General features: G+C 44.4%; 242 protein-coding genes, 1 tRNA gene, 8 pseudogenes, 3 riboswitches and 1 other annotated feature (2 of these 255 cut by a window edge). Of the genes and pseudogenes, 144 read left to right on the plus strand and 107 right to left on the minus strand.

Features of this window, described 5'->3' with window-relative positions; all coding sequences use genetic code 11:
* The 3 genes from sbcE to yhaL all read left to right on the plus strand — a co-directional run.
* A protein-coding gene (gene sbcE / locus CW370_RS00685; RefSeq protein ID WP_080262589.1) for a DNA repair/recombination ATPase SbcE crosses the window boundary here: on the plus strand, positions 1-2340 show its 3' portion. The gene continues 552 nt to the left of window position 1, outside the view; the window shows 2340 of its 2892 coding nt (coding positions 553-2892); its start codon lies beyond the left edge, outside the window; it ends in the stop codon at positions 2338-2340.
* 73 nt (positions 2341-2413) lie between these two features.
* Positions 2414-3358, plus strand: a complete 945-nt coding sequence (gene yhaM, locus CW370_RS00690) for a 3'-5' exoribonuclease YhaM (protein ID WP_003245698.1) — start codon at positions 2414-2416, stop codon at positions 3356-3358.
* Between the two features lie 124 nt (positions 3359-3482).
* Positions 3483-3695 carry a sporulation protein YhaL gene (gene yhaL / locus CW370_RS00695; protein WP_024571669.1) on the plus strand — a complete coding sequence of 71 codons (213 nt, stop codon included), beginning with the start codon at positions 3483-3485 and terminating at the stop codon, positions 3693-3695.
* 40 nt (positions 3696-3735) lie between these two features.
* On the opposite strand, the gene prsA is transcribed toward yhaL, so the two are convergent.
* Positions 3736-4614, minus strand: a complete 879-nt coding sequence (prsA, locus tag CW370_RS00700) for a peptidylprolyl isomerase PrsA (RefSeq protein ID WP_024571668.1) — start codon at positions 4612-4614, stop codon at positions 3736-3738.
* 159 nt (positions 4615-4773) lie between these two features.
* On the opposite strand from prsA, the gene yhzE1 reads away from it, so the two are divergent.
* Both yhzE1 and yhzE2 read left to right on the plus strand, forming a co-directional pair.
* Positions 4774-4860 (plus strand): sporulation protein YhzE1, encoded by an 87-nt coding sequence (gene yhzE1 / locus CW370_RS00705; RefSeq protein WP_003327753.1) that lies wholly within the window; start codon positions 4774-4776, stop codon positions 4858-4860.
* A gap of 124 nt (positions 4861-4984) precedes the next feature.
* The gene (yhzE2, locus tag CW370_RS00710; RefSeq protein ID WP_003155248.1) at positions 4985-5071 is read left to right on the plus strand and encodes a sporulation protein YhzE2; all 87 of its coding nucleotides are present in this window, start codon (positions 4985-4987) and stop codon (positions 5069-5071) included.
* A 52-nt stretch (positions 5072-5123) separates the two neighbouring features.
* Here the strand turns inward: yhzE2 and CW370_RS00715 are convergent, their stop codons facing one another.
* Both CW370_RS00715 and CW370_RS00720 read right to left on the minus strand, forming a co-directional pair.
* The gene (locus CW370_RS00715; RefSeq protein ID WP_024571667.1) at positions 5124-5306 is read right to left on the minus strand and encodes a hypothetical protein; all 183 of its coding nucleotides are present in this window, start codon (positions 5304-5306) and stop codon (positions 5124-5126) included.
* 107 nt (positions 5307-5413) lie between these two features.
* Entirely contained in the window at positions 5414-5932 is a 519-nt protein-coding gene (locus CW370_RS00720) for a DUF3267 domain-containing protein (RefSeq protein ID WP_024571666.1), read from the minus strand.
* A gap of 207 nt (positions 5933-6139) precedes the next feature.
* On the opposite strand from CW370_RS00720, the gene CW370_RS00725 reads away from it, so the two are divergent.
* Positions 6140-6481 (plus strand): YhaI family protein, encoded by a 342-nt coding sequence (locus CW370_RS00725; protein WP_009966921.1) that lies wholly within the window; start codon positions 6140-6142, stop codon positions 6479-6481.
* Here CW370_RS00725 and CW370_RS00730 read toward each other — a convergent pair.
* The gene (locus CW370_RS00730; RefSeq protein ID WP_003239501.1) at positions 6478-7089 is read right to left on the minus strand and encodes an HTH-type transcriptional regulator Hpr; all 612 of its coding nucleotides are present in this window, start codon (positions 7087-7089) and stop codon (positions 6478-6480) included. The genes CW370_RS00725 and CW370_RS00730 overlap by 4 nt on opposite strands.
* A gap of 177 nt (positions 7090-7266) precedes the next feature.
* On the minus strand, positions 7267-7623 hold the full coding sequence (locus CW370_RS00735; RefSeq protein ID WP_024571665.1) for a YtxH domain-containing protein: 357 nt from the start codon (positions 7621-7623) through the stop codon (positions 7267-7269).
* Between the two features lie 129 nt (positions 7624-7752).
* Here CW370_RS00735 and CW370_RS00740 point away from each other — a divergent pair, with 129 nt between their 5' ends.
* Complete coding sequence (locus CW370_RS00740) at positions 7753-7944, plus strand: hypothetical protein (RefSeq protein WP_024571664.1); 192 nt, start codon at positions 7753-7755, stop codon at positions 7942-7944.
* A 73-nt stretch (positions 7945-8017) separates the two neighbouring features.
* On the opposite strand, the gene trpP is transcribed toward CW370_RS00740, so the two are convergent.
* The 3 genes from trpP to CW370_RS00755 form a co-directional block, all read right to left on the minus strand.
* A complete protein-coding gene (gene trpP, locus CW370_RS00745) occupies positions 8018-8536 on the minus strand; it encodes a tryptophan transporter TrpP (protein WP_003233236.1) in 519 nt (172 codons plus the stop codon).
* A gap of 124 nt (positions 8537-8660) precedes the next feature.
* Positions 8661-9740 carry a 3-phosphoserine/phosphohydroxythreonine transaminase gene (gene serC / locus CW370_RS00750; RefSeq protein ID WP_024571663.1) on the minus strand — a complete coding sequence of 360 codons (1080 nt, stop codon included), beginning with the start codon at positions 9738-9740 and terminating at the stop codon, positions 8661-8663.
* Positions 9741-9886: 146 nt separating this feature from the next.
* Complete coding sequence (locus tag CW370_RS00755) at positions 9887-10324, minus strand: HIT family protein (protein ID WP_003233231.1); 438 nt, start codon at positions 10322-10324, stop codon at positions 9887-9889.
* Positions 10325-10810: 486 nt separating this feature from the next.
* Here CW370_RS00755 and ecsA point away from each other — a divergent pair, with 486 nt between their 5' ends.
* From ecsA to CW370_RS00770, 3 genes are read left to right on the plus strand one after another with little or no spacing between them, the layout of a single operon-like run.
* Positions 10811-11554, plus strand: a complete 744-nt coding sequence (gene ecsA / locus CW370_RS00760; RefSeq protein WP_024571662.1) for an ABC transporter ATP-binding protein EcsA — start codon at positions 10811-10813, stop codon at positions 11552-11554.
* Entirely contained in the window at positions 11547-12773 is a 1227-nt protein-coding gene (gene ecsB / locus CW370_RS00765; RefSeq protein ID WP_014479339.1) for an ABC transporter permease EcsB, read from the plus strand. Before ecsA ends, ecsB begins: the two co-directional genes overlap by 8 nt.
* A 19-nt stretch (positions 12774-12792) precedes the next feature.
* Positions 12793-13503, plus strand: coding sequence for an EcsC family protein (locus CW370_RS00770; RefSeq protein WP_024571661.1), 711 nt, complete (start codon positions 12793-12795; stop codon positions 13501-13503).
* 16 nt (positions 13504-13519) lie between these two features.
* Here CW370_RS00770 and sndC read toward each other — a convergent pair whose 3' ends face one another.
* The 4 genes and pseudogenes from sndC to hmoB form a co-directional block, all read right to left on the minus strand.
* Positions 13520-14710 carry an N-acetyl amino acid acetylase SndC gene (gene sndC / locus CW370_RS00775; protein ID WP_101169439.1) on the minus strand — a complete coding sequence of 397 codons (1191 nt, stop codon included), beginning with the start codon at positions 14708-14710 and terminating at the stop codon, positions 13520-13522.
* 72 nt (positions 14711-14782) lie between these two features.
* A complete protein-coding gene (locus tag CW370_RS00780) occupies positions 14783-16174 on the minus strand; it encodes a hypothetical protein (protein ID WP_080263060.1) in 1392 nt (463 codons plus the stop codon).
* 65 nt (positions 16175-16239) lie between these two features.
* Positions 16240-16555, minus strand: a pseudogene (locus CW370_RS00785) (hypothetical protein).
* Positions 16556-16599: 44 nt separating this feature from the next.
* Positions 16600-17100 (minus strand): heme-degrading oxygenase HmoB, encoded by a 501-nt coding sequence (gene hmoB, locus CW370_RS00790; protein ID WP_024572544.1) that lies wholly within the window; start codon positions 17098-17100, stop codon positions 16600-16602.
* A 121-nt stretch (positions 17101-17221) separates the two neighbouring features.
* Here hmoB and CW370_RS00795 point away from each other — a divergent pair, with 121 nt between their 5' ends.
* The 6 genes from CW370_RS00795 to CW370_RS00820 all read left to right on the plus strand — a co-directional run bounded on the left by CW370_RS00795 (position 17222) and on the right by CW370_RS00820 (position 26100).
* A complete protein-coding gene (locus CW370_RS00795; RefSeq protein WP_024572543.1) occupies positions 17222-19366 on the plus strand; it encodes a transglycosylase domain-containing protein in 2145 nt (714 codons plus the stop codon).
* A gap of 121 nt (positions 19367-19487) precedes the next feature.
* Positions 19488-20549 carry a uroporphyrinogen decarboxylase gene (gene hemE / locus CW370_RS00800; protein WP_024572542.1) on the plus strand — a complete coding sequence of 354 codons (1062 nt, stop codon included), beginning with the start codon at positions 19488-19490 and terminating at the stop codon, positions 20547-20549.
* 71 nt (positions 20550-20620) lie between these two features.
* On the plus strand, positions 20621-21553 hold the full coding sequence (gene hemH / locus CW370_RS00805) for a ferrochelatase (RefSeq protein WP_024572541.1): 933 nt from the start codon (positions 20621-20623) through the stop codon (positions 21551-21553).
* Between the two features lie 14 nt (positions 21554-21567).
* On the plus strand, positions 21568-22980 hold the full coding sequence (gene hemY, locus CW370_RS00810) for a protoporphyrinogen oxidase (protein ID WP_024572540.1): 1413 nt from the start codon (positions 21568-21570) through the stop codon (positions 22978-22980).
* A 146-nt stretch (positions 22981-23126) separates the two neighbouring features.
* Positions 23127-23702: a TetR/AcrR family transcriptional regulator gene (locus CW370_RS00815; protein WP_024572539.1), complete on the plus strand. Its 576-nt coding sequence runs from the start codon at positions 23127-23129 to the stop codon at positions 23700-23702.
* 70 nt (positions 23703-23772) lie between these two features.
* On the plus strand, positions 23773-26100 hold the full coding sequence (locus tag CW370_RS00820) for a YhgE/Pip domain-containing protein (protein WP_024572538.1): 2328 nt from the start codon (positions 23773-23775) through the stop codon (positions 26098-26100).
* A 41-nt stretch (positions 26101-26141) separates the two neighbouring features.
* On the opposite strand, the gene fabHB is transcribed toward CW370_RS00820, so the two are convergent.
* Positions 26142-27119, minus strand: a complete 978-nt coding sequence (gene fabHB, locus CW370_RS00825) for a beta-ketoacyl-ACP synthase III FabHB (protein WP_024572537.1) — start codon at positions 27117-27119, stop codon at positions 26142-26144.
* A 128-nt stretch (positions 27120-27247) separates the two neighbouring features.
* Between fabHB and CW370_RS00830 the strand changes: the two genes are divergently transcribed.
* Positions 27248-28024 carry a YhfC family intramembrane metalloprotease gene (locus CW370_RS00830; RefSeq protein ID WP_101169440.1) on the plus strand — a complete coding sequence of 259 codons (777 nt, stop codon included), beginning with the start codon at positions 27248-27250 and terminating at the stop codon, positions 28022-28024.
* A gap of 83 nt (positions 28025-28107) precedes the next feature.
* Here the strand turns inward: CW370_RS00830 and CW370_RS00835 are convergent, their stop codons facing one another.
* Positions 28108-28299 (minus strand): hypothetical protein, encoded by a 192-nt coding sequence (locus CW370_RS00835; protein WP_003245634.1) that lies wholly within the window; start codon positions 28297-28299, stop codon positions 28108-28110.
* 137 nt (positions 28300-28436) lie between these two features.
* Between CW370_RS00835 and CW370_RS00840 the strand changes: the two genes are divergently transcribed.
* Positions 28437-29477: a M42 family metallopeptidase gene (locus tag CW370_RS00840; protein ID WP_024572535.1), complete on the plus strand. Its 1041-nt coding sequence runs from the start codon at positions 28437-28439 to the stop codon at positions 29475-29477.
* A gap of 12 nt (positions 29478-29489) precedes the next feature.
* Positions 29490-29897 carry an ASCH domain-containing protein gene (locus CW370_RS00845; RefSeq protein ID WP_003233192.1) on the plus strand — a complete coding sequence of 136 codons (408 nt, stop codon included), beginning with the start codon at positions 29490-29492 and terminating at the stop codon, positions 29895-29897.
* A 37-nt stretch (positions 29898-29934) separates the two neighbouring features.
* Here CW370_RS00845 and gltT read toward each other — a convergent pair whose 3' ends face one another.
* Both gltT and yhfH read right to left on the minus strand, forming a co-directional pair.
* Positions 29935-31224, minus strand: a complete 1290-nt coding sequence (gene gltT, locus CW370_RS00850; protein WP_003245579.1) for a glutamate/proton symporter GltT — start codon at positions 31222-31224, stop codon at positions 29935-29937.
* Positions 31225-31494: 270 nt separating this feature from the next.
* On the minus strand, positions 31495-31629 hold the full coding sequence (yhfH, locus tag CW370_RS00855) for a protein YhfH (RefSeq protein WP_003244802.1): 135 nt from the start codon (positions 31627-31629) through the stop codon (positions 31495-31497).
* 157 nt (positions 31630-31786) lie between these two features.
* Here yhfH and CW370_RS00860 point away from each other — a divergent pair, with 157 nt between their 5' ends.
* The 4 genes from CW370_RS00860 to lcfB all read left to right on the plus strand — a co-directional run bounded on the left by CW370_RS00860 (position 31787) and on the right by lcfB (position 35897).
* Positions 31787-32521: an MBL fold metallo-hydrolase gene (locus CW370_RS00860; protein WP_024572534.1), complete on the plus strand. Its 735-nt coding sequence runs from the start codon at positions 31787-31789 to the stop codon at positions 32519-32521.
* A 12-nt stretch (positions 32522-32533) separates the two neighbouring features.
* Entirely contained in the window at positions 32534-33529 is a 996-nt protein-coding gene (gene lplJ / locus CW370_RS00865; protein ID WP_014479356.1) for a lipoate--protein ligase LplJ, read from the plus strand.
* 64 nt (positions 33530-33593) lie between these two features.
* A complete protein-coding gene (locus tag CW370_RS00870) occupies positions 33594-34238 on the plus strand; it encodes an SDR family oxidoreductase (RefSeq protein ID WP_024572533.1) in 645 nt (214 codons plus the stop codon).
* Between the two features lie 117 nt (positions 34239-34355).
* Positions 34356-35897: a long-chain-fatty-acid--CoA ligase LcfB gene (lcfB, locus tag CW370_RS00875; protein WP_024572532.1), complete on the plus strand. Its 1542-nt coding sequence runs from the start codon at positions 34356-34358 to the stop codon at positions 35895-35897.
* A gap of 38 nt (positions 35898-35935) precedes the next feature.
* Here the strand turns inward: lcfB and CW370_RS00880 are convergent, their stop codons facing one another.
* Entirely contained in the window at positions 35936-36331 is a 396-nt protein-coding gene (locus CW370_RS00880) for a hypothetical protein (protein ID WP_017695352.1), read from the minus strand.
* A gap of 148 nt (positions 36332-36479) precedes the next feature.
* Between CW370_RS00880 and CW370_RS00885 the strand changes: the two genes are divergently transcribed.
* Positions 36480-37760, plus strand: a complete 1281-nt coding sequence (locus CW370_RS00885; RefSeq protein WP_024572531.1) for a M48 family metallopeptidase — start codon at positions 36480-36482, stop codon at positions 37758-37760.
* Positions 37761-37798: 38 nt separating this feature from the next.
* Here the strand turns inward: CW370_RS00885 and aprE are convergent, their stop codons facing one another.
* Complete coding sequence (aprE, locus tag CW370_RS00890) at positions 37799-38944, minus strand: subtilisin AprE (RefSeq protein ID WP_029726299.1); 1146 nt, start codon at positions 38942-38944, stop codon at positions 37799-37801.
* Positions 38945-39377: 433 nt separating this feature from the next.
* Between aprE and CW370_RS00895 the strand changes: the two genes are divergently transcribed.
* The 3 genes from CW370_RS00895 (at position 39378) to CW370_RS00905 (ending at position 42079) form a co-directional block, all read left to right on the plus strand.
* The gene (locus CW370_RS00895) at positions 39378-39827 is read left to right on the plus strand and encodes a GNAT family N-acetyltransferase (protein WP_024573577.1); all 450 of its coding nucleotides are present in this window, start codon (positions 39378-39380) and stop codon (positions 39825-39827) included.
* Between the two features lie 71 nt (positions 39828-39898).
* Positions 39899-40891 carry an NADPH:quinone oxidoreductase family protein gene (locus tag CW370_RS00900; RefSeq protein WP_029946220.1) on the plus strand — a complete coding sequence of 331 codons (993 nt, stop codon included), beginning with the start codon at positions 39899-39901 and terminating at the stop codon, positions 40889-40891.
* A gap of 216 nt (positions 40892-41107) precedes the next feature.
* Entirely contained in the window at positions 41108-42079 is a 972-nt protein-coding gene (locus CW370_RS00905; protein WP_003233159.1) for an ABC transporter substrate-binding protein, read from the plus strand.
* Positions 42080-42110: 31 nt separating this feature from the next.
* On the opposite strand, the gene phoE is transcribed toward CW370_RS00905, so the two are convergent.
* From phoE to CW370_RS00935, 7 genes and pseudogenes are all read right to left on the minus strand, one after another.
* Positions 42111-42692 carry a phosphatase PhoE gene (phoE, locus tag CW370_RS00910; RefSeq protein ID WP_014476350.1) on the minus strand — a complete coding sequence of 194 codons (582 nt, stop codon included), beginning with the start codon at positions 42690-42692 and terminating at the stop codon, positions 42111-42113.
* 70 nt (positions 42693-42762) lie between these two features.
* Positions 42763-43857, minus strand: coding sequence for an acetyl-CoA C-acyltransferase (locus CW370_RS00915; RefSeq protein WP_101169441.1), 1095 nt, complete (start codon positions 43855-43857; stop codon positions 42763-42765).
* Positions 43854-45293: an acyl-CoA synthetase gene (locus CW370_RS00920; RefSeq protein ID WP_024573488.1), complete on the minus strand. Its 1440-nt coding sequence runs from the start codon at positions 45291-45293 to the stop codon at positions 43854-43856. Before CW370_RS00920 ends, CW370_RS00915 begins: the two co-directional genes overlap by 4 nt.
* Before the next feature lie 6 nt (positions 45294-45299).
* The gene (locus tag CW370_RS00925; RefSeq protein WP_029945989.1) at positions 45300-45860 is read right to left on the minus strand and encodes a biotin transporter BioY; all 561 of its coding nucleotides are present in this window, start codon (positions 45858-45860) and stop codon (positions 45300-45302) included.
* 134 nt (positions 45861-45994) lie between these two features.
* Positions 45995-46510: a methyl-accepting chemotaxis protein gene (locus CW370_RS21785; RefSeq protein ID WP_326255844.1), complete on the minus strand. Its 516-nt coding sequence runs from the start codon at positions 46508-46510 to the stop codon at positions 45995-45997.
* Positions 46511-46750: 240 nt separating this feature from the next.
* Positions 46751-47377, minus strand: a pseudogene (locus CW370_RS21790) (protoglobin domain-containing protein); the annotation flags it as partial.
* A 54-nt stretch (positions 47378-47431) separates the two neighbouring features.
* Complete coding sequence (locus CW370_RS00935) at positions 47432-48961, minus strand: FAD-dependent oxidoreductase (protein WP_014476355.1); 1530 nt, start codon at positions 48959-48961, stop codon at positions 47432-47434.
* 111 nt (positions 48962-49072) lie between these two features.
* Between CW370_RS00935 and CW370_RS00940 the strand changes: the two genes are divergently transcribed.
* Positions 49073-49930 (plus strand): SDR family oxidoreductase, encoded by an 858-nt coding sequence (locus CW370_RS00940; protein WP_003245662.1) that lies wholly within the window; start codon positions 49073-49075, stop codon positions 49928-49930.
* 27 nt (positions 49931-49957) lie between these two features.
* On the opposite strand, the gene CW370_RS00945 is transcribed toward CW370_RS00940, so the two are convergent.
* Entirely contained in the window at positions 49958-50191 is a 234-nt protein-coding gene (locus CW370_RS00945) for an IDEAL domain-containing protein (protein WP_003233142.1), read from the minus strand.
* 292 nt (positions 50192-50483) lie between these two features.
* On the opposite strand from CW370_RS00945, the gene comK reads away from it, so the two are divergent.
* Positions 50484-51062: a competence transcription factor ComK gene (gene comK, locus CW370_RS00950; protein WP_003245329.1), complete on the plus strand. Its 579-nt coding sequence runs from the start codon at positions 50484-50486 to the stop codon at positions 51060-51062.
* A gap of 44 nt (positions 51063-51106) precedes the next feature.
* Here the strand turns inward: comK and CW370_RS00955 are convergent, their stop codons facing one another.
* Positions 51107-52006: an SDR family oxidoreductase gene (locus CW370_RS00955; protein WP_003245421.1), complete on the minus strand. Its 900-nt coding sequence runs from the start codon at positions 52004-52006 to the stop codon at positions 51107-51109.
* A gap of 216 nt (positions 52007-52222) precedes the next feature.
* Here CW370_RS00955 and CW370_RS00960 point away from each other — a divergent pair, with 216 nt between their 5' ends.
* Complete coding sequence (locus CW370_RS00960) at positions 52223-52492, plus strand: excalibur calcium-binding domain-containing protein (protein WP_024571730.1); 270 nt, start codon at positions 52223-52225, stop codon at positions 52490-52492.
* A gap of 43 nt (positions 52493-52535) precedes the next feature.
* On the opposite strand, the gene CW370_RS00965 is transcribed toward CW370_RS00960, so the two are convergent.
* The 3 genes from CW370_RS00965 to CW370_RS00975 all read right to left on the minus strand — a co-directional run bounded on the left by CW370_RS00965 (position 52536) and on the right by CW370_RS00975 (position 54772).
* Entirely contained in the window at positions 52536-54005 is a 1470-nt protein-coding gene (locus tag CW370_RS00965) for a sodium:solute symporter family protein (RefSeq protein WP_024571729.1), read from the minus strand.
* Positions 54002-54202: a DUF3311 domain-containing protein gene (locus tag CW370_RS00970; protein ID WP_024571728.1), complete on the minus strand. Its 201-nt coding sequence runs from the start codon at positions 54200-54202 to the stop codon at positions 54002-54004. The genes CW370_RS00965 and CW370_RS00970 overlap by 4 nt, the downstream gene beginning before the upstream one ends.
* Before the next feature lie 207 nt (positions 54203-54409).
* Entirely contained in the window at positions 54410-54772 is a 363-nt protein-coding gene (locus tag CW370_RS00975; protein ID WP_024571727.1) for a hypothetical protein, read from the minus strand.
* Positions 54773-54923: 151 nt separating this feature from the next.
* Here CW370_RS00975 and CW370_RS00980 point away from each other — a divergent pair, with 151 nt between their 5' ends.
* The 4 genes from CW370_RS00980 to CW370_RS00995 all read left to right on the plus strand — a co-directional run bounded on the left by CW370_RS00980 (position 54924) and on the right by CW370_RS00995 (position 58339).
* Positions 54924-55547, plus strand: a complete 624-nt coding sequence (locus tag CW370_RS00980) for a TVP38/TMEM64 family protein (RefSeq protein ID WP_010886465.1) — start codon at positions 54924-54926, stop codon at positions 55545-55547.
* A gap of 1 nt (position 55548) precedes the next feature.
* Entirely contained in the window at positions 55549-56055 is a 507-nt protein-coding gene (gene lepB, locus CW370_RS00985; protein WP_003233128.1) for a signal peptidase I, read from the plus strand.
* A gap of 180 nt (positions 56056-56235) precedes the next feature.
* Positions 56236-57735 (plus strand): monooxygenase, encoded by a 1500-nt coding sequence (locus CW370_RS00990; RefSeq protein WP_080263029.1) that lies wholly within the window; start codon positions 56236-56238, stop codon positions 57733-57735.
* A gap of 76 nt (positions 57736-57811) precedes the next feature.
* Positions 57812-58339 (plus strand): MarR family transcriptional regulator, encoded by a 528-nt coding sequence (locus CW370_RS00995; RefSeq protein WP_003245853.1) that lies wholly within the window; start codon positions 57812-57814, stop codon positions 58337-58339.
* A 157-nt stretch (positions 58340-58496) separates the two neighbouring features.
* Here the strand turns inward: CW370_RS00995 and glcP are convergent, their stop codons facing one another.
* The 4 genes from glcP to ntdA form a co-directional block, all read right to left on the minus strand.
* Complete coding sequence (gene glcP, locus CW370_RS01000; protein WP_101169442.1) at positions 58497-59702, minus strand: glucose/mannose transporter GlcP; 1206 nt, start codon at positions 59700-59702, stop codon at positions 58497-58499.
* Between the two features lie 71 nt (positions 59703-59773).
* A complete protein-coding gene (ntdC, locus tag CW370_RS01005; RefSeq protein WP_024572384.1) occupies positions 59774-60826 on the minus strand; it encodes a glucose-6-phosphate 3-dehydrogenase NdtC in 1053 nt (350 codons plus the stop codon).
* Positions 60827-60839: 13 nt separating this feature from the next.
* Positions 60840-61688, minus strand: a complete 849-nt coding sequence (gene ntdB, locus CW370_RS01010) for a kanosamine-6-phosphate phosphatase (RefSeq protein ID WP_101169443.1) — start codon at positions 61686-61688, stop codon at positions 60840-60842.
* Positions 61660-62985, minus strand: coding sequence for a 3-dehydro-glucose-6-phosphate--glutamate transaminase (gene ntdA, locus CW370_RS01015; protein ID WP_101169444.1), 1326 nt, complete (start codon positions 62983-62985; stop codon positions 61660-61662). Before ntdA ends, ntdB begins: the two co-directional genes overlap by 29 nt.
* Before the next feature lie 103 nt (positions 62986-63088).
* On the opposite strand from ntdA, the gene ntdR reads away from it, so the two are divergent.
* A complete protein-coding gene (ntdR, locus tag CW370_RS01020; protein ID WP_086343669.1) occupies positions 63089-64078 on the plus strand; it encodes an NTD biosynthesis operon transcriptional regulator NtdR in 990 nt (329 codons plus the stop codon).
* A 213-nt stretch (positions 64079-64291) separates the two neighbouring features.
* On the opposite strand, the gene CW370_RS01025 is transcribed toward ntdR, so the two are convergent.
* Positions 64292-65446 (minus strand): AbrB family transcriptional regulator, encoded by a 1155-nt coding sequence (locus CW370_RS01025; protein WP_015383286.1) that lies wholly within the window; start codon positions 65444-65446, stop codon positions 64292-64294.
* Positions 65447-65552: 106 nt separating this feature from the next.
* On the minus strand, positions 65553-66758 hold the full coding sequence (locus CW370_RS01030) for an MDR family MFS transporter (RefSeq protein ID WP_029945987.1): 1206 nt from the start codon (positions 66756-66758) through the stop codon (positions 65553-65555).
* Positions 66759-66871: 113 nt separating this feature from the next.
* On the opposite strand from CW370_RS01030, the gene CW370_RS01035 reads away from it, so the two are divergent.
* Positions 66872-68599, plus strand: coding sequence for an SgrR family transcriptional regulator (locus tag CW370_RS01035; protein ID WP_101169445.1), 1728 nt, complete (start codon positions 66872-66874; stop codon positions 68597-68599).
* Positions 68600-68628: 29 nt separating this feature from the next.
* Here CW370_RS01035 and CW370_RS01040 read toward each other — a convergent pair whose 3' ends face one another.
* Both CW370_RS01040 and CW370_RS01045 read right to left on the minus strand, forming a co-directional pair.
* Entirely contained in the window at positions 68629-68955 is a 327-nt protein-coding gene (locus CW370_RS01040) for a four-helix bundle copper-binding protein (RefSeq protein WP_101169446.1), read from the minus strand.
* A gap of 117 nt (positions 68956-69072) precedes the next feature.
* Positions 69073-69510, minus strand: a complete 438-nt coding sequence (locus tag CW370_RS01045) for a ferritin family protein (RefSeq protein ID WP_024573324.1) — start codon at positions 69508-69510, stop codon at positions 69073-69075.
* A gap of 183 nt (positions 69511-69693) precedes the next feature.
* Between CW370_RS01045 and addB the strand changes: the two genes are divergently transcribed.
* The 5 genes from addB to hlpB all read left to right on the plus strand — a co-directional run bounded on the left by addB (position 69694) and on the right by hlpB (position 81831).
* Complete coding sequence (gene addB, locus CW370_RS01050) at positions 69694-73194, plus strand: helicase-exonuclease AddAB subunit AddB (protein WP_029945986.1); 3501 nt, start codon at positions 69694-69696, stop codon at positions 73192-73194.
* Complete coding sequence (addA, locus tag CW370_RS01055) at positions 73181-76879, plus strand: helicase-exonuclease AddAB subunit AddA (protein WP_029945985.1); 3699 nt, start codon at positions 73181-73183, stop codon at positions 76877-76879. The genes addB and addA overlap by 14 nt, the downstream gene beginning before the upstream one ends.
* A 71-nt stretch (positions 76880-76950) precedes the next feature.
* Positions 76951-78126, plus strand: a complete 1176-nt coding sequence (gene sbcD, locus CW370_RS01060; RefSeq protein WP_029945984.1) for an exonuclease subunit SbcD — start codon at positions 76951-76953, stop codon at positions 78124-78126.
* Positions 78123-81515, plus strand: a complete 3393-nt coding sequence (sbcC, locus tag CW370_RS01065) for an exonuclease subunit SbcC (protein WP_024573540.1) — start codon at positions 78123-78125, stop codon at positions 81513-81515. The genes sbcD and sbcC overlap by 4 nt, the downstream gene beginning before the upstream one ends.
* Positions 81516-81528: 13 nt before the next feature.
* Complete coding sequence (gene hlpB / locus CW370_RS01070; protein WP_024573539.1) at positions 81529-81831, plus strand: HNH nuclease-like protein HlpB; 303 nt, start codon at positions 81529-81531, stop codon at positions 81829-81831.
* Between the two features lie 36 nt (positions 81832-81867).
* Here the strand turns inward: hlpB and CW370_RS01075 are convergent, their stop codons facing one another.
* From CW370_RS01075 to CW370_RS01110, 8 genes are all read right to left on the minus strand, one after another.
* The gene (locus CW370_RS01075) at positions 81868-82086 is read right to left on the minus strand and encodes a spore germination protein (protein WP_003233096.1); all 219 of its coding nucleotides are present in this window, start codon (positions 82084-82086) and stop codon (positions 81868-81870) included.
* 31 nt (positions 82087-82117) lie between these two features.
* Positions 82118-82519, minus strand: coding sequence for a spore germination protein GerPE (locus tag CW370_RS01080; RefSeq protein ID WP_032679918.1), 402 nt, complete (start codon positions 82517-82519; stop codon positions 82118-82120).
* On the minus strand, positions 82519-82695 hold the full coding sequence (gerPD, locus tag CW370_RS01085) for a spore germination protein GerPD (RefSeq protein ID WP_014476380.1): 177 nt from the start codon (positions 82693-82695) through the stop codon (positions 82519-82521). The genes CW370_RS01080 and gerPD overlap by 1 nt, the downstream gene beginning before the upstream one ends.
* Positions 82692-83309 (minus strand): spore germination protein GerPC, encoded by a 618-nt coding sequence (locus tag CW370_RS01090; RefSeq protein WP_014476381.1) that lies wholly within the window; start codon positions 83307-83309, stop codon positions 82692-82694. The genes gerPD and CW370_RS01090 overlap by 4 nt, the downstream gene beginning before the upstream one ends.
* 22 nt (positions 83310-83331) lie before the next feature.
* Positions 83332-83565, minus strand: coding sequence for a spore germination protein GerPB (gene gerPB / locus CW370_RS01095; protein WP_003233090.1), 234 nt, complete (start codon positions 83563-83565; stop codon positions 83332-83334).
* 14 nt (positions 83566-83579) lie between these two features.
* Positions 83580-83801 (minus strand): spore germination protein, encoded by a 222-nt coding sequence (locus tag CW370_RS01100; protein WP_003233088.1) that lies wholly within the window; start codon positions 83799-83801, stop codon positions 83580-83582.
* A gap of 422 nt (positions 83802-84223) precedes the next feature.
* Positions 84224-84394, minus strand: coding sequence for an aspartyl-phosphate phosphatase YisI (gene yisI / locus CW370_RS01105; RefSeq protein WP_003233086.1), 171 nt, complete (start codon positions 84392-84394; stop codon positions 84224-84226).
* 145 nt (positions 84395-84539) lie between these two features.
* Complete coding sequence (locus CW370_RS01110; protein WP_024573536.1) at positions 84540-85463, minus strand: CotH kinase family protein; 924 nt, start codon at positions 85461-85463, stop codon at positions 84540-84542.
* A gap of 154 nt (positions 85464-85617) precedes the next feature.
* On the opposite strand from CW370_RS01110, the gene CW370_RS01115 reads away from it, so the two are divergent.
* The 3 genes from CW370_RS01115 (at position 85618) to wprA (ending at position 89847) form a co-directional block, all read left to right on the plus strand.
* Positions 85618-86523 carry a fumarylacetoacetate hydrolase family protein gene (locus tag CW370_RS01115; RefSeq protein WP_003245441.1) on the plus strand — a complete coding sequence of 302 codons (906 nt, stop codon included), beginning with the start codon at positions 85618-85620 and terminating at the stop codon, positions 86521-86523.
* Between the two features lie 115 nt (positions 86524-86638).
* Complete coding sequence (locus CW370_RS01120; protein WP_024573535.1) at positions 86639-86995, plus strand: YisL family protein; 357 nt, start codon at positions 86639-86641, stop codon at positions 86993-86995.
* Positions 86996-87162: 167 nt separating this feature from the next.
* Positions 87163-89847, plus strand: coding sequence for a cell wall-associated protease WprA (gene wprA, locus CW370_RS01125; protein WP_101169447.1), 2685 nt, complete (start codon positions 87163-87165; stop codon positions 89845-89847).
* A gap of 30 nt (positions 89848-89877) precedes the next feature.
* On the opposite strand, the gene CW370_RS01130 is transcribed toward wprA, so the two are convergent.
* The gene (locus tag CW370_RS01130) at positions 89878-90459 is read right to left on the minus strand and encodes a DUF2777 domain-containing protein (RefSeq protein ID WP_101169575.1); all 582 of its coding nucleotides are present in this window, start codon (positions 90457-90459) and stop codon (positions 89878-89880) included.
* Between the two features lie 145 nt (positions 90460-90604).
* On the opposite strand from CW370_RS01130, the gene asnB reads away from it, so the two are divergent.
* Positions 90605-92449 carry an asparagine synthase (glutamine-hydrolyzing) gene (gene asnB, locus CW370_RS01135; RefSeq protein ID WP_101169448.1) on the plus strand — a complete coding sequence of 615 codons (1845 nt, stop codon included), beginning with the start codon at positions 90605-90607 and terminating at the stop codon, positions 92447-92449.
* A gap of 81 nt (positions 92450-92530) precedes the next feature.
* Positions 92531-93360, plus strand: a pseudogene (locus CW370_RS01140) (phytoene/squalene synthase family protein).
* 27 nt (positions 93361-93387) lie between these two features.
* On the opposite strand, the gene CW370_RS01145 reads toward CW370_RS01140, so the two are convergent.
* Positions 93388-94755 carry an MATE family efflux transporter gene (locus CW370_RS01145; protein WP_101169450.1) on the minus strand — a complete coding sequence of 456 codons (1368 nt, stop codon included), beginning with the start codon at positions 94753-94755 and terminating at the stop codon, positions 93388-93390.
* Between the two features lie 123 nt (positions 94756-94878).
* Here CW370_RS01145 and CW370_RS01150 point away from each other — a divergent pair, with 123 nt between their 5' ends.
* The 3 genes from CW370_RS01150 (at position 94879) to iolX (ending at position 98010) form a co-directional block, all read left to right on the plus strand.
* Positions 94879-95742 (plus strand): AraC family transcriptional regulator, encoded by an 864-nt coding sequence (locus CW370_RS01150; RefSeq protein WP_003245539.1) that lies wholly within the window; start codon positions 94879-94881, stop codon positions 95740-95742.
* 17 nt (positions 95743-95759) lie between these two features.
* Entirely contained in the window at positions 95760-96773 is a 1014-nt protein-coding gene (gene degA / locus CW370_RS01155; protein ID WP_101169451.1) for a transcriptional regulator DegA, read from the plus strand.
* A gap of 208 nt (positions 96774-96981) precedes the next feature.
* Positions 96982-98010, plus strand: a complete 1029-nt coding sequence (gene iolX, locus CW370_RS01160; protein ID WP_101169452.1) for a scyllo-inositol 2-dehydrogenase — start codon at positions 96982-96984, stop codon at positions 98008-98010.
* A gap of 50 nt (positions 98011-98060) precedes the next feature.
* Here the strand turns inward: iolX and CW370_RS01165 are convergent, their stop codons facing one another.
* Positions 98061-98570, minus strand: coding sequence for a DinB family protein (locus CW370_RS01165; protein WP_101169453.1), 510 nt, complete (start codon positions 98568-98570; stop codon positions 98061-98063).
* 49 nt (positions 98571-98619) lie between these two features.
* Positions 98620-99281: pseudogene (locus CW370_RS01170) on the minus strand (LysE family transporter).
* Between the two features lie 66 nt (positions 99282-99347).
* On the opposite strand from CW370_RS01170, the gene CW370_RS01175 reads away from it, so the two are divergent.
* Positions 99348-100802, plus strand: a complete 1455-nt coding sequence (locus CW370_RS01175; RefSeq protein ID WP_101169455.1) for an aminotransferase-like domain-containing protein — start codon at positions 99348-99350, stop codon at positions 100800-100802.
* 7 nt (positions 100803-100809) lie between these two features.
* Here the strand turns inward: CW370_RS01175 and CW370_RS01180 are convergent, their stop codons facing one another.
* Entirely contained in the window at positions 100810-101448 is a 639-nt protein-coding gene (locus tag CW370_RS01180; RefSeq protein ID WP_101169456.1) for a pentapeptide repeat-containing protein, read from the minus strand.
* Between the two features lie 205 nt (positions 101449-101653).
* Here CW370_RS01180 and CW370_RS01185 point away from each other — a divergent pair, with 205 nt between their 5' ends.
* Positions 101654-102460, plus strand: coding sequence for an alpha/beta fold hydrolase (locus tag CW370_RS01185; protein ID WP_024573335.1), 807 nt, complete (start codon positions 101654-101656; stop codon positions 102458-102460).
* Between the two features lie 27 nt (positions 102461-102487).
* Here the strand turns inward: CW370_RS01185 and cysC are convergent, their stop codons facing one another.
* The 3 genes from cysC to CW370_RS01200 form a co-directional block, all read right to left on the minus strand.
* The gene (cysC, locus tag CW370_RS01190) at positions 102488-103087 is read right to left on the minus strand and encodes an adenylyl-sulfate kinase (protein ID WP_024573334.1); all 600 of its coding nucleotides are present in this window, start codon (positions 103085-103087) and stop codon (positions 102488-102490) included.
* On the minus strand, positions 103084-104253 hold the full coding sequence (gene sat / locus CW370_RS01195; protein WP_029946679.1) for a sulfate adenylyltransferase: 1170 nt from the start codon (positions 104251-104253) through the stop codon (positions 103084-103086). Before sat ends, cysC begins: the two co-directional genes overlap by 4 nt.
* A 112-nt stretch (positions 104254-104365) precedes the next feature.
* On the minus strand, positions 104366-105076 hold the full coding sequence (locus CW370_RS01200) for a phosphoadenylyl-sulfate reductase (RefSeq protein WP_015252390.1): 711 nt from the start codon (positions 105074-105076) through the stop codon (positions 104366-104368).
* Between the two features lie 186 nt (positions 105077-105262).
* On the opposite strand from CW370_RS01200, the gene CW370_RS01205 reads away from it, so the two are divergent.
* On the plus strand, positions 105263-105949 hold the full coding sequence (locus CW370_RS01205) for a 2-phosphosulfolactate phosphatase (RefSeq protein ID WP_029946680.1): 687 nt from the start codon (positions 105263-105265) through the stop codon (positions 105947-105949).
* Positions 105946-106704 (plus strand): phosphosulfolactate synthase, encoded by a 759-nt coding sequence (locus tag CW370_RS01210; RefSeq protein WP_024573599.1) that lies wholly within the window; start codon positions 105946-105948, stop codon positions 106702-106704. The genes CW370_RS01205 and CW370_RS01210 overlap by 4 nt, the downstream gene beginning before the upstream one ends.
* A gap of 44 nt (positions 106705-106748) precedes the next feature.
* On the opposite strand, the gene CW370_RS01215 is transcribed toward CW370_RS01210, so the two are convergent.
* From CW370_RS01215 to CW370_RS01245, 7 genes are all read right to left on the minus strand, one after another.
* Complete coding sequence (locus tag CW370_RS01215) at positions 106749-107378, minus strand: YitT family protein (RefSeq protein WP_024573600.1); 630 nt, start codon at positions 107376-107378, stop codon at positions 106749-106751.
* 95 nt (positions 107379-107473) lie between these two features.
* Positions 107474-108589: a mandelate racemase/muconate lactonizing enzyme family protein gene (locus CW370_RS01220; RefSeq protein WP_029946681.1), complete on the minus strand. Its 1116-nt coding sequence runs from the start codon at positions 108587-108589 to the stop codon at positions 107474-107476.
* An 8-nt stretch (positions 108590-108597) separates the two neighbouring features.
* Positions 108598-109866: an MFS transporter gene (locus tag CW370_RS01225; protein ID WP_086343689.1), complete on the minus strand. Its 1269-nt coding sequence runs from the start codon at positions 109864-109866 to the stop codon at positions 108598-108600.
* A 111-nt stretch (positions 109867-109977) separates the two neighbouring features.
* Complete coding sequence (locus CW370_RS01230) at positions 109978-110826, minus strand: GNAT family N-acetyltransferase (protein ID WP_101169457.1); 849 nt, start codon at positions 110824-110826, stop codon at positions 109978-109980.
* Between the two features lie 5 nt (positions 110827-110831).
* Entirely contained in the window at positions 110832-111281 is a 450-nt protein-coding gene (locus CW370_RS01235) for a GNAT family N-acetyltransferase (protein WP_024572209.1), read from the minus strand.
* 90 nt (positions 111282-111371) lie between these two features.
* A complete protein-coding gene (locus CW370_RS01240) occupies positions 111372-113210 on the minus strand; it encodes a bifunctional homocysteine S-methyltransferase/methylenetetrahydrofolate reductase (protein ID WP_024572208.1) in 1839 nt (612 codons plus the stop codon).
* Between the two features lie 89 nt (positions 113211-113299).
* A riboswitch (SAM riboswitch) is annotated at positions 113300-113417 on the minus strand.
* 106 nt (positions 113418-113523) lie between these two features.
* Complete coding sequence (locus CW370_RS01245; protein ID WP_024572207.1) at positions 113524-114015, minus strand: YajQ family cyclic di-GMP-binding protein; 492 nt, start codon at positions 114013-114015, stop codon at positions 113524-113526.
* Between the two features lie 98 nt (positions 114016-114113).
* On the opposite strand from CW370_RS01245, the gene CW370_RS01250 reads away from it, so the two are divergent.
* The gene (locus CW370_RS01250) at positions 114114-115010 is read left to right on the plus strand and encodes a CvfB family protein (protein WP_080262610.1); all 897 of its coding nucleotides are present in this window, start codon (positions 114114-114116) and stop codon (positions 115008-115010) included.
* A 52-nt stretch (positions 115011-115062) separates the two neighbouring features.
* Here the strand turns inward: CW370_RS01250 and CW370_RS01255 are convergent, their stop codons facing one another.
* Genes CW370_RS01255 through CW370_RS01265 form a run of 3 tightly spaced genes read right to left on the minus strand, consistent with a single transcriptional unit; the run spans position 115063 to position 117094 of the window.
* A complete protein-coding gene (locus tag CW370_RS01255) occupies positions 115063-115647 on the minus strand; it encodes a sporulation delaying protein family toxin (RefSeq protein ID WP_024572205.1) in 585 nt (194 codons plus the stop codon).
* A complete protein-coding gene (locus CW370_RS01260; RefSeq protein ID WP_024572204.1) occupies positions 115644-116573 on the minus strand; it encodes a sporulation-delaying protein SdpB family protein in 930 nt (309 codons plus the stop codon). Before CW370_RS01260 ends, CW370_RS01255 begins: the two co-directional genes overlap by 4 nt.
* A complete protein-coding gene (locus CW370_RS01265) occupies positions 116558-117094 on the minus strand; it encodes an SdpA family antimicrobial peptide system protein (protein WP_003245405.1) in 537 nt (178 codons plus the stop codon). The genes CW370_RS01260 and CW370_RS01265 overlap by 16 nt, the downstream gene beginning before the upstream one ends.
* Before the next feature lie 177 nt (positions 117095-117271).
* On the opposite strand from CW370_RS01265, the gene CW370_RS01270 reads away from it, so the two are divergent.
* The 4 genes from CW370_RS01270 (at position 117272) to nprB (ending at position 120268) form a co-directional block, all read left to right on the plus strand.
* Complete coding sequence (locus tag CW370_RS01270; protein WP_003245674.1) at positions 117272-117619, plus strand: PadR family transcriptional regulator; 348 nt, start codon at positions 117272-117274, stop codon at positions 117617-117619.
* The gene (locus CW370_RS01275) at positions 117616-118203 is read left to right on the plus strand and encodes an HAAS signaling domain-containing protein (RefSeq protein ID WP_041345500.1); all 588 of its coding nucleotides are present in this window, start codon (positions 117616-117618) and stop codon (positions 118201-118203) included. Before CW370_RS01270 ends, CW370_RS01275 begins: the two co-directional genes overlap by 4 nt.
* A 19-nt stretch (positions 118204-118222) precedes the next feature.
* Entirely contained in the window at positions 118223-118516 is a 294-nt protein-coding gene (locus CW370_RS01280) for a DUF3784 domain-containing protein (protein WP_015252381.1), read from the plus strand.
* A gap of 135 nt (positions 118517-118651) precedes the next feature.
* On the plus strand, positions 118652-120268 hold the full coding sequence (gene nprB / locus CW370_RS01285) for a neutral protease NprB (RefSeq protein WP_029946353.1): 1617 nt from the start codon (positions 118652-118654) through the stop codon (positions 120266-120268).
* A gap of 46 nt (positions 120269-120314) precedes the next feature.
* On the opposite strand, the gene CW370_RS01290 is transcribed toward nprB, so the two are convergent.
* A complete protein-coding gene (locus tag CW370_RS01290) occupies positions 120315-121166 on the minus strand; it encodes a DegV family protein (RefSeq protein ID WP_003245785.1) in 852 nt (283 codons plus the stop codon).
* Between the two features lie 137 nt (positions 121167-121303).
* On the opposite strand from CW370_RS01290, the gene CW370_RS01295 reads away from it, so the two are divergent.
* Positions 121304-122146: a YitT family protein gene (locus tag CW370_RS01295; RefSeq protein WP_003245017.1), complete on the plus strand. Its 843-nt coding sequence runs from the start codon at positions 121304-121306 to the stop codon at positions 122144-122146.
* Between the two features lie 18 nt (positions 122147-122164).
* Positions 122165-122620, plus strand: coding sequence for a BsuPI-related putative proteinase inhibitor (locus CW370_RS01300; protein ID WP_014479419.1), 456 nt, complete (start codon positions 122165-122167; stop codon positions 122618-122620).
* Positions 122621-122650: 30 nt separating this feature from the next.
* Here the strand turns inward: CW370_RS01300 and CW370_RS01305 are convergent, their stop codons facing one another.
* From CW370_RS01305 to yitU, 3 genes are all read right to left on the minus strand, one after another.
* Positions 122651-122848, minus strand: coding sequence for a DUF3813 domain-containing protein (locus CW370_RS01305; protein ID WP_003245613.1), 198 nt, complete (start codon positions 122846-122848; stop codon positions 122651-122653).
* Positions 122849-123001: a hypothetical protein gene (locus tag CW370_RS21390; protein ID WP_017695668.1), complete on the minus strand. Its 153-nt coding sequence runs from the start codon at positions 122999-123001 to the stop codon at positions 122849-122851.
* A 103-nt stretch (positions 123002-123104) separates the two neighbouring features.
* Positions 123105-123917, minus strand: a complete 813-nt coding sequence (gene yitU, locus CW370_RS01310) for a 5-amino-6-(5-phospho-D-ribitylamino)uracil phosphatase YitU (RefSeq protein WP_024571954.1) — start codon at positions 123915-123917, stop codon at positions 123105-123107.
* A 120-nt stretch (positions 123918-124037) separates the two neighbouring features.
* Here yitU and CW370_RS01315 point away from each other — a divergent pair, with 120 nt between their 5' ends.
* The 13 genes from CW370_RS01315 (at position 124038) to CW370_RS01375 (ending at position 137300) form a co-directional block, all read left to right on the plus strand.
* A complete protein-coding gene (locus CW370_RS01315; protein WP_017695670.1) occupies positions 124038-124805 on the plus strand; it encodes a prolyl oligopeptidase family serine peptidase in 768 nt (255 codons plus the stop codon).
* 63 nt (positions 124806-124868) lie between these two features.
* Entirely contained in the window at positions 124869-125177 is a 309-nt protein-coding gene (locus tag CW370_RS01320; RefSeq protein ID WP_014479422.1) for a metal-sulfur cluster assembly factor, read from the plus strand.
* 64 nt (positions 125178-125241) lie between these two features.
* Positions 125242-125412 carry a YqaE/Pmp3 family membrane protein gene (locus tag CW370_RS01325; RefSeq protein WP_003232996.1) on the plus strand — a complete coding sequence of 57 codons (171 nt, stop codon included), beginning with the start codon at positions 125242-125244 and terminating at the stop codon, positions 125410-125412.
* Between the two features lie 61 nt (positions 125413-125473).
* Positions 125474-126904 carry an FAD-binding oxidoreductase gene (locus CW370_RS01330; RefSeq protein WP_029946354.1) on the plus strand — a complete coding sequence of 477 codons (1431 nt, stop codon included), beginning with the start codon at positions 125474-125476 and terminating at the stop codon, positions 126902-126904.
* Positions 126904-127443 carry an MFS transporter gene (locus CW370_RS01335; RefSeq protein WP_003232993.1) on the plus strand — a complete coding sequence of 180 codons (540 nt, stop codon included), beginning with the start codon at positions 126904-126906 and terminating at the stop codon, positions 127441-127443. The genes CW370_RS01330 and CW370_RS01335 overlap by 1 nt, the downstream gene beginning before the upstream one ends.
* A gap of 205 nt (positions 127444-127648) precedes the next feature.
* A complete protein-coding gene (gene argC, locus CW370_RS01340; RefSeq protein WP_024571948.1) occupies positions 127649-128686 on the plus strand; it encodes an N-acetyl-gamma-glutamyl-phosphate reductase in 1038 nt (345 codons plus the stop codon).
* Between the two features lie 19 nt (positions 128687-128705).
* Positions 128706-129926, plus strand: a complete 1221-nt coding sequence (argJ, locus tag CW370_RS01345) for a bifunctional ornithine acetyltransferase/N-acetylglutamate synthase (protein WP_024571947.1) — start codon at positions 128706-128708, stop codon at positions 129924-129926.
* A 14-nt stretch (positions 129927-129940) separates the two neighbouring features.
* Positions 129941-130717, plus strand: a complete 777-nt coding sequence (gene argB / locus CW370_RS01350; protein ID WP_014476417.1) for an acetylglutamate kinase — start codon at positions 129941-129943, stop codon at positions 130715-130717.
* Positions 130714-131871, plus strand: coding sequence for an acetylornithine transaminase (locus CW370_RS01355; RefSeq protein ID WP_024571946.1), 1158 nt, complete (start codon positions 130714-130716; stop codon positions 131869-131871). The genes argB and CW370_RS01355 overlap by 4 nt, the downstream gene beginning before the upstream one ends.
* Positions 131872-131941: 70 nt before the next feature.
* Entirely contained in the window at positions 131942-133003 is a 1062-nt protein-coding gene (locus CW370_RS01360; RefSeq protein ID WP_024571945.1) for a carbamoyl phosphate synthase small subunit, read from the plus strand.
* Positions 132996-136088, plus strand: coding sequence for a carbamoyl phosphate synthase large subunit (locus tag CW370_RS01365; protein ID WP_024571944.1), 3093 nt, complete (start codon positions 132996-132998; stop codon positions 136086-136088). The genes CW370_RS01360 and CW370_RS01365 overlap by 8 nt, the downstream gene beginning before the upstream one ends.
* Entirely contained in the window at positions 136076-137035 is a 960-nt protein-coding gene (argF, locus tag CW370_RS01370) for an ornithine carbamoyltransferase (protein ID WP_101169458.1), read from the plus strand. Before CW370_RS01365 ends, argF begins: the two co-directional genes overlap by 13 nt.
* An 85-nt stretch (positions 137036-137120) precedes the next feature.
* A complete protein-coding gene (locus CW370_RS01375; RefSeq protein WP_003245356.1) occupies positions 137121-137300 on the plus strand; it encodes a YjzC family protein in 180 nt (59 codons plus the stop codon).
* Between the two features lie 46 nt (positions 137301-137346).
* Here the strand turns inward: CW370_RS01375 and CW370_RS01380 are convergent, their stop codons facing one another.
* Positions 137347-137532, minus strand: a complete 186-nt coding sequence (locus CW370_RS01380) for a YjzD family protein (protein ID WP_003245236.1) — start codon at positions 137530-137532, stop codon at positions 137347-137349.
* 250 nt (positions 137533-137782) lie between these two features.
* Here CW370_RS01380 and CW370_RS01385 point away from each other — a divergent pair, with 250 nt between their 5' ends.
* From CW370_RS01385 to comZ, 4 genes are all read left to right on the plus strand, one after another.
* Entirely contained in the window at positions 137783-138517 is a 735-nt protein-coding gene (locus CW370_RS01385; protein WP_003245223.1) for a hypothetical protein, read from the plus strand.
* An 81-nt stretch (positions 138518-138598) separates the two neighbouring features.
* Positions 138599-139156, plus strand: coding sequence for a hypothetical protein (locus tag CW370_RS01390; RefSeq protein WP_003232974.1), 558 nt, complete (start codon positions 138599-138601; stop codon positions 139154-139156).
* Between the two features lie 90 nt (positions 139157-139246).
* Entirely contained in the window at positions 139247-140200 is a 954-nt protein-coding gene (gene med / locus CW370_RS01395; protein WP_014476425.1) for a transcriptional regulator Med, read from the plus strand.
* Positions 140201-140214: 14 nt separating this feature from the next.
* Positions 140215-140406: a ComG operon transcriptional repressor ComZ gene (gene comZ / locus CW370_RS01400; protein WP_003224559.1), complete on the plus strand. Its 192-nt coding sequence runs from the start codon at positions 140215-140217 to the stop codon at positions 140404-140406.
* Positions 140407-140435: 29 nt separating this feature from the next.
* Here the strand turns inward: comZ and yjzB are convergent, their stop codons facing one another.
* Complete coding sequence (gene yjzB / locus CW370_RS01405; protein WP_015383342.1) at positions 140436-140672, minus strand: spore coat protein YjzB; 237 nt, start codon at positions 140670-140672, stop codon at positions 140436-140438.
* Between the two features lie 164 nt (positions 140673-140836).
* Here yjzB and fabH point away from each other — a divergent pair, with 164 nt between their 5' ends.
* The 9 genes from fabH (at position 140837) to CW370_RS01450 (ending at position 150697) form a co-directional block, all read left to right on the plus strand.
* Positions 140837-141775, plus strand: coding sequence for a beta-ketoacyl-ACP synthase III (gene fabH / locus CW370_RS01410; RefSeq protein WP_003232971.1), 939 nt, complete (start codon positions 140837-140839; stop codon positions 141773-141775).
* A gap of 22 nt (positions 141776-141797) precedes the next feature.
* Positions 141798-143039 carry a beta-ketoacyl-ACP synthase II gene (gene fabF / locus CW370_RS01415; RefSeq protein WP_024573256.1) on the plus strand — a complete coding sequence of 414 codons (1242 nt, stop codon included), beginning with the start codon at positions 141798-141800 and terminating at the stop codon, positions 143037-143039.
* 75 nt (positions 143040-143114) lie between these two features.
* The gene (locus CW370_RS01420) at positions 143115-143900 is read left to right on the plus strand and encodes a DUF2268 domain-containing protein (protein ID WP_024573257.1); all 786 of its coding nucleotides are present in this window, start codon (positions 143115-143117) and stop codon (positions 143898-143900) included.
* A 191-nt stretch (positions 143901-144091) separates the two neighbouring features.
* A complete protein-coding gene (gene appD, locus CW370_RS01425) occupies positions 144092-145078 on the plus strand; it encodes an oligopeptide ABC transporter ATP-binding protein AppD (protein WP_024573258.1) in 987 nt (328 codons plus the stop codon).
* Entirely contained in the window at positions 145075-146064 is a 990-nt protein-coding gene (gene appF, locus CW370_RS01430) for an oligopeptide ABC transporter ATP-binding protein AppF (RefSeq protein ID WP_014476428.1), read from the plus strand. Before appD ends, appF begins: the two co-directional genes overlap by 4 nt.
* Positions 146065-146151: 87 nt before the next feature.
* Positions 146152-147780 carry a peptide-binding protein gene (locus tag CW370_RS01435; protein ID WP_024573259.1) on the plus strand — a complete coding sequence of 543 codons (1629 nt, stop codon included), beginning with the start codon at positions 146152-146154 and terminating at the stop codon, positions 147778-147780.
* Positions 147781-147858: 78 nt separating this feature from the next.
* On the plus strand, positions 147859-148809 hold the full coding sequence (locus CW370_RS01440; RefSeq protein ID WP_015252362.1) for an ABC transporter permease: 951 nt from the start codon (positions 147859-147861) through the stop codon (positions 148807-148809).
* A 15-nt stretch (positions 148810-148824) separates the two neighbouring features.
* On the plus strand, positions 148825-149739 hold the full coding sequence (gene opp4C, locus CW370_RS01445) for an oligopeptide ABC transporter permease (protein ID WP_015383348.1): 915 nt from the start codon (positions 148825-148827) through the stop codon (positions 149737-149739).
* A 205-nt stretch (positions 149740-149944) separates the two neighbouring features.
* On the plus strand, positions 149945-150697 hold the full coding sequence (locus CW370_RS01450) for a YjbA family protein (protein ID WP_003239298.1): 753 nt from the start codon (positions 149945-149947) through the stop codon (positions 150695-150697).
* A gap of 35 nt (positions 150698-150732) precedes the next feature.
* Here the strand turns inward: CW370_RS01450 and trpS are convergent, their stop codons facing one another.
* Entirely contained in the window at positions 150733-151725 is a 993-nt protein-coding gene (trpS, locus tag CW370_RS01455; RefSeq protein ID WP_024572740.1) for a tryptophan--tRNA ligase, read from the minus strand.
* A 58-nt stretch (positions 151726-151783) separates the two neighbouring features.
* Positions 151784-151998 (minus strand) — a binding site (T-box leader).
* A 470-nt stretch (positions 151999-152468) separates the two neighbouring features.
* Here trpS and oppA point away from each other — a divergent pair.
* The 8 genes and pseudogenes from oppA to spx all read left to right on the plus strand — a co-directional run bounded on the left by oppA (position 152469) and on the right by spx (position 160339).
* Positions 152469-154106: an oligopeptide ABC transporter substrate-binding protein OppA gene (gene oppA, locus CW370_RS01460; RefSeq protein ID WP_015252360.1), complete on the plus strand. Its 1638-nt coding sequence runs from the start codon at positions 152469-152471 to the stop codon at positions 154104-154106.
* 107 nt (positions 154107-154213) lie between these two features.
* On the plus strand, positions 154214-155149 hold the full coding sequence (gene oppB, locus CW370_RS01465) for an oligopeptide ABC transporter permease OppB (protein WP_003245554.1): 936 nt from the start codon (positions 154214-154216) through the stop codon (positions 155147-155149).
* Positions 155150-155152: 3 nt separating this feature from the next.
* Positions 155153-156070: an oligopeptide ABC transporter permease OppC gene (gene oppC / locus CW370_RS01470; RefSeq protein ID WP_003232954.1), complete on the plus strand. Its 918-nt coding sequence runs from the start codon at positions 155153-155155 to the stop codon at positions 156068-156070.
* Positions 156071-156074: 4 nt separating this feature from the next.
* A complete protein-coding gene (gene oppD / locus CW370_RS01475; RefSeq protein WP_077670618.1) occupies positions 156075-157151 on the plus strand; it encodes an oligopeptide ABC transporter ATP-binding protein OppD in 1077 nt (358 codons plus the stop codon).
* 1 nt (position 157152) lies between these two features.
* The gene (gene oppF, locus CW370_RS01480; protein WP_003245567.1) at positions 157153-158070 is read left to right on the plus strand and encodes an oligopeptide ABC transporter ATP-binding protein OppF; all 918 of its coding nucleotides are present in this window, start codon (positions 157153-157155) and stop codon (positions 158068-158070) included.
* Between the two features lie 106 nt (positions 158071-158176).
* Positions 158177-158953: pseudogene (locus CW370_RS01485) on the plus strand (MFS transporter); the annotation flags it as partial.
* A gap of 231 nt (positions 158954-159184) precedes the next feature.
* A complete protein-coding gene (locus CW370_RS01490) occupies positions 159185-159763 on the plus strand; it encodes a GNAT family N-acetyltransferase (protein WP_003224597.1) in 579 nt (192 codons plus the stop codon).
* Between the two features lie 180 nt (positions 159764-159943).
* Complete coding sequence (spx, locus tag CW370_RS01495) at positions 159944-160339, plus strand: transcriptional regulator Spx (RefSeq protein ID WP_014476435.1); 396 nt, start codon at positions 159944-159946, stop codon at positions 160337-160339.
* Positions 160340-160593: 254 nt separating this feature from the next.
* Here the strand turns inward: spx and CW370_RS01500 are convergent, their stop codons facing one another.
* Complete coding sequence (locus CW370_RS01500; RefSeq protein ID WP_024573350.1) at positions 160594-161250, minus strand: TerC family protein; 657 nt, start codon at positions 161248-161250, stop codon at positions 160594-160596.
* 169 nt (positions 161251-161419) lie between these two features.
* On the opposite strand from CW370_RS01500, the gene CW370_RS21140 reads away from it, so the two are divergent.
* Together CW370_RS21140 and mecA are read left to right on the plus strand one after the other, a co-directional pair.
* On the plus strand, positions 161420-161560 hold the full coding sequence (locus tag CW370_RS21140) for a hypothetical protein (protein ID WP_119122854.1): 141 nt from the start codon (positions 161420-161422) through the stop codon (positions 161558-161560).
* Entirely contained in the window at positions 161527-162183 is a 657-nt protein-coding gene (gene mecA, locus CW370_RS01505; protein ID WP_003245194.1) for an adaptor protein MecA, read from the plus strand. Before CW370_RS21140 ends, mecA begins: the two co-directional genes overlap by 34 nt.
* Here mecA and CW370_RS21145 read toward each other — a convergent pair.
* A complete protein-coding gene (locus tag CW370_RS21145) occupies positions 162178-162300 on the minus strand; it encodes a hypothetical protein (RefSeq protein ID WP_003245684.1) in 123 nt (40 codons plus the stop codon). The two genes, mecA and CW370_RS21145, sit on opposite strands and share 6 nt — an antisense overlap.
* A gap of 73 nt (positions 162301-162373) precedes the next feature.
* On the opposite strand from CW370_RS21145, the gene coiA reads away from it, so the two are divergent.
* Positions 162374-163495: a competence protein CoiA gene (gene coiA / locus CW370_RS01510; RefSeq protein ID WP_234398214.1), complete on the plus strand. Its 1122-nt coding sequence runs from the start codon at positions 162374-162376 to the stop codon at positions 163493-163495.
* A 229-nt stretch (positions 163496-163724) separates the two neighbouring features.
* A complete protein-coding gene (gene pepF / locus CW370_RS01515) occupies positions 163725-165554 on the plus strand; it encodes an oligoendopeptidase F (protein WP_003245178.1) in 1830 nt (609 codons plus the stop codon).
* 37 nt (positions 165555-165591) lie between these two features.
* On the opposite strand, the gene CW370_RS01520 is transcribed toward pepF, so the two are convergent.
* From CW370_RS01520 to CW370_RS01545, 5 genes are all read right to left on the minus strand, one after another.
* On the minus strand, positions 165592-165759 hold the full coding sequence (locus CW370_RS01520; protein ID WP_003244944.1) for a hypothetical protein: 168 nt from the start codon (positions 165757-165759) through the stop codon (positions 165592-165594).
* 314 nt (positions 165760-166073) lie between these two features.
* Positions 166074-166973 (minus strand): protease adaptor protein SpxH, encoded by a 900-nt coding sequence (spxH, locus tag CW370_RS01530; RefSeq protein ID WP_024573348.1) that lies wholly within the window; start codon positions 166971-166973, stop codon positions 166074-166076.
* The gene (locus CW370_RS01535; protein WP_003232928.1) at positions 166970-167368 is read right to left on the minus strand and encodes a globin domain-containing protein; all 399 of its coding nucleotides are present in this window, start codon (positions 167366-167368) and stop codon (positions 166970-166972) included. The genes spxH and CW370_RS01535 overlap by 4 nt, the downstream gene beginning before the upstream one ends.
* 251 nt (positions 167369-167619) lie before the next feature.
* Positions 167620-168354 carry a bifunctional muramidase/murein lytic transglycosylase gene (gene cwlQ / locus CW370_RS01540; RefSeq protein WP_024573347.1) on the minus strand — a complete coding sequence of 245 codons (735 nt, stop codon included), beginning with the start codon at positions 168352-168354 and terminating at the stop codon, positions 167620-167622.
* Positions 168355-168368: 14 nt separating this feature from the next.
* Positions 168369-168941 carry a CYTH domain-containing protein gene (locus tag CW370_RS01545; RefSeq protein WP_015252351.1) on the minus strand — a complete coding sequence of 191 codons (573 nt, stop codon included), beginning with the start codon at positions 168939-168941 and terminating at the stop codon, positions 168369-168371.
* Between the two features lie 124 nt (positions 168942-169065).
* Here CW370_RS01545 and CW370_RS01550 point away from each other — a divergent pair, with 124 nt between their 5' ends.
* Genes CW370_RS01550 through CW370_RS01565 form a run of 4 tightly spaced genes read left to right on the plus strand, consistent with a single transcriptional unit; the run spans position 169066 to position 171831 of the window.
* Positions 169066-169434, plus strand: coding sequence for a hypothetical protein (locus tag CW370_RS01550; RefSeq protein ID WP_024573346.1), 369 nt, complete (start codon positions 169066-169068; stop codon positions 169432-169434).
* 28 nt (positions 169435-169462) lie between these two features.
* On the plus strand, positions 169463-170098 hold the full coding sequence (gene yjbM, locus CW370_RS01555) for a GTP diphosphokinase (RefSeq protein ID WP_003245294.1): 636 nt from the start codon (positions 169463-169465) through the stop codon (positions 170096-170098).
* A gap of 18 nt (positions 170099-170116) precedes the next feature.
* On the plus strand, positions 170117-170917 hold the full coding sequence (locus tag CW370_RS01560; protein WP_003232918.1) for an NAD kinase: 801 nt from the start codon (positions 170117-170119) through the stop codon (positions 170915-170917).
* 14 nt (positions 170918-170931) lie between these two features.
* On the plus strand, positions 170932-171831 hold the full coding sequence (locus tag CW370_RS01565; RefSeq protein ID WP_015383360.1) for an RluA family pseudouridine synthase: 900 nt from the start codon (positions 170932-170934) through the stop codon (positions 171829-171831).
* 12 nt (positions 171832-171843) lie between these two features.
* On the opposite strand, the gene prpE is transcribed toward CW370_RS01565, so the two are convergent.
* Positions 171844-172578, minus strand: a complete 735-nt coding sequence (prpE, locus tag CW370_RS01570) for a bis(5'-nucleosyl)-tetraphosphatase PrpE (protein WP_024573345.1) — start codon at positions 172576-172578, stop codon at positions 171844-171846.
* A gap of 231 nt (positions 172579-172809) precedes the next feature.
* On the opposite strand from prpE, the gene CW370_RS01575 reads away from it, so the two are divergent.
* The 10 genes from CW370_RS01575 to cotO all read left to right on the plus strand — a co-directional run bounded on the left by CW370_RS01575 (position 172810) and on the right by cotO (position 181803).
* Complete coding sequence (locus tag CW370_RS01575) at positions 172810-174654, plus strand: monovalent cation:proton antiporter family protein (RefSeq protein ID WP_029945998.1); 1845 nt, start codon at positions 172810-172812, stop codon at positions 174652-174654.
* Positions 174655-174715: 61 nt separating this feature from the next.
* A riboswitch (TPP riboswitch) is annotated at positions 174716-174824 on the plus strand.
* Positions 174825-174903: 79 nt separating this feature from the next.
* Entirely contained in the window at positions 174904-175614 is a 711-nt protein-coding gene (tenA, locus tag CW370_RS01580) for a thiaminase II (RefSeq protein WP_014476446.1), read from the plus strand.
* Positions 175589-176206, plus strand: coding sequence for a thiazole tautomerase TenI (tenI, locus tag CW370_RS01585; protein WP_029945997.1), 618 nt, complete (start codon positions 175589-175591; stop codon positions 176204-176206). The genes tenA and tenI overlap by 26 nt, the downstream gene beginning before the upstream one ends.
* A complete protein-coding gene (thiO, locus tag CW370_RS01590) occupies positions 176190-177299 on the plus strand; it encodes a glycine oxidase ThiO (RefSeq protein WP_024573479.1) in 1110 nt (369 codons plus the stop codon). The genes tenI and thiO overlap by 17 nt, the downstream gene beginning before the upstream one ends.
* On the plus strand, positions 177299-177499 hold the full coding sequence (gene thiS / locus CW370_RS01595; protein WP_072173897.1) for a sulfur carrier protein ThiS: 201 nt from the start codon (positions 177299-177301) through the stop codon (positions 177497-177499). Before thiO ends, thiS begins: the two co-directional genes overlap by 1 nt.
* The gene (thiG, locus tag CW370_RS01600; RefSeq protein WP_080262691.1) at positions 177496-178266 is read left to right on the plus strand and encodes a thiazole synthase; all 771 of its coding nucleotides are present in this window, start codon (positions 177496-177498) and stop codon (positions 178264-178266) included. Before thiS ends, thiG begins: the two co-directional genes overlap by 4 nt.
* On the plus strand, positions 178263-179273 hold the full coding sequence (gene thiF / locus CW370_RS01605; protein ID WP_101169459.1) for a thiazole biosynthesis adenylyltransferase ThiF: 1011 nt from the start codon (positions 178263-178265) through the stop codon (positions 179271-179273). The genes thiG and thiF overlap by 4 nt, the downstream gene beginning before the upstream one ends.
* Before the next feature lie 18 nt (positions 179274-179291).
* On the plus strand, positions 179292-180107 hold the full coding sequence (gene thiD / locus CW370_RS01610) for a bifunctional hydroxymethylpyrimidine kinase/phosphomethylpyrimidine kinase (protein WP_024572871.1): 816 nt from the start codon (positions 179292-179294) through the stop codon (positions 180105-180107).
* Positions 180108-180242: 135 nt separating this feature from the next.
* A complete protein-coding gene (gene fabI / locus CW370_RS01615) occupies positions 180243-181019 on the plus strand; it encodes an enoyl-ACP reductase FabI (protein WP_003232896.1) in 777 nt (258 codons plus the stop codon).
* A gap of 100 nt (positions 181020-181119) precedes the next feature.
* The gene (gene cotO, locus CW370_RS01620; RefSeq protein ID WP_080262653.1) at positions 181120-181803 is read left to right on the plus strand and encodes a spore coat protein CotO; all 684 of its coding nucleotides are present in this window, start codon (positions 181120-181122) and stop codon (positions 181801-181803) included.
* A gap of 92 nt (positions 181804-181895) precedes the next feature.
* On the opposite strand, the gene cotZ is transcribed toward cotO, so the two are convergent.
* From cotZ to cotV, 5 genes are all read right to left on the minus strand, one after another.
* Positions 181896-182342, minus strand: a complete 447-nt coding sequence (cotZ, locus tag CW370_RS01625; protein WP_003244982.1) for a spore coat protein CotZ — start codon at positions 182340-182342, stop codon at positions 181896-181898.
* A 127-nt stretch (positions 182343-182469) separates the two neighbouring features.
* Positions 182470-182958 (minus strand): spore coat protein CotY, encoded by a 489-nt coding sequence (cotY, locus tag CW370_RS01630; protein ID WP_003239243.1) that lies wholly within the window; start codon positions 182956-182958, stop codon positions 182470-182472.
* 151 nt (positions 182959-183109) lie between these two features.
* Positions 183110-183628: a spore coat protein CotX gene (cotX, locus tag CW370_RS01635; RefSeq protein WP_003244668.1), complete on the minus strand. Its 519-nt coding sequence runs from the start codon at positions 183626-183628 to the stop codon at positions 183110-183112.
* Positions 183629-183728: 100 nt separating this feature from the next.
* Positions 183729-184043 (minus strand): spore coat protein CotW, encoded by a 315-nt coding sequence (gene cotW / locus CW370_RS01640; protein WP_024572403.1) that lies wholly within the window; start codon positions 184041-184043, stop codon positions 183729-183731.
* 41 nt (positions 184044-184084) lie between these two features.
* Positions 184085-184471, minus strand: coding sequence for a spore coat protein CotV (cotV, locus tag CW370_RS01645; RefSeq protein ID WP_003244871.1), 387 nt, complete (start codon positions 184469-184471; stop codon positions 184085-184087).
* Between the two features lie 159 nt (positions 184472-184630).
* Between cotV and yjcA the strand changes: the two genes are divergently transcribed.
* The 4 genes from yjcA to spoVIF all read left to right on the plus strand — a co-directional run bounded on the left by yjcA (position 184631) and on the right by spoVIF (position 186093).
* On the plus strand, positions 184631-184987 hold the full coding sequence (gene yjcA / locus CW370_RS01650) for a sporulation protein YjcA (RefSeq protein ID WP_003232879.1): 357 nt from the start codon (positions 184631-184633) through the stop codon (positions 184985-184987).
* Between the two features lie 281 nt (positions 184988-185268).
* A complete protein-coding gene (locus tag CW370_RS01655) occupies positions 185269-185475 on the plus strand; it encodes a hypothetical protein (RefSeq protein ID WP_024572402.1) in 207 nt (68 codons plus the stop codon).
* 81 nt (positions 185476-185556) lie between these two features.
* Positions 185557-185706, plus strand: coding sequence for a sporulation protein YjcZ (gene yjcZ / locus CW370_RS01660; RefSeq protein ID WP_003232872.1), 150 nt, complete (start codon positions 185557-185559; stop codon positions 185704-185706).
* Positions 185707-185838: 132 nt separating this feature from the next.
* Positions 185839-186093: a sporulation-specific transcription regulator SopVIF gene (spoVIF, locus tag CW370_RS01665; protein ID WP_003232870.1), complete on the plus strand. Its 255-nt coding sequence runs from the start codon at positions 185839-185841 to the stop codon at positions 186091-186093.
* 73 nt (positions 186094-186166) lie between these two features.
* Here spoVIF and CW370_RS01670 read toward each other — a convergent pair whose 3' ends face one another.
* The gene (locus CW370_RS01670) at positions 186167-188446 is read right to left on the minus strand and encodes an ATP-dependent helicase (protein ID WP_157829188.1); all 2280 of its coding nucleotides are present in this window, start codon (positions 188444-188446) and stop codon (positions 186167-186169) included.
* 116 nt (positions 188447-188562) lie between these two features.
* On the opposite strand from CW370_RS01670, the gene CW370_RS01675 reads away from it, so the two are divergent.
* Positions 188563-188817: a hypothetical protein gene (locus CW370_RS01675; RefSeq protein ID WP_024573369.1), complete on the plus strand. Its 255-nt coding sequence runs from the start codon at positions 188563-188565 to the stop codon at positions 188815-188817.
* A 71-nt stretch (positions 188818-188888) separates the two neighbouring features.
* Here the strand turns inward: CW370_RS01675 and CW370_RS01680 are convergent, their stop codons facing one another.
* The 3 genes from CW370_RS01680 to CW370_RS01690 are packed head-to-tail and all read right to left on the minus strand — an operon-like array spanning position 188889 to position 190589.
* A complete protein-coding gene (locus CW370_RS01680) occupies positions 188889-189311 on the minus strand; it encodes a GNAT family N-acetyltransferase (protein WP_003245407.1) in 423 nt (140 codons plus the stop codon).
* A 3-nt stretch (positions 189312-189314) separates the two neighbouring features.
* Complete coding sequence (locus CW370_RS01685; protein WP_003232861.1) at positions 189315-189830, minus strand: YjcG family protein; 516 nt, start codon at positions 189828-189830, stop codon at positions 189315-189317.
* 36 nt (positions 189831-189866) lie between these two features.
* The gene (locus CW370_RS01690) at positions 189867-190589 is read right to left on the minus strand and encodes an esterase family protein (protein ID WP_024573370.1); all 723 of its coding nucleotides are present in this window, start codon (positions 190587-190589) and stop codon (positions 189867-189869) included.
* A 167-nt stretch (positions 190590-190756) separates the two neighbouring features.
* Positions 190757-190877: riboswitch (SAM riboswitch) on the plus strand.
* Positions 190878-190944: 67 nt separating this feature from the next.
* On the opposite strand from CW370_RS01690, the gene metI reads away from it, so the two are divergent.
* Together metI and metC are read left to right on the plus strand one after the other, a co-directional pair.
* On the plus strand, positions 190945-192066 hold the full coding sequence (gene metI / locus CW370_RS01695) for a cystathionine gamma-synthase/O-acetylhomoserine thiolyase (protein ID WP_003232857.1): 1122 nt from the start codon (positions 190945-190947) through the stop codon (positions 192064-192066).
* Positions 192059-193231, plus strand: coding sequence for a cystathionine beta-lyase (gene metC, locus CW370_RS01700; RefSeq protein WP_021479530.1), 1173 nt, complete (start codon positions 192059-192061; stop codon positions 193229-193231). Before metI ends, metC begins: the two co-directional genes overlap by 8 nt.
* Positions 193232-193260: 29 nt before the next feature.
* Here the strand turns inward: metC and CW370_RS01705 are convergent, their stop codons facing one another.
* Positions 193261-193809: a GNAT family N-acetyltransferase gene (locus CW370_RS01705; protein WP_015383377.1), complete on the minus strand. Its 549-nt coding sequence runs from the start codon at positions 193807-193809 to the stop codon at positions 193261-193263.
* Between the two features lie 69 nt (positions 193810-193878).
* Positions 193879-195069: a DUF819 family protein gene (locus tag CW370_RS01710; protein WP_029946612.1), complete on the minus strand. Its 1191-nt coding sequence runs from the start codon at positions 195067-195069 to the stop codon at positions 193879-193881.
* 172 nt (positions 195070-195241) lie between these two features.
* Between CW370_RS01710 and CW370_RS01715 the strand changes: the two genes are divergently transcribed.
* Positions 195242-195314 (plus strand) — tRNA-Val (locus CW370_RS01715).
* Between the two features lie 220 nt (positions 195315-195534).
* Here CW370_RS01715 and CW370_RS01720 read toward each other — a convergent pair.
* Positions 195535-195765: a hypothetical protein gene (locus CW370_RS01720; RefSeq protein WP_032680293.1), complete on the minus strand. Its 231-nt coding sequence runs from the start codon at positions 195763-195765 to the stop codon at positions 195535-195537.
* A gap of 173 nt (positions 195766-195938) precedes the next feature.
* Between CW370_RS01720 and CW370_RS21395 the strand changes: the two genes are divergently transcribed.
* Positions 195939-196097 (plus strand): hypothetical protein, encoded by a 159-nt coding sequence (locus CW370_RS21395; protein WP_032680291.1) that lies wholly within the window; start codon positions 195939-195941, stop codon positions 196095-196097.
* A gap of 70 nt (positions 196098-196167) precedes the next feature.
* Here CW370_RS21395 and CW370_RS01725 read toward each other — a convergent pair whose 3' ends face one another.
* Positions 196168-197397 carry an amidase domain-containing protein gene (locus CW370_RS01725; protein ID WP_024572466.1) on the minus strand — a complete coding sequence of 410 codons (1230 nt, stop codon included), beginning with the start codon at positions 197395-197397 and terminating at the stop codon, positions 196168-196170.
* A 125-nt stretch (positions 197398-197522) separates the two neighbouring features.
* Between CW370_RS01725 and CW370_RS01730 the strand changes: the two genes are divergently transcribed.
* The 9 genes and pseudogenes from CW370_RS01730 (at position 197523) to CW370_RS01770 (ending at position 202042) form a co-directional block, all read left to right on the plus strand.
* A complete protein-coding gene (locus tag CW370_RS01730; RefSeq protein ID WP_024572465.1) occupies positions 197523-197843 on the plus strand; it encodes a hypothetical protein in 321 nt (106 codons plus the stop codon).
* A 157-nt stretch (positions 197844-198000) separates the two neighbouring features.
* The gene (locus tag CW370_RS01735; RefSeq protein WP_009967026.1) at positions 198001-198132 is read left to right on the plus strand and encodes a hypothetical protein; all 132 of its coding nucleotides are present in this window, start codon (positions 198001-198003) and stop codon (positions 198130-198132) included.
* Positions 198133-198147: 15 nt separating this feature from the next.
* A pseudogene (locus CW370_RS01740) lies at positions 198148-198320 on the plus strand (hypothetical protein).
* A gap of 36 nt (positions 198321-198356) precedes the next feature.
* Positions 198357-198818, plus strand: a complete 462-nt coding sequence (locus tag CW370_RS01745) for a sigma-70 family RNA polymerase sigma factor (RefSeq protein WP_024572463.1) — start codon at positions 198357-198359, stop codon at positions 198816-198818.
* Positions 198819-199066: 248 nt separating this feature from the next.
* Positions 199067-199573, plus strand: coding sequence for a hypothetical protein (locus CW370_RS01750; protein WP_101169577.1), 507 nt, complete (start codon positions 199067-199069; stop codon positions 199571-199573).
* Positions 199574-199584: 11 nt separating this feature from the next.
* The gene (locus CW370_RS01755; protein ID WP_024572461.1) at positions 199585-199869 is read left to right on the plus strand and encodes a YjcQ family protein; all 285 of its coding nucleotides are present in this window, start codon (positions 199585-199587) and stop codon (positions 199867-199869) included.
* 160 nt (positions 199870-200029) lie between these two features.
* Positions 200030-200539 (plus strand): annotated as a pseudogene (gene terS / locus CW370_RS01760) (phage terminase small subunit); the annotation flags it as partial.
* 191 nt (positions 200540-200730) lie between these two features.
* Complete coding sequence (locus tag CW370_RS01765) at positions 200731-201048, plus strand: putative quinol monooxygenase (RefSeq protein ID WP_015252322.1); 318 nt, start codon at positions 200731-200733, stop codon at positions 201046-201048.
* Positions 201049-201286: 238 nt separating this feature from the next.
* The gene (locus tag CW370_RS01770) at positions 201287-202042 is read left to right on the plus strand and encodes an SDR family oxidoreductase (RefSeq protein WP_024572459.1); all 756 of its coding nucleotides are present in this window, start codon (positions 201287-201289) and stop codon (positions 202040-202042) included.
* A gap of 159 nt (positions 202043-202201) precedes the next feature.
* Here CW370_RS01770 and CW370_RS01775 read toward each other — a convergent pair whose 3' ends face one another.
* The gene (locus CW370_RS01775) at positions 202202-202549 is read right to left on the minus strand and encodes an Ig-like domain-containing protein (protein WP_003232839.1); all 348 of its coding nucleotides are present in this window, start codon (positions 202547-202549) and stop codon (positions 202202-202204) included.
* A 570-nt stretch (positions 202550-203119) separates the two neighbouring features.
* Here CW370_RS01775 and manR point away from each other — a divergent pair.
* From manR to CW370_RS01795, 4 genes are all read left to right on the plus strand, one after another.
* The gene (manR, locus tag CW370_RS01780; protein ID WP_024572458.1) at positions 203120-205066 is read left to right on the plus strand and encodes a mannose transport/utilization transcriptional regulator ManR; all 1947 of its coding nucleotides are present in this window, start codon (positions 203120-203122) and stop codon (positions 205064-205066) included.
* A gap of 146 nt (positions 205067-205212) precedes the next feature.
* Positions 205213-207165, plus strand: coding sequence for a PTS mannose transporter subunit IIABC (gene manP, locus CW370_RS01785; protein WP_024572457.1), 1953 nt, complete (start codon positions 205213-205215; stop codon positions 207163-207165).
* A gap of 14 nt (positions 207166-207179) precedes the next feature.
* Positions 207180-208127: a mannose-6-phosphate isomerase, class I gene (gene manA / locus CW370_RS01790; RefSeq protein ID WP_024572456.1), complete on the plus strand. Its 948-nt coding sequence runs from the start codon at positions 207180-207182 to the stop codon at positions 208125-208127.
* A gap of 169 nt (positions 208128-208296) precedes the next feature.
* Entirely contained in the window at positions 208297-208779 is a 483-nt protein-coding gene (locus tag CW370_RS01795; RefSeq protein WP_080262625.1) for a YjdF family protein, read from the plus strand.
* 45 nt (positions 208780-208824) lie between these two features.
* On the opposite strand, the gene CW370_RS01800 is transcribed toward CW370_RS01795, so the two are convergent.
* Positions 208825-209331 carry a GNAT family N-acetyltransferase gene (locus tag CW370_RS01800; RefSeq protein ID WP_101169461.1) on the minus strand — a complete coding sequence of 169 codons (507 nt, stop codon included), beginning with the start codon at positions 209329-209331 and terminating at the stop codon, positions 208825-208827.
* Positions 209332-209550: 219 nt separating this feature from the next.
* Positions 209551-209946, minus strand: coding sequence for a hypothetical protein (locus CW370_RS01805; RefSeq protein ID WP_024572453.1), 396 nt, complete (start codon positions 209944-209946; stop codon positions 209551-209553).
* Between the two features lie 227 nt (positions 209947-210173).
* Here CW370_RS01805 and ybaK point away from each other — a divergent pair, with 227 nt between their 5' ends.
* A complete protein-coding gene (gene ybaK, locus CW370_RS01810; RefSeq protein ID WP_024572452.1) occupies positions 210174-210653 on the plus strand; it encodes a Cys-tRNA(Pro) deacylase in 480 nt (159 codons plus the stop codon).
* A gap of 40 nt (positions 210654-210693) precedes the next feature.
* Here ybaK and CW370_RS01815 read toward each other — a convergent pair whose 3' ends face one another.
* The 4 genes and pseudogenes from CW370_RS01815 to cotT all read right to left on the minus strand — a co-directional run bounded on the left by CW370_RS01815 (position 210694) and on the right by cotT (position 213360).
* Positions 210694-210888, minus strand: a complete 195-nt coding sequence (locus tag CW370_RS01815) for a DUF4177 domain-containing protein (protein ID WP_024572451.1) — start codon at positions 210886-210888, stop codon at positions 210694-210696.
* A 165-nt stretch (positions 210889-211053) separates the two neighbouring features.
* Positions 211054-211383: pseudogene (locus CW370_RS01820) on the minus strand (YjdJ family protein).
* A 619-nt stretch (positions 211384-212002) separates the two neighbouring features.
* Positions 212003-212992 (minus strand): heme o synthase, encoded by a 990-nt coding sequence (gene cyoE / locus CW370_RS01830; RefSeq protein ID WP_080263040.1) that lies wholly within the window; start codon positions 212990-212992, stop codon positions 212003-212005.
* A gap of 122 nt (positions 212993-213114) precedes the next feature.
* Positions 213115-213360: a spore coat protein CotT gene (cotT, locus tag CW370_RS01835; protein WP_029946224.1), complete on the minus strand. Its 246-nt coding sequence runs from the start codon at positions 213358-213360 to the stop codon at positions 213115-213117.
* 253 nt (positions 213361-213613) lie between these two features.
* On the opposite strand from cotT, the gene pdaC reads away from it, so the two are divergent.
* Positions 213614-215017 (plus strand): peptidoglycan-N-acetylmuramic acid deacetylase PdaC, encoded by a 1404-nt coding sequence (gene pdaC, locus CW370_RS01840; protein ID WP_003245023.1) that lies wholly within the window; start codon positions 213614-213616, stop codon positions 215015-215017.
* A gap of 39 nt (positions 215018-215056) precedes the next feature.
* Here pdaC and CW370_RS01845 read toward each other — a convergent pair whose 3' ends face one another.
* Both CW370_RS01845 and CW370_RS01850 read right to left on the minus strand, forming a co-directional pair.
* Positions 215057-215530 (minus strand): YjfA family protein, encoded by a 474-nt coding sequence (locus CW370_RS01845; protein ID WP_014663593.1) that lies wholly within the window; start codon positions 215528-215530, stop codon positions 215057-215059.
* Between the two features lie 128 nt (positions 215531-215658).
* Positions 215659-215826 (minus strand): YjfB family protein, encoded by a 168-nt coding sequence (locus tag CW370_RS01850; protein ID WP_015252312.1) that lies wholly within the window; start codon positions 215824-215826, stop codon positions 215659-215661.
* Positions 215827-215952: 126 nt separating this feature from the next.
* On the opposite strand from CW370_RS01850, the gene CW370_RS01855 reads away from it, so the two are divergent.
* On the plus strand, positions 215953-216852 hold the full coding sequence (locus CW370_RS01855; RefSeq protein ID WP_024572062.1) for a DUF2268 domain-containing protein: 900 nt from the start codon (positions 215953-215955) through the stop codon (positions 216850-216852).
* 8 nt (positions 216853-216860) lie between these two features.
* Here CW370_RS01855 and CW370_RS01860 read toward each other — a convergent pair whose 3' ends face one another.
* Complete coding sequence (locus CW370_RS01860; protein ID WP_024572061.1) at positions 216861-217259, minus strand: ribosomal maturation YjgA family protein; 399 nt, start codon at positions 217257-217259, stop codon at positions 216861-216863.
* 100 nt (positions 217260-217359) lie between these two features.
* Entirely contained in the window at positions 217360-217935 is a 576-nt protein-coding gene (locus tag CW370_RS01865) for a YjgB family protein (protein WP_029946142.1), read from the minus strand.
* Positions 217936-218080: 145 nt separating this feature from the next.
* Here CW370_RS01865 and fdhF point away from each other — a divergent pair, with 145 nt between their 5' ends.
* The 4 genes from fdhF (at position 218081) to CW370_RS01885 (ending at position 223181) form a co-directional block, all read left to right on the plus strand.
* Positions 218081-221038: a formate dehydrogenase subunit alpha gene (fdhF, locus tag CW370_RS01870; RefSeq protein WP_024573585.1), complete on the plus strand. Its 2958-nt coding sequence runs from the start codon at positions 218081-218083 to the stop codon at positions 221036-221038.
* Positions 221031-221591, plus strand: coding sequence for a DUF1641 domain-containing protein (locus tag CW370_RS01875; protein WP_024573584.1), 561 nt, complete (start codon positions 221031-221033; stop codon positions 221589-221591). Before fdhF ends, CW370_RS01875 begins: the two co-directional genes overlap by 8 nt.
* A 290-nt stretch (positions 221592-221881) precedes the next feature.
* A complete protein-coding gene (locus CW370_RS01880) occupies positions 221882-222472 on the plus strand; it encodes a DUF4352 domain-containing protein (protein WP_024573123.1) in 591 nt (196 codons plus the stop codon).
* A 91-nt stretch (positions 222473-222563) separates the two neighbouring features.
* On the plus strand, positions 222564-223181 hold the full coding sequence (locus CW370_RS01885; protein ID WP_101169462.1) for an NUDIX hydrolase: 618 nt from the start codon (positions 222564-222566) through the stop codon (positions 223179-223181).
* 30 nt (positions 223182-223211) lie between these two features.
* Here CW370_RS01885 and CW370_RS01890 read toward each other — a convergent pair whose 3' ends face one another.
* On the minus strand, positions 223212-223490 hold the full coding sequence (locus CW370_RS01890; RefSeq protein ID WP_003232791.1) for a hypothetical protein: 279 nt from the start codon (positions 223488-223490) through the stop codon (positions 223212-223214).
* A 389-nt stretch (positions 223491-223879) separates the two neighbouring features.
* Here CW370_RS01890 and yjiB point away from each other — a divergent pair, with 389 nt between their 5' ends.
* Positions 223880-225070 carry a monooxygenase YjiB gene (gene yjiB / locus CW370_RS01895; RefSeq protein WP_029946349.1) on the plus strand — a complete coding sequence of 397 codons (1191 nt, stop codon included), beginning with the start codon at positions 223880-223882 and terminating at the stop codon, positions 225068-225070.
* A 22-nt stretch (positions 225071-225092) separates the two neighbouring features.
* Positions 225093-226271: a glycosyltransferase gene (locus CW370_RS01900; protein ID WP_024571378.1), complete on the plus strand. Its 1179-nt coding sequence runs from the start codon at positions 225093-225095 to the stop codon at positions 226269-226271.
* A 40-nt stretch (positions 226272-226311) separates the two neighbouring features.
* Here CW370_RS01900 and CW370_RS01905 read toward each other — a convergent pair whose 3' ends face one another.
* A complete protein-coding gene (locus CW370_RS01905) occupies positions 226312-226500 on the minus strand; it encodes a hypothetical protein (protein WP_003232781.1) in 189 nt (62 codons plus the stop codon).
* 173 nt (positions 226501-226673) lie between these two features.
* On the opposite strand from CW370_RS01905, the gene CW370_RS01910 reads away from it, so the two are divergent.
* Positions 226674-227489 (plus strand): uroporphyrinogen-III synthase, encoded by an 816-nt coding sequence (locus CW370_RS01910; protein WP_024571377.1) that lies wholly within the window; start codon positions 226674-226676, stop codon positions 227487-227489.
* A 44-nt stretch (positions 227490-227533) separates the two neighbouring features.
* Here CW370_RS01910 and CW370_RS01915 read toward each other — a convergent pair whose 3' ends face one another.
* Together CW370_RS01915 and CW370_RS01920 are read right to left on the minus strand one after the other, a co-directional pair.
* On the minus strand, positions 227534-228286 hold the full coding sequence (locus tag CW370_RS01915) for an ABC transporter permease (protein ID WP_024571376.1): 753 nt from the start codon (positions 228284-228286) through the stop codon (positions 227534-227536).
* Positions 228286-229007 carry the 3' portion of an ABC transporter ATP-binding protein gene (locus tag CW370_RS01920; RefSeq protein ID WP_024571375.1) on the minus strand. The gene runs 31 nt beyond the window's last position, so only the last 722 of its 753 coding nucleotides appear in the window; the start codon falls outside the window, past its right edge; it ends in the stop codon at positions 228286-228288. Before CW370_RS01920 ends, CW370_RS01915 begins: the two co-directional genes overlap by 1 nt.

Consider the following 229007-nt stretch of genomic DNA (forward strand, 5'->3'; position numbering starts at 1 on the left):
GAGCTGGAAACGCTTAAGCAGCTGGCAGTGAAGCTAAAACAGGCTGAAGCAGAGGAAGCGGGCTATCATCAGCTTCTCGGGGAAAAACGAACGCTTGAAGCCCGCCTTGCAGCCGCGGAAACCGAATTGAAAGAGACGGCGGGACATATCCGAATGATTGAGGGAGCGATTGAGCGAAAACCATTGCTAAATGAAAAAGCGACACTCGAACAGGTGATTACAGAATTTCCGGAACATGCAGGACAATTTCCTGCTGACGGACTGCATCAGCTGGAAAAATATGAATCCCATCTGCACCCGAAATCAGCACAGCTTGAGGCGCTTCGGGTGAAGATGGCGGAGTTGGACAAACAGAGGCAAAAGCTTATCCCCAATAAAGAACTATTGGCGAAAGAAACGCTGATACAAGAGCTTTCGGCAGGGTTTCATATGTACCAATCCTGGGGAGAACAGCTGGCCGCCATTCAGGCACAGCTGCGCCAGACGTCTGCGCAGACAGCGGCAGGGCTGGAACAGCTCAATAAAACGGATGAAAATGAGCTCCTGAATATGAACACCTCATATGATTATGAATGGCAGCTTCAGCAAGCGGTGCAGCAATATGTACAGGCAAGAGACAGAAAACGGCAGCTTGACGAGACGTTTGAACTTGCCCGGCAAGAGCTGGAAGACGCGGAAAAGGCCGTTCATGCCGCTTCGTCCGCGATTCTTGAAAACAGCCAAAGAAAAGATAAAGAAGCAGCTCTTAGAGCATATGATGAAACACAGGGGCAGCACCAAGAGCAAGCGAAGCTCAGAGAACAGCTAACGTTTTTTGAAAGACAGCAGGCTAAACAGAAAAAGACTGTCATTGCAGCTGGTATGTTGTTCATCGTTCTCTTTTCTCTGCTGCAGCAATGGATTCCCGCCATAAGTTTCGGCGCTGCACTTATTGTGTATTGGCTTGTATCAGGAAAACCGTCTTTTCGAAACAGCCGAGAGACAAGACAGCCCATGACGGATATTTCACCAGCAGAAGCTGAAATGCTTAGAGGAGCGTTATGGGAGGATGACCGCAATAAGCAGCACCTTCTCACACAGCGTGCAGCGCTCCAGCAAAAAGAGGCGGCGTATGAAAGGGTCATCCAGCAGTTTGAACAGTGGGAAGCCGAAATGGCGCCGTCCTTTACACAGGTTGAGCGTTTTATGAATGAGCTCGGATTTAAGGAAGATCCATCATTTTTGCTTGATGCATACAGCTTAATGAAGGATGTTAAAAAAGAAGTGAAGAAAAAGCATGAGCTGACCATTGAAGCAGGCAGGCTGAAAAAGCACCGGAGAACATTCGAAGAACGCGTCAGTATGCTTCGTCCCGTGAATCAGAGTCAGGATATCTCCATTTCGGACGCCCTTCACACATTGCGGAAAAACATTGAACGTGAAAAAGAAATTGAGAAGCAAAAAAAGGAAATTGAAACAGATATTCATTATACAAAGGAACAGATGCTTGAACTTGAGCAAGAAATACAGTATTTCCACGCACAGATCGAACAGTTATTTGCCGCGGCTGCTGCAAAAGACAGAGATGCGTTTTTTGCCATAGCCGACATCAGCAGGCAATTGAAGGATACGGAGAACAAGCTTCATCACGTAAACGCACAGCTTCAAGGCGGACACCCGGAGGAACTTGAACTGGCAGATTCCAATACGCTTTCTGAATTGAAAGATAAGCAATTTGTTGAGAATGAAAGAAAAGAGCGGCTGACTGAGGAGATCGAGCGGCTCCGCAGCCAAATCGCACTGCTCTCAGTCAAACAGGAACAATTAGAGGCCTCGGGATTGGTGTCAGACCTCAAGCTTCAAACCGAAATGCAAAAAGAACGTGTGAAAGAAACGGCTAAAAAATGGGCCTCCATACAAATGGTCAAACAGGTGATCAAAAACAAATTGGAGCGGCATAAAAAAATCGAGCTTCCGCGCCTTCTGGAGACGGCAGGAGAATTTTTCCGCCCTCTGACTGACGGAAACTACCAAACCATTTATTTTTCCGAAACGGATGATTCGATCATGGTTATGCATCGCGATGGAACTGTCTATCATGCGGAAGAGCTGTCACAAGGGACATGTGAACAGCTGTATACAGCGATCCGATTTGCTTTGGCCGTTACGCGCCAGGGTGGGTCAAAGCTACCGTTCCAGCTTGACGACAGTTTTGTTCATTTTGATCAGGAAAGGCTGAAACGTGTATTACATGTTCTGTATGATTTATCTGAAGGCGGTAGGCAGATTTTGTATTTTACATGCCATGAGCACGTAAAAGATGCATTTCATAACAGCCAAATCATCCATTTGGTGTCATAAAAGAGGTTCTATAGCTGAAAATCGGTATGTGATATACTGGTATTATGTAAGATACGGAGGGAGCTTTAATAGAATGGCTAAAGGGATTATGCTACATGAGGTTGGCGAACAGGTGGACCAGTATCTATTGATTAAATCCTCGACGAAAGGGATTGCAAGCAATGGAAAACCGTTTCTGACGCTGATGCTGCAAGACCAGTCAGGCGATATTGAAGCGAAGCTGTGGGATGCCAAGCAAAGTGATGAAGTGACCTATGCGCCGCAGACGATTGTCAAGGTCGTCGGCGATGTTCACCATTATCGCGGACGCACCCAGCTGAAGCTAAGAAATATCAGACCGGTAAGCGAGCAAGAAAACGTCAATATTGATGATTTTTTAGAAACCGCGCCGATTCCGAAAAATGAAATGATGGATACCATCACTCAATATATATTTGAAATGAAAAATCCGAATATCCAGCGAATCACAAGGTTTTTGGTTAAAAAACACGAAGCTGAGTTTATGGATTATCCGGCGGCTACGAAAAACCACCATGAGTTTGTCTCAGGTTTGGCGTATCATGTTGTCTCTATGCTGAACCTGGCGAAAGCAATAGCAGATTTATATCCGTCTCTTGATCGTGATCTGCTTTATGCCGGTGTCATCCTGCATGATCTTGGAAAAGTGAAGGAGCTGTCCGGCCCTGTTTCCACTTCATATACGGTTGAAGGCAATTTGCTCGGCCATATTTCCATCATGGTGACAGAGCTTTCAAAAGCGGCTGAGGAGCTTCAAATCGATTCTGAAGAGGTGTTAATTCTTCAGCATTTGATTTTGAGTCACCACGGCAAAGCAGAATGGGGCAGCCCGAAACCACCGATGGTGAAAGAAGCGGAAATTCTTCACTATATAGACAATCTGGATGCAAAAATGAATATGATGGACAGAGCGCTTGAGCGCGTGAAGCCTGGCGAGTATACTGAACGTGTATTTGCACTGGAAAACCGTTCCTTTTATAAACCGACATTTCATAAATAACTTAAAAAGGACTGATGCTGACATATTCAGCTCAGTCCTTTTTGATGCGTCTTTCCCGCACATAACTCGTCTCATTCCCGCATATGGTTAAGAATAAAGAATCTATGCAAAGGGGGAGGAGCCCGTGTTATTTTTTCCGTGGTGGGTGTATCTTTGTATTGTAGGCATTATTTTCAGCGCATATAAACTTGTAGCGGCAGCCAAAGAGGAAGAAAAAGTAGACCAGGCTTTTATTGAAAAAGAAGGGCAGATTTATATGGAGAGGATGGAAAAGGAGCGAGAACGCCGCAGTTCTCAGCAGCATGAAGAAGAAAATCAAAAACATTCCATCGCATAAAAAAAGCTGTGCGGCTCAATGAGCCTGCACAGCTTTTTTATTACTTAGAACTGCTTGAAGATGAAGAAGTGCTGTTGCTTGTTGAAGATGTATTAAATGTGTCTTTCAGATCTTTATCTTTTACTTCGATGTCAGCCTTCTTCATGACTTTTTGAACAGCTTCCTGAACGGCATTGCTGTCATTTAGTTTTTGTTCAAGTACTTCAGATTTCAGCTCTTTTTTCATATCATCGTATTTGCCGCGTTCTTCTGTCTTTTTAATGATATGGTAGCCGTATTGCGTTTTGACAGGATCACTGACTTCACCTGTTTTTAATTTGAATGCAGCTTTGCTGAATGTTTCGTCCATTTGGCCTTCTTTTGCAAACCAGCCTAGATCTCCGCCTTGTGAAGCAGAGCTGTCTGTTGAGTATTCTTTCGCAAGATCTTCAAACTTCTCGCCTTTTTTCAGCTTTTTCTCTACTTCTTCTGCTGTCTTTTTATCAGCAACAAGGATGTGGCTTGCACGGATTTTGCCTTTTAAGCCTTCCCAGTACTCTTTGATATCGGCGTCTGTTACTTTGATGTTATCTTTAGCCGCTTTTTGTGTCAGCAATTCATATTTTACTTGTTCTTTTAGGTAATCCTTGCCATATTGCTTTTCGAGGGCAGTATATTGATCGCCAAGCTGCGTTTTGTATTCTTTCAGCTTGTTGTCAATTTCTTTATCCGAAACTTTATACTTCTTGTCCAATACTTTTTCTTGCACTAGCTGTGTCAGTACGCTTGCGCCAGCTGTTTTCTTCATGTTTGTGTAAAGCTCGCCTTTTGTGACATCGCCTGCGTCTGTTTTTGCGATAACTTCTTTGTCGCCGCTGCTGCAAGCACTGAGAGCGAGGATGCTTGTAGCAGTGATAGCTGCTATTGCGATTTTCTTCATTGTTTTCAAACACTCCTAATCATTCCAAATTAAATTACCTATGCGTATCATAACATATTGTGGCTTTCTGTAAAAAGATTTTAAATAAAGGGCATTCGTCTAGTCAAACTTTTGCTGATGACATACTTATATATTGATCAAGAAAAGGAGGTATGTAACATGAGCGGAGGATACTCTAACGGATTCGCGTTGCTCGTAGTACTGTTCATTTTGCTTATCATCGTAGGTGCAGCTTACATCTACTAAGCAGCCCGAGGATCGCTTGCAACATAAGCGATCCTTTATTTTCACTAGCGCCTAATCGTTTCAAACATGAATTGCATAACATGTAATTGGTAAATAAAGCTTATTACAGGAGGTGCTTTTTAAGATGGGTGAAGTATTTGCAGGCGGATTCGCTTTATTGGTTGTGTTATTTATTTTATTGATTATCATCGGCGCTTCTTGGCTGTACTAATCAACATAAAAAAGCATAGCTGCTTAATCAGCAGCTATGCTTTCTTTCGTATTTACACTGTAAAGGAGATCTCCACAAACGAAGAGATCAGTAAAATTAATATAGATACATTAATAAATCGGAATACCTTATCTTGCCGCTCTTCAGGAATCTCTCTGACAAGGCATAATGTATTGGTGAGCCTGTTTATGAAATATAAAATAAACACGGCAGCCACGATAAAATAGAATAAAATGATGGGAGATTCCCCCTCTCTCTGAACTGTCCCATATTACATTACCAAATATTTATTAAAAAAGATAGAATGCAAATTGAAAAATCGCCATCAGCACCAGGGTTTGACTACTTTTCAACAAGAATATCCAAGCCGTCTGCTTCCTGATCAATAAAAGCGGTTTTCGGTGCTTTTACCAGCTTGAGAGCCAGCAGGAAATCAGGCAGACAGTAGCCGGCGTGAATGCCCGAGATCATGCAGAAATAATGAGCATGATTCGGAAATGCCAGTGCTGCGTAAAACAATACCGGTGTAATCAGCAAGAACGGGCTTACCAGTGAAATCAGCATTGTTGTTTTTGGTATACGTTTCCATGTGCGCATGCGCAATATGTAAAACTTTTTTTCTATTTTTCTTTTTTTGCAGATGATTGGCAGGACATGGATGACTTTATGTACAAATAAAATAACGACGAGCAAACCGCCGAATAAAGATACATATTCATCGCTTAAGCTTGTGCCAGGCCGCAGCAGCTCAAAAGCTAAAAAGGTAGATATAAAAACCAAAATCATAAAACATACAGCAGTTAATATTATGCGAACGGCGCCATAATCCTTCATGAGATTTATGGTCTTCCAGCAATTCATCAAAGTCATCCTTCCATACATCTTGAATAGAATCTCAAAATAATTTACTCCTCCCAAGAGAAAAAATCAATGCTTTTTTAAGAAAAAATATCATCCGGCAGGTATTTTTTTGAAACAAGCAAACAAACTGCGAAATATGGGGTTAGAACTTTCTTCTCAGTGAATTATCAGCTAAAATAAGATTAAAGATAGAAAGAAGTGGTGTGGATGGATTCGATGGATCATCGCATTGAGCGATTAGAATATTACATACAATTATTAGTGAAAACAGTAGATATGGACAGGTACCCCTTCTATGCGCTTCTCATTGACAAAGGGCTGAGCAAGGAAGAAGGGGAAGCGGTTATGAGGATATGCGATGAATTGTCGGAAGAGCTGGCAACACAAAAAGCGCAAGGATTTGTAACCTTTGATAAGCTCCTTGCGCTTTTTGCCGGACAGCTGAATGAAAAATTAGATGTTCATGAAACGATTTTTGCCCTGTATGAGCAGGGGCTTTATCAAGAGCTGATGGAAGTCTTTATCGACATCATGAAGCATTTTGATTAACTGTTTACAGGTTCAAGCTCTTCAGCCGGTTCATCCGCCGCACTGTCCTTTGCTTTTTTCTTCAGTTTTCCGTTTACGCTTTCAAAGTCATTGTCAATATTGGTGAGTGACGTTTCGAAAATTTCCATAAAATCATCGCCGTAGATATGGCGTATCATACACATCATTTCTGCCACTTCAGGAAATTTTCCGAATAAATGATACAAAGGCTGTGACCCTTTAAAAACAGCGTTGCGTGTCGGATCAAATTCCTCAAGCAAGCTCCAGAATACCTCGGTACCTTCCTCAGTCAATTGGACATATGTGTTCCGTTTATCATTCAGCCGTTTGGAGAACCTTAAATATCCCCGTTCTTCCAGCTTTTTTGAAAAGTTGAATGCGGTTGATACGTGCATGACCCCGAACTTCGCGATTTCAGAAATGGAAGCTCCATTCAATTGATACGCAATCCATAAAATATGATGCTCATTAATATTCAGGTCATACGGTTTGAGCCATTGCTGCCAATCCTTCTCGATTGATTTCCAAAGAGCCTTGCTAAGCTGAGCCATTTTCTGGGTGAAGACTAGAGCTTCTTTCACATCATAGGGCGGTTCCACTCGATTCATTACGTCACCTGCTTCTCTTTTTCTTTTTCTCTATTATGCCAATAAAATAAAGATTAATAAAGATGAAAATGTAAGAATTTTTTAATAAATTCACAAACCATTGCGACGAAAGGGTTTTTCGGTCAAAAAAAATACGGGTCCAATTTTGGCCCGCATTTTTTTCTTTTGAATAGGATATTAGTTTTGTAAGGTTTTCTCCAGCTGTCTGATTTTCTCTTCGATATCGGCAATTTCTTTTTGCAGATCCTGCTGGTGAGGCTTGATATCTTCCTGCCATTTTTTAATTGACGTTTGGAGCTCGCCGCCCACGTCTTTAATAACATCCGTGCTTTCTTTTGCCGCTTTGATCAGCTGGTCTTTTAATGCAAGCCCGTCTGACTTTAAGCGTTTGATTGTTTCTTCAAAAGAATCATAATTGGTTTTCATTTTTTCACGCAGCTGCTTTCCTGAGGAAGGTGCAGTAAGAAGAACCGCTGCTCCTCCAATGATGCCGCCTACGAATAGTCCTGTTAATAGAGAACGTCCGCTCGCCATTACAATCACCCCGTCTTTTTCTTCAAAATAGGATTCATTCAGCATTTTTCATTTTTGTTGAAAGCCTGAACTTCTATACATAGCTTGCTTTATTTTAGCATATTTTTTAAGTGAAAAGGAGGGAGAAGGTTGTCTGTCTTTTTGATTGTATTATCCTGCATCACACTTGCCTTCGCTTCAGGCGCTGTTTACTATATCAGACTTCTCAGCCAGGCTGCTTCTTATCCGCCCAAGAGGGTTATCCGGCAGAAAGCGCTTGTTTGTTCAACCGGAACCGCCTTTACACTATGTCTTATCTTTTTCACAAAACTCCTCGCTTAAAACATGCTGACATGCTGCGGGCGCTCTGTTCAAAAAAACCTCTCCCGGAAGCGGAAGAGGTTTTGTGTGACAATTATTTAGCAGCTTCCATAAAGCTCGAACGTCTTAAAATAGTTTGCACAATCGGATAAATAATGATCATTGAGATTGTATTCAGCACAGCGGCCGGCAGAACAACAGCCGCAAACAATGCGGCGAAACCGCCCGGCAAACCGACGATCAATAAAGCTGACGATAGAAACACAATTCCTGATAAGATGGTCCCGATCACTGTCAGCACAGCGGCTGCACCTGTTTTCCGGCTCTTTCTGAACAAGAGAAACAGAGAGAAGAACAGAAACGCTGATACGGGTTTATCAATGATGTTAGGGATCTGTCCGGCTGGAAACGCGGTTGTAAGCGCGGAAATGATTCCGGTCACGATCCCGATGACGAGTACATTTTGCACCCGCGGGAACAGCAGAATGCCCATGAACATCATGATCAGCATCATATCTGGTTTCATGCCGCCTAAAAAGGGCGGAATAATGGAATGAAGCGCTGCGCCGATTGCGGCAAACAGAGCCATAATGACTAACTCTTTTGTTTTCATAACTATGCTCTCCTCTGCTAAGCTTTTTGCCCTCCAATAATATGCTCATCATTTATTGCGAAGGCTTTACAGAATGTATTATGCAAACAGTATACCAAACGGACGGTTTGCATAGCCAGACTTTTTACTCATTTTCCTGCTGGAATTTCTTCATGAACGCAGCTAATTTTTCACAGTCTTCGAGAGAGACCGCGTTATAAATAGAAGCGCGGCAGCCTCCCACCGAACGGTGTCCGCCAAGGCCGATCATCTTCGCATCTTTTGCTTTCTGGACGAATGTTTTCGTTAATTCGTCATCCCGAAGCGTGAATGTGACATTCATGCGTGAGCGGCTGTCTTTTCTGGCATGTCCTTTATAGAAGCCGTTGCTTTCATCAATACAGCTGTAGAGAACCTGCGCTTTTTGTTCATTGCGCTGTTCAACAGCTTCCACACCGCCGTTTTCCTTGAGCCATTCCAGAACAAGGCTCAGCATATAAATCGCAAATGTCGGCGGAGTGTTGTAGAGTGAATCCGCTTTGACATGTGTGGAATATTTCAGGATTTTTGGGACGTTCGCATTTTCATTTTTCAGCCAGTTTTTTTTCATAATGACTACAGTCACGCCGGAAGGGCCGAGGTTCTTTTGGGCGCCTCCGTAGATCACATCAAATTTGGACACATCGATTTTTCTGCTTAAAATATCGCTGGACATGTCGGCTACGAGCGGAATAGGAGAATTCGGAAACTCCTGCCACTGAGTGCCGAAAATTGTATTGTTGGATGTGATATGTAAATATGCGCCGTCTTTTACATCCGTAAGGTCAACCTCAGGAATATAGCTGTAATTGTCTGTTTCACTTGTAGCGGTGATAGACGTGTTCCCGAACAATTTCGTTTCTGCCAGTGCTTTTTCAGACCAAGCGCCTGTCATGACAAAATGTGCGGTTTTTTCAGGTGTTAAAAAGTTCATCGGAAGCATTGAGAATTGAAGGCTTGCCCCGCCTTGAAGAAACAAGATATCGTAATCTTCCGGAATGCCCATCAGTTCGATTAAGAGGCTTTTCGCTTTTTGGTGCACCGCTTCATACTCTTTGCTGCGGTGGGAAAGCTCCATAACAGACATGCCGGATTCGTTAAAATCAATAAATTCTTTCTGTGCTTTTTGCAGAACTTCCAGTGGAAGCGCTGCAGGACCTGCGTTAAAATTCGTTGTACGTTCCATTATGATCTCTCCCTGTTTTCCACGTTAATGTATAAAATAATACAATTATCCTATCACAAAAATTCAGTTTTTTGATAAAAAATTAGAATTATCAAAAGAAATTGACGGATGTTTGCGAAATGTTCACAAAATAAAATAACCTCATCTTATGATGAGGCCAGGCGTTTTGCGATAGAGGAAGAGATGTTCTGCAGATCCTCCGGTTTATAATCATCAGCATGCGTTTTCCAAACCGCTCCGAATCCATCTCCTTTTCCGTAGCGAGGGATAATATGCATATGGTAGTGGAACACAGATTGTCCAGCTTTTTCGCCGTTATTGTTCAGCGTATTTAAGCCGATCGGTTCAAATTCATCCCGGATAGCGCGGGCGATTTTTGGAACAGCATGGAAATATTGTTTTGCTAATTCATCTGTAAATTCATATACATTCTCAATATGTGTTTTCGGAATGACAAGCGTATGGCCTTTTGTAACTTGGCTGATATCAAGAAAGGCAAGTACATGTTCATCTTCATACACCTTTGCGGATGGAATGTCGCCGGCGATAATTTTACAAAAGATACAATTCTCTGCACAATGCATGAGGGTTCCTCCTTATGAAATTGTTTAGTATGTATACACTCATCGTACCACAGAAATGCAGAAAATAGAAAACAGGATGAACGGCGAGCGTTCACCCTGAATGCAGAGGAAGAGCTTATATGAAGAAAATGTGTTATGCCTTTGGTAAGCACCTCATTTGTCAATAAAATGAAGACTTGTTTAATGCCTAACGATTCCTGCGATAAACACCTCATTTGACAATTTGCTTCATACATGAAGAATTCATCAATTCAGTGAAGAGAAATGGTTTGAGCATTGGACATGTTTATTTTCTATCCAACTGTTTCTAAGACGTCTTTGACAAACACCTCATTTTTCAGTTGATATGCTTTTCCTCTACAACTATTATGATGTCCAGAACCTGTCTCTTTATGACAGCAAATTCATCATTTGTTAAAAGGGAATTGTTTCAAATCAGGCCTTGTTTTTGGTACTATGAAGAAAAACACTATAAGGGGAGAAACTATGTCTCTGCTATCGGTAAAAGACTTGACCGGCGGATATACAAGGAATCCGGTTTTAAAAAGCGTATCATTCACCCTTGAACCGAATCAAATTGTCGGCTTAATCGGGCTGAATGGTGCTGGTAAAAGTACAACAATCAGACACATCATCGGGCTGATGGACCCGCATAAAGGTTCAATCGCATTAAACGGTAAAACGTTTGCTGAGGATCCGGAAGGCTACCGTTCACAATTTACCTATATACCTGAAACACCTGTTTTATACGAAGAATTGACGCTGATGGAGCATCTTGAACTAACAGCCATGGCATATGGACTGTCAAAAGAAACGATGGAGAAAAGGCTGCCTCCGCTTTTAAAGGAATTCCGAATGGAAAAGAGGCTGAAGTGGTTCCCGGCCCATTTTTCTAAAGGAATGAAGCAGAAGGTTATGATTATGTGCGCATTTTTGGCAGAGCCTGCGCTCTACATTATTGATGAGCCTTTTCTAGGGCTTGATCCGCTTGCCATTAACGCGCTGCTTGAACGGATGAATGAAGCGAAAAAAGGCGGGGCGAGCGTGCTGATGTCAACACACATTTTGGCAACGGCAGAACGCTATTGCGATTCGTTTATTATTTTACATAACGGCGAGGTGCGGGCGCGCGGCACGCTGTCAGAGCTCAGAGAGCAGTTTGGAATGAAGGACGCGGCGCTGGACGATTTGTATCTTGAGCTTACAAAGGAAGACGCTGGCCATGAATAATATGCTTGATATTTGGCAGTCGCGGCTGCAGGAGCATATCAAAGAAACAAGAACATACATGAAATATATGCTCAACGATCACCTCGTCATTGTTTTGATTTTTTTTCTAGCGGGCGCTGCAAGCTGGTACAGCAAATGGATACGGGACATTCCCGCTCACTTTCCGTCCTTTTGGGTGATGGCCGTGCTGTTTTCGCTCGTGTTGACAAGCTCTTATGTGCGAACGCTTTTGAAGGAGGCTGACCTTGTTTTCTTATTGCCTCTTGAAGCAAAAATGGAGCCTTACTTGAAGCAGGCGTTTGTCTACAGCTATGTGTCTCAGCTGTTTCCGCTTATTGCGCTGAGTATCGTTGCGATGCCGCTTTATTTCGCAGTCACACCGGGGGCTTCGCTCGTATCGTATGCCGCGGTCTTTGTCCAACTGTTGCTGCTGAAAGCGTGGAATCAGGTAATGGAATGGCGCATGACTTTCCAAAACGACCGCAGCATGAAACGGATGGACGTCATCATTCGCTTTGCGGCGAATACACTCGTTCTTTATTTTGTTTTCCAATCTGTTTATATGTATGCGCTTCTCGTCTATGTCATTATGGCTGTTCTTTATCTGTATATGTCTTCCGCAGCAAAACGGAAAACATTTAAATGGGAAAGCCATATTGAGTCCGAATTGAGACGAAAGCAGCGTTTCTATCGGATTGCCAACCTGTTTACTGATGTGCCGCATTTGCGAAAGCAAGCCAAACGCAGAGCTTATCTCGACTTTTTGCTGCGGCTCGTGCCGTTTGAACAGCGCAAAACATTTGCCTATATGTTCACCCGCGCCTTTTTGCGTTCGAGTGATTATTTGGGCATTCTTGTCAGATTAACGATCGTTTTCGCGCTGATCATTATGTATGTCTCAGCCAGCCCGCTGATTGCAGCGGTTTTGACTGTGTTTGCCATTTTCATTACGGGCATTCAGCTTCTGCCGCTCTTCGGCCACTTTGACCATCTGGCGCTTCAAGAGCTATACCCTGTGAAAAAAGAAACAAAGCTGAAAAGCTATTTCTCTCTATTAAAAACTGCACTTAGTATTCAAGCGCTGCTGATGTCTGTTGCATCTGCCTATGCAGCCGGCTTGACCGGTTTTCTGTACGCGCTAATCGGTTCTGCCGTTCTGATTTTTGTTGTTTTGCCTGCTTATATGACAACCAGGCTGAAAAAGCACGGAAAGCTGTGAACTGAAAAGAGGTAATCAAATGACAGATAATCAGCTGCTGATGCAGGAAGCTTTGGAATGGAAAATGCATTTTTTGCGAAAGGATTCCATGTTTGAACGCTTTTCGAAGCGTGTCCAGACGAAGGTGAATGAACGGATTCCTGAAAAAATCCATACGGTCGTCACCGAGAGTGTGAGAAAAATGGTAGAAGCGACAATGGCCGGCTCCAATATCATCACTTATAAAAAGGATACAAGTGCACTGTCGCTCAGTGAAAAAAATGAATTGGCGAAAAAAACGATTGTTTCTTATCAGAAAGTGGCAGCTGCTGAGGGAGTCGGCACCGGAGCGGGCGGCATTTTTTTAGGCATTGCTGATTTTCCGCTGCTGCTTTCAATTAAGATGAAGTGTTTATTTACCTTGTCTTCCATTTACGGCTTTAATGTCAAGGATGCACAAGAAAGGATGTTTTTGCTGCTCGTGTTTCAGCTTGCGTTTTCGAGTGATGATGGCCGTAAATCGCTTTTTTCTGTCATCGAAAATTGGGAGACGGAGAAAAAGAGCATCGACTGGAGAGTGTTCCAGCAGGAATATCGCGATTATATCGACGTCGTGAAGCTTTTTCAGCTTTTGCCGGGCGTAGGAGCGGCAGTCGGCGGAATTGCCAATTATAAGCTGCTTGCTCAGCTTGGAGAAACGGCAAGACATGTTTTTCATCTGAGGATATTAAAGGAAACAGCCGGAGAATAAACACTCCGGCTGTTTTTTATAGCTGATGATAGGTGATCGCAGCGCCGGCAAGGACCTTGGCCGCTGTCAGCATGGCTTTTTCGTTGATATCAAATTTCGGATGGTGGTGGGAATAGACTCGCTCTGGCTGTTCGGGAGCGGCGCCTGTAAAGAAAAAAGTGCCCTTCACGTTTTGTAAGTAATAAGCAAAATCCTCGCCACCCATTTGCGGTTCACCGTCAATGACCTGCTGAACGCCCTCGGTATTCTTTGCGGTGCTCACCAAGTGGTTCGTTTCTGCAGGATGGTTCACAACCGCTGGATAACCCTGTTCATAGGTGTACTCATAGGACGCGCCGTGCATGCTGCATATTCCTTTTACAACCGCTTCAATTTCTTTCTCCAGAATGTCCCGGACATTTTCATCAAAAGAACGCGCTGTGCCGATGAGTACTGCTTGGTCTGCGATGACATTAAACGGATTGTCGGCGATGAAGGAGCCTGTCGAAATGACGGCGGATTGAATCGGATTGACTTTGCGGCTGACAATGTGCTGCAAAGAGGAAACGATTTGCGAACCGATCAGGACGGCGTCTTTTGTATCATGCGGATGAGCGCCGTGGCCGCCCTTTCCGAAAACTTTAATCGTAAATCGGTCCGCCGCCGCCATGACGGCGCCGGGGCGGCAGAGAATAGTTCCGAGCGGCTCAGTTGCCCAAAGATGAGTGCCGAATATCACATCCGCGTTTTCGAGACAGCCGTCATCAATCATTGGCTTTGCGCCTCCCGGATAATATTCTTCTGCATGCTGGTGGATCATCACAAATGTTCCCTTCAGTTCATGTCTGTTTTGGTGAAGGACCTTGGCCACTGCGAGAAGAGCTGCGGTGTGGCCGTCGTGGCCGCATGCATGCATGACACCAGGCACTTTGGAGGCGTAAGGGACATCTTTTTCATCTTGAATGGGGAGAGCGTCAAAGTCGGCCCGCAAAGCGACTGTAGGGCCTGGTTTGCTTCCTTCTATATATGCTAAAACCCCTCTGCCGCCGACGTTCGTGCGGATTGGGACTCCTAACGATTCATAATAGGAAGCAATAAATGCGGCGGTTTTTTCTTCTTGAAATGAGAGCTCAGGATACATATGAAAATGGCGCCTGATCTCAACCATTTCTTCAAAACAGCCGTCGAGCTGTTTGTTTATCTCTTTCTGCAGTGTGGATATGGACAAAGCCGCTTCCCCCTTTTCTATGCTTTTCCATGATTGTATATAAAAAGTCTGAATATTTCAACTCATGCTGTTTCAAAGCATCATCACAGCTGCGAGGGTTGTCACCAAAAGGCCAATCGCGACTGGAATGAAGTTTTTTCTGGCAAGCTCAAAAGGATCAACTTTGCAAATGGCCGCGGCGGGAATCAACGCCCATGGGACCAGTGTGCCTCCGCCCACCCAGATGGCAGAGATTTGTCCGAGCGCGGTCAGAACGGCGGGATCGGCATGGAGAGCGGACGAAAAGAGCTTTGCGATGGAGCCGGCGAGAGAAATGCCAGAAAATCCTGAGCCGTCAAGGCCTGTTATGGCTCCAGCGGCAGTTAATGCAGCGGCGGCAAGCTCCTTTGACATAGGCATCATATGGGATAAAGCAATTCCAAGATCGTTGACAATGCCGTGGGAACCTTTAGGGAGTGAAGTGCCCAGTATGCTCTCATAGCCTGAGTCGCCAAGATAAAAGAAAGCGGCAATCGGGATGACGGGGCCGAAAACCTTAAAACCGAACTTAAATCCGTCAATAAAATAGCCGGTGATTTTTTCAAGCCCTTTATGCTTATACACGAAAAAATGAACGGTAAGGAGGATACAGATTGCAGACCCGCCAATTAACGCGGTGGCATCATTTCCTTGTAGGTTAAACAAGAGCATACAGGCGATATCTGCAAGAAAGGCAAGCGGAATCAAAAAAGCCAGTATGGACCGCAGGCGTTTTGGTAAGTACAGCGAGTTGTCTTGTTCGCCGGAAAGAACGGGGGAAAAAGAAGCGGGAGGCTCCTGTTTTTTGCGTTCGCGCTGAATCATGATAAAGGCAGCGGTTGTTGTTGTCACACCCATAATCAGCACAAGCGGAATGCTGGCCGAGACGACATCACCGACTGGAATGCCTGCTGCATCCGCAGTCAGCTTTGGCGCCGCCTGAATGACAAAGTCTCCTGACAGGGCAAAACCGTGTCCGAATAAGTTCATGGCCATGGCCGCGGCAAGAGGCGTCAAACCGGCACGTGCGGCTGCGGGGAGCAGGACGGCGCCGATCAAAGCGACACCTGGAGAAGGCCAGAAGAAGAGAGAAATGGCGAACATCAGGCCTCCAATCAGCCAATAGGCAGTCACAGGCCCTCTCACAAGGCTTGCAAAGGGAGAAATCATCGCTTCATTTATCCCTGTTTTTGTTAACAAATCACTCATCGAAACGATAAAGCAAATGATGAAAATCGTGGGCAGCAGTTCGCCGGCCGCATAGATAAAGCTGTGGAATAAACTGCTGACAGAAGCTGAAAGTGAATGGCTGGCCCATAGCGATATGATAAAAATGCCGAATAGAGAAATAAATGTCGTGTCTTTTCTCAGCAGCATAAATAGGATAATTGCTCCGATAAAAAACACATACAGAACATGGACAGACAAAATCCCGACTTCCATCATCGATCACTCCTTCCGCTTACAGATTATTCATAGGCGGGCGGAAGGTGCCGGGACAGAGGGGAGGGTTATGATGGAAGATGAACATTGATCTGTTTCAGCTGCTCAATCAGATGATGCCTTAATACTCTATTCGCTTTTTGCAGATGTTTTGGGAAGCATTCAGGAGAAAAAATGATGCACAATTCAGCAAGCCAGTTTTTTCTATAGGCGATGATGCTTTCCGATGGTTCTATATGAGTTATCCTCGTGCTGCATCTCGTAATCAGCAAATTCGAACTGAAAACCGCAGCACGGGCAGATTTCATGAGAATGATTGCCTTCATGATCATATGGCGGTTCAGCCAATCCCTTAAACCCGCAGACTGGGCAAGTATGCTTCATTTTGCTTTCCTCCCAATAAAATAAGCTGCCGGACATGCCGGCAGCTATTCGACAGCGAAATATGTGGTGACATAGGAAGGCCGGGAGAAGATCGACGTTGTGTCAATTCCGGCAGATGTATCGCGTTTTTTGTGGGCTTCTTTGTAAGAACCGGACTGCTGCCAGTCTTGAAAGGCGCTTTCCGTTTCCCACAAGGTCAGAATGACATAGGTGTCACTGTCAAGCGGACGGAGCACTCGAATTGCTTCAAAGCCAGGCTCATTTTCGACTTTTCCCGCTCTGTTTTTAAATCTGTTTTCAAACAGCGGACGCCCTTCCTGAGTGACGGCAATATTGTTCAATACTGCAAAACCGGGATGTTTGATCTCTCCGACTTGGTCAATGACTTCATAAGCGTGTGGTGCCTGGAAAACGGTATCTCCGTTTGTTTCATGAATCAAAATGGCGTTTTCCTGCCCCTGCATCAAAAGGATATTTTCTGAGGGATGCTTCTCTACGATCGTTTTTAAAAAATCGGCTGTCCCATATGTAATATAAACCTTCATATCAGCCACCTCCTGCTTGCTAGTATATCAAAACAATGGTATAAGTTTCTATTGGCGAGTGCTTCGAACATAATTCCAAACAATTTTTCCCATACTACCTTTAGAAAGGCGAGGTGAGTTCATGTTTAAGATAAAGAAAAAGAAACTTTTTATACCTATCATTATTTTAGTGTTAACTGCTTTTCTCGCTTTAATAGGATATATTTCAATTATTTTTCTCGGCCATTATGTCATAGATGAAAAAAAGCTTATTCTTCATGCTTCTTCAAAAATTGTTGATCAAAACGGAGATGAGGTTGCAAGCCTGTATACAGAAAATCGCGAGCCGGTCTCGATCAATGAGATTCCAAAGCAGGTCAGAGAAGCGTTTATCGCTGTTGAGGATAAAAGATTCTATGAGCATCACGGCATTGATGCAAAATCTGTCGGAAGGGCAGTGTATCGCGATATATTAGCAGGCGGAAAGGTGGAAGGCGGAAGCACGATCACCCAGCAGCTTGCCAAAAATATTTTTCTGACACATGACAAAACGTTTCTAAGAAAAACAAAAGAAGTGATCATTGCGATTAATCTTGAACGGGATTACAGCAAGGACAAGCTGCTTGAAATGTATTTAAACCAGCTTTACTTCGGACACGGGGTCTACGGCATACAAGCGGCGTCCCACTATTATTTTAATAAAGAAGTAAAAGATTTGACTGTATCTGAAGGCGCTGTTTTGGCCGCTATTCCGAAGGCGCCTTCTACGTACTCTCCGATTTTGCACCCTGATAAAAATAAGGAGCGGCGTGATACAATTCTAGGTATGATGAATGACCAAGGCTATATCAGTGCGAAAGAGGCTGTCACCGCACAGGGCCGAACGCTTGGACTGCATGTGAAGAAACAGTCGGAAACACCTTGGTTTGACAGCTACATTGACCTTGTGATCAAAGAGGCGGAAGACAAGTATTCCATTTCCGGGGAGCAGCTTCTTCAAGGCGGATACACGATCAAGGTGCCGCTCGATTCGAAGCTGCAGAAGACGGCTTACCAGGTGATGAAAGAGGATAGCTATTATCCCGGAACAGATCAGAATGCCGAGGGAAGCGCGGTCTTTATTAATAACAAGACAGGCGGTGTAGAAGCGGCCATCGGCGGAAGGGATTACACATCCAAAGGATATAACCGCGTCACAGCTGTCCGCCAGCCGGGTTCCACATTTAAGCCGCTTGCCGTATACGGACCGGCGATGCAGGAAAAGAAATTTAAGCCATATTCCCTATTGAAGGATGAGTTGCAGTCCTACGGAGATTATACGCCGAAAAACTACGACAGCCGGTATGAGGGCGAAGTCACTATGTCTGACGCCATTACGTACAGCAAAAACGCGCCGGCTGTCTGGACGCTGAATGAGATCGGCGTCGAAACAGGAAAATCTTATTTGAAAGTAAACGGCATTGATATCCCTGATGAAGGCCTTGCTCTTGCTCTAGGTGGCTTGGAAAAAGGCGTTTCACCGCTCCAGCTTGCCGGCGCGTTTCATACATTTGCCGCGAATGGAACGTATACTGAACCCTTCTTTATCTCGAGCATAATAGATGAAGACGGAGAAACAATAGCCGATCATAAAGAAGAAGGAAAGCGGGTATTCAGCAAGCAGACGTCTTGGAATATGACGAGAATGCTGCAGCAGGTAGTCAAAAAGGGAACGGCTACGTCCGGCACCTATCACGGCGACCTGGCGGGAAAAACAGGTTCTACATCTTATACAGGCGTCTCCGGCGCGACAAAGGACGCCTGGTTTGCAGGCTATACGCCGAAAATAACCGGGGCAGTCTGGATGGGCTATGACAAAACGGATCAAAGCCATTATTTGAAAGCCGGGAGCTCATACCCGACGCGGCTGTTTAAGGATATTTTGACACAGGCAGGAGAAACCGGTCATGTGTTCACAAAGCCTAAAAACGTTAAAGAACTGGAAAGCCCGATTGAGCTGAAGCCGGTCAAAACACTCACAGCCGATTACACATTTAAAGCAGCGGGGCTCTTTACTATTGAATTAAAGTGGGACGCTCAAGAGGATGATCGGGCCGTATACAGAATTTATGTAAACAAGGACGGCAAGGAGACGCTTCTTGATTCGGTTGAAGGGAAGGGAAGTTATGAAATCCCTTATGCCAACTTATTTTCGGGCGCGTCTTATAAAATTGTGCCTTATAATACACAGACAAAAAGAGAAGGGGAAGGAACCGATTACGTTCAGCCGAAATTGTTTTCCTCTTAATGGAATTCGGCGATTTTTTGAACTTTGAGCTACATTTCTATACCATTTGCCTAAAACAAGGTATAGTGTAATAAGTCAAGAAATACGAACGTATGGTTGCCGTATGAAAGGTGGAAATCAGATGAGTAAACGAGAAACGTTTAACGAGACGTTTTTAAAAGCTGCGCGGGGAGAAAAAGCGGATCACACGCCTGTGTGGTATATGAGGCAAGCAGGGCGCTCACAGCCGGAATACCGCAAGCTGAAGGAAAAGTACGGATTGTTTGAGATCACACATCAGCCCGAACTTTGTGCGTATGTCACAAGACTGCCGGTTGAGCAATACGGAGTCGATGCTGCAATCCTTTATAAAGATATCATGACGCCGCTGCCGTCAATCGGTGTGGATGTTGAAATCAAAAACGGGATCGGTCCTGTGATTGATCAGCCAATCCGGTCTCTGGCGGACATTGAAAAACTTGGCCAAATTGATCCGGAACAGGACGTGCCGTACGTGCTTGAGACAATTAAACTGCTTGTCAATGAGCAGCTGAACGTCCCGCTCATCGGTTTCTCAGGTGCTCCTTTTACGCTAGCAAGCTATATGATCGAAGGCGGCCCGTCAAAAAACTACAATAAAACAAAAGCCTTCATGTACAGCTTGCCAGATGCATGGAATCTGCTGATGTCCAAGCTTGCCGACATGATCATCGTGTACGTGAAAGCGCAGATTAAGGCAGGCGCAAAAGCGATTCAAATCTTTGATTCGTGGGTCGGCGCATTGAATCAGGTAGATTACAGAACATACATTAAACCCGTAATGAACCGGATTTTTTCAGAGCTCGCAAAGGAGAATGTGCCGCTGATCATGTTTGGCGTCGGCGCGAGTCATCTCGCAAATGATTGGCATGACCTTCCTCTCGATGTTGTCGGGCTTGACTGGAGACTCGGCATTGATGAAGCCAGATCAAAAGGAATCACTAAAACAGTGCAGGGCAACCTGGACCCGTCCATTTTGCTTGCGCCATGGGAAGTCATTGAGAAGAAAACGAAGGAAATACTTGATCAGGGTATGAAATCAGACGGCTTCATTTTCAATCTTGGCCATGGGGTATTTCCTGATGTCAGTCCCGAGGTTTTGAAAAAACTGACAGCGTTTGTCCATGAATATTCACAAAACAAAAAAATGGGTCAATATTCCTAAGCATATCTTTTGGTATCTTAATGATATCCTGTCAAAATGTTTGTATCAGATCATTAAAGAGGGTGTAAACAGTGAGTAGAAAGAAAATGGGGCTTCTCGTTATGGCGTACGGCACGCCTTATAAGGAAGAAGATATTGAACGTTATTATACACATATCAGAAGAGGCAGAAAGCCTGAACCTGAAATGCTTCAAGATTTGAAAGACAGATACGAAGCGATTGGCGGCATTTCACCGCTTGCCAAAATCACAGAAGAGCAGGCGCATAATCTGGAACAGCACTTGAATGAAATTCAGGATGAGATTACGTTTAAAGCGTATATCGGACTGAAGCATATCGAGCCGTTTATTGAAGACGCCGTAGCAGAGATGCATAAGGATGGCATTACAGAAGCAGTCAGCATCGTGCTGGCGCCGCATTTCTCCACGTTCAGCGTTCAGTCCTACAACAAACGTGCCAAAGAAGAGGCTGAAAAACTCGGCAGCTTAACGATTACGTCAGTTGAAAGCTGGTACGATGAACCGAAGTTCGTGAAATATTGGGTTGACCGAGTGAAGGAAACATATGCGTCAATGCCTGAGGATGAAAGAGAAAACGCGATGCTCATCGTATCCGCACACAGCCTGCCGGAAAAAATCAAAGAATTTGGAGACCCGTATCCGGACCAGCTGCATGAATCGGCGAAATTGATTGCTGAAGGCGCAGGCGTTTCCGAATATGCTGTCGGCTGGCAAAGTGAAGGGAACACGCCTGATCCTTGGCTCGGACCCGATGTTCAGGATTTAACACGTGATTTATTCGAACAAAAAGGCTATCAAGCATTTGTATATGTTCCTGTTGGATTTGTCGCGGATCACTTAGAAGTGCTTTATGATAATGATTATGAATGCAAAGTGGTTACTGACGATATCGGCGCAAGCTATTACCGGCCGGAAATGCCAAATGCCAAGCCTGAATTTATTGATGCTTTGGCAACAGTCGTATTAAAAAAATTAGGACGTTAAAGAAGGCGATGAACATGAGTGACGGCAAAAAACATGTAGTCATCATCGGCGGCGGCATTACCGGTTTAGCCGCCGCCTTCTATATGGAAAAAGAAATCAAAGAAAAGAATCTGCCGCTTGAGCTGACGCTTGTTGAGGCAAGTCCGAGAGTCGGCGGGAAAATCCAGACTGTCAAGAAAGACGGCTATATCATCGAAAGAGGGCCAGACTCATTTCTGGAACGAAAGAAAAGCGCCCCGCAGCTTGTTAAAGACTTAGGTCTTAAGCATTTGCTTGTCAACAATGCGACCGGACAATCCTATGTGCTTGTAAACCGCACCCTGCATCCAATGCCGAAGGGCGCTGTAATGGGGATACCGACAAAAATTGCGCCGTTTGTTTCTACGGGTCTGTTTTCTTTGTCTGGGAAGGCCAGAGCTGCTATGGATTTCATCCTGCCTGCAAGCAAAACAAAGGATGATCAGTCATTGGGAGAATTCTTCCGCAGACGTGTCGGAGATGAAGTGGTCGAGAACTTAATCGAGCCGCTTCTATCAGGGATCTACGCAGGCGACATTGACAAGCTCAGCCTGATGTCGACATTCCCGCAATTTTACCAGACGGAACAAAAGCATAGAAGCCTGATTCTCGGCATGAAAAAAACAAGGCCTCAAGGCTCAGGCCAGCAGCTGACGGCAAAAAAACAAGGGCAGTTCCAGACTCTGTCAACCGGTTTGCAGACCCTTGTAGAAGAGATCGAAAAGCAGTTAAAGCTGACGAAGGTGTATAAAGGCACAAAAGTGACCAAGCTCAGCCGTGGCGGCTCTGGCTATTCGCTCGAACTGGATAACGGCGTCACACTTGATGCTGATTCAGTAATTGTGACTGCTCCGCATAAAGCGGCTGCGGGAATGCTTTCTGAGCTTCCTGCCATTTCTCATTTGAAAAATATGCACTCCACATCCGTGGCAAACGTCGCTTTAGGTTTCCCTGAAGGCTCCGTCCAAATGGAGCATGAGGGCACGGGTTTTGTCATTTCAAGAAACAGTGACTTTGCGATCACAGCCTGTACGTGGACGAATAAAAAATGGCCGCACGCAGCGCCGGAAGGCAAAACGCTGCTTCGGGCATATGTTGGAAAAGCCGGAGACGAATCCATTGTCGATCTATCAGATAATGACATTATCAACATTGTGTTAGAAGACTTAAAGAAAGTCATGAACATAAACGGCGTGCCGGAAATGACATGTGTCACCCGATGGCATGAAAGCATGCCGCAGTACCATGTCGGCCATAAGCAGCGTATCAAGGAGCTGCGTGAAGCACTTGCATCTGCGTATCCGGGTGTTTATATGACAGGCGCTTCTTTCGAAGGTGTCGGCATTCCCGACTGCATTGATCAAGGAAAAGCTGCCGTGTCTGACGCGCTTACCTATTTATTCAGCTAAAACCTCCGCTTTATCGCGGAGGTTTTTTTGATGTGCAATGGCAATATTGTGTAAAAAAATGATTGAATTGAACAGCGGGTTATGATACATTTGCATATGTACTTAATGACTAAAATGTTCAAACGGTCAGTTTTGAGGTGAATACAATGTCAATAGATCGAAAAAAGCTCATTTTGGAGGCGGCTACAAAGTCTTTCACGCAGTTCGGGTATAAAGCGACGACAATGGATCTTGTCGCAAAACTTGCGAACGTGGGGAAGGGAACCATTTATACTTTTTTCAAAAACAAAGAAGAGCTGTTTGACGAGATTTTCACTACTTTATTAAAGGAAATGAAGCAAAAAGCGGATGAAGCGATGGAGCCGAACCTTCCGTTCCATGAAAATGTGCACAGAGCGCTGTTTGCCATTCTGGAGTTCAGGAAAACACATCAGCTGACGATTAAAATTTTCCAAGAGAATGCCGAGATTGGTACAATGGCTGTTCAGGAAGTGATCCAGAAAATGGAGCAAGCCATACTGTCTTATATCAAAAGTAAGATTGAAGACGGGATCAAAAGCGGCGCAATCAAGCCGTGCGATCCTGAACTGACAGCCTTTGTGATGCTGAAGCTTTATATCGCGCTCATTTTTGACTGGGAAAAACAACACCCCCCGCTTGATAAAGAGACAATTGCGGGACTGCTTGAATTGTATGTTGTCAAAGGATTGTCAGCGAACTAGATAATCCTTTCTCTTTGCAAGAAAATGACCATATTTCATGATGAGTCAGTTTTAGAATGGAGGCATCAGGATGAACACAATACGAAGTCAGTGGAAAGACATCGTAACAAGTAAAAAATTATTGATTCCCATCATCGCCATTTTGTTTGTCCCGCTTATTTACAGCGGCGTATTCTTAAAGGCTTATTGGGACCCGTACGGCACAGTTGACCAGCTGCCTGTCGTTGTCGTCAACCAAGACAAGGGAGCAACGTATGAAGGAGAAAAACTTCAAATTGGTGATGATCTGGTCAAAGAATTAAAGGATAATAACAACTTTGATTGGCATTTTTCCAATGATCTCGACCAATCGTTAAAGGACTTATTGAATCAAAAATATTATTTAGTTGTCGAGATTCCTGAGGATTTTTCTAAGAATGCCAGCACTGTATTAGACAAAAATCCGAAAAAATTGGATCTGAAATACCATACAAATGCAGGTTCTAACTATGTAGGGGCAACGATCGGCGAAAAAGCGATTGATAAACTGAAAGCCTCTGTTTCTAAAGAAGTGACCGAGCAATATACGAAAGTTATTTTTGATAACTTTAAAGATATCGCAAAAGGTTTGAGCGACGCGAGCAGCGGCGCGAAAAAAATTGATGACGGCACAAAGGATGCGAAAAACGGAAGCGCCCAGCTGAAAGAAAATCTGGCGAAGCTGAAGGAAAGCACCGCCACTATCAGTGACAAAACAGCGCAGCTCGCAGATGGAGCGGCTCAGGTGACGAGCGGCATCCAATCGCTTGACAGCTCGCTCGGTAAATTCCAGGACAGCAGCAACCAGATTTATGATAAATCTGGTCAGCTTGCAGCAGGATCAGGCAAGATAACGGGCAAGCTGAATGAACTGAATGCCGGCCTTCAAAAGGTGCAGCAGGGCTTGCCTAATCTGACAAACGGGCTGGATCAGCTCAACAGTAAAGCGCAAGAAGGTTCTGAGAAAGCAGCAAAAGCGGAAAAACTTATAAATGCGCTCGATTTAACGAAGCTTGAAACAGCTGTGAATAACCTCGAAAAGTCAGAAACAGCGATGAAGGAATTTAAAAAACAGCTGTCTGACTTTGAAAACAGCTTAAAAAACCGTGATCAGGCATTCAAAAATCTCATCAACTCGAGTGATTTCTTAACAGCAGAGCAAAAAAGCCAGTTGATCAGCTCTGTTGAAAAGCAGCTTCCGAAAGTTGATGCGCCTGATTTTGATGAAATTTTAAGTGGGCTTCCTTCAGCTGATCAGCTGCCAGACATCGCAACGATAAAAAGCTCATTGGAAGATGTGAAAGCGGAGGTTGCCCAGGTGAAGGCATTGCCGGAAGCTACCTCTAAGCTTTATAACGGCGCAAAAGCCACTCAAGACGCGATTGACAAATTAACTGCTGGATCTGAGAAATTATACAATGCGTCACAGCAGGTGACAGATGGCCAAACTAAACTGACAGCCGGCATCGGTGAATATAATAAGCAGTTCGCAAAGGCAAAAGCGGGCTCAGAGCAATTGGTGACAGGAAGCAGCCAAGTATCCGGCGGATTGTTTAAGCTGTTAGACGGGTCTAAACAGGTCCAAAGCGGATCATCAAAACTTGCAGACGGATCTGCATCACTTGATACAGGTTTAGGCAAGCTATTGGACGGCACAGGAGAGCTGTCTAGTAAGCTGAAGGATGCGGCTGACCAAACAGGAGATATCGATGCTGATGATCAAACATATGGCATGTTTGCAGATCCAGTTAAAACCAAAGATGATGCCATTCATTCCGTTCCTAACTATGGAACAGGGCTGACACCTTATATTCTGTCAATGGGCTTATATGTCGGCGGCATCATGCTGACGGTTGTCTTCCCGCTGAAGGAAGCGTCGGGACGTCCGAGAAACGGTTTTGAGTGGTTCTTCAGCAAATTCAATGTCATGATGCTTGTAGGAATCATTCAATCATTGATTGTGGCGACGGTTCTTCTATTGGGAATTGGTCTCGAGGTAGAGAGCACGTGGAGATTTTACGTGTTTACGATCATTACGAGTCTAGCTTTTCTAGCGATAATTCAATTTTTGGCTACAACGATGGGCAACCCGGGACGATTTATCGCAGTCATTATTTTAGTGCTGCAGCTGGGAGCGAGCGGAGGAACCTTCCCGCTGGAATTGCTTCCGAATTTCTATCAAGTCATCCATGGCGCATTGCCGATGACCTACAGCATTAACGGATTCAGAGCGGTCATTTCAAACGGTGACTTTGGCTACATGTGGCAGATGGCCGGCGTCTTAATCGGCATCGCCCTCGTCATGATTGCACTAAGCATTACTTACTTTACAATGTTAAGCCGGAAGGAAGAAACATCAGAAGAACAGCCGGTTTCATAAAGAAAAAGAACTTGTTTCCTTGGAAACAAGTTCTTTTTTTGTTACATTCCCCATTTAATAAGCAATCCTGTATAGGTTAATCCGCCGCCAAACCCGAAAAGCAAAATGATTTGATCTTTTTTCAGCTTCCCGGCTTTCACTGCGAGATCGAGCGCCAAAACAATTGAAACCGAAGACGTGTTTCCGTAGTGCTCAACACTAGTGAGCGTTTTTTCAATCGGGAACGGTGTTTTTTCACAAATTGACTCGATCATGCGCAAGTTGGCGCTGTGAGGAACAAACCAATCGAGATCATCAGAGCTGAGTCCTGCTTTATGTAAAAGCCGTTCAAATTCGCCAGGGACGGTTCTTGCGGCCCATTTATATACCTCGCGTCCGTTTTGCACCATTTTTCCAGAACCGACGAGCTGCACACCGTTTATTTCATTTCGCAGTCCGGCACGATACAAAATATCGCCGCCGTTCCCGCTTGTTCCTTGTACAGACGCAAGAAATCCCGGCGTCTCTTCATCTCGTTCCACTAACAGCGCACCCGCGGCATCGCCGAACAGAACGCATGTCGTTCGATCGGTATAATCCGTTACCTTTGATAACGTCTCTCCGGCGATCACGAGAATTTTTTGATGAAGGCCTGATGTGATCAATCCATTTGCCAAATGGAGGCCGTAAGTCAGCCCGGCGCATGTCGCATTAATATCCAGCGCGCCGGTGCTTTCCCAGCCGAAATATTCCTGTACGCGGCATGCCGTACTCGGAAAGGCGTAATCGGATGTGGTTGTGGCAACGAGGATCATATCGACATCATCAAGTGTTCCTTTATAACGGCTCTTGAGATTCTTCACCGCTTCTATGCATAAATCAGAGGTAAATTGATGTTCATCCGCAATCCGGCGTTCTCTCATTCCTGTGCGCTGAACGATCCATTCATCAGAGGTATCAACGATCTTTTCTAAATCTGCATTGGTTAAACGTCTGCTCGGCGCATAGGTGCCGATAGCTGTAATTTTTGCTTTTGACATATGAATCACTCCTTATGGTCAGATTATAACACTAGATATTAGTATCTGGTACTAAAAAGAAGGTTTTTTTACAAAAAAAGAGAAGTGTAGAATAGGGAATCTATGAAAAAGAAAAAGGAGGCTGAAAAATGGTCAGTCAAGAAGCAGTAGTCTTTTTGGCATTATCCGGGGCTACTGCGTTTCTGTTGCCAATCGGGCTGATTGTATGGTTTAAGCGAAAGTATGGCGCCTCGCTTAAAGTGTTTTTTATTGGCGCTCTCACGTTTTTTGTCTTCGCTCAGCTGCTGGAAGGCGGCGTTCATGTTTATGTACTGCAAGTGAATGAAATGACGAAAGAAGCGATGCAACATCCATTATGGTATGGCATTTACGGCTGCTTGATGGCCGGCATTTTTGAGGAGTGCGGAAGGTATATGATGATGCGATTTTTTATGAAGCGCCATCATACTTGGGCAGATGGTCTGGCTTTCGGGGCAGGCCATGGCGGGCTTGAAGCCATCTTGATTACAGGCTTGTCCTCTATCTCACTTATTGTATATGCATTTGCAATCAATAGCGGGACGTTTGAACAGCTTTTGGTCAATGGCGACGTCAAACAGGCGCTTTTGCCGATACAGGAGCAGCTGCTGCATACTCCTTCGTATGAATGGATGCTGGGCGGAATAGAAAGAATCAGTGCCATTGCCGTCCAGATTGGTCTGTCTCTGCTTGTTTTGTACGCGGTTAAAAGCCGCCGGCCGCTGTTTTTGTTGTATTCTATTCTTTTACATGCACTGTTTAATGTACCGGCGGTTTTATATCAAAGAGGAATCATAGAGCATGCTGCAGCTGTTGAAATCATTGTTGCTCTTATAGCGGCTTTATCAGTTTATTGGATTGTAAAAGCAAAAAGGGTGTTTCAATAAAAGGTCCAAGCAGCAGCAATGCCCGCTTGGAAAAATGTGAATGGAAATATTCATTAAGCATGGGTTATCAGAATATTTCTGATTCAGTCTTTAGCAATGACAGCAAGAATGTCTGTGTTTTTTACAAGAGAAACAATGGTGTTTCTTTTTCTTCTTCTCGCAAGGGTCATGGCATTCTTTCTTTTTCTTGCAATGGTCGTGGAAATCTTTATCGAACCACTCGTCAAAGAACCAAAAATCATCGAACCAATCGTGACAACGACATTTCTGTTCATGTGAATGACGACAGCACATAGAAATCCCTCCTCTTCCCATGCTCTCTACAGCATATGAGAGATTGATAGGAAAAGATTGGACGGGTCCCTCGGGAAAAGAGTATATTTTAAGTAGAAAATAAAAGGAGGAATGCCCTATGACGTCCGTACGTAAAACGATGGAGCTCATTAAAGAACTTGTATCGATCCCAAGCCCGACAGGAAATACATATGAGGTGATCAATTATATTGAAAGCCTTTTAAAAGAATGGAAGGTAGAAACGGTTCGGAACCACAAGGGCGGCTTAATTGCAACGCTTCCAGGACGCGACACATCCCGGCATCGCATGCTGACAGCGCACGTTGACACCCTCGGCGCTATGGTGAAGGAGATTAAAGCGGACGGCCGGCTGAAAATCGACTTAATCGGCGGGTTTCGCTACAACTCAATTGAGGGGGAGTATTGCCAAATTGAAACCGCCTCGGGAAAAACGTACACAGGCACAATTTTAATGCATCAAACGTCTGTGCACGTATACAAAGACGCGGGAAAGACTGAGCGGAATCAAGAGAATATGGAGATCCGCCTAGATGAACCAGTTCACTGCCGGAAAGATACGGAGGAGCTTGGCATTGGTGTCGGAGACTTTGTGTCGTTTGATCCCCGTGTCGAGATCACATCAAGCGGATTTATTAAATCGCGCCATTTGGATGACAAAGCAAGCGTCGCCTTATTGCTCCGCTTAATTCATCAAATTCAAACAGAAGACATTGAGCTGCCGTATACAACCCATTTTCTTATTTCCAATAATGAAGAAATCGGTTACGGCGGGAATTCGAATATTCCTCCTGAAACAGTTGAATATTTGGCGGTTGATATGGGGGCTATCGGTGACGGGCAGGCGACTGATGAATATTCAGTATCAATCTGTGTGAAGGATGCGAGCGGGCCGTATCATTATCAGCTCAGAAAGCATTTAGTTCAATTAGCCGAGAAGCATCATATCGACTATAAGCTTGATATATATCCGTACTACGGGTCTGATGCGTCAGCAGCGATCAAATCCGGGCATGATATTGTGCATGGCCTCATAGGGCCGGGAATTGACGCTTCTCATGCATTTGAACGCACCCATAAATCATCTCTTCGCCATACCGCTAAGCTTCTGTATTACTATGTACAGTCACCAATGGTATAAGGGGGAGGACCAATGAAGATTTATAAGCTGAAAAGCACATTCGGCTGGGAAGGTGATGACGGGTTGGGAGAACAGCTGATTCAGCAGATCCTTGCCGGAGAAAAAACCGCCACGTGCGCGCCGAAATCATTGTATTCAAAAGATGAATTGAGGGACGTTTATCAAACAGCGGGTCAGCTTGTTACCGTTTATGATAAACATGACAATCCAAGATGCAATATAAAAGTAACAGATGTCTTTGAAACCACCTTTGGTGCGCCTGATATGAGGTTAGTCAAAGGAGAGGGCAATGGAGACCGAATTGAGGAGTTTCAAGAGGATCATCGGATGGCATGGGCGGAACTGATCAAAAGCGGTGAACTGGAGCTGAATGAGGATACTGTTTTGATTACAGAGCTGTTTGTGCTTGTTAAAGATTAAAAAAAGCCTGCGGGGCAAGAACCCCGCAGGCTTTTCATTAACCAGAAATGGTTGCGTTTTGTTCTGTTTTCGATTGGGACATAACAGTTTCTGCTTTCGCAGGATTAAACATGCCTTCCCATTTAGACATCACAACGGCAGCAAGCGCGTTACCAGTCAGGTTGACAACTGTACGTGCCATATCCATGATGCGGTCTACGCCGGCAATAAAGGCAAGTCCTTCAGCCGGAACGCCGATGGTGCCAAGCGTTGCAAGCAAGACAACAAAAGAAGTACCAGGCACGGCAGCCATCCCTTTAGATGTCACCATTAAGACGAGCACAAGCGTAATCTGGTGCCAAATCGTCAAATCAATGCCATATACCTGTGCTAAAAAGAGTGCGGCAATAGATTGATAGAGAACGGAACCGTCTAAGTTAAACGTGTAACCGATCGGAATGACAAATGAAACAATGCCTTTCGGACATCCGATTTTCTCCATTTTTTCCATGATGCGCGGAAGAACCGTTTCAGAGCTGGACGTACTGAACGCCAGTAAGATTTCGTCCTTCATGTAAGCAAGGAACTTGAAGATGCTGATGCCGGCAATTTTTGCGACAATCCCGAAAATAACAATTAAGAAGAAAGCAAGCGCGACATAAACCAATCCGACGAGCTTTCCGAGAGAGATAAGAGAACCGAGTCCGAATTTAGACACAGTCACTCCGATAAGAGCGAAAACGCCGAATGGCGCCACTTTCATCACAAGGTTTACAACGTGGAACATGGCATGGGATACACCTTCAAAAAAGGCTAATACAGGCTTGCCTCTTTCACCGATCGCGGAAATACCCAATGCAAATAGTACTGTAAAGCAGATGATGGCTAGAAGATCCCCTTCGACCAATGACTGGAAGAAGTTTGTCGGCACAATATGGAGGAACGTTTCCGCCACTGATTTATTACTTTGTTCTTTTTCAGTTTCAACATATTGACTAATGTCCGATTTTTGAGCTTCGTGTATATTAACTCCTGTACCCGGATGGAAGATGTTTGCAAGGGCTAGTCCGAGAATAATGGCAAAAGTCGTGATGATCTCGAAGTACAGAATCGTTCTGAAGCCTAATTTACCGACTTGCTTTCCATTTCCTGCACCGGCTACACCGATGATTAAGCTGGAGACAACAATAGGAATCACTATCATTTTGATTAAGCGTAAAAAGAGATCCCCGATTGGCTGCAGGTAAGTAGGCAATGCTGGGTTGCCATACCAAATGACGCCAACAATGACACCTAGAATAAGTCCAACGAATATTTGTGTGGCTAATCCAAACTTAATTCTTTTCATAGATTACCTCCCAAAAAACAAAGTATCAACATATATCATGAATAGACATATATTTAATCTCACTATTAGATCAAATTATAATAGATAAGAAATCAATTCGTCTATAGTAAATTATATTTCGAAAATAAAGAATATTCAATGACATTATGATAATCACCAGAATTATCTAAAAACAGGTGAGCTTTGACCTAACCTGACTATTATTTCAAAATTAAGAGATATGTGAAAAAATAAGAAAATCCCACGCGTAAGGCGCGGGATTTTCGCTCATTACAAATCGTTTACTTTTATACAGTCATTGCAAATATTACCATAGCACTCATGCTGCTCTTCTATCTTTTTTCCGCATTCCGCACACTTTTTCGAAGGCAGGTTTCTAAAAAATTCTGTGATTTTCCCCAGCATAACCAATCCCTCTTTCCCCTTTGTAGTGATTTCATTGTAATATAACAGATTGCAAAAATCAATAACTGTTTTGATACAATGTTTAAAACATGCTTTTTTCAAGAAAAATGGGTATATTGAAGGAGGATCAATTTTTTTGAAAAGATAGGAGGACATTATGAAAGTTACAGTTATCGGATGCTATGGCGGTTTTCCGGCCGCAAATGAAGCGACGTCAGGCTATTTGTTTCAGTCAGGTGATTACTCTCTGCTTGTTGATTGCGGCAGTGCCGTTTTGTCTAAGCTGTTCGGATATGTGCCGGCGGAAAAGCTGGATGCGGTCGTTCTGTCTCATTATCACCATGACCATATCGCTGATATCGGGCCGCTGCAATTTGCCAAGCAAGTCGGTTCGTTTCTCGGCAAAGGAGAGCATACGCTTCCGATTTACGGACATGATGCTGATATAGAACAGTTTCAAAAGCTTACATATAAAACACATACAAAAGGGATCGCCTATCAGCCGGATCAGCCGCTGACTGCCGGTCCGTTTACGATCACCTTTTTAAAAACGATTCACCCGGTGACGTGCTATGCCATGCGGATTACTGACGACAGCCACACTGTCGTTTATACTGCTGATTCCAGCTATCAGGATTCATTTATACCGTTTTCGAAAGATGCTGATTTATTGATCTCGGAATGCAATTTTTATGCCGATCAAGACGGAACAAGTGCAGGCCATATGAACAGCCTGGAAGCCGGGCGCATTGCAAAAGAAGCCGGAGCGGGAGAACTGCTGCTGACACATTTGCCGCATTTTGGCGTGCATGACAATCTTCGCAAAGAAGCGAAAACCGTTTTTAACGGAGAAGTGAATATTGCGAAATCAGGCTTTGTGTGGGAAGGATAAAGGAGGAGCACCATGTTATTTATAGACAATCAAAATATCAATGATCCGCGGATCAATCTTGCTATCGAGGAGTACTGTGTAAAGCATTTAGACCCTGAACAGCAATATTTGCTCTTTTATGTGAATCAACCGTCTATTATCATTGGGAAAAACCAAAATACAATAGAAGAAATCAATACAAAATATGTAGAGGAAAACGGGATTATCGTCGTCCGCCGTTTATCAGGCGGGGGCGCTGTGTACCATGATCTGGGGAACTTGAACTTCAGCTTTATTACCAAGGATGACGGGGACAGCTTTCATAACTTTAAAAAATTCACTGAGCCGGTGATTCAGGCGTTACATCAGCTTGGAGTTGAAGCCGAATTAAGCGGCCGGAACGACATTGTAGTGGATGGCCGGAAAATATCCGGAAACGCTCAGTTTGCAACGAAAGGCCGTATTTTCAGCCACGGCACCCTCATGTTTGATTCAGCCATTGATCATGTTGTATCAGCATTAAAGGTGAAAAAGGATAAAATTGAATCAAAAGGCATCAAATCGATCAGAAGCCGAGTAGCAAACATCAGTGAGTTTCTCGATGATAAAATGACCACCGAAGAATTCCGCAGCCATTTGCTTCGCCATATTTTTAACACAAACGACATTGGAAACGTGCCGGAGTATAAGCTGACGGAAAAAGATTGGGAGACCATTCATCAAATTTCGAAAGAGCGCTATCAGAATTGGGATTGGAACTACGGCCGCTCGCCGAAATTTAACCTTAATCATTCGAAACGTTATCCGGTTGGATCGATCGATTTGCGCCTGGAGGTCAAGAAAGGCAAAATCGAGGACTGCAAAATCTTCGGAGATTTCTTCGGTGTCGGTGATGTATCTGAAATTGAAAACCTGCTGGTCGGAAAACAATACGAACGCAGCGTCATCGCTGATGTGCTCGAAGGTGTGAATCTCAAGCATTACTTTGGGAACATTACGAAAGAGGATTTCCTTGATCTGATTTATTAAGGCAAAACACATCGTTTGAAAGAGCGGTTGTGTTTTTGAAATAATGGAGGCAGGAGGGATTCACATGAAAGTGTTTTTAATCGGAGCGAACGGACAAATCGGGCAAAGACTCGTCTCTTTATTCCAAGATAATCCTGATCATTCCATCAGAGCGATGGTCAGAAAAGAAGAACAGAAAGCGTCTCTTGAAGCTGCCGGTGCAGAAGCTGTGCTTGCGAATCTGGAGGGCAGCCCGGAAGAAATCGCCGCTGCGGCAAAAGGCTGTGACGCGATCATTTTCACAGCCGGTTCCGGCGGCAGCACAGGCTATGATAAAACGCTGCTGGTGGATCTTGATGGAGCGGCAAAAGCCATTGAAGCTGCGGACATTGCCGGAATCAAACGGTTTATTATGGTCAGCGCCCTGCAAGCCCATAACCGTGAAAATTGGAATGAGGCACTCAAACCTTATTATGTGGCCAAGCATTATGCTGATAAAATTCTGGACGCGAGCGGTTTAACCTATACGATTATCCGTCCGGGAGGCCTTCGCAATGAGCCTGGAACGGGAACTGTTTCAGCAGCGAAGGATCTGGAGCGGGGATTTATTTCCCGTGATGACGTTGCAAAAACGGTCATTGCCTCTTTAGATGAGAAGAATACGGAAAATCGGGCCTTTGATCTGACAGAAGGAGATATGCCGATTGCCGAAGCATTGAAGAAACTATGACAGTACTGACACTCAGGGCTTTTTGCTCTTGAGTGTTTTTTTCTGTTTCTCTATAATGGAGGAGAAAGCTTGGCTTCAATAATGAATGACTATTCATTCACTTTAAGGGGTGGGAGAATGAATCTTGTTTCAAAATTGGAAGAAACAGCATCTGAGAAGCCCGACAGCATCGCATGCAGGTTTAAAGATCACATGATGACGTATCAAGAGCTGAATGAACATATTCAGCGATTTGCGGACGGCCTTCAGGAAGCCGGTATGGAGAAAGGGGACCATCTAGCTTTGCTGCTTGGCAATTCGCCTGATTTTATCATCGCGTTTTTTGGCGCTTTAAAAGCTGGGATCGTGGTTGTTCCCATCAATCCGTTGTACACGCCGACAGAAATTGGTTATATGCTGACAAATGGTGATGTAAAGGCAATCGTGGGCGTTAGCCAGCTTTTGCCGCTTTATGAGAGCATGCATGAATCGCTGCCAAAGGTTGAGCTCGTCATTTTATGCCAGACGGGGGAGGCCGAGCCGGAAGCCGCGGACCCAGAGGTCAGGATGAAAATGACAACGTTTGCAAAAATATTGCGGCCGACATCTGCCGCTAAACAAAACCAAGAACTTGTCCCTGATGATACCGCGGTTATTTTATATACGTCAGGAACGACTGGAAAACCGAAAGGCGCGATGCTGACTCATCAGAATTTGTACAGCAATGCCAACGATGTCGCAGGCTATTTGGGAATGGATGAGAAGGACAATGTAGTCTGCGCTCTTCCCATGTTTCACGTGTTTTGTTTAACCGTCTGCATGAATGCACCGCTGATGAGCGGCGCAACTGTCTTGATTGAGCCTCAATTCAGTCCGGCATCTGTTTTTAAGCTTGTTAAGCAGCAGCAGGCGACCATTTTTGCCGGTGTACCTACGATGTATAATTACTTGTTTCAGCATGAAAACGGAAAGAAAGATGATTTTTCTTCGATCCGGCTGTGCATTTCGGGAGGCGCGGCCATGCCAGTCGCGTTGCTGACGGCGTTTGAAGAAAAATTCGGCGTTACCATTTTGGAAGGATACGGGCTCTCGGAAGCATCACCCGTTACGTGCTTTAACCCGTTTGACAGGGGCAGGAAGCCGGGCTCCATCGGGACAAGTATCTTACATGTCGAAAACAAGGTCGTAGATCCGCTCGGACGCGAGCTGCCCGCTCACCAGGTCGGCGAATTGATCGTGAAAGGCCCCAATGTGATGAAGGGCTATTATAAAATGCCGATGGAAACAGAGCATGCATTAAAAGACGGGTGGCTTTATACGGGGGACTTGGCAAGACGGGATGAGGACGGCTATTTTTACATTGTTGACCGGAAAAAAGACATGATCATTGTAGGAGGATACAATGTGTATCCGCGGGAGGTGGAGGAGGTGCTGTACAGCCATCCGGACGTCAAGGAGGCGGTTGTCATCGGCGTGCCGGACCCCCAAAGCGGGGAAGCGGTAAAGGGATATGTGGTGCCGAAACGCTCTGGGGTAACAGAGGAGGACATCATGCAGCACTGCGAAAAGCATCTGGCAAAATACAAGCGGCCTGCCGCCATTACGTTTCTTGACGATATTCCGAAAAATGCGACGGGGAAAATGCTCAGACGGGCACTGAGAGATATTTTGCCCCAATAAAATGAAAAAGCGAAGCGGTTAGCTTCGCTTTTTCATTTTCAATCCTTTGCTTCTTTTTTAATAATATTTAGCAGCGCCTTTGTATCATTTTTGCTTAATTTGTAGTATGTGCCATCCTTCGAAAAAACGGCTTGCTGGCTGTCGTCAATCCATAGTCTGAATGAGTCATACCGGTCTTTATGAAACTTGATTGTCCCTTCGTAATCAGGGGCTGATGTTTTTTCTGTCTTCACCTGTTTTCCCTGATTCATAATATCCAGCATATCTTTGACGTGCTGTCTTTTTTCAATCTCGATATCTTCCTGGCCGCTTGAAGACAGTGTGATCAAATCCGCGTCTACCGATTGATACACATCGCCTGATCGGCTGTAAAGATAAAAAAATGCTATAAACACAAGACCGATTACCACGATGGCTGCCACTATTTTTTTCATTTGCATCACTCCAAACATTGTTAGTTTTCCCAGCGATCGGGTTTTCCATGCTTAAAAGGATGGAAAAGTGCGGAACACAGCTTGGTTCTAAGAATTTGAATTTATGATTACAATAGAAGTAACGGGTTGATGTGAGGAGTGAGGCGTTATGCGCAAGTGGATTGCGGCAGCAGGACTTGCTTACGTGCTGTACGGGCTGTTTTTTTATTGGTATTTTTTCCTGTCGGGTGATTCTGCAATACCGGAAGCCGTGAAAGGGACGCAGGCTGATCCGGCTTCTTTCATGAAGCCGTCTGAGTTGGCAGTGGCCGAGCAGTATTCGAATGTCAAGAATTTTTTATTTTTTATCGGGGTACCACTTGATTGGTTTCTGTTTTTTGTTCTGCTTGTCAGCGGTGTTTCAAAGAAAATCAAGAAATGGATGGAAGCGGCCGTGCCTTTTCGCTTTTTGCAGACCGTTGGTTTTGTGTTTGTGCTTTCGCTGATTACAACATTGGTGACGCTGCCTGTAGATTGGATAGGCTATCAAGTATCGCTTGACTATAACATTTCCACACAGACAACGGCCAGCTGGGCTAAGGATCAGGTTATCAGCTTTTGGATCAGCTTTCCAATCTTTACGCTTTGCGTTCTCGTATTTTATTGGCTGATCAAAAGGCATGAAAAAAAATGGTGGTTATACGCCTGGCTGTTAACAGTGCCGTTTTCGCTTTTTCTGTTTTTTATTCAGCCGGTCATTATCGATCCTTTATACAATGAATTTTATCCGCTGAAAAACAAAGAGCTTGAAAGCAAAATTTTAGAGCTGGCAGATGAAGCCAATATTCCGGCTGATCATGTATATGAAGTGAACATGTCAGAAAAAACAAATGCGCTGAATGCCTATGTTACAGGAATCGGGGCCAATAAACGGATTGTATTGTGGGATACGACGCTGAACAAACTTGACGATTCAGAAATTCTGTTTATTATGGGCCACGAAATGGGCCATTATGTCATGAAGCACGTTTACATCGGTCTGGCTGGCTATTTGCTCGTGTCGCTCGCCGGACTTTATGTCATTGATAAGCTTTACAAGCGGACGGTTCGCCTAACCCGCAGCATGTTTCATTTAGAAGGGCGGCATGATCTTGCGGCACTTCCGCTGTTATTGCTTTTGTTTTCTGTTTTGAGCTTTGCGGTGACGCCTTTTTCTAATGCTGTCTCGCGTTATCAGGAGAATAAGGCTGACCAGTATGGGATCGAGTTGACAGAGAACAGAGAAGCCGCTGTTAAAACGTTTCAGGATTTGGCCGTGACGGGGCTGAGCCAGGTTGATCCTCCGGTGCTTGTGAAGATTTTCAGAGGCAGCCATCCGTCGATCATGGAACGGATTCAACATGCGGAGAAAGAAGAGAATGCGCCGGAACATCAGGATGCTGACAAATAAAAAGAAGCAGGTATGGAGGAACCTGCTTCTTTTTACTATTATTGTGCAGCTGCTTGTACGTTGATTAACCCTTTTCCATAGTAGAAAGAGTTTCCAAGATATGTTGCAGTGCTTTCTAAACGATCACGGACTTGCGCGTTTGTCCAAGTCGGGTGCTTAGAAAGAATTAACGCTGCTGCTCCGGCAACGTGAGGAGTCGCCATGGACGTGCCGTTGTAAGCACCGTAAGTGCCTCCAGGAAGTGTGCTTTGGATGGATACGCCAGGAGCCATCACATCAAGCTCAGAACCTGCGCTTGAGAATGAAGCTCTTTGGTTGCTGCTGTTTACCGCACCTACCGCAATAGTAGAAGGATATTTTGCAGGGTAGCCGACTGTGCTTGAGCTTCCGGACGAACCTTCGTTTCCGGCAGCGGCAGCAACGACGATACCGCTGGAAACGGCTTTGTCAACGACTGTTTTCAGCGCTGTAGAACCAGTAGGTCCGCCAAGGCTCATGTTGATAACATCCATATTGTTGGAAATGGCCCACTCAATGCCGTTAATAATCCAGCTATATTGGCCGCTTCCTGTTGAATCAAGCACTTTTACTGCATATAATGATGCGCTTGGCGCTACGCCCAGAACACCGATTGAGTTATTAAGAGCGGCAATCGTACCGGCTACATGCGTACCGTGAGAACTGCCGTCCTGGTATGGGTTTGTTTCAGAAGGTACGAAGCTTGCTCCGCCTCTGACGTTTAAGTCAGGATGAGAAGAGTCAATTCCGCTGTCAATAACAGCTACTTTTACGTTAGAGCCTGTGTAGCCTTGAGAGTGAAGAGCCGGCGCTTTAATTTGAGAAATGCCATAAGGAACAGATTGCGCATATTCATGTGCAATATGATCTTCTTCCACATATGCAACGCTCGGATCTTTTTTCAATTCTTTTACAGCTTTTTCATCCAATGTTGCTGCGGCCGCGTTAACATACTTAAATTGCTTTTGAACCTTTCCGCCTTTTTCAGAAATAACATCCTTTTTCTTGGCGGAACTCATGGCACTCATTGTCTGCTTAAATCCGACAATGTATTTCTTTTCTGTACTGCTTTTTCCGGCAGCCTGCGCAGACATGTTGCTGAACGCCATCGTAAAGATTAACGTTAACGCAAACAACAAGCTGATCCACAATTTTTTGCTTCTCACTCTTTACCCTCTCCTTTTAAAAAATTCAGATTAGACTTACTTAAAAGACTATTCTGTGAATTTATTGTAATAGATGGAATAATATTTTAGTAGACCCATTTTTTTGAGATGATTTTATCTCTATTTAGGTATATCATCTCTCGCTATTTCCGTAGAGACTCGAAATAACTATTTTCATACAGAAAAGAACGAAAATAGACATGAGTAAATGTTCATTATGCTGAAATGTCATGCTTTTTTAGGTTAAATGCTCCTGAGTCCCTGCAAATTCCTGTCGAAAAAATTCGTTCAAATGACCTGCATATGCTTCCGTGAGAACAATGGATATTATCGTGATATTTTTTCAAAGCATGATGATAAAAGTATTCTGAAAAATAAACTTTACAGAAAAGGGATAGAATAAAAAAATTATTGAGAGGGAGGAAGAAATGAGATGAACATTCGCCAAGCAAAGACATCAGATGCAGCAGCCCTCGCGCCGCTGTTTAACCAATATCGGGAATTTTATAGACAGGCATCCGATTTGCAAGGGGCGGAGGCTTTTTTGAAAGCTCGTTTGAAAAATCACGAGTCTGTTATTTTGATAGCAGAAGAAAATGGAGAATTCATAGGCTTTACCCAGCTCTATCCAACGTTTTCTTCTGTGTCAATGAAAAGGATCTACATATTAAATGACTTATTTGTCGTTCCTCATGCGCGTACAAAGGGAGCCGGCGGCCGGCTGCTTTCTGCCGCAAAGGATTATGCAGAGGAAAACGGGGCAAAATGTTTAACGCTTCAGACTGAGCACCACAACCGGAAGGCAAGAAGCTTGTATGAGCAAAACGGCTATGAAGAGGATACCGGATTTGTCCATTATTCTCTCAATGTGCCGGCGAAGTGAAAGCTGTGGCTTGATGATTTGGTTTTTTGAACGTTCTTCGGTTACGATATAAATGAAAAGGAGTGTGCCGAATGTCAACGTTATTTCAAGCATTGCAGGCTGAAAAAAATGCCGATGATGTTTCAGTCCATGTGAAAACCATATCAACAGAGGATTTGCCGAAGGATGGTGTCCTGATTAAAGTTGCTTATTCCGGCATCAATTACAAAGATGGTCTGGCCGGAAAAGCAGGAGGCAATATTGTCAGAGAGTATCCGCTTATTTTAGGCATCGATGCTGCGGGTACGGTCGTCTCTTCCAATGATCCGCGTTTTGCGGAGGGGGATGAGGTGATCGCGACAAGCTATGAGCTCGGTGTCTCACGTGATGGCGGATTAAGTGAATACGCTTCGGTGCCTGGTGACTGGCTGGTGCCTTTGCCACAGAATCTTTCGTTAAAAGAAGCGATGGTGTACGGAACGGCGGGATTTACTGCGGCGTTATCAGTTCATCGGCTTGAACAGAACGGTATGTCTCCGGAAAAAGGCAGCGTGCTAGTCACAGGAGCAACCGGCGGTGTCGGCGGAATTGCGGTATCGATGCTGAACAAGCGGGGCTATGATGTTGTGGCAAGCACCGGAAACCGGGAGGCGGCTGATTATTTGAAACAGCTCGGTGCAAGCGAAGTAATCAGCAGGGAAGATGTCTATGACGGAACGCTTAAGGCGCTGTCCAAGCAGCAATGGCAGGGAGCGGTTGATCCAGTCGGCGGAAAACAGCTTGCCTCGCTTTTAAGCAAAATTCAATACGGCGGATCTGTCGCAGTGAGCGGCTTAACCGGCGGAGGAGAAGTTCCGGCAACGGTGTATCCTTTTATTCTTCGCGGAGTAAGCCTGCTCGGAATCGATTCAGTATACTGTCCGATGGACGTCAGAGCCGCTGTTTGGGAGCGCATGTCTTCTGATCTCAAGCCTGATCAGCTGCTGACCATCGTGGACAGGGAAGTATCATTGGAAGAAACGCCGGGTGCGTTAAAAGATATTTTGCAAAATCGCATTCAAGGAAGAGTGATTGTGAAGCTATAACAAGATCAGCTTGCAGAGAATGTTATTTTTCTGCAAGCTTTTTTGTGGACAGGATGATCAGCTGCTGAACTGCTGTGTCGCGAAACAAGATTTTCATGTAAGCGGAACTTTCTCTTCCCATTTTAAAAATAATTGGTGATAATGATTCTCATTCCGTGTTATACTACTCTTGGACATCTTAACCATAGAAACTACCAACAGGAGAGACTGGAACATATGAAAAAAACACTGATTATTCTTACAGTTTTACTTCTTTCTGTCTTAACGGCTGCTTGCTCGTCTTCAAGCGGCAATCAAAACAGTAAAGAACATAAAGTGGCGGTAACACATGATTTAGGGAAGACAAATGTGCCTGAGCATCCGAAGCGGGTTGTTGTTCTTGAGCTTGGTTTTATTGATACACTGCTTGATCTCGGCATTACGCCTGTCGGGGTTGCCGATGACAACAAAGCGAAGCAGCTGATCAACAAGGATGTGCTGAAGAAAATTGACGGCTACACATCTGTCGGCACTCGCTCACAGCCAAGCATGGAAAAAATCGCTTCATTAAAACCCGATTTAATTATTGCTGACACGACCAGGCATAAGAAGGTGTACGATCAGCTGAAAAAAATAGCGCCGACGATTGCGCTTAATAATTTAAATGCTGATTATCAGGATACAATTGACGCTTCACTTACGATTGCAAAAGCAGTCGGCAAGGAGAAGGAAATGGAGAAAAAGCTGACGGCGCATGAAGAAAAGCTTAGCGAGACAAAGCAGAAAATCAGCGCGAACAGCCAGTCCGTGCTTTTGATCGGAAATACAAATGATACGATTATGGCCAGGGATGAAAACTTCTTTACATCGAGACTTTTAACACAGGTCGGCTATCGATATGCAATCAGTACGTCAGGTAATAGCGATTCAAGCAATGGCGGCGACTCTGTGAATATGAAAATGACACTGGAGCAGCTGCTGAAAACAGATCCGGATGTGATCATCCTGATGACAGGAAAAACAGATGACCTCGACGCCGACGGTAAACGCCCGATCGAAAAGAATGTCCTTTGGAAAAAACTGAAGGCAGTGAAAAACGGGCATGTATACCACGTGGACCGTGCGGTGTGGTCTCTGCGCCGCAGTGTAGACGGGGCGAATGCCATTTTGGACGAGCTTCAAAAAGAGATGCCGGCTGCTAAGAAATAAAAGAAAAGACAGGCAAACGCCTGTCTTTTTCTTATTTGATAAAGCCGGATAAGTGGCTGTTGATATTATAGTCTTTTATCCGCCATTTTTCTTCTGCAAATTCAATGTTGCTGAGGCAGGCGTTGACGAGGCGCGTGCTTTGAAGCTCCGGGTCACCGCCCGATATTTCCGTCAGCAGTGCGTGAATTGCCGCACCGTGCGCCACGATCAGTACCTTCTGGTTTGGGTACGCCTGGTTCACTTTTGCCAAACCGCCCATCAGCCTGTCAGTGAGTTCTTCTAACGTTTCCATATTCGGATAGATGTTATCCGGATAGCGCTTTGTCCGTTCCTCCAGCGGCATGCCCTCCGCGTCGCCGTAATCGCGTTCCTTAAAATCATCCATCTCGACAATCGGAAGATGCAAATATTCATTAATAATTTCCGCGGTTCTTTTCGCTCTTTTCAGCGGGCTCGTCACAATAATATCCCAAGAAAAGTCCTTTACATATTCTCCGGTTTCTCTTGCTTGGCGTTCACCTGTTGCGTTTAGCGGAATATCGGTTTTTCCTTGGCATTTTTGCTGCAGGTTCCAATCGGTTTCTCCATGTCTTACTAAGCAAACGGCTGTCATAAAATCCCCTTCCTGACTTTATTCATATCGCTATTATACTAAATCGAAAGCGTGCATCCTATGAAAAAGCCTATGCAAGAACTTCAAATAATAAAGCCAGTCCAATTCCGCCGCCGCTTCCGATGGCTGCAACAGCATATTGACAGTCTGTCCGTCTTTTCGCTTCATAAAACAATCTGGTTACCAGAGCTGCACCTGATGCACCGTATGGATGGCCAAGAGCTAATGCGCCGCCGCGCACATTGATTTTTGAAAAGGGAATGCCGAGTTCTTGCGAGCAGACACAAATTTTGACGGCAAAGGCTTCATTGATTTCAAATAAACCGATATCATCAGGTGTTACATCGTGTGTATGTAAGAGATTACGGATCGCATCAACCGGTGCCGCGGGCGGATAGTTGGGGTGAATCCCGCTGACTGCGCTGCCGATAAACCGGAGCACAGGCTTAAGTCCCAGGGCTGCCGCTTTTTCTTCTTCCATTACTAAAAGAGCCGCTGCTCCGTCTGCTATGCCGCTGCTGTTGGCTGCTGTGACTGTTCCGGAGCTGGTGTCGAAAACCGGCTTTGCACGGGGAATAATCGCTTTTATCGGACGTGTTTTCAAAAATGCTTCGTCTGTCTCCAATTCCCCGAGAGGAACAATTTCTTCACGGTAAAATCCTCCATCATGCGCGTTCCTGCTGCGTTGATGGCTGAGAAGCGCGTACTCATCCTGCATGTTTCTGCTGATGGAATAGCGTGCTGCCGTATATTCTGCTGCGATTCCCATGTCGGGATCGCCGATCGCATCTGGAGAAAAGCGGGCCCGTTCTGAAAAAGGGGATTGGCTGCTGCTTTCTGAGCCGCCCGCGATATACATCGTGCCGGCTCCCGCTTGAATAAGGCTGCAGGCATAGCGCACAGCTTCAAGGCCGGAGCCGCACTGTCTGTCAATTGTCATTCCGGGAACCGATAAAGGCAGTCCGGCTTGAAGGGCTGACAGTCTGGCGAGGTTGCCGCCTCTGCCAGTAGCATTTCCGAGAATGACCTCGTCAACTTGATCCTCTAGCTTTCGGCTGAGACAGCGGATGATGGGAGCTGCCAAATCCTCCGGCAGGAAGGGCTTCAGCAGTCCGTTTTGATTTCCAAAGATCGTTCGTTTTGCATCAACAATAACCGCATTCATTTATACTGTACGGCCTCTTCCAGCCATTTTTTCACGCTGGAACGGGCAATTTTTCCGCTGCTCGTTTCCGGCAAGCTGTCTGCAAACACCCATTTTTTCGGGATTTTATAGGAGGCTAATTTCTGTTTACACCAGGCTTTCAGTGTTCTGGCATTAGCGTTTCCAAGAATGACAGCTACAGCGATTTCTCCCCAATACTCGTCCGGCATTCCAACGACAGCCGCGCTTTCAACCTCTGGGCAGGCGAGAAGCACACGTTCAATTTCTTCTGGGAAAATATTTAATCCTCCGTACACGATCATCCCGTTTTCTCTTCCTGCTATGTATAGAAAGCCATCCTCATCAACATAGCCCATATCATCCACTGTCATCCATTCATCTGGTGTGCTGCCGTTCACATAGCCGGAAAACCGCATCGGGCTTTTGACAAATATTTTTCCGATTTCCCCTGGCTGACAGCATTCTCCTCCAGGGTTGCGGATTTCGATCCGGACATTATGAAAAGGGCGGCCCGCTGAATGCGGCTTCCGTTTGCTGTCTTCCGGTGAAGAAAACGTCACAAAACTAAGCTCTGATGTGCCGTAAAAATCGTACAGCTTGAGATGAGGCCATGCAGCGGCAAGCTTCTCCTTGGATTCTGCCGGCCAGTCTGCGCCGGATGAAATGATTTTGACGGGACTGTCGGGAAAACCCTCAATCCTTGTGAGGGCGTCTGTCATCGTCGGTACGGTATAGAGAACGCTGATGGATTCACGGCACAGCCATTCCTTCGCTTTGGCAGGAGAAAACTTTTTCAGCAAACAAACGGTTCCTCCGAGAAACAAAGTGCTGACAGCCCCATATAGGAAGTGAGAGGACATTAACGTTCCGGGAATCAGAACCTTATCATTTGATGAAATCGAAAAATCTGTTCCTGTACAGGTAAAGCTCTCTATCCATGAGCGGTGAGATCGCGTAAAGGCCTTCGGTTTTCCTGTCGAGCCCGACGTAAATCCCATATAAAAAGGGTGCTCCGGATCAATGGTAGGCAAGGGATCAGCGGCTGCTTCAGAAATATCTGCCATACAGTTATCCAGCAATACAACAGGTGTCTGGCTATCTGTCAGTTTGTTTTTAAAAAAGGCTAAAGTAACCACAAGATCTGCATTGCTTATGGACAGCCGCTCCTTACATTCAGCCGGGCTCCAGCGTGTGTCGATGGGAATGGCCGTACATCCAGCCGCTGCGGCTCCGGCAAACAGCTGTAAAAACGCCAGACTATTTGGGAGCAGGATCGCCACACGATTCGGCAAGCTCGGCTGTGACCTCAGCCAATTTGCGGTTTGAAAGACAAGACGAGCCCAATCCTGGTACGTGATTTGCTCCGATTCAGTCTGGATCGCCACACGCCCGGGCGATGTTTCGGCGGTAGATGAATAGGTATGAGTAATTGTCATGTAGTGTCATCCTCCTTTTGTAAACATCGTATCAGAAAGAGACAAGGCTTGAGTGATTTTTATCGCCAGAAATGCAGATGCAGCCGCTTTTATCAAATCACCAGGCACATATGCAAGGCTCATGAAGGCGGCCTGTGACAAATCAATATGCATGATAAAAGCTTGTACCGGTATACCAAGCAGATAAATAAAGATGATGCCGAATACGATATGAGTGAAAAAGAGACGCAATACTGTCACCTTCCGCAGCCTGTTAGCGGCTAAACTGATCAGCCATGAAGCGAGGGGATAAGCAATCAAAAAGCCTGCGCTCGGTCCGAAAAACACACCAAAACCGCCTCGTCCGCCGGGCAACAGCGGCGCTCCGAAGGCGACGAGCAGCAAAAAGACAAGCTGGCTTAAGAAAGCAGACTTTGGCCTGAGGATACTGCCTGCCAACATGACACCAAGCGTTTGCAATGTAATCGGAACGGGTGTAAAGGATAAGAAGAGAGGGGGCATAAAGCCGAGCACTGCCATCAGTGCGGTGAAAATCGCAATATGCATCATGTCGATTAATTTCAGCATGTGAAATCCTCCAAACAGTAATCAAATATGGTTATACAATAAATGCAGGTAATTATCATGTCAACCAATTTTTGATTTTGGTTTACATAATGAACACAGAAAAACCGGCCGTATGGCAGACCGGTTTTTGATGGTTATTCTTCTGTCAGGATGACAAGCGAATCAACGGAAGCGGCCACATGGGAAACGGCGCGGCTGACTTCCTGAAGCCCTCCAAGAAAGGCTTGCAGATCGACGTCGATTTTTCCTGATTGCTCTTTGCTGATTTTCATGCTGTGGACGATTTCATCGAATAAGCGGTTAATTTGCGTCATTTTTTCTTTACTTTCGCTGACTAGCTCATTTACGTCTTTGATATGCTTCGATACAATGTTGATTTGTGTATTCGTATTGTTCACAAGCTCAGAAACAGTAGAGACGGTTTTTTTCGTGTCCTCAGAAAGCTTCCGCACTTCATTTGCCACGACAGCAAAGCCTTTGCCGTGTTCTCCGGCGCGGGCGGATTCAATAGATGCATTGAGCGAGAGAAGGTTTGTTTGTTCAGCTATGCCTGTGACGATGCCGAAGATTTTTTCAATTTGCTGCGCGATTTCATCCAGCTTGACCATTTCTTTTTCGATTTGGACAAGGCTTGTGTCAATTTTGTTCATCTGTTTTTGCTGGACTTCTAGCTCTTTTTTTCCGCCGATCGACTTTTCTTCAACAGTGCTGGATGTTACAGTACCGGCTTTGGATGCTTGAGAAATGCCTTCAGATTTGTCCACAAGCTCTTGAACTGACCTGCTTGTTTCTGAAAACAGATTGGCAATCGATCCAGAGGTTTCTTGAATTTTCTGATGAAGAAGGTTTTTCTTTTCTTCTTGTTCATCACGGGTCTGGTTGTACTCGCTTTGAAACGCTTCAAGGACAAGCTGCTGTTCTAAGTTCAAGATTTTTGTTGTTGCTTTAATGGCTTTTAGCAGTTCTTGCTGATTTGTAATAGACGCTTCATAAATGTCAATCATTGACAAAAGAAGCTCTTGAAACGCACCCATATACCATTTTGGCAAAAGGCCGATTTTTAAATGGATGGAGGCGATTCGGTTACGCTTTTCAATGAATTCATCATCGATAACGCCTGCAAACATTTCCTGAATATGCCGTTTTAACGTTTGTTTTAAGCGGTCAACTGAGCTGTGATCATTAATGATATCCATCAATGAGCTTTCATGGTCAAGGTTTTTATAAAACGCATCGACGATGTATACGATATTTTCTTGAATGAGTGGCTGAAGCTGCTCTAACACGTAAAGCTCAGCATCTCCCAACCTGACCATTTTGAGCTGTTTTTTGACATCTGCATGTTTGTTTGTGAGCTGAATGCGGTTTTTTTGCTGTCCGTTTGAATCTGAAAAGTAAGCTGTTTCTTGTTTTCTGTCTTTTTTAAATAACAATACAATGATCCCCCTTGGGAAAAATATAATTTTTACTTTTTGGCTTTTTAAGCCTTTTTCTTTTTTATCGGCCAAGGGAAACATGAATGAAGCTGCAGATGAAAAATATTTGAAAAACCGTTCATTAAAATGAACGGTTTAATCGAGATCTATTTGTTTTAATGGTTTAATGGCCGGACCCTCTACAACTTCGCCAGATGGCTTAAAGCGTGATCCGTGGCACGGACAATCCCACGTATGCTCACTGTCGTTCCACTCGACCTCGCAGCCTAAATGGGTACAAGTCGTATCAACGAGATGGAGGCAGCCTGTCTCATCCCGAAATGCTCCCGCTCGCCTGCCGTTTATGGTGACGGCTTTCCCTTCTCCTGGCGAAATGTCTTCAAATTGGACATCAGGCTTTTCAAGCTTTCCTTTAATCAAATGCTTGGCGACATCGGCATTGTAGGAAATCACTTTCTGCAACCCGGGATTCAGATGGAAACGGGACGGAGTGAAAATGCTTTCGTATGGATTGTCTTTTTTCTCCACAAGGTCTGACAATAGAGTGGCTGCGACTGCTGAGGACGTCATGCCCCATTTTTTGAACCCGGTCGCTACTAGAATATTGTCCTCATTTTCCGACATCGGCCCGATAAACGGGATTTTGTCGATCGTCACTAGATCTTGGGTGGACCAATAATATGGAATGCTTTCGATGCCGATGGTGCTTTCGGCCAGTTGTCTTAGTGTTTCATAATGTGTAGACATGTCTTTTCCCTGGCCTGTTTTATGGCTTACTCCGCTGAAGAGAATCAGCTTTTCACCGTTTACAACCGTATAGCGGAGCGCCACTGACGGCTGATCGATACTCAAATACATGCCCTCGGGATACTCGATCTTCGGCTTGATGGCAAGGACATAAGATCTGTCGGAGTACATTCTCGCAGCATATAATCCGCCTCCGTCATAAAAAGGGAAGTGGGAACAGCATATGATAAAGCGGCTCTTAATGGCGTGCCGGCTTTTTGTTACCACTTCGGGCCTTTCGCCTTTTTTGATATCAAGCGCAACGGTCTCTTCATAAATTCGGCCGCCTTTTTGAACAATTTGCTCCAGAAGCGCTTTTAAGTATTGAAGCGGGTGAAATTGAGCTTGATTCTTCATGACAAGCGCCAGCTTAGAACCTAAGGGAATTGGAAGATCCTTGATAAGGTCTCTTTCAATTCCGAGCTTTGTGTATGCCTCATGCTCGGTGCGGATTTTTTGAACAGCGTTTTCATTTGCCGTATAAAGATATGCGTCTTGCTCGATCCATTCGCAATCAATTTGATGTTCATCCACAATGCCTTTTATGTAATCAATTGCGTTTTGGTTTGCTTCATAATAAAGCCTCGCATGGTTTAATCCGAAATGGCGGATAAATTCGTCGTATATCATGTCGTGCTGTGCGGTAACTTTAGCAGTTGTATGCGCAGTGGTTCCGTTAAGAACCTGATTTGCTTCAATCAAAACGACACGGAAGCCTCTCTTCGTAAGTTCATATGCCGTTGTGATTCCCGTAATCCCGCCTCCGATAATGGTGATGTCACATTCAGTGTCCTCTTGAAGCGCAGGAAAAGAAGGCAGGTCAGTTGATGTTTTCCAGTATGTTTCAGGTGCTTCCTTTGCAAAATGTTGATTAGCCAAGCCGTTATACCTCCAATCAGATTTATTCTTAATTTTTCCATATTCTATCTTTTCATACATAGGAAGCAGGCATTGTTCATAACATAATAAGGTTGAAAAGGAGTGATTTCATTGGCGAATCAAAAAAAGAAAACATTACCGCCTCAGCACCAGAACCAGCAGCCTGGTTTTGAATATCTCATGGACCCGCGTCCGGTTTTTGATAAGCCGAAGAAAGCGAAAAAATTAGAGGGCAAAACCGCTATTATTACTGGAGGAGACAGCGGAATTGGACGCGCTGTATCGGTGTTATTCGCAAAAGAAGGGGCTAATGTGGTCATTGTGTATTTGAATGAACATCAGGACGCCGAGGAAACAAAGCAGTATGTAGAAAAGGAAGGGGTAAAATGCCTGCTGATTGCAGGAGATGTCGGGGATGAAGCTTTTTGCAATGATGTGGTCGGGCAGGCAAGCCAAGTGTTTCCATCCATTGATATATTGGTTAACAATGCAGCTGAGCAGCATGTCCAGCCCAGCATTGAAAAAATCACCAGCCACCAGCTGATCAGAACCTTCCAAACAAACATTTTTTCCATGTTTTACTTAACAAAGGCAGTGCTGCCTCATTTAAAGAAAGGGAGTTCTATCATTAATACCGCTTCAATTACCGCCTATAAAGGCAATAAAACGCTGATCGATTATTCAGCGACAAAAGGCGCGATTGTTACGTTTACAAGGTCCCTTTCCCAGTCGCTTGTTCAGCAGGGCATACGGGTCAATGCAGTGGCACCGGGGCCCATTTGGACACCGCTTATCCCGGCCAGCTTTGCCGCAAAAGACGTGGAAGTGTTTGGTTCAGACGTGCCGATGGAACGCCCGGGACAGCCGGTCGAAGTGGCGCCAAGCTATCTATACCTTGCCAGCGACGATTCCACATACGTCACAGGACAGACGATTCACGTCAATGGCGGAACAATTGTGAACGGATAATAAAAAGCCAATCCTTGAAGGATTGGCTTATTCGCTCTGCTTGAGCGCTGCATATTCTTTAGAGAGCGTAAGAAACGCATCTTTATCTTTTTCGTCCAAGGCTTTGTTAATTTGGTCCGTCAGCATGGCAAGCCGACGGTTATACAAGGATTCATCGAGCACCATTTGAATGTAAATATCCGTCATTGTGACATCGAATTCTTTTGTTTTTTGCGTGTTGCGGGACTTCATGAGCTCAGTGTACGATTTTTTCTCTTTCATAAAGAATCCCCCCAATGCCTTTTTTATAGTATATGGATAACGGTCGAAAAAATCAATAAATTTTTATAATTTTTAGACAACTAATACTTGGCAATCTATCGACATATCCTGCAAAATGCCGTAAACCGGCAAGTCTTATGAAAGTAAAATCGGTTTATTACTAGTAATTTAGTACCATTAAATATCATTAAAAGATGATTTTATCTTAAATGTTAAAAAAACCTGTCGTTTTATAAAAACAGATGATAGATTATTAGTATAAATTTTGCAGAAAAAGGATGGAGGCCATAATATGAGTCAGAAAACAGACGCACCTTTAGAATCGTATGAAGTGAACGGCGCAACAATTGCCGTGCTGCCAGAAGAAATAGACGGCAAAATCTGTTCCAAAATTATTGAAAAAGATTGCGTGTTTTATGTCAACATGAAGCCGCTGCAAATTGTCGACAGAAGCTGCCGATTTTTTGGATCAAGCTATGCGGGAAGAAAAGCAGGAACTTATGAAGTGACAAAAATTTCACACAAGCCGCCAATCATGGTGGACCCTTCGAACCAAATCTTTTTATTCCCTACACTTTCTTCGACAAGACCCCAATGCGGCTGGATTTCCCATGTGCATGTAAAAGAATTCAAAGCGACTGAATTCGACGATACGGAAGTGACGTTTTCGAATGGGAAAACGATGGAGCTGCCGATCTCTTATAATTCGTTCGAGAACCAGGTATATCGAACAGCGTGGCTCAGAACCAAATTCCAAGACAGAATCGACCACCGCGTGCCGAAAAGGCAGGAATTTATGCTGTACCCGAAGGAAGAGCGGACGAAGATGATTTATGATTTTATTTTGCGTGAGCTCGGGGAGCGGTATTAGAAAATAGAAAGGAGCTGACCCACAGGGCAGCTCCTTTCATAAACCTATGCCGTCGGAATTCCTCCGGTGATTCCATATACCTGAGATGTCACATAGCTTGAATTCTCTGAAGCTAGAAATACATAAACATCGGCCAATTCCACTGGCTGTCCAGCGCGATTTAATGGAGCTGGCGGCGTGCCTTGTCCGAATTTCGGGATGTTTTCCGTCGGCTGTCCGCCGGAAATTTGCAGCGGTGTCCAAATTGGTCCGGGCGCAACTGAATTTACTCTGATGCCTTTGGAAGCAAGTTGTTTTCCCAGTCCGACGGTAAAGCCGATAATGGCGTTTTTCGTTGCTGCGTAATCTAACAGCATTGGGCTTGGATTATAGCCTTCAACTGAGGTAGTTGTGATAATTGAAGCTCCCTCCGGCAAATACGGAAGCGCTGCTTTTACAACCCAGTAAAGGGAAAAGACGTTCACTTCAAATGTTTTATAGATTTGTTCAGTAGGCAGATCTTCGATGTTTTCGACCGCTTGCTGTTTGCCTGCAACGAGCGCTAGCACATCAAGTCCGCCGAGTTCGTGATGCGACTGTTTGACTAGATCTTGGCAAAAGGATTCGTCGCTCAAATCTCCGGGGATCAGCACTGCTTTTCGGCCTTCTGCTTCAATCAGCTCTTTTACCTCTTCAGCATCTGGCTGTTCCTCGGGCAAGTAGTTAATGGCCACATCGGCACCTTCTCTGGCGTAAGCAATCGCGGCAGCGCGGCCGATACCGGAATCGCCGCCCGTGACAAGCGCTTTTCGACCCGTTAGTTTACCTGATCCTTTGTAGCTTTTTTCTCCGCAATCAGGGACAGGCTTCATGTTCTTTTGCAGTCCTGGCGGTTCTTGATATTGTTCGGGAAATTCATCATGAAAAAATGCTTTTATAGGATTCGTAAGATTTGAATCAGACATCAGCAACGCTCCTTTTCTGTTTGGTGTACATTCGTATGTGTACCCCTGAGCATAAGGAGAAAAACATGTTTTGGCAGTTTGAACACTGAAGGACCAAAGAAAACAAGAAAAAACAAACCCTTCTTCCATATTTATCTTGTCAAATAAGACTATATGAATTATGATAAATTCGAGCTATAAATCAACTAAATATTGGGTATTGGGGAGTGAATCGTCATGAAAAAAGCGGCGGCGGTTTTGCTGTCACTCGGTCTCGTTTTCGGTTTTTCATACGGAGCTGACCATGTGGCGGAAGCCAAAACAAAGGTGAAGGTCTATAAGAACTGCAAGGAGCTAAACAAAGTATACAAAGGCGGGGTGGCCCGCACATCGAAGGTGAAAAACAAAGGCGGAAAAACGAAGTACAAGCCTTACGTCTCTAAGGCGCTTTATGATGCCAATAAAAAGAAAGACCGCGATAAAGATCTTATCGCCTGTGAACGTTAAACAAGAAAAAGCAATCTGATGACCAGATTGCTTTTTCTATTGCTTAGGCCGCCTGATCGGCCGCAGCGCTTTTCGCCTTCCTTGTCATAAGGCTGACTGCCATCATGACCGTGATATTCAAAAGCAGGGCGACGATGCCTACATTCAAGTCTTTTGCGGCTTGCGGCAGAGCCGGAAATAAAGTGCCGATCGTCGTTTCAGTCATTGTAATATAAGTAACTGCTCCAACACCTGCAATAATGCCAGCGAAGGCCCCCTGTTTTGTCACCATATTATGCTTGAGCAGGCTGAACAAAAGGGCGGGGAATAGCTGTGTGACAAGGCTGTAGCCCATCAAAAGCAGCGTAACGATGGTATTCCCGCCTTTGAAGGTAAAATAAACCGAAATCAGCGCAATCACCGGCACTAAAAACTTAGCAAGAGCCGATACCTGCTGTTCTGTCGTGCGGGGCGCGATTACCTTGTACACATTTTTTGCAAACAGTGTGGAGGCGGACATTAAGATCATAGACCCTGGCACAAGTGCTGTCAGCAGTCCGGCAGCACCGATAATTCCGACAAACCAAGGGTCAAATGCTTGCAGGGACAGTCTCAAAAGCGATAGATCCCCGTCTGCGCCTTTCAGATCTGGAACTTGCAGGATAGCCGCAAAGCCGACGAAAAGGACGAAGAGCAGGACCAGCTGGTACAAAGGCATGATGATGGCGTTTTTGCGAAAGACTTTTGGGTTTTCGGCTGAATACGAAGCGGAAAACGTGTGAGGCCACATGTAAAAACCAAGTGCTGTCAAGAGTACGGTTGAACTGAACCATGCCGCACTTTGTCCCGATTCGGGGAGCGTAAGAAAGCCAGGCTTTGCCGTTTCAATCTGCTGAAACATGTCTTGAAATCCACCGTAGTAATGAATTGGCAAATACACACCTAAAAACAGAACGACAACCAGAATCATGATGTCCTTCACAACCGATATCCAGGCAGACCCGTGAATGCCGGAAACCATAACATAAACCGTGATGGAAATAGCGCCGATCCAGATGGCGGCGGTCGGGGTGATTTTGCCGTACGAGGTTTCCGATACAATCAGCCCGAGGCCTTTCAGCTGCAGCACAAGATAGGGAATGAGTGCGGCGATGCCGACTAGTGAAACGAGAATGCCAAGCAGCGGACTGTTGTATTTTTTTGTGAAAAAATCAGACTGCGACATCAGTTTATGCTGTTTCGCGTACGTCCAAACTGCCGGAAGAAGCCAGTAAGAAAGGATGTAGGCCAGACATCCGTAGGCGATGATATAAAAGGCTGGACCGCCTTTTCCGTAGGCCCAGCCGCTGCCGCCGAGAAACGTAAAAGTAGTATAAATTTCGCCTGCCATCAAAAGGAAGACGAAAACAGTTCCGAAGCCGCGCCCTCCGACCGTCCACTGCTCCAGGTTCATGTCTTTTCCTTTTTGGGCGCGTATACCGAGAAAAATACTCAAGAGCAGGACACCGAAAATGATGATGAGAGCTGTGTTCATTCTGCTTCCTCCTTTTTATTTTCCTTGTCGAGGACATACACAATCGCCATCAGCGCAGAGGTCAAAAGAGCCCACATCACAATATAGGCAAGAATAAACGGCATGCCGAGCACATAGGGGGTCACCTTATTTGCAAAAGGGATGCCGAGTAAGATTCCGATAAAGGGCAAAGCGGCAAGAACGTGAATCAGTTTCATAGAATCCTCCTTCTATTTAGGATTGGGGTGTACAAGCCCAAGCGTAATGAAAATGATGTCGCAGATATGGCAGAACATGTCATTTTTTGGCGTGAAAGGCTGTGGTTCGAATTATAAATAAATTTATTTTGTTTGTATAGTGTGAATTGTCTGAAATTAATGCTCTGAATCGCCCGAAGAGGGAACGGGCAGTATGATTCAAAAGGCTCAGAGTCTGTTTGGGGCAAATAGATAGTATGTTAATAATTCGCTGACCTGCTCACGGATTCGCGGATTAAAATAGCGGTGGTTTTCTTCATAACCGTCGATGACAAATGTATAGAGCGTAAAAGCTTCATCGCGTTCCGTCTCGCGGATTGCAATTTTTCTTTTCCTCAATTCTTTTCTGACCTCCATCAAATCCTTTTGTGCTATTTTTAATGATTCGCTGATAAGCTGTTTATAAGGATGCTTCAATTTTAATGTGCTTTCTTCAATTCCGGCGAGATCACGGTTAAAAATCGTAATGGCCATGGGCAAAAAGAGAGCCCGTTCAATTAAATCGTATATTTCCTCCTGCAGATTTGGCATGTTGACTCCTTCTTTCTAAGGGAACGTTTGTTCTATTTGTATTCTATATCGGCTGGTGAAATGTTTCAAGACAGAAAAAATCACCAAAACTTTTTAGTTTTCTGCTGATAATGTGTAGAATAAGGATAGACAAACCCGGTAAGGAGTATAAATGTTGGAGCATTTTTTATCCTATTTGACACAAGAACATTTAACTGAATTATTTCAAAGCTATAGGGCTTTCGGTCCTCTCATTGCTGTGCTGCTGCCTTTAATTGAAGCATTTCTCCCGTTTTTGCCGCTGATCGTGTTTGTGGTGGCGAATACGAACTCGTTTGGCTTGTGGGAAGGATTCATCCTGTCCTGGGCGGGATCAACTGCTGGTTCCATTCTCGTCTTTTTGATTGTCCGTCAATACGGACAGAGAAAATTGCTTGGATTTATCCGCAGTCATCCGTCTGTCAGAAAGCTGATGTTATGGGTGGAAAGACACGGCTTCGGTCCCATGTTTCTTCTGCTTTGTTTTCCATTTACACCGTCAGCCGCGGTGAATGTTGTTGCCGGTTTGTCAAGGATCGGAACGCGGCCGTTTATTTTGGCGGCAGCCTCGGGGAAGCTTGTCATGATTTTTATGATCAGCTTCATCGGATATGATCTGCACGCGCTGATTACACAGCCGATTCGAACGGTCATCGCCGTATTGGTGATCACTGTCTTATGGTATGTCGGCAAAAAGGTGGAGCGGTATCTGCATGTAAGAGCCAGTCAGCGTGAGCATGATGGAGGGAGACAGTAACATGAAAAAACGGTTTTGGTTTCTTGCCGGTGTAGTGTCCGTTGTTCTCGCCATTCAGGTTAAAAATGCTGTCTTTATTGATTACAAGGTAGAAGGCGTCAGTATGAACCCGACCTTCCAGGAAGGAAACGAATTGTTGGTCAATAAATTTTCGCATCGATTTAAAACCATCCATCGTTTTGACATCGTCCTTTTTAAAGGCCCTGATCATAAAGTGCTGATTAAACGGGTAATCGGCTTGCCCGGTGAAACGATCAAATATAAAGATGATCAGCTGTATGTGAACGGAAAGCAGGTTGCTGAGCCATTTTTGAAGCATTTGAAATCTGTTTCTGCCGGCAGCCATGTAACGGGTGATTTTTCTTTGAAAGATGTGACGGGAACAAGCAAGGTGCCGAAAGGAAAATATTTTGTCGTTGGAGATAATCGCATATACAGCTTCGACAGCCGGCACTTTGGTCCAATAAGAGAAAAAAATATTGTCGGTGTGATTTCTGATGCCGAATAAAAAGACGCTAACTGAAGAGGCGTCTTTTTGTATGCCGTTTGGAAAAATGTGTTGAAAAAAAATTTGTAAGGAGCTATAATCAAAATTGTTACGCGCGTAACAAAAATTATATACTTTTTTGATTGAAAGTCCATTTTTATTGGGTTTTGTTCGTTTTGTATGAAACAAAAGGAGTGATGAGTGATGATGAAATACGAAGCAGTGATTATAGGAGGAGGACCGGTTGGATTTATGCTGGCTTCTGAGCTTGCGATGGCCGGAGTGGGAACATGTGTGATTGAACGGCTTGAAAAACCTGTTCCGCATTCCAAGGCGTTGACGCTGCATCCCCGAACGCTGGAGCTCCTTGAGATGAGAGGGATTTTAGAGCGGTTTGTATCCAAGGGAAGCAAGATACCTTCCGGACATTTTTCAATGCTGGATACCCGTCTGGATTTTTCAGGCTTGGATACGAGCTGTCCTTACACGCTTTTGCTCCCGCAGTCAAAAACAGAAAAGCTGCTTGAAGATCATGCACGAAGCCTGGGAACAGAGGTGTTTCGGGGTGCAGAGGCGCTGGCGGTTACGCAAAACGGGGAAGCGGTCCAAACGATTTTTAAGGATCGGGATGGCAGTGTACGGACGATCACAAGCAAGTTTGCCGTTGGGGCAGATGGCGCCGGGAGTACCGTCCGGAAACAGGCAAAAATTGAGTTTCCGGGAACAGACAGCACTGTCACCGCTGCGCTTGGGGATGTGGCGCTCCTTTCTCCGCCGCCGTCAGGCGTGCTGTCCCTTTGCACAAAAGAGGGCGGTGTTATGATTGTTCCGTTATCTCCAGACCGATACCGTGTCGTTGTGATCAGTCCTTATCGCACACAAATGCCGAAAGATGTGCCTGTGACTGAGGAAGAGCTGAAAGCTGATCTCCTGCGAATTTGCGGAACTGACTTTGGTTTAAGCGACCCTTCGTGGATGTCGCGGTTCGGGAACGCCGCGCGTCAAGCGAAACGGTATCGGGACGGCAGAATCTTTCTTGCGGGTGATGCCGCGCATATTCATTTTCCGGCGGGCGGACAAGGACTGAATGTCGGCCTTCAGGATGCAATGAACCTCGGGTGGAAACTGGCGGCGGCCATCAAAGGCTCTGCGCCTTCATGGCTTTTGGACAGCTACCATGACGAGCGGCATCCGGCAGCTGAAGGGCTCCTGAGAAACACGGAGGCACAGACAAAGCTGATCGATTTCACTCAAGCAGGCCTCCATTTGCGAAGCATGATGTCGGAGCTGCTGGCCTTCCCTGATGTGAATCGATATGTAGCAGGGCAAATTTCTGCACTCGATGTCAGATATGAAGCTGATCGTACCATGCCGCCGAATCGTTTGAACGGGGCACGGCTCCCTGACATGAAGCTGATTCTTTCCGACGGCAGTTCGGAATGGCTGTACAGCTTTCTCCAAAACGGGTCATTCGTTTTGCTGTCATTGAGGCAGGAAGCTGATGAGCATATCGAAGTGAAAGGCTTACGTACGGTAACCGCCTCGCTTGCAGAACCGAATGAAAAGTTGCGGGATGTGCATACCATATTGGTTCGTCCCGATGGACATGTAGCCTGGGCGGTGGATGCATCAGCGCCCGATTGTGCCGAGGTGATTCAAAAAGGGATCAGCCGCTGGTTTTCCGTCACCAGCCGAATATAATTCAATTCGATTGTTTCATCTGTAACAAAACGGTATGATAGAAGAAACAATCGAATGAAAAAGGATGGAAGACTCGATGAACACAGATCATACGAAACGCAATCTTTTTGAATTGTATGCGGAGCTCATACATCAGCAGGAGAAATGGGAGGGGCTTATTAAAGCCTTTTTATCTGACGAATTGAGGAAGCTGGATGTAGAGCACGGGAGTAAATCTCAATTGACGATGACAGAAATTCATGTTCTATCCTGTGTCGGGGACAATGAACCAATTAATGTCACGTCGATAGCAGAAAAAATGAATACGACAAAAGCGACTGTATCACGCATCAGCACAAAATTGCTCGGCGCAGGCTTCCTTCACAGAACACAGCTCAGCGATAATAAAAAGGAGGTCTACTTCCGATTGACGCCTGCTGGAAAAAAGCTGCACAGTTTGCACAAATATTATCATCAGAAGGCTGAACAGCGTTTTCTGTCATTTTTTGACCGCTATACCGAGGAAGAGATTCTTTTTGCGGAACGGCTGTTTCGGGATCTGGTGACAAAGTGGTATCCGTCGTCAGAAGAAATTGAAGGGGGTCTTCCGAGCATTTTTAAATAAAAAACACGCACTGCGGTGCGTGTTTTTCGCTTTGTTTCTATCTTTTTCAAGGCTGTAACGTAAATCAGATTTCCTCTTGAAGAATGAAATTCAAGATGTTCAGGAATTTGCACTGCTTATACGATATGTCTATTAGTATCTTTATTTTATACGTTTTCTATTGTGTTTTTGATGCTTTGTTTTCAAGTGAAATAGGGTCTTCTGTTTTAGTTCTCCTAATCTTTACAGAAATACCTACTAGAATGACCGCCATAGTTGTAAATATTCCCATGGTTAATAAGATCGTATCCTGGTTTAAACTCCATCCAATTAAGAAAGAGATGATCGCTCCTCCGAAACTTGCCGAGGCAATAAATAAACTTGTAACTTCGTCAACGTATTTCTGAATAATGATTGATGCTAGTGTTAAAGCAATGGGAAATATCCCCGCTATACTTAGGCCAATCAAAAATGTACCACCCAATTGAAGTATTGGGTTACTTATATAAGAGAAGGCAATCAACAAAACAATTAAACAACTACAACTAAAAAGGAGGTATTTGGAAAAATCAAGCCTTCTGCTTACTAAACCAATCAATATTCTTCCTATGATGATCCCTACCCAGAAAAAGGAGACACTTATAAGACTAATTTGTTCATTGTCTTGGTTTATCATGATTGAAGGTAAAAAGTTGGCAAAATTTGTTTCAATTCCAGCATATAGGAAAGCAAAAAATACAAAAAAGCCTAATTGCTTTGACTTTTTTCTATCTCCTATAAAGTATTGAAATGCTCCTCCATCTGGAAAGGTCACTTGTTGGTTAGCATTCTTAGCGTACTTTCGGTTCTTGGACAAGAAAATTAACCACCCTACGAATAGGACGAATAAAAAGGTGAATATACAGTAATACGGTAAAAACCAGTTATTGATATCTATGAAGGAATTAATTAATAATGGGAAAGATAAAGCGCCTAATCCAAAGAGAACTTCCAGCTTACTCATTTTTTCTGCATTACTTTCGAAATTAGCAATAACAAATGAACCAACTGTCGTTTCTAATGTGCCTGCTCCATATCCTAAGAGAAAAGCCATTACAATAATATAATACCAATCCTTAGTTAGAAAAAAGATGCTTAACGCTGCAAGCATTATTGTCAAAGCTAAAGTAAGTGTCCTAAAATGACTGTATTTCTTAATCATTAACGGTGCGATTAATACTCCGCTTAGAAATCCGGTAAACTGAAAAAAGATTATGACCGAAATATCATCTGTTGTCTTGTTAAAAGCCTCTAATAGAAATGGTGTCAAACTCCCTGTTGATATATGGATAATACCTACTGTAAAAAAGAAAGCATATCCAAATAAATATGTCCCTCTTAACATTCATTACACCCCTATATGAAAAAGCAGGAAAATAAATTCCTGCTTTTTTAGTAACTTCTCTCTTTGAAATACTAGTTGACTGCTGAAACAGACATTGGTTGAGAGTTGCTGTCTTTCTCAAAGAACATTTCTAATACTTCCTGAGATCTAAAACCATCACTAAAAGAAGGGATCTCAACCCAATCATTCTGAGTTGATGCAATCCAATTGATTAACTCGCTTCTAAAAGAATCAGCCCATCCATAAAACTCGTTTGGCGGATCGTTTAATAGGCTTTGCGGTACTGGGCAGTCTACCACGTTCAAGCCATCTATGAGCTTGTAAACGTGAGGATTACCTGTGTGGTATTTAAACTCTTTTTTGTGTCCAACTACCTCAATGCTAAAACCACAGTCTTCAGGTACAGAACACTTTGATGTGATGATATTTACAAATACCTTGTTCTTCAGCTGGCCATAAATTTCTGCATAGTCATCTACAAGTACCTGTTTATCCTCTTTTGTTTTTACATTTGTGTTCATCTTTGCCCTTACTGATTCTGTGATGAAATCACTCTCGAACAAATACCATACCATGTCAATAAGGTGAATACCCAGATCCCCCAATGATCCACTCGTCTTCTTACTGTTAGCGTCATCTCTCCAAGTAAACTTCTTACGTCTAAGTGCACTATTTTTCTTGAAGTGTACTTTTATGGACAGTATGTTACCTAGTTCATTATTGATAATTAAGCTTTTTAAGATATTTACGTAAGATAAATATCTATAATTAAATCCCATACTGGCTCTTACGCTCAACCTTTCAGCAGTATCTTTCATTATGCTTGCTTCTTCAAGAGAAATAGCCATAGGCTTTTCACATAATACATGCTTATGTTTTGCTAATGCTTGCAAAGCATGTTCTTTATGGCAAAAGTTTGGTGATGCTACAATTAAACCTTCTGAGGCATCAATTAGTTCATCTACGTTTTCAAATGACTTCCCGCCGAAAGTTTTCACAAAGCTTTCTGCATTTTGTTGATTTATGTCATATACCCCTACCAACTCTGCATTTTTTATTGTAGATAAAGCAGTTGCATGCGCTCTTGCAATACCACCTGCACCTATGATGCCGATCTTCTTCATTTTTATTTCCTCCTCATGATCCAATTAATTTTTTTAAGGTATTAGTAATTCCTTTTGAGTACTCACTATCAGTTATAAGGTGGTGCAAGTTTTTTGCTTCCTGTGTTGCATTTTTTAGCAGATATCCATTCCCTACTGTCTGTAACATACGAACATCATTTCCACTATCCCCAAATGCGATAGCTCTTTCGGTATTTAGGTTGTATTTCTCTAACATAAACGTTACAATTTCATTCTTTCCTGTCCCTGTGGGGATAAAATCTACATCATAGCTGTCTTCTGGATCGCCTGCTAAGGGATTACACCGATTTATATTTACTGAAACGCCGTATTCCTCGCAGATTTTTTCAATTGCTAATAGGTTTTTCTTGTCGTTTATTTCATCTTGTTCCTTATAGTAGAAGTTATGCTTATACCGTGACTTTCCTAATTGAGTTTGAGGATTCAAAAGAATGTTATGATTTTCATGTAGCTGTTTCACAAGTTTTTCAACCTTTTCTTTACTAAACCCTTCATTTATGCGACTGTTCCACTTATTATCTTGCTGTCCGAAGTTATGCTCAGAAAAGTACGTAATTTCAGTTCCAAGATCACTAGCTATAAAATGCGGAAAATATCTAAATTTTCCTCGTCCCATTTTATCGAGAATAGATTCTATACTGCTTCCAGTAACCCATCCGATTATTAGCTCCCCATCTTTACTTTTTTGTACTAGATAGTCTTCGAGTTCATAGATGTCTTGTTGTTTTTGTTCGTCGATTGTATGCGGAAAATACGTTTCATCAAAATCACAAAAAACAATATACTGAGGATGTTCAACCGTGGATAACGTTTTATACTCCGATTTCTTGCTTAATAACATGAAACAGTCCCTCCATTACTCTGTCTTGTTCTTCTAAAGTAAATGACGGATATAAAGGCAAATGCAGTACCTGACTATGAGCCTTTTCCGTATGAACCAATTGGAGTCCTGCATACTTGTCCTGTACTAAAGGAGTTTTTTGCATATGAGACAGTATTGGATAATATACATCTGTTTGAACACCAAAATCTTCATTTAATTTAGTCATGATATCTGCCCTATCTTCTGTTCTTACCTTAATAGGAAACAGATGCCATACATGATCTTCACTTAATTCTGGTAATTCAATATAGCCTTTATTCTGCAACTCTGCTAATTGGGTAATGTATCTATCCGCCAAGAACAGTCTTTTGAAGTTGTTTAATGAAAGGTACTTCATTCTCTCTAAACCAATTGCTGCCTGTAAATTGTCCATTTTTGAATTAAATCCAAAATTGATGACTTTCTTGTTTTTCACATTTACTTCAAAACCATGATAACTAAATTGAATGCATTTTTTAGCGAGTTCTTCATTATCAGTTGCTATTGCTCCAGCCTTGCCACATACACCAAAATTCTTATAGGGATTAAAACTTAATGTAGTGATGTCTGCATACTTTCCTAAGTCTGTCAGTCCAATTCCTTGGCAGGCATCTTCAATTACTTTCAATTTATGACGATTTGCGATTTGACGGATATGCTGCATGTCTGAATGTTTTCCGTATAAATGCACAGGTAGAATAAACTTTGTATAAGGAGTTATTGCTTCTTCAATTTTGTCAGGATCGATGCAGAATGTTTGCGGGTTAATATCTACATAGATAGGAACGCCTCCTAAAGCTAACACAGCATTTTCAGTAGCTGAAAAGCTATTAGCCGGCATGATAACTTCATCCCCTGGGTTTAACCCTAAAGCCAATAAACCTATCATAATAGCATCGGTTCCACTGCTGGTTGCAATTACATACCTTTTATGTAAATATGTAGATAAAACTTTTTCGAATTGCTCTAAATAGGGACCACTCGTAAATTTTCCAGTTGGCAAAACTTCAGTTAATGTATTTAAGATATCTTCCACTTCATCATTGGTTATTAATCTGTCTACAGGCAAAAAAGGGACTTTACTGATTTCACGATTTTTTTGATAGTTGAAAAGATCATGTTCAATATCTATCTTTTCTTTTAATACTTGTTTCCACCGCTCGTTTACAATACTGTCTTCAATAACAAGTTCTTTTCCTTGTACGTCACCTTTTAAGTGTTTTAATAGTGACACGTTTTCTTTGCTTTTACCTGAAATCTTAACCTGTTTTTGCATGAACAGTACCTCCAATGATTTTATAATCTAAAAATTTATTACAAATTTATCCTAATTTCTGAAATCGGTAACATGTCAACAACTTTTTTAAGGAAGGGAAAATATGCCTACAATTGATGAAATAGCAAAATTATGCAATGTGTCTAAAACCACAGTGTCAAGAGTATTGAATAATCATCCTTATGTGTCGAAAGAAAAAAGAGATATGATCTTAAAGGCTATTAACGAACTTGACTACACTCCCAATTATTTAGCTCGGAATTTTAGGAGAAATAAGACACAAACGATAGCTTTATCGGTTCCGAGTATCGACCATCCATTTTTTGCTCAATTAATAAAAGGGGTCTCTCATGAAGCACTGTTTAAGAATTACAAGGTAATTGTATTTCAGACCTTTTATGACAAACAGACAGAGCTAGAATTATTAGAGTTATTGAAACATAAAGAAGTGGATGGTATTATTCTTGGAACTTTAGAAAATGAATGGGATCAGATATCCCCTTTCTTAAAGTATGGTCCTATCTTATTATGTAATGAATATCATCACTCAGCGGACATCACGATAATTGGGTATGATGAATTTGAAGCTACATACATGGGGGTAGTACATTTAATTGAAAGAGGGCATAAAAAAATTGGGTTTTGTTTTGATACTCCATATAGCGAAGCTCAATGTCAGAGGAAAGAGGGTTATTTGAAAGCTTTACAAGATTACAATTTACATCATAGAAGCGAATGGATATTCGGCGAAATGTTTAATATCGAGGATGGCTTTCGTGTTTTTCATAAGATAAAGGATCTAAAGGACAGACCCTCAGCAATATTTACAGGAAATGATCAAGTCGCCGCAGGGATTATTAAACAGGCAATGAAAAATGGCTTTAAAGTTCCAGAAGACTTAGCTGTAATTGGTTTTGACAACCAATTGATTTGCCAAGTCGTTACTCCGACCATAACAACAATTGATATTCCCGTAATAGAATTAGGCCAACAGGCTGTGTTGAAAATCATCGAGTCCATTTCGGGTAATGCCTCTTTAAACAGAAGAATTATTAAACTGCCAACAAAGCTTATTATAAGAGAATCAACGTAACGATAGATTTCCCTTTATCATTTTATATCTTTATATAAGAAAAAGAGGTTATTCATTTTAACCTCTTTTTCAATAGTAAGTCGTCAATTATTTCTTTCATTTCACCCTCTGGCAGCACTCACTTCAAATCTGATCCATTAACAACGAAATATCCACTTATATTTCCCCATCTCGATGGTTTGCGAATTAAAAGTTCTTGAACCCTTTTTTCAACTAGGCATTACTGCCGCTGATCGAGCTCTTTTTGTCTTTTTTTTCACCATGAAGATGGTGAAGCAGGCGATAAAACGGCGGCAGCAGGGCAATAACCAGAATGACGCGAATGACCTGAACCGCAACGACAAAGGTGGAATCAGCATGTAAGGTAACAGACGTCGTCGCCATCTCTGCAATCCCGCCGGGCGCAAATGCCAGAACAGAAGTGATGAGCGAAATTCCTGTCAGCTCGGAAACGATCACGGCGCTCAAAAACATTGCTGCGATTAAACCGACGGACGAGACAAACCCGACGATGATAATACGGGTGACGCCGGCAAACATGCTTTTATACATCTTAGAGCCGATCGTTGCCCCGAGAAATACTTGTGATACATGGTTAGCTTGTGACGGCCACCATGCCGTCATGTCGTGCCCTGTCACCGCAGCTCCGCCAACATGTACAATTGCTACACCGAGCATGCTGCCGAGCAGCCATGGAGCTGGAAATTTTAAAAATTTCGCAGCTTTGCAAGCTCCCCAGGCAGCGAGAATAAGAATGACGGTCCACAAAACGGGAGCGAGCCTAAAATCTGTCGTTGCAGAAGAAATCGTCTCTGCTGCGGCACTTGCGGTACGATCTTGTTTTGTATAGATCAGAATGACTAAAAACGGAATGGAAAGCACCACGAGCAGCACACGCATCATTTGAACGAGGCTGACTATAGCGGTATTGGCGCCTACTTCCTGTGCGATGCTCGGCATGGCGGAAAGCCCGCCGGGAGCGGTGCCGACAAAGCTAGTCATCATATCCGTTTTGCTGAAACGCCAAAGCACATATCCTGACAGCATGGCCAGCAGGATAGACAATATCAGCATAACGCCGACTGAAAACCAATGGTCTTTGAGAACAGAGAGAACGGATAAATTCAGCTTTTGGCCCAATTCGATGCCGAGGATCATCTGCCCGAGGGCGAGCCATCGTCGGTTAATTCCTTTTTGGTCTGGTGCCATCATCAGCCATGCCGGCCGTATCATGGCGAGGCAGCAGGCGACAATCAGTGTTCCGATCATCCATCCAATTGATATTCCGGTTAATGAAAGAATAAACCCCCCGGCTGCACTGATTGCGATAAACCATAGATCTTTAAGGAGATTTTCGTCTTTCTTCAATGTAAAACCCTTCTTCCTTTTTCACGTAACACTCCAATTGTTCACGTAGTGAATGTATTTATTACTATAGTATATTTTTGTTGATAAAGAAATTATGAATTATTTTCTATAAGCGATTCACTTTTCTTATGACCTTGTGTTCGAGCTTCTCTATTGTGTAAGTTAGAGATAAACCCGCTGTCAGCAGACATACAGCAAGAGCGTAAAAAATCACTTCTCCGCCAAATGATGTCAGGATCAGCCCGCCTGCCAGCGGTCCGATTGAGCGGGATATATCCCAATGCAGACCATAGACAGCATAAAACCGGCCCAGCAAATGAGGCGGCGCCAATTTCGATATGAAGGTCTGGATGTGGGTTAGCCCGATGCTTTCGCCAACCGTCATCACCGCTGCCGTCACTAAAAGCATTGTCAGGGAGGTTGAGCATGCAAAACCGGCAGCCGCAAGGGTGTAGCAAATATAAGTAATGAAGAGGATCGTTTTCATTGAAAGCTTTTCGGTCCCTTTGACAAGAGGTACTTGGAGAACACAGCTGAATAAAGCTTTTGCTGCTGAATAGATGGTCAGCATGGACAGATAATCAGAAAACATGTTTTTGCTGAACAGTCTGTATGTTGTTTCTGTTTGTGCATATAACATGCTGATGGGGAGAGAGAGCAGCAAAAGAAGCAGGACAGGCCTGTATATCGTAAAGCTCGCGGACATTTTCGGGGTAACAGCTGGGTGTAGCGGCTTTGTCTCAGGCAGTTTCAGTGCAGCGATCAGAAAGTAGATAAACAATGCTGCAGCATCTAATGCGAATATCCACACGGGGTTATAATTGTACAGAAGCAGCCCCACTAGCGGTCCTGCCGTCAGACCCGCCGAATAGATCGCATTGATGACCGCAAACACTTCCGAACGTCTGCTTTCCGGCGTGCTTTCAGCGATTTGGGCGCGGGAAGCAGGAATGTACAACGACCTTCCGATGCCATTCATGACATAGAGAATAGCGAAAACATACGCATGCTCAGCAAATACAAACCCTGTCATTGCCGCTGATTGAAGAAGCAATGCGGTCAAAATCGCTGTGCGCCGCCCAAGCCGGTCCGTCACCCGTCCTGCAGCGAGCGTCAGGAAAATATCAGCAAATGGCTGAAGGCTGATGATCAGCATTGGCATCATGATACTGCCGTTTAATTGTTCATGCAGATACAGCACCATAAAAGGTCCCATCATTGCACCTGTCAGGCTTGTCAGCAATTCGCCGAAAAAGCGGAGCCGAACGGGAGCGGTATATCTCGATTTTATAGAGTGAAAACTGGTCAACATGTGATCGCCGCCTTTCGCTGTTTGATATAGTAGTAGTGTATAGAAGGGGCGGCGGCCCAAAAAGTGAAGAAAAGAAGAGATAAAAGTTCCCCTTTTGTCGGGAGGTGCGGGGATTGAAGCTAATAGAGCACTACGTGGCGCTTGTAAAAACAGGCTGCGCCGAGTATGGGCAAATGAACGAAATGACGCTCACTGAGATTGCTAACTGTTTATTTTGTACAGAAAGAAATGCAAAGCTCATTTTACATAAGCTGGAGAACAGCAATTGGATTATCCGGGAAAGCGGGGCGGGGCGCGGCCGTAAATCTAAAATCGCGTTTCTTCGGAGGCCTGAGGAATTGCTTCTTCAAACTGCCAAGGAATATACCATGTCAGGAAAGCTTAAAAAGGCAAAGGAGCTGCTTCAGCAGTATCAGTCCGCATTTCCGGGGCTTCAAAACGAATATAACATGTGGCTTTCAGAGGTGTTCGGATTTGTGACGGAGACGGGCGAGAATGGGACGAAGGATGTTCTGCGGCTGTTCATCGCGCCTGAATCTGTCAGCAGTTTGGATCCATGCCAAATATTTTTGCGGTCTGAGGGCCATTTCGTCAAACAGATATTTGATACACTCTTGACGTTTGATTCGGATATACAGGAGCCGAAGCCTCATTTGGTTCATGGATGGGAAGAGGTCGGAAAAAAACAATGGAGATTTTTTCTTCGAAAAGGTGTGTCATTTCATAATGGACAGCCGCTGACATCGCGGGACGTTGCGTTTACGTTTCAGCGCTTTTTGGAACTGGGTGACAACCCGTATAAATGGCTTCTGCACGGAGTGAAACAAGTCTTAGAAAAGGGCCCTTATTGTGTGGAGCTCATACTCGATAAGCCGAATGCGCTTTTGCCGTATGCTCTTTGTGATGAACGGCTGTCCATACTTCCGGCAGAACAGGGCGGCGGGAAAAATGGAACAGGGCCTTTTCAGGTGAATCAGCAACACAGCGGGATGCTTGTGCTTGAAGCCAATGAGCGCTACTTCAAGGGACGCCCCTATTTGGATCGCGTTGAGTTTGTGTTTTCTGAGCAAGCCGGAGAGATGAACGGTTTTACCATTCAAGAAAAACAAACAAGTCCTGAGCAGCAAACTGTCTTTGATGAGCGGCATGTTCAGTATTTGTCGCTTAATCTGAAAAAGAAGGGGCCTCTTCAGCACCGAAGCTTTAGAAAAGCGCTCCGGCTGCTGATTTCCTCTGAACGGCTCGTTCGTGAAGCGGGAGGGCACCGAAGAATCCCGGTTACGTCCTTTTTGCATCCGAGTCCTTTTGAGTGGGAGGGCGTTTCGCCATCTGAATTGTTGAAGAAAAGCGGATACGAGGGCGAAACAATCGTGCTTTATACCTTTTCGGAAACGGATCATCGTGAGGACGCCGAATGGATTCAAAATATTTGCGCCCAGCACGGTATCGGGCTTACACTTCAATTCTGTGATTCTGCTGATCTGCGACGGCCGGAAATCGTGCAGATGGCGGATATCATTCATGACAGTGCGACGTTTTATCAAGACAGCGAGTTTGGTTTTCTGCATTTGCTGCTGTCGGAGAACAGTTTCTTGTATCAGCATCTATCTGAAAAGCTGACACAGATATGCTCAGGAATGACAGAGCAGATGTTTTCCATGCCTGACCGCTGTTCGAGAATCGACATCCTGCGTGACATTGACCGGCAGATAATACAGGAGCTGAATGCGATTCCGCTGTATCAAAATGTGCTCCAGGTGACATCAAGTAAAAATGTAAAAGGCCTGGTGCTTGATGAAGAGGGATGGATTGATTTGTACTCCGTATGGCTGTCCAAATAAAAAGAGGGTTCTTTTTTGAACCCTCTTTTTTACGCTGCCATGCTGCGGCATTGTTCAGCACAGGTGAAGCAGGCTTTCGCACATGCTTGGCAATGATCATGATCGTGCTTTCCGCATTCAGTGCCGCATGCTTCACAAATATCGGCGCAAAGTGCACAAATTTCTTTCATAAACGGGCTGTCCGTTTGCATGGCTTTGACCGCCAGCGCGCAAATATCCGCGCATTCCCTGTCAAGCCGGATGCATCCGCTGAGATGATGCTGCATGCTTTCTTCCAAGCATTTAGTAAAACAATGATTGCAAGCCTTCATACAATCGCTGCAAGCCTCAATACAAGCTTCAGAATATTGCTCCATGGTTGATTCCCCCTGTATGACAGTTTATGGTTTTATGTTTCCCGGCTGCATTTGAAAAAAACAGGGGAGTGTGTTTTTAGCTGAGGTGATATGTACATATACCCTGAACGGGTATATCTAACGTTCCATCAGATAGTATAGAAACCAGACAGCGTGATTTTGTTCATCACGTGCTGCGCGTGTAAAGACGCCTTTCGCTTTTAGGTTTGACGTTTCCTCGGCCGCACGCAAGTAAAAGTCGACGGTTTCTTGTTCATCTTTAAAAGCGGCGTCCAGTCCTCTTGTGAAATTGTCCGGGCGTTCTTCCGTTTGTTTCGGCATGATGTGTTTGCCGGTAATTGATCCATACAGTGTGGAAAATTCACGGAGGTGGCGAATCTCGTCACGCCTGATTTCTTCAACCTGTTTTCTGATTTCATCGCTGTGGGCGAGTTCGGCAAGCTTGCGGTAGCATTGAATTGCACTGAATTCTCCGTTGATGGCCTTCTGCAAATTCCGAATCAAAACAGGATCTTCCCGGTATGGCACCGGATAGGGATAGTAGCTGTAATGCAAGGGGATTCAACTCCATTCTTAGGAATTGGGCTTCTGTAAAAGCATATGTTGGGCAGGGAGAGATGTGCGGAGATAATCAGCTTTTTATATGTGAAAAGGCCGTTTTTACCAATAGATCAGATTGGTCATTTTCGTCAACATTCGATAAAATATATAGAGATAAAAAGAGAGGGGTCTTCTAATTTGGGAGCAGAGTTTTTAGTAGGCAGGTCCGGGAGTGGAAAAACGAAGCTGATCATCGACAGCATTCAGGATGAATTGCGCCGGGCTCCATTCGGGAAGCCGATCATTTTTCTAGTCCCGGATCAAATGACGTTTTTAATGGAATACGAGCTTGCTAAAACGCCAGATATGGGCGGGATGATACGCGCTCAAGTGTTCAGTTTTTCACGATTGGCCTGGCGCGTCCTTCAGCATACGGGAGGAATGAGCAGGCCGTTTCTGACGAGCACCGGCGTACAAATGCTCCTGCGGAAGCTCATTGAGGAGCATAAACAGGAGTTCAAAGTCTATCAAAAAGCGAGTGACAAAAGCGGGTTTACCGCACAGGTTGAGCGGATGCTGACAGAGTTTAAGCGCTATTGTCTGGAACCGGAGGATATCCGCCGGATGGCGGAAAGCGGAACGGCTTCCGAGTATCGCGGAGAACGTGTTTTATCTGAAAAGCTCCATGACTTATCAATTCTGTATCAGCAAATGGAAAAAAGCCTCGCAGACCAATATCTTCACTCTGAGGATTATTTGACATTGCTGGCAGAGCATATCCCGCTTGCGGAAGATATAACAGGCGCCCATATCTATGTGGATGGCTTTTATCAGTTTACACCGCAGGAATTCAGGGTGTTGGAGCAGCTTATGGTTCATGCGGAGCATATCACGTTTTCGCTCACAGCGGACAAGCCGTCATATGAGCGGGAGCCGCATGAACTGGAATTGTTCAGAATGACGGGGAAAACCTATTACCGCCTGCATCAGAAGGCGAAGGAACTGAATTTGGACATTACGTATAAAGAGCTGAGCCGGACTGAGCGGCATACAAAGACGCCGGAATTGGCGCATCTAGAGGCACAGTATGAAGCGCGTCCGGCCATTCCATACGCAGAAAAACAAGAAGCCCTTACTGTGATGCAGGCCGCAAACAGACGAGCTGAGCTGGAAGGCATTGCCCGGGAAATTCACGCCCTAGTCAGAGAGAAGGGATATCGCTATAAGGATGTAGCAATTCTTGCGCGCCAGCCGGAAGACTACAAGGATATGGTGAAGGAAGTTTTCGCAGATTACGAGATTCCTTATTTCATTGACGGAAAAGCATCTATGCTGAACCACCCGTTAATCGAATTTATCCGGTCAAGCCTTGATGTTCTGAAAGGGAATTGGCGTTATGAAGCGGTGTTTCGCTGCGTGAAAACCGAACTGCTATTCCCGCTCAATGAACCGAAGGCCAAAGTGAGAGAACAGGTCGATCAGCTCGAAAATTACTGTATCGCCTATGGTATTAAAGGCGACCGCTGGACAAAGGGCGATCGTTTCCAATACAGGCGTTTTGTGTCATTGGATGATGATTTTGCACAGACTGATCAGGAAATCGAAATGGAAAACATGTTGAATGACACCCGCGATTGGATTGTTCCGCCGCTTTTTCAGCTTCAAAAACGCATGAAAAAAGCGAAGACGGTTCAAGAGAAGGCAGAGGCGCTCTATCGTTATTTAGAAGAGACGGATGTGCCGCTGAAGCTGGATCAGGAAAGGCAGCGTGCTGAGGATGACGGCAGAATCATTGAAGCGCAGCAGCATCAGCAGGCGTGGGACGCAGTCATTCAGCTGCTTGAGGAGTTTGTTGAAATGATGGGAGATGATGAGATTTCTCTTGATTTGTTTCAGCAAATGATAGAAGCCGGCGCGGAGTCGCTTACATTTTCTCTAATTCCGCCTGCGCTTGACCAGGTGTTTGTCGGCAATATGGATTTGTCCAGAATGTATGGCACCTCCTGCACCTTTGTGCTCGGGGCAAACGACGGCGTTCTGCCGGCACGCCCTGATGAAAACGGGGTCCTGTCGGATGACGACCGGGAATGGCTGAAAACGATTGGGATTGAGCTATCCTCAGGCGGACGAGAGCGTTTGCTTGATGAGCACTTCCTCATCTACATGGCGTTTTCAAGTCCGTCTGACCGGCTTTACGTATCGTATCCGATTGCTGATGCGGAAGGAAAAACGCTTTTGCCGTCGATGATCGTTAAGCGGCTGGAAGAACTGTTTCCGCATCATAAGGAGCGCCTGTTAACAAATGAACCTGAACAGGTCAGCGATGAGGAACAGCTGATGTATGTTGTGAATAAAAGCGTGGCACAGTCCTTTACCGCGAGCCAGCTCAGGTTATGGACTCGGGAATACGACATCAGCGACGTCTGGTGGAGCACGTACAATGTGCTGATGAGTGAGCCGGACAGGCTGCAATCGAAAAAGCTGTTCTCAAGCCTGTTTTTCCGGAATGAAGTGAAGCAGCTTGAACGCAGCGTGTCGAGACAGCTCTATGGTGAACGCATTCAGGGCAGTGTCTCAAGAATGGAAACCTTTAACGCGTGTCCGTTTTCCCATTTTGCGTCACACGGGCTGCATCTGAAGGAACGGCAATTCTTCAAGCTTGAAGCACCGGATATCGGCCAGCTGTTTCATTCCAGCTTAAAGCTGATTTCAGACAGGCTGCGTGAGCAAAAGCTGGATTGGCGCGATTTAACGAAAGAGCAATGCGAGCTGTTTTCCTATGATGCGGTAGAGCGGCTGGCACCGAAACTGCAAAAGGAAATTCTGCTCAGCTCAAACCGGCATTATTATGTGAAGGAAAAACTGCAAAAAATTGTGACACGTGTATCCGGCATTTTAAGCGAGCATGCGAAAGCGAGCGGATTCGTACCGATCGGGCTTGAACTGGGCTTTGGAGGAAAAGGGCCGCTTCCGCCGCTGACCTTTCAACTGAAAAACGGCTGTACGATGGAACTCGTCGGGCGAATTGACCGTGTTGATAAGGCTGAAAGCTCAAAAGGCCTGCTCCTCAGGATTGTCGATTATAAATCAAGCGACAAAGGCCTTGACTTAGCGGAAGTATATTACGGATTGGCACTGCAAATGCTGACGTACCTTGATTTATCGATTACACATTCAGCTGACTGGCTCGGGATGAGGGCGACGCCTGCCGGAGTGCTGTATTTCCATATTCATGACCCGATGATTCAATCTAATCTCCCGCTTGGGCTTGACGAGATTGAACAGGAGATCTTTAAGAAATTTAAAATGAAGGGCTTGCTCCTCGGTGATCAGGAAGTGGTTCGTCTCATGGATACAACCCTTCAAGAGGGACGTTCAAATATCATAAACGCCGGCTTGAAAAAAGACGGATCTCTTAGATCAGACTCGGCCGCAGTCGGTGAAAAGGAATTTGATCTTTTGACAAAGCATGTGCGCCGCACCTTCCAGGAAGCGGGCGAACAAATCACCGACGGACGCGTATCCATTGAGCCTTACAAAATGAAGAACAAGACGCCGTGCACATACTGTGCGTTCAAATCAGTATGCCAATTTGATGAATCACTGGAAGAAAACGAGTATCGCCCATTAAAGGCTGAAAAGGACAAGACGATACTTGAGTGGATAAAAAAGGAGGCGGATGGCAATGAACATTCCTAAACCGGCAGACAGCACATGGACAGATGACCAATGGAATGCCATTGTTTCAACCGGCCAGGATATTCTTGTGGCAGCGGCTGCGGGCTCTGGTAAAACCGCTGTGCTCGTTGAACGAATGATTCGGAAAATCACCGCGGAGGAAAACCCAATAGATGTAGACCGTCTTCTCGTTGTGACATTTACAAACGCCTCAGCGGCAGAGATGAAGCACCGAATCGCAGAAGCCTTGGAAAAAGAGCTTGTACAGCGCCCCGGCTCGCTGCATATCAGACGCCAGCTTTCTCTTTTGAACCGGGCCAGCATTTCGACGCTCCATTCCTTTTGCCTGCAAGTGCTGAAGAAATATTACTACTTGATCGATCTTGACCCGGGCTTTCGGATAGCTGATCAGACGGAAGGTGAGCTACTGGGGGATGAAGTGCTTGACGAGCTGTTTGAAGACGAATACGCAAAGGGCGAAAAGGCGTTTTTTGAGCTTGTTGATCGCTATACGACAGACCGGCATGATCTGGATCTGCAATTTCTCGTTAAACAGGTGTACGAGTATTCCCGATCCCATCCCAACCCGGAGGCGTGGCTGGAAAGTTTTGTTCATTTGTATGATGTATCAGAAAAGAGCGCCATCGAGGAGCTGCCGTTTTATCAATATGTCAAAGAAGATATTGCAATGGTGCTTAACGGGGCGAAGGAAAAGCTCTTGCGCGCGCTTGAGCTGACGAAAGCGCCGGGCGGCCCGGCGCCGCGTGCTGACAATTTTCTTGATGATCTTGCGCAGATTGATGAACTGATTCAGCATCAGGATGATTTCATTGAACTATATAAGCGGGTGCCCGCCGTCTCTTTTAAGCGTGCCAAAGCAGTAAAAGGGGATGAGTTCGATCCAGCGCTCCTTGATGAGGCGACAGATTTGAGAAACGGCGCAAAAAAACTGCTTGAAAAGCTCAAAACCGACTACTTCACGCGAAGTCCTGAACAGCACTTGAAAAGCCTAGCCGAGATGAAGCCTGTCATTGAAACGCTCGTACAGCTTGTCATCAGCTATGGAAAACGATTCGAAGCTGCGAAACAGGAAAAATCAATCATCGATTTTTCTGATTTGGAGCATTACTGTTTAGCGATTTTGACAGCTGAGAATGACAAAGGTGAACGTGAGCCGAGCGAGGCTGCAAGGTTTTATCAGGAACAGTTTCATGAGGTGCTCGTTGACGAATATCAGGATACCAACCTCGTGCAGGAATCGATTCTGCAGCTCGTCACAAGCGGGCCGGAGGAGACTGGCAACCTGTTTATGGTAGGAGATGTCAAACAGTCGATTTATCGATTCAGGCTTGCGGAGCCGCTTCTTTTCCTCTCTAAATACAAACGGTTTACAGAGAGCGGAGAAGGCACGGGGCGGAAAATCGATTTAAATAAAAATTTCCGAAGCCGGGCTGATATTTTAGACAGCACAAACTTTTTATTTAAACAGCTGATGGGCGGCAAAATCGGTGAGGTCGATTATGACGAGCAGGCCGAGCTGAAGCTTGGTGCAGCGTATCCGGACAATGACGAGACGGAAACAGAGCTGCTGCTGATCGACAACGCAGAAGATACGGATGCAAGCGAGGAAGCAGAAGAGCTTGAAACGGTGCAGTTTGAGGCAAAAGCCATCGCTAAGGAAATTCGCAAGCTGATTTCATCGCCATTTAAGGTGTATGACGGAAAAAAGAAAACACATCGCAATATTCAATACCGAGATATCGTGATTTTGCTCCGTTCGATGCCGTGGGCTCCGCAAATCATGGAGGAGCTGAGAGCACAGGGCATACCGGTTTACGCCAATTTAACGTCAGGCTATTTTGAAGCGGTCGAAGTCGCCGTCGCGCTTTCTGTGCTGAAGGTGATTGATAATCCGTATCAGGATATACCGCTTGCCTCTGTGCTGCGCTCACCGATTGTCGGAGCGGATGAAAACGAGCTGTCTTTGATCCGGCTTGAAAATAAAAAAGCGCCGTACTATGAGGCGATGAAAGACTACCTGGCTGCTGGTGACCGGAATGATGAGCTTTATCAAAAGCTAAATACGTTTTACGGACATCTGCAAAAATGGCGCGCGTTTTCGAAAAACCACTCAGTATCTGAGCTGATTTGGGAAGTGTACCGCGACACCAAATATATGGATTATGTCGGCGGGATGCCGGGCGGAAAACAGCGCCAGGCCAATTTGCGTGTTCTTTATGACAGGGCGCGTCAATATGAATCAACGGCATTTCGCGGCTTGTTTCGTTTCCTGCGGTTTATCGAACGCATGCAGGAACGGGGCGATGATCTTGGTACGGCGAGAGCGCTCAGCGAGCAGGAGGATGTTGTCCGCTTAATGACGATCCACAGCAGCAAAGGGCTCGAATTTCCAGTCGTGTTTGCAGCAGGTCTCGGCCGGAATTTCAACATGATGGATTTGAACAAATCGTACCTGCTGGATAAGGAGCTCGGATTTGGCACGAAGTATATTCATCCGCAATTACGCATCAGCTATCCGACACTTCCGCTCATTGCGATGAAGAAAAAAATGCGCAGGGAGCTGCTGTCAGAGGAATTGCGTGTTCTCTATGTTGCATTAACGAGAGCGAAGGAAAAGCTGTTTCTGATTGGCTCATGTAAGGATCATCAGAAACAGCTTGCAAAATGGCAGGCATCCGCGTCCCAAACTGATTGGCTTCTGCCAGAATTTGACCGCTATCAGGCGAAAACGTATCTAGATTTCATCGGGCCGGCTCTTGCCAGGCACAGAGACTTGGAGGATTTGGCTGGTGTGCCAGCACACGCTGACATCTCAGATCACCCGGCTCGTTTTGCCGTTCAAATGATCCATTCCTATGATTTGCTTGATGATGATCTGGAAGAAAGAATGGAAGAAAAAAGCGAGCGCCTAGAAGCGATCCGCCGAGGTGAACCAGTTCCCGGCTCGTTTGCGTTTGATGAAAAAGCCCGCGAGCAGCTGAGCTGGACATACCCGCATCACGAGGTGACGCAAATTCGGACAAAGCAATCGGTTTCTGAGATCAAAAGAAAAAGAGAGTACGAGGATGAATACAGCGGCAGGGCCCCTGTAAAACCGGCTGATGGAAGCATTCTGTACAGACGTCCCGCTTTTATGATGAAAAAAGGCCTGACAGCGGCAGAGAAAGGGACTGCTATGCATACGGTTATGCAGCATATCCAACTGTCACATGTGCCGTCGATAGAAGAAGCTGAGCAGACGGTTCACAGGCTTTATGAAAAAGAGCTTCTCACTGAAGAACAAAAAGACGCTATTGATATAGAAGAAATTGTGCAATTTTTCCATACGGAAATCGGCGGACAGCTGATCGGCGCAAAGTGGAAGGACCGGGAAATACCATTCAGCTTAGCGCTTCCGGCCAAGGAGATCTATCCTGATGTACAGGAGGCAGATGAGCCGCTTTTAGTGCAGGGTATCATTGACTGTCTCTATGAAACTGAGGACGGATTATATCTATTGGATTATAAGTCGGACCGGATTGAGGGCAAATTCCAGCATGGATTTGAAGGAGCGGCCCCGATCTTGAAGAAACGATATGAAACGCAAATTCAGCTGTATACGAAGGCAGTGGAGCAAATTGCAAAAACAAAGGTAAAGGGATGTGCGCTTTATTTCTTTGACGGAGGGCACATTCTGACATTATAGCGAGATCCATAAGCTCCGGAATTTCAGGCGGAGCGGGTCTCGTTTTCTATATAAAAGAGAGGTGAAAGCATTTGCGGATTTTACATACGGCTGACTGGCATCTTGGAAAAACGCTTGAAGGAAGAAGCAGGCTGAGTGAACAGGCCGATGTGCTGGATGAAATGAATACGATTGTAAAGGATGAGCAGATCGATGCCATTGTAATGGCGGGGGATGCATTTGACACCGTAAACCCGCCGGCTTTAGCCGAGCAGCTGTTTTATGAAAGCCTGTCTGCGCTTAGCGACAGAGGAAAGCGCCCGATCGTAGTCATTGCCGGAAACCACGATAATCCTGACCGTTTGTCAGCCGCTTCACCGCTGACACATGAAAACGGCATTCATTTAATCGGTTATCCGACAACAGAGCCGATTCATATTGAAGTGCCTTCAGCAGGAGAGCTTTTGGCGGTTGGAGCGCTGGCGTACCCATCTGAAGCAAGGTTAAATGAAGTGCTATCCGATACGTTTGATGAAAAGCTGCTCCGTGATCACTATGATGTGAAAATCAGGCAGGCGTTTGAGCATATGACAAGCCGGTTCCGGAACGATGCAGTGAAGATTGCCGCAAGCCATATTTATGTGGCAGGCGGAAACCAAACCGATTCAGAGCGGCCGATTGAAGTCGGCGGTGCATACACGGTGGCTGCTGAAAGCCTGCCGGCAGATGCCGCTTACGTTGCGCTCGGCCATTTGCATCGCCCGCAAACGATCAAGCGGGCGCGGACGCTTGCGCGTTATTCAGGATCTCCGCTCGCCTACAGCTTTTCTGAAGCGGGCTACGCAAAATCAGTGACGATTGTGGACGCAAAGCTTGGGGAAGAGGCCACTTGGCAAGAGGTGTTATTATCAAGCGGCAAGCCCCTTGTGAAGTGGAAAGCGGCAAATGGATTAAGTGAGGTGTACAGCTGGCTGGATGAAGGCAGAGATCAGAATGCTTGGATTGACCTGGAAATCCGTGTCACAGACCAGCTGTCACTTGAAGAGATTCACAGGCTGCGGAAGGCGCACCCAGGCTTTATCCATATCAGGCCGGTTTTTGAAGAACAGAACAAAGACCGGGAACGGATCGAGGTTAAGCATGTATCCATCGAAGACCGATTTAAGAAATTTTATGAAAAACAAACTGGCGGCGCGGTGCCGGATGAAGAAATGGTGAAGCTGTTTTTAGAGCTTGCATCAGGCGTTGAAGAGGAGGATGCGAAATGAAGCCGATCACCTTAAGCATTAAGGGGCTCCACAGCTTTAGAGAGGAGCAGACGATAGATTTTGAAGGCCTATCCGGTGCCGGTGTTTTCGGCATTTTCGGGCCGACAGGAAGCGGTAAATCCTCTATACTCGACGCAATGACGCTTGCTTTATACGGAAAGGTGGAACGGGCGGCGAATAATACGCACGGTATCTTAAATCACGCCGAAGATACGCTGTCTGTTTCCTTTACCTTTGCGCTTCAGTCGAATCATCAAATCTCATACAAAGTCGAGCGTGTGTTTAAGAGAACGGATGAAATGAAGGTGAAAACGGCACTTTGCCGCTTCATCGAAATCAAGGACGAGCATACGGTGCTGGCTGATAAAGCCAGCGAAGTGAATAAAAGAGTGGAGGAGCTCTTGGGTCTGACGATCGACGATTTTACGAGAGCGGTGGTGCTGCCCCAAGGGAAATTTGCTGAATTTCTGTCTTTAAAAGGGGCAGAGCGCAGGCATATGCTTCAGCGTTTATTTAATTTGGAGCAATATGGAGACAGGCTTGTGAAAAAGCTGAGACGGCAGGCGCAGGAAGCCAATGCGAGAAAAAATGAAATGCTTGCTGAACAGTCCGGTCTCGGTGAGGCGAGCTCAGAGGCAGTGGAGCAGGCTGAAAAGGCTCTCGAACAAGCTGAAGCCCGGCTGGAAGCGATGAGGAAGAACCGTGATCAGGCGAAGGAGCGGTTTACAGAGCATCAGGAGATATGGAATGTCCAAAAGGAAAAATCCGCTTATGAAGAAGAGGAAAAACGTCTCGCAGAAGAACAGCCGCATATAGACAGCATGCAAAAACGCCTGCTGGAAGCAGAAACAGCAGCAGCCCTTAAGCCCTATGCGGACCGGTACGCAGAAGCGATCCAGCATGAGGAGCAAGCTGAAAAGGAACAAACGCTAGCCCAAAAGGATTTAGCAGACCGGACAGCTTTCTTTCAGCAAAAACATGAAGAGTATGAAGCGTGGCGCCAGCATAAAAGCGAGAAAGAGCCTGAGCTTTTATCCAAACAGGAACAGCTTTCACGCTTGCAGGAAATCGAAATCAAACTGAGTGAGGCCAAGCAAGAGGAAGAGCGCAAAAAGGCTGACCTCCGGCAGAAAGAAGAGGCTCTTCAATCTGTCATGAATGAATTAGAGACCGTAACAGATCGCCTGACACGAGGGCAAAACAGACAGACAGAATTGAAGCAGCAGCTCAAATCCCTGCAGGTGACATCCGATGAGCGAAAAAGCTGCCAGCAGGCCGCAGAAATGGCATTGCGCATCAGACAAACCGAGGAGCAAATCAAAAAAGAGAAAAAACGAAGTGACGAATTGAACCTCGTGCTTCAGAAGATGAATGAAGAGAAGAATACACTCGTTCAAAAGACGGAAGCGGAAGAAAACAACATCATTCAGGCATATGAGGCAGTACAAACTGTGTACCATTTGGTGTGCGAAACGGAACGCTCATTAACACGTATGACGGAAGAGACTAGAAAGAGCCAACACACGCTTCACTTACAGCGTGAAAAAGCAAGGGTGGCACTGCTGACAAAAGAGTTAGCCCAAAAGCTGACTGCCGGTAAGCCTTGCCCGGTATGCGGTTCAACCGATCATGATCCATCTGCCTCAGTACATGAAACATATGAAGCCGACAGCCATCTTGAAGAGGACATTAAACAGACAGATGTATTATTGACGGAAGCTGCAGCTCTCAGCCAGGAGATTCTTTCAGCCAAAATTACGCTTGAAGAACAGTCCGCGCGCTTTATTGAACAGTGTCCGTTTTTGCAGACAATTCAAGCGCAGAACCTTGAAGCGGCAGCTTCCTTCGAACATCAGCCGGTGTATGAAGCATTTGAAACTGCCAAATTTGAATGGAAACGAATCAAGCAGGACATTCTTTCTGTTAAGACACGAATGGCACAAATGATCGGCGCCTATCAGGAGTCTTTAAAAAAGGCCGAGCAGCTTAATGAAAAAATCGGTTTTGAAAAAAGAGAAGCTGACCGTATTGAAAGCATCATCACCGAGCTTCAATCCTCAATGGACAGCAGTCTGAACATGTTTAAAGAAGCATTTCAGAATCAATCTGTGGACGAAGCAGAAAAATGGCAGCAAGCCATTGAAGAAAAGGACCGGGCTGCAGAAGAATGTGAAAAACGAATTGAGAAGAGTATCGCGTTTCTTGCTGAGCATGAAGCACAAAAGGAAAAACTGCGGGAATCGGGACACCGGCTTGAGCGGGAAAAGCTGGAGCTTCATTATGCGGCTGAACGCATAAAGAGCGTGATAGCTGATTATGAGCACGAACTCGGAGATTATGCAAAAGGAGATTCGATTCAAATCAAACTCCGCTCTGTCCAGCAGGATCTAAAGCTGTTAAAGGAAAAAGAACAATCTTTATATGAAGAACTGCAAAGCGCCCAAATGAAGCTCAACCAGGCGAAAAGCCGCGCTTCTGCAAGCGAGCTCACTCTTCAAGAGGCGAAGGGCAGATTGGAAAAAGCAAAAGCTGCTTGGCTTGAGCATACAAAAAACACCTCCTTTACCCGGACTGAGGAGGTTGAGCAAAGTTCCATCCCAGCTGATGAACTTGAAAAGATGAAAACCGGCATAGACCAGTTTATGGATAAACTGAAGCAAAATGCTGCAAACTTAAAACGAGTAGCAGAGATACTTGCCGGCAGAGCATTAACAGAGAGCGAATGGAACGAAACCGTTGCAGCATTACAAGAAGCTGAGGACGCATTTGGCGCTGCTATTGAGGAAAAAGGCGCGGCAGCAAAAGCACTGGCTGTCATTCGCGACCATCATAAACGGTTTAATGAAATTGAAGCTGAACTGAAAAAATGGCAGACGCATATCGACAGGCTGGACAAGCTGCAAGCTGTGTTTAAAGGCAATACCTTCGTCGAATTTTTAGCTGAGGAGCAGCTTGAAAGCGTTGCGAGGGACGCCTCAGCAAGACTCAGTATGCTGACAAGACAGCGCTATGCCATCGAAGTAGATTCAGAAGGCGGCTTTGTGATGCGGGATGACGCGAATGGAGGCGTAAGACGCCCGGTTTCCAGTTTGTCTGGAGGAGAGACCTTCCTCACCTCGCTTTCACTTGCTCTTGCGCTGTCTGCGCAGATCCAGCTTCGCGGGGAATACCCGCTTCAGTTCTTTTTCTTAGATGAAGGCTTCGGCACACTGGATCAAGACCTGCTTGATACGGTTGTAACAGCCTTGGAAAAACTTCAGTCAGACAATCTGGCTGTCGGTGTCATCAGCCATGTGCAGGAACTGCGTGCACGGCTTCCGAAAAAGCTGATCGTCCATCCGGCTGAACCGAGCGGCCGCGGTACGCGGGTATCACTTGAGTTGATGTAAGGGAGGAGCGGATATGGCAAAGCAGACTGCCGGAATATGTGAGCTGTGCGGCCGGAGCGATGTCCAGCTGACAGAGCATCATCTCACACCGAAAGAGGAAGGCGGAGCGTTTTTGCCGACAGCGATGCTCTGTATTCCTTGCCATAAACAGATTCATACCTTATATACCAATCAAGAGCTCGCCGTACGTTTAAACGGAATGGCTGAACTCAGAAGCGATCCAGAGCTTGCCCGGTTTGTCAAATGGATCAGAAAACAGCCGCCTGAGAAGCTGATCAAAACAAAGAAATCAAATGAACGAAAAAAGAAAAAATGACTAAAAAGCAGCCCTCTCTTTGCAGAGCGGCTGCTTTTATCCGTTTCCAACCATATCCTGATCGTTGACATCGGGGTCTATATAATTTGTCGCGTTGACTGCGTTATTTAATAGAAGGAAATCTCCCGTGTTTCCTGCTCCCGAACCGAGCGCAGATTTTGAAGAGCTTTTCGGAGAAAGGTAAAAGGAATCACCAAAGTTTACGACTCCGCCCGATATGGAATTGATAGCTATAGGTCCGACAATTGCTGGCATAAACGACACCCTTTATCGAAGTCTCTGTTTATTATATGTTCTTGGCGGGCGATTGTGAGCGCGGAGACTGAATCTGTCTGATATGTTTGATTCTCGCATCACCGCGGATAAGCGAAGCTGAACCAGCATGTAAAACAGAAGAGGCGGAAACCCCTTGAATTTTGATGCTGCGAACATAAATAGCCGGCACCTCGTGGCAAAATGCGCTTTGTACACCTGTTTCGCGAATCGGCTTCACTGCCTGCTGCTGAAAGATTTGGTACTCCTTTTTGTTAAATGAGCCTTCATTATTGTAAAACGTGGACCGAGAACGCTGAACAGCAAATACTTTTACACTCATATCGATTTCATTTGTGTCGCCAACTTGAAACACACTTGCGATCCCGAGGGAATTAAACTTAACTAGTCTGATGCGTGATATGCGTTTAAGCATTATTCTGGCGCAATCGGAGCAAACGGCCCGATGATAAGAGATTCAGGCGGTGTATCAAAAATAGAAGACAGGTAGATGGATTCAGTGTCTCCGATGTGGAAAACGGAGGAACTGGACACACCGTTCATCCGGATGTCCCCGACTTCCAAGCTGCGGTTGATGACTGTAAAGATCATGCTTGCTCATCTCCTTTCATTTCTGATGGAATATGCTCCAGAAAGTGTTCTACAGCGCGGATGACATCACGCTTCACATGCTCAGCGATATGTTCTGCATATTGTGCAGGCGGTGTATTTTCTTCTTTTTTGATATGGGACATATAATAGTGAATCCGGCTGTCCATTTGTTTTCTGATGTCTTCAATAACATGATGTCTGTTTGTATCGTCAAGTCTGCTGTCATATTGGTTTTCAAGCTGTTCCAAAATATCTGGGATTTCCTCAGTTAAGTACATGTCGACATTCTGGCGGATCTGCTGCATGAGCTGAGCGCTCTCTTCCTGCTGCATCATCCCGATTTGCGGTGTCGACTGGCTGACTTCAAAGTTTTGGACGCTGTTCGGGTCAGTCGGATTTAAGCCGATATTCAAAGTCCCGTCGAGCCTTTCGATTTTCAGCTGATCAAATTTATACTCCACACGCTCAATGGTAGTGGCCGGCCGCTGTTTCATCGTATTCATTTCAGTTTGAATCTCTTTCAGCTGACGTTCGAGCTGCTGAATGTGAATTGCCTGCTGCTGAACGAAGGAATTCAAGTTTTGCAGGTAAGAGGAAACAGATTGATCATACATGTTCTTCACCTCTTTCATATGATTAACGGCCAGGAGGCTGGAGCGGGACCAATGAACCTGTGTCGGGCTCCTGCAGCTGGAGCGGTTGCCCTGAGCCAGAAACTTCTGGTGCCGGTTCTACATAACTCCCTGTATTATACAAATTTGACAGTGACTTGATTGATCCGGCGCTCCCGATTTGCAGAATGGAGGAGTTGCTGATTGATTCCAGCCGGAGATAGTTGATTTGAATGGTTTGATTAATATAGAAGTTCATGAGCCTCACTCCTTTTACGCATTGGCCACGATCGGCTGATCAACCGCATCATTGTCATACACATTCGTCGCGTTTTGATAATTCATCACCTTGAGGCTGTCGCCGGTATTAAAGCTGCCAGCACCGGCAAACGTTCTGACCTGAGCCTGAGGAGAAATCGTAATGCAGTCCCCGATGTGAACGACTCCGCTCGTACCAATCGCATTAATTTTAAACGCTCCGACAATGGCCGGCATACGAGCACATCCTTTGTTGAAAAATTAAAAAAAGACAGGTAAAGTGAAACGACAATTCTGATTTCAATTGGGCTATTCACGATAGCTTATGACAAACGCACATATGTGTGAGAGAAATTTAAAGGGGACATATCGGCTCTTTATGAAAGCGTTTTATTTTTTCGGGCCGTTATGTTTAAACATGGCAAAAGAGGATGTTGGTTATAAATTGAGCGGAAATGCGGCGAAGGATGCCGCTATCCGCCTATGGTGATTTTTGTTTATTTCTTTGGTGTTTTTGCGTGTAGAATGCTTTTTGGAGTATGTCGTGCTGCGGTATTCGATTTTTGGGCGGGCACATTCTCGCCCTGAGGTATATCCCAGAAGTGCTGAGCAAAAAGCGGAGTTACATGTGGTGTATTCTAATTGTTATAGAAAATGATTTACATACGGGAGTTTTCAAGATATCTCCCAAAAATCATTTCTTCTTTAATCCGGGTATTCAGCAGGATATCCAGCTCTTGGCTGCATTGAATCGTTTCTTTTGAATTCATGCCATATTTTTGTGCGGTTTCAATTAGTGTGATCCTCATTTCTTCAATTTTACTGTTCATTACGCTATCTCCAATTCTAGATTTTATTTTGATATAAATACAGGATATCGTTAGTATAACCTATTTTGGCTCAAAAGGTTGCCTTTCGTCAATTTGACTAAAAAAGCGACAATTTTTGCTGCGGCCTTTTTTAATGGAGAAAGGACTAAAGTCTTGCTAAGTGTGCTTGCAAAAAGTCCTGCCGTTCCTCAATTTCTCTAAGTATGTTTGTCTGCTCCTTTTCGATCTGAAAGGGGCTTTTTTTGATAAAAGGATCATCAGCAGCACTTTGACAAATGTCAAGGTGCCATTCGTTGATGAGAGGAGATAATCGTTCAATAGTAAACGACCGCTTCAGCACGTTTTTCATTAATGTGTGATATTGCGACCGGAAGGCGGGAATGGATAGAAGCCTTGACGAAAGCGTCTTTCCTTTTGTCAGAAGCGGGTCTTCGTCATACCATTCTTGTACGGCAAGCGATCTTGTCTCTATCGGGGAAACGTAAAGCCGGCCGGATTCGTTTAAACAAAATGTGTAGTAAAAGCCTTGATTGGTGCAGGCGTTGCCGATCAGCCACAAAAAAAACAGCTTGACATCCAGATACAATTTAATCCTTTCAGCCAATTCGTCATCTCCGGCTGTGCGGATCAGTTTGAAAAATTCATGTAAGAATGCCGAGGAATCATTGTTAAAAAGGGACAACGGAACCCTTGGATCGGCCGTCTTCACTCCGTAACTCGTTTTACTGGCTGGCTGATGGTTCTTGATATTCAAATAAATGCCTTCAGGCTGGCCATTGATGGTCAGAAAGCTGTACGAGGCAGCGGGAGCAGGTACGCCGATCTGGTCAAAAAAACAATAGGCGAGTCTGCGCCGCATCAGGGACTGATCATCCTGTTCTGCATTCAAAAAAAGTGTCCTTTCACCAAGCAGAGACTTTTCCCAGCTGATTTCATAGGATGCCTTTTCCGCTCTGTCACGCTGTGTGAGAAGAATGGGAGAAACAGATCGATCTGTTACGAAAAGCCCCTTGGCAGTACCTTTACTTTTCAGCTGCTCCCGATGAAAAAATAAATGCACGCGCTCCATATTCTTTCCTCCTTCTCAAAACGACATTTGTATGATATGTAGAGCAAGCCCGTCCTGAAACGAAATGAAAACGGAAATGAGAAAAAGGGATTTCAGCATTCGACAGAGAATACATGAAGGAGCATTCTGATTTAAAAGATGATGGAGGAATAACATGAAATTTGCGACAGGGGAACTTTACAACCGAATGTTTGTCGGCCTGATCATTGATGATGAGAAAATTATGGATTTGCAAAAGGCTGAAAAAAAACTGTTTGAACTTGAGACGATTCCGGGATCGCTGATTGAATGTATCGCAGAAGGGGATAAATTCGTTGCGCATGCAAGGCAGCTGGCCGAGTGGGCAAAGAAACCGAATGATGAGCTGGGATCATTTATGTATTCATTATCTGAGGTGAAGCTCCATGCACCCATTCCGAAGCCATCAAAAAATATCATCTGCATCGGCAAAAACTACCGGGATCACGCGATTGAAATGGGGAGCGAGGCTGATATTCCGGAGCATCCGATGGTATTTACAAAATCGCCGGTAACGGTTACGGGGCATGGTGATATCGTAAAGAGCCATGAAGAGGTTACCTCTCAGCTTGATTATGAGGGAGAACTTGCTGTCGTGATCGGAAAAAGCGGGACCCGCATTTCAAAAGAAGATGCATATGACCATGTTTTCGGATATACGATTGTGAATGATATCACGGCGCGTGATCTGCAAAAAAGGCATAAGCAGTTTTTTATTGGAAAAAGCTTGGATACGACATGTCCGATGGGGCCCGTGCTTGTACATAAATCATCGATTCAGGAGCCAGAGCGCCTCAAGGTTGAAACAAGAGTCAACGGCGAGCTGCGCCAATCCGGTTCAGCAAGCGATATGATCTTTTCCATTCCGGAATTAATTGAAACCCTCTCAAAGGGGATGACGCTTGAAGCGGGCGACATCATTGCCACCGGTACCCCGTCTGGTGTCGGTAAGGGGTTTACGCCTCCAAAATTCTTGCGGTCAGGTGACAAAATTGATATTACAATTGACCCGATCGGAACGCTGTCAAACCAAATTGGCTGAATAAAACTGGAGGGCGGTCCCGGACCCGCCCGTTTTTTCTGATAATCATCTTTGTGGCAGAGGACAAGTTCATGGTACTATAAGTGGGGTAATTTATCTGATAGGGGGAACATATATGACACACCTACATATTACGACATGGGTGGTAGCGCTGATTCTGCTTTTCGTCAGCTACTCGCTGTATTCGTCAGGAAGTGCAAAGGGCGCAAAAATCACTCATATGATTCTGCGGTTATTCTATATCCTTATTATTTTGACAGGAGCTGAGCTGTTTGTCCGTTTCGCCAACTGGAACGGAGAATACGCCGGCAAAATGATTCTGGGCATTATCACCATCGGCCTGATGGAAATGCTCCTCATCCGCAAGAAAAAAGAAAAATCAACAGGAGGCCTGTGGATCGGCTTCGTCGTTGTCCTTTTGCTGACAGTGCTGCTCGGTCTGCATTTGCCAATCGGTTTTCAATTGTTTTAATAGAAAAACCTATGAACCCGGCTCTTTGATAGAGTTGGGTTTTTTTATATTTATCCCCTTATATTCCAAATCATTTAAAATAACCTTAAAATTCCCTGTAAGCGGTATCTCGTCCTATGAAATTATGATACCTTCAAGGAGATTCATTATTTTGCAGGAGGGATAACATGAAATGCAGAAAATTCAGCTCGTTTGTGGCGGCAGTGCTTATTTTTGCACTGATTTTCAGCCTTTTTTCTCCGGGAACCAAAGCTGCAGCGGCCGGCGCGATCGATCAGGCGGCTGCTCTGGAAAACGGCAAAGAGCAGACAGGCGCCATGAAGGAGCCGGAACAGGTGAAATGGTACAAAGTGACCCCGGGAGCAACGGATATTCAGAAACACTCACATATGGCACTGACCGTAAAGAGTGATTCAGTACTGAATGTATCTGTATATCCAAGTAAGGAAAAAGCGCTTAAAGATGAAACGTTTGAGATGTACCGTTCTTTCACAGCGGAGGATGGAAAAAGCGAAGTCATTTTTCCATACGCGTGGAGCGGCCCTTACTATGTAAAAGTTGAATACCTCGGAGAAGAAGAGCCAGAGGACGGCGGAACGGCAGAAGCAGCTGCAGAAGCCAAGTATACGATTGGGTATAAAGGCACCAAAAAACAGCCGTCAGATTTAGAAGAGGAAGAAGCTTGTCCGGTTGAAATGAGTGTCGATCAGAAGAAATCAGGAAAAGGCATCCTAGATAAGTTGAGAGCGATTCGTGATGAGCAGCTGAGCCAAACAGCAGAAGGCAAAGAACTGACAAGCCTTTATTACAAAGCAGCACCGTTTATCGTTGCAAAGCTCGCACTCAATAAAACAGCAAGAAATGAAATCTATCAGGATCTTGTGACATTAAAGCCGTTATTTGACGATGTGTCAGAAAACGGAGCATCATCTTCGTATAAGATCACTGAAAAGGATCAAAAAGCGATCAACCGGCTATATGATAAAGCTTTACAATCAGTCCCGTCATTCCTTAAAGAGGAGATAAAGAAACAAGCGGACCGACTAAATATGAAGCAGCTGCAAGGCAAAACAGCCGGAGCCATTTTAACAGAAAACAATATTGCAGCAAAAAGTGAAGTTCAGACAACAAAGGTTATTTTCAAGGTGAAGGACAATAAAAGCCTCTCATCCGTACATAATGAAATGAAGGGCTTTTCTGCAAGCGCGCAATCGAAAAAAGACATATCTAATGTGAAAAAGGCAAAGAAACTGTTTGACAATCTGTATTCATTTGAACTTCCGAAAGATGAGAAACAGAACGGCGCATATACGGCAAGCGCCAAAAGGGTCAAAAGCGCTGCTGCGACACTATCCAAGATGTCCAATGTAGAGTTTGCGGAACCCGTGCAGGAATACAAAAGCCTGGCAAACGATATTCAGTACCCTTATCAATGGCCGCTTAAAAACAACGGTGAAAACGGCGGTGTCAAAAACGCGGATGTGAAATATGAGCCTGCCAACACATTGCTGTCCAAACGCAAGCTTAACGATACACTCATTGCAGTAGTAGACACAGGCGTAGACAGCACGCTTGCTGATTTAAAAGGAAAAGTAAGAACAGATCTCGGACACAATTTTGTCGGACGAAATAACAATGCAATGGATGATCAGGGGCATGGGACGCATGTCGCAGGCATTATTGCGGCCCAAAGCGATAACGGCTATTCAATGACCGGATTGAATGCCAAAGCAAAAATCATCCCTGTAAAAGTGCTTGATTCCGCAGGTTCCGGAGATACTGAACAAATTGCTCTCGGCATCAAATATGCTGCTGACAAAGGAGCAAAGGTGATTAATTTAAGTTTAGGCGGAGGCTACAGCCGCGTGCTTGAATTTGCTTTGAAGTACGCGGCTGACAAAAATGTGTTGATTGCCGCAGCCAGCGGGAATGATGGAGAAAATACCTTATCTTATCCTGCATCTTCTAAATATGTGATGTCAGTCGGCGCAACGAACCGCATGGATATGACCGCTGATTTCTCTAACTATGGAAAAGGTCTGGACATCTCTGCTCCAGGGTCTGATATCCCGAGCTTAGTGCCGAACGGAAATGTCACGTACATGAGCGGAACGTCTATGGCGACGCCGTATGCTGCCGCTGCTGCAGGATTGCTGTTTGCTCAAAATCCTAAGCTGAAAAGAACAGAAGTTGAGGATATGTTGAAAAAGACGGCAGATGATATTTCCTTTGAAAGTGTCGATGGCGGAGAAGAAGAGTTGTATGACGATTATGGCGATCCGATTGAAATTCCGAAGACACCTGGTGTAGACTGGCATTCAGGCTACGGGCGGCTGAATGTCATGAAGGCTGTCAGCGCAGCTGATTTACAGCTTAAGGTCAACAAGCTGGAAAGCACTCAAACAGCTGTCAGAGGGAACGCGAAGGAAGGCACACTTATCGAGGTGATGAACGGCAAAAAGAAACTCGGCAGCGCCAAAGCCGGAAAAGACAATGCGTTCAAGGTTAATATCGCGACTCAAAAACAGGATCAAGTACTGTATGTGAAAGCAACAAAAGGCGATGCGAAAACATCGTATAAAGTTGTCGTCGTCAAAGGAAAACCTTCCGGCACACCGAAAGTAAACGCGGTGAAAACGAAGGATACGGCAGTAAAAGGGAAGGCAAACAGCAAAGCGATGATCAGAGTGAAAAACAAATCAAAGAAGGTCATTGCTTCTGCCAAAGCTGACGCAAAAGGAACGTTTTCGGTGAAAATCAAAAAACAAAAAGCCGGAACGGTGCTGTACGTCACGGCTGCGGATACAGATAAAAAAGAAAGCAAGGAAGCAAAAGTTGTTGTTGAAAAGTAACCAAAAAGCGGTGCTCGATGCACCGCTTTTTTATTTGCGCCCCCGTTGGACTGCTGAATACATAATGGATCGCTTTCCGTTTGAAGCCGTCCATTCAAAACGGTCTCCTGTCCCTTCGCTGCTGTAGTGATGCTGCATCGCGCATTGTGCGGTGTCATTTGAAAAGTGATAAAAGGACACACCCTGCCCCGCCGAAGTATTCGAAAAGACTCCTTTATTATAAGAAAAGACGCAATCGAATACCGATAAGCCGAAGCTGTGCAAGTGCTGCAGAAACGCGATAAAGGTTTCGTCGTCAAGAGAATCCAAAAGCGCCATGAGCGGCCGCTTGACTGATTTCTCATAGCGGATGCGTTCTCCGCCGGAAAGGGAGATGTTTTCTGCACCGCATGCCAAAACCAACTTGTCCTGAAAGCCGGCTTGCTCCCACTTTCCTTTATGATGGATCCAGATTGGGCTGTGTTGGAGACTGTCCGCCAGCAGTATATCACCTTCTCCGTTTTCGATTAAACAGATGCCGTCTTCGATGAGGATGGTGCCGTATTCCCATTTTCGTTCCCCTGTATATATCAATTGTTTCCGTTTCATCCATGCTGTCTCCTTTTTCTTCATTCCTCTCTTTTCTTTCCAATTCAAGCCTGTCCCATACAACTCTTTTATGGACAAATCAACTATCTGCCTATAGATGCATAAACTTACTAAGGTGCTGAAAGAAACGAAATTGTTACGAAAGAAACGGGATTGGAGCTGATGTCACATGTGTGGAATTACGGGTTGGGTCGATTTTAAAAAGCAGCTCGTCCAGGAAAAACAAACGATGGACAGAATGACAGACACTCTTTCCAAACGAGGGCCTGATGATTCAAACGTTTGGGGGGAGCACCATGTTTTATTCGGACATAAAAGACTTGCGGTTGTTGATATTGAAGGAGGACGCCAGCCGATGGCGTGTACCTATAAAGGGGATACGTACACCATTATTTACAATGGCGAGCTTTATAACACGGAAGATTTGCGCAAAGAATTGCGGGCGCGGGGCCATCAATTCGAGCGTACGTCAGATACCGAGGTGCTTCTGCACAGCTACATCGAATGGCAGGAAGACTGTGTCGACCATCTCAATGGCATATTCGCTTTCGCTGTGTGGGATGAAAAGCGTAATCTGCTGTTTGCCGCGAGAGACCGTCTCGGCGTAAAGCCGTTTTTTTACACGAAGGAAGGCTCTTCATTTCTCTTCGGGTCGGAAATCAAAGCAATCCTCGCGCACCCTGATATAAAAGCGCGAGTGGACAGAACGGGACTTTCTGAAATTTTCGGTCTTGGACCGTCCAGAACCCCGGGCACTGGCATATTTAAAGGCATAAAAGAAATCCGCCCGGCTCACGCGCTGACATTTTCCAAAGACGGACTTAATATTTGGCGTTATTGGAATGTTGAAAGCGAAAAACATACGGACAGTTTTGATGACACGGTTGCCAATGTCAGATCGTTATTTCAGGACGCGGTGACGCGGCAGCTTGTGTCGGATGTGCCGGTTTGCACATTCCTATCAGGCGGTCTGGACTCAAGCGCAATTACAGCGATTGCGGCGGGCCATTTTGAAAAGGAAGGAAAAGCACCGCTTCATACTTATTCGATTGATTACGAAGAGAACGATAAATTTTTTCAAGCAAGCGCTTTTCAGCCGAATGATGACGGACCATGGATTGAAAAAATGACAGAGGCTTTCGGCACAACGCACCACAAATGCGTCATCAGCCAAAAAGATCTCGTTGATCATTTGGAGGAAGCTGTACTGGTCAAAGACTTGCCGGGAATGGCGGATGTCGACTCATCCCTGCTGTGGTTTTGCCGGGAAATCAAAAAGGACTTTGTCGTCAGCCTATCGGGAGAGTGCGCGGATGAGATTTTCGGCGGGTACCCGTGGTTCCATACGGCAGATGTTGAGTCTGGCTTTCCATGGATGAGATCAACGGAGGAGCGGATCAAGCTGCTTTCTGACTCATGGCAGAAAAAATTGAATCTGAAAGAATACGTAAATGCCAAATATGAAGAAACCTTGGCAGAAACGCCATTATTAGATGGTGAAATGGGTGTGGATAAAGCAAGAAGACAGCTGTTCTATTTAAATATGCTTTGGTTTATGACGAACCTTTTGGATCGGAAGGATCGCATGAGCATGGGGGCGAGCCTGGAAGTGCGGGTGCCGTTCGCCGATCACCGGCTTGTGGAATATGTTTGGAATATTCCGTGGGAAATGAAAATGCATGATAATCGGGAAAAAGGCATTTTACGCAAAGCGCTTGAGGGCATTTTGCCTGATGACATTCTGTATCGCAAAAAAAGCCCGTATCCGAAAACACACCATCCGGAATATACAAAAGGCGTCAGCGAATGGCTGAAAACGATCAGAAGCCAAAAGGACTCCGTGCTCCATACCTTGCTGGACAGAAAACAATTAGATCAGCTTTTAGAAACGGAAGGCTCCTCCTTCAAGGTGCCGTGGTTCGGGCAGCTCATGAAGGGGCCTCAGCTGATCGCCCATCTTGCTCAAATTCATACATGGTTTGAAGCGTATCGCATTGATATTGATGAAGGATAAAGAAAAAGCCGATTCTGCTCAAAGGAATCGGCTTTTTCTTCATATACAATTGCGAGAAAACATAATAGACTTGAAGAAGCAGTGATACATAGGAGTGAAAAGAAATGAAAGAGATAATAGAAGCCTATCAGCAATGCGGCCAGATCGTCAGCGCCCGCGAACCAGCCTGTTACAAAGCATTTTCGTTTCTTCCGCTGAAGCAAAGGCAGGCAGCTAGGGCGGTTATGGCGTTTTGCCATACGGCAGCCAATGCGGATGAGAAGGCGTTATCTGCCATTAAAGCTGAGGCGGAAGATGTTTTTTCCGGTACGTATAACGGGAATCATTTTTTGTGGAAGGCTTTCGGCCATGCCTACCAGACATTTACACTGGACAGCGAGCCATTCCGTGAGTTCATTGCCGCACAGAAAGCGGAAGATAAACCGTTTGGAAACCTTGATGAATTGCTCATGCACGCATACCAGACAGGCGGGGCAGCCGGATTGATGCTTCTCCCGATTATGGCGCGCCGGCATCAGAAACAGCTGACACATGCAGCCGGTTCTCTCGGTTTAGCGATTCAGCTGATTCGGATTCTGAGAGATATCGGCACTGGCCAACAGCAAAAAAGCCGTATCCCTCGGGAAGTGATGCAGCAATTTGGATATACAGAGGACGACCTTCAAAAAGGCGTCGTGAATAAGGCGTTCACAATGACGTGGGAGTATATCGCTTTTGAAGCAGAAGCCTACCTTGAAGAGTGTCAGGATGCCTTGCCGCTATTTCCGCAGTATTCTCAAAAAACGGTGAAAGCCGCTCTTCATATGTACCGGGCTGTTTTAGAAAAAATCCGGGCGGAGCAGCACGATGTATTTCAACATCACTTCGCTCTCACAGAGACCGAAGTGAAGCAGATTCTCTCTGATATCTAAAAAACCCGGCCTTGATTGAGCCGGGTGTTACGCCATACCTTTTTGAATCCAGATACGTGAGCGCCATCTTCTGTACATTAAGATTCCCCGGACCCATTCATCCGCGATAAAAGAAATCCAAATGCCGGCAAGACCGAAACCGAGGTGGATGCCAAAAAGATAAGCAAGCGGGAGGCCGATGCCCCACATTGAAATCATTGCCATGTAAACCGGGAATTTCGCATCCCCCGCGGCCCGCAGAGAGTTAATGATAATGACATTAAACGAGCGGCCTGGTTCAAGGATAATGGTCATGGCAATCAATAGGCTTGCAGTTGCTATAATGTCAGGGCTTTGTGTGAAGAGTCCGATCAGGTCTTTTGAAAAGATCGTCATCAAAACAGAGGTAGCCGCAGCAATTCCGAGTGCCCAATATAAGCTCTTCATGCAGCGCTCATAAGCGGCATCAAATTGTTTGCCGCCGATATAACGGCCGATTAAGATTTGTGTACCCTGGCTGATCGCAGTGCCGAACAGCAAAATAAACATCGTAATATTTTGCGTATACACTTTTGTTGTCAACGCCTGTGCGCCCATGATGGCGATAAAAGACGTGACAATCATTTGCGAAAGGTTGTATGAAAGCTGCTCTCCCGCAGAAGGAATGCCGATTTTCAGCAGCTTGCGCAAATGTTCTTTATGCATATGAAAGACTTTTTTCAGCGACATCTTCAGCTGAATGCGTTTGTTGACAATCACAATCATCGCGATTAATCCGATGACGCGGGCGATAGATGTGGACATGGCCACACCGGCAACGCCGAGAACAGGAAAGCCGAACAAACCAAAAATCACAACAAAGTTTCCGGCAATGTTTAAAATGTTCATGCCGATAGTGACAAACATTGTATCTTTTGTGTAGCCGTAGCTTTTTAAGATCGCGCTGAATGTCATGATTAAAGCCTGAATAAAGGACAGACCTCCGACAACTTGTAAAAAGACTTTCGCATCAGGCATCAGTGCGTTTGATAATCCCATCATATGAAGCAGAGGGACAGCCGCGAAAAAGACGACGGCGCTGATGGCCAGGCTGATGAAGAAGTTGGCGCCGATTGACACATAAGCGACTTCCATGGCTTCTTTCTTTTGCCGTGAGCCTAGAAATTGCGAAATGATAACGGTCGTTCCTGTTGCGATAAAGCTGAACATCACGATAATTAAATTTAAAATCTGGTTGCTGACGCCGACTGCTGCCACGCTGTTATCCGAGTATTGGCTGAGCATCAGTGTATCGGCATTACCCATAAACATATATAATGAGACCTCAATGAAGATCGGCCAAGTAAGCGAAAATAATGAGAACGTTTTGTCAGCGGGTTTTTTCAAAGCAGTTGATTTGAAGACAGCTTGTTTCATAGTGTCTAACCCCTTTCGTAAATAAAATCAACGTTTTAAAGTGTACCTCCATTTCCTTATAATAAAAAGGGATAGAAACGATACTTCTTGTAAAAATCCGACTTAAAAAGGAGGATGATTCAAATGCCTCGCATCCTGTTTACAGTCCCGCCTTTTCCGGTATTTATCGCAGCTGGGGAAGGGGTTTTTAAGAAAGGAGAAACCCATGTGAAACGTGTATTCTCCGTGTTTGATCTGATATATGTCAAACAGGGAACGTTATATATAACGGAAAATGAAACATCGTTTTCTGTTGAAGGCGGCGAGTACATCTTGCTTTCTCCCGGTCTTGAACACTACGGGACGAAGGGCAGTGATGAAGCAACCTCCTACTATTGGCTTCACTTCGATGAACATCGATATGAATTTACGGCAAAGGGAGGCAGCAACTGGTCTGAGCTTCAGCAGGAAAAAGGGAGCTTCGAAGAGCCGGCCCGCTACGGATTGGCCTTGCCGAGAAAAGGCAAGGTGCAGCGCCCGCAGTTTATGGCGCAGCAGTTTGAAAAGCTGATCGATTACTCCGCGGAAAACTCTGATTTGCCGCTCAGAAAGCAAATCTTATTTGAGGAACTGATGCTGCATCTTCAAAAAGAAGCGTTCCAAATACCGTCTGCGAAAGAGCGGGTTGCCTGGGAGGCGGCCCGGTACTTACAGGAGCACTATAAGGAAAAGACGACAATCAAGGATCTGTCGCTCGCCCTTCACTATCATCAGGATTATGTGAGCCGCTGCATGCAGCAGGTGCTCGGCGTAACTCCGGCACAATACACGAACCGGGTGAGAATGACGGAAGCGAAGCGTCTTTTATCCTCTACAAATGATAAAATGGGCGTTATTGCGGAAACGGTCGGAATGGAAGATCCGACATACTTTTCAAAACTCTTTAAGCAGATAGAGGGCATTTCACCAATTGAATACCGGAAAATTGTCAGCCGGAAAGTTCAATAACCAGACGAGGGATGAACATGAAAACAACAATTTACGATGTGGCAAAGGCGGCGGGTGTCTCGATCACAACTGTGTCGCGTGTGATTAACAATACGGGGAGAATCAGCGGCAAAACACGGCAGAAGGTCATGAATGTCATGAATGAAATGGCATACACGCCCAATGTCCACGCCGCGGCGTTAACGGGAAAACGAACGAATATGATCGCTCTCGTGGCGCCTGATATTTCAAATCCGTTTTACGGCGAACTGGCTAAAAGCATTGAGGAAAGAGGGGATGAACTTGGTTTTCAAATCTTGATTTGCAGCACAGATTACGATCCGAAAAAAGAAACAAAGTATTTTTCTGTGCTGAAGCAGAAAAAGGTGGATGGCATTATTTTTGCAACAGGGATTGAAAGCCATGACAGTATGTCTGCTTTGGGGGAAATCGCCAGTGAACAAATTCCGATTGCCATGATTTCTCAGGATAAGCCGCTTCTTCCGATGGATATTGTTGTGATAGATGACGTTCGTGGCGGATATGTGGCTGCCAAGCATCTTCTGTCACTCGGCCACACGAACATCGCCTGCATTATCGGAGACGGGTCAACGACAGGCGAAAAAAATAGAATCAAAGGCTTCCGTCAGGCGATGGAGGAAGCGGGCGTGCCCATTGATGAATCACTTATCATCCAGACGCGGTTTTCCTTGGAAAGCGGCAAGGAAGAAGCGGGAAAATTGCTCGACAGGAACGCTCCGACTGCTATTTTTGCCTTCAACGACGTATTGGCCTGTGCCGCCATACAAGCTGCGAGAATAAGAGGCATAAAAGTGCCGGATGATCTTTCTATCATTGGTTTTGATAATACGATACTCGCAGAAATGGCGGCTCCGCCCCTGACAACCGTAGCCCAGCCGATAAAAGAGATGGGGCGGAGCGTCATCGAACTGCTGGCAGAAGCAATAGAGGGAAAACGAAAGGCGAAACAAAAAATAGTGCTCCCGCCTGAACTTGTAGTCAGACATTCTACATCACCGCTCAACACATGAGCCCGCTAATGAGCGGGTTTTTTCATTATGACAGTTGAAGCCAAAAAACATATTGCGTGTAAACCAAAGGCAGTGTAAAATGAAACCATCTTTTGAGAAAGCGCTTGCGCAAAATGGTAAAGCGGATAGAACCGCTATTTTTTTTAACTGTTAATAGAAAGCGCTTTCTTAAAGCGACCCTGAAATGAGATAAAGGAGAGGATGGGACGTGGAACATCAAGTAAGATGTGCAGTATTGGGATTAGGAAGGCTCGGTTATTATCATGCGAAAAATCTCGTCACCAGTGTGCCGGGGGCAAAGCTGGTTAGTGTCGGTGATCCGTTAAAAGGGAGAGCAGAGCAGGTTGCCAGAGAATTCGGTATCGAAAAATGGTCAGAGGACCCGTATGAAGTGTTAGAAGATCCCGGCATTGATGCTGTCATTATCGTAACGCCGACAAGCACACATGGTGATATGATCATCAAAGCAGCCGAGAACGGAAAACAGATCTTCGTTGAAAAACCGCTGACATTAAGCCTTGAGGAATCAAGAGCAGTTTCTGAAAAAGTGAAAGAGACAGGTGTCATCTGCCAAGTCGGCTTTATGAGACGATTCGATCCCGCATACGCAGATGCCAAACGGCGGATCGACGCTGGAGAAATCGGCAAACCTATCTATTATAAAGGCTTTACGCGCGACCAAGGCGCGCCTCCCGCAGAATTTATCAAACACAGCGGTGGAATTTTTATCGACTGTTCCATCCATGATTATGATATTGCCCGTTATTTGCTAGGGGCGGAAATCACTTCTGTTTCAGGACACGGCAGGATTCTGAACAATCCGTTTATGGAGCAGTATGGCGATGTGGATCAGGCGCTGACGTATATTGAATTTGACTCCGGCGCAGCGGGGGACGTCGAGGCAAGCAGAACCTCTCCATACGGACATGACATCCGGGCGGAGGTTATCGGGACAGAGGGCAGTATTTTCATAGGGACATTGAGACATCAACATGTGACCATCCTATCGGCTAAAGGGAGCAGTTTTGATATCATTCCAGACTTTCAAACTCGTTTTCATGAAGCCTATTGCTTGGAGCTTCAGCATTTCGCCGAGTGTGTCCGGAATGGAAAAACACCGATTGTGACTGATATTGATGCGACGATCAATTTAGAAGTGGGCATCGCCGCAACCAATTCCTTTCGAAGCGGCAGGCCGGTACAGCTAGATGTGAAGCGCGCTTATCCAGGTATGTAAAAGCTAATATGTTGCATTTGAGGCTTTCCGCAAAAAAAAGCAAGGACATTTTAGCCCTTGCTTTCTCTTTTCTCATATAAATAGTACATATAATCAGTAGGTATGCCTGAATGGCCCAGCTGTCTCAGCATGGCGGTTACGTTCCCTCTATGGTAAGTCCCGTGATTGACGACATGCAGGATGGTGTCTGCATAGGTTGATTCCAGTGTACCTAGTTTCGGATGCTGCATTGTGAAGGTCTGTTCTAAGTCCGTCTGGCGGCTGAAGAAATCATGATACTGTAACTCCAGCTCGGCAGCGTGCTGTTTAATCGCTGCCATATTACCTTGCGCGGACTCTAATTTGCCTGCGCTGTCTATAATCTCTTGGTAGGCCACTCCAGAAAGAACATTCAGCCAAATGTAGTCAGCCCTGCACATATGAAGCAGCACGTCGCTGACAGAAGGAAATACGCTCTTTACTTCTTGATAGGCAGTTTCCTCCGGCAGGTTTTCGATATGGGTAAATATTTTCTTGTTTGCCCAAGAATGATAGTCATAAAACTGTTTTGCATCAGTCATCAGCATGCCTCCTTTTCTAAGAAATTCGTTTTTTTCATTTGTTTCTCCTTCAATTGCAAAAGAGTGACACCCCAAAATATCCTGCCGCTGCCCACATTACCGCTGCAGAGCATTTGTTTACGATCAGCATAAGCCTGCCGCTCGTATCTATCGTCTGAAACAACCGGCCCGCTATTGCAAGGCTGATAAACCAAATCCAAGACACAGCGATGCAGGCGGCCATAAAGAGCCATTTCTCAAGCCCCGAATATTGAAGAGAGCTCGTGCCGATGACGCCGATCGTGTCCAGAATGGCATGCGGGTTTAAAAGAGAAACAGCGGCCGCAAACGCAACTTGCTTTTTTGGTGTGAACGTATGTTTCTCATTTTGGCTTGTGTTCGGACGGCTGTTCCAAGTCACCCAGCCCATATAGAGCAAAAATAAAAATCCGCCGGCTATCATGACTGTCTCAAACACAGGCAGCTCCTGCACAATGACAGATACGCCCGCAACGGCTAATATGATTAACAGGGTATCGCAGACTGAAGCACTGATGACAGCTGGGAGAGCCCGCCAAATATGCTTTTGCCACGCGCCTTGCTGAAAAATAAACACATTCTGCACTCCCAGCGGCAAAATTAAGCCAAACGCGAGCACAATTCCGTGAATGATTGCATTCATGCTGAAAAAGCTCCCTTCACATTTTTTTTAATCATAAGAGAGATTGTCACTAAAGTCTCCAGCCATTTGGTTGGGTTAGAAACCAGCCAAATGTATAATGTGTAAAAAAGGGAGGCATGACCTTGTCTCAATGGCAGCCAAGCCGAAAGTCGGATGTTCCGCTGCATCGGCAGATCGAACAATATATGAAAGACAAGATTCTTCACGGAGAGTGGGCTGTAGGGACGAAAATCCCCTCACAGAGAACGCTGGCCGACATGTTTCAAGTCAACCGCAGCACAGTCACAGCAGCCATAGATGAACTCACGTCTCAAGGCTTGTTAGAGGGAAGAAGAGGCGGCGGTACGAAGGTTGTAAACAGTACTTGGAGCGTGCTGGCGGCTGAGTCTCCGCTTGATTGGAGCAATTACGTCCGTTCGGGCATTCATCGCCCCAATTCTTCCATCATCCAAGCTATTAATCAGAACGAACCAAGAGCGGATATCATCAGATTAGGAACAGGAGAACTTTCACCGGATCTTGTGCCTGCTGACACAATGAGCCGGATGTTTCAGCAAATCAATCCGGGCGCCCTGTCTTTAGGATATGAGCAGCCGAAAGGAAATCGTCAGCTGCGGGGGGCAGTGGCCGACCATTTAAAAGGAAAGAAGATCCATGTGTCACCGTCTGCAATTTTAATTGTGTCCGGTGCACTTCAGGCACTTCAGCTCATCTCAATTGGACTTTTAAAACGAGATTCTGTCATTTTGACGGAGAAGCCGTCCTACCTTCAATCCTTGCATGTATTTCAATCAGCGGGGATGCGGCTTCGCGGCTTGCCGATGGATGGTGAAGGGGTCAAAGCGGGGCTTGTTTCTTCTTATCGAAAACAATATGGAGGACAGCTGCTTTACACGATTCCGTCGTTTCATAATCCGACAGGCACAGTCATGTCAGAGCAGCGAAGGAAAGAGATCATCAGCCTGTCAAGAAAAGAGCAGCTGCCCATCATTGAGGATGATGCGTACGGTGATTTATGGTTTGAAGAAAAACCGCCGCAGCCGTTGAAAGCAATGGATCATGAGGGCAATATTCTGTATCTGGGCACGTTTTCAAAAACGGTTAGCCCCGGTCTGAGAATCGGCTGGCTTGCCGGTCCGGAGCCGGTTATTGAAAGGCTGGCGGACATTAAAATGCAGACAGACTACGGATCAAGCGGCCTGTCCCAGTGGGCGGCTGCCGAGTGGCTGTCACAGGGATATTATGAAGAGCATCTGACTTGGGTACGCAGGAAGCTTAAAGAAAGGAGAGACGCCGCCGTTCATTTTCTCGAGCGGTATGCCGGGGACATTGCCACGTGGCGGATTCCCGCAGGCGGCTTTTATATTTGGGTGACATTTCACAAAAACCTGCCTGTCAGCCGTTTCTTTTATGGATTGCTGAAACGGCAGGTGCTTGTGAATCCCGGCTACATTTATGACGGTGAAGACCGAAACAGCATCAGGCTGTCATATTCCTATGCATCTCTTGGAGATTTGGAAACTGGCATTAAAGCGGCAGCTGAAACAGCACGCCGCCTGATGATGTCCTAGGCTTTGGTTATGTGATGACAGCTCCCAGTGCCCTGGCGAAGGCAATCGCGTGCTCAGGTGCGATTTTGCAGCCTTTCAATTTGTCGAGGGAGACATGAAGCTGTTCAAAACGGCACGTGCTGATGTCCATATTTTGAAGGGACGTGCCGGTAAAGCTGGCGCCTTCCAATTCGCACCTGTCAAAGTGTGTCTGCTGGAGCACCGTATTGCTGCATTCACTTTGCATAAGAGCACAGTGATCAAATCGAACTTGTTTCATATTTGAGTACGAAAATGAGCTGAAATGTCCGTGGCATTCCTCGAATGAAACATTCCGCAGCGTTGCTTCCGCCACATTCATTCCAACCATTTTTGACTGCTTAACTGAAGTTCTGTGAATGACAGCCCCGCTGAAATCGGCGTTTGATAAATCACATTTTTCAAAGATCACATCGGTCAGTTCAATATGCCGAAAAGACACATCGATAAAGACGACATTTCTGAATACCGTTTTTTCCACACAGAGTCTTTCGATATCTTCGCCGCAGATTGTACAATCTTCAAACAAATGCATGCTGATTACATCATCCTGCGTCACGGCATCATGAAAATCTGCAGTTTGCAGGTTTTCCGGTATGTTCGGTTTTTGAATTGCGATTTTATTCATGTGATGACATCCTTTGCTGCCCGAAAAACAGAGGCTTCCGGGTTCAATTTAATAGATCGTTAAGGAAATTGATACATATAGTAAATCGTGAAGAGCCTTTTCTTGGTACAGCAGCCCGCTTGTTTTGTAAGCATAAATGGAAAGCTTCCTATACGTCAAGGCGTTTACAGGCCGAAAAAGCCAAAGGGAACAGGAGGAATGCGGAATGGGGCATTACGTCAAAACCGAGGAGCATGTGACACTGTTTGTAGAGGATATCGGACATGGAAGGCCGATCATCTTTTTGCACGGGTGGCCGTTGAATCATAAGATGTTTGAATATCAAATGAATGAGCTTCCGAAAAGGGGATTTCGTTTTATCGGCGTTGATTTGCGGGGATATGGGCAATCTGACCGCCCTTGGGAAGGCTACGATTATGACACGATGGCCGATGATGTGAAAGCAGTCATTTATACGCTGCAGCTTGAGAATGCGATTCTTGCCGGTTTTTCAATGGGCGGCGCAATTGCAATCCGTTATATGGCAAGGCATGAAGGAGCCGATGTTGATAAGCTGATTTTACTGTCTGCAGCGGCCCCCGCGTTTACAAAACGCCCGGGTTATCCGTATGGGATGAGGAAGCAGGATATTGACGATATGATTGAATTGTTCAAAGCTGATCGGCCCAAAACACTGGCTGATTTAGGGGAACAGTTTTTTGAGAAAAAAGTGTCTCCAGAGCTTAGGCAGTGGTTTCTCAATCTGATGCTGGAGGCTTCCTCCTACGGGACGATCCACTCGGGCATCGCATTAAGAGACGAAGATCTCAGAAAGGAACTTGCTGCAATCAAGGTGCCGACGCTGATCCTGCACGGGAGAAAGGATAGAATTGCGCCGTTTGATTTTGCGAAAGAATTGAAGCGCGGCATCAAACAGTCGGAATTGGTTCCGTTTGCAAACAGCGGGCACGGAGCATTTTATGAGGAAAAAGAGAAGATCAACAGTTTAATTACGCAGTTCTCCAACTCATAAGAAAAAACCCGACATTGATCGGGTTTTTTATATAATTCCTCTGTTTTGCAGTGCGTTAATGATGAGATCAGCTCCATCGGAAATAGAGATCTGGTCTGACTCAATGATGAAATCGGGTGAAAGCGGCGCTTCATACGGAGAATCGATCCCGGTGAAATGTTTGATCTTTCCGTTTCGCGCTTTTTTATAAAGCCCTTTTGGATCGCGCTGTTCACAAACATGCAGTGGGCACTTCACATAAATTTCGAAGAACTCACCTTTAGGAAAGAGCGCTCTAACCATGTCCCGATCCTCTCTGAATGGAGAAATAAAAGCCGTTAAAATCATTTGCCCGCTGTCGACAAACAGCTTCGCCACTTCTCCGATCCGGCGGATGTTTTCAATCCTGTCACCAGTCTGAAATCCAAGATCTTTGTTTAAGCCGTGGCGGATATTATCACCGTCAAGCACGTAGCTCTGAATGCCCTTGCGGTAAAGCTTTTCATCGACTGCATTGGCCAGCACCGATTTTCCGGAGCCGGACAAACCTGTAAACCAGAGGACGCAGCTTTTGTGTCCGTTTAAGGACTGTCTGTCAGACTTCGAGATGGCAGCGGGATGCCAAATGATGTTCGGATTGTGTGTCATTGCAATTCCCCGCTGTTTTGCTTGATGGCAACAGGCTGTTGGTGAAGTCCCTTGATCAGCACGGCTGCGACCTCAGGCCGGCTGAATTCTTTAGGCGGCTTTTTGCCTTGGCGGAGAAGCTCTCTCACTTTTGTGCCTGATAAGTGGATGTGGTCTCTCGGGCTGTGCGGACATGTTTTGGAGGTGCCCATGTTTCCGCATTTTCGGCAATAAAAGCTGTGCTCAAAAAACAGCGGCTTGATGCCCAGCTCTTCCTCTGTGAATGATTGAAAAATATTTTGGGCGTCGTATGTTCCATAGTAGCTGCCGACACCCGCGTGATCACGGCCTACAATAAAATGGGTGCAGCCGTAATTTTTTCGGACGAGCGCATGGAAAATCGCTTCCCGCGGACCTGCATAACGCATGGCGGCAGGGAAAACCGATAACATGACACGATCCTTTGGATAATAGTGATTAAGCAAAGCCTGGTAGCTCTCCATTCTGATATCGCTTGGGATATCGTCTGACTTTGTTTCTCCGACAAGCGGGTGAAGCAGCAGACCGTCGACCGTTTCTAACGCTGTTTTTTGAATGTATTCATGCGCTCTGTGAACAGGGTTCCTGGTTTGAAAGCCGACAATCGTTTTCCAGCCGAGCTTTTGAAAGGCCGCTCTTGTTTCTGCGGGCGTTGCATAAAACTGTTCGAAAGATTTGTCAGGCAGGCGGCTGACCGTGATAGGCCCTCCGATATAGTAATCCGGGCGCGCCAGCAATTTTTTTACGCCTGGGTGGGCAGGATCGTTTGTTTTAAAAACAGACAGTGCTTCTTGTGTTTTATCAGGCTGGTATATATCGGTGACTGTGATCATGCCGTAGGTAACACCGTCTTTCACAAGCTTGACGTGATCTCCGGCAGACAGCTGTTTTGCTGTTTTTTCTCCGACAGGCAGCGTAATCGGCAGGCTCCACGGCAAGCCGTTTGCCAGCCTCATTTCCTTCACAACACGATGATAATCTTTTTCTCCCAAAAAACCTGTTAACGGGCTGTAGCCGCCGATCGCAATAAGCTCCAGGTCGCTCAGTGCAAGCTGATCCAGCTCAGCTTGGCACGCGCACCCTTCAAAATGGCATGCGTGATCACAGCGGTTGATTAATACCCCTCCGTGGGGTTCGTTTCCATTCAATGTGTTCAACCTCCATTTATACGTTTCCTTGTTTTCTTTGCTGCAGTTAATGAAAGTTTGACATCAGCGCCTCAACATCATTTCGACTCTCATAGCCAGAACCTGCCGTCCGCTATTCTTGATGCAGGCCGCATTCTGTTTTCTCCCGTCCGGCCCATCTTCCAGCCCTCTCATCGTTCGGGTCCGGGGAAGGCAATGTACACATTTCACAGCCTATGCTCGGGTAATGTTGATCGTGCAGTTTGTTATAAGGCAAATTGTGCAGGCGGATGTACGTCCAAACGTCATCCCATGTCCAGTGGATGAGCGGGCAAATTTTGATGAGCTCAAACTTCTGGTCCAGGTTTACGTATTGAATATGCTTTCTCGTTGGCGACTGCTCCCGGCGCAGTCCTGAAATCCAAGCTGTCATGCCGGACAGGTGCTTTTTGAGCGGTTCGATTTTCCGCAATTGGCAGCAGAGGTTCGGGTTATGCTTCCACAGCTCTCCGCCGTACTTCGTCCCCTGTTCTGTTAAGCTCAGCTCGGGTTCGAGCATCTGGATTGCAAATCCCGGATATCGTTCTTTGACGGTCTCGATCAGCTCATATGTTTCCTGAAAATGAAGCCCGGTATCCAAAAAGATGATGTGTGCATTTTTGTTGATTTTTGATATTAAGTCGAGAAGCACCATTCCTTCTGCGCCAAAGCTGCAGGCGTACACAATCTTTTCTCCGTACGTTCGGTAAGCCCATTTCAACACATCGAGCTCATCGATCAATTGATCCGTTATCCGTTTGGACAGCATGTCGTTCCATGTGTCATATGTGATGGTTTCGTTCAATGTTTTCCCCCCGTTTGCATCTGCTTTTTTTATCTATTGATCGAGTTATAGGCAGACTATTCATTTTTTGCATAAAGGTTCAGGGTTTTTAGGGGCTGCGCCCGCCTAAAATGAGGTGCGGAACCATTAAGAGCCCGGCTGAATATGCTTTTTAGCAAAATGGTTTTATGCCCAAGGAGAGGTAGTATGCCGATTGCCATTTATCAGGGGCATCATCATTCGCTTGCCCCGGCTGATATTAACATCGTCATTGATGTCATCAGAGCATTTACGGTCGCCCATTATGCGTTTATCGGCGGGGCGAAAGAGATTTTGTTGGTCCGGACAGCTGATGAAGCCTTTGCGCTGAAAGACACCTATCCGGATTATGTATTGACGGGAGAGGAAAAGGGGGTCGGTATCAGCGGATTTGATTTAGATAATTCTCCAAAGCGCATGGCTGTGCAGAATATGGCGGATAAAAGCCTGATCCAGAAAACAACAAACGGCGTCACAGCAGCATTGGGGGCGCTGAACGCAAAGCATCTGTTCGTAACTGGATTTTCCAATGCCAAAACAACGGCACAGCATGTGAAAAAGCTCGCCGCAAACGATTGTGTCATAAACATTGTGGCTTCCCATCCATCCGGTGATGACGATATGGCGTGTGCGGAGTATATCAAAGGCATCATTGAAGGGACAAATGCGGTAACGGCTGCGGAGGCGATTCAAAGAATAAAACGCTCTTCTGTTGCGGAGAAGTTTTTTGACAGCCGCCAGCCATTGTTTGATTCGGAAGACATCGTTTACTGTACAAAAGAACTGACGGGCGATTTTGTGATGAAAGTGAAACAAGATGGAGAAGTTCCAACGATAGAGAGGGTCATAATATGAATGATTTTTCACTAGAATTGCCAGTGAGAACAAACAAGCCGAGACAAACCGGGCAGTCCATTTTAATTGATAACGGCTATCCCTTGCAATTTTTCAAAGATGTCATAGCCGGAGCGTCCGACTATATTGATTTTGTGAAATTCGGCTGGGGCACATCATTACTTACGAAAGATCTTGAAGAAAAAATCAGCACACTGAAAGAACATGACATTACATTTTTCTTTGGCGGCACACTGTTCGAAAAGTACGTAAGCCAGAAAAAAGTGAATGAATTTCATCGGTACTGCACCTATTTCGGCTGTGAATATATTGAGATTTCAAACGGTACGCTCCCGATGACAAATAAAGAGAAAGCGGCTTACATTGCCGATTTTTCTGATGAATTTCTTGTCCTCAGTGAGGTGGGCAGCAAGGATGCGGAATTAGCAAGCCGGCAAAGCTCTGAGGAATGGCTTGAATATATCGTTGAGGATATGGAAGCGGGCGCGGAAAAAGTGATTACAGAAGCCAGAGAAAGCGGAACGGGAGGGATCTGTTCCAGCAGCGGCGATGTCAGGTTTCAAATTGTTGACGACATCATTTCCTCGGATATTGATATCAACAGGCTGATTTTTGAAGCGCCTAACAAAACGCTTCAGCAAGGGTTTATTCAAAAAATCGGGCCGAATGTGAATCTGGCCAATATTCCATTTCATGATGCCATCGCTTTGGAGACGCTGCGTTTAGGGCTAAGATCCGATACCTTTTTTCTGTAAAACAGCGGCTGCGGGGCTCTCGTCGTGAAGAGAGCCTCTGCCTATTATTTTTTATGGCGGTACATAGGCGTGAGATAGGGAAGTGAGGTCAGACGGATGTTGTAGATGAAGTCGATGACTCTTGTCGATATCACTTGGCATATCAGGGCTTGAATGACAATGCCCCAGTCAATAATAGACGCGGTGACCATAAAAATGATGCAATTCATGATGAGCAGGATCGTACCAGGATTCCCGCCGCGGTAGATAGAAATCATCAGAGCAAGGGCTCCGAATCCTCCGTTCGAAATTTTATATTTGTATAAAAGTCCGATGCCGAGTCCCAATAACACTGCGCCGCTTGCCAGATCAAGCCACAGATTAGATGTGATATCCGGAAAAACCGCATCAAAGATCAATACCGAGACAGAGGTGACGGTGATAGAAGCGAGGGTGCCGGTGAATGTTCTCATCTCCAGCCATTTTAAAGCGGTAAAAAGCATTGATACATTCACAGCCCACACTGAAAATCCGTGGGGGATTTGAAACAGATAATGCAATAGCACCGCAATACCTGCTGCACCGCCTGTCGGAATATCATGCGGAAATAAAAACAAGGACATGCCGAGTCCCTGTAGTACGCCGCCTACGACAATCATAAACGTAAGTTTTGTTTTCATCAGCAGTTCAGCCATTAAGTCATTTGCTCCTTTATGAAAAGACTTGTCCGCTGTTTTCATTTTATGAGGCTGTCCATGATTTATGTCTCAAAATAAAGAAATGGCCCAGCTTAATATGCTGAGCCATCCCACTTGTAGCGATTGACGATCTCCTTATTGATCTCTGTTCCAATGCCTTTTCCTTTCGGGATATGGACCATTCCTTTTGAAGGCTGCAGGCTGACGAGATCTGTAAAAGGATTCTCCATGACGTCCCACTCGATCGGTTCAATGTGATCGTTCTTCATTTTAGACCATGGGGGCAGACAGGCTTGTGCAAATAAAGCATAGAGCCGTGAGAGCGATCCGTCATATGCATGGGCGGATGCTCTGACGCCAAAATAACGCGCGAGCTGGAGGCAGTCCCGAAACTCATCAATTCCGTTGACATGCATGACATCGGGCTGAATGATATCCAAACAGCGCTGTGAAAGAAGAGGCGCATATTGCGCCGGGCCTTTCATGTTTTCTCCGCCGGCAACAGGAACAGACAAACGGCTTCGAAGCATAGCGTAATCCTGCGGCTGATCAAAGGGCAAAGGCTCCTCAAGCCAGCCAATGTTCGTCCATTCGGAGAAATAGCGCTCCCATTTAAAAGCCGCAGCGGCATCGTAGCTTTGGTTTGCGTCCAGAATCATCGTAATGGAGCTGCCTGCTGTATGCTGCAGCGCATTGATGTGCCGGACATCCTCCTTGAATGAAGTCCCGCCAATTTTGACTTTGATTTGCTCAAACCCTTTTTTCAACTGGGCTTCAACATTGGAGACTGAGCGGCTGATCCATTGCGGGGAGTCTGAGTACGATTGAAAAGACGCGTACACAGGAATCTCCTCTCTGTATCGCCCGCCCCATAATTCGCATACCGAACAATCCGCAGCTTTGGCTGCAATCTCTGTCAGCGCCATGCTTACAGCGGAGGCCGCCCGCTGGTGCCATTTTTGAATCGTGCGCACTAATGACAGGCGGCTGCCAGCCTGTTTTCCTAATAGAAACGGGATGATCCGCTTCGTAAAACCGACATGGAGAGCAGGGAGCCAATCAACGCATTCTCCCCAGCCGTCTATCCCGCTTTCGGTGATAATCCTGATGAGATAACAAGTCCGATATCGTTTAAACCCATTGGCATCTCCATATGGCTTTTCTAATCGGTGAAATAGCGGAAAGGTTTCAATCCGTACAATTTTCACACTGGGTGCTACCTTTCCTCAGCGGGCTGTAGCCGATTTCCAGCCATTTTAGTGTCTTCTTTTTCTTTTGTTTCTTCATTGTTTTGCTTCACATGGATGAGCATCATCACAAGAATCCCGACAACGAGAGTCAATCCCGCGATGCTTAAAAACATGCCGGGTCTGGACCATTGCATCAGGCGGCCGAAAATCGGAGGACCGATCGCTACCCCTAAGAAACGTACAGAGCCGTACAGCGAGGTGACAAATCCCCGTCTTTCCTTGCCGACAGCCCCGGTAATAAAACTGTTCACACAAGGAAGGACAAGACCTGAGCCTATGCTGCTCAGTACAAGAACACTGATAAAAAGGACAAGATTTTCAATGAATGACAGTGCCGCGTAGGATACGGTCATGAACGCCAATCCAAGTACGATCAGCTTTTTCATTAACGATTGCTTTTGCCCGATTTTGCTTCCTGTTGTATAGGACGTCACACACATAACCAAAAGCGGAATCGCTAAAATCAAGCCTTTTTTCACGCCGTCGGTGTCGTATGTTTTTTCAAGAACATCTGAGAGATAAAACAGGATGCCGAATAAAGTAAACAAACAGGTCGCACCGGCTAAATAAGCGGTAAACAGCCATCTGCCTTCATGTTTAAAGACACTTAACAGCCCTTTTGCATATTTTCCGATTGGTGGCGGTTCTTTTTCCTTTTTCTTTTCTTTAATAAAAATCCAAGTCAGTACGATCGAAATGATACAAAACACAGGAAAGGCAAAAAACGCGCCATACCAGACAAGCAGGGCGATCAGCGAGCCAATGATCGGCGATAGCACTTTCCCCATGCCGTTTGAAGCTTCAACAAGGCCGAGCACCTTGCTCTCCTGGGCGCCTTTAAACAGATCTCCCGTCAGTGCCATGGCAATTGGGCCGGTTCCGGCTGCCCCGATTCCCTGTAACGCTCGTCCTGCCATGACCCAAGGGTAGGCATTGTCAAAAAAACCTGCCGCAAACCCGGCTAACAAACCGCCGGCACCATACAAAATTAAGCAGGGAATAATGATGACTTTCCTTGAGAATCGGTCTGCGAGATAACCGACAATCGGAATCGCAAATGCTGCAATCAAGGAAAATACTGTGATCACGAGACTGACTTGAAATTGTGATAAATGAAGTTCAGATTTCATTTTTGGCAAAATCGGAATAAGCATCGAGTTTCCTAGGGTTAATATTAAAGGGATTGAACCGATTGCTACAATCGTCATTCCGTTATTTTGTTTTGATGATTCCATCTCAGAGCACACTCCTTTTCTTCTGCTTAGAATGTCCCTGATGGCTTCGTTTATTCAGCGATCAGACAGCAAAAAACCGAACAGAAGATACCTGTTCGGGAAAAAAGAGGGTTAACCGAGAGCCTGTGAAATCAAAGCATATAAGTGTCCATTTTGAATAGGCGCTTTTTGCTGATAGAACAAAAGCGGAGGTTCATCATCTTTATGAAATCCCATTTCTATCAGGCTGTCATGCAGAGACGTGTGTTCACTCGGTATATCGATTCGCATCGGCCCTTGTTTGCCGGCCGCCAGCCTGTTAATTATCTGTGCTGCAACATCTGATGATGGAGCGATGATGGGGCCGAATTTCAAATTGGCCGGTGTCTGTACAGAAAGTCCGTAGCCAATTAGCTGTCCGTCCTGATTTCGGGCGATGATACATTCGCATGAAGCAGAAATAAGCTGCTGCAAAAGGTTTGATCGATCTCCGCCAAAGGCAGCCAGATCCGCCGCGGTTAAGTCGTGAAAGTCTTGTTCTCTAAAGGATGTCAGTTCAGCATCAAGCTTTTTTGTATAAGGTTGAAAACTGTGACAGCTGTACTTTCGCACTGAACCTGCCGTATGAAAACCTGCTTTTTCATAAAGCGGCAAACCTTCTTTTGTGGCGCAAAGTCTGATGGCGGTGTTTTCATCTGTTTGGGTGATACAGGCGTTTACCATACGCCGGCCGAGACCGAGCCGTTGATATTCTTTGTCCACGATAACGAGGCCGATAGAAGCAAGACGGCCAAACAAAAACAAGCCGATGCAGGAAATAATATCACCGCTGACATTTTGATAGCCGTAAAAGCGTCCTTGCTGGACAAGCAGTGCCAGCTCTTGTTCGCCGTAATCCGGCCACCCGGCTTGCCTGCAAAGCCGCAATAGACTAGGGGTATGTTCTTCATGAAGCTTAATTAGCTTATCGATTACCCTCATACAGATCACCTGCTTGTTTCGAGTTTTTTATACATGATGATATGTGTGACTATGCCGGGAATCTCAAACGGTTCGCCGAGTTCTTCCCAGCCAAGTTTTGAATAGTAGCCTTTCACATGGCTTCTGGCATTGCACCAGACTGCCTGAACGCCGTTCTCCGCCAGTTTCTCTTCCGCGTGTTTGACCAGCGTGCTCCCGCCTTTTTGATCGCGATATCCTTCAAGCGTTGCCATGCCTCTCAGCCGATATGCTGGGGATTCTGTTATTAATGGCTGATTTTGCGGGGAAAAAGAAGCGATGCTGATCAGCTTTTCTTCAAAAAACGCGCCGAGATGAAAGGAGCCTTTTGCATGATCCTCTTCATATTTGCATTGTTCAATGGATTGATGGGGACGCAGAATGCGGTGCCGGATTTCATATGTATCTTCCGCGGAAATGGTTTTGACTTCGAGCATAATGTTCCTCCTCATGACTGTTTTTCTATATCGTAACACGAATCCCGTTGAAAAAGACCGCCCGATTGGATCAGACAGTCTTTTAAGGGATTAATGCAAAAAGATATTTTGGCGCTGCTCATCTTTTTGCTGAATATATGAAGTGAGCTCAGCGGTTAAGTCAGATCTGAGGAAAGGCGTTATCAAGTAGATGCCGTTAAACAGCTCGCATGCCGTATCCAGCAGGGAGCGTGCAATCGCAAGGCCTTCCGCCTTTTGTTTTTCTTTATCTTCACCGGCACGGGCCATTTTTTCGCGAATCGTATCAGACAGCTTAATGCCGGGAATTTCATTATGGATGAATTCGGCATTCCGGCTGCTTGTCAGCGGCATGATGCCGATATAGACCGGCGTCTTCAGATGTTTTGTTTCGTTATGGATATCGACAAGCTGCTGCTCGGAATAGACAGGCTGAGAAACAAAATAATCTGCGCCGCAATCTATTTTTTTCTCAAGCCGTTTTACCGCTTTATCCAGATGGCGGACGTTAGGATTAAATGCGGCGGCAACTGAGAAATTCGTTTTCTTGCCGAGCGGTTTTCCAGATAGAGACAGACCTTCATTGAATTGTTTGATCAGCCTGATTAAATCAAAAGATGTTAAATCATATACAGACGTCGCACCAGGAAAATCCCCGATTTTAGAAGGGTCACCTGTAATCGCAAGCACGTCATTCAGCCCTAACGTATCAAGGCCCATTAAATGTGACTGTAAGCCGATAATGTTACGGTCACGGCAAGTAATATGGACAAGGGAACGCATATCGAGCTGCTGCTTGACAAGGGCGCCGCAGGCAACATTGCTGATCCGCGGGGTCGCCAGAGAATTGTCGGCGAGTGTCAGGGCATCGATTCCCGCTTCTTTTAATTCAGCAGCCGCCGATAGAAATTTGTCAAAGCTTAGTTTTTTCGGCGGGTCCAGTTCTACGATAATAGAGCGTTTTTTCGCCGCGATCTCATCCAGGCCGGGCTCGGTTCGCTCGTGATGAACAGAAATGAATTCTTTTGCCCGGGTTTTGACTTCTTTTTCCGTAATCGGAGCCAGCCCGCCAACCGCTTCCGCCATCGCCCTGATGTGATTCGGCGTTGTGCCGCAGCAGCCGCCGATAATCCGCGCACCTTGCTTACGGAATTCTGACGCGCTGTTTTGAAAATACGTGTCGTCTGTTTCATAGACGAGCCGTCCCTCTTCAAGCGAAGGAAGGCTGCTGTTCGGATAAACGGATAAGAATACGTCATCAAAAATCGGCACTTCGCTGAGCGCTTCAATCATGTGATAAGGGCCGAGGCGGCAGTTAATGCCGACAATATCAGCTCCGAGATCCGCAATCGAGCGCAATGCGTCAGAAAGCGGCGTTCCGTCCTGCAATACGCCTTGCTCGTGCATGGAGACATTGAGCATAATCGGAAGATCAGTCTCTTTGCGCGCGATTTTCAGCACTTCACGGGCTTCTTCCAAATCATAATACGTTTCTAACAGCAAGCCATCCGGCTCTTCATGCAGCAGCAGGTAAAGCTGCTCGCGGAAGCTGCGCTTAATTTCGTCAAGACTGTATGCGTTTTTATTAAATGTGCGTATGCCGCCCATCGTTCCAAGCACGTATGCATCGTCTGCTGAAGCCCGCGCGATCTTTACGGCCTCCTGATTCATTTTTTTGATGTCATCCTCAAGCCCGTGTCTGGATAATTTAATATAGTTGGCCCCGTACGTATTCGTTTGAATAATGTTGGCTCCCGCTTCAACGTACGCTTTATGTATGCGCTGAATTTCCTCCGGCTTTGAAATATTGAGCTCCTCAAAACACCTGTCAATGCCATAGGAGTAGAGGAGCGTCCCCATGGCGCCGTCACCGATTAACACCTGTCTTTGCAAATCTTCTAAAAGTCCCATTGTCTGCCTCCTTTATTCACATCAGCAAGGAAAAAAGAGAAATAAAAAAAGTCCTCTTAAGAAGAAGACTTTGTCAGTGATTTTGTCTCTTCTTATCTTCCAAGCTGTTCGAGCTTGCTGGATTTAGCACCTTGGTCATGGCTGATCGCCATTACACCGGTTGCTGAAGCTTCGTCGGGCCAGTCCCTCTGCTTCTCTTGATAAGAACGGATATGAAATTTTCGTGTCAGGAAGTGCCAAAAGATACCTGGCGTTTTTCCCTTTCTCCAAATTTACCGAAAATAAAGACAATAATCAATAGGAATCAGAAAATTTATCTGAAATTTATAAATTGAACGTCAACTGGCAAATCTGCTCCCCGCACAGCTGAGATAATCTGCTGCAGGTCATCTTTGTTTTTTCCGGTGACACGCACTTGATCATCCTGCACCTGAGACTTTACTTTCAGTCCGGAGTTTTTGATGATTGTATTGATTTTTTTTGCGTTGTCCTTGTCGATGCCTTGAACAAGCTTTGCACGCTGGCGCACCGTTCCGCCTGACGCGTTTTCAACCTTGCCGTAATCAATGTTTTTTGTCGGAACGTTTCGTTTAATCAATTTGCTGACCAGCACATCTTTCAGCTGGCTTAATTTGAATTCGTCATCGGAAACGAGGACCAGCTCCTCTTTATCTAAAGAAATGTCGCTTTTGCTGCCTTTAAAGTCATATCGGGTACTGATTTCCTTCAGTGCGATTTGGATTGCGTTTTGCACTTCAGGCAATTCCACCTTGGATACAATATCAAATGAACTTTCTTTTGCCATATGAAAACCTCCATAACATTTAACTTATGTGTTGATTATAGTAGAATAAAGAGAAACTTCCAACAGAACAAAGAATCAATTTGTGATGATTGGAAAAAATGTTAACAAAATCCGCAGAGATTAAGCGGAACAGGAAGGACGATAGCATGAGACCAGGGCAGCAATTAACCTTGAGTATAGATCACCAAACCGACTTCGGTTACTTTTTAACCGATGGGGAAGATACGATTCTCTTACATAACAGTGAAATGACTGAGGATATCGAGGACAGAGACGAAGTAGAAGTCTTTATATACGTCGACCAGCAGGAAAGGCTTGCGGCCACGATGAAAATTCCGGTCATCAGCGCGGATGAATATGGCTGGGTTGAAGTGGTGGATAAAGTGGAAGATATGGGCGTTTTCGTTGATGTCGGTTTATCGAAGGACGCACTAGTCGCAACTGAGCATTTGCCGCCGTACGAAGATGTCTGGCCGCAAAAAGGGGACAAACTTTACTGTATGCTGAAGGTGACGAACCGGGGGCGCATGTTTGCGAAACCAGCGCCGGAAGATATCATCAGCGAACTGTTTACCGACGCTTCAGAAGATCTGATGAATAAAGAGCTGACAGGTACGGTGTACAGGCTGATCGCATCGGGTTCATTCGTGATCACGGATGACGGTATCCGCTGTTTTATTCACCCGTCAGAAAGAAAAGAGGAGCCAAGACTGGGTTCAAGAGTCACAGGCCGGGTGATTCAAGTGAAAGAAGACGGTTCAGTCAACTTGTCGCTGCTTCCGAGAAAACAGGATGCAATGTCTGTTGATGCTGAGTGCATTCTAACGTATATGAGAACGAGAAACGGTGCCATGCCGTACAGTGACAAAAGCCAGCCTGACGATATCAGAGAACGTTTTAATATGAGCAAAGCCGCCTTTAAACGCGCACTGGGCCATTTGATGAAAAACGGAAAAGTGTATCAGGAAAATGGATGGACATACGAGAAAAAATAGCATGAAAACGGCTCGCCTGCAGCAGACTGCGGAGCGAGCCGTTTTTTTATGTTTAGTTTAATTCATCAACCAGCGTTCTGATTGCCATTTCGCGATCCACATTGTCTGAAATCGCAATCGGCGTAATATCAATGGCGAGAATGATCAGAATCAGGGCACCTGCTGCAGCAACATAAGAAACATAATAGAAATAGTTAGCGGTATCAACAGTGTTGACAAGCTCGGCCTGAACTCTGGATGTATCATCCTTGGAAGCGGCGATTTCCTTTGCAGCTTCTACTTTTTCATCAACGATTTGACCTGCTTTTTTCAGCAGTTCATCCACTTTCAATGCATCTTTGCTGTAAACAGCTTTCTTCAGGTTATCAAAAAAGTCAGCATCCTCTTTTTTAATATCAGCGACAACCTGATTGGCAAAAGCCTTTGCCTGTTTTGTGTTGAGTTTGTCTGTCATCGCTTTATTAAAGACCTCTGGAAGCTGTTTGCCAACTTCCCCTTGGGCAAACACAAAGCCTTTAAAAATTTCCTCACCTGAATACTCAAGCTGCTTTGCCTGTGCCACACTTTCTTGCTGCTTCACCAAAAACACAGTCGTCACCAATACAACCGACAAAAATACTAGAAACGCCTTCTTCAAACTGAAACCTCTCCCTTCTTGTGTTTTTTATTCCACAACAGTCTGCGAATATATGTAAATTGAATCGTGGAATCGATAGGAGTGAGATACAATATCAAAATGCCGGCCATGATAATGGAAAAACTGATAAGGCCTAGCATGACTGCAAAAATCTCATGCATAAAAACAGCGATGATCAAAATCAATCTCCAATGCTTCTTCGGCGCAAACAGCGCCGCGAAGATGACAATTTGAACCAGCAGCGTCCCCCATGTCGGAATCACCACGAACGGACTTGTTACAATTGGCTTCGTTAACGCCTGAAAAAAGCCGTTGAAGCCTATGGTTTTTTCCTGGGCGAAATAATAGACGGCCGTTCCGTCCACCCATTCCTGCTGAGACAGCTTAGCGACGGTAGAGTGAAAATAAAGCACCGCCACTTGGATTCTGATCACAAAATAAGAAATAAAAGCTGTTATTTTTCCAAGTGTTCTTTTGCCCTCTACAGGTCTCGTGCTCCAATGCCATTTTCTCGGATCGGTCAGCGTGATGGGAAGCAATAAAAAGGTCATGACGGCTGCTGCCTGCTCGCCTCCGTCGATGACGATCAGCGATGACTGCAGGCTGTAACTGACATACCAATGCAGAACCCCGGTGATTCTGGGGCGCCAGCCAATGACAACAAGCACCAGAATGACAATGCAGACCCACCTGAAAAGATTTAACATCATATAGTTATTTTCGCCGAGGCAAAAGAGACTGAGATTCATTTTACAAGCTGGATAGCTGCTGATCCCGCTGGCTGGCTTCATAATGAGGCTCGGGTGATTGATGAGCAGCGTCAGCAGGCTGGATAGCGCAATGATGCTTCGCGCGAGACCGTATACATTTGTCCACGGGTTTCTTTCGTCCCATCTGGTGATGGTCTGTTTTATGTTTTCGAGCATGAGATCACAACCTTGACTATGCTTTTTACCTGATAAGACGAAGGGGTGTATTTAGAATAGCTCCAAGGAACAATATCCTCTTTCGTCAAATAGTAGCTGCCACAAAGCAGCGGGCGGGGAGCGGGTGTTTTTAATTGCACGGTTTTGGCTTTGCTTTTGCATGCGCCGAGGTCCTTTTCTTTACATGCTGTCCACTGTTCCTTGCCGACTTGGCTGTAGATCACGCCCATTTCAACGCCTTGTGACCGCCCATACCGATACAGGCCGAATAGGTTGTCAGCCCTCATATTGGGCCATCTGACCTTGGCGCTGGCATTTTCAGCCTCATATAAGCCGATTGCAGTATCACGCGGATTTTTGCTGAAAAAGCCCCAGCCCTGAGGGAGGATGCTGGACATGAGAAATTTGGAGTCCTTTGTCAGCGGAATCGGGGTTGTCCCTAAGCTGCCAATAATAGAAAACAGAAATAGCGAACCCCAAAGGATTGAAAAAATGACAAAAAATGATATCGATTTCTGCATTCGACTGCTCCTTTTAACCTGAAGAATCGTTTTTACACTTTTCATAATATAAAAACATTTATGTAATAAAAAGGTTAAAAAGTATGAGAAATTCCATTTTTGTTAAAAGGAAAAACAGGACATTTTACACTGCTATATGTGATTGATATATAGTGTTTTTTTCGATATATTTAAACCATGAAAACGAATCAAGTTAATGACCGCTGGATTGTTCAATTTCGAAAAGGGATTTTCGAGCTGGCCATCCTATCCCTACTGCGTTCTAAACCGATGTACGGTTATGAGCTGACGTCATCCTTAAAAACCACCTCGGCGCTGGCTATTTCAGAGGGAGCGATTTATCCGATTCTGAAACGTATGACCGAGAAGGGATGGATCGAATTTTTTTGGGAAGATTCACTGGACGGCCCGAAAAGAAAGTATTACAAAATGACGCAAAAAGGAGAAGAAATGTTAAAAGAACGGCTGGAGAAATACCTTGAAACCCATCAAGCCTTACTGTCTTTATCGGGGGATTTGCTATGAATGGACAGCTTATCATTGACCGATACATGGAGGAACTAAATGCAGAGCTAGCGAATATGCCTGATGTAGAGAGAGAAAACGCTATCGACGAATTAAAGGGGCATATCACCGCTTTCGTTCAAGACAGAATCAAAGCCGGACTTAGTGAAGAGGAACTGCAGGAAGCTGTTGAATCTGAATTTTCTCATCCGAAGGAGCTTGCCGAATTGATGATGGGTGATGGGGGAGAGACGAAAAGGAGGAGGTCTTTATTGGGCAAAAGCTGGCTTTCGGTCCTTCTCATTGTCACGATTATCGCCCTGCCGCTGCTGCCGTCCGATTTCAGACATCTGCCGCTGGCTGTTTATTTAATGGTGCTCGCCGGATATGTATGGAAGCGGAAAAAATTGATGATGTTTGCAGGTGTCAGAAAAAACAAAATGCGCTCTCAAAAGGAGATTGTCAAGATTTCGCGAGTCGGTGCGGTTTATCTGCTGTTTTTAGCAGTGGTGCTTCTTTTGAGCCCGTTCCTCAATGCGCTTGTCGTCCTGCTGCTGATTGCAGTAAGCTGCGCCGCTTTTTTTCTTTTTCTTAACATCAAGTAATCTTGTAGGAGGCTGTAAGATGGAAATCAGCATTAATTATCTATTAATTGTCATCGCGCTTTTATTCTTTGTGGTTGCCTATTTTGTCGGAATCAAAAAACAAACCTGGATGCTGGCTGGGTTTAACGAGGCGCGTATACGGGATAAAGACCGGCTGGCCAGAATAGCAGGCTACTTTTTCTTGAATTCCGGTTTGTTCATATTGCTGAATAGTTTTATCTCATTTCAAGGTCAGGAGCAGCTCATGCCTCCGCTTATACTGGCATATGGAGCAGGGGTTATTATTTATGTCAATAAAAAATTAGTAGAGTAGAAAAAGAAGGGCAGAGCGAAATATCTCTGCCCTTCTTTTTTGGGAAAATAAGAACGAAGCACCACATACAAGTTTTTGTATTTTTGATAGGATGAAGAAAAATGGTGGATTCCAAAATAGGAAGGATGTGGTGTTTTGCGCAACCTGACCAAGACATCTCTATTACTGGCCGGCTTATGCACGGCGGCCCAAATGGTTTTTGTAACACATGCCTCAGCTGATCAAAGCATCAAATACGACCATACGTATCAAACCCCTTCATACATCATCGAAAAGTCACCGCAGAAGCCGGTACAAAACACAACCCAGAAAGAATCGCTATTTTCCTATCTTGACAAGCATCAAACGCAGTTTAAGCTCAAAGGGAATGCGAACAGCCATTTTCGTGTTTCGAAAACCATAAAGGATCCAAAGACAAAACAAACGTTTTTTAAATTAACTGAGGTTTACAAAGGAATTCCGATTTACGGCTTTGAACAAGCGGTCGCGATGAAGGAAAACAAACAAGTGAAAAGTTTCTTTGGAAAGGTGCATCCGCAAATCAAGGACGTCTCCATCACACCGTCTATTTCTGAGAAAAAAGCAATACATGCAGCAAGGCGTGAGCTCGAGGCTTCCATTGGAAAAATCGAATATCTTGATGGGGAACCAAAAGGCGAATTATATATCTATCCACACGACGGTGAATATGATCTCGCCTACCTTGTCAGACTCTCGACATCTGAACCTGAGCCTGGCTATTGGCATTATTTCATCGATGCCAAAAACGGAAAGGTCATTGAGTCCTTTAATGCCATTCATGAAGCGGCAGGTACAGGAATCGGCGTGTCAGGTGATGAAAAAAGCTTTGACGTCACAGAACAAAATGGGCGCTTTTATTTGGCTGACGAAACAAGGGGAAAAGGGATCAATACATTTGACGCGAAGAACCTGAACGAAACCTTGTTTACGCTTTTGTCTCAACTGATCGGGTATACGGGCAAAGAAATAGTCAGCGGCACGTCCGTATTTAATGAACCTGCGGCTGTAGACGCACACGCAAATGCGCAAGCCGTTTACGATTATTACAGCAAGACATTTGGCCGTGATTCTTTTGATCAAAACGGAGCAAGGATTACGTCTACCGTGCATGTCGGCAAACAATGGAACAATGCTGCGTGGAATGGTGTCCAGATGGTATACGGAGATGGAGACGGTTCGAAATTTAAGCCGCTGTCTGGATCGCTCGACATTGTCGCGCATGAAATCACACACGCGGTCACACAGTATTCCGCCGGTCTTTTATATCAAGGAGAACCCGGTGCATTAAATGAGTCCATTTCTGACATTATGGGCGCGATGGCTGACCGTGATGATTGGGAGATCGGCGAAGATGTCTATACTCCTGATATTGCAGGAGATTCATTGCGGTCATTGGAGGACCCATCTAAGCAGGGAAATCCAGATCATTACTCGAACCGCTACACAGGAACAGAGGATTATGGCGGAGTCCATATCAATTCGTCCATTCACAATAAAGCAGCTTATCTTCTTGCAGAAGGAGGCGTGCACCACGGTGTACAGGTTGAAGGGATTGGGCGTGAAGCAAGTGAACAAATTTACTATCGGGCTTTAACATATTATGTAACGGCATCTACAGATTTCAGCATGATGAAGCAAGCGGCGATTGAAGCTGCCAATGATTTATACGGTGAAGGCTCGAAGCAATCAGCTTCAGTCGAAAAGGCGTATGAGGCTGTCGGCATTCTATGAGCAAACAAAAACAGTCAGGACACAGAGTCTGACTGTTTTTGTTTGCTCATTTTCTTAAAAAGAATATCGCCAATGTACCTGGACCGGCATGCGAGCCGATTGCTGAACTGATTGGATGCATAATGATTTCTTTCGGCTTGAACGCTTCCTCAATCAGGTGTTTCATGTCCGTGGCTTTTTCTTTGTTCGCGGCGTAGCTGATCCCGACGGTTTGATTGCTCCAATCATCCCCGCGCTCTTTCATAAGCTCGATGATCCGTTTGAAAAGTTTCTTCTGTCCGCGAATTTTTTCCAGAGGCACAAGCTTGCCGTCCTCCATCTGAAGCAGCGGTTTAATATTCAACAGGCCGCCGACAAAAGCGGACGTTTTGGATATCCGGCCGCCCCTCGCGAGATATGTTAAATCATCAACGGTAAAAATGTGTTCAAGCTGGCTGCAAAAGTTCTTTACAGACGTTTCAATTTCTTGTATTGTATTCCCGTTGATACAGAGATCGGCAGCATGCCGGACAGCCAGACCGTATCCTAATGAAGCGCATTTGGAATCAATGACCCGCAAATCGAAATCGGGGAATTCCTCCTTCACTTCATTGGCGATCATTACAGCTGTCTGATACGTGCCGGAGAGACCTGAGGAAAAGGCAATGTAAAGAGCGGGATCACCTGTTTCGGCATATTGCAAAAACACATTTTTAATCGTTTGCGGTGAGGCTTGGGACGTCTTAGGCGTTTCTCCATTTTGCATCGCTTCAAATATTTGATCCGCATGAATTGTGACTGCATCTTCGAATTCTTTATCGCCGAGAGAAACCCTGAGCGGAATAAAGCCAATGCCTTTTTCTTCAAAATAAGAACGAGGCAAATCAGTGGCGCTGTCAGCGATGAGATGAACTGTCATATTGCTTCCCTTCTTTCCGTTATCGCTCGTTATCATGAGAGTTAAGCCAACTATATCATATTAATTTGCCAAAATCGTGTTCAAATATTTGTTTTAAGGGAAAACATAATAAAGAAGAAAGAGCGGAGGAACATGCCATGGTACTAGATCAAACAAAAAAATTACTCATCGTCATCATCGGCGCTTTACTCAATGCTGCCGGGCTGAACTTATTTTTGATACCTGCAGATGTATATGCCAGCGGATTTACAGGTGTTGCCCAGCTTTTATCAAGCGTCGTTGATCAATATGCCCCCTTTTACATATCGACGGGAACGCTCTTGTTCCTCTTAAACATTCCGGTCGGTATTTTAGGATGGCTGAAGGTCGGCAAATCGTTTACAGTGTACAGCATTTTAAGTGTCGCACTCACTACTCTGTTTATGGGGATCCTGCCGGAAACAAGCCTGTCACATGACATTTTGCTGAACGCGGTGTTCGGCGGCGTCATTTCCGCAGTCGGTATCGGCTTAACATTAAAATACGGAGCTTCGACAGGCGGGCTTGATATCGTCGCCATGGTACTTGCAAAGTGGAAGGATAAACCCGTCGGCACGTATTTCTTCATTCTGAACGGGATTATCATCTTGACGGCAGGATTATTGCAAGGTTGGGAGAAAGCATTATATACCCTGGTTACGCTGTATGTGACAACGAGGGTGATCGACGCCATTCACACTCGCCACATGAAGCTCACGGCAATGATCGTGACGAAAAAAGCGGACGAAATCAAGGAAGCCATTTACGGAAAAATGGTGCGCGGCATCACAACTGTTCCGGCAAAAGGAGCTTTTACGAACGAACAGAAAGAAATGATGATTATCGTCATCACGAGGTATGAACTGTACGATTTAGAAAAGATCGTCAAAGAAGTTGATCCGAAAGCATTTACGAACATCGTTCAAACGACAGGGATTTTTGGTTTCTTTAGAAAAGACTGACGAAAGCAGGTGGAAGTCGTGAAACGGCTGCTTGTGATGCTCCTCCCCGTGCTGCTTTTGATAGGCTGCGGGAAAGATGAGCAGACAGAACCCGATAAGGAGGTATCAGGCGGAATGGAGAATCAAGAGGTTGTTTTATCTATTGACGCAATTCAGGAGCCTGAACAAATCAAGTTTAACATGTCGCTGAAGAACCAAAGCGAACGTGCTATTGAGTTTCAATTCAGCACAGGGCAAAAATTTGAACTTGTCGTGTATGATTCTGAGCACAAAGAAAGATACCGTTATTCGAAAGACAAAATGTTTACGCAGGCTTTTCAAAACCTGACGCTTGAATCTGGAGAAACATATGATTTCTCTGATGTGTGGAAGGAAGTCCCGGAGCCCGGAACCTATGAGGTAAAGGTGACATTTAAGGGCAGGGCGGAAAATCTCAAGCAGGTTCAGGCTGTTCAGCAATTTGAAGTCAAATAAGAGGCTATGGCGAGTCGCCATAGCCTTTTTTTATTGGAGTTTGTCCAGCTGATTTTGAAATTGATGCAGCTGTTGACGTTCCGCATCTGTCGAATTGGCATACGCAGAAGATACAGCATTTTTGGCTCTCAGAATCGCTTGCTCCTGATCGCCTTCCTCAAAGCCGTTTGTCACCATGACCGCCTGTTGAACAAATGATTTTGCCTGCTGAAACAGTTCATTTCTCATTTAATATTCAACCTGGCTTTCGGCCGAGTCTCGTGCCGCGGCATGCTGGTGAGCTTCTTCTAAAGTAGACCGATATGGAAATCTTGCGGCGTGTAGCCCGATGGAGTCTTTACCCTGCTGAATAAACCTTCTGGATTTGCTTCGTTTACCCATTTTGAGACTGCCCCCTTCCATACTTTGACGAGATGAGTCGTCTTCAATAGTATGGTGGGGCAAAGTAAGGTTTATGAGTGGGAAAAATTAATACGGACCTTCTTTAAAGTGAGAAATATTCTTTCAAAAACCTTGCAACGCCGTCCTCTTCATTTGTAGCCGTTGTTCGGTTGGCAATCTGCTTGACCGCGTCAATTCCATTTCCCATTGCAACGCCGCAGCCTGCAAATTCAAGCATTTCCAAATCGTTATCCTCATCCCCGAAAGCAATGATCCGCTCCCTCGGCACGCCGTAATAATCGCTGATTTTCTGCAGGCCGACCGCTTTATTCATGCCGCTTTTGATAATTTCAATGACATGCCACGGTGCGGCCCATCTTCTATGGTCGATCACCTCGGCATGCACATCCGATAAATAAGAGCGTATTGCCGGCACATCCTCTTCCTTTGCATGTATGAGTACAGACGTCACATCTTCACCAAGATTTTCCCTCAAGTCTCCGACCGTTACATTTGTTGTGTTCATGTTAAAGGCATCTATCAGGTGCTCATCATGGTAATGAAAGTATACGTCGTCAATCACTTCAGCAAGCACGTTATGTACGTTGTAGCTCTCGCTGATATCCACGAGCTGTTTGACAATATCAAGCGGCAGTGAAGTATGATACCGTCCCCAGCTGTCGTCTTGCGGATGATGGACAAATGCTCCGTTAAAATTGACAATTGGCGTTGTCAGCTTCATCTGCTGGTAGTACATGGAACTTGAACGATACGGACGGCCTGTTGAGATGCAGACATAATGCCCGTCATCTTTTAGGCGCTGTATCGTCTGAAGGGTGTTTTCAGATATGGTTTTATCATCCTTTAATAATGTTCCATCTAAATCTAATGCGATTAAATAGGGTTTTGTCTCCATGAAAAGCTCCTTTAACCTTAGATTTTGCTTGTTTTGCCTTACTTACAGTGTAGCTTTTTACCATCTTTATTGTCTACATGTTACACTTATGATTATGGTTATCCTAAGGAGGGGCACATTGTGATACAAATTGAGAATCAAACCGTTTCCGGTATTCCGTTTTTACATATTGTAAAGGAAGAGAACAGGCACCGCGCTGTTCCTCTCGTGATCTTTATACATGGTTTTACAAGCGCGAAGGAACACAACCTTCATATTGCTTATCTGCTTGCGGAGAAGGGTTTTAGAGCCGTTCTGCCGGAGGCTTTGCACCATGGGGAACGGGGAGAAGAAATGGCTGTCGAAGAGCTGGCGGGGCATTTTTGGGATATCGTCCTTAACGAGATTGAAGAGATCGGCGTACTTAAAAACCATTTTGAAAAAGAGGGCCTGATAGACGGCGGCCGCATCGGTCTCGCAGGCACGTCAATGGGCGGCATCACAACGCTTGGCGCTTTGACTGCATATGATTGGATAAAAGCCGGCGTCAGCCTGATGGGAAGCCCCAATTACGTGGAGCTGTTTCAGCAGCAGATTGACCATATTCAATCTCAGGGCATTGAAATCGATGTGCCGGAAGAGAAGGTACAGCAGCTGATGAAACGTCTCGAATTGCGGGATCTCAGCCTTCAGCCGGAGAGACTGCAACAGCGCCCGCTTTTATTTTGGCACGGCGCAAAAGATAAGGTCGTGCCTTACGCGCCGACCCGGAAATTTTATGACACGATCAAATCCCATTACAGCGAGCAGCCGGAACGCCTGCAATTTATCGGAGATGAAAACGCTGACCATAAAGTCCCGCGGGCAGCTGTGTTAAAAACGATTGAATGGTTTGAAACGTACTTATAAAGCACGAAGTTATTAACAAGAGCTGAATTTACGTTATACTGTAGAAAAAAGGGGTGAGGGAACGTGGAAGAAGCATTAAAAGAAAACATCATGGGCGCCCTGGAACAGGTTGTCGATCCTGAGCTTGGCGTTGATATCGTGAACCTTGGTTTGGTATACGATGTTGACATGGATGAAGACGGCTTAACGCACGTGACGATGACACTGACATCAATGGGATGCCCTTTAGCGCCGATTATCGTGGATGAGGTGAAAAAAGCATTAGCGGACCTTCCTGAAGTGAAAGACACAGAGGTTCACATTGTATGGAATCCGCCTTGGACTAGGGATAAAATGTCCAGATACGCAAAAATTGCGCTTGGCATTCAATAAAACAAAAGAGGACAGCCTGACATGTGAGGCTGTCCTTTTTTACAGCTGAAAGGAGTGAAAGGAAATGATGTACCTGCTGGCAGTTTTATGCCCGCCGCTTGCTGTTTTGTTTTCGGGAAAACCGTTTCAGGCCTTGCTGAATCTCATATTGACCTGTATCTTTTGGCTGCCGGGCGCGATTCACGCCTGCTTTATCGTCGCCGACCGCCGTGCCGAAAAACGGGCAAGAAGATAATTTGGAAAAATGAGGACGCAGTCATGGTATAATGGTCATAAAAAACAGCAGGGAGAGCACTATGAAAAAGAAATTGCTTGCATTCGCGCTTTGTACTGGCGCGTATGCGGCCCTGTTTGCGTACTCTGTGAACTCAGAGCAAAAAACAGCCACAAGCGAGATGACGGATGTCAGCCGCCTGATGCCTGTAAAAATAAAGCAGACAGTGAAAGGGCAGGAAGAGGAAACGCTCATTGACACAGTCAAAGAGGCAAATCGAAAAAACATAAAAATTTCAATCGCCGGGGCCCAGCACTCCATGGGCGGCCATACATATTATGAGGACGGCATCGTTCTCGACATGACGGGCTACAACAAAATCCTGTCACTCGATCAAGAGAAGAAAACCATCAGGGTGCAAAGCGGTGCAACGTGGAATGATATCCAGAAATACGTGAATCCATACGGACTCGCGGTAAAAGTCATGCAGTCACAAAACATTTTTACAATCGGCGGATCTCTCAGCGCAAATGCACACGGGCGTGATATTCGCTACGGCTCGCTGATTGATACAGTCAAATCATTCCGGCTTTTAAAAGCTGACGGGACGATTATCACTGTCACTCCAAAAGATGATTTGTTTACGGCGGTCATCGGAGGGTACGGCCTTTTTGGCGTGATTCTTGATGTAACGCTTGAGCTGACAGATGATGAGCTGTATGTCATGAAGACAGAAAAAATGAATTACAGCACATACGCAGACTATTTTTCAAAGCATGTAAAAGGAAATCCAGATGTCCGAATGCATCTGGCGCGAATTTCAACAGCGAAAAAAGGATTTCTGAAAGACATGTATGTCACAAATTACGTATTGGCTGATCATCAGGATCAACTGCCATCATACAGCGATCTCAAAGAAGATGAGTATACGGGAGCCACAAAGTTTGCACTCGGTTTGTCAAGACGGTATGAATGGGGCAGGAATTGGCTGTGGGACACACAGCAATCCTATTTCCTGAGCCAAAACGGCACAGAGATTTCACGCAATAACGTCATGCGGTCCGAATCAAAGTTTCTTGAGTATGAAAACAATGACAACACAGATGTTTTGCAAGAATACTTTGTGCCCGTGAAGGAGTATGGGTCCTATATTGATGACCTGAGACAAACGCTGTCGGACGAAGATCTGAACCTGCTGAACATTACGATCCGCTACGTGCAGAAAAATGAAAAGGCCGACCTTTCCTATGCGAAGGACGATATGTTTTCGCTCGTGCTATTAATAAACGAGGGCTTTTCAAAAGAAGACCAGGCAGATACTGCCCGAATCATCAGGCGCATGACAGACGTTGCCATCAAGCACGGCGGCAGCTATTATCTGCCTTATATGACCTACCAGACAAAAGAGCAAATGAGACAGGCATATCCGAAAAGTGAAGCGTTTTTTCAGAAAAAACGAACCTATGACCCGGATGAGCGCTTTATGAATTACTTTTATCAGAGGTATAAATAATGGGGAAAAACAAATTAAAATGGCTGACATTATCACAAAGCAGCGTGTTTTTCGCAAGCAGCTTAATCTTTCCGTTTTATATTCTGTTTGTGAAAAATATCGGCTCAAGCTACACACAGTTCGGTTTTTCCTACGGATTGTTCGGGTTGAGCGGAGCGCTCATTTACCCGCTCCTCGGACGGCTGTCTGAAAGGTTTGACAGCCGTTATTTTCTGCTTCTGAACTCGTGGGGGATGGCTGTTCTGCTTTTATATGTCCCGCATATCGGAAGCGTCGTTCAAGTGTATATCGTCCAAGTGCTGTTAGGGCTCTTTGGAGCGATGCAAAAGCATGGAGAAAAAGTGCTGATCGCTAATTTTACAGACAGCGGAGAGCGTGGAAAGAAGATTGGAAATTACCATTTTTGGACAGCTGTCTTTTCAGCAGCAGCCATTATGCTCGGGGGCTTTCTCGCTGACTTTTTTACAGTGCAAATGATTTTTTATGCAAGCTCTATTCTATATTTTTTGAGTGGATTGATGATGATGAAAACAGGCTGACGCGGTCAGCCTGTTTTTTTATGCGGCTGAAAAGCGGTGCTGCATCAACGTTTTTGTGCTGGAGTTGTGCTGATTTTTTTGAGCGGAATTTCCATTGAACAGAAAATTTATAAATGAATAAAAATATTAAATATACGATTGAATTAATTTTTATTCATGTTATAATGTTAAATAATTTCACAAAGACCAAGAGGGTGAACTTGTTTTGAAAATAGGAATTGTAGGTGCTACAGGATATGGAGGCACCGAACTTGTCAGGATTCTCTCGCATCATCCTCATGCAGAGGAATGCATACTTTATTCATCTAGCGGAGAAGGGAATGTCTATAGCGAGGGTTATCCTCATCTTACCGACTTAGCGGATCAGAAGCTGAAGCCGATTGATATGAATACGATCAAACACGAAATAGATATCATGTTTCTCGCTGCGCCGCCCGGAGTCTCAAGTGAATTGACTCCAAAGCTGGCAGATGCGGGAATTCCGGTTATTGATCTGTCAGGTGATCTTAGGATACAAGAACCGGCTGAATATGAAAAATGGTATAAACGGACAGCGGCACCGAAGGCGGTGATTCAAGAGGCGGTATACGGTCTGGCAGAACTGAATCAACAGCAAATTCAACAGGCGAAACTCATTGCCAATCCAGGCTGTTTTCCAACAGCTGTTTTGCTTGGCCTCGCACCATTGGCTCAAAAGAAACTGCTCGATGAATCTTTTGTTATCGTTGACGCGAAGACCGGTGTTTCCGGAGCGGGAAGAAAAGCATCCATGGGAACTCATTTTTCTGAGCTGAACGACAATTTTAAAATTTATAAAGTCAATGAACATCAGCACACGCCGGAAATTGAGCAGGCGCTGAATGAATGGCAGCCAGGTCTCGGGCCCATTACATTTTCGGCTCACTTGGTTCCGATGACAAGGGGCATCATGGCGACGATGTATACCAGATTAACCTGTGACCTATCCGCAGATGGCCTGCATGATTTATATTCGGAATTTTACCAAGATTCATATTTTGTGAGAGTGAGGCCAAAAGGTCAGTACCCGCAAACGAAAGAAGTGTACGGCAGCAATTTCTGTGATATCGCCGTGACCCTCGATGAGAGAACGAACAGAGTCACGATCGTCTCGGTAATCGATAATTTAATGAAGGGTGCCGCCGGTCAGGCAGTGCAAAACTTTAATTTGATGAATGGCTGGAATGAAGAAACTGGGCTCACCATCACGCCAATTTATCCATAGAACGGGAGAGAATCGAACCATGATTCAGTTAAGTGAAGATCAAATTGTAAAAGTAACAGGTGATGTATCCTCGCCAAAAGGGTTTCAGGCAAAGGGTGTGCATTGCGGACTGCGCTACTCGAAAAAAGACCTCGGCGTCATTATCAGCGAGACACCGGCCGTGAGTGCAGCGGTTTATACCCAAAGCCACTTTCAGGCTGCTCCGATCAAAGTGACACAAGACAGCTTAAAGCACGGACCGACACTGAAAGCCGTCATCGTCAACAGTGCCATTGCCAATGCCTGCACGGGAGAACAAGGCCTAAAGGACGCATACACAATGCGGGAGAGCTTTGCTTCACAGCTTGGCATTGAGCCGGAGCTTGTCGCTGTTTCATCAACGGGTGTCATCGGCGAGCATTTAGACATGGAAAAAATCCACGCGGGGATCGAGCTGCTGAAAGAAACACCTGCGGGATCAGGCGATTTTGAGGAAGCGATCTTAACAACAGATACGGTGATTAAGCAGACGTGCTATGAGCTGGCAATCGGCGGCAAAACAGTCACGATCGGCGGAGCGGCCAAAGGCTCAGGGATGATACATCCGAACATGGCCACGATGCTGGGATTTGTGACAACTGACGCGGCAATTGAAGAAAAAGCGCTGCAAAAGGCGCTTCGGGAAATCACTGACGTTTCATTTAACCAAATCACAGTTGACGGAGAAACATCCACGAACGACATGGTATTAGTTATGGCGAATGGCTGCGCCGAAAACGAGTGCCTGACAGAAGACCATCCAGACTGGCCGGTCTTTAAAAAAGCGCTCTTGCTCACTTGTGAGGATCTGGCTAAAGAGATTGCCAGAGACGGAGAAGGCGCGACAAAACTAATTGAAGCCCAAGTACAGGGAGCGAAAAACAATCTTGATGCAAACGTCATTGCCAAAAAGATTGTTGGCTCAAATCTTGTAAAAACGGCAGTATACGGAACAGATGCCAACTGGGGGCGGATCATCGGAGCCATCGGACACTCCGCAGCACAGGTGACTGCAGAAGAAGTAGAGGTTTATCTTGGCGGCCAATGCCTGTTTAAGAATAACGAACCTCAGCCATTCTCTGAATCTATCGCCAAGGAATACCTTGAAGGAGATGAAATCACCATTGTCATCAAGATGGATGAAGGGGACGGAAACGGGAGAGCGTGGGGCTGTGACCTGACCTATGACTATATCAAAATTAACGCGAGCTATCGCACGTAATAAAGGGGAGCGAAATGAAGAAAACAATCGTTTTTAAATGCGGGGGAAGTGTCATCCGTGAGCTGTCGGAGGAATTTTTTCAAAATCTGAAAGAGCTGATGGCATCAGGCTGGAAGCTGGCGATCGTACATGGCGGGGGACCGGAAATCACAAATATGCTGAAACGGTTAAATATCAAGACAGAGTTTTCGGGCGGACAGAGGAAAACAACGAAGCCGGTGCTGGAAGTGGCGGAAATGGTTTTATCCGGTTCTGTCAATAAATTTTTCGTTGCTGAGCTTGCCAAACACGGACTGCGAGCCGCAGGCATTTCTGGTAAGGATGGAGGTCTTTTGGAGGCTGATTATCTAGATCCGGAAACATACGGAGAAGTGGGAGAAATCAAAAAAGTCGATGCGTCCATGGTGAACGCGCTGATGGAAAATGGCATCATCCCCGTTATTGCGCCGCTGTCTATGACAAGCGACTGCAAAACGCTGAATGTAAATGCTGATCTGGCTGCTTCAGCAGTCGCCGGAGCGCTTGAAGCCGATAAGCTGATGTTCGTCACGGATGTCGATGGAATCATGAAGGAAAAGCAGCGTCTGGACGTCCTGACCCCTAAGGAGATTCAGATGCTGATCAAGCAGGAAGTGATCACCGGAGGGATGATCCCGAAGGTCAATTCAGCCTTGTCAGCTTTATCAGATCAGGTGTCTGAAGTCATGATCGTAAACGGAAAAGGATCATTCTTCGCAGAACAAACCTTTCAAGGGACAAAAATCGTCAAAGCAAAGGAGGCTGTTTCATGAGCAGCTTGTTTCAAACCTACGGCCGTTGGGATATTGACATCAAAAAAGCAAAGGGAACGTACGTTGAGGATCAAAACGGCAAATCATACCTTGATTTCATTCAGGGGATTGCGGTATCAAATCTAGGACACTGCCATGAAGCGGTGACAGAAGCAGTCAAAAAACAGCTTGACAGCGTATGGCACGTATCCAACCTGTTTCAAAACAGTCTCCAAGAGCAAGCAGCGCAGAAGCTGGCGGCGCATAGTGCAGGAGATCTTGTCTTTTTCTGCAACAGCGGCGCGGAGGCGAATGAAGGTGCGATAAAGCTTGCCCGAAAAGCAACTGGAAAAACAAAAATCATCACTTTTCTTCAGTCGTTCCATGGCCGCACGTATGCAGGGATGGCTGCGACCGGACAGGATAAAATCAAAACAGGCTTCGGCCCGATGCTTGAAGGCTTTCACTACCTGCCATACAATGATCCTTCTGCTTTTAAAGCTCTTGGGGAGGAAGGCGATATTGCCGCGGTGATGCTTGAAACAGTGCAGGGAGAAGGAGGAGTCAATCCGGCGAGTGCTGAATTTTTATCAGCCGTACAGTCGTTTTGCAAGGAAAAGCAAGCCCTTCTCATCATTGATGAAATCCAGACCGGCATCGGACGGACGGGAAAAGGCTTCGCATATGAGCACTTCGGACTCTCACCGGATATCATCACAGTCGCCAAAGGATTGGGAAACGGCTTTCCGGTCGGCGCTGTCATCGGAAAAAAACAGCTTGGAGAAGCGTTTACCCCTGGTTCTCACGGAACGACTTTCGGAGGAAACATGCTGGCGATGGCTGCTGTGAATGCCACATTGCAAATTGTATTCCAGCCTGACTTTTTGCAAGAGGCTGCTGACAAAGGAGCGTTTTTAAAAGGACAGCTTGAGGCAGAGCTAAAGAGCCCTTTTGTTAAACAAATCCGAGGTAAAGGATTAATGCTTGGAATTGAGTGTGATGGCCCGGTTGCTGACATTATTGCTGAATTGCAGACATTAGGCTTGCTTGTATTGCCGGCCGGCCCGAACGTGATTCGGCTGCTGCCGCCGCTCACCGTGACTAAGGATGAAATAGCAGAAGCCGTCAGCAAGCTGAAACAGGCAATCGCTCATCATTCCGCTGTAAACCAGTGATTTTTTTTCGATATAAAGGCATAAAAATTCATTTTTATAATTAATTATTCATCAAGAGGTGGGCTGTTAGATGGAAGGTTATTTAGTGTTAGAAGATGGGACATCGTTCAGCGGCGAGCTGGACGGTCATGAAAACTGTACGGGAGAAGCTGTTTTTTTCACAGGAATGACAGGCTACCAGGAAGTGCTGACAGATCCATCGTATAAGGGACAGATTATTGTATTTACCTACCCGCTGATTGGCAACTACGGCATAAATGAAAAGGATTTTGAAAGCAAGAAACCGCAAGTAAAAGCAGCGGTTGTCTATGAGGCGTGTGATCACTTTTCTCATTATGAAGCGGTATACAGCCTCAAGGAGTATTTACAGAAATGGAACATTCCGCTGTTAACCCATGTTGATACGAGGGCTGTCGTGAAGAAAATCCGGGCAAACGGGACGATGGGTGCAACAGTCACAGCCTCTAAAGAAGGAGCTGAGATGGCCCTTCAACCAGAGAATGTGGCAGAGCAGGCTTCAGCCCAGGAAATCAGCACATTCGGCGACGGGAATAAACACATCGCTCTCATTGATTTTGGCTATAAAAAGTCAATCGCATCATCACTTGTCAAAAGAGGCTGCAAGGTTACTGTGGTGCCATACCAGCAAATGGAGGCCGTATACAACATCAAACCCGATGGCATTGTGCTATCGAACGGACCTGGAGATCCGAAAGCAATCCAGCCATATTTAGGAAAGATCAAAAGCATCATCAGCCGCTTTCCGACTCTCGGCATTTGTCTCGGACATCAGCTGATCGCGCTCGCGTTCGGAGGGAATACTTTTAAGCTGCCATTCGGACACAGGGGAGCTAATCATCCGGTCATCGACCGTGAGACGAAACGGGTCTTTATGACAAGCCAAAACCACAGCTATGTGGTTGATGAACAGTCGATTAATGCAGAAGAGCTCACGATCAGGTTTCATCATGTCAATGATACGTCAGTTGAAGGGCTTGCCCATAAAAAACTGCCTGTCATGAGTGTTCAATTCCACCCGGAAGCCCATCCCGGACCTGCGGAAAGCGAATGGATTTTTGATGATTATTTAAAGAATGTGATACCAGCAAGGAGAGAAATCGCGCATGCCTAAAGACACCAGTATTTCAAGCATATTAGTAATCGGCTCAGGCCCGATCATCATCGGGCAGGCGGCAGAATTTGATTATTCAGGCACTCAAGGGTGCATCGCGCTGAAGGAGGAGGGCTACCGGGTGATTCTCGTCAACAGCAATCCGGCGACAATTATGACTGATGAAGCCTTCGCTGATGAAATTTATTTTGAGCCTCTGACAGCAGAAAGCCTGACAGCCATCATTAAGAAAGAACGGCCTGATGGGCTTCTTGCCAATTTAGGCGGTCAGACCGCGTTGAATTTAGCGGTGGAGCTTGAAGAAACGGGTGTTTTAAAGGAGCACGGCGTCAAGCTTCTCGGCACATCCGTTGAAACGATACAAAAAGGAGAAGACCGGGAAAAATTCCGTTCGTTAATGAATGAATTAAAACAGCCCGTGCCGGAGAGTGAAATTGTTGATAACGAGGCCGATGCCCTCCATTTTGCGGAATCCATCGGTTTTCCTGTTATTATCAGACCGGCTTACACATTAGGCGGAAAGGGCGGAGGAATCGCCCCTGATAAAGAAGCCTTTACAGCTATGATTAAGCAGGCGCTATTAGCAAGTCCGATCAATCAATGCCTTGTCGAAAAAAGCATTGCCGGCTTTAAAGAAATTGAATATGAAGTCATGCGTGACAGCAATAACACATGCATTACCGTCTGCAATATGGAAAATATCGATCCGGTCGGCGTGCATACAGGTGACTCTATCGTTGTGGCGCCGTCACAAACATTGACAGACGAAGACTATCAAATGCTGCGGACAGTAAGTCTGACGATCATCTCAGCACTTGATGTTGTAGGCGGCTGCAACATTCAATTCGCGCTTGATCCATTCAGCAAGCAATATTACGTCATTGAAGTGAATCCGCGTGTAAGCCGGTCATCGGCTCTCGCATCTAAAGCGACCGGTTATCCGATTGCGAAGATGGCCGCGAAACTGGCAGTCGGATACACCCTTGACGAGCTGAAAAATCCGCTCACAGGCTCGACTTACGCAAGCTTTGAACCGGCACTGGACTATGTGATCGTCAAATTTCCGCGTTGGCCGTTTGATAAATTCAAAAACGCAGACCGCAAGCTTGGCACAAAAATGAAAGCCACCGGTGAAGTGATGGCGATTGAACGGAATTTAGAAGCGGCGATACAAAAGGCAGCCGCCTCGCTTGAATTAAAAAATATCGGGACACACCTTCCAGAGCTCAGCGGCTTTTCAATTGATACGCTATGGGATTTGGCAATCACTCCGGATGACCGCAGATTTTTCGTTGTCATGGAGCTGTTGAGCCGCCGCGTCTCGATTGATGACATCCATGAAAAAACAAAAATTGATCCGTTTTTCCTTCATACCTTTGACAACATCATCAAATTGGAAAACCGCCTGATGGAAGCAGGGAGCGATCTCTCTTTTGAATTATTGAAGAAAGCAAAGGAAAAGGGATTCTCAGACACAACGATTGCCTCGCTGATCGGCAAAACAGAAGAAGAGGTGCGCGCGCTTCGCAAGGAGATGGGCATTACGCCTTCCTTTAAAATCGTAGATACATGCGCGGCAGAGTTTGATGCGAAAACAAACTATTTTTACTCCACATATTTCGGAGAGACCGATGGAGACATCAGCCGCAAAGAGAAAAAACGCGCGCTCATTATCGGATCAGGACCGATTCGGATCGGCCAAGGCGTTGAATTTGATTATAGTGCTGTTCACGGTGTGCTGACACTGCAAGAGCTTGGGTTCGAAACCATCATGATTAACAATAACCCGGAAACGGTCAGCACCGATTATGAAATTGCGGACCGCCTGTATTTTGAACCGATGACAACGGAGCATATTGTAAACGTGGCGGAGCAGGAAAATATTGATTTTGCAATTGTGCAATTCGGCGGCCAAACTGCAATCAATGCTGCTGAAGCGCTCGAGAAAGCCGGCATTACTCTTCTTGGCACATCATTTCAAACGCTCGACGTGTTAGAGGATCGGGATCAATTCTATCAGCTTCTTGACGAGCTGGGATTGAAGCACGCAAAAGGAGAAATTGCTTATACAAAAGAAGAAGCCGCTTCAAAAGCGAGTGAGATCGGCTATCCGGTGTTAATCCGCCCATCTTACGTTATCGGCGGAATGGGCATGATCATTGTTGACTCGCAAGACCAGCTTACTCAGCTGCTGAATGATGAGGACAGCATGCCATACCCGATTTTAATTGATCAGTATGTGTCTGGAAAGGAAGTCGAAATTGATTTGATTTCCGACGGCGAGGATGTCTTTATCCCGACATATACCGAGCATATTGAACGGGCAGGTGTCCATTCAGGGGACAGCTTTGCCATTCTTCCCGGACCGTCCATCACGAGCGGGCTGCAGCAGGGCATGAAAGATGCGGCACAAAAAATTGCCCGAAAACTTTCATTTAAAGGCATCATGAACATTCAATTTGTGATCGACAATGGAAACATACTCGTTCTTGAAGTGAATCCGAGAGCGAGCCGCACGGTTCCTGTCGTCAGCAAAGTAATGGGCGTTCCGATGATTCCGCTCGCCACACGTCTGCTGGCGGGAGCGTCCTTAAAAGATCTAAATCCGGCAGTTCAAAATCATCATGGAGTTGCCGTGAAGTTCCCTGTTTTTTCTTCTCATGCGATCCAGGATGTGGATGTCAAGCTTGGGCCGGAAATGAAATCAACGGGAGAAGGCATGTGTGTCGCATATGATTCTAACAGCGCCTTGAAAAAAATCTATACAAGAGTCTGGAGTCAAAAAGGAAGCATTTATTTGCAAAACGTTCCGGAAGATGTGAAGGAGTTAGCAGAAAACGCAGGTTTTACAATTCATGAAGGGACATTTGCCTCATGGATGGAACAGGAAGGAAAATCGCTCCACATCAATCTGAGCGGTTCTGAAGAAGCACGCAAAGAACGTTTGGAAGCCATGACGCACGGCATCCCCGTCTTTACAGAAGAAGAAACCGTGCGGGCGTTTTTACAAAGCGGTTCAGGCCATCCGCAGCCTGTATCTCTCAAAGACCTCTATAAAAAGGAAGTGGCAACATGCACACAGTGACGCTAACCAGTTTATACGGAAAAGATTTATTAACGTTAAAGGACCTTAGTGAAGAGGATATAAACGCCTTGCTCGCAGAAGCCGGTGAGCTGAAACAAAACAAAATTCAGCCTATATTCCATGGCAAAACCTTGGCGATGATTTTTGAAAAATCATCAACGCGGACCCGTGTTTCATTTGAAGCGGGCATGGCGCAGCTGGGCGGGAACGCCCTCTTTCTAAGCCAGAAAGATCTGCAGCTGGGGCGCGGTGAGACTGTCGCTGATACGGCAAAAGTGCTGTCAGGCTATGTGGATGCCATCATGATCCGGACCTTTGAACATGAAAAGGTGGAGGAACTTGCCAAAGAAGCTGACATTCCGGTGATCAATGGACTTACCGATAAATACCACCCATGCCAGGCGCTGGCGGATCTCTTGACAATTAAGGAGATAAAAGGGAAGCTTAAAGGCGTAAAAGTCGCATACATCGGTGACGGAAATAACGTGGCGCACTCCTTGATGATCGGCTGCGCGAAAATGGGCTGTGATATCTCGATCGCTTCACCAAAGGGATATGAAGTGTTAGATGAGGCAGCTGAAGCGGCAAAGGCATATGCACTTCAATCCGGCTCTTCTGTCACGCTGACAGATGATCCGATTGAAGCTGTAAAAGACGCGGACGTGATTTATGCTGATGTGTTTACAAGCATGGGGCAGGAAGCGGAAGAGCAAGAACGTCTTGCTGTCTTTGCGCCTTATCAGGTGAATGCGGCGCTAGTCAGCCATGCCAAGCCTGACTATACATTTTTACATTGTCTCCCTGCGCATCGTGAGGAAGAAGTGACTGCGGAGATTATTGACGGGCCGAATTCTGCAGTGTTCCAGCAGGCGGAAAACCGTCTTCATGTGCAAAAAGCACTGCTGAAGGCCATTTTATATAAAGGGGAATCATCAAAAAACTGCTGAGCCAAACTCAGCAGTTTTTTTGATGGCAACATATTCACAGCCGCTTAGGCACATACTACAGCAAAAAGGAAAAGGAGGAAAAACAGTGGGACAGCAGCACCAATTCCGGCCCGGACAGAAAGCGCCTAATAACGGTGTCTACGTAGAAATCGGCGAGACAGGGAGCATGGTTAAAAACCCTCAAAAGGTCCATCTGTCAGCAGGGGAAATGTTCCCCGAAACATCAAACCACAACCGGCTGTGGACCTACAAAAGAAAGCCGTGACCACTAAAAAACCCAAAACAATAAATGTTTTGGGTTTTTTGGCTTTTTAATGCTGGCTTGCATTTTTGTTCATAGGCATGATTTCTGCTAAAACCATGATTAAGACATACAGTACAACAGCAATGACAGATGATGTTTTGAAATTATACGTAACGCTGTTCATGCTTGCAACCAAGTAGCATGCCATATGTGATAAAAGGAACGTCCAAATAAAGGCAATAATATATCGCACGTTTCCACCTCGTCCTTCTCATTCTATTCTAAAAGTTATCATACCATACAAAAAGCGAAGGGGGAATCCAATTTTAGCAGAAAGTGAGGTGACAAAAGAGTCTGATTCGTCACACTTTAATGGTAAAATATAAAAAACGTCAATCAGTATAATAGCCAAAAATGTAAAAGGCTAGGACTTTACCTTATTCGTTTCTTTTCTATTTACATAAGATAGCGTGAGATGAAGTGTGAAAGGAGGCGGGCAAGCGATGGGAATAACGGAAAGATACTTTCAACTGGGAACGGAGCATAATGTCATTCATCTGCCCTATCGCCCGAACGGCTTCGGCATCTTTATCTTGGGGGACAGAACCCACTTTGTCGGACATGATTCAAGCTTTTGGCAGCAGCATTACGGCAGAAATCAGCTTCTGAGCATGTTGATGAATGAAGGATATACTCTTTTTAACAGCAATCTGTTCGGAAGGCATTGGGGGGCGGAAAAAGCAGTCACCTATGCCAAACAGCTGATACATTCTGTGCTGAAGCAGGAAATCCTCAATCCGAAGATTCATATTTTAGCAGAAGGCATGGGTGCTCTCGTGGCCGATGAACTGCTTCGTTTTTCCCCGGATCATATCCGCTCAGCCGCAATGTTGAATCCTTGTCTCGATCTTCAGGCACATTATGAATCGGAAAAAGAAAATAAATTTTTCTATAAGCAATTTTTGAAAGAAGTATCGAAAAGCTACGGAATTTCTGAAAAAGAAGCGGAAGCGATTCGTTATAAAACAATTCAAAGCTACCCGAGCGGCGTACCGGTTCATATATGGCAGCGTATGACCGGAGCTCCATATCCCTACAGCGTACATGCGGAAGTTTTCAAGGAAAAACAGCAAAAGCAAGGCTCACCGGTCGACATGACATTTCATTTATTTGAGCATCCAAGCAGAATTTATGCATCAATTTGCAAATTCTTTCATAGTCATGAAAAAGAATTATAGAGAATATAATGACAACAGCCTTCTCTTTTGCGGAGGCTGTTTTGTTTTGGGAAATGAAAAACCGGAAGGGCGGCAGATGCAATGGAATCAACGCTGATTGTAGGTGCGGACGAATTTTTCGGCCTTTCATTATGTGAGCGAATGATGGATGAAGGCATACATGTTGACGTTGTTCTGGCGGAAACAGAAGATAAAATGAGACAAATGTACTTAGAAGAAAGACTCATGTGGCTTGGGAGAAATGAACTCTTTCGCCAGCTTGAACACATTGGAGACCAAAATTATGATACAATTTGTATCCAGTTCGGAAGTTTTTTGCCTTTAGACCAATATGATTCTCCTTATATTTTAGTATATGAAGAAGACCGAAAAGAATGGGATAAACGTGAAAAAACAGGCTCGGAAAAAACCGTGATCCTGCCGAAAATGTACGGGCCATGGAAAGAAGAAACAGAGGAAGACGGCTATTATACAAATGACGTCGCTGACGAGTTGCTGAGATTCCTGTTAGAACCAAGCCGTCATAGCAAAGATCAGCTTTTTGAATTGCAAGTCACAGAGAAAACCTCAAAAGAAGAAGCAAAAACAAAAATTATCGAGTGGAAAAGACAATTTTCATCAATTTTCGACAAATATTAAGAAAAACCTTCCATGTTTCGAGTTTTCTAGATACAATAAACGTATAAAAATAATACATGTTATAGCTTGTCAAAAGGAGTTGAACATGACTTGATCACAAGGCTTGTCATGATCTTTTCTGTCCTCCTTTTATTGAGTGGATGTGGACAAACTCCGTTCAAAGGAAAAATTGAGAAGGTCGGCATGCTCTTTCCTGATACGATTAATGACCTCGTATGGGGCACAAAAGGGTATAAAGGATTACTGAATATACAATCCAAATACAATGTGGACGTCTATTATAAGGAAGGCGTTAAAACAGAAGAAGATATCATAAATGCGATTGAGGATTTTCATAAGAGGGGCGTCAATCTGCTCTACGGTCATGGGAGTGAATATGCTGAGGTGTTTAACTTGGTCGGCGAAGATTATCCAGATATGGAATTCGTCATTTCCAATGCGAAAGCGAAAGCTGATAATGTAACGAGTGTCCATTTTAGCGGGGAAGCAATGGGCTTTTTTGGAGGAATGACTGCTGCCCATATGTCGAAAACGAATCAGGTCGGTGTAATTGCTTCCTTTACGTGGCAGCCTGAGGTGGACGGTTTTATCAAAGGGGCCAAGTATGAAAATCCGGATATAGAGGTAAATACGAAATATACGGATCATTGGGATGATGATACAACAGCAGTAAAGCTTTATCAGAAAATGAAGAACGAAGGCGCGGATGTTGTGTATCCCGCCGGAGACGGGTATAATGTTCCTGTTATTCAGCAAATCAAAAAAGACGGTCTTTATGCCATTGGCTACGTCACAGATCAATCGGATCTGGGCGAGAATACCGTATTAACCAGCACGGTGCAAAATGTGGACAAGGCCTATGAAATCATTGCTGAACAATTTAATAAAGGCACCCTTGAGGGCGGCGATCATTACTACGACCTGAACACGGGAGTCGTTGAGATGGGAACATTCAGCCCGCTCGTCGATAAAGACTTTCAGCAAAGAATCGCCAAGCTGATCAAAACATACAACAAAACAGGCGAGCTGCCAAAAAACGAGTAATGGAGTGACGTCACATGCAGCACGAAAAATCACTTGAATTCTTGCAAATTGCCATGAAATATCTCCCTGAAGCGAAAGAACAGCTTGAGAAATCAGGCATTGAGCTCTCAATGGAGGCCATACAGCCGTTTATGAATCTATTTACAACGGTAATGGCGGAAGCTTATGAGCTTGGCAAGTCTGACGCTAAATCTGAAACAGAATAAGAAGAAGCCACTTTTTTGAAAGTGGCTTTTCACATGATTTTCTTTTTAATAGCGGAGAGCATGGGCGCAAGCTCCTTTAAAGCGGGCTTGATTTGATCAAGAGAGTTCATAATTGAACCGATTTGGTCCATAATATGCATGTAATTAATCGTCTCTTCGTCGTTTGTCTGAGAAACCTGAGAAACCTCCTCTTGCTGTTCCTCCTTCTCTTCTGTTGGTTTTGCTGCATCGCCGAACATCATTCTTGAAAACACATCCAACTGCATACGCCTCCTTTCCATATACCATACTCTATGAGTAAGATGAACTGATAGTTTAGACGAATATATTGCCATGTGAAAAAAAATAGGATAGAATTAGTACCTGATACTAATAATTGATCACAACCTGATTGATCTTCTAAATTTAAGATATAAAGGAGTCTTCCCTTATGAAAGCTGGAATACTTGGTGTTGGACGTTACATTCCTGAGAAGGTTTTAACAAATCATGATCTTGAAAAAATGGTTGAAACTTCTGACGAGTGGATTCGTACAAGAACAGGAATAGAAGAAAGAAGAATCGCAGCAGATGATGTGTTTTCATCACATATGGCTGTTGCAGCAGCGAAAAATGCGCTGGAACAAGCTGAAGTGGCTGCTGAGGATCTGGATATGATCTTGGTTGCAACTGTTACACCTGATCAGTCATTTCCTACGGTCTCTTGTATGATTCAAGAACAGCTCGGCGCGAAGAAAGCGTGTGCTATGGATATCAGCGCGGCTTGTGCGGGCTTCATGTACGGGGTTGTAACCGGTAAACAATTTATTGAATCCGGAACCTACAAGCATGTTCTAGTTGTCGGTGTAGAGAAGCTCTCAAGCATTACCGATTGGGAAGACCGCAATACAGCCGTTCTGTTTGGAGACGGAGCAGGCGCTGCGGTAGTCGGGCCAGTCAGTGATGACAGAGGAATCCTTTCATTTGAACTAGGAGCCGACGGCACAGGCGGTCAGCACTTGTATCTGAATGAAAAACGACATACAATCATGAATGGACGAGAAGTTTTCAAATTTGCAGTCCGTCAAATGGGAGAATCATGCGTAAATGTCATTGAAAAAGCCGGACTTTCAAAAGAGGATGTCGACTTTTTGATTCCGCATCAGGCGAACATCCGTATCATGGAAGCTGCTCGCGAGCGTTTAGAGCTTCCTGTCGAAAAGATGTCTAAAACTGTTCATAAATATGGAAATACTTCTGCCGCATCAATTCCGATCTCTCTTGTAGAAGAATTAGAAGCCGGTAAAATCAAAGACGGCGATGTGGTCGTTATGGTAGGGTTCGGCGGAGGACTAACATGGGGCGCCATTGCAATCCGCTGGGGCCGATAAAAAAAGGTGAGGTGCACACAAGATGACTAAAAAAAGAGTAGTTGTTACAGGACTTGGAGCATTATCTCCACTTGGCAACGACGTCGATACAAGTTGGAATAACGCAATCAACGGTGTGTCCGGAATCGGTCCGATCACTCGTGTTGACGCTGAAGAATATCCGGCAAAAGTTGCCGCTGAATTAAAAGATTTTAATGTTGAAGATTATATGGATAAAAAAGAAGCCAGAAAAATGGACCGCTTTACACAATATGCGGTTGTGGCTGCGAAAATGGCGGTTAAAGACGCAGAGCTTAACATTACCGATGAGATCGCACCGAGAGTCGGTGTTTGGGTAGGCTCCGGTATCGGAGGACTTGAAACACTAGAGTCTCAATTTGAAATCTTCTTAACAAAAGGCCCAAGACGGGTAAGCCCGTTTTTCGTGCCAATGATGATTCCTGACATGGCGACAGGCCAGATTTCTATTGCATTAGGAGCAAAAGGGGTGAACTCTTGTACGGTTACAGCATGTGCTACAGGAACGAACTCCATCGGTGACGCGTTTAAGGTTATTCAGCGCGGTGATGCAGACGTGATGGTCACAGGCGGAACAGAAGCGCCGCTGACAAGAATGTCATTCGCCGGCTTTAGTGCCAACAAAGCGCTGTCTACTAATCCAGATCCGAAAACAGCGAGCCGCCCGTTCGATAAAAACCGTGATGGCTTTGTCATGGGGGAAGGTGCAGGGATTATCGTTCTTGAAGAACTTGAGCATGCCCTGGCCCGCGGCGCTAAAATTTACGGAGAAATTGTCGGCTACGGTTCAACCGGAGACGCTTATCATATCACAGCGCCGGCCCAAGACGGTGAAGGCGGAGCGAGAGCGATGCAAGAAGCCATTAAAGATGCAGGCATTGCACCTGAAGAAATTGATTACATCAATGCTCACGGGACAAGCACATATTACAACGACAAATACGAAACAATGGCGATTAAGACTGTTTTTGGCGAGCATGCGCATAAACTTGCGGTAAGCTCTACAAAATCGATGACAGGCCACCTCTTAGGAGCAGCCGGCGGTATTGAAGCCATTTTCTCTATCCTGGCCATTAAAGAAGGCGTGATTCCGCCGACAATCAATATTCAAACGCCTGACGAAGAATGCGATTTGGATTATGTGCCTGATGAAGCCCGCAGACAGGAACTTAATTATGTTCTCAGCAACTCATTAGGATTCGGCGGACACAACGCAACATTAATCTTTAAGAAATATCAATCATAATCAAGCCAAACCGGCTGCCCTTAAAGGGTAGCCGGTTTTTTTTGTGTGCATAGGATTAAAAGAGGAGGCGATCACATGAGTGTAGAACAAACATATAGCTGGCTCAGGAAGGCTGATTCAATAGATGATTTGGCGCATTACATTATCCCGCTTTTTTCAGGTGCGGAGAAAAAGAACTGGAAGGGCATTCTGGGACACCTTCAGCATCATGGGATGTTTAAAAACATAAAAGAGGGTATTCAGACTGTTTCCAAGCTGAAGGAAAAAGGTTTTTACGGACATATCCAAAAGGAAGAACAGTACCTCAAAAACAAATGGCAAGGTCCTGATGTACCAATTGTCACGCTGCCGGTTGATGAACGAAACAGGAGAATCCGTTTAGAATTCGGATCAAAATCAGGACTCGCCTTTCAAGACAAAATGTTCCTTTTTCTTTCGTCAGATTTAGATTTTGGGTCGGTATCTGCCCTTATGACGCATGAGTATCATCACGTTTGCCGGTTAGGTCATCTGACAAAAGAGGAAAAGGATGTCACATTACTTGATACAATCATCATGGAAGGGCTGGCGGAATATGCTGTTTATGAGAGGTTCGGCCGAAGTCAAACGGCTGAGTGGACGACTTGGTATACACCGGAGCAGCTTCAGGCTTTATATGAAAAAAAGATTGCGCCCCATCGGAATATCAAACGGGATAATCGATTATTTCCCCAGCTGTTATTCGGCAAAGGATATCAGCCAAAAATGCTTGGATACGCAGTTGGATTCAATATTGTAAAAAAATATTTAACCGCCAGCAAGGCAAGCGCCGCAGACGGGCTGTCCATTCCTGCTGAAACCTTTTTGGATGCAATGCTTTAAAAGGATAAAATAATGGAATTTCATTAATAATATTACATTTATCCTAAAAAATTCTTGATTTTGCAAAATGATTGTAATAATATACAACTATAAAATTTTTCGATAATTCAATATTATTTATTATTTCTGAATAAAGGGATTGCTTTCTCTTGAAAACGTTTGACAACAAGAGGGGGGAAAGGGGAGCTAGCATGAGCACACTTTTAGAAGTAAATAATTTAAAGACTTATTTTTTCAGGAAAAAGGAGCCGATCCCTGCGGTTGACGGAGTCGATTTTCACATCAGCAAAGGCGAAACCGTCGCGCTTGTAGGTGAATCGGGCTCCGGAAAAAGCATTACTTCTTTATCAATTATGGGCCTCGTCCAAAGCTCTGGCGGAAAAATCATGGACGGCTCTATTAAACTCGAAGACAAAGACCTCACCTCATTCACTGAAAACGATTATTGCAAAATCCGCGGTAACGAAGTATCCATGATCTTTCAGGAACCAATGACCTCCCTTAATCCGGTGTTAACAATCGGAGAACAAATTACCGAAGTGCTGATTTACCATAAAAACATGAAGAAAAAAGAAGCCCGTCAACGAGCTGTTGAACTCTTGCAGATGGTCGGTTTCTCCCGGTCGGAGCAAATTATGAAGGAGTACCCGCATCGGCTGTCCGGCGGTATGAGACAGAGGGTGATGATTGCCATCGCACTGAGCTGTAATCCTAAACTGCTCATTGCCGATGAACCAACGACAGCGCTGGATGTGACAATACAAGCCCAGGTGCTGGAGCTCATGAAAGATCTCTGTCAGAAGTTCAATACATCGATTCTTCTCATCACACACGACTTAGGTGTCGTGTCTGAGGCTGCCGATAGAGTAATTGTCATGTACTGCGGACAAGTCGTAGAAAACGCTACCGTTGATGACTTATTTTTAGAACCGCTTCATCCGTATACAGAAGGCCTGCTTACGTCAATTCCTGTTATAGATGGAGAGATTGATAAATTAAATGCGATTAAAGGCAGTGTGCCTACACCGGATAATCTGCCGCCGGGATGCCGTTTTGCCCCAAGGTGCCCGAAAGCTATGGATAAGTGCTGGACAAATCAGCCTTCGCTTTTGACACACAAAAGCGGAAGAACGGTGAGATGCTTTTTATATGAGGAAGAGGGTGCCGAACAATCATGACAGCAGCTAATCAAGAAACAATCTTAGAGCTTCGTGACGTAAAAAAATACTTTCCGATCCGGTCAGGCCTTTTTCAAAGAAAAGTCGGTGATGTAAAAGCGGTGGATGGTGTTTCGTTTTCGTTAAAAAAAGGAGAAACACTCGGAATCGTTGGAGAGTCGGGCTGCGGAAAATCGACTGCCGGCAGAACGATGATCAGACTGTACAAACCGACAGAGGGCCAAATTCTTTTTAAAGGGCAGGATATTTCCAATCTGTCAGAGGAGAAGCTGCGGAAGAGTGTCCGCAAAAATATTCAAATGGTTTTCCAAGATCCATTTGCTTCGTTAAACCCGAGAAAGACCCTGCGTTCCATCATAAAGGAGCCGTTTAATACGCACAACATGTATACCATGCGTGAACGAAACGAAAAAGTTGAAGAGCTGCTTGCAAGAGTAGGGCTTCACCCGTCGTTTGCCAGCCGTTATCCCCATGAGTTTTCAGGCGGCCAGCGTCAGCGGATCGGCATTGCCAGAGCACTCACTTTGAATCCAGAGCTGATCATTGCAGATGAGCCGGTTTCCGCACTTGATGTATCCATTCAGGCCCAAGTGATTAACTTGATGGAGGAATTACAGGAAGAATTTAATCTTACGTATCTATTTATCTCTCATGATCTGAGTGTCGTACGCCATATCAGCGACAGAGTCGGAGTAATGTATCTTGGCAAAATGATGGAGCTGACCGGCAAGCATGAGCTTTATGACAACCCGCTTCACCCATATACCCAAGCGCTTTTATCCTCCGTTCCGGTTACAAGAAAAAGAGGATCTGTCAAACGTGAACGCATTGTCCTGAAGGGAGAACTGCCTAGTCCGGCCAACCCGCCAAAAGGCTGCGTATTCCACACAAGATGTCCTGTTGCAAAACCAATATGCAAGGAACAAATACCAGAATTTAAAGAAGCTGCTCCCAGCCACTTTGTGGCTTGTCACCTTTATAGCTAATGTTGCCCGCACAGCTTTGAGAGGGGGTATGCACACTACATAAACAACAGCTGAGAAGAACGAACATTTCAAGAGGGGGAATATCTAATGAAAAGACGGAAAACCGCACTGATGATGCTAAGTGTATTGATGGTTCTGGCCATCTTTTTATCAGCCTGCTCGGGATCAAAATCGAGCAACAGCAGCGAGAAAAAATCAGCAGGCAAACCGCAGCAAGGCGGGGATTTGGTTGTTGGTTCTACTGGGGAGCCAACGTTGTTTAATCCACTCTATTCTACAGACGTTTCCAGTTCAGATATTGAAGGGATGATCTATAGTACATTATTAGAAACGGATGAAAAACTAAATGTGAAACCTGCTTTAGCTGAGAAAGTAACGGAATCCAAAGATGGCCTGACTTATGATGTCAAAATTAGAAAAGGTGTAAAATTCCATGATGGAAAAGAACTTACAGCCGATGACGTTGTTTTCACTTATAGCATCCCTTTAAACAAGGACTATAATGGTGAACGCGGTTCTGGTTTTGAATCACTAAAATCTGTTACAAAAAAAGGTGATTATGAAGTTGAATTTAAATTAAAGAAAAAGGATGCGTATTTTTACAATGTTGTTTTAGACAGTTACGGTATTCTGCCTAAACACATTTTAGGGAAAGTGCCAGTTGCAGATTTAGGAGAAAATGAATTTAACAGGAAAAATCCAATTGGTTCGGGTCCATTCAAGTTTGTTGAATGGAAGAAGGGCGATTATGTAAAACTTGAAGCAAATGATGACTATTATGGCGGAAGACCGTATTTAGATACAGTGACAGTTAAGACGATTCCTGATTCTAATGCAGCTGTTGCTCAATTAAAAGCTGGAGATATTGACTTCTTTGTTGTACCAGGCACAGACTTTGAGACAGTTAAAACATTTGATAATGTGCAAGTTAAATCAGATCTTGGTTTGAACTACAGCTATATTGGATGGAATGAAAAGAACGAATTATTTAAAGATAAAAAAGTCCGCCAAGCTCTTACGCATGCACTTGATCGAAAAGCAATGGTAGATCAGGTGTTAAACGGTGATGGTAAAGTTGCAAATGTTCCTGAAAGTCCGCTTTCTTGGAACTATCCAAAAGGTGATGTACCTACATTTGATTACAATCCTAAAAAGGCTAAAAAGCTCTTGGAAGAAGCAGGATGGAAAGATACAGATGGAGACGGTTACCTTGATAAGGACGGACAGAAATTTTCATTTACCATTAAAACTAACCAGGGTAATAAGATTCGGGAGGATTTAGCAGTTGTTGTTCAGCAGCAACTTAAAGAAGTAGGAATTGAAGCAAAACCGCAAATTGTAGAATTTAGTGCTCTTATTGAACAAACAAGCGCACCGAATTGGGATTATGATGCACTACTGCTCGGTTGGAGTTTGGCTACATTCCCAGATCAATTTTCGATTTTCCACTCCAGTCAATCTAAGAACGGATTAAACAACATATGGTATAAGAATCCTAAAGTCGATAAACTTTTAGAAGAAGCTAAGTCTATTACAGATAGAAAAGAATATCAGAAAAAATATGAAGAAATCTATAAATTGATTGCTGAGGATCAGCCTTATTCATTCCTGTTTTATTACAATTATCATAGGGCAATCCCGACAAACATGAATGGGTATGTATTCCATCCGAAAAATGACTTATATCATATTGAAAAATGGTGGCTTGAACAATAATAATTAAATCCCTAGAGAGGGGAGGATCAAGCAAGCATCCTTTCCTCTTTATCCTATTTTAGAAAAGGGGACAAGAATATGGTTACATATATTGTTCGTCGAACATTAATGTCTCTGCCAATTCTTTTGGGCATTACAATTTTATCATTTGCGATAATGAAAGCGGCGCCAGGTGATCCGATGTCACTTATGATGGATCCGACAATCAGCCAAGCTGACAGAGCGAAATTTATTGAGAAGTACGGGCTCAATGATCCAGAACCTGTTCAATACTTAAAATGGCTAGGAAATATGCTCCAAGGCGACTTTGGGACATCTATTGTAAAAAAGGGGACACCAGTTTCCGATCTAATCCTTTCACGTTTACCGAATACTCTGGTGCTTATGGTTTTTTCAACTCTTGTTGCTCTTCTGATTTCAATTCCTTTCGGTGTTCTTTCTGCAAAACGCCCTTATTCTAAGCTTGACTATGGTATAACTGTCACGTCATTTTTAGGGCTGGCAATACCAAATTTCTGGTTCGGATTAATTCTTATAATGGTTCTTTCCGTAAATCTCGGCTGGTTTCCTACGGGAGGTGTCGGCACTTTAAACGCTGACTTTAACATTTTTGACAGGCTCCATCATTTAATTTTGCCTGCATTTGTTTTAGCAACTGCGGATATGGCAGGTATTACTCGTTATACAAGATCAAGTATGCTTGATGTATTAAAGCAAGATTATATAAGAACAGCTCGAGCCAAAGGATTTAAAGAAAATAAAGTTATTTTCAAACATGGATTGAGAAATGGCCTTCTGCCTGTTATTACAATTTTCGGATTGATGATCCCTTCATTTATTGGCGGTGCTGTAGTAGTTGAACAGATTTTTACTTGGCCGGGATTAGGGAAGTTATTTATTGATTCGGCATTCTCTCGAGATTATCCGGTTATTATGGCCATGACTGTAATTTCTGCTGTTTTGGTTGTACTGGGGAACTTGATTGCAGATATTTTGTATGCATTAGTTGATCCGAGAATTGAATATTAAAAGGGGGAGACACATATGGCACATCCAAACACTGCGGCTCCCTCTAATGAGGTAAAGCTAAAAGAAAATATTAGAAAAAAACCAGAAACAATGACTAGGATCTTTTTTGAGAAATTTTTCAAAAATAAGCTTGCTGTTGTTGGGGGTATCATATTAACAGTTATTATTTTAATGGCAGTCTTTGCCCCTTTTATTGCGCCTTACTCACCTGAGAGTCAATCACTTTTAAATAAACTGAAGCCGCCAAGCCCTAAAAATCTAATGGGAACGGATAAGTTTGGGCGAGATATATTTACAAGGGTGTTATATGGAGCTCGTGTGTCTTTATTAGTCGGTTTTGCTTCAGTAATTGGTGCGATTACTATAGGTACGGTTGTTGGAGCTGTAGCAGGGTACTTTAAAGGAATAGTAGACGCTGTATTAATGAGGGCTGTCGACGTAGTCTTATCTATTCCTGATATTTTTCTGCTTATTACCTTGGTTACAATTTTTCAACCCGGAATGGATAAGTTAATTTTGATTTTTTCTTTGACGGGTTGGACTACAACAGCGAGACTAGTCAGAGGTGAGTTTTTATCTCTAAGGTCAAGGGAATTTGTATTGGCTGCTAAAACAATAGGCACAAAAAATCACAAAATTATTTTTTCGCATATATTACCGAATTGTATTGGACCAATTATTGTCTCCGCTACTCTAAAAGTAGGGAGTGTCATTCTAGCTGAATCAACGCTAAGCTATTTGGGTTTCGGTATCCAGCCGCCAATCGCTAGCTGGGGAAACATGCTTCAGGATGCTCAAAACTTTACATTAATGATTCAAGCATGGTGGTACCCGTTATTTCCCGGGCTATTTATTTTAATGACCGTTTTATGCTTCAACTTTGTCGGTGATGGCCTGCGGGATGCGCTTGACCCGAAAAATATTAAATAAAAATGAATATCATATCTGTGATAAAATATCACCAAATCAGAAAAAAAGCAGGTCTCCTTTTGTTAGAAAATATACAAAGAGATCTGCTTTTTGTGATTCTTACATAAACCCAGTGATTCCAGATTTCCTCAATCTCTTTGGAATAATTTCTCTGTCCCTTGCCTATACTGTGGACAACAGTTTTTATAAAAGTGAGGGGTTAGAGATGTTATTTCTTCATGATGTGTGGGTCAATTGGTTTGAAGGGGAAGAAAATGGCTACAATGTATGCCACTTTCACGAATGGCGCAAGGAAGATACGGTTGAGCTTTTGGATCAGGTGCCGCTGTTAAGGGTGCCGTCAGTACTGTTTCATTACATAGAAAACGATTTGTCAGAGCTTCCGAAAGGTTTGCTTGAAGACGTACATCAGAAATCGTACATTCGGAAAAATCATGAGCGGACAAAGCTTGAGTATTGTTTTGTCGTAACAGACGGAATCGGCATTTTAGCTGTCGACACGATCGGCTATACAATCCCTGTCAGAAAAAGCCGTCTGATCCCAAGACAAGAGCAGCTCGTTTATGAAATGGTAAAAGATGTAGAGCCTGAAACATATGAATTTGAGCCAAAGAAGCTGGAATCCTCCAAGGAATATCACATCTTATCATTAGCACCAGAACATGTCAGAGGACTGACAAGAAAAGAACGGCAAATCAAGCAGCTGATGTTTATGGCGCTTGACCAATTGAAAGGGCTGAAAAACCGGGCGGAAATCGGCTACTGGTACACAGAGTGGAATCCGCATATGTATGAACAAATCAAAAGGATGAGCTTTGAAGAGATTTGGGACATGCTGTATAACGAAACAATTGAAGGCTGGTCGGACAAGCACCTAGCTTTTTGCGAAAACCTAATAAAAGGACAGCCTTTTTTCGAAAAGCTATGGGAAATGGAAAACGAATCAAAGGTAAACTGAAAAAAAACCGCTCTTTGCAAAGAGCGGTTTTTTGATCAGCGTCTTTTTCTTCCAAGACCCATGGCATTCTCCATTTTTTTCAGCATTTTGTTTGCTGTCCGGTTCGCCCGTTCCGCGCCTTCATCAAGAATCCGGTCTAATTCTTCAGATTCTATCAGCTCATAATAGCGGTCCTGGATCGGTTTTAATTCGTTCACCACGACTTCTGCCAAATCACCTTTAAACTCGCCGTAGCCTTTTCCTTCGTACTTTGCTTCAAGCTCTTCAATTGTCGTATTGCCGAGGATTGAATAAATTGTAAGAAGGTTAGAAACGCCCGGTTTGTTTTCCTTGTCAAATTTCACAATGCCTTCAGAATCTGTCACAGCGCTTTTGATTTTCTTTTCAAGAAGCTTCGGTTCATCCAGCAGGGTAATATAAGCTTTCTGATTTGGATCAGATTTGCTCATTTTCTTCAGCGGATCATTCAGAGACATGATGCGTGCACCGACTTTTGGAATTTTCACTTCCGGAATCGTAAAGATGTCGTTGTATTTTTTGTTGAAGCGTTCTGCAAGATTCCGCGTCAGTTCAAGGTGCTGCTTTTGATCCTCGCCGACAGGTACAAGATCCGTTCCGTACAGCAGAATATCAGCGGCCATCAGCGGCGGATACGTTAACAGGCCGGAGACGACAGCTTCATTGCCTTTGGATTTGTCCTTAAATTGAGTCATCCGCTCAAGCTCGCCGATATAGGCGACACACTGCATCATCCATCCGGCCTGCGCATGCGCGGGGACCTCGGACTGAATAAACAATGTTGCTTTTTCTGGATCAAGTCCGACAGCTAAGTAAAGCGCCGCGAGATTGCGGATATTCTTTCTGAGCTCAAGCCGGTCTTGAGGAACAGTTATCGCATGCTGATCGACGATGCAAAAATAGCTGTTATAATCATGCTGCAGTTCGACAAACTGCTTCATTGCACCGATATAGTTGCCGAGCGTCACTGAGCCGCTTGGCTGAATGCCTGAAAAAATCGTTTGTTTCATGAAAACATCAACCTCATTTCTTAAAACATAATAAAAAAGGCTCATTCTTCCCCTATAAAAAAGGGACGAATGAACCGTGGTACCACCCTGATTATTCCATTAAAATGAAATCACTCTGACGTTTGTAACGGAGACTGCTCCGGCTGAGCCTACTTTTTTCCAGTTCGGTCAGCTGCTCCAAAGTCCATTCCACATTGCCCGTTATCTGCTCTCAGCACCGCAGACTCTCTTCAAACAGGTGAAATGTGTACTACTCTTTTTCATAGCAAGCTTTTCTTTTGATTGCTTCATTATAAATCAATTATAACCAATTGTCATCATGAAAAAACATTCTTTTTTCCAGTAAAATTGTAATAATATAAATAACACGAGTGCTGTAAAATCCTTAAATGATAACTGCTATCAGCGTAAAAACAGGCAGATATTATATGTAAAAAGCAATATGGGCAGAAAACACATGAAAAAGTTTTTAATCAATTTATGCTTTAAATGGTAGAAGGATATTATGTTCATGGAAGAAAAACTAACGAAGTTTAAATATTTTAAATTGATAAAATAATATTGCAATAAATTATTTGTTTCATTATAATGAACTTGTTCACTCTATTGTTACAGCTTTTTTACAAAAATAATCAGAAAAGACGGAACAGAATAAAAGTTGTGGAAACTCAGGTTCATTTGTCTGATATTTCTGAGGATTTAGCCGTAAGGAGCTGAAAATTATTATTAGGGGGTTTGCGAATATGAAAAAACGTTGGTCGATTGTCACGTTGATGCTCATTTTCACTCTCGTGCTGAGCGCGTGCGGCTTTGGCGGCAGCGGATCAAACGGTGAGGGGAAAAAGGACAGTAAAGGAAAGACGACACTTAACATTAATATTAAAACTGAGCCGTTTTCCTTACATCCGGGATTGGCAAATGATTCAGTATCAGGCGGTGTCATCCGTCAGACTTTTGAAGGATTGACACGTATCAATGCAGATGGTGAGCCTGAAGAAGGCATGGCTTCTAAAATTGAAACGAGCAAGGACGGAAAGACATATACATTTACCATTCGTGATGGTGTGAAATGGTCTAATGGAGACCCTGTAACAGCACAAGATTTTGAATATGCTTGGAAATGGGCGCTTGATCCTAATAACGAATCGCAATACGCTTACCAGCTCTACTACATAAAAGGTGCTGAAGCGGCGAATACCGGCAAAGGCAGCCTAGATGATGTGGCAGTAAAAGCTGTGAATGACAAAACGCTGAAGGTTGAATTAAATAACCCGACTCCATATTTCACTGAATTAACTGCGTTCTATACGTATATGCCGATCAACAAGAAAATTGCAGAGAAAAATAAAAAGTGGAATACAAATGCCGGAGATGATTATGTATCAAACGGGCCGTTCAAAATGACGGCATGGAAACACAGCGGCTCTATTACTCTCGAAAAAAATGACCAGTATTGGGATAAAGACAAAGTCAAACTGAAGAAAATTGATATGGTTATGATCAACAATAACAATACGGAACTGAAAAAATTCCAAGCTGGCGAACTTGATTGGGCCGGTATGCCGCTCGGACAGCTTCCGACAGAATCCCTGCCGACCCTGAAAAAAGACGGTTCTTTACATGTTGAGCCGATTGCAGGTGTGTATTGGTACAAATTCAACACTGAAGCTAAGCCATTAGACAACGTAAATATCCGTAAAGCTTTAACATATTCGCTTGACCGTCAGTCGATTGTTAAAAACGTTACGCAAGGAGAGCAAATCCCGGCAATGGCTGCAGTGCCGCCTACAATGAAGGGATTTGAGGATAACAAAGAAGGATACTTCAAAGACAATGATGTCAAAACAGCAAAAGAATACCTTGATAAAGGCCTAAAAGAAATGGGCTTAAGCAAGGCATCTGATTTGCCAAAAATCAAATTGTCTTACAACACTGATGACGCACACGCGAAAATCGCTCAAGCAGTACAAGAAATGTGGAAGAAAAATTTAGGCGTTGATGTTGAGCTTGATAACTCAGAGTGGAATGTCTATATTGATAAGCTCCACAGCCAAGATTATCAAATCGGCCGTATGGGCTGGCTCGGCGACTTCAATGATCCTATCAACTTCCTTGAATTGTTCCGTGACAAAAACGGAGGAAATAACGATACAGGCTGGGAAAATCCAGAATTCAAAAAGCTTCTGAATCAGTCACAAACTGAAACAGATAAAACAAAACGTGCAGAGCTGCTGAAAAAAGCAGAAGGTATTTTCATTGATGAAATGCCGGTTGCCCCAATCTATTTCTATACTGATACTTGGGTACAGGATGAAAACCTAAAAGGTGTTATCATGCCAGGTACTGGTGAGGTTTATTTCAGAAACGCATATTTTAAATAAGGCTACGTCTGAAAATAAAAGACCTCAAGGTATATGGGGAGAAAAGCCCCATATACCTTTCTTACTGATGGAGTATAAAAATGTAAAAACCATGGAGGTGTTCCCCCTTGCTAAAATATATCGGAAGACGCTTAGTCTATATGATTATCACACTATTTGTGATTGTAACTGTGACATTCTTCTTAATGCAAGCAGCACCGGGCGGGCCATTTTCAGGTGAGAAAAAGCTTCCGCCTGAAATTGAAGCAAATTTAAATGCGCATTATGGCTTGGACAAGCCGCTGTTTGTACAATATGTCAGTTATTTGAAATCAGTTGCAATGTGGGATTTCGGACCGTCATTTAAATATAAAGGTCAGAGTGTTAACGACCTGATCAGTTCAGGTTTCCCCGTTTCATTTACTCTTGGAGCAGAAGCTATTCTCCTCGCTTTAGCGTTAGGTGTATTGTTTGGGGTCATTGCAGCCCTTTACCATAATAAGTGGCAGGATTATACCGTCGCGATTTTAACGATATTTGGTATTTCGGTTCCGAGCTTTATCATGGCGGCTGTTCTGCAATATGTGTTCTCCATGAAGCTTGGGCTATTTCCGGTCGCGGGGTGGGATTCCTGGGCATACACCTTTTTGCCTTCAATCGCACTTGCTTCCATGCCGATGGCGTTTATTGCCAGACTTTCCCGTTCAAGCATGATCGAAGTGTTAAACAGTGATTATATCCGCACAGCGAAAGCGAAAGGGCTGTCCCGCCCAGCGGTTACAGTGCGGCACGCCATTCGAAACGCGCTTTTGCCGGTTGTTACATATATGGGCCCGATGGCCGCACAGGTCTTAACGGGGAGCTTCATTATTGAAACCATTTTTGGGATCCCGGGGCTTGGTGCACACTTCGTCAACAGTATTACAAACCGTGATTATACGGTCATTATGGGTGTAACGGTGTTTTTCAGTGTCATCTTGCTATTGTGTGTATTAATCGTAGATGTGTTATACGGCATTATTGATCCAAGAATCAAGCTTTCCAAAGCAAAGAAAGGAGCCTAGGCCATGCAGAACATTCCAAAAAACATGTTTGAACCAGCCGCAGCGAATGCCGGCGATGCAGAAAAAATAAGTAAAAAGAGCCTTTCCCTCTGGAAAGATGCGATGCTTCGCTTCCGCAGCAATAAGCTTGCAATGGTCGGGCTTATCATTATCGTACTTATTATCCTTATGGCAATTTTTGCGCCGATGTTCTCAAGGTATGATTATTCAACTACTAATCTCTTAAATGCGGATAAGCCCCCTTCAAAAGATCACTGGTTCGGAACAGATGATCTTGGGCGGGACATTTTCGTCCGTACATGGGTAGGGGCGCGAATCTCAATCTTTATCGGTGTTGCAGCTGCTGTTCTTGATTTGCTGATCGGCGTCATTTGGGGGAGCATTTCAGGCTTCCGCGGAGGCAGAACGGACGAAATCATGATGCGTATCGCTGACATCCTTTGGGCAGTTCCTTCATTATTAATGGTTATCTTACTGATGGTTGTTCTTCCGAAAGGTCTATTTACGATTATTATTGCCATGACGATTACAGGCTGGATTAATATGGCCAGAATCGTGCGCGGACAAGTGCTGCAGCTGAAGAATCAGGAGTATGTGCTTGCTTCACAGACACTGGGTGCAAAAACATCCCGTCTTCTGTTTAAACATATCGTGCCAAACGCAATGGGTTCTATTTTGGTCACGATGACACTGACAGTTCCTACTGCGATTTTTACAGAAGCCTTTTTAAGCTATTTGGGACTCGGTGTTCCGGCTCCGCTGGCAAGCTGGGGAACGATGGCTTCTGACGGATTGCCTGCATTGACCTATTATCCGTGGCGTTTATTCTTCCCTGCCGGATTTATCTGCATTACAATGTTTGGCTTTAACGTTGTCGGCGACGGATTAAGAGACGCATTGGATCCTAAGTTACGTAAATAAGGGAGTGATACGGGTGACACGCCTATTAGAAGTAAAAGATTTAGCAATTTCATTTAAAACATATGGCGGAGAGGTCCAAGCGATCCGCGGAGTGAATTTCCATCTGGATAAAGGAGAGACGCTGGCTATCGTCGGCGAATCAGGGTCCGGAAAAAGTGTAACCTCTCAGGCAATCATGAAGCTGATTCCAATGCCTCCGGGTTATTTCAAACGCGGTGAGATCCTGTTTGAAGGAAAGGATCTGGTGCCGCTGTCCGAAAAAGAAATGCAAAATGTCCGGGGAAAAGAGATCGGCATGATATTCCAAGATCCGATGACCTCTTTAAATCCAACGATGAAGGTCGGTAAACAAATTACGGAAGTGCTTTTTAAACACGAAAAGATCTCGAAGGAAGCGGCTAAAAAACGCGCGGTTGAACTGCTGGAATTAGTCGGTATCCCAATGCCGGAAAAGCGGGTTAACCAATTTCCGCACGAATTTTCAGGCGGGATGAGGCAGCGGGTTGTCATTGCCATGGCGCTTGCAGCGAATCCGAAGCTTCTGATCGCCGATGAGCCGACAACTGCTCTTGATGTAACGATTCAAGCGCAAATTTTGGAATTAATGAAGGATTTGCAAAAGAAAATTGACACGTCCATCATCTTTATCACACACGATCTTGGTGTTGTGGCTAACGTTGCTGACCGGGTCGCTGTCATGTACGCGGGACAGATTGTAGAAACCGGTACGGTAGACGAAATCTTCTACGATCCGAGACATCCGTACACTTGGGGGCTTCTTGCATCCATGCCGACACTGGAAAGTTCAGGAGAGGAAGAGCTGACTGCCATTCCGGGCACGCCGCCTGATTTGACAAACCCGCCAAAAGGAGATGCTTTTGCCCTGCGGAGCTCTTATGCGATGAAAATCGATTTTGAACAGGAGCCGCCAATGTTTAAGGTATCCGATACTCATTATGTAAAATCGTGGCTGCTTCATCCTGATGCGCCAAAGGTAGAGCCGCCTGAAGCGGTAAAAGCGAAAATGCGTAAACTGGCAAATACGTATGAAAAACCTGTCTTAGTGAGAGAAGGTGAATGAATTGACTGAAAAACTATTAGAAATCAAACATTTAAAACAGCACTTTGTCACGCCGAGGGGAACGGTTAAGGCTGTAGATGATTTATCATTTGATATCTATAAAGGTGAAACATTAGGGCTGGTTGGTGAATCTGGCTGCGGTAAATCGACAACAGGCCGAAGCATTATCCGGCTGTACGAAGCAACCGATGGTGAGGTGCTGTTTAACGGTGAAAATGTGCACGGGAGAAAATCGCGGAAAAAGCTGCTGGAATTCAACCGCAAAATGCAGATGATTTTCCAAGACCCCTATGCATCCCTAAATCCGAGAATGACAGTTGCTGATATTATTGCTGAAGGCCTTGATATTCATAAGCTGGCGAAAACGAAAAAAGAGCGGATGCAGCGAGTTCATGAACTATTGGAAACAGTTGGTTTAAACAAGGAACACGCGAACCGCTATCCGCATGAATTTTCCGGCGGCCAGCGCCAAAGAATCGGGATTGCCAGAGCTCTTGCTGTTGATCCGGAATTCATTATCGCGGATGAGCCGATTTCCGCTTTGGATGTATCCATTCAAGCGCAGGTCGTGAATTTAATGAAAGAACTGCAAAAAGAAAAAGGGCTCACATATCTGTTTATTGCCCACGATTTATCGATGGTCAAATACATCAGTGACCGCATTGGCGTCATGTATTTCGGGAAACTGGTTGAGCTTGCGCCGGCAGATGAGCTTTATGAAAATCCGCTTCACCCATATACAAAATCATTGCTTTCTGCGATTCCGCTTCCTGATCCGGACTATGAGAGAAATCGCGTTCGCCAGAAATATGATCCGTCTGTCCATCAATTAAAGGATGGGGAAACGATGGAATTCCGTGAAGTCAAACCGGGACATTTTGTGATGTGCACGGAAGCCGAATTTAAAGCTTTTTCATGATTCATCAATCCTTCAAGAGAATCTCTTGAAGGATTTTTTTGCGTCTTCATAGAAAGTGAGAATGATAACATTTACAATTAGAGGAAATAAGCGGAGGCGAAATACAATTCAATTTCTGCATAACAAAAATGTTTTTGCGCTATTGCTGTCTCAATCTCTTCAATCTTTAGCAGGAGTCCTCGTCACAATCGTTTTAATGGTCCGGGTCTATCAAATGACTGACTCCGTTTTTTTGGCAAGCCTTATTTTATCGTTCATGTCGTTTGCGAGTATAGCAGCAAGCTTTTGCGTCTCTCCGGTGCTTCGCATTCTCGGTTTTAAAAAGGTGCTTGCGGGAGCGAATCTGCTGAGAGCGGTCTTTACAATACTGATGGCATACAGCGTCACTCATCACGGACAGGCATTCTTTTGGATTACGCTGCTGTTTGTGTTCTGTTTTTCCTTCGCGGGCGCTTTTTTTCAGCCGGCAAGATTTGCGCTGCTGCCAATTATTGTTCCAAAGAAGCAATATGTAAAAGCGAATGGTGTGATCTCCCTCTCGAATCAATTGTTCTTAACAGCAGGCTGGGGCCTTGGAGGCCTTCTGACGTACGCCGTCCCTTTTGAACTCGTTGTCGGCGCTGCCATTTGCCTGTTTGTTCTATCGGGAGCTTCCATCAGTGTGCTGCATGTAAATGAAGAAGAGGCTGTAGGAACTGCTGAAACAGCATCTGCCAGAAGTATATGGAAGGATTTAATGATCATCCCTATTGTAAGAGACATTACTGTAATGGACATGATAGAAGCTTTGGCGGGTTCCGTATGGTCATCTGCTATTCTCCTCGCATTTACTGCGGCTGTTTTGCATGAAACAGAGGTGTGGTGGGGGATGTTTAACGCTTCCTAACATTTCTGATTGCACTGGCGCAGCCCCGCCTGGTTCATTACAGGCGGGAAAATCGAGTTCAATGAGAAACAATTCAAAATGAACGGAGCAGATGGCTCGGTTTTTGCTGAAAAAAAATGAAACCATGGAGGAAGTTCGCACGTCTTTATAGATGTAAGGCTGTTTAAACAAGAAGAAATGGGGTATATCTAAAAGTATGAAGACAACGAACTCATAAGGAGCAAATCAATGAACTGGTATGAAAAGCTTAGCGAGTACTTTCCAATTGAAGAAATGAAATCAAAAGCGCATATGGAAGCTCTTCTGAAAGAGCGAAGCGATATTTATCATAAAGATGAAGGCAAACATCATATTTTAATGTTTGCGGAATTCGATTCTTTTATCTTCGTTGATTATCTGTATGTGTCTAAGGATGCAAGAGGGCAGGGGCTTGGCGGCAAATTGATCGCGAAGCTGAAAAAGAAAAATAAGCCCATATTGCTCGAGGTGGAACCTGTGGATGAAGATGATACTGATACAGAAAAACGCCTGAGGTTTTATCAAAGAGAGCATTTCAAGCATGCTCAGTCAATTGGGTACCGGCGCCGGTCATTGGCTACGAATGAAGTAAACAAGATGGAGATTCTGTACTGGTCACCAAAAACAGAATCAGAAGAAGAAATTCTTGAAGCCATGAAACAGACATATGAAAACATTCATACTTATAAAGACGAGAAATGGTACGGGGAATCGTACGAAAAAACGGATGAAGTCCTGAAACTCATTGATGAAGAAAAACAAAAAAATATTTTCGATCAGTTAAGCTAATTGAGAATTAGAACATATCATGAACATTAAAAATTTGCTGGATTGACACATTTTTTTCTTAGGATACTGTTCACACTTACTTTTTTATAGTATAATACCTGTAAAGATTCCTTTTTTAGAGTAATTTCAATTTAAGAATAAAATAGATGTTCATCCTACTAATTAGAGGAGTGAAGATGAATGGTTACACTATACACATCACCAAGCTGTACTTCATGCAGAAAGGCGAGAGCGTGGCTCGAGGAGCACGATATTCCATTTGTAGAAAGAAATATTTTCTCTGAACCTTTATCAATTGATGAAATAAAACAAATTCTTCGAATGACTGAGGATGGTACAGATGAAATCATCTCAACCCGTTCAAAAGTATTCCAAAAACTGAATGTGAACGTTGAATCTATGCCGCTGCAAGATTTGTACCGCTTGATCAACGAGCATCCAGGGTTGCTTCGCCGTCCGATCATCATTGACGAAAAACGTTTGCAGGTCGGATATAACGAAGACGAAATCAGACGTTTCCTGCCAAGAAAAGTTCGCTCTTTCCAATTAAGAGAAGCACAGCGTTTGGCAAACTAATAGATCGTATCATCAAAAGAAGGCTGAGTCATCAGCCTTCTTTTTTAGATAGTTGACAAAATCCTAAAACGGTTTTTTGTTTTAGGATTTTGTTACCTTTTCAGTTCAGCGTGATTGAAAACCTTTGAAGTCTAGGAAGGCCGAGCATTGGAGCACAACGAATATGTTTATTCGTGAGCACCGACGCGCAGGTCTGACAACGAATGCAAAGGTTTGTCGACACGCTGAAAGAAGGCTGAGTCATCAGCCTTCTTTTATTTTTCAACCTGCTGGTAATAAATGCTCGCAAGGATGACAAACGCAACCGTTAAAATGGGAAGGAGCGTTTCAACTGTGCCGTGCTGCGCCATAAAAAGCGATAGCTTTTTGTCTCTGACAATCATTTCTCCGCCAGTATAAGCAAGCAGCCCGCTTCCCGCGTAAATCAGAAGCGGTATTTTCTCTAGTGCAATATGGATGAGTTTGCTGCCCCAAATAATAACCGGAACCGATACACACAAACCTATAACAACGAGAGAAAACTCACCGTGTGAAGCTCCCGCAACTGCGATGACGTTGTCCAGCGACATAAAGAGATCTGCAAGCACAATCGTTCGTATCGCTCTCCACAGGGAGGTGCTGCTTTTAATGTGCTGCGTGTCTTTTTTTTCAATCAGCAGCTGATATCCTAAATACAGCAGGAAAATTCCGCCGGCGCACTGCAAGAACGGAATGTTCAAAAGATATACTGCTGCACTTGTTAATCCGATTCTCATGGCAACGGCAATAAATGTTCCGAGAATAATGGCTTGCTGCCTTTGCTTGTCCGGCAAATGTCTGCTGGCCATGGCAATGACAACCGCGTTATCTCCGCCGAGGATCAGGTCAATCCCAACAATGACAAGCAGAGAAATCAGATAATCATGCTCCATGAAGCGGCACCTCGCTTTCAGTCCTTCGCTTGTACTACTACTATATGAGACAGGTCGTATTTTATGATATCAGCCGCCTGAACTGCCGTTTTTTAGGCAAAGGTGCATTTTTATTTCTTTTGTGACTGTTTTATCATAAAATAGAAATACAAAGGAATTCACACTGGCCTTGGTTAAGGTTAAGATGTGGACGGAATGGGTAAAGTGTAGTAAAGTACAATTAATCGGGAGCTTAGATGTCCCTTCAACATCTTATATAGAAGGGAAGGTTGGCAAATGGAAATTGAAAGAATTAACGAGCATACAGTAAAATTTTATATGTCTTACGGAGATATTGAAGATCGCGGTTTTGACAGAGAAGAAATTTGGTATAACCGTGAGCGCAGTGAAGAACTATTCTGGGAAGTCATGGATGAAGTTCATGAAGAAGAGGAATTCGCTGTGGAAGGCCCACTTTGGATTCAAGTTCAGGCACTGGACAAAGGATTAGAAATCATCGTCACAAAAGCCCAGCTTTCCAAAGACGGACAAAAGCTCGAACTGCCGATTCCTGAGGATAAAAAGCAAGAACCAGCATCTGAGGATCTTGACGCCTTGCTGGATGATTTCCAGAAAGAAGAGCAAGCCGTCAATCAGGAAGAGAAGGAGCAAAAGCTTCAATTTGTCTTGCGATTTGGCGATTTTGAGGATGTTATTTCTCTATCTAAATTGAACGTTAACGGAAGCAAAACGACTTTATATTCGTTTGAGAACCGATATTATTTATATGTAGATTTTTGCAATATGACTGATGAAGAGGTTGAAAATCAGCTAAGCATCCTGCTGGAGTACGCAACTGAATCCTCAATCAGCATACACCGTCTTGAAGAGTACGGCAAGCTGATTATTTCAGAGCATGCTCTAGAAACGATAAAAAAACACTTTGCATCATAGCAAACCGATTTCCTTCCGGAAATCGGTTTTTTTTATGCACGAAAATGCCATTTTAGAGATGTGAAAAATCAAAAACATATAGACAAGCAGAAAATACAGCGAACAGGAGTTGATCATCTTTTCCAGAAAGTATACTTCATCTGGAAAGGAGAGATGACAATTGTTTAGTGCTGTGACTGAAGACGGCCAAATGTTTCACCTTCTAGGCGCTCAGCAAAACCAGAAATTAAAGCGGAGACGGTTCTTCTGTCCGGTATGCGGAGGAGAGCTAGCTGTGAAGCTCGGACTTCAAAAAGCGCCGCATTTTGCCCATAAACAGAACAAGTCCTGCTCCATAGACATCGAACCGGAAAGCGCCTACCACTTAGAAGGAAAAAGACAGCTGTATGTATGGCTGAAAACACAACGGGCTTCACCAATATTGGAGCCGTATATAAGGACAATCAACCAAAGACCGGACGTCATGGCAAGAATCAAGGAGCATATGCTTGCTGTTGAATATCAATGCGCCACTATCGCTCCAGATGTCTTTCAAAAGCGGACAGAGGGCTTCAAACAAGAAGGAATCATCCCGCAGTGGATTATGGGATACAGCCGCTTAAAACGGACTGCTTCGTCCTTTTATCAGCTTTCAGCTTTTCATTGGCAGTTTATCAATGCAAGTCCATACAGAGAGCTGATATGTTATTGTCCTGAAAGGCGTTCTTTTCTCCGGCTCAGCCACATCATTCCATTCTACACAAATCATTCTTATTCCTCAGTCCAAACGATCCCTATCCATCGGGCAGGTGCAGACGATCTTTTTTTCACTGAACCGAAACCCTCAATTCAATATTCAGGCTGGACGAAAGCGATTCACCGTTTTCGCCATAAACCCCATCGGTTTAACTCAAAGGAAACAAATCGCCTTAGGCTGCTGTTTTATGAGAAGCGGCAGACGCCTTTTTCTTTTCTGCCGACTGAAGTGTTTGTTCCTGTTAGAAAAGGGGCAGTTTTTAAGAGTCCGGTTTTTGTGTGGCAGGGGTTTCTTTATTTGTTTATGACGGATCTTGGAGATAAACGTGCGCCAATTCGTTTTTCAGCCGTTTTGCAGCAGTGCAAACTGCACATTCATAATAAGAACATTGCACTCAGGTTTGAATGCAGCGAAGAGTGTCTTTCAGAAGCGGTTAAACAGTATATTGATTTTTTGTGCAAGAAGGGATTTTTAAGGGAGACTCAGAAAGAAGTATATGTGCTGAATCAGCCTGCAGGTGGCATACACTCCATGCAGGATCTTATAGAAAGAGACCGCAGCTGTTTTATAGAATGAGTTTGTCTTATTTGGCTCACCCTAAGACAAAGGTGGTGGGCAGGCTGTGAAAGGCACAAAAGGAAAGGTTTTTCGTGTTTTTACTGCTTTTTTGGCATTCGTTCTCTTCATTACTGCATATGATTTGACAAAAGGCAGTGAAAAACCGGAAGATATTCACAACACAAGTTTATTGAGAAACAGCTGTTTTTTCAATTGGCTTGAATCAAAGAAGACGAGGGGGATCACCATGGCTGAGGAAAAAAAAGCAAACCAACTGCCTGACAGAAGTGAGGTAAAGGCAGAAGACACATGGAGACTTGAGGATATTTTTCCTAGTGATGAGGCCTGGAATAAAGAATTTCAAGCTGTAAAAGAATTAATTCCGAATTTATCTAAGTATAAAGGAAAGCTGGCAGATTCAGCTGATCATTTATACGAGGCTCTTACGTATCAAGATAAAGTGATGGAGCGGCTGGGTAGGCTGTACACATATGCGCATATGCGCTCTGACCAGGATACTGGGAACTCCTTTTACCAGGGGCTGAATGACAAGGCGGGAAACCTGTATACACAGGCCGCAAGCGCGACAGCTTATTTGGTTCCGGAGATTTTATCCATAGAAGAAGACAAACTGCAGCAGTTCATTCTTGAAAAAGAAGAATTGAAGCTGTACTCTCATGCGATTGAGGAGATTACAAAGGAACGTCCGCATGTGCTGAGCGAGAAGGAAGAGGCGCTGCTTGCTGAAGCCTCCGAGGTACTGGGGTCATCTTCAAATACATTCAGCGTGTTAAATAACGCAGATATTACGTTTCCGTCCATTAAAGACGAAGATGGGAATGAGAAACAGATCACTCACGGCAACTTTATTAATTTCTTGGAAAGTGAAAACCGTGAAGTCCGCAAAAATGCGTTTGACGCAGTGTATAAAACGTACGGACAATATAAAAATACAATGGCCACGACGCTTAGCGGCACTGTGAAAAAGGACAACTTCTACGCGAGAGTGAAAAAGTACAAGTCCGCGCGTGAGGCTGCGCTTTCTAACAACAGTATTCCTGAGGAAGTATACGATAACCTTGTTAAGACGATTAATAAGCATTTGCCGCTCCTGCACCGCTATATTGCGCTAAGAAAGAAAGTGCTTGAGCTTGATGAAGTGCATATTTATGACCTGTATACACCGCTTGTGAAAGATGCGGGGATGAAGGTGACATACGAGGAAGCCAAAGATTACATGCTGAAAGGCCTCGCACCATTAGGGGAAGAATATGCCTCTATCCTAAAAGAAGGCCTGGAAAACCGCTGGGTGGACGTTTACGAAAATAAAGGCAAACGCAATGGGGCTTATTCATCAGGAGCTTACGGCACGAATCCGTATATTTTGATGAACTGGCATAATAACGTCAATAATCTCTTTACGCTCGTGCACGAGTTTGGACATTCCGTACACAGCTACTATACGAGAAAGCACCAGCCTTATCCATACGGCAATTACAGCATCTTTGTCGCGGAAGTTGCCTCTACGACAAATGAAGCGCTCCTTGGCGAATATTTGCTGAACAATTTAGAGGATGAAAAACAGCGCTTATATATTCTCAACCATATGCTTGAGGGCTTCAGGGGAACGGTTTTCAGACAAACGATGTTCGCTGAATTTGAACATCTGATCCATACAAAGGCGCAAGAAGGCGAGCCGCTTACACCTGAGCTTCTGACAAATGTCTATTACGACCTGAATAAAAAGTATTTTGGAGACGGCATGGTGATTGATAAGGAAATCGGCCTTGAATGGTCGCGAATTCCGCACTTCTATTACAATTACTATGTGTATCAGTATGCGACAGGGTACAGCGCTGCCCAAGCATTAAGCAGCCAGATTTTGAAGGAAGGAAAGCCGGCGGTTGACCGTTATATTGACTTCCTGAAAGCGGGAAGCTCACAATACCCGATTGATGTCCTGAAAAAAGCGGGTGTTGATATGACGTCTCCAGAGCCAATCGAAGCCGCGTGCAAAATGTTTGAAGAAAAACTTGATGAAATGGAAGAGCTGCTGATGAAAGTCAAGCAGTCTTAAAAAAGTAAGCCTGTGCGGAAATGACGCACAGGCTTTTTTAAAACCCTTTAAAGGTTTTCCGGTGATTCAAGCGGTAGAGGGTAAACAAAATAGACAGAAACAGCAGAGGAGAGGTAATATAAAGCGGCAGCATATGCATCATGCCTAAGATATTCAGACAGAAAAAAACGGCAATGCACACAATTGAGATCAAAGTAGACATCATGGCGATCCTCCTCGTCCTTTTTCCTTATAAGGATATGAGTGAATGCACTTCGTTATGTTTTGTGACAAAAATATGAACATTAAGCATAGAGGTTGTCAAAAGTCGACATCTTTTGTTATCATAAGGATGTGAAATTGATCACAAACAAACATTACCCCTTTGTTTGACCGTGAAAAATTTCTCCCATCCCCTTTGTTGTCGTTAAGACATATGAAACCGCGCTTATCCCGGCGCGGTTTCTTTAGCGCTAAAAACAGAACATACGTTTGATTCAGGGCGTAAAAAAACAGCCTCAAGCATATGCACGCCTGCGGCTATTTTTCACATGATTGATATTCATCAGAATAAGTGCTGAGAGACTTCCAAAACATTCCGTGTTTGGCTTCCACTTTGGCAACCTTTTTAGCAAACGCCAGTTTTTTCATTTCTTTTTCTACCTCTTCCAAGCTCAGGTCATATACAAGAGCAATTTCCTTCGAGGCAACGAAGCGGAAATATTCAATAAAACATTCTAAAGGCGGTGTTTCCGACGGCTTCGGCTCGTCGCCAAGCATCTCAAATAAAATTTCTTCATATACATCATATGAGTAGCTGCCAGGAACTTTAAGCCCTTCATCCTCATGCTGCGTATTAAAAAACGTCAGTGTCGGATTAACAGAAACATCCATCTCAGCAGCAATTTTCATGTCACATTGAAGCGCCTTGACCGCGCTTTGAGAATGCAGATCTTTTTTGAATTCTTCAAGATCGAGACTTGTATTTTCAGCAATCTCCAAAAGCACGTTTTCATCCGTAATATTTTTCTTTGAAACAAATAGGCTCTCCTGCATATTTCTGAGAAATTGCATGCCGGCTTTTCGTCCTTGCAATTCGGCTGCTTTAAAAGCGAGAGCAGCCATATAAGGCGATGAAAGCGGCTGTTCCTGTTCGAACCAGACATTGCCGTCACATGACATGCCAGAGCGGCTCGCGATCTTTTCCCATGCTTCTGCGAGAAGATGCTTTTTTCGCTTTTTATTTAAAGCGGTAAGGCTTGCGGAAGCGATAATGCGTAAGGTGAAAAAACGTCCGTATCTGATTTTCAGCTTTTTGATGACGGGCTCTAAGGACCAGCATTCAGGACATAAAGGGTCTACAAACATATAAATTTCAAGCGGTTTTTTTGGATGACCGTGGCAATGGGCGAAGTATAGCTCATGCTGATAGTTTGTCAAGATGATCGATCCTCCGCTTCCGTTTGATTCACCATATGCCTTGCTGTCAACTCCAGCCGGCCAAACAAAAACTCACGAATTTCGCCCTCCAGCCCTACATGGTCCATTGCGTCCTTCATACAGCTGAGCCACGCATCAGCTCTCTCGTTTGTAATTGGAAAGGGAAGATGCCTTGCTCTGAGCATAGGATGGCCGTGTTCCTCAGTATAAAGAGGAGGCCCGCCTAAATACTGAGTTAAGAATTGCTTCTGTTTCCTGGCGGTTTCTGTCAAATCGCTTGGAAAAATCGGCTTCAGCAAAGGATGAGACGCGACACGCTCATAAAAAGTATCAACAAGTTGCGATAGAAGTTCCTCTCCAATCGCTTCATAAGGTGCGTTAAACGATTGTCCCATGTTGACTACTCCTTTAAATATGGCTAATAGGAATCATAAATCCTATTGCAAAAAGTAATTTTCTGTATTTCATTGTTTCATCTAGGTTTATTTTAGCAACAAGGCATCATTTCTACAAACAAACTGCCTTTTTTGCGTATGATGACTCATTTCGGCTGACAGCCGGGGTTTGTATTTCATATCATATCACATAAAAATCAGGAATGCGTAAGATTTCACTTCGCAAAAAAACCAGAGGGGAAGCCCTCTGGTTACGCGTAATAAGCTGAAGTTATTTTTTTTACATAGTTTTGCGTTTCTTGAAAAGGAGGAATGCCTCCGTATCGGTCAACATTCCCCGGTCCGGCGTTGTAAGCCGCTAATGCCATAGACACATTGCCGTCGTATTTATCCAGCATTTGTTTTAAATATTTCGTTCCGCCTTCCACATTTTGTTGCGGATCAAGCGGATTGGAAACGCCAAGTGAGCTTGCTGTTGACGGCATCAGCTGCATGAGGCCCATCGCACCTGCTCCGCTGACCGCTTTTGCATTAAAGCCTGATTCCTGTTTGATGACGGCACGGATCAGTTTTTCATCAACGCCATATTTATCAGCGGCTTTTTTAATCGCACTGTCAATAGAAAAGTCTCCCGAACTAATCTGATTTGCTTCGTGTTTGTTTGAAGCTGAATCTGCAGCAGCTGTTTTAGTGCTTTCTGCCGCTTTTGTGATTGAACCTGAATTGCTGCTCGTATATGAGTTAAGCCCATACGCTGAAAGCAGTGACGGCGCTGTTGTATTCGCGCTGTTCAGCATGCTGAGCGGGCTTGGCGATGAAGAAGGTGCTGATTGCTGAGATGTCAGGCCGTTTGTATATTGGCTGAGCAAAGAACTGAAACTTGAAAGCGGGCTTTCCGTATTCTGAGTGTCCGTGCTGCTGCGTGCATTAGATATGGACTGTAATGCCTGAAGCTGAAGTAAAGCTGCCCAATTCGTTACATTCACGATGTCATTCCACCTTATATAGACTTTCGTTTTTCTTCATAAAAACGCAGAATTTTATTTTTGGTTTCGCGCTGAGGAATGCTGAATTGCTGAAGCAGCTTCTCGAAGGCTTGTCTGCCCTCATGCCAATCCGCCGCCTCAAATTCAATTTCATAGTCCTCTTTATTTAAATATCGGCTGTGGTCTAAAACTATTAAGCCTTTTTCTGTTTCTTTTTCCGCACGGTTTGTTGCTAAAGATCCAAAGTATTGAATGGCATCCGTATCGATCTGAAGCTTGTGCAGCTGGTCCTTCACAGGGCCCTCGGGAACTGAAAATCCAGCGAGATCTGATACCTCTGAAAGCTGCTGGTGCGTTTCCAGAAGCCCCACATCAGCTGGCTCCTTTAATGTAAGGACATACTTTCCGTTTTTTCTGCGGATACGAAGCGCAGCATGTTTTTGTTTCAGCGCGAAGCTGTCTGTATCAAAATAATGATTCTTTTGATCTGTAAAATCTTTTTCTGTCAGCTGGAGTGCCGCTGCTATGTTTTTGAATTCTTGTTTGGTCAGCATGTTTTTAAATTCGATTTCAATTTCTTGGCTCATGATGCTCTTCCTTTCCGCCCTGTAAATCTTATTTTTACTATTATCTCTTTAGATGTTAGGTTTATCAATATCGAGCTCGATATGATAAAATGAATCTGTACTTTGTTTAAAAAAGGAGAGCATTATGCAAAACAGAATCGAAATTTTGAATGCAACATTATCGGATGATCAGCTTCGCCTTGCCTGTCAGACAGAAGGAAACGAAGCGGAACGCAAGCCGTCAGGTCAAATGCTTGTTGATTCTGACCACTTTGCTTTTGTATACATACTTGAATTAGCTGATTCTTTTGAATATGTCATTATAAAGGAACATGTATGGCCGGAACTGAAGCAGGCCCATGCACAAAAAATACCGGTTGTTTTAGAGGCAGGAAACCAAACAATTGAACTGGCAGGCCTGCATGAGGAGCTGGAATATCTTTTAGAAAATATAAAAGATAACGCAAACTATGGAGAAGAAATGGAAGAAAAAGTGAAACGCGTGTTTTTATAGAAACTGGTTCGGAATTGGGGGATGTATGATGGATGACAAACAATGGGAGCGTTTTTTAGTGCCGTACCGCCAGGCTGTCGAAGAGTTGAAAGTGAAGCTCAAGGGGATCCGCACACTATATGAATACGAGGACGACCATTCACCGATCGAATTTGTGACCGGACGCGTCAAGCCTGTGGCGAGCATACTTGAAAAAGCGAGACGGAAAAGCATACCGCTGCATGAAATTGAAACCATGCAGGACATTGCTGGCCTTAGAATCATGTGCCAATTTGTCGATGACATCCAAATCGTAAAAGAGATGCTTTTTGCCAGAAAAGATTTCACCGTTGTGGATCAGAGGGATTATATTGCGGAACATAAAGAGAGCGGATACCGGTCATACCATCTTGTTGTGCTGTACCCTTTGCAGACGGTATCCGGAGAAAAGCATGTTCTCGTGGAAATACAGATCCGTACACTGGCGATGAATTTTTGGGCGACCATTGAGCATTCATTGAATTATAAATACAGCGGAAACATTCCTGAAAAAGTAAAACTAAGGCTTCAGCGCGCTTCTGAAGCGGCTTCCCGGCTTGATGAAGAGATGTCGGAGATCAGGGGTGAAGTACAGGAAGCTCAAGCTGCCTTTTCAAGAAAGAAAAAAGGAAGCGAGCAACAATAGGTAAAGGGGAAGAAGAGCATGAAATTTGCCGTATCATCAAAAGGAGATCAAGTTTCTGATACGCTGAAAAGCAAAATACAGGCGTATTTATTGGATTTTGATATGGAACTGGATGAAAATGAACCGGAAATCGTTATTTCAGTCGGAGGCGACGGAACGCTTTTGTATGCTTTTCACAGATACAGCGACCGCTTGGACAAAACAGCATTTGTCGGCGTTCACACAGGTCATCTGGGTTTTTATGCCGACTGGGTTCCTCATGAAATTGAAAAACTTGTTCTTGCCATCGCGAAAACGCCGTATCATACAGTCGAATATCCGCTTCTCGAAGTCATTGTGACCTATCACGAAAACGAGCGGGAAGAAAGATACTTAGCTTTGAATGAATGTACGATTAAAAGCATCGAAGGAAGCCTTGTTGCTGATGTGGAAATCAAAGGGCAGCTCTTTGAAACCTTCCGGGGCGACGGCCTCTGCCTGTCTACTCCATCAGGCAGCACAGCCTACAATAAGGCGCTGGGCGGAGCGATTATCCATCCCTCTATCAGGGCGATCCAGCTTGCGGAAATGGCTTCAATTAATAACCGCGTGTTCCGTACGGTCGGGTCACCTCTGCTTCTCCCATCCCATCATGATTGCATGATTAAGCCGAGAAACGAAGTTGACTTTCAAGTGACGATTGACCATTTAACCCTTCTCCATAAGGATGTTAAGTCGATCCGCTGCCAAGTTGCATCCGAAAAAGTGCGGTTTGCGAGATTCCGTCCGTTTCCATTTTGGAAAAGAGTCCAGGATTCGTTTATTGGAAAAGGTGAATAGAAAGAGGACATATCGTGGAGCATTTTTTTATCAGAAAGAACATTACTTCCGCTGAGGACGGGATGACTGTAAAAGAATATGCCGGTGAACTGGGAATTTCGAAACGTCTGCTGACCGATATTAAGTTTGGCGGGGGAGACCTGCAGATTAACGGTGAGCATGTGACGGTCAAATACGTGTTGAAAGAGGGAGATCTTCTTATCGTGAAGTTTCCTGAGGAACAGGTGAGCGAGACGCTGTTGGCAGAGCCTGTTCCGCTCGATATCCTTTATGAGGATGAACATGTGCTTGTGATAAACAAGCAGCCGTATGTGTCATCAATCCCTTCGAGAGAGCACCCCTCCGGCAGCATTGCCAATGGAATTATTGATCATTATCAAAAAAACGGAGTGAGGGCGACAGTACATCTTGTCACCCGGCTAGACCGGGATACATCAGGTGTCATGCTTGTTGCCAAGCATCGATTTGCCCACTCCATATTATCGTCTGCGCAAAAAAACGGCCTTGTGAAACGCCGGTATGCGGCAGTGGTTCACGGACGGATGGCACAGATGGAGGGAACAGTCGATGCTCCGATTGGCAGACATCCTGACAGTATTATTGAACGGACGGTAACGCCAGACGGCCAAAAGGCTGTTACTCATTTTTACGTCACATGTGCAAATGACGACATGACCTCGGTGGCATTGCAGCTTGAGACTGGACGAACCCATCAAATTCGTGTTCATATGAGCTATCTCGGGCACCCGTTGTGCGGCGATACACTGTACGGCGGAACGAGACAGGAAATTGGCCGACAGGCTCTGCACAGCGAGCATCTTTCGTTTATCCATCCGCTGACACAGGAGAACATGACGTTTCATGCTCCACTGCCTCAGGACATGAGAAAACTGATAAAAGGAGAGAATCATTGATTCTCTCCTTTTTTATATGGGGCGAAATCTTGATTCGTCGTAAGGCAGGGAGCTTGGAACAGAGACGGTTTCTATTTCTGGAAAGCGAAAGCCTGTCAGTTGATTTCCGAACACGCAGCCTGTATCAATGTTGATGGTGCGATTGACCTTCCGAGGCTCTTTCACAGGTGTATGACCGTATACCACCCAAGCCTTTCCATTATAGGCTGCCGCCCAATCACGTCTGACGGGTCTGCCGTCCGGATATGTTTCACCCGTCACGTCACCGTAAAGCACAAAGTCCTTCACTCTGCGGGTATATTTGCCGATATCGTCAGCTCTTATTCCAGCATGGGCGACAACTAATTCTCCATTATGTAGGATGTCGTAAAGCGGCGCTGTTTCGTACAGCTTCATAAACTGTTCGCTGACTGATTTTCTCTCATCCTTGGAAAGTTCCTCAAGCTCTGCCGCTGTAGTTTCGAGACCATGCATCACTTTTACCGGATTTCCTTTTAAGTAACGATATAATTTATTGCAATGGTTTCCCGGGACATAACGTACAGCGCCTTTTTCGTAAGCGCCGGCTACAAATCGGATGACCTCTATCGATTTAGGCCCTCTGTCAGTTAAATCTCCGGCAAAAACAAGCACCCTGCCTTCTTCGTGGACAGGTACTCCATTTTTGATTGTATAGCCAAGCTTTTGGATTAATGCAGTCATTTCGTCATAGCAGCCATGAATATCGCTGATGATATCGTAAGCCATGCGGTATCCTCCTTACCAATTGTTTTATTTATTATGAAGCAAAGTGGTGTGAGTCATCACAAGCTTTTATGTGCAAATTATAGAAGAATCATTTTCTAAACAGGATTAAGACCTTATCACTTTATTTTTCATCATCACCCTTGTTAAAATCGCGTTATGTTTTTTAAAAATGAGGTTTTGTTCTCTGAGTGAGAACTAGCATAACCCTGACTTAAAAAGGAGGTTCTGATTATGGCGCATACATCTGTCGCATCATTAGTTGTTGTACTTATCGTTGCATTTTTGACACCCATCCTTTTGCATCGGTTTAAACTCAGCATCCCGGTTGTTGTTGCTGAAATCATTATGGGGCTGATTATTGGGAAAAGCGGCCTTAATTTAGTTGTGGAGGGTGACACCTGGCTCCAAACACTCTCTATGCTCGGATTTATCTTTTTGATGTTTTTAAGCGGGCTTGAAATTGATTTTTCGTCGTTTGAGAAAGGAAAGAAAAAGCAGTTCCTGCCGAATGGCAAGGAAGCGCCGAATACGTTTGCTGCGGCATCTGTTATTTTCGTCGGTATTTTTATTTTATCATTGCTCTTGTCCTATGGGTTCGTCTTGGCCGGATTTATCCAAAATGCATTTTTGATGACCCTGATTATTTCAACGATTTCATTAGGCGTTGTCGTTCCAACATTAAAAGAAGAACGGATCATGAATTCGAATATCGGGCAGATTATTTTGCTTGTTGCTGTTATTGCTGATTTGGCCACGATGATTCTTCTTGCTGTTTTTTCTTCTTTATACGGAGAGGACAGCGGAAACATGTGGCTCCTGATGATCCTGTTTGCGGCCGGAGTGGTGCTTTACTTTTTCGGCCGGGTCTTTAAACATCGCTCTTTTGTTCAGTCCATGTCAAAAGGGACGATCCAGATCGGGACGCGTGCTATTTTTACGTTAATTATTGTACTCGTTGCCCTGTCTGAATCACTTGGGGCGGAAAATATTCTCGGCGCTTTCTTAGCGGGGGTACTTGTTTCCCTGCTTTCGCCAAACAAAGAACTTGTTCAGCAGCTGGATTCATTTGGTTATGGGTTCTTAATACCGATTTTCTTTGTGATGGTCGGTGTGAAGCTGGATATTTGGACTCTTTTTCAGGATAAAACAATTTTAATCATGATTCCGCTTCTGCTGCTGGCGCTGTTAGTCAGCAAAATCATTCCTGTCATGTACTTAAAGAAATGGTATGATAACCGAACCATTTTCGCGTCTGGTTTCCTGCTGACATCAACGCTTTCGCTCGTGATTGCCGCTGCAACAATCGGCCAGCAGCTTCACGTGATCAGCGCAAATATGTCAGGAGCGCTAATTTTAGTAGCCGTCATCGCAAGTATTTTTACGCCGATCTGTTTTAAAAAGTTATACAAACGGGAAGAGCAGCCGGAGGAGAAAAAGACGATTACGTTCATCGGCGCCAATCAAATGACTTTGCCTGTCACACTCGAATTGCCAGAGGAAGAGTATGACGTGCGTGTTGTACACGTCTACCAAGAGAATGCGGAGGAAAAGCTGTCAGAATCAGTGTTTGCTGTTGAAACAATTTCTGACTATGAACACGAGACGCTTGAATCACTCGGCATTTTTGATACGGATATCCTCGTTGTGGCGACCGGTAATGAAGATATGAATGCAGACATTGCATTACTTGCAAAAGAAAAAGGCACAGAAAGAGTCATTGCAAGCGTAGGATCACCGGAGCATGAAGCAGTTCTGAAGGAGCAGGGAATCAGCATCTTTTCTATTCTGCTGTCGACAAAAACGCTGCTTCGCGCACTGATTGAAGCGCCTGGCGTCATGAAGCTGCTCACGAACCAAGAGTCTTCGCTGTATCAAATTAATATGGAGAACAGTAAATATGATGGTGTCATTTTACGGGAATTCCCTTTAACAGGTGACGTCATCTTTGTCAGGATCTTCAGAGGTGTGGACAGCATCGTTCCTCATGGGGATACAAGGCTGAAACTTGGAGACCGTTTAATTGTCACCGGATCTCGGGGATACGTAACGGATCTTAAGAAAACATTGGAAGGATAAATCTTGACCAAATAAGGATTCGTGTTAATATAGAGGTGCAGAACAATTCAATATGTATTCGTTTAACCACTAGGGGTGTCCTTCATAAGGGCTGAGATAAAAGTGTGACTTTTAGACCCTCATAACTTGAACAGGTTCAGACCTGCGTAGGGAAGTGGAGCGGTATTTGTGTTATTTTACTATGCCAATTCCAAACCACTTTTCCTTGCGGGAAAGTGGTTTTTTTATTTATCAGAGGGGGAATGATTTGTGAAGTTTTCAGAAGAATGCCGCAGCGCAGCCGCAGAATGGTGGGAGGGGAGCTTTGTCCATCCGTTCGTTCAAGGAATCGGTGACGGAACGCTTCCGATTGACCGTTTTAAATACTACGTCCTTCAGGATTCCTATTATTTAACGCATTTTGCAAAGGTGCAGTCATTTGGCGCAGCTTATGCGAAGGACCTTTTTACAACGGGGCGGATGGCAAGCCATGCTCAAGGTACATATGAGGCGGAAATGGCGCTTCATCGGGAGTTTGCCGAGCTGTTGGAAATCAGCGAGGAAGAGCGTAAGGCGTTTAAGCCGTCTCCTACGGCGTACTCTTATACATCCCATATGTACCGTTCGGTTTTGAGCGGGAATTTCGCTGAAATCTTAGCGGCCCTGCTGCCATGCTACTGGCTTTATTACGAGGTTGGTGAGAAATTGCTGCATTGCGATCCTGGGCATCCGATTTATCAAAAGTGGATTGGGACGTACGGCGGTGACTGGTTTAGACAACAGGTTGAGGAGCAAATCAACCGCTTTGATGAGCTGGCGGAAAACAGCACGGAGGAAGTGCGTGCCAAGATGAAAGAGAATTTTGTCATCTCCAGCTACTATGAATATCAATTTTGGGGAATGGCCTATCGAAAAGAAGGCTGGTCTGACAGCGCCATAAAAGAGGTGGAGGAATGTGGAGCTTCACGCCATAACGGATGACAGCAAGCCGGTAGAAGAGCTAGCGAGAATCATCATTACGATTCAGAATGAAGTTGATTTTATTCATATTCGGGAACGCTCAAAATCGGCGGCGGATATTTTGAAACTGCTCGAGCTTATTTTTGAAGGCGGTATAGATAAACGAAAGCTGGTGATGAACGGGCGCGTGGATATTGCACTTTTCTCTACTATTCACCGCGTGCAGCTGCCAAGCGGCAGCTTTTCACCGAAGCAGGTCAGAGCCAGATTTCCACACCTTCATATCGGGAGGTCGGTGCATTCACTGGAGGAAGCGGTTCAAGCAGAAAAGGAAGACGCGGACTACGTGCTGTTCGGCCATGTGTTTGAAACGGATTGCAAAAAGGGTCTTGAAGGCAGAGGAGTATCTTTGCTGTCAGATATCAAACAGCAGATTTCCATCCCGGTTATAGCCATCGGGGGGATGACGCCGGACAGGTTAAGAGACGTAAAACAAGCAGGGGCAGACGGCATCGCTGTTATGTCAGGAATTTTCTCTTCCGCTGAGCCCTTGGAAGCAGCCAGACGATATTCCCGCAAGCTAAAGGAGATGCGCTATGAAAAGGCATTATGAAGCAGTGGTGATTGGAGGCGGAATTATCGGTTCCGCGATTGCTTATTATTTGGCAAAGGAAAACAAAAGCACCGCATTGTTTGAAAGCGGAACAATGGGCGGCAGAACGACAAGTGCCGCTGCCGGAATGCTGGGCGCCCATGCCGAATGCGAGGAACGTGACGCGTTTTTTGATTTCGCCATGCACAGCCAGCGTCTGTACAAAGGTCTTGGAGAAGAGCTTTATGCATTATCCGGTGTGGATATCAGGCAGCATAACGGCGGTATGTTTAAGCTTGCATTTTCTGAAGAAGATGTGCTGCAGCTGAGACAGATGGACGATTTGGACTCTGTCAGCTGGTATTCAAAAGAAGAGGTGTTAGAAAAAGAGCCGTATGCGTCTGGTGACATCTTTGGTGCATCTTTTATTCAGGATGATGTGCATGTGGAGCCTTATTTTGTTTGCAAGGCATATGTGAAAGCAGCAAAAATGCTTGGGGCGGAGATTTTTGAGCATACGCCTGTCCTGCATGTCGAACGTGACGGTGAAGCCCTGTTCATCAAGACCCCTAGCGGAGACGTATGGGCTAATCATGTTGTCGTTGCCAGCGGGGTGTGGAGCGGGATGTTTTTTAAACAGCTCGGACTGAACAATGCTTTTCTCCCTGTAAAAGGGGAGTGCCTGTCCGTTTGGAATGATGATATCCCGCTGACAAAAACGCTTTACCATGATCACTGCTATATCGTACCGAGAAAAAGCGGCAAACTGGTTGTCGGCGCGACAATGAAGCCGGGAGACTGGAGTGAAACACCGGATCTTGGCGGATTGGAATCGGTTATGAAAAAAGCAAAAACGATGCTGCCGGCTATACAGAATATGAAGGTGGATCGTTTTTGGGCGGGACTCCGGCCGGGAACAAAGGATGGAAAACCGTACATCGGCAGACATCCTGAGGACAGCCGTATTTTATTTGCGGCGGGCCATTTCAGAAATGGGATCCTGCTTGCTCCCGCAACGGGCGCTTTGATCAGTGATCTCATCATGAATAAAGAGGTCAACCAAGACTGGCTGCACGCATTCCGAATTGATCGCAAGGAGGCGGTTCAGATATGATCCTACAGCTGAACGGTAAAGACGTGAAGTGGGAAAAAGACACAGGTACAATTCAAGACCTGCTGGCGTCTTATCAGCTTGAAAATAAAATTGTTATCGTGGAAAGAAATAAAGAAATAATCGGGAAAGAACGCTATCACGAGGTTGAGCTTTGTGATCGTGATGTCATTGAAATTGTCCATTTTGTAGGAGGCGGATGAGCATGTTAACAATTGGCGGAAAATCATTTCAATCAAGATTGCTGCTGGGCACGGGGAAATACCCATCGTTTGACATTCAAAAGGAAGCAGTAGCTGTTTCTGAGTCTAATATTTTAACCTTTGCTGTGCGGAGAATGAACATCTTTGAAGCATCTCAGCCGAATTTTCTGGAACAGCTTGATTTATCCAAATATACGCTTTTGCCGAATACAGCGGGCGCCAGCACTGCTGAAGAAGCGGTTCGGATTGCAAGGCTGGCGAAAGCGTCAGGCCTTTGTGACATGATTAAAGTTGAAGTTATCGGATGCAGCCGTTCCTTGCTGCCTGACCCTGTTGAGACATTAAAAGCGTCTGAACAGCTTCTTGAAGAAGGCTTTATTGTGCTCCCGTACACGTCGGATGACGTTGTGCTGGCGAGAAAGCTGGAAGAGCTCGGCGTTCATGCCATCATGCCGGGTGCATCTCCGATTGGATCAGGACAAGGAATCTTAAATCCTTTGAATCTGTCGTTTATTATTGAACAGGCGAAAGTGCCGGTCATCGTGGATGCTGGAATCGGCTCGCCTAAAGATGCGGCATACGCAATGGAGCTTGGAGCGGATGGCGTACTGCTCAATACGGCTGTATCGGGAGCTGACGATCCTGTGAAAATGGCTCGTGCCATGAAGCTCGCGGTGGAAGCAGGACGCCTTTCTTATGAGGCGGGCCGAATCCCGCTTAAGCAATACGGAACGGCAAGCAGTCCGGGAGAAGGTCTTCCTGTATGACGGGCAGGTATTCAAGGCAGGAGCTGTTTGCTCCGATCGGCCCATCCGGCCAGAAAAAATTGAAAGAAGCGCGCGCCGTGATTATCGGCGCCGGCGCGCTCGGAACAGCCAGTGCAGAAATGCTGGTGAGAGCGGGAGTCGGCTCTGTGAAAATTGCCGACAGAGATTATGTTGAATGGAGCAACCTCCAGCGCCAGCAGCTTTATACAGAAGATGATGTCAAAAAAGAAATGCCGAAAGCAGCCGCTGCGGAGCGCCGTCTCCGTTCGATTAACAGCGATGTTGATGTGACCGGCCTTGTCAAGGATGTGACAGCAGAAAATATCATCGAGCTGATTAGGGATGCATCGATTATTGTGGATGCGGCTGATAATTTTGAAACCCGCCTGATCGTAAATGATGCTGCGGTAAAGGAAGGGATTCCTTTTCTTTACGGTGCCTGTGTAGGGAGCTACGGCCTCACCTTTACCGTGGTGCCGGGTTCTACTCCTTGCCTGCATTGCTTGCTCGATACACTTCCGATTGGCGGAGCAACATGTGACACAGCCGGCATCATCAGTCCGGCTGTTTTGCAGGTAGCAGTCTTTCAGGTAACAGATGCACTGAAGCTGCTGACGGGAGAGGAGTGCGAGCCGGTGCTGCGCTCTTTTGATTTGTGGAAAAATGAGCGGTCAGAAGTGAGAGCAGCCAGTCTCAAACATGACGCATGCCCAAGCTGCGGCACAAAGGATTTTCCGTTTTTGTCATATGAAAATCAAACAAAAGCGGCTGTATTGTGCGGCAGGAACACGGTGCAGATCAGATCATCTATTACGAAAGAAGCGGATCTTGAAGCGCTTGCCGCTCAGCTGAGGCAGGCCGGGCTTGAAGTAGCTGCGAACCCGTATTTAATTTCCTGCCGCTCGGATGATATGAAAATGGTGCTGTTCCGGGACGGCAGAGCTTTGATCCATGGAACAAATGATATTGCCCGGGCAAAATCCATTTATCATAAATGGATTGGGTAATAAAAGGAGTGTAGTGTAATGAGTATATATAAAGCATTGACAATCGCCGGATCAGATTCAGGCGGCGGCGCAGGGATACAGGCTGATATTAAAACCTTTCAAGAGCTTGATGTATTCGGAATGTCTGCGATTACGGCGGTAACCGCTCAAAATACGCTTGGCGTTCACGGTGTGCATCCGCTGACTGTAGAGACGTTGAGACAGCAAATTGACGCTGTTGCTGAGGATTTGAGACCGGATGCAGTTAAGACGGGAATGCTCTGGAATGCCGACATGATTGAAGAAGTGGCAAGAAAAATTGACGAGTACGGATTCAATCGTGTAATTGTTGATCCGGTTATGATCGCAAAGGGCGGGGCATCCTTGCTGCGTGATGAGTCAGTTGCCACCTTAAAGGAGTTGCTCATTCCAAGAAGCTACGCGATTACGCCGAATGTCCCGGAAGCAGAAACGCTGACAGGAATGACAATCAGCTCGCTGGATGACCGGAAAAAAGCAGCGGAGCAGCTCGTCAAGATGGGTGCGCAGCATGTCATTATCAAAGGCGGGCACCAGCCTGAAGACAATCACATTACTGACCTTCTTTTTGATGGCAGCATGTTTATGCAAATCACCCATCCTTATATCAATACGAAGCATACGCATGGCACAGGCTGCACCTTTGCTGCGGCTTTAACGGCCCAAACGGCTAAAGGAGACAGCATCCATCAGGCATTTGAGATTGCGGCCAACTTTGTCCGCGAAGCGGTGGAAAATACGCTCGGCATCGGATCAGGACACGGGCCGACAAACCATTTCGCTTTTAAACGAAACAGCTTAAATACAAGCCGATGAGATCACCAGCTGATGGTGATCTCTTTTGCGTTTGCTACGGTATGCGCTTTTCATCTGGACAAGGTTATGATATGATAGGAATTAAGATCAGGTACTAATACTATGTCTTTATTAAATATAGGAGGCTTTATACATATGAATTTTTCACTTGAAGGCCGCAACATTGTTGTGATGGGGGTAGCCAACAAACGCAGCATCGCCTGGGGCATTGCGCGTTCTTTACATGAAGCGGGTGCACGTTTGATTTTCACATACGCTGGTGAACGCCTGGAGAAATCCGTTCACGAGCTTGCCGGAACATTAGACCGCAACGATTCCATCATCCTCCCTTGCGATGTTACAAACGACGCAGAAATCGAAACTTGCTTCGCAAGCATTAAGGAGCAGGTCGGTGTAATCCACGGTATCGCGCATTGTATCGCGTTTGCCAACAAAGAAGAGCTTGTCGGCGAATACTTAAACACAAATCGTGACGGCTTCCTTTTGGCTCATAACATCAGCTCATATTCTCTGACTGCTGTTGTCAAAGCGGCACGTCCGATGATGACTGAAGGCGGAAGCATTGTCACTTTGACGTACCTTGGCGGAGAGCTTGTGATGCCAAACTACAACGTCATGGGTGTAGCAAAAGCTTCTCTTGATGCAAGTGTGAAATATTTAGCTGCTGACTTAGGAAAAGAAAATATCCGCGTCAACAGCATTTCTGCCGGTCCGATCAGAACATTATCTGCTAAAGGCATCAGCGATTTCAACTCTATCTTAAAAGACATCGAAGAGCGTGCACCGCTTCGCCGCACGACAACACCTGAAGAAGTGGGCGATACAGCTGCGTTCTTGTTCAGCGATATGTCCCGCGGGATTACAGGTGAAAATCTTCACGTTGATTCAGGTTTCCATATCACTGCCCGCTAAGCAGGATCTATATCAAGCAATCCCGAATAGGGATTGCTTTTTTATTTCTTCTGATTTTCAGCTTTCTGTCATATAGATAGAATATGACACAATCGGAGGGATGAAGATGTCTAATAAGAAAAGAAACGCGGATAAAAAACCGCTCATGTATATTGTTCAGCCGGATTATGCAGAAACTACAAGGTCATCCATGCAGGAGATTGTCATCAAAAGAAAGGCCGACAAACCCGCTCCGCCAAAAGCTGAGGAAAAGCCGGCTTACCATGAGAAGCAGCAGGAGGAAGCCGTGGCACAGGATGTCCTGCAAGAAGACCAAAAGCCTGCAGCCGAACCAGTGAGTCAGCAAACACAAGAGGCGAGAGAGCCAGAGAACATAAAAAGCCAGGAGGAACAGAAAGCAGAGCCGCAGGCCGTAGAAGAAACCGTTGAACACGAGCCCCCGAAAGCAGAAAAAAAGGAAGAGCCTGCACTTGAGACCCGGAAGCCTGAGAAAGAACCGGAAGCTGTCCATAGTGCTGATAAAGCGGAGGAAAAAGCACCGCCGGCACGAAAAGTGAAAAAACCGATGAGCAAGATGACGATCCACGAAAAAATTGATTTTTTAACAAAGCTGCCTCATAACATGCCGAGAGCGCTTTGTTTGATTGAAGCCAATGGAAGAACGTACAGGGGCGTGATTGTCGGAAGAAGAAATGATTCCGTCCTGCTTCGAACAACAGGAAACGGAGCCCCAACCGAACTGGCAATCGATGATATTACCTCTTTGCACCCGCTCGGTTTTTAACGAAAAAGAAAAAAGCTGCCCGGCTGATGTTGCCGGACAGCTTTTTTACATAGAGAAAAGCCTGCAGGCCTGCAAGCTTTTCCAGCTTATGATTAATGATGATGTGTACGATTGATTAATCGAGGATTTAAGCAGTTGATTGCGCAGAAGCAGTCTAAGTCAACTTCAATACAGTAGTTCGTTTTTTCGAGTCGGAACACTTCACACACCGTATCTTTATCGGTGAAGTCCAAAATGTGTTTGTGTTCGTCAAATGCGATTAATAATGACAGTGTTGCGCAGCTTCCATGCACTCTTTCAACCCTGAAAAATACTGTATTAAAGCAAGGGCCGTTATCGAGTTCGCCGACATTTCCGAAGGCGACTAATGGCGTTGATTTTGATGTAAATATTGCAAAAGGCACTGTGTCGCCTAACGAATGGCTTACAGATAAAAGCTTAGAGTGGCAGCCGGTCGGGCAGTCTTCTTCAACAGCGTTTTGCAGATCTTCAATATTTTCTACAGCTTCACGCACGCAGCTTGATGTTTTCTGGCTCATATTATCCCTCCTGCCTTATAAATTTGAGACTGGCGAAATGATGGAGAGTCAGCTGCCTCACGCTGGAAGCAGCTGAATGATTTGCACCTGTAATAGAGTTTGGAAGGGGATTCCTCTTTACAAGTGTTTATCCATTGTGATGATGCTTTTTATCTTTATGAGGCGATGTTCTGTCAACTAGCTCTGGTGACAGGCACTGAATCGCGCAGAAGCATCCGAGATCCACTTCAATGCAGAAATCTGTTTTTTCTAGCCCGAAGAAATCCGGGTCGCAAGGGTGGCAAACACTTAAGGTATCGCCTTTGACATCGACCGGGCGTAAAATAGAAAGTGTTGCACAGCAATCGCATAATTTTTCGACGCGGAAGAAAATGGATTCAAAGCATTGCATATCATCCACAAATCCCCCTACGTTTCCGAATGTGGAGAACAATCCGCCTTTTTTATCAAAAACGAGAAACGGAATTGTGTCTTTTCCAGCAATCGTAGGGTTTAAAAGGTTGGTATAGCAGCCAGTCGGACACTGTTCTTCAACTGCCTCCTGCTCTGCTAAAATCTTTTCCACTGCATCGCATACACAGTTCTCATGCCGGCCATGGGTTTTTCCGCAGCTCATTGATTTCAGCTCCTTCTTTATAGGGTATTTGACTTTAGTCCTTAACAACATATGTACCCGTGCCCCACTTGGTGTGGGTGAACGTCTATATATTCATCATATGCTTGGAAAATAAGAAAAAGCAGAGCGTTTTTAGCTCTGCTTTTAGGTTCTAGAGGACAAGAGTGATAACTAGGATGGCTACGAGTGTATTTGTTGCTGTAGAGATAAGGGTTGCGATATCGGCATCTACTGTTGTGACGTTTACGCCGCGGGAACATTCGATGAGAAGTTTTTGGCGGTTTACTTGTTTGTTGGCTGTAAGCTGTAACAAATCTTGTGCGACTAATTCGGCAATTACGCCGTCTGCAATTGATGTCAGAGTTGCCGTTACGACAGCGGCATTAAGTGCTGTTACAACTGATGTTACGGCTTGAACGTCTGTAGATGTAACATTGATGTCACAAGAATCTCTAATAATAATCGTTTCATCTGATACTTGTTTGTTGAGATTTGCTTGAGCTAGATCTTGGTCGATGAAGGCGTTGTCGTTGCCAAAAAAACCATTGCCATTACAGCAAACGTCGCAATGACATTTTCTTTCGTGTTTTTCTTTATCTTTCTCTTTGTCATCTAACGGATGGTCACAGTCAGGATCAAGTGCAACCCAAGAATATGGTCTGCTTTCCATATCTATTCCTCCTTTTCTTTTACTGTTATTAAATGAGCGAGCCTCTTATTTTGACTGAGTCATATATCCTGATGAAGAACCCTATTTTTTTTATGATTGGCTAATTGTTATCGTTTTTCCGTCTTTGTCTGATCTGTTCAATGAGCTGCTCTCTGCGGCTTAGCGGTTTTGTGTTTTGCTCTTGCACGGCTGCTTCTTCTTTTTTCTTCTTTTGGTTTTCTATTAGCGCTTGTGATTTAGCTTGTAAGTCTTTTACAAGATTTAAGAGCATTTCTTTTTCTTCGTCTGATACTTTTTTCATTTTGTCTTTCGTGACACCATGTTTAGAAAATATATTTTGGACCAGCATTTTCGTCATTGGATCAACTTCTGGAAGCTTTGCAAGCTCTTCTTTGAATTTATCGTTATCTGACATTTGTTTTCACCTCGTCTTTTAAGTTTGTGAAAAAGAAAGGGTTAAAGGACGTCAAGTTCACTAAGAATGCTGTTTAACACCTGAAGCAAGATTTGTACAAAGGTTATTATCTCGTCGGCAGACAAAGTAATTTTGATGTTGCGGCTGTTGATAATTTTAATGATGGTTCTTTTTTTGATTTGTGAGCTATCGAGAATAAGAATTTCACTTGCCACTGCGTCAGCCAAATCCTCGTCGGCGATGACGAGCTGAGTCGCCACGATAATCATGGTTGTCACAAAGGCTTGTATAGAAAGGGCAGCTGTTATATGTGACGTGTCAATTGTGATATTTTCGCAATCAATCACTTCGATCTGCTGTTCGAATTCGCTTGATAATTGCTCAAATATTGCAGGGTGCAGGGATTCGACTTTTTCTTCAAATGACATAACCTTCACTCCTTTCTTATCCATACTCTATATAATGCAAATGGGGTGCAGAGCGGAATAATAAAAATAACCAATTTTCTGCCGGACAAGATACAATTCATGAAGAATAGGGTTTTGGCATATATGTGAAGGGATCATGATTGGCAAAGGAGTGAACGAGTGGTTATAAATGGGCTGACAATTGTTCTTCTATCGCTTGCGGTCTTTCGGCTCGCCCGCCTGCTGGTGTTTGACACGATTATGGCGCCGCTTCGCAGTCTGTTTCATGAAGAGAAGGAAGAAAAGGATGCGGACGGGAATATTCAAACCTATATCGTGATTAAAGGAACCGGTGTCAGGGCGTTTATTGGTGAATTGCTGAGCTGCTATTGGTGCACAGGCGTGTGGTGCGCCGGCTTTTTGATTTTATGCCAGGCGTTGATCCCGCAAGCGGCGCAGTGGCTGATTTTACTTTTGGCGATCGCCGGCCTTGCCGGCATCATAGAAACGCTCGTATCAAAATGGCTGCAAGAATAAGGCGTTACCACCAGCAACTTTCTGTCAGAATACGCATAAAGTAGCATATATGACATAAGGAAAGGAAGGGGACAAAAATGAATCAACATAATAAACCTTCCCAAAAATCTCCATATACAGATTCATCGTATCAATCAAAAAAGATAAAAAAGAAAGGCTGCGGGTGCGGAAATAAAAAGAAAAAGCCTCAATAGCCTGGCAAAGAAACCGGAGAACTCCGGTTTTTTGTTTTTTTAACGGGGCGGCCTCGCTCAGCATATATCATAAGCGGGGGGATAAAAGTGAATGAGTTTGAAAAATGGATAGAAGGAAGATATGAACCACACGAACAAAAGCAAAAAGAGTATGAAGACACGATGGGTCGCATCAGAAATGACTTGGATGCATTTGATAAAGCCGGTCTGGAATTTGAAGATGAGATTGAAGAGCTGGCTGAAAAAACGGAGGCCTTACTTAAAAAACATCAAGCTCAATATGATCAATCGTAAATCCGCAAACGCCCTATGCGAATATCCAAGCCGATCCAAGCAGCTCACATAGTGTATAGAGAGTAAAGGAGGTGCTTATCTATGGGCTTTGGATACGGATTCGGCGGCGGCTACGGCGGCGGCTGTTATGGCGGTTATGCTGGCGGTTACGGCGGCGGCTATGGTTCAACATTTGTTTTGTTGGTCGTATTATTCATTCTCCTCATCATCGTAGGTGCATCTTTCTTTTAAGATGTATTGAGGAAGTACGGGTTATAACCCGTGCTTCCTTGCCTTGTGTTTATTTTTAAAAATGTTGGAAAAGCACATTGTATTATGTGCATTCATACAATACCGTATTACTCCGCCAAAAGGAGGCGCATTATGGATAATCAATTTTTTAAGAACATCGAAAAGAAAACAGGTGTGAAGATGCAGGATGTAATGAATCTTGCCGGATCACTCCAAAACGCTAATTTTAAAGATGAAAATACAGTGCGCAGTGTGATTAACCGCGTAGCGCAGATGGCAAACAGACGCGTGCCAAAAGAATTAGAAGATAAAATTGTGGAATCTATTACAAGCGGAAAAGAAAAGCTTGATTTTGGCACGATTTCTAAAATGATGGATAATAAATAAGTGGATGGCCTGGCTGACTCACTGCAGCGGGCCTTTTTTTACCGTAAAAACCCGGCAGTAATCTGCCGGGCTGTTAATGATGCAAGGGCTGTCTTGCTTTCTGTAGCAGGGGATACAAAAATCTTGAGCGGTTGGCTGTTTTGCCGCGCCTGTTAGCGGGGCAAGACAAATATAAATGCTGTTTCGCCCGGGTCATGGCTACATATAAAAGGCGTCTTTCCTCCTCAAGAGCGGCCTCGTCTCCTTTTCTTGCCGTTTCTAATGAGAAATCGTGCGGAATCGAGCCGTCTACAGTGCCTAACACGTAGACTGTTTTGAATTCAAGGCCTTTTGACCGGTGAATGGTCATCAGCTGAACGCCATGTTCATCCGTTCTGTTTTTCTCAGCGGCCCTCATATGGTCTACGTGGGCAAGAAAGTCAGGAATCGTTTTGAACTTCTTGGCGACAACCTTGATGTCGCGCAGGTCATCGGAACCTTTTTCCAGCTTGTTGCCCTCATTGCCCCGCTTTTTTAAATACTCGGAGAAGCCCATTTTTCCTTCTGCAAAGGTGATGGCTTCTAAGGGTTTCATTGTGCGGAGGCTTGCGAAAAACGGTACGATTTTCTTGATTTTGTCCAGCTGGAATGGCTTCAGATCAGGCAATTTGGCCAGCGCTTTGATCATGGTACAGTCCTCTGTAATCGAGAGCGCCTTCAGCGTATTCAAAGCGGACTGTTTTAAAAACAAGGCGGGAAGCAAGTGATTAATCGCTTCGGTGTCATCCTCATTTTGGCTGGCGTACAAGTAGGCGAGAATCTGGCGGACGATCCGTCTGCTGTAAAACGATTGGACGCCGCGGTCAGCTGTATACGGAATTGACGATTGATGAAGCCTCTCATAAATAGCACGGCCTCCGCTGTTTGTGCGGTAAAGAACCGCAAAGTCATCTGGACTGGCTCCGTTTTGAATTTTTTCTTTGATATCGGAAACGACCATTGTGGCTTCTTCCTCTTCATCATAAGGATAAAACAGCACAGGGACCTGAATGTCATCGCGGGCCGCTTCAAGCGTTTTGGCATATCTGTTTTTGTTCTTTTTCACGACGATATCAGCACTAGAGACGATCGGGTGCGTAGACCTGTAGTTCGCAGTTAAATAGATCGTCTTCGCTCCCGGATAATCTTTTTGAAAATCAAGAATGAAAGACGGATTGCTTCCGCGAAACGCGTAGATGGACTGGTCATCGTCTCCGACACAGCACAGGTTTTGCTCCGGGCTGGCGAGCATTTGCATGATTTTGTATTGAACCGGATTAATGTCCTGAAACTCATCAATTAAGATATACGTAAACCGAGATTGATATTGTTCCAGAAGGTCAGGCCGCTCGATAAACAATTCATAGCAGGCTGAAGCCATGTCATCAAAATCAAATTGGCTGTGTTCTTTTTTCTGGCGTTCATAATGTTCATATAAACGATAAACTTGTTTTTCCCACTCATCTTTTAGAGGGATGCGTTCATTTGGGACATAAGTGTTTTTCCAAAAACCGATCTGCTGCAGGGCTTGGTCAACTGGGAATTCTTTCTCATCGATGCCCTCTTCATAGAGTGCTTTTTTGATATATTGTTCCCGCTGCCACTCCATTTTCAGCAGATGCTCACCGTTCCATTTAGCAGAATTAGAGTGATACAAGATCTTATAAAACAGACTGTGGAATGTTCCTGTCACAAGTCTTCTGACTTTTGCCGGCTGTAATCCGTACTGGTTCGCCATACGCTCTTTCATTTCAGCGACAGCTTTTGTTGTAAAGGTGACAAGCAGCATATTTTCAGGCGGTATGCCTAAGTGTTCGATCATGTGGGCGGCACGGGCTGTCAGCACCCGTGTTTTTCCGCTCCCCGCACCTGCAAGCACGAGCAGCGGGCCCTCTGTTTCTGTGACAGCTTTCAGCTGATCCGTGTTTAAACCGACAGACGGAAAAAGGCTCGTATTGGGTTCTATTGTTTTTGGCACAAATGGTGTTCCTGGTTTAATGCTTCTAGGACGGTGCCATTCCGTAACAGCTGGGGACGGGTCAGCGGCGATCGCTTTTCCCTTGGGTAAACGAATGACACCAGATTCCTGATCGTCTTCTTTTTTTTCCTCTTTAGAGGGCTTCGGTTCGCACGCCTCCTCACATGCCGGAAAATCGCCTGGCTGGCGATGGATAAACTCTGGCGGATCGGCGATGTTAAGCCGTAACAAAACGGGCTTTCCGCAATGAGAACAAAATAAATGTCCTTTTATTCCCTCTTCAAAGAGGAATTGATAATGTTCTCTCGAATATGTATGTAAATGTATGATTCTATCATTCAGTCGGGCGCATTTCAAAAAGGGGTCCTCCCAATCAAAAGGTGTTCATTACAGACAATGACTATCATATCAAAAGAAATGTGTTTCAAAAAGTAAGTTTAAGGGAAAAGAGACAGCAGAGGGGTGGGTATTGTATGATATATGCAGGTCAAATTCAGAACCAGCAATACGCTCAATATGCTAATAGAACGATTGGACATAAGCAGGATTATGCCGGAACCGAAAAAATCAGCTATGTCCCGTTTCAGCGGGTATACAAAGAACTGGAAAAGCAGCAGGAGAATCAAACGGCCGCTGAAAGAAAAGTACACGAGGCAAAACGTAAGCGCTCTCTTTATAAGAGATTGCGAGAAAAAGGAATGGGCACATATATTAATCGATATGTATAAAAAACCGTTCATACCAGAGAACGGTTTTTTATATGCAGAAAAAATCCGGATCTCAAAAGATCCGGATGCGTTCAGTCCTTCATCATTTGTAAGTGCGGAATGCCGGCATCGAGGAATTCTTTTTCAGAAAGCACGCGATACCCGTGTTTCTTGTAAAACGGCACAGCCTGTGTTTGCGCGTTTAAAATGAAACCGGAAGCGCCTCCGTCTGCCGCGGCTTTTTCGAGCGCTTTCATAATGATGCCGCCGACACCGGCTGAGCGGTGGCTTTTCAGTACGCAAATCCGCTCTAACTTGCCGTAGCCGTCCTTCATGCGCCATCTTCCGGCGCCGACAGGCTTTTCACCGTCATACACGACGATATGCTCTGACTCATTTTCAAGTTCGTCAATTTCTTCTTCAGCAGGCACGTTTTGTTCTTTGACAAAGACTTCTTCTCTTACATAGAATGCATCTTTCAGTTGTTCTTCATTTTTTGCGATAACTGCTTTCAAACATTATTCTCCTCTGCCTAGCAAGAAGGTTTCATATACTGTCCACGATCCGTTTTCCAGCTGGTAAAGCAAGTGGAAACGGTCAACGATTTCTTCATGCGACACTTCCTGCATTTTTAATTGTCCCAGCACATCTGAATGCTCATCGTCGGAAAGGTTTTGGCCGACCGTCACATGCGGAACGAAATTATATTCCTGTTCTCCTGCCAACACACCGGTGTATAGCTTTTCATTGAGTGTTTTTAACTCTTCCGTCGGTTCTGCTTTGATGTAAATGACATTATTGACAGGCGCAAATGAGCTGTATTTTGTCATTTTGAGAACGAGTGGGTGGGACTCTTTTGCGATGTTTCTTAAATGTGATACGAGCTGATCCGCTTTCTCCTCCGCGCATTCAAAGGATGCTCTCAGCGTCAAATGAGGCGGGATCAGAGAGTAGCTTGGGTCATAGCGCTTTCTGTAAGAGTTTGCAAGGTCTTGGAGCTTTTTTGATGGAAATAAAACGATTCCGTATTTCATATTATGTCCCTCCTGGAAATAAAGTATGATAGAGTGTTAAAGCATTTTTTTCAGCGCCGGGGTGATGAGCGGCTGCCAGTATGTCCATTTGTGGTCTCCGTCAAATGGCTCAAAATAATAATCGGAAAGCTTCTTCTCCAGCAGCTGTTTCAGCTCCTGGTTCGGTTCTGTAAAGTCCAGAATGTTCCCGTCTGTCGTGTGGACGTCAGTTTCTTTTGTTCCAATTTGGTGATAAATAGAGAGGTGTTTGATATCATCTGACTGATTCACGGCTTCTAGTATATGTTTGTCAACATAGGGAGACTGCATGATGATGTTGCCAAACATATTCGGATAATCAAGCGCTGTCATAAGTGATACGGTCGCTCCGAGCGAATCACCGATCAGGGTTCGGCCATAACCGATCTGATAGGTTGGATACTCATCATCTGCAAAAGGAACGAGCTCATGGGCGATGAACCGTTTATACGCCGAAAATTTTGAACCCTCCGGATGATAGGTGTTTCTGCGCTCTTTTACATCCTTATAGGGAACACCGATAATAATGCTCCGGTCTATTTCGTGTTTCGACAGCAATTCCTCAACCTGTCTGCCGATTCTCCCCAGCCTGAAATAATCGTGGCCGTCCTGCGCGATAATGACATGGTATTTATAAAGCGGGGAGTAGTTGGACGGCAGATAAACAAGCAAGGTCATTTCCTCGTTAAGCTCTTTTGAAAAGAATTTCTTTTCTTGCACTGTGCCGTTTTTCGGTGCCATAAAAACATTCCTCCAGGACATCACTATACTTTCTTGCATTTTCAATTATTGTACCATGAATTATTTGAAATTTCTCTCTTTAAACGGTTCGGCACACGAAGAAAAAAGTGTTGAAATAAACTGTGAATTGCGCTAATATAAAACAATCAGAAAATTGAAATCGATATTTCTTATCGTGAGAGGTGGAGGGACTGGCCCTTAGAAACCTCAGCAACCGGCTTGTTTTGCATGTGCAAAGCGCCAAGGTGCTAAATCCAGCAAGCGTTTTTTATGCTTGGAAGATAAGAAGAAGCGTTAAACCCCTTCTTCTTATGAAGAAGGGGTTTTTATTTTGAAAAGGGAAGGTGTCAGCTATATGTCACAGCACGTTGAAACGAAATTAGCCCAAATTGGGAACCGTAGCGATGAAGTCACGGGAACAGTGAGTGCTCCTATTTATTTATCAACAGCATACCGCCACAGAGGGATCGGAGAATCAACCGGATTTGATTATGTCCGCACAAAAAATCCGACACGCCAGCTTGTTGAGGACGCCATCGCTAACTTAGAAAACGGCGCAAGAGGGCTTGCCTTTAGTTCAGGAATGGCTGCTATCCAAACGATTATGGCGCTGTTTAAAAGCGGAGATGAACTGATCGTTTCATCGGACCTATATGGCGGCACGTACCGTTTATTTGAAAATGAATGGAAAAAATACGGATTGACTTTTCATTATGATGATTTCAGCGATGAGGACTGTTTACGCTCTAAGATTACGCCGAATACAAAAGCGGTGTTTGTGGAAACGCCGACAAACCCCCTCATGCAGGAGGCGGACATTGAACATATTGCCCGGATTACAAAGGAGCACGGTCTTCTGCTGATCGTAGATAATACATTTTATACACCGGTCTTGCAGCGGCCGCTTGAGCTGGGAGCTGACATTGTCATTCACAGCGCAACCAAGTATTTAGGCGGGCATAACGATCTGCTTGCTGGACTTGTCGTGGTGAAGGATGAGCGGCTCGGAGAGGAAATGTTTCAGCATCAAAATGCAATCGGCGCCGTCCTGCCGCCATTTGATTCGTGGCTTCTGATGAGAGGAATGAAGACGCTGAGCCTCAGAATGCGTCAGCATCAGGCAAACGCGCAGGAGCTTGCGGCGTTTTTAGAAGAGCAGGAAGAAATTTCGGATGTGCTGTATCCCGGAAAAGGCGGCATGCTGTCCTTCCGTCTGCAAAAAGAAGAATGGGTCAATCCGTTTTTAAAAGCACTGAAGACCATTTGTTTTGCAGAAAGCCTCGGCGGGGTGGAAAGCTTTATTACATACCCTGCGACCCAGACGCACATGGATATTCCTGAAGAGATCCGCATCGCAAACGGGGTGTGCAATCGGTTGCTGCGCTTTTCTGTCGGAATTGAACATGCGGAAGATTTAAAAGAGGATCTAAAACAGGCATTATGTCAGGTCAAAGAGGGAGCTGTTTCATTTGAGTAAACATAATTGGACGCTGGAAACCCAGCTCGTGCACAATCCATTTAAAACAGACGGCGGAACCGGGGCGGTCAGTGTACCGATTCAGCACGCCTCGACTTTTCACCAATCTTCATTTGAAGAGTTCGGGGCATATGATTACAGCCGCTCTGGCACGCCGACAAGAACAGCTCTTGAAGAAACAATTGCCGCACTGGAAGGCGGAACAAGAGGATTTGCTTTCAGTTCAGGCATGGCTGCCATCTCAACAGCATTTTTACTGCTGTCACAGGGTGATCACGTTCTTGTGACAGAAGATGTATACGGCGGAACCTTCCGTATGGTGACAGAGGTGCTGACTCGGTTTGGCATTGAGCATACGTTTGTCGACATGACGGATCGTAATGAAGTGGCGCGGAGCATCAAGCCGAACACAAAGGTCATTTATATGGAGACGCCATCAAATCCGACACTTGGGATTACGGATATTAAAGCAGTTGTTCAGCTTGCAAAAGAAAACGGCTGCCTGACCTTTCTGGACAATACATTCATGACGCCGGCACTGCAGCGTCCGCTTGATCTCGGCGTGGATATTGTACTTCACAGCGCGACAAAATTCTTAAGCGGACACAGCGATGTGCTCTCAGGTTTAGCTGCTGTCAAGGATGAAGAGCTTGGGAAGCAGCTGTATAAGCTGCAAAACGCGTTCGGCGCCGTCCTTGGCGTGCAAGATTGCTGGCTCGTGCTGCGCGGCTTAAAAACGTTGCAGGTCCGTTTAGAAAAAGCGAGCCAAACAGCGCAGCGGCTTGCGGAATTTTTCCAGAAGCACCCGGCGGTCAAGCGCGTGTATTATCCGGGACTGGCTGATCATCCCGGCGCTGAAACCCATAAAAGCCAGTCAACGGGAGCGGGCGCCGTGCTATCTTTTGAGCTTGAAAGCAAAGAGGCCGTTAAGAAGTTAGTCGAGAATGTGTCACTGCCGGTCTTCGCTGTCAGCCTTGGCGCCGTGGAATCGATTTTGTCCTATCCGGCAACGATGTCTCACGCGGCAATGCCTAAGGAAGAGCGTGAAAAACGCGGTATCACTGATGGTCTGCTCCGTCTTAGTGTGGGAGTCGAACATGCAGACGATTTAGAACACGATTTCGAACAAGCGCTGAAAGAAATTGCTCCAGTTGCGGTTCGTTAAAAAAGAAGCCGGGGATGGCCCGGCTTCTTTTAATATTGTTCATCATCAGGATTCAGAATCGCGAGGACTTGATGATCCTCCCAAACGCCGTTAATTTTCACATTTTTTCGGGCGATGCCTTCTTTGTGAAATCCCGCTTTTTCTAATACACGCATGGACCCGAGATTACGGGGCATCACACCGGCTTCAATCCGATGCAGTTTCAATTCGTGGAACGCATAATCAACAACCAATCTGACTGCCTCTGTCATAATGCCCTTTCCATTATGGGCTTTGTCTAAAAAATACCCGATGAACGCAGTTTGCAGTGCGCCACGGATGATTTGAAAGAGCGAAACCGTCCCGATTAATCTATCGTCTGACGCTGTAAAGATGCCAAAATGATATTCTTCATCTTTCTCAAGTCTTTCCTGATACTCGGTTATTCGTTTTCTTTGCCCCTCAACCGTATAGTAATCGTCTGCGCGTATCATAGAAAACTGTTCGAAAAAATCCCGATTTTCGCTTTGCAGCCGTAAATTTTCTTCGGCATCCGTTACTTCTAAAGGTCTAACATAAATGGTTTTTCCTTTTAACATACAGTGATCTCTCCGTTCTCAAGTCAGCATTCCTCTTACATTATTCTCAGGGAAATGCAAATATCCTTTTTATAAGAAGGAAGAAAACCAATTTCCCATAAAAGTGCCAACATAGTTGCCGATTAAGTAGCCGAGCGTACCGACAAGCATGATCGGGGCGACAAGCTCCCTCCATCCCTTGGCAATTGCCATCGCAGCCGCAGTCGTCGGTCCCCCGACAGTAGCGTTGACGGCGAGCAGAATTTCTTCAAGCCGCACACGGAACAATTTTCCGGCAGCTAAGGAAACCGCTAAATTGCTGATCGCAATGATAAACACGAATAATAGAATAAGAGGCGCATTCGTGACGATTAAGCGGAGATCTGCAGGAATGCCGATCACCACAAAAAATAAATAAATCAAAAAGGTTCCAAGTTCCTGAGATCCATTGAGCCTTTCAAAAAAACGCGGGAAAAGAAAAATGATAAGAACAGTTAAAGATGTAAGCACCAGGTACTGATCGCCAAGCGTACCGGTCAGCAGGGGATGAGAAAAAACGCTTTTAAAATAACCGGAAACCTTCACACTAACCGCAACAAGCGCAAAAGCAGCACCGGCATTAAAAGCGATATCCTTTAAGGAAATATCCTTCCGTTTCCAGTAGCTTTCAGCACTGTTTCCGCTGTTTTCATCGGCTTTTACCTTCTCTTCAAACGGCATGGCATAATGCCGCTGAAACCATTTGAGTGCAGGAATGCTGATTAAAATAAAAAACAAAAGCGCCATCATAAAATTATCAGCCACAACGGTAGCCGACACATATTCACCAGGCGTCTCAAATTTTGCCGCCATCGCCGCAAAGTTGACCCCGCCGCCGATATAAGAGGCGCTGATCATCCCGCCGATTTTATCTAAGTAAGGAATATGCTGTTTGAGTAGAAAAAAAGCGAGGATACTGCCAAGCACTGTTCCAACGGAGCTAATCAGAAAAATAAACAGCAAACGCCTGCTTTCCTTAAAAATTTGCCGAACATTGAGCTGAAACAATAAAAGTGGTATCGCCAGCGGCACCACATAAGACCACACAGTATCATACACAGGCGACTCAACAGGAAGCACTCCTACATTTGTAAACACCATAGCACCTGCCAGCGCGATAATAGCACCCGACACAGCGGACGCCCACTTAAAGCGCTGCTCCAGCCCGATGCTCACTGCCGCCCACACCGCAATAAACCCCCACAATACCCATGCATCATCAGAAGAAATCAAAGAATGCAAAACCCCATCACCTCTATTGTTAGAAAATTAAGACATATTATAATAGCCGGGGAACGGAACAGCAAGTCCAAAAAAAGTTTTTCTAAAAAAGCAGTTGACGAATAGAAGGGAAGGTTATATAATAGAACTTGTCAGAAAGACAACAACATACCCAGCAACACATACATATCATGATTCCGTAGCTCAGCTGGGAGAGCGCTACCTTGACAGGGTAGAGGTCGCTGGTTCGAGCCCAGTCGGAATCATAGCTTAAACCCTTGCGTAGCAAGGGTTTTTTACTTTGCTTTAATAAAGCAGGTTCATCAAATTCGCGAGTTGTTGGCGAACTGTTGGCGAACTGTTGGCGAAATTCATTGACCGCAGTCCCAAAAAACTAACTCCAAACTTACTTGATTAGTTCAATAGTAACAAACGGAAGATCGGATTTCTGTTAAATCTTCATTGATAAAAGCCAGTCCAAGACCGTCACTTCAGCCATGCATCTTTTAAATAAAATTTTGTACTGAAAACATCAATTGTATTTTTAAATTCTGCTCTAGAATCAGCCCCTTTATAATAATCTTGATAAATTGCTTGGGGTGATACTGATTCGTGATTTGTGCTATGGTTTGCAAGGCTTGTAGCAAAAGCAGGAGCAACAGAAACGAGTAAAGCAAGGGATAATGCAGAACCAGTTAAAGCTGTTTTCAATTTCATTTTAAGCACTTCCTTTTTTAAAATACACCTTTATTATTAAATGGAATACAAAAATATCCAAGTTGTTTTTTGTTAGTAAGTTGAGTTAGAGGGATTGGATGGCACTTAGAATATTGTTTCTGCTGATGGGATGTTGATTCTGGATATATTTCCAACACGATTACAGGCCGGACATGAAAGCGAACCTTGCTTTGATCGGGGCAATCATTTCATTTACGGCTGCGGTTTACTTTAAAGATATTGATGTATTTAAAGAAGAGGGAAAACAAATGAACGGAATTTCAGAGCGTTGGAACACGTTTAAATTACAAAAATCCCCTGAACCACTCTAGATCAGGGGATTGCTTTCCCAACAGCTTATTAAGTAGCGGAAGGCATGATCAACGGTTTAGTATCAATTTATTAATTGCGAATACTAGAAACATACCGTTTTCCGCCTTCCTTAGAAGTAACATATTCCCGAGGAACGTTAAGTCTATTGGTAGAATGATAACTTACATAAAGTTTCATATTTGCTCGGCTCGTTACGATAGCCGTATGATCCATCCAACCATCAGCATAGCGAAGACCTATTTTATTATGGTAATCATAGTGATATACATCTCCAAGCTTTACATTTGAATATGTATCAGAAACAGTCTTCATTTTTATTCCGCCAGCTTTTAAAATGTATGATCTAAAGGCTCCTGCATTAACCCAAGCATCTGTATAGGGTTTCCATTCTTTAAAGTACGGCATTCTTCCAGCTCTTAATGCTTGGGAAACAAAGTTAGTACAATCTTTGTCTTTATAATATTTATAGTTTTTATTTGGTTTTAAGGCATATTTTTCTGCATATTTCATTGCAGCGTAACCACTATATCCTTTAACAGATGTTGCAGTCACAGTTAGTTGATTAGAGTTAGCAGCATTGAAGTTCATACTTATTGGTTTATTTTCACTTTTCACTTCTTCTTTATCATCATTTTTCACTTCTTGCTTATAATTTTTTAAAAATTCATCTAATTTAACATCCGAAGAATATTCTTCATCATTTTCATATTGTAGAGTTGAAGAAGAATTATTTAATTGTGTTACATTTAGTTGCTTAGAAGAATTACTCAATGGTATTACATTTAGTTGATTAGAAGAATTTTTAACTTGAGATAAACTTAGATTAGAAGTATTTGTTGATTGAGAACTTTGTTTATTAGAAGTTGTTTTGGGAATTTCAAGTTTAATATTATCGCCCAGAGATGTTGTTACTTTTTCAACACCAAAAACAAAGTTTCGAGTAATATAAGCTTCAACAATTAGCTTATTGTTTTTTTCAGAAGTCTTAACATCGTCTATATCGTATGTAAACTCGTGGAATTTTTGTTTGTCCACTTTACTTAACGCAGAATACAGTAAGACTCCTTCGTCGGAATCAGTCAATTTAGACTCTTTAGGATGCGCTAAAGGAGTGTTGTGTTCAAAATCATATTTTTGTTGTTCTAACATATCCTTAACTTTTTCGTAACCAATCTCGTTGGTAATTGAAACATTTTCTTTAGTCTCTTTATTAGTAGTGGCTGCAAAAACTTCATTTGTTGACACTAATGGTGACAACGATAGACATAAAACTAGTGAAGCAAGTAATTCTTTTTTCATACGAAACCTCCAATAAAATCTAAATATAAGTAATATTTATTATTTACACCAATTGAAATATGGCATAAAATACATGTAATAATATAACATAAAGATAAATACATAAAAAGGTATCGGAGGAAAAAATGAAAAATAAAACTAAAATTATACTTTCCCTCTTGGCAGCACTTATTGTTATATTGATAGTACTTCCAGTTCTATCTCCTGTTGTCTTTACAGCTTCTTCGGAAAAAGGAGCAATCAGACACGAAATTTATAAAAGAGGATATCCCTACCAAAGCTACTTTGCAGTTCTCCAGAAAAGAGAAGGAGACAATGAATCTGGGAATCTTTATTATGTAAATTGGCTAGATTGGAAAGATGAAACAGGGCAAACTCCTCACTTATGCTATTCGAAAAAATCATCAGATGGTGAATACGAAGTAAGTTGTGGCACAGGGCCGTAAAAATAAATTTTAAAATTGAATAAGAAGTCCAAGACGGAAAGCCTGCGGACACTGATCGTTTTACAGAGAAATTTGTGCTTCGATCGGTGTCCGTTTTTTTTTTCGCAACTAACCAGATGTCTATCGCGATTACTAGCTATGAAAGGAGTAATTAGACATGAAACAGTCCAAAAAGAAACCATCACAGAAGCAACATGAGCGCTTAGATCGTTTCTGGCAACAAATGATGAACACTAACATGCAAACACTCAGACGTGGCAAAGGCGGCGCTTATAAACGCAGAAAGTAAAAAGGGAGTTTGAGGATGATGAAATACGGATTCGCTTATAAAAACGGAAAGCTTGTGAATATCTTTTGCGGCAAAGAAGAGCTCTATAACGAGTTGAAAGCCTTCTTGGTCAAAACCTTCAGTATCAACGTGAAAGAGGTATCGAGGCCTCAATATATCGCAGAACAAAAAGCAAACAACTGGAATGACACTTACTCTATTTAACTATCATGAGGGAAAGCACTATGACAGATCAAATGATTGCATGGGAGATTGAGGAATGGATTCGTGATTATAAATTCATGCTGCGGGAGATCAAAAGGCTCAACCGTGTATTAAACAAAGTAGACTTTATTAGCGCAAAGCTCACTGCAACATACGGGGATGAAGCAAGCATGCCAAGGGGATCAGCTGGCGTCAGTCAGGCAGAACTACGGCAGATGGACCGAAGAGAGAGACGGCTTCACAAATATGAATCTATTGTGCATTACCTGGACAACGCTATGGAACACATTGAAGAAGAAAAGCAACGTATCATTTATGATTGCATGATGGAAGGCATGAGCTACACTGCTATTGCAAACCACCTTGATTGCTCCCGGGATACCATCAGAAAGATCAAAACAGCCATAATCAGCAACATCGTCAATAAAGTCAAAGAAGCCAACTTTCTGCAATATTTGAACTCGTTTAAATCGGCGGTGTAAAATGGGAGGCAGGATCGGCGCGGCGGATTATTCCTGCGTCACCACCAATTTTATATAATGAGTAAAACCTCCCAGTGGTAAGCGAGGATCAACTCAACTGGGAGGTCTTACATAGTGAATCGGTGATAGAACAGTAGCAGTATTGCGTACATGTTAATATCCCTGACAATATATGGTTTTATTCAACAGTTTCGTTCGACAAAATTTTGCAAATTGTTAATCATAACATTTCATTCCCGATATTAAAAATGGGAGTGAATTGTAAAGTGAATAAAAAGAAAAATAATAAAAAGAAGAATAAGGAAAAGAAGAATATTGAAGAGCAGAATAATGAGGACTTAGAAGAACTGGAAAATGCGATTTATACTTATCACAAAAAGGAGCTACTTGCTTTCTTTTTTGAAAAAACTCGAATTGGTCATGAAAAGAAAGAATACAAAAGGTTCCAATCTCTTCTTTATAAATTGGATATTGAATGTTTAGAATTTGCTATATCGAGATTTTCTCATATAGATATTATCCATGATCATTCAAAATATGTTCCAGCCTTTATCCCTTTATTTGCAGCATATCTCACCATGTTCTTTAATTTTTATGAAAAACATTGGGGAGCTTTAGCTTTTGCTGCTGGTACAATTGCTGCTATTGTTTGGATAATTGCAGTAGAAAGAAAACATAGAAATCAAGCAATTTCTATTATGAAAATATTTGAACAAGTCAAAGAGAGAAAAGTGAAAGACAGATTTAAAGACTGAAAGGAGAAAATATGAATAAGGATAAATTAAGGTATGCAATCTTAAAAGAAATTTTTGAAGGTAATACTCCTTTGTCAGAAAACGATATTGGAGTTACTGAAGATCAATTTGATGATGCTGTGAACTTTTTAAAACGCGAAGGGTATATCATTGGGGTCCATTATTCAGATGATAGACCTCATTTATACAAATTAGGACCTGAACTGACAGAGAAAGGTGAAAACTATTTGAAAGAGAATGGAAAATGGTCTAAGGCTTATAAGACCATTAAAGAGATTAAAGATTGGATTAAATAATAAGAGCATCCTACGGGGTGCTTTTTTTGTTCCCTGTAAACTGCTTCCGGTAAGTCTCAGGATAGACAATTGGCGGTGAACGGCTTGAGCACGGTGGTGGTTTAGAGGGAATATCTTTTCCAAAACAACACGAATCAGAAGGGGGCGGCGGTGAATGTAGATGGCCGAAAAGCACATTCAGGCGTATAAGGATTACGTCAAAGGCATGAAATACAAGGACCTTGCCGAAAAATACGGGGTGTCAGTGAACACCATTAAATCGTGGAAGCAGCGGCATGGTTGGGAAAGGAAAAAGGGTGCACCCTCTGAAAAAAGTGTGCACACAAAAAAAGGCGGGCAACCTGGCAACAAAAATGCAGTCGGGAACAACGGCGGCGCCCCACAGAGGAATCAAAATGCTGTAACTCACGGCTTTTTCTCTAAATTCCTGCCAGAAGAGACGCTTGAAATCATGGAAAAGATTCAAGAGCGTTCGCCTGCCGATATGATATGGGATCAAATTCAGATTCAATATGCAGCTATTATCCGGGCGCAAAAGATCATGTTCGTTTCTGATAAGGAAGAAATAATCAAAGAGCTGAAAAAGAAAAGGTCCCTTATATCTGAGGTCAGCGAAATTGAAGATGGGCTTGTCATTAGTTTTAGTACGTGGTTTCGCTACAGACTTTACAGTGAAACAAACACCTAACACATTTCACATTGCTTCAGATTGCCTTCAAACTTGATAATATAACTTTTAAACCTTCCTATAAAATGGAGGTTTTTTATTTGTTATCAATTTTTAAATCCTTTACAGGCAGCGATTGATTAACTCGAGCAATCAATGTCGCAGTTATATTTATTTTTCAAGAAAATGTTATAATGAAAAGCCATAAAATGATAGGAGGGGGAATTTCGATGCATTACATAACGGCATGTTTAAAAATCATCAGTGATAAAGACCTTAATGAGATAATGAAGGAATTCAAAAAACTTGAGGAAGAAACGAACAAAGAAGAGGGGTGTATTACATTCCATGCTTATCCGCTTGAGCCATCAGAACGTAAAATAATGCTTTGGGAGATTTGGGAAAACGAAGAAGCTGTGAAAACCCATTTCACGAAAAAACACACAATAGACGTTCAAAAACAAGAATTAACGGAAGTAGAATGGTTAATGAAAAGCAATGTGAATGATTGAAAGGCTCTTTAAAAAAAAGACATTCAATGACTTAGAGTCAGCCACTTGTGATTAAGTAGTAAATTGTTGTCCAACTCTTATTTTTTTCTATTTAATATTTTTTGAGACGAAAATGTTTTTTTGAGCTGATTTTAAAATGTATTCAAAGTCAGCTCTCTTTGATTTAAAGGATTATATTCTTTGGATAACTTGTTACCATCATAATGGAGATACTCCGTATAAATTGGAGGTTAAAATAATGAGTCATTCTCAAGAAAAAATTGCACTAATTACAGGAGCAAGCAGTCAAGGGGATATTGGTACGGCTATTTGTCGTAAATTAGCCTCACAGGGTATACATATCTTCTTTACTCACTGGAATTCTGATGCGGCCTGGATAGAAGAATTTCAACAAGAAATTTTACATATGGGTGTCCGCTGTGAGGCAATGAAAATTGATTTATCAGATACACATGCTGCATTCACAATACATGAAAAAATTTCAGATGAATTAGGATATCCTTCCATCCTTATTAATAATGCAGCTCATTCCGCAAGTGATAATTATGTATCGTTAGATGCTAAATCACTTGATGAGCATTATGCGGTTAATATGAGATCGAATTTTCTTCTTTGTGTTGAATTCGCCCGTCGGTTTAAAAAATCTAATTTAATATCAGGAAGAATCATCAATATGACATCAGGGCAGGATTTAGGTCCTTTGGCTGGGGAGTTAGCGTATGCAGCTACTAAAGGAGCTATTTCTACCTTTACTAGGTCGTTATCACAAGAACTTGCACCATTGGGCATCACTGTTAACGCTGTAAACCCAGGTCCAACAGATTCTACATGGATGACAGATGAAATAAGAAATTTTCTTTCACCTAAATTTCCAATGGGGCGTATTGGCACACCAGATGATGCAGCACGAATGATTGCTTTTCTTGCAAGTGATGAGGCTGAATGGATAACTGGACAAATTATTCATTCAGAAGGTGGATTTATTCGGGGCTAAGCTAATGAAACACAATATACAACAATGTATGATGTATTCCCAAAACTAAATCTAAACTTGAAGCGCAATTGAAATAAAATAAGGTCCCTTCTCTTTTTAGAGGGGGACCTTATTTTATTCATGCATGTTTTGCATCCAGAAAATCTGGCGGATAAGAGATTAATAAACCGTTACATATACTTTTCCGAATACTGCAGTACCTTTAAACAAAGTAATCGTGGCTTTTCCTTTTGATTTAGCCGTCACTAAACCATTTTGATCGACTTCAGCAACTTTTTGGTTATCAGTCCAATAACGAGTAGCTGAATTATTTTTAACAGAATAGGTTTCTCCAACTTTTAGAGGTAAATTATAGTCTTGAATCTTGATAACATGTGTAGGTGAAATAGAAATGTTCTTTACTTCAGTAGGTGTGGAGTTTATTTCATGAGCTGAAGCTACCCCGCTGACCGACAGAGCTAACGCAGAAATCGATAAAGCAGAAACAACAGTTTTTTTGAAATTCATTTTGAAACACTCCTTTAAAGTTTTTTGTCTTGCACTATAACAATTCAATAAAAGTAATTATTTTCCTTGTAAATAAATGTTAATAATGTGTGAACGATCAATTGATTTGAGCTAAGACTATTGTGTGCATTGTGTGCCCTGCACAGAGTTTGTATTTATCATTGAAAATTGCTGAGAGAGAATGGCCATCCTTAAAATGTTAATAGCACACATTTGATGGTTATTAGTTTGTTGAGCGTGTGGGAATTTTGTTACCTGCACTTTATCCCCGAAGATACCAAATCACTTTTCTTCATCATGTTCTTACTTTCGTACTCATACATTAGAAAATCTTCGTTCTAAATAGGTGAAGAATTGGAGTATTTTTATGAATTTCTGCTGAATAACGATAAAAAATACATTACATAGCAAACTCAAAGAATATAAAAATCGCTTTTTTCCGGAAGCTTCGGTAAAAAACAAAACTTTTGTCTCTATGATTTTATTTTATAATGTAAACGGTTTCTTATATAGTATACTTATACTATCAATTTGCTCAAGTAGACACTGACAGGAAGGATAGAAAAACAGATGGAATACATAAATACAAGACAAAAAGAGATTTTGTATCTGTTGTTATCTGAACCTGATGACTATTTAGTTGTGCAAGATTTCGCAGATAGGGTACAGTGTTCTGAAAAAACAATCCGGAATGATTTGAAAGTGATCGAGGATTATCTCAATGAGCATTCTCATGCACAGCTTATTCGAAAACCAGGGTTGGGCGTTTATTTACATATAGAAGAACAGGAAAGGACCTGGCTAAGCCAACAATTACATACTGAACATTTTTCTTCTAGGCAGCGGAGCGATGAAGAAAGAATGCTGCACATTGCTTATGACTTATTAATGAATCCGAAGCCTGTTTCCGCAAAAGACATTGCCGCTCGGCATTTTATCAATCGATCTTCCATTAAAAAGGATTTATACGCAGTAGAAGAGTGGCTGAAGCGTTTTGATCTCACACTGGTTTCTAGGCAGCGGCTTGGATTAAAGGTTGAAGGGAACGAAAGAAATAAAAGAAAGGCATTGGCAAGAATATCTGATTTGATCCACAATACAGCGTTTACCAGCCAATTTATTAAAAGTAAGTTTTTACATTATGAAGTAGACTTTGTGACGAAAGAAATCAAATCATTGCAAAAAAAGCATTCCCTCTATTTCACAGACGAAACGTTTGAAAGTTTGCTGCTGCATACATTGTTAATGGTCCGCCGCATCAAAATGAAGCAGCCGATTTCATTGTCCCCAAAAGAAATGGCGGCAGTAAAAAAGAAGAAAGAATATCAATGGACATTTGCTTGTTTACAACGGCTCGAACCGGTTTTTGCAATCCGCTTTCCTGAAGAAGAAGCCGTGTACTTAACATTACATATATTGGGCGGTAAAGTTCGTTATCCATTGCAAACAGAAGAGAACTTTGAAAATGCTGTGCTTCCTAAGGTTGTAGGGCATTTAATCAATCGTGTTTCAGAGCTGAAAATGATGGATTTTCATAAGGATCAGGATTTGATCAATGGTTTGAACATTCATCTCAATACTGTGTTACAACGGCTGAGCTACGATCTTTCTGTAGCAAATCCTATGCTCAATGACATCAAAAAGATGTACCCTTATTTGTTCCACCTCATCATTGATGTTTTGGAAGATATCAATCAAACTTTTGATCTTCATATTCCTGAGGAAGAGGCAGCATATTTGACATTGCATTTTCAGGCAGCGATCGAACGGATGCAGTGCAGCAGCGAGACACATAAAAAGGCGATTATCGTCTGCCACATGGGGATTGGGATGTCACAATTGCTGCGGACAAAAATTGAACGGAAATGTCATCAAATCGCTGTAATGGCCTGTATTGCAAAGGCCGATTTAAAGGATTATATCAAAAAGCATGAGGATATTGATCTTGTCATATCCACCATTGCGCTGGAGAATATAACGGTTCCCCATATTGTTGTGTCTCCGCTTTTAGAGCCTGGCGAAGAGAAGAAATTAAGTGCGTTTATACGTCAGCTGGGCGAATCACACCGCCAAAAACAAAAAACGTTTCAAATGCTGAACAATACGACTCCTTTTTTGGTTTTTTTGCAGCAGGAGGCGGAGCATCGCTACGAGTTAATCGAACAGCTGGCGATAGCTTTGTTTGAGAAAGGCTATGTTGATAAGGACTATGCGGTTCATGCGGTGATGAGGGAAAAAATGTCGGCGACAAATATTGGGTCAGGCATTGCCATTCCTCATGCAAACGCTAAATTTATTAAACAATCAGCAATCGCGATTGCCACATTAAAGGAGCCGCTTGAATGGGGAAATGAAAAAGTTTCGCTCGTTTTTATGCTGGCTGTCAAACACGAGGATCAAACCATGACAAAGCAGCTGTTTAGCGAGCTTTCATATCTTAGCGAGCAGCCGGTCTTCGTCCAGAAGCTGACGAAAGAAGCCAATGTCATGACATTTTTATCTCATTTGGATTATTAAAAGCAGGGATTATTCCTTGCTTTTTTTGTTATAGGGAAAAATGCCTTTATTACCGGAACCTATGGTAAAAAAAGCGATTTTAATGAGCTGATTTCGGTATACAGTTGAGACAAGATCTTATTATTCACACTTTAAGGAGGTTTCCTATGAAACTGTTAGCGATTACATCTTGTCCGAATGGAATCGCCCATACGTATATGGCAGCGGAAAATCTGCAAAAAGCTGCTGACAGACTGGGCGTTAGCATCAAAGTTGAGACCCAGGGGGGAATTGGTGTCGAAAATAAGCTAACCGAAGAGGAAATTCGCGAAGCGGACGCAATCATTATTGCTGCAGACCGCTCGGTAAACAAAGACCGGTTTATAGGCAAAAAACTGCTGTCTGTGGGGGTACAGGACGGCATCCGCAAACCGGAAGAATTGATTCAAAAAGCTCTTAACGGGGATATACCGGTCTATCGTTCCGCTTTAAAATCGGAATCCGTCAATCATCAGGAGAAGAAACAAAATCCAATTTACCGTCATTTAATGAACGGCGTTTCATTTATGGTTCCTTTCATTGTTGTCGGCGGATTATTGATAGCGGTTGCATTAACGCTTGGAGGGGAGAAAACACCTAAAGGCTTAGTTATTCCGGATGATTCCTTCTGGAAAACGATTGAACAGATCGGCAGTGCTTCATTTTCATTTATGATTCCGATTTTAGCCGGCTATATCGCCTATAGCATCGCTGATAAACCGGGGCTTGTGCCAGGGATGATCGGCGGTTATATTGCGGCGACTGGAAGTTTTTATGATAGCGCAAGCGGTGCCGGATTCCTCGGGGGGATTATTGCCGGGTTTTTGGCCGGATATGCTGCACTTTGGATAAAGAAATTAAAAGTTCCAAAAGCCATCCAGCCGATTATGCCAATTATTATTATTCCGGTGTTTGCATCACTGATTGTAGGTTTAGCGTTTGTGTTTTTGATCGGTGCGCCTGTAGCTCAAATTTTCGCCTCTTTAACAGTTTGGCTGGCGGGGATGAAAGGGTCGAGCTCGATCCTTCTGGCATTGATTTTAGGGGCGATGATCTCATTTGATATGGGCGGTCCCGTAAATAAGGTGGCGTTTCTGTTTGGATCGGCAATGATTGGAGAAGGAAATTATGAAATTATGGGACCAATTGCTGTCGCCATTTGTATTCCCCCGATTGGCCTTGGCATTGCGACGTTTTTAGGAAAAAGAAAATTCGAGGCATCTCAAAGAGAAATGGGGAAAGCGGCATTTACGATGGGACTCTTCGGCATTACTGAAGGAGCGATTCCATTTGCGGCGCAGGACCCTCTGCGCGTCATTCCAAGTATTATGGCAGGCTCAATGACAGGTTCTGTGATAGCGATGATTGGCAATGTGGGAGACAGAGTGGCGCACGGCGGACCTATCGTTGCAGTGCTTGGCGCAGTTGATCATGTCTTGATGTTTTTTATTGCTGTGATTGCAGGATCTCTTGTCACTGCTCTGTTCGTCAATGTACTAAAAAAGGATATTACGGCGCCTCCTGTGCTCAGTGAAACTGCACCGCCCTCCGCGCCAAGTGAAGCTGCGGCAGCAAATGAAATAAAGCAGCCAATTCAAAGCCAAAAAGCTGAGATGTCGGAATTTAAAAAACTGACAGACATTATCAGCCCGGAATTAATTGAACCAAATTTATCGGGGGAAACGAGGGATGACATCATAGATGAATTGATTCAGAAATTGTCCCGAAGAGGTGCGCTGCTTTCAGAGAGCGGGTTTAAACAAGCCATTTTGAATCGTGAACAACAGGGAACAACGGCGATTGGCATGAATATCGCGATTCCGCACGGAAAGTCTGAGGCGGTCAGGGAGCCGAGTGTTGCCTTTGGGATCAAACGATCAGGCGTTGATTGGAATAGCCTGGATGGATCAGAAGCTAAATTAATCTTTATGATTGCTGTACCGAAAGAGAGCGGGGGGAACCAGCATCTCAAAATACTGCAGATGCTATCTCGAAAGCTTATGGATGACAATTATAGGGAGCGGCTGCTCTCCGTGCAAACAACAGAAGAAGCCTACAAGCTGCTAGAAGAAATCGAATAAAGCGGGGGATTTTCATGACGACTGAACCGTTATTTTTCAAGCCTGTTTTCAAAGAAAGAATTTGGGGCGGGACAGCTTTAGCTGATTTTGGCTATACCATTCCGTCACAACGAACAGGAGAGTGCTGGGCTTTTGCCGCGCATCAAAATGGTCAAAGCGTTGTTCAAAACGGAATGTATAAGGGGTTCACGCTCAGCGAATTATGGGAACATCACAGACATTTATTCGGACAGCTTGAAGGGGACCGTTTCCCTCTGCTTACAAAAATATTAGATGCTGACCAGGACTTATCTGTTCAGGTGCATCCGAATGATGAATATGCCAACATACATGAAAACGGCGAGCTTGGAAAAACAGAATGCTGGTACATTATTGATTGCCAAAAAGATGCCGAGATTATTTATGGCCACAATGCAACAACAAAGGAAGAACTAACTACCATGATAGAGCGTGGAGAATGGGATGAGCTCTTGCGCCGTGTAAAGGTAAAGCCGGGGGATTTTTTCTATGTGCCAAGCGGTACTGTTCATGCGATTGGAAAAGGAATTCTTGCTTTAGAGACGCAGCAGAACTCAGACACAACCTACAGATTATATGATTATGATCGAAAAGATGCAGAAGGCAAGCTGCGCGAGCTTCATCTGAAAAAGAGCATCGAAGTGATAGAAGTCCCGTCTATTCCAGAGCGGCATACAGTTCACCATGAACAAATCGAGGATTTGCTTACAACGACATTAGTTGAATGCGCTTACTTTTCGGTGGGGAAATGGAACTTATCAGGATCAGCAAGCTTAAAGCAGCAAAAACCATTCCTTCTTATCAGTGTGATTGAAGGGGAGGGCCGTATGATCTCTGGTGAGTATGTCTATCCTTTCAAAAAAGGAGATCATATGTTGCTGCCTCACGATCTTGGAGAATTTAAACTCGAAGGATATGCAGAATGTATCGTCTCCCATCTGTAACATGGCAGGGCTTGAGAAATAAATTTGCGAGTGAAGACTCCTATTCTCCAGCAATGATCTAACTAAAATAAGAGTTTAATAGTTGGAGAAGAAATGTTACACTCTTTTCTGTATATGGTAAAGAATGAAAAAACACGATTCGGTTGGTAGTCCGGATGCATGATTGATCATGTCAGTAACCTTCCCCTCCTCGGGATGTCCATCATTCTTTAATATCTTTTATGAGGAGGGAATCGTTATGAAATTAACGGTTTACTATGATGGTCAGTTTTGGGTAGGCGTTGTTGAAGTTGTGAACAATGGAAAGCTAAGAGCCTTTCGTCATCTTTTTGGCACAGAGCCGAGGGATTCTGAAGTATTAGAGTTTGTTCATAACCAACTTTTGAATATGATGGTCCAAGCTGAGCAGGAAGGAGTTCGTTTACAAGGCAGACGTCAAAAAAAGATCAATCCAAAAAGATTGCAGCGCCAGGTTTCAAAAGAGTTGAAAAACGCCGGAGTAGCTTCTAAAGCTCAAGAGGCGATAAAGCTAGAGCTTGAAGCAAGAAAGCAAGAGAAAAAACAAATTATGAAAGAACAACGAGAACATGTAAAAGAGCAAAGGTATATGCTCAAAAAGCAAAAAGCGAAAAAGAAGCACAGAGGTAAATAATCCAAACAAAAGCAGGCGCAGTGCCTGCTTTTGTAATTAAGGACTCTACTTTGTAACATATATCCAATGCATATAATCCGCTGATTTATGATCCAATATAAACCCTAACTTCTCCAAGGTTTTTTGTGAGCCTAGATTATCATGTTCGCATCTTGCGGTGATCCGGTTTACTGTTTCTTGGCTTAATGCCCAGTTTATTAGTTTTTGGGCGGCTTCCACACAATAACCTTTGCGGCGATGACTTTTATTTGTTGCAAAACCGATTTCAATCATGCCATTTTCGTCTGGGTCACCTAAAAATCCAGTTCCCCCAACAATTTCATGACTGTCCTTCTTTACAATAATCCATGAATCAAATCCTTTTGTTCCATTGTTTTTGACTAAAATCTCGCGGAAATAAGGTATCGCTTCAAAAAAATCAGAATTTGGCCATTCACCATTTGTTTCATAACCTAAGTCTTTGATAGCCTGATGATCTTGTTTAGACGCGGCGTCAAGAAGGGGAATATCAATCGTTTTTAAACGTAATCGATTCGTTTCAAGGAGAACCATATATCTAATCCTCTTTTCTTTTTACTGGGAACAATGATAACATATAACAATTTTCTCTGATACCTTGGCAGTAGAGAAAGATGAAAAAATTGAGGGGAATTGAAAGAGTGACAGGTGAGAGTTTGCCCAGACCAAAAACGGGTAGGAAAATGCCGATGTTAATGTGTACCTACCCGTTTTTCTGTTCCTGAATGCAGGGTTTCTGATAACATGGTTGTGCTACCTTTTCGCAATCAAATAAAGCGATATGGCTCTTTGGGTTTGCACAGGATTATGAATGATAATGACCCATTGGTTTCTTCGTCTTGGAAAGCTTGCTACCGCATACAATGGAGCAGTATCGCGCGGAGTGAACCCACCATTTATCACGTTGATATCTCTTCCTTCTAGATGACAAACTAAGTATTCACCTGGATTGATGACCTGTTGGTTCGTCCATGCGTAAGAATAAAAGCCGTCTCCAAGATCTTCGGTGGAAGATGGGGGGACAAAGCCATCTACATTCAATGTGATTTCTCTTCTTCGTTGTCTTTCTGAAAAGTCTGGACTTCTTTGAGGGTTATGAGTATGTGAAAAGTAAGGAATTAACGCAGGGCCATAAAAGTAATGATACAAAGCAACCACTCCTTTATTTTCCATTCATACAAATTGTATGTGGGAGTTATTTGTTCATTCCTGTTTTGTTCCATGTAGACTAATAATGGGCTATAGGTGTCCAAGGTAATCAATTTGTCCTTTCGTTGTTCAATGCTAGTAACCTTGAAAATGCAGGTTAGGATGATAGCATTTACATATTACTGCAAGAAGTTAGACATACATCATTTTGATAGTGGGTGAAAACGATGGCGAAAAAAATGGCAAAAACAAATGCGGTTCGTCTGATAGAACAGCAGAACATCTCTTATGAGGTATTAGGGTATAAAACAGACGGCCAGCCTGTAGATGGCATCTCTGTTTCGGAAAAAATCGGTTATCCTGTGAAATATGTATATAAAACGTTGGTTGCAGCAGCAGGAACAAATCATTATTATGTCTTTGTTGTACCCGTTGCAGAAGAGTTAGATGTAAAAAAGGCAGCAAAGGTGACAGGGGAAAAGAAAATAGAAATGATTGCAATGAAGGAGCTATTAGCGGTAACTGGCTATCTTCGCGGCGGCTGCTCGCCAATTGGCATGAAAAAATTGTTCCCGACCTATATTGATGCATCTGCAGAAACGCTTGATTTTATCATTGTCAGTGCAGGGAAAATCGGTATGCAGCTAAAGTTGGCGCCACAAGATTTAGCCAAATCATGTGATGCCGCATTTGCAAAAATTGTATAGATGCAGATATAGGGGAAACGAAAAAGCTTAGTCATATCGATTAAGCTTTTTCCGTATCTCTTTCAAATATGATTTCAAAATAAGCAGCTGCCCCATACCCATCTATACTGGGAGCGAAAATCTGAACGAATCTCCAGCCTCTTTTCGCATAATCATGGATGATTTGCTGGTAGTCTTCTTTAGGCCTTCTTCTCATCGTACTCAGCTCAACTCTTACGAATTCATATTCTTTCATCGTTTGATCCCTCCTATTAAGGTATACGTATAATTGAGCAAGAAGTTCCGAAAACCTAGGTTAAGGTCCGAAAGTATATTTCACTCACTAAACAAATACATTTATGCCTGATGCCTGCATGCATCTGGGAAGAGTTAAGGGGCTATAAAAACGAATTTTACCGGGTCAGCAGTCTAAATGAATCTCTTGCTTATTGCATTTGACTGAGTATATAAGTAAAAAAAGAGCGGCCAGAACATAGAAGAAGGAGATGATCATTAACGCACTCATAACAGGGTAGTGTTTAGCGGAGTAGATGAAAAAATCAAGCTGTGAAATTTGTTTGGGGCTGCTGACGGCATCAATTCCATTTAGCAGTTTTGAGAGTTTAGCAGTATAGTTCCAATCAAATCGATCTGAAACAAGCTCGCTTCCTTGTTACCAATTAACAGCAGCTAAAAACAGAAATATCATAATAGAAAATCCAAGCTGAACAACTAAAAATATTCCCTTCACTTTTATATGACCTCCAAATCTATGAATATGGGAAAATCAAACAATATATTATCACCGTATGGGTTATTCTTGCAATTTCACTTTCATACAACTCAAACGCAAGTCTATTTTTTTGTTTGTTTTTGGCTTATAATACCTGATGATGGAAAAAGAGTGCGGGTTTATAGATTAGAGAAACAAATGTATTTCTTAGCATTTTTTATTTGTGGAGAGAGTATAGAAGCATTCGATTAGATCTGCTTTTTCACAGAAACGGTTTTCATCTATTTGCCTGAGCTTTACAATTGGCTGGCAGAAAAACAATGATTTCTTTCAATCAAAACATGCAACGATGCGACACATTTTATATCTTGATGACTTATCTCATTGCCTTTAAGTCATCCTATCGAGAAAGCGATGGTATTTTATGAACAAAGAAACCCTAAAAAACATACTCATGATTTTTTCAATATGCGCAACCCTCCGAGAAACCGATGGTATGCGCATAGCTGATAGCTGGATTTTGAGTGAGATTATACGATTTTTGATTTGCATGGTTGTGTTTTTTGCCGTGACATTTCTATTAGATGCTGTTTTTCCAAACAAAAAAGAGTCACATTAATGTGTGGCTCTTTTTGCATCATCTGATCAGAAACATCATAAATGAATCGATCATCATGATGAAGAACAGCAAGCAAAAATAAATAAGCGAGTAGACAAACATATCCTTTGCCCACTTCACGTCATCGTCTGTTTTGAATCCCTTGATGCTTTTTTTGATCCATATGCCTCCGAGAACCAAGGCGGCTAAGAAATAAAATGGGCTTATATGGCCGGTGCCGAGAGAGAAAGGGAATAATAGCGTGACCGGCACCAGGACGGCAATATATTGCATCATTTTTATTTTTGTTACATGATTGCCTTTGACTACTGGCAAGAGCGGAACGCCAGCGGCACGATATTCTTCTTTGCGTCTTATCCCAATCGCCCAAAAATGCGGCGGCTGCCACAGAAACATAATCGTGTACAACAGCACTGCTGTCATACTGAAGTCACCGGTTACGGCACAATACCCCATCAATGGCGGCGCAGCTCCTGGGAAGCTCCCGACAAATGTGCTCCACACAGACGTTCGTTTCACCCATACCGTATAGATGATCGCATAAAAAATAAAGGCGGCCAGTCCGAGAAAGGCCGTTAATGGATTGAGGGAATAAAGCATGGCAAGACCTGTGATTCCTAAAACAGATCCATATGTTAAGATCATGGCTGGCGGCATTTTCCCTGTGACCGAGGCCCTGCTGCGAGTGCGTACCATTTTTGCGTCCATATGCCGATCAAAATAGTTGTTATAGACAGTGCCGGAAGCCATCACAAACGCGGTTCCCAACATTGCTGTCACCATTGTCATCAAAAAAGCCATGCCGGTTAACGTTTTTTCTGCGCTTGCAAACGCGATCCAAAACCCGCCGAAGGCTGCTATCGAGTTTGATATGATAATGCCGGGTTTTGCAAGTTTGATAAAATCGTAAATGGTTACCTGGTTTGAAGCTTTTATGTATTTTGTTTCAGATATGGCTGCAGAATCCCTTGTATTCTCCAAAAATAGACGCCTCCCCCAAAACTGCATGCTTTTGTTATCGTAACAAGAGGGAGACGGAATCACAATTATTTCCTATATTTGTCATGATATTGTCATTTTTAAAATAAAAAAATGGGGAGCTGGACTGCCCCCATTTTGATATGCGGCGACTAGTAACCGTAACCTCCGCCATATCCTCCGCCATAACCGCCGCCGTAACCGTACCAAGGGTAGTAAGGCGGTCGCGGGCGCGGGTAGTAATAAGGCGGGCGCGGATAAAACGGGTAGAACGGATAATACGGTCTTGGATAATAAGGCGGATAAAATGGCGGTCTCGGACGCGGATAATAATAAGGCTGTCTTTCATCATAAGGGGTAATTTGTTCAAATGGCTGTTCATTCAAAGGGTAATCCAAGAGGAAAACCTCCCTAGCTTTTTTTATTCCTTTTACTATATTCTTGATGCTTAAGTTGGGTGTATGTACATTCATGAAACTCGGTTTTTTTTATGATGAAATTCCTTAAAAAGGATTGACATGAACTTCTAAATCTCATAGTATTACAAATGTGAAATAAATGTTACTGCAATGTTACAAAATCATTTCTAAATAGATACAGTTCCAACTAATGAAGAGTAAATCGAAATGGCTACGAAAGAAGGAGTTTTTGTTGTTGGCAAAAAGAATCAAATGGTTTCATGTATTAATAGCAGTTGTATGTGTGGTGGGCCTTATCGGCTTTTTCCATAATCATTCATTGAAAAAAGAAACGGTCATGAATAAAGTAAGAACTGATTCTCAATATGGGAATGTTGAGATCGCAACGCTTGTGAATGACGGGAAAACTTTTAATTACGCGGTTAACTATCCCGTTTTCAAAAATGAAAAAATGGATTCGGCATTAAAAAGATTCGCAGAAAAAGAGGTTCGTCAATTTCAAAAGGAAACAAAAGACGTTGACCAAGAGCATACGACAAAACGCAACGAATTAAATGTTGATTATAAAATTGTCCATTATGCCAAACAGACAGTGGCGATTGTATTTAATGAATATAAATACATCGGCGGGGCACACGGGCAAACCGTGAAAAAAACGTTTAACTATGATTTTAGTAAACAAGCGTTTCTTTCCATTGATGATATTTTCAAAGAGGACGCTGACTACTTACATAAGCTTTCGTTAATCGCTTATCACGAACTGAAAAAGAATAAGGACATTGCAGCGGACGATGCACTGTTAAAGGAAGGGACGGCTCCGAAAAAAGAAAATTTCAGCCGCTTTGCCATCAAGGAGGATTATATCGAACTTTACTTTGACACATATCAGGTTGCAGCAGGCTATCTTGGAGAGCAATCGATTGCCATTAAGAAAAGTCTTTTGAAAGACATTCTGAAAGAACAATATATTGATAAAGCAAAAAATAAAAATAAAATCAAAGAACAAAAGCCGAAGCATGAAGTGATTTCTTTACCCAAAGAGGAAACGGTTGATCCAAATCAAAAAGTCATTGCGCTTACTTTCGACGACGGCCCGAATCCTGCGACAACAAATCAGATTCTAGACTCCTTGAAGAAATATAAGGGTCATGCCACGTTTTTTGTTTTGGGGAGCAGGGTTCAATATTATCCGGAAACGCTAATAAGAATGCTGAAAGAAGGAAATGAGGTGGGGAACCATTCATGGAGCCATCCGCTTCTCACAAGGCTTTCAGTGAAAGAAGCGTTAAAGCAGATCAATGATACGCAAGACATCATTGAAAAAATAAGCGGATATCGTCCGACGCTTGTAAGACCCCCATACGGCGGCATTAATGATGAACTGCGGAGTCAAATGAAAATGGATGTGGCGTTATGGGATGTTGACCCGGAAGATTGGAAAGATCGTAACAAAAAAACAATTGTTGACCGTGTCATGAATCAGGCGGGAGATGGAAGAACCATTTTGATTCACGATATTTACCGCACCTCTGCTGATGCGGCCGATGAAATTATAAAAAAGCTCACCGATCAAGGCTATCAATTGGTGACAGTTTCTCAGCTTGAAGAGGTTAAAAAACAAAGAGAAGCGAAATAAATTAAAAAAGGCTGTCCGTACGGACAGCCTTTTTTCTATTTAATAAGAGCCTGTGGTGGCCCAAACATTTAAGTTTGGTCCTGAATACTTGCCGAAAGCGTAAGAAGTCCTTGGATCTAAATCATATACCATCGGTGTATAGCAAGACTTTTGGCCGGCCACCGCTTTTCCATTGCCGCCTGCAGAATCACAATTATATCTCTTTCCGTCCGTGTTTCGGGTAATCTCCGCATTTGCTTCAAAGCCAGACGTCAATGTATTATTCATCGTGATTTTTGCCCAAGCCGTTTTACATGTACTGCTGAATTTAAGCTCGACTACTCCGATGACTTGATTGCTGGCATTCACTAAGTTTGAGGATTTTTTTGTAGAGCCGCTGGACGCACAATCATTGTAATAAGGGCTTTTTCCATCGTAGGCATGGGTTTCCGCATTGGCGGGTACACCTTTGACGGCAAAAACAAATACTACTGCAAATAACACCAATGAAGCCTTCGTAAACAGTCTTTTCATATCCCTTATGACCTCCTTAATATGGCAAACAATAAATCATACGGAGGAACAATCAAAACATGCATGCTTTTTTGTGAACAATAAAGGCGGCCGGGAGGATGGAGTTCTTGGCCGCCTTTGATGTGAGGTTAAACTTTTACATCAATGGTTTGTCCGAGAGTCGGATGCTGAATCATCTTTAAGGTTTGATCGGCATTTTGCTGGGCGGTATCCAGCATTTTTTTCGTTAAAGCGATATTAACATTCTGGGCAAGGGATGCTTGATGCATTGCAACCGATAAAGCAGGAATATCCATCGTTCCACCTCCTATGCCTTACCTATCGGCGGCTTTGTATCATTTTACAGTGAAAAATGGCTTAATTTTCGCTGTTGACCCCTACGCTGCGGCATATCGTATGTTTTTGACAAGGAGGGAATCAGGATGAATCTTGTCATGGAAAAGACCTTTGAGCAATACGAAAAGCTGTTTTCAATGGAAGAACAGAAAAGAGAAGATGAATTTCGGTATACGATGATGAGGCCGTTTGAAAAGATGTGGACCGCCATCCATGTTCCGCTGAAAGCGAAGGAGCCAAACGGCTATGATGTGATCATGGCTGCGAAAATGCTTGGCTATTTGGATGTCCGTGATGTTGAAATCGGACAGAAAGCACTGCGAATACTGAAAGAATCACATGTTTCAGAGACTGCGGAATCTGCACTTCGGCAATGCATATTTTTTGATGAGCGCGAACAGCTGCGGGTGAATGCAAAGGAGATCAAATTCGGCCTTTATATCGCTGATCCAAATAAGCTTCAGCTGCAAAAAGGCTACTGCGGGTTTGGCGGGATACCGGGCTTTATTCATGTATGGATTAATCCGAACCGTTATAACCTGCCAAGGATTCCTTCCATTATTGCTCATGAGTTTCATCATAATGTGCGGTTTTCGTATATAGATTTTCATCATGACTCTGTAAGTGTCGGGGATTATCTTGTGATTGAAGGATTGGCGGAATCATTCGCCAGAGAGCTGTTTGGTACGGAACGATTGGGCCCTTGGGTAACTCGTTTTGATCATGAGGATTTGCAATATTCCATTGATGTGATTAATGAGGTGTTGGATGTGAAAGGAGTTTCGGAAGTCAGCCGTTATATGTTTGGTGATCCAATTGCTAACGACCAAGGCTTTAAGCCTGCAGGTTTATCGGCTTTTGCGGGTTATGCAGTTGGCTATCATGCCGTTCAGTCATTTATGAATCAACATCATATCACGATAAGCGAGGCCACACGTTTGGATGCGAAGACCATTCTTTCTCAATGCGGGCTGTTTTCTACATGAAAAAAGCGTCACATACAGCGGCGCTTTTTGATTCCCAAAACCAGCAGTTCTATGGCGGCACAGGTAGCAATTCCGATTGTATATGCTTCGATATCGCTCCATAAAAAACCGTACCCCAGTACAAGCCCGCCAAGAGAAGTATCCCTAATCTGGTCGATCCATTCGGCATGATAGAGCTGGCTGAATTCAATGACAAAACAGAAAGAAAGACTGATAATGCCCGTTATCATTGTCTTCAGCTTCCGAAATAGAAATCCGCATCCCGTAAAGATCATGGCGGCCCACAACGAGTCTCCCAGATAAGTATTGAGAGTATCAGGAAGAACACTGGAGAATGCTCTGGATCCAAGCCCCAGCCCAATGATCAGTACGGTGAAAACTGCATATATCCAACGATTTCGCTTCATTGCGAATTGATACCCCGTCTCTTTTTCATCTCCCTGTATTGTAAGGAATATAGCTTTTATTTGTCCACTAAAAAAGCGGCTGAATAGCCGCGTAGGGTGTTTATTTTGCTTTTAGGTTTACATGGTCGGCTGTCTGATCCGTGCCTATTACAAAATGGAGTTCATAGCGGCCTGTATCATATACATAATCGATTTCATCGGTAAACGGGACGGTTAACACCCGATTTGCTGGTCCTAATTGCTTCTGCAGCACTTCCGGCGTAACTCCGCCTAAATTCAGCTGCCGTTCCACACCGGTTCCAAAGTAGCGGATTTCTGAAATTGTCATGTCTTTATGATAGGAAAATCCGTAGCCCGGCTGTCCCATATTCCAGTGATATAAATCAAATCGATTGTCTCCCCCGACTGGTCTTTCCGGTTCCCCAAACGCAGCGTGGACATCCCCTTTTGTGCTTTTGTTAATGGTAAGGCCTTGCGCCTGCTGAGGCATTTCCCCTTTATAGGCGGTGTTATAGAGGTTTTTGACAAGCTCGGCGGCTGATTGATTCGTGTTTTCTGGGAGTGTGTTTGTTTGAGCTGCGGCCTTTGCCGGTGCTGAAAAGGACGCAGCCCCAAAGCCGGTAAAACAGCTTGTTACTGCTGCCGCAGCGGTAATAGCAGACATTGTCTTTTTCATGTTGATCCCTCCTTATTGATCTACCATCCCGTTTCCCGGTGTTAGTGCAATAAAACATGTGAGTGCGCTTTGTATGTTTTATTGAGTTGTTGTAAGGGAACTGAAATAGGTAATTCGGTATATAAAGCAAGAAAGGGGAATGGAGATGCCTGGCAAGAAAAAAATCACAATAAACGGCGTTGAAATGGAAGCGTCCGAGGAACAGACGGTGCTGCAGCTTTTGAATAACAGCTCGATTGAAGTGCCGCAAGTTTGCTATCATCCAAGCTTAGGACCGATTGAAACATGTGATACGTGCATCGTCAGCATCAATGGTGAGCTGAAGAGGTCGTGCTCCGCTGAATTAAAGGATGGGGATATCATTGATACGCTCTCACCTGACGTGAAAAAAGCGCAGGTCATCGGGATGGACAAGATTTTATATAATCATGAGCTTTATTGTACAGTTTGCGATTACAACAATGGGGGATGCGAAATACATAATACGGTGAAGGAAATGAAAATCAATCACCAAAGCATTCCGTTTGATCACAAGCCATACCATAAGGATGAATCCCATCCGTTTTATCGGTATGATCCAGATCAATGTATTTTGTGCGGACGCTGTGTTGAGGCATGCCAGGACGTTCAGGTAACTGAAACGCTGACCATTGACTGGGAGCGGAAACGCCCGCGCGTCATTTGGGATAACGACGTGCCGATCAATGAGTCGTCATGTGTGTCATGCGGCCATTGTTCAACGGTCTGTCCGTGCAACGCGATGATGGAAAAAGGAATGGAAGGGGAAGCCGGATATTTAACAGGCATCAATAACGAAACGCTGCGACCGATGATCGAGATCACGAAAGGCGTAGAGACAGGCTACGGCTCGATTCTCGCGATTTCTGATATGGAATCTGCTATGCGCGATGAACGAATCAAAAAAACGAAAACCGTCTGCACGTATTGCGGCGTCGGCTGCAGCTTTGATGTCTGGACAAAGGGCAGAGACATTCTGAAAGTAGAGCCACAGGAGGAAGCGCCAGCCAACGGCATTTCTACTTGTGTGAAAGGCAAGTTCGGCTGGGATTTCGTTAACAGCGAAGAACGCCTGACAAAGCCGCTGATCCGTGAAGGTGACCATTTCCGTGAAGCAGAGTGGGAGAAGGCGTTATCGCTGATCGCCAGCAAGTTCACGGAATTAAAAGAGGCGTTTGGCCCGGATTCTCTCGCTTTTATTACATCTTCTAAATGTACAAATGAAGAATCCTATCTTATGCAAAAGCTGGCCAGAGGGGTCATTGGCACAAATAATGTGGACAACTGCTCTCGCTATTGCCAATCTCCTGCGACTGCCGGCCTGTTCCGGACAGTCGGCTATGGCGGTGATTCAGGATCAATTACAGATATCGCGCAAGCGGACCTTGTTTTGATTATCGGTTCGAACACGTCTGAGTCGCATCCAGTCTTATCCACTCGCATTAAACGGGCTCATAAGCTAAGAGGGCAGAAAGTGATCGTCGCCGATATCAGAAAACACGAAATGGCAGAACGCTCCGATTTATTTGTCCAGCCACGTGCCGGATCGGATATCGTCTGGCTGAATGCGATCGCCAAATATTTAATAGAAAACGGCAAGGCCGATGAACGATTTTTGAGAGAAAGAGTGAACGGACGAAATGAATATGTAAAAAGCCTCGCGCCGTACACACTTGAATATGCTGAGGAGAAAACCGGGATTGATCGAGAAACCCTTATCCAAATGGCAGAGATGATCGGGCAAGCTGACAGTGTGTGCGCATTGTGGGCGATGGGCGTGACACAGCACATTGGAGGAAGCGACACGAGCACGGCGATCTCTAATCTGCTGCTTGTGACAGGAAACTACGGAAAACCGGGAGCAGGTTCTTACCCATTGCGCGGCCATAATAACGTGCAGGGAGCAAGTGACTTCGGAAGCATGCCTGACAGAATGCCGGGCTATGAAAAAGTGACGGACGAACAAGTCCGCCAAAAATACGAGCGGGCGTGGGGCGTGCCGCTGCCGAAGGAGCCGGGTATGACCAACCACGAAATGATTGAAAAAATCCATTCCGGACAGCTGAAAGCCATGTATGTAAAAGGTGAAGAAATGGGCCTGGTGGATTCCAATATCAATCATGTACACGCCGCATATGAAAAGCTTGATTTCTTTGTGGTGCAGGACATTTTCCTTTCACGTACAGCGGAGTTTGCTGATGTGGTTCTTCCTGCGAGCCCAAGCCTTGAAAAAGAAGGAACCTTTACAAACACAGAACGCCGGATTCAGCGTTTGTATCAGGTGTTTGAACCGCTGGGCGAATCAAAGCCGGATTGGCAGATTATTATGGAGGTTGCCAATAAGCTTGGCGCCGACTGGCACTATAAGCATCCTGCAGACATTATGGAAGAAGCAGCCAAGCTGTCGCCGATTTATGCCGGTGTCACCTATGAACGTCTTGAGGGCTATAATTCCCTGCAATGGCCTGTAAACGCTGATGGAAAGGATTCGCCTTTACTCTTTACAGAGCGCTTCCCTTTCCCGGACGGCAAGGCCATTCTCTACCCTGTCCAGTGGACAGAGCCTGAGGAATTCGGTGAGGAATATGATATCCATGTCAACAATGGGCGGCTCTTGGAGCATTTCCACGAAGGGAATCTGACTTACAAATCAAAAGGGATTTCGGAGAAAACACCGGAAGTGTTCTTAGAAATTTCTCCTGAGCTTGCGGCAGAACGAGGGATTCAGGACGGAACCCTCGTCAGACTCACATCGCCTTTCGGAAATGTCAAAGTGAAGTGCCTGATTACTGATCGAGTCAAAGGGAAGGAAGTATATCTGCCAATGAACGATTCAGGGGAAGCGGCGATCAACCTGTTAACAGGCAGCCATGCCGATAAGGATACCGATACGCCTGCTTACAAAGAAACATCGGCCAAGATGGAAATTTTGAAGCACGACGGAATCAGCCCGCTGCCTAAGATCAATCACCGCAACGGCAATCCGCAGCCGCAAATCGGTGTGCAGGTTCAAAAGAAATGGGCGCGGAAGGATTATATTTTCCCTGGTGACGCCGTGAAAAGGGGGATGGGCCATAATGGCTAAAGCGATTAAACAAATCCAGAAAATCGAGGTAACCGAGGAGGATAAGCGAAAGCATGATTTGCGGGAAATTGAAGATGCTCTAGTTGATCACAAAGAAGCGATTCTCGAAACCTTGCATATGCTGGGCCATATGAACGAGCGCGGTGTCCTGCCGTTGCTCCGCGGCCTTTTTGGCCAAGGGGATAAAGTTCTTGATATTCTGGTGAAAAAGGCAGATACAGAGGAAACAGCCAATACGCTGAAAAATCTGCTTCTTCTGTTTGGAACACTCGGCATGCTGGACGTGAAGCAGCTGGAGCCTCTCATTTTGAAAGTGAATGCGGGTGTGGCAAGCGCTGTAGAGCAGAAAAACAGCGAAGAAAAGACAGGTTATTTTGATATTATCCGCTCGCTAAAAGACCCGGAAATCAACAAATCAATTACACTGCTCTTTTCCTTTTTAAAAGGAATGGGACAAGATACAAAGGAGCTGGAACGCACGACGCAGCCTCCGGAACACCAAAAACGTCATCAGGAACCTCGAGAGAAAAGAGGAATGAATAAGCGAGATTGACCTCCTGCCCGAGCGGCTTCAGCCAGCTCGGGTTTTTTTATGAGGTGAGTCTTAGGAACTAGGATGAAATATCTAATTCAGAAACAAGACAAAGTAGCTTTGATTTTGGAAAAATGAAATGACAGCATAGGCCCGTCCAGTATTTTTTCAGTAGAGGATAGATATCTATATCATTGGCTGACCTATAATATGACTGGAAATGATAGAGTAATTTGTTACTTTGTTCTCTGTTAAGAAAAGGAAAAGCGTGATTATAATAGAAAACGATTACTTTAGATGGAGGAACAGCAATGAAAAAAGCATTATTCATTTTGTTTGTGCTAGCGATTGGCTTTGCGCTTTCTGCGTGCAGCAAGTCAAGTGATGCGTCAGCTGAGCAAAAGACAGCAAAGAAAGAAGCAACAGCAACGGAAAAGAAAACAGAGGATAAAAACGAAACCAAAACGGACGAAAAGGTGCATAAAGTAGGCGAAACTTTTAAAGCTTCCAGCACAAATTTCTCGGTCAATAAAGTATATACGACGGCAGAACAAGGTGAATATAAGGCGAAAATAGGAGATAAAGAAAAAACAATAAATCAAAAGGAAGAATTTTTAATAGCTGAGGTATCGATCGAAAATACAAGCGACAAGCCTTTCAATTATACGAGTGGCGGTTTTGAATTGAAAGACAGCAAGGATCAATCGATCAGAGCAAACATAGTATCTACTGCTGACCTGAAAACAAGCCTAAAATCAGGAAAGTTAGCCTCGGGTAAAAAGGTAACAGGCACAGTCAGTTTTGTGATTCCAAAAGGAGAAAAAAACCTTACTCTATCATATAATCCATCATTTTTAAATTTTGAAACAGAGGATATTACATATTTGGTAAAATTGAATTAAGGTATCTTTTGAGCATGTCACCGGAAGATTGGGGCATGCTTTTTTATTTTAAAGAGACTTATGGTATAAAATGGTAGTGAGGTGATCGATTATGCAAACCAAATGGCTGGAACGGGCACAGCGGATTCGGGCGATCGCACAGGCGGGGCTTGCTTTTTCCAAGGATGTGTACGACAGGGAGAGGTACGAAGAGCTAATGAAGCTCAGCGCGGAAATGATGGCGGATTACTCACAGACGGACATTGAAGTTATCACTGATTTATGGAAAAGGGAGAGCGGCTATCCGACACCGAAAGCGGATGTGCGCGGCGCAGTATTCCGAGAGAATCAGATTTTGCTTGTCCGGGAGAAGCATGATGAGCTGTGGTCGCTGCCGGGTGGATTTTGCGAGATTGGTTTATCGCCAGCTGAAAACGTCGTCAAGGAAATCAAAGAAGAGTCGGGGTACGATACAGAGCCGTCTCGATTGCTGGCCGTGCTAGACAGCCATAAACACTCCCATCCCCCTCAGCCTTATCACTATTATAAAATCTTCATCGCATGCAGCATTACGGGCGGGCAGGGGGAAACAGGGATTGAGACGAATCATGCCGCTTTTTTTCCGGAAGACAGACTCCCGCCGCTTTCTCCAAAACGAAACACCCCCTCACAGCTTAGCATGCTGTTTGACTTTTTGCGCCATCCGGACATGAAAACGATATTTGACTAAAAAAGAAAGAGCCTATGGGCTCTTTCTTTTTTATAATGTAATGTGTTTTTCGTTGGCGAGTTTCAGAAGGGTCAAAATAGAATCGGCTTGTTTATGGCCGAGTTTTTGCTTTAATTTGTTTTCTTCAACTAATCGGCTGCCATAAATTTTGACAGAGGCTTTGTCGACGACAGTATGCCAGTTTTCCTGTTTTTTTCCCTCAACAAGCGGTTTTTCATGTCTCTCAGAAAAAGAGAACACAAACAGTACGAATGCAAGTGAAAGTAGGATGCCGACAACTTGTTTTTTGTAATCAGTCTGTGCTGCCACGTTGTTCTCTCCTTCACCTTTTACCTTCTATTTAATCATAGAATCAGCTTATTTTACATAATGGGAAAGTCATTTTTGGAGTTAGTGCATTTGGTTGAAAACAGAGGCGTTTTTTGAGCGGAGCGGTGCAATTGAATCCATATTGGCTTTGCGTGCTTATGCCTAAGGTCACGTTGTGAACCAAAACAGCAGTGCAGAATAGAAAAAAATTGAAAGATTATGGTAAGATGAACGAAATTCGAGGGGGAATATATGATGCCTGCATCAAACATCGTGATCGCCTGCCTGCTGTTATCAATTTAATTATTTGTGCTAGTCCCTCTCTTTTTCGAAAGCGGGAGGTGAAGTGGAACATTAATTCCTGATTCTTTCAAGGGGAGTGACCATACATGAATGTGTTAAACCGCCGGCAAGCCTTGCAGCGAGCGCTGCTCAATGGGAAAAACAAACAGGATGCGTATCATCCGTTTCCATGGTACGAATCGATGAGAAAGGATGCGCCTGTTTCCTTTGATGAAGAAAACCAAGTGTGGAGCGTTTTTCTTTATGATGATGTCAAAAAAGTTGTTGGGGATAAAGAGCTGTTTTCCAGTTACATGCCGCAGCAGACAAGCTCTATTGGAAATTCCATCATTAACATGGACCCGCCGAAGCATACAAAAATCCGTTCAGTAGTGAATAAAGCCTTCACTCCGCGCGTGATGAAGCAATGGGAACCGAGAATTCAAGAAATCACAGATGAACTGATTCAAAAATTTCAGGGGCGCAGTGAGTTTGACCTTGTTCACGATTTTTCATATCCGCTTCCGGTTATTGTGATATCTGAGCTGCTGGGAGTGCCTTCAGCGCATATGGAACAGTTTAAAGCATGGTCTGATCTTCTGGTCAGTACACCGAAGGATAAAAGTGAAGAAGCTGAAAAAGCCTTTTTGGAAGAACGAGATAAGTGTGAGGAAGAACTGGCTGCGTTTTTTGCCGGCATCATAGAAGAAAAGCGAAACAAACCGGCACAGGATATTATTTCTATTTTAGTGGAAGCGGAAGAAACAGGCGAGAAGCTGTCCGGTGAAGAGCTGATTCCGTTTTGCACGCTGCTGCTGGTGGCCGGAAATGAAACCACTACAAACCTGATTTCAAATGCGATGTACAGCATATTAGAAACGCCAGGCGTTTACGAGGAACTGCGCAGCCATCCTGAACTGATGTCTCAGGCAGTGGAGGAAGCCTTACGTTTCAGAGCGCCGGCCCCGGTTTTGAGGCGCATTGCCAAGCGGGATACGAAGATCGGGGGGCACCTGATTAAAGAAGGTGATATGGTTTTGGCGTTTGTGGCATCGGCAAATCGTGATGAAGCGAAGTTTGACAGGCCGCACATGTTTGATATCCACCGCCATCCCAATCCGCATATTGCGTTTGGTCATGGCATCCATTTTTGCCTTGGGGCTCCGCTTGCCCGTCTTGAAGCAAATATCGCGTTAACGTCTTTGATTTCTGCTTTTCCTCATATGGAATGCGTCAGTATCACTCCGATTGAAAACAGTGTGATATACGGATTAAAGAGCTTCCGTGTGAAAATGTAATAGATAAGGAGACTGGAGATTCATGAAAAAGTACCATATTTCGATGATCAATATCCCGGCGTACGGACATGTCAATCCTACGCTTGCTTTAGTAGAGAAGCTTTGTGAGAAAGGGCACCGTGTCACGTACGCGACGACTGAGGAGTTTGCGCCCGCTGTTCAGCAAGCCGGTGGAGAAGCATGGATCTATCATACATCCTTGAATATTGATCCTAAGCAAATCAGGGAGATGATGGAAAAGAATGACGCGCCCCTCAGCCTTTTGAAAGAATCACTCAGCATTCTGCCGCAGCTTGAGGAGTTATATAAGGATGATCAGCCTGATCTGATCATCTATGACTTTGTTGCGCTGGCTGGTAAATTGTTTGCTGAAAAGCTTAATGTTCCGGTCATTAAGCTCTGTTCGTCATATGCCCAAAATGAATCCTTTCAGTTAGGAAATGAAGACATGCTGAAGAAAATAAAAGAAGCAGAGGCTGAATTTAAAGCCTACTTGGAACAAGAGAAGTTGCCGGCTGTTTCATTTGAACAGTTAGCTGTGCCGGAAGCATTAAATATTGTCTTTATGCCGAAGTCTTTTCAGATTCAGCATGAGACGTTCGATGACCGTTTCTGTTTTGTCGGCCCCTCTCTCGGAGAACGAAAGGAACAAGAAGGCCTGTTGATTGACAAGGATGATCGCCCGCTTATGCTGATTTCTTTGGGTACGGCGTTTAACGCATGGCCGGAATTTTACAAGATGTGCATCAAGGCATTTCGGGATTCTTCATGGCAAGTGATCATGTCGGTTGGGAAAACGATTGATCCAGAAAGCTTGGAGGATATTCCTGCTAACTTTACCATTCGCCAAAGTGTGCCGCAGCTTGAGGTGTTAGAGAAAGCTGATTTGTTCATCTCTCATGGCGGGATGAACAGTACGATGGAAGCGATGAACGCAGGTGTGCCGCTTGTCGTCATTCCGCAAATGTATGAGCAAGAGCTCACTGCAAATCGGGTTGATGAATTAGGCCTTGGCGTTTATTTGCCGAAAGAGGAAGTGACTGTTTCCAGCCTGCAGGAAGCGGTTCAGGCTGTATCCAGTGATCAAGAGCTGCTCAGCCGCGTCAAGAATATGCAAAAGGATGTAAAAGAAGCTGGCGGAGCGGAGCGTGCGGCAGCTGAGATTGAAGCGTTTATGAAAAAATCCGCTGTCCCGCAGTAAAAACATAAAAACCGAAATCAATTTGATTTCGGTTTTCTGTTTAAATATTTTTTTTCATCCCGCATCTCCGGCATTCTCTAAGAAATTTTCCGCCTTTTACAGAGCTTTTGAACAGTGTGTAATCACAGTTGTCGCAGCGCCCGCTGCGGGCGTCCGGATATTCATTGAATTCATAAACGATCGATGTATCGTAGCCTTTTGTTTCATATTCTTCTTTTTTTGTTTCCATGTCGATCCTCCGTTACAAGACGTGTCTGCTGTTTATCTTACAGCAAGCTTCCGGCGTATTCAATGGATTTTAGAGGTTTGGGTTTATCTTGATTTCTCCCTTGGTTTGCGCCAAAATAGCTTTATTAAGCTTGTATACATAAAAAGCCTATGCAAAGAGGAGAGGAAACGGGTATGGGAAAAGGGTTACTTGGAAAACGCGTGGCAATCGGTGGCTCACGAAAAACGGAAGAAATCAGTACAATCATTGAAAAACAGGGCGGAATACCTGTCATCCGGCCTCTCCAAGGTACAGTTTACTTAGCAGAGGAGCAGGTGGAGCCGGATTTGCGGACGTTTGTGGAGGGAAAAAAAGCTGACTGGGTCATTTTCACGACAGGCATCGGGCTGGAGACTCTTGTTGATGTGGCAGAGAAAATTGGACTGAAAGATGAGTTTCTGCAGGCCATTCGCCAAGCGAAAGCGGCATGCAGGGGATACAAAACGCTGTCTGCGCTGAAAAAGCTTGGGATCACACCGGAAGCTTCGGATGAAGACGGGACAACAAGAGGCTTAATCTGTTCTTTGGAGCCTCACGACTTTTCAGGAAAAACAGTCATGGTGCAGCTTCATGGCGAAAAAGCGCCGGCTCTCAAGGCATTTCTTGAAGAAAAAGGCGCGTCTGTGCTGACGATTCTGCCTTATCAGCACATCCCGCCGGAGGAGGAAACGGTGGAGCGGTTATGCCGAGAGCTGATGAACGGTGAGGTCGATGCCGTTTGTTTTACAACGGCCATTCAGGTTCGTTCCCTGTTTGATTTTGCTAAGGGGCGAGGTTATATCAATGAAGTGAAGAAGGTATTCGAAGAACGCGCCATCGCAGCTGCTGTCGGAAAAGTGACTGCTGAAGCACTGCGGGAAGAGGGCATTACGAGACTGCTTGCGCCAGAGATTGAGCGGATGGGTGCGATGATTGTTGAGCTGGCCAAGTATTATGAAGAAAAGGAATAACAAGTACAAAAGCCGCTTTTCCCTCGGAAAGCGGCTTTTGTCTGTCATTCATTCTGCTTCAGCTGCTGATGAACGGTGAATAATGATGGGTATGTCAGCACGCTTAAGATTACACAAGTCAGCGCGGCTGAGGCCATCGTTGTAAACACGATTAAGAGCTGAAAGCGTACTGCCTGAATCGGGTCCGCGCCGGCTAGAATCTGGCCAGTCATCATGCCGGGAAGCTGGACAAGACCCAGTGTTTTCTGGCTTTCGAGCGTCGGGATCATACTCATTTTCATCGCTGAAGTAAGAATGCGCTGTATGGATTGCTTCGGTGTGCCGCCAAGTGACAATATTAATTGAATTTCTTCTTTGCGAACGCCGACTTCTGAGTTGAGCCGGTTTAGAAACAAACTTGAGAGCACCATCGAATTTCCAATGACCATCCCGCTGATCGGAATGACATATCGTGCCGTAAGCGGAATGATATGAAGAGACAGCAGAATTCCCTGCGTCACAATTTCTACGATTGCTAACGCGGCAAACACCCTCCAAAACGAACCGATTGCATTTTTCTTTCGCTTGATGACATTTTGCGCCGCCACCGCGAGCATTAACAGCACCATCAGCAGGATAAAAACAGGGTGGTCTCCGCGAAAAATCAGCGACAAAACATAACCGATGATAAGCAGCTGCACCGCGGCTCGGATGGTGGCGATGATCATGTCTTTTTCTACACCGGCTTTAAAGGATTTTGATAAAAACAAGGCGAGCAAAACAAAGATCATCGTTAAAGAGAGAGAAAGGTAATCCATTACCGGGTCCCACCCTTCAAAAATTCTTTCGCTGCTTCATGCTGCGGAGCGGAGAAAAATGTTTCGGTTTCAGCGATTTCAAGCAGCCGGCCATCTGCCATAAACCAAATGGTATCGGCTACTCGTTTTGCCTGCTCCATATTATGAGTGACCCACATGACTGTCCATTTTTTCTCTTGATGCTGACGTTTGATCAGTTCTTCAATCTCAAGAACAGAAACCGGGTCCAAGGCCGACGTGATTTCGTCCAACAATAGAATGGAGGAAGGATTTGAGAGCGTTCTGGCCAGTGACAGTCTTTGCCGCTGCCCGCCCGATAAGTCTCTGGCGCTTCTGTCTAACAGCTCTGGCGGCAGCCCTGCAAGAGAAGCCAGCTTTTCAGGAGAGTACAGCTGGGATTGATGCAGCCTTTGTACAAGACTTAAATTGTCACGCACTGTCCCGTCGAGCACGGGAGCCGATTGAAACGCGAGGGCTGCCGTTCGCCTCAGCTCATTGACATTCCATTCTCTGATTTCCTTTCCGTATATGTTGACTTCGCCGCTGTCAGGCGTTCTCATTAAATTACACATAGAAAGGAGGGTGCTTTTGCCTGAGCCGGAAGGACCTAAAACGGCTACGATTGCACCCTGTTGAATGTCACCGGTGACATCCTGCAGCACATCATAGGTTTGTCCATCTTGTTTATAGCTTTTTCTGACTGATCTGAAGGAGATGGCTG

The sequence above is a fragment of the Bacillus sp. SN32 genome (assembly GCF_002837495.1).
In the GTDB taxonomy this organism is placed as follows: Bacteria; Bacillota; Bacilli; order Bacillales; family Bacillaceae; genus Bacillus; species Bacillus subtilis.

Excerpts from the sequence above, each read along its gene's own strand:
- yhaM (WP_003245698.1), top strand. The coding sequence starts at position 2,414 with ATGGCTAAAGGGATTATGCTACATGAGGTTGGCGAACAGGTGGACCAG.
- prsA (WP_024571668.1), bottom strand. The coding sequence starts at position 4,614 with ATGAAGAAAATCGCAATAGCAGCTATCACTGCTACAAGCATCCTCGCT.
- yhzE1 (WP_003327753.1), top strand. The coding sequence starts at position 4,774 with ATGAGCGGAGGATACTCTAACGGATTCGCGTTGCTCGTAGTACTGTTC.
- yhzE2 (WP_003155248.1), top strand. The coding sequence starts at position 4,985 with ATGGGTGAAGTATTTGCAGGCGGATTCGCTTTATTGGTTGTGTTATTT.
- CW370_RS00720 (WP_024571666.1), bottom strand. The coding sequence starts at position 5,932 with ATGAATTGCTGGAAGACCATAAATCTCATGAAGGATTATGGCGCCGTT.
- CW370_RS00725 (WP_009966921.1), top strand. The coding sequence starts at position 6,140 with ATGGATTCGATGGATCATCGCATTGAGCGATTAGAATATTACATACAA.
- CW370_RS00730 (WP_003239501.1), bottom strand. The coding sequence starts at position 7,089 with ATGAATCGAGTGGAACCGCCCTATGATGTGAAAGAAGCTCTAGTCTTC.
- CW370_RS00735 (WP_024571665.1), bottom strand. The coding sequence starts at position 7,623 with ATGGCGAGCGGACGTTCTCTATTAACAGGACTATTCGTAGGCGGCATC.
- trpP (WP_003233236.1), bottom strand. The coding sequence starts at position 8,536 with ATGAAAACAAAAGAGTTAGTCATTATGGCTCTGTTTGCCGCAATCGGC.
- serC (WP_024571663.1), bottom strand. The coding sequence starts at position 9,740 with ATGGAACGTACAACGAATTTTAACGCAGGTCCTGCAGCGCTTCCACTG.
- CW370_RS00755 (WP_003233231.1), bottom strand. The coding sequence starts at position 10,324 with ATGCATTGTGCAGAGAATTGTATCTTTTGTAAAATTATCGCCGGCGAC.
- ecsA (WP_024571662.1), top strand. The coding sequence starts at position 10,811 with ATGTCTCTGCTATCGGTAAAAGACTTGACCGGCGGATATACAAGGAAT.
- ecsB (WP_014479339.1), top strand. The coding sequence starts at position 11,547 with ATGAATAATATGCTTGATATTTGGCAGTCGCGGCTGCAGGAGCATATC.
- CW370_RS00770 (WP_024571661.1), top strand. The coding sequence starts at position 12,793 with ATGACAGATAATCAGCTGCTGATGCAGGAAGCTTTGGAATGGAAAATG.
- CW370_RS00780 (WP_080263060.1), bottom strand. The coding sequence starts at position 16,174 with ATGATGGAAGTCGGGATTTTGTCTGTCCATGTTCTGTATGTGTTTTTT.
- hmoB (WP_024572544.1), bottom strand. The coding sequence starts at position 17,100 with ATGAAGGTTTATATTACATATGGGACAGCCGATTTTTTAAAAACGATC.
- CW370_RS00795 (WP_024572543.1), top strand. The coding sequence starts at position 17,222 with ATGTTTAAGATAAAGAAAAAGAAACTTTTTATACCTATCATTATTTTA.
- hemE (WP_024572542.1), top strand. The coding sequence starts at position 19,488 with ATGAGTAAACGAGAAACGTTTAACGAGACGTTTTTAAAAGCTGCGCGG.
- hemY (WP_024572540.1), top strand. The coding sequence starts at position 21,568 with ATGAGTGACGGCAAAAAACATGTAGTCATCATCGGCGGCGGCATTACC.
- CW370_RS00815 (WP_024572539.1), top strand. The coding sequence starts at position 23,127 with ATGTCAATAGATCGAAAAAAGCTCATTTTGGAGGCGGCTACAAAGTCT.
- CW370_RS00820 (WP_024572538.1), top strand. The coding sequence starts at position 23,773 with ATGAACACAATACGAAGTCAGTGGAAAGACATCGTAACAAGTAAAAAA.
- fabHB (WP_024572537.1), bottom strand. The coding sequence starts at position 27,119 with ATGTCAAAAGCAAAAATTACAGCTATCGGCACCTATGCGCCGAGCAGA.
- CW370_RS00830 (WP_101169440.1), top strand. The coding sequence starts at position 27,248 with ATGGTCAGTCAAGAAGCAGTAGTCTTTTTGGCATTATCCGGGGCTACT.
- CW370_RS00835 (WP_003245634.1), bottom strand. The coding sequence starts at position 28,299 with ATGAACAGAAATGTCGTTGTCACGATTGGTTCGATGATTTTTGGTTCT.
- CW370_RS00840 (WP_024572535.1), top strand. The coding sequence starts at position 28,437 with ATGACGTCCGTACGTAAAACGATGGAGCTCATTAAAGAACTTGTATCG.
- CW370_RS00845 (WP_003233192.1), top strand. The coding sequence starts at position 29,490 with ATGAAGATTTATAAGCTGAAAAGCACATTCGGCTGGGAAGGTGATGAC.
- gltT (WP_003245579.1), bottom strand. The coding sequence starts at position 31,224 with ATGAAAAGAATTAAGTTTGGATTAGCCACACAAATATTCGTTGGACTT.
- yhfH (WP_003244802.1), bottom strand. The coding sequence starts at position 31,629 with ATGCTGGGGAAAATCACAGAATTTTTTAGAAACCTGCCTTCGAAAAAG.
- CW370_RS00860 (WP_024572534.1), top strand. The coding sequence starts at position 31,787 with ATGAAAGTTACAGTTATCGGATGCTATGGCGGTTTTCCGGCCGCAAAT.
- lplJ (WP_014479356.1), top strand. The coding sequence starts at position 32,534 with ATGTTATTTATAGACAATCAAAATATCAATGATCCGCGGATCAATCTT.
- CW370_RS00870 (WP_024572533.1), top strand. The coding sequence starts at position 33,594 with ATGAAAGTGTTTTTAATCGGAGCGAACGGACAAATCGGGCAAAGACTC.
- lcfB (WP_024572532.1), top strand. The coding sequence starts at position 34,356 with ATGAATCTTGTTTCAAAATTGGAAGAAACAGCATCTGAGAAGCCCGAC.
- CW370_RS00880 (WP_017695352.1), bottom strand. The coding sequence starts at position 36,331 with ATGAAAAAAATAGTGGCAGCCATCGTGGTAATCGGTCTTGTGTTTATA.
- CW370_RS00885 (WP_024572531.1), top strand. The coding sequence starts at position 36,480 with ATGCGCAAGTGGATTGCGGCAGCAGGACTTGCTTACGTGCTGTACGGG.
- CW370_RS00895 (WP_024573577.1), top strand. The coding sequence starts at position 39,378 with ATGAACATTCGCCAAGCAAAGACATCAGATGCAGCAGCCCTCGCGCCG.
- CW370_RS00900 (WP_029946220.1), top strand. The coding sequence starts at position 39,899 with ATGTCAACGTTATTTCAAGCATTGCAGGCTGAAAAAAATGCCGATGAT.
- CW370_RS00905 (WP_003233159.1), top strand. The coding sequence starts at position 41,108 with ATGAAAAAAACACTGATTATTCTTACAGTTTTACTTCTTTCTGTCTTA.
- phoE (WP_014476350.1), bottom strand. The coding sequence starts at position 42,692 with ATGACAGCCGTTTGCTTAGTAAGACATGGAGAAACCGATTGGAACCTG.
- CW370_RS00915 (WP_101169441.1), bottom strand. The coding sequence starts at position 43,857 with ATGAATGCGGTTATTGTTGATGCAAAACGAACGATCTTTGGAAATCAA.
- CW370_RS00920 (WP_024573488.1), bottom strand. The coding sequence starts at position 45,293 with ATGACAATTACTCATACCTATTCATCTACCGCCGAAACATCGCCCGGG.
- CW370_RS00925 (WP_029945989.1), bottom strand. The coding sequence starts at position 45,860 with ATGCTGAAATTAATCGACATGATGCATATTGCGATTTTCACCGCACTG.
- CW370_RS21785 (WP_326255844.1), bottom strand. The coding sequence starts at position 46,510 with ATGAACAAAATTGACACAAGCCTTGTCCAAATCGAAAAAGAAATGGTC.
- CW370_RS00945 (WP_003233142.1), bottom strand. The coding sequence starts at position 50,191 with ATGAAAGAGAAAAAATCGTACACTGAGCTCATGAAGTCCCGCAACACG.
- comK (WP_003245329.1), top strand. The coding sequence starts at position 50,484 with ATGAGTCAGAAAACAGACGCACCTTTAGAATCGTATGAAGTGAACGGC.
- CW370_RS00955 (WP_003245421.1), bottom strand. The coding sequence starts at position 52,006 with ATGTCTGATTCAAATCTTACGAATCCTATAAAAGCATTTTTTCATGAT.
- CW370_RS00960 (WP_024571730.1), top strand. The coding sequence starts at position 52,223 with ATGAAAAAAGCGGCGGCGGTTTTGCTGTCACTCGGTCTCGTTTTCGGT.
- CW370_RS00965 (WP_024571729.1), bottom strand. The coding sequence starts at position 54,005 with ATGAACACAGCTCTCATCATCATTTTCGGTGTCCTGCTCTTGAGTATT.
- CW370_RS00970 (WP_024571728.1), bottom strand. The coding sequence starts at position 54,202 with ATGAAACTGATTCACGTTCTTGCCGCTTTGCCCTTTATCGGAATCTTA.
- CW370_RS00975 (WP_024571727.1), bottom strand. The coding sequence starts at position 54,772 with ATGCCAAATCTGCAGGAGGAAATATACGATTTAATTGAACGGGCTCTC.
- CW370_RS00980 (WP_010886465.1), top strand. The coding sequence starts at position 54,924 with ATGTTGGAGCATTTTTTATCCTATTTGACACAAGAACATTTAACTGAA.
- lepB (WP_003233128.1), top strand. The coding sequence starts at position 55,549 with ATGAAAAAACGGTTTTGGTTTCTTGCCGGTGTAGTGTCCGTTGTTCTC.
- CW370_RS00995 (WP_003245853.1), top strand. The coding sequence starts at position 57,812 with ATGAACACAGATCATACGAAACGCAATCTTTTTGAATTGTATGCGGAG.
- glcP (WP_101169442.1), bottom strand. The coding sequence starts at position 59,702 with ATGTTAAGAGGGACATATTTATTTGGATATGCTTTCTTTTTTACAGTA.
- ntdC (WP_024572384.1), bottom strand. The coding sequence starts at position 60,826 with ATGAAGAAGATCGGCATCATAGGTGCAGGTGGTATTGCAAGAGCGCAT.
- ntdB (WP_101169443.1), bottom strand. The coding sequence starts at position 61,688 with ATGTTATTAAGCAAGAAATCGGAGTATAAAACGTTATCCACGGTTGAA.
- ntdA (WP_101169444.1), bottom strand. The coding sequence starts at position 62,985 with ATGCAAAAACAGGTTAAGATTTCAGGTAAAAGCAAAGAAAACGTGTCA.
- ntdR (WP_086343669.1), top strand. The coding sequence starts at position 63,089 with ATGCCTACAATTGATGAAATAGCAAAATTATGCAATGTGTCTAAAACC.
- CW370_RS01030 (WP_029945987.1), bottom strand. The coding sequence starts at position 66,758 with ATGTTGACCAGTTTTCACTCTATAAAATCGAGATATACCGCTCCCGTT.
- CW370_RS01040 (WP_101169446.1), bottom strand. The coding sequence starts at position 68,955 with ATGGAGCAATATTCTGAAGCTTGTATTGAGGCTTGCAGCGATTGTATG.
- addA (WP_029945985.1), top strand. The coding sequence starts at position 73,181 with ATGAACATTCCTAAACCGGCAGACAGCACATGGACAGATGACCAATGG.
- sbcC (WP_024573540.1), top strand. The coding sequence starts at position 78,123 with ATGAAGCCGATCACCTTAAGCATTAAGGGGCTCCACAGCTTTAGAGAG.
- hlpB (WP_024573539.1), top strand. The coding sequence starts at position 81,529 with ATGGCAAAGCAGACTGCCGGAATATGTGAGCTGTGCGGCCGGAGCGAT.
- CW370_RS01075 (WP_003233096.1), bottom strand. The coding sequence starts at position 82,086 with ATGCCAGCAATTGTCGGACCTATAGCTATCAATTCCATATCGGGCGGA.
- CW370_RS01080 (WP_032679918.1), bottom strand. The coding sequence starts at position 82,519 with ATGCTTAAACGCATATCACGCATCAGACTAGTTAAGTTTAATTCCCTC.
- gerPD (WP_014476380.1), bottom strand. The coding sequence starts at position 82,695 with ATGATCTTTACAGTCATCAACCGCAGCTTGGAAGTCGGGGACATCCGG.
- CW370_RS01090 (WP_014476381.1), bottom strand. The coding sequence starts at position 83,309 with ATGTATGATCAATCTGTTTCCTCTTACCTGCAAAACTTGAATTCCTTC.
- gerPB (WP_003233090.1), bottom strand. The coding sequence starts at position 83,565 with ATGAACTTCTATATTAATCAAACCATTCAAATCAACTATCTCCGGCTG.
- CW370_RS01100 (WP_003233088.1), bottom strand. The coding sequence starts at position 83,801 with ATGCCGGCCATTGTCGGAGCGTTTAAAATTAATGCGATTGGTACGAGC.
- yisI (WP_003233086.1), bottom strand. The coding sequence starts at position 84,394 with ATGAACAGTAAAATTGAAGAAATGAGGATCACACTAATTGAAACCGCA.
- CW370_RS01110 (WP_024573536.1), bottom strand. The coding sequence starts at position 85,463 with ATGGAGCGCGTGCATTTATTTTTTCATCGGGAGCAGCTGAAAAGTAAA.
- CW370_RS01115 (WP_003245441.1), top strand. The coding sequence starts at position 85,618 with ATGAAATTTGCGACAGGGGAACTTTACAACCGAATGTTTGTCGGCCTG.
- CW370_RS01120 (WP_024573535.1), top strand. The coding sequence starts at position 86,639 with ATGACACACCTACATATTACGACATGGGTGGTAGCGCTGATTCTGCTT.
- wprA (WP_101169447.1), top strand. The coding sequence starts at position 87,163 with ATGAAATGCAGAAAATTCAGCTCGTTTGTGGCGGCAGTGCTTATTTTT.
- CW370_RS01130 (WP_101169575.1), bottom strand. The coding sequence starts at position 90,459 with ATGAAGAAAAAGGAGACAGCATGGATGAAACGGAAACAATTGATATAT.
- asnB (WP_101169448.1), top strand. The coding sequence starts at position 90,605 with ATGTGTGGAATTACGGGTTGGGTCGATTTTAAAAAGCAGCTCGTCCAG.
- CW370_RS01145 (WP_101169450.1), bottom strand. The coding sequence starts at position 94,755 with ATGAAACAAGCTGTCTTCAAATCAACTGCTTTGAAAAAACCCGCTGAC.
- CW370_RS01150 (WP_003245539.1), top strand. The coding sequence starts at position 94,879 with ATGCCTCGCATCCTGTTTACAGTCCCGCCTTTTCCGGTATTTATCGCA.
- degA (WP_101169451.1), top strand. The coding sequence starts at position 95,760 with ATGAAAACAACAATTTACGATGTGGCAAAGGCGGCGGGTGTCTCGATC.
- CW370_RS01165 (WP_101169453.1), bottom strand. The coding sequence starts at position 98,570 with ATGACTGATGCAAAACAGTTTTATGACTATCATTCTTGGGCAAACAAG.
- CW370_RS01175 (WP_101169455.1), top strand. The coding sequence starts at position 99,348 with ATGACCTTGTCTCAATGGCAGCCAAGCCGAAAGTCGGATGTTCCGCTG.
- CW370_RS01180 (WP_101169456.1), bottom strand. The coding sequence starts at position 101,448 with ATGAATAAAATCGCAATTCAAAAACCGAACATACCGGAAAACCTGCAA.
- CW370_RS01185 (WP_024573335.1), top strand. The coding sequence starts at position 101,654 with ATGGGGCATTACGTCAAAACCGAGGAGCATGTGACACTGTTTGTAGAG.
- cysC (WP_024573334.1), bottom strand. The coding sequence starts at position 103,087 with ATGACACACAATCCGAACATCATTTGGCATCCCGCTGCCATCTCGAAG.
- CW370_RS01205 (WP_029946680.1), top strand. The coding sequence starts at position 105,263 with ATGCCGATTGCCATTTATCAGGGGCATCATCATTCGCTTGCCCCGGCT.
- CW370_RS01210 (WP_024573599.1), top strand. The coding sequence starts at position 105,946 with ATGAATGATTTTTCACTAGAATTGCCAGTGAGAACAAACAAGCCGAGA.
- CW370_RS01215 (WP_024573600.1), bottom strand. The coding sequence starts at position 107,378 with ATGGCTGAACTGCTGATGAAAACAAAACTTACGTTTATGATTGTCGTA.
- CW370_RS01225 (WP_086343689.1), bottom strand. The coding sequence starts at position 109,866 with ATGGAATCATCAAAACAAAATAACGGAATGACGATTGTAGCAATCGGT.
- CW370_RS01230 (WP_101169457.1), bottom strand. The coding sequence starts at position 110,826 with ATGAGGGTAATCGATAAGCTAATTAAGCTTCATGAAGAACATACCCCT.
- CW370_RS01235 (WP_024572209.1), bottom strand. The coding sequence starts at position 111,281 with ATGCTCGAAGTCAAAACCATTTCCGCGGAAGATACATATGAAATCCGG.
- CW370_RS01240 (WP_024572208.1), bottom strand. The coding sequence starts at position 113,210 with ATGGGACTTTTAGAAGATTTGCAAAGACAGGTGTTAATCGGTGACGGC.
- CW370_RS01245 (WP_024572207.1), bottom strand. The coding sequence starts at position 114,015 with ATGGCAAAAGAAAGTTCATTTGATATTGTATCCAAGGTGGAATTGCCT.
- CW370_RS01250 (WP_080262610.1), top strand. The coding sequence starts at position 114,114 with ATGTTAACAAAATCCGCAGAGATTAAGCGGAACAGGAAGGACGATAGC.
- CW370_RS01260 (WP_024572204.1), bottom strand. The coding sequence starts at position 116,573 with ATGCTCGAAAACATAAAACAGACCATCACCAGATGGGACGAAAGAAAC.
- CW370_RS01265 (WP_003245405.1), bottom strand. The coding sequence starts at position 117,094 with ATGCAGAAATCGATATCATTTTTTGTCATTTTTTCAATCCTTTGGGGT.
- CW370_RS01270 (WP_003245674.1), top strand. The coding sequence starts at position 117,272 with ATGAAAACGAATCAAGTTAATGACCGCTGGATTGTTCAATTTCGAAAA.
- CW370_RS01275 (WP_041345500.1), top strand. The coding sequence starts at position 117,616 with ATGAATGGACAGCTTATCATTGACCGATACATGGAGGAACTAAATGCA.
- CW370_RS01280 (WP_015252381.1), top strand. The coding sequence starts at position 118,223 with ATGGAAATCAGCATTAATTATCTATTAATTGTCATCGCGCTTTTATTC.
- CW370_RS01290 (WP_003245785.1), bottom strand. The coding sequence starts at position 121,166 with ATGACAGTTCATCTCATCGCTGACAGCGCCACTGATTTGCCTCGTTCT.
- CW370_RS01295 (WP_003245017.1), top strand. The coding sequence starts at position 121,304 with ATGGTACTAGATCAAACAAAAAAATTACTCATCGTCATCATCGGCGCT.
- CW370_RS01305 (WP_003245613.1), bottom strand. The coding sequence starts at position 122,848 with ATGAGAAATGAACTGTTTCAGCAGGCAAAATCATTTGTTCAACAGGCG.
- CW370_RS21390 (WP_017695668.1), bottom strand. The coding sequence starts at position 123,001 with ATGGGTAAACGAAGCAAATCCAGAAGGTTTATTCAGCAGGGTAAAGAC.
- yitU (WP_024571954.1), bottom strand. The coding sequence starts at position 123,917 with ATGGAGACAAAACCCTATTTAATCGCATTAGATTTAGATGGAACATTA.
- CW370_RS01325 (WP_003232996.1), top strand. The coding sequence starts at position 125,242 with ATGATGTACCTGCTGGCAGTTTTATGCCCGCCGCTTGCTGTTTTGTTT.
- CW370_RS01330 (WP_029946354.1), top strand. The coding sequence starts at position 125,474 with ATGAAAAAGAAATTGCTTGCATTCGCGCTTTGTACTGGCGCGTATGCG.
- CW370_RS01335 (WP_003232993.1), top strand. The coding sequence starts at position 126,904 with ATGGGGAAAAACAAATTAAAATGGCTGACATTATCACAAAGCAGCGTG.
- argJ (WP_024571947.1), top strand. The coding sequence starts at position 128,706 with ATGATTCAGTTAAGTGAAGATCAAATTGTAAAAGTAACAGGTGATGTA.
- argB (WP_014476417.1), top strand. The coding sequence starts at position 129,941 with ATGAAGAAAACAATCGTTTTTAAATGCGGGGGAAGTGTCATCCGTGAG.
- CW370_RS01355 (WP_024571946.1), top strand. The coding sequence starts at position 130,714 with ATGAGCAGCTTGTTTCAAACCTACGGCCGTTGGGATATTGACATCAAA.
- CW370_RS01360 (WP_024571945.1), top strand. The coding sequence starts at position 131,942 with ATGGAAGGTTATTTAGTGTTAGAAGATGGGACATCGTTCAGCGGCGAG.
- CW370_RS01365 (WP_024571944.1), top strand. The coding sequence starts at position 132,996 with ATGCCTAAAGACACCAGTATTTCAAGCATATTAGTAATCGGCTCAGGC.
- argF (WP_101169458.1), top strand. The coding sequence starts at position 136,076 with ATGCACACAGTGACGCTAACCAGTTTATACGGAAAAGATTTATTAACG.
- CW370_RS01385 (WP_003245223.1), top strand. The coding sequence starts at position 137,783 with ATGGGAATAACGGAAAGATACTTTCAACTGGGAACGGAGCATAATGTC.
- CW370_RS01390 (WP_003232974.1), top strand. The coding sequence starts at position 138,599 with ATGGAATCAACGCTGATTGTAGGTGCGGACGAATTTTTCGGCCTTTCA.
- comZ (WP_003224559.1), top strand. The coding sequence starts at position 140,215 with ATGCAGCACGAAAAATCACTTGAATTCTTGCAAATTGCCATGAAATAT.
- yjzB (WP_015383342.1), bottom strand. The coding sequence starts at position 140,672 with ATGCAGTTGGATGTGTTTTCAAGAATGATGTTCGGCGATGCAGCAAAA.
- fabH (WP_003232971.1), top strand. The coding sequence starts at position 140,837 with ATGAAAGCTGGAATACTTGGTGTTGGACGTTACATTCCTGAGAAGGTT.
- fabF (WP_024573256.1), top strand. The coding sequence starts at position 141,798 with ATGACTAAAAAAAGAGTAGTTGTTACAGGACTTGGAGCATTATCTCCA.
- CW370_RS01420 (WP_024573257.1), top strand. The coding sequence starts at position 143,115 with ATGAGTGTAGAACAAACATATAGCTGGCTCAGGAAGGCTGATTCAATA.
- appD (WP_024573258.1), top strand. The coding sequence starts at position 144,092 with ATGAGCACACTTTTAGAAGTAAATAATTTAAAGACTTATTTTTTCAGG.
- appF (WP_014476428.1), top strand. The coding sequence starts at position 145,075 with ATGACAGCAGCTAATCAAGAAACAATCTTAGAGCTTCGTGACGTAAAA.
- CW370_RS01435 (WP_024573259.1), top strand. The coding sequence starts at position 146,152 with ATGAAAAGACGGAAAACCGCACTGATGATGCTAAGTGTATTGATGGTT.
- CW370_RS01440 (WP_015252362.1), top strand. The coding sequence starts at position 147,859 with ATGGTTACATATATTGTTCGTCGAACATTAATGTCTCTGCCAATTCTT.
- opp4C (WP_015383348.1), top strand. The coding sequence starts at position 148,825 with ATGGCACATCCAAACACTGCGGCTCCCTCTAATGAGGTAAAGCTAAAA.
- CW370_RS01450 (WP_003239298.1), top strand. The coding sequence starts at position 149,945 with ATGTTATTTCTTCATGATGTGTGGGTCAATTGGTTTGAAGGGGAAGAA.
- trpS (WP_024572740.1), bottom strand. The coding sequence starts at position 151,725 with ATGAAACAAACGATTTTTTCAGGCATTCAGCCAAGCGGCTCAGTGACG.
- oppA (WP_015252360.1), top strand. The coding sequence starts at position 152,469 with ATGAAAAAACGTTGGTCGATTGTCACGTTGATGCTCATTTTCACTCTC.
- oppC (WP_003232954.1), top strand. The coding sequence starts at position 155,153 with ATGCAGAACATTCCAAAAAACATGTTTGAACCAGCCGCAGCGAATGCC.
- CW370_RS01490 (WP_003224597.1), top strand. The coding sequence starts at position 159,185 with ATGAACTGGTATGAAAAGCTTAGCGAGTACTTTCCAATTGAAGAAATG.
- spx (WP_014476435.1), top strand. The coding sequence starts at position 159,944 with ATGGTTACACTATACACATCACCAAGCTGTACTTCATGCAGAAAGGCG.
- CW370_RS01500 (WP_024573350.1), bottom strand. The coding sequence starts at position 161,250 with ATGGAGCATGATTATCTGATTTCTCTGCTTGTCATTGTTGGGATTGAC.
- mecA (WP_003245194.1), top strand. The coding sequence starts at position 161,527 with ATGGAAATTGAAAGAATTAACGAGCATACAGTAAAATTTTATATGTCT.
- CW370_RS21145 (WP_003245684.1), bottom strand. The coding sequence starts at position 162,300 with ATGATCAACTCCTGTTCGCTGTATTTTCTGCTTGTCTATATGTTTTTG.
- coiA (WP_234398214.1), top strand. The coding sequence starts at position 162,374 with ATGTTTCACCTTCTAGGCGCTCAGCAAAACCAGAAATTAAAGCGGAGA.
- pepF (WP_003245178.1), top strand. The coding sequence starts at position 163,725 with ATGGCTGAGGAAAAAAAAGCAAACCAACTGCCTGACAGAAGTGAGGTA.
- CW370_RS01520 (WP_003244944.1), bottom strand. The coding sequence starts at position 165,759 with ATGATGTCTACTTTGATCTCAATTGTGTGCATTGCCGTTTTTTTCTGT.
- CW370_RS01535 (WP_003232928.1), bottom strand. The coding sequence starts at position 167,368 with ATGGGACAATCGTTTAACGCACCTTATGAAGCGATTGGAGAGGAACTT.
- CW370_RS01545 (WP_015252351.1), bottom strand. The coding sequence starts at position 168,941 with ATGAGCCAAGAAATTGAAATCGAATTTAAAAACATGCTGACCAAACAA.
- CW370_RS01550 (WP_024573346.1), top strand. The coding sequence starts at position 169,066 with ATGCAAAACAGAATCGAAATTTTGAATGCAACATTATCGGATGATCAG.
- yjbM (WP_003245294.1), top strand. The coding sequence starts at position 169,463 with ATGGATGACAAACAATGGGAGCGTTTTTTAGTGCCGTACCGCCAGGCT.
- CW370_RS01560 (WP_003232918.1), top strand. The coding sequence starts at position 170,117 with ATGAAATTTGCCGTATCATCAAAAGGAGATCAAGTTTCTGATACGCTG.
- prpE (WP_024573345.1), bottom strand. The coding sequence starts at position 172,578 with ATGGCTTACGATATCATCAGCGATATTCATGGCTGCTATGACGAAATG.
- CW370_RS01575 (WP_029945998.1), top strand. The coding sequence starts at position 172,810 with ATGGCGCATACATCTGTCGCATCATTAGTTGTTGTACTTATCGTTGCA.
- thiO (WP_024573479.1), top strand. The coding sequence starts at position 176,190 with ATGAAAAGGCATTATGAAGCAGTGGTGATTGGAGGCGGAATTATCGGT.
- thiG (WP_080262691.1), top strand. The coding sequence starts at position 177,496 with ATGAGCATGTTAACAATTGGCGGAAAATCATTTCAATCAAGATTGCTG.
- thiF (WP_101169459.1), top strand. The coding sequence starts at position 178,263 with ATGACGGGCAGGTATTCAAGGCAGGAGCTGTTTGCTCCGATCGGCCCA.
- thiD (WP_024572871.1), top strand. The coding sequence starts at position 179,292 with ATGAGTATATATAAAGCATTGACAATCGCCGGATCAGATTCAGGCGGC.
- fabI (WP_003232896.1), top strand. The coding sequence starts at position 180,243 with ATGAATTTTTCACTTGAAGGCCGCAACATTGTTGTGATGGGGGTAGCC.
- cotO (WP_080262653.1), top strand. The coding sequence starts at position 181,120 with ATGAAGATGTCTAATAAGAAAAGAAACGCGGATAAAAAACCGCTCATG.
- cotZ (WP_003244982.1), bottom strand. The coding sequence starts at position 182,342 with ATGAGCCAGAAAACATCAAGCTGCGTGCGTGAAGCTGTAGAAAATATT.
- cotY (WP_003239243.1), bottom strand. The coding sequence starts at position 182,958 with ATGAGCTGCGGAAAAACCCATGGCCGGCATGAGAACTGTGTATGCGAT.
- cotX (WP_003244668.1), bottom strand. The coding sequence starts at position 183,628 with ATGGAAAGCAGACCATATTCTTGGGTTGCACTTGATCCTGACTGTGAC.
- cotW (WP_024572403.1), bottom strand. The coding sequence starts at position 184,043 with ATGTCAGATAACGATAAATTCAAAGAAGAGCTTGCAAAGCTTCCAGAA.
- cotV (WP_003244871.1), bottom strand. The coding sequence starts at position 184,471 with ATGTCATTTGAAGAAAAAGTCGAATCCCTGCACCCTGCAATATTTGAG.
- yjcZ (WP_003232872.1), top strand. The coding sequence starts at position 185,557 with ATGGGCTTTGGATACGGATTCGGCGGCGGCTACGGCGGCGGCTGTTAT.
- spoVIF (WP_003232870.1), top strand. The coding sequence starts at position 185,839 with ATGGATAATCAATTTTTTAAGAACATCGAAAAGAAAACAGGTGTGAAG.
- CW370_RS01675 (WP_024573369.1), top strand. The coding sequence starts at position 188,563 with ATGATATATGCAGGTCAAATTCAGAACCAGCAATACGCTCAATATGCT.
- CW370_RS01685 (WP_003232861.1), bottom strand. The coding sequence starts at position 189,830 with ATGAAATACGGAATCGTTTTATTTCCATCAAAAAAGCTCCAAGACCTT.
- CW370_RS01690 (WP_024573370.1), bottom strand. The coding sequence starts at position 190,589 with ATGGCACCGAAAAACGGCACAGTGCAAGAAAAGAAATTCTTTTCAAAA.
- metI (WP_003232857.1), top strand. The coding sequence starts at position 190,945 with ATGTCACAGCACGTTGAAACGAAATTAGCCCAAATTGGGAACCGTAGC.
- CW370_RS01705 (WP_015383377.1), bottom strand. The coding sequence starts at position 193,809 with ATGTTAAAAGGAAAAACCATTTATGTTAGACCTTTAGAAGTAACGGAT.
- CW370_RS01720 (WP_032680293.1), bottom strand. The coding sequence starts at position 195,765 with ATGAAATTGAAAACAGCTTTAACTGGTTCTGCATTATCCCTTGCTTTA.
- CW370_RS21395 (WP_032680291.1), top strand. The coding sequence starts at position 195,939 with ATGAAAGCGAACCTTGCTTTGATCGGGGCAATCATTTCATTTACGGCT.
- CW370_RS01725 (WP_024572466.1), bottom strand. The coding sequence starts at position 197,397 with ATGAAAAAAGAATTACTTGCTTCACTAGTTTTATGTCTATCGTTGTCA.
- CW370_RS01730 (WP_024572465.1), top strand. The coding sequence starts at position 197,523 with ATGAAAAATAAAACTAAAATTATACTTTCCCTCTTGGCAGCACTTATT.
- CW370_RS01735 (WP_009967026.1), top strand. The coding sequence starts at position 198,001 with ATGAAACAGTCCAAAAAGAAACCATCACAGAAGCAACATGAGCGCTTA.
- CW370_RS01745 (WP_024572463.1), top strand. The coding sequence starts at position 198,357 with ATGACAGATCAAATGATTGCATGGGAGATTGAGGAATGGATTCGTGAT.
- CW370_RS01750 (WP_101169577.1), top strand. The coding sequence starts at position 199,067 with ATGGGAGTGAATTGTAAAGTGAATAAAAAGAAAAATAATAAAAAGAAG.
- CW370_RS01755 (WP_024572461.1), top strand. The coding sequence starts at position 199,585 with ATGAATAAGGATAAATTAAGGTATGCAATCTTAAAAGAAATTTTTGAA.
- CW370_RS01765 (WP_015252322.1), top strand. The coding sequence starts at position 200,731 with ATGAAAAGCCATAAAATGATAGGAGGGGGAATTTCGATGCATTACATA.
- CW370_RS01770 (WP_024572459.1), top strand. The coding sequence starts at position 201,287 with ATGAGTCATTCTCAAGAAAAAATTGCACTAATTACAGGAGCAAGCAGT.
- CW370_RS01775 (WP_003232839.1), bottom strand. The coding sequence starts at position 202,549 with ATGAATTTCAAAAAAACTGTTGTTTCTGCTTTATCGATTTCTGCGTTA.
- manR (WP_024572458.1), top strand. The coding sequence starts at position 203,120 with ATGGAATACATAAATACAAGACAAAAAGAGATTTTGTATCTGTTGTTA.
- manP (WP_024572457.1), top strand. The coding sequence starts at position 205,213 with ATGAAACTGTTAGCGATTACATCTTGTCCGAATGGAATCGCCCATACG.
- manA (WP_024572456.1), top strand. The coding sequence starts at position 207,180 with ATGACGACTGAACCGTTATTTTTCAAGCCTGTTTTCAAAGAAAGAATT.
- CW370_RS01795 (WP_080262625.1), top strand. The coding sequence starts at position 208,297 with ATGTCAGTAACCTTCCCCTCCTCGGGATGTCCATCATTCTTTAATATC.
- CW370_RS01800 (WP_101169461.1), bottom strand. The coding sequence starts at position 209,331 with ATGGTTCTCCTTGAAACGAATCGATTACGTTTAAAAACGATTGATATT.
- ybaK (WP_024572452.1), top strand. The coding sequence starts at position 210,174 with ATGGCGAAAAAAATGGCAAAAACAAATGCGGTTCGTCTGATAGAACAG.
- CW370_RS01815 (WP_024572451.1), bottom strand. The coding sequence starts at position 210,888 with ATGAAAGAATATGAATTCGTAAGAGTTGAGCTGAGTACGATGAGAAGA.
- cyoE (WP_080263040.1), bottom strand. The coding sequence starts at position 212,992 with ATGCAGTTTTGGGGGAGGCGTCTATTTTTGGAGAATACAAGGGATTCT.
- CW370_RS01845 (WP_014663593.1), bottom strand. The coding sequence starts at position 215,530 with ATGAAAAGACTGTTTACGAAGGCTTCATTGGTGTTATTTGCAGTAGTA.
- CW370_RS01850 (WP_015252312.1), bottom strand. The coding sequence starts at position 215,826 with ATGGATATTCCTGCTTTATCGGTTGCAATGCATCAAGCATCCCTTGCC.
- CW370_RS01855 (WP_024572062.1), top strand. The coding sequence starts at position 215,953 with ATGAATCTTGTCATGGAAAAGACCTTTGAGCAATACGAAAAGCTGTTT.
- CW370_RS01860 (WP_024572061.1), bottom strand. The coding sequence starts at position 217,259 with ATGAAGCGAAATCGTTGGATATATGCAGTTTTCACCGTACTGATCATT.
- CW370_RS01865 (WP_029946142.1), bottom strand. The coding sequence starts at position 217,935 with ATGAAAAAGACAATGTCTGCTATTACCGCTGCGGCAGCAGTAACAAGC.
- fdhF (WP_024573585.1), top strand. The coding sequence starts at position 218,081 with ATGCCTGGCAAGAAAAAAATCACAATAAACGGCGTTGAAATGGAAGCG.
- CW370_RS01875 (WP_024573584.1), top strand. The coding sequence starts at position 221,031 with ATGGCTAAAGCGATTAAACAAATCCAGAAAATCGAGGTAACCGAGGAG.
- CW370_RS01880 (WP_024573123.1), top strand. The coding sequence starts at position 221,882 with ATGAAAAAAGCATTATTCATTTTGTTTGTGCTAGCGATTGGCTTTGCG.
- CW370_RS01885 (WP_101169462.1), top strand. The coding sequence starts at position 222,564 with ATGCAAACCAAATGGCTGGAACGGGCACAGCGGATTCGGGCGATCGCA.
- yjiB (WP_029946349.1), top strand. The coding sequence starts at position 223,880 with ATGAATGTGTTAAACCGCCGGCAAGCCTTGCAGCGAGCGCTGCTCAAT.
- CW370_RS01900 (WP_024571378.1), top strand. The coding sequence starts at position 225,093 with ATGAAAAAGTACCATATTTCGATGATCAATATCCCGGCGTACGGACAT.
- CW370_RS01905 (WP_003232781.1), bottom strand. The coding sequence starts at position 226,500 with ATGGAAACAAAAAAAGAAGAATATGAAACAAAAGGCTACGATACATCG.
- CW370_RS01910 (WP_024571377.1), top strand. The coding sequence starts at position 226,674 with ATGGGAAAAGGGTTACTTGGAAAACGCGTGGCAATCGGTGGCTCACGA.
- CW370_RS01915 (WP_024571376.1), bottom strand. The coding sequence starts at position 228,286 with ATGGATTACCTTTCTCTCTCTTTAACGATGATCTTTGTTTTGCTCGCC.